The organism is Saccharothrix syringae, assembly GCF_009498035.1.
Classification (GTDB): domain Bacteria; phylum Actinomycetota; class Actinomycetes; order Mycobacteriales; family Pseudonocardiaceae; genus Actinosynnema; species Actinosynnema syringae.
In genome coordinates, this window is record NZ_CP034550.1 from 1,762,981 (window position 1) to 1,988,454 (window position 225,474).

216 protein-coding genes, 3 rRNA genes and 2 pseudogenes (2 of these 221 cut by a window edge) are annotated in these 225,474 nt (G+C 73.2%); 110 read left to right on the forward strand and 111 right to left on the reverse strand.

What is annotated here, in order from left to right; all coding sequences use genetic code 11:
• The 3 genes from EKG83_RS08355 to EKG83_RS48930 form a co-directional block, all read right to left on the reverse strand.
• A protein-coding gene (locus EKG83_RS08355) for a vitamin B12-dependent ribonucleotide reductase (protein ID WP_033427402.1) crosses the window boundary here: on the reverse strand, nt 1–2,648 show its 5' portion. The gene continues 205 nt to the left of window position 1, outside the view; the window shows 2,648 of its 2,853 coding nt (coding positions 1–2,648); it begins with the start codon at nt 2,646–2,648; its stop codon lies off the left edge, out of view.
• 98 nt (nt 2,649–2,746) lie between these two features.
• Nucleotides 2,747–3,199 (reverse strand): transcriptional regulator NrdR, encoded by a 453-nt coding sequence (nrdR, locus tag EKG83_RS08360; RefSeq protein ID WP_033427401.1) that lies wholly within the window; start codon nt 3,197–3,199, stop codon nt 2,747–2,749.
• Nucleotides 3,200–3,595: 396 nt separating this feature from the next.
• On the reverse strand, nt 3,596–4,132 hold the full coding sequence (locus EKG83_RS48930; RefSeq protein WP_153277943.1) for a LysM peptidoglycan-binding domain-containing protein: 537 nt from the start codon (nt 4,130–4,132) through the stop codon (nt 3,596–3,598).
• A 220-nt stretch (nt 4,133–4,352) separates the two neighbouring features.
• On the opposite strand from EKG83_RS48930, the gene lexA reads away from it, so the two are divergent.
• Entirely contained in the window at nt 4,353–5,057 is a 705-nt protein-coding gene (lexA, locus tag EKG83_RS08370) for a transcriptional repressor LexA (protein WP_033431398.1), read from the forward strand.
• Between the two features lie 63 nt (nt 5,058–5,120).
• Here lexA and EKG83_RS08375 read toward each other — a convergent pair whose 3' ends face one another.
• From EKG83_RS08375 to EKG83_RS08385, 3 genes and pseudogenes are all read right to left on the reverse strand, one after another.
• Nucleotides 5,121–6,143 (reverse strand): esterase-like activity of phytase family protein, encoded by a 1,023-nt coding sequence (locus EKG83_RS08375; RefSeq protein WP_033431397.1) that lies wholly within the window; start codon nt 6,141–6,143, stop codon nt 5,121–5,123.
• A 4-nt stretch (nt 6,144–6,147) separates the two neighbouring features.
• A pseudogene (hflX, locus tag EKG83_RS08380) lies at nt 6,148–7,593 on the reverse strand (GTPase HflX).
• 43 nt (nt 7,594–7,636) lie between these two features.
• Nucleotides 7,637–8,125: an ArsR/SmtB family transcription factor gene (locus EKG83_RS08385; RefSeq protein WP_033431396.1), complete on the reverse strand. Its 489-nt coding sequence runs from the start codon at nt 8,123–8,125 to the stop codon at nt 7,637–7,639.
• Nucleotides 8,126–8,179: 54 nt separating this feature from the next.
• Here EKG83_RS08385 and EKG83_RS08390 point away from each other — a divergent pair, with 54 nt between their 5' ends.
• From EKG83_RS08390 to EKG83_RS08400, 3 genes are read left to right on the forward strand one after another with little or no spacing between them, the layout of a single operon-like run.
• On the forward strand, nt 8,180–9,415 hold the full coding sequence (locus EKG83_RS08390) for an MFS transporter (RefSeq protein WP_033431395.1): 1,236 nt from the start codon (nt 8,180–8,182) through the stop codon (nt 9,413–9,415).
• Nucleotides 9,399–10,628 (forward strand): MFS transporter, encoded by a 1,230-nt coding sequence (locus EKG83_RS08395; protein WP_033431394.1) that lies wholly within the window; start codon nt 9,399–9,401, stop codon nt 10,626–10,628. Before EKG83_RS08390 ends, EKG83_RS08395 begins: the two co-directional genes overlap by 17 nt.
• Nucleotides 10,621–11,478, forward strand: coding sequence for an SMP-30/gluconolactonase/LRE family protein (locus EKG83_RS08400; protein ID WP_033431393.1), 858 nt, complete (start codon nt 10,621–10,623; stop codon nt 11,476–11,478). The genes EKG83_RS08395 and EKG83_RS08400 overlap by 8 nt, the downstream gene beginning before the upstream one ends.
• Here the strand turns inward: EKG83_RS08400 and dapF are convergent.
• From dapF to EKG83_RS08415, 3 genes are read right to left on the reverse strand one after another with little or no spacing between them, the layout of a single operon-like run.
• Complete coding sequence (gene dapF / locus EKG83_RS08405; protein WP_084716457.1) at nt 11,475–12,275, reverse strand: diaminopimelate epimerase; 801 nt, start codon at nt 12,273–12,275, stop codon at nt 11,475–11,477. The two genes, EKG83_RS08400 and dapF, sit on opposite strands and share 4 nt — an antisense overlap.
• A gap of 9 nt (nt 12,276–12,284) precedes the next feature.
• The gene (gene miaA / locus EKG83_RS08410; protein WP_033431392.1) at nt 12,285–13,187 is read right to left on the reverse strand and encodes a tRNA (adenosine(37)-N6)-dimethylallyltransferase MiaA; all 903 of its coding nucleotides are present in this window, start codon (nt 13,185–13,187) and stop codon (nt 12,285–12,287) included.
• 18 nt (nt 13,188–13,205) lie between these two features.
• Nucleotides 13,206–13,889 carry a class III extradiol ring-cleavage dioxygenase family protein gene (locus EKG83_RS08415; protein ID WP_033431391.1) on the reverse strand — a complete coding sequence of 228 codons (684 nt, stop codon included), beginning with the start codon at nt 13,887–13,889 and terminating at the stop codon, nt 13,206–13,208.
• A 187-nt stretch (nt 13,890–14,076) separates the two neighbouring features.
• On the opposite strand from EKG83_RS08415, the gene EKG83_RS08420 reads away from it, so the two are divergent.
• Nucleotides 14,077–15,411, forward strand: a complete 1,335-nt coding sequence (locus EKG83_RS08420; RefSeq protein ID WP_033431390.1) for a DUF349 domain-containing protein — start codon at nt 14,077–14,079, stop codon at nt 15,409–15,411.
• A 154-nt stretch (nt 15,412–15,565) separates the two neighbouring features.
• A complete protein-coding gene (locus EKG83_RS08425; protein ID WP_051765915.1) occupies nt 15,566–16,111 on the forward strand; it encodes a hypothetical protein in 546 nt (181 codons plus the stop codon).
• 211 nt (nt 16,112–16,322) lie between these two features.
• Here the strand turns inward: EKG83_RS08425 and EKG83_RS08430 are convergent, their stop codons facing one another.
• Nucleotides 16,323–16,796: an Rv2732c family membrane protein gene (locus tag EKG83_RS08430; protein ID WP_033431421.1), complete on the reverse strand. Its 474-nt coding sequence runs from the start codon at nt 16,794–16,796 to the stop codon at nt 16,323–16,325.
• Nucleotides 16,793–18,277, reverse strand: a complete 1,485-nt coding sequence (gene miaB, locus EKG83_RS08435; RefSeq protein WP_033431389.1) for a tRNA (N6-isopentenyl adenosine(37)-C2)-methylthiotransferase MiaB — start codon at nt 18,275–18,277, stop codon at nt 16,793–16,795. Before miaB ends, EKG83_RS08430 begins: the two co-directional genes overlap by 4 nt.
• Nucleotides 18,278–18,414: 137 nt before the next feature.
• Here miaB and EKG83_RS08440 point away from each other — a divergent pair, with 137 nt between their 5' ends.
• On the forward strand, nt 18,415–19,377 hold the full coding sequence (locus tag EKG83_RS08440) for a TAXI family TRAP transporter solute-binding subunit (protein WP_033431388.1): 963 nt from the start codon (nt 18,415–18,417) through the stop codon (nt 19,375–19,377).
• A gap of 30 nt (nt 19,378–19,407) precedes the next feature.
• Here EKG83_RS08440 and EKG83_RS08445 read toward each other — a convergent pair whose 3' ends face one another.
• Nucleotides 19,408–20,787, reverse strand: a complete 1,380-nt coding sequence (locus EKG83_RS08445; RefSeq protein ID WP_033431387.1) for a sensor histidine kinase — start codon at nt 20,785–20,787, stop codon at nt 19,408–19,410.
• A complete protein-coding gene (locus EKG83_RS08450) occupies nt 20,788–21,459 on the reverse strand; it encodes a response regulator transcription factor (RefSeq protein WP_033431420.1) in 672 nt (223 codons plus the stop codon).
• A gap of 161 nt (nt 21,460–21,620) precedes the next feature.
• Here EKG83_RS08450 and EKG83_RS08455 point away from each other — a divergent pair, with 161 nt between their 5' ends.
• The 4 genes from EKG83_RS08455 (at nt 21,621) to EKG83_RS08470 (ending at nt 24,898) form a co-directional block, all read left to right on the forward strand.
• On the forward strand, nt 21,621–22,349 hold the full coding sequence (locus EKG83_RS08455; RefSeq protein WP_194283059.1) for an amino acid ABC transporter ATP-binding protein: 729 nt from the start codon (nt 21,621–21,623) through the stop codon (nt 22,347–22,349).
• A gap of 63 nt (nt 22,350–22,412) precedes the next feature.
• On the forward strand, nt 22,413–23,300 hold the full coding sequence (locus EKG83_RS08460; protein WP_033431385.1) for a glutamate ABC transporter substrate-binding protein: 888 nt from the start codon (nt 22,413–22,415) through the stop codon (nt 23,298–23,300).
• Between the two features lie 78 nt (nt 23,301–23,378).
• Nucleotides 23,379–24,053 (forward strand): amino acid ABC transporter permease, encoded by a 675-nt coding sequence (locus EKG83_RS08465; RefSeq protein ID WP_033431384.1) that lies wholly within the window; start codon nt 23,379–23,381, stop codon nt 24,051–24,053.
• Complete coding sequence (locus tag EKG83_RS08470; RefSeq protein WP_033431383.1) at nt 24,050–24,898, forward strand: amino acid ABC transporter permease; 849 nt, start codon at nt 24,050–24,052, stop codon at nt 24,896–24,898. Before EKG83_RS08465 ends, EKG83_RS08470 begins: the two co-directional genes overlap by 4 nt.
• Before the next feature lie 64 nt (nt 24,899–24,962).
• Here the strand turns inward: EKG83_RS08470 and EKG83_RS08475 are convergent, their stop codons facing one another.
• Nucleotides 24,963–26,060 carry an Rv2629 family ribosome hibernation factor gene (locus EKG83_RS08475; RefSeq protein WP_153277945.1) on the reverse strand — a complete coding sequence of 366 codons (1,098 nt, stop codon included), beginning with the start codon at nt 26,058–26,060 and terminating at the stop codon, nt 24,963–24,965.
• A gap of 78 nt (nt 26,061–26,138) precedes the next feature.
• On the opposite strand from EKG83_RS08475, the gene EKG83_RS08480 reads away from it, so the two are divergent.
• From EKG83_RS08480 to EKG83_RS08495, 4 genes are all read left to right on the forward strand, one after another.
• Nucleotides 26,139–26,807, forward strand: a complete 669-nt coding sequence (locus EKG83_RS08480) for an EcsC family protein (RefSeq protein ID WP_228122541.1) — start codon at nt 26,139–26,141, stop codon at nt 26,805–26,807.
• Nucleotides 26,808–27,052: 245 nt separating this feature from the next.
• Nucleotides 27,053–27,205, forward strand: a complete 153-nt coding sequence (locus EKG83_RS08485) for a hypothetical protein (RefSeq protein ID WP_153277946.1) — start codon at nt 27,053–27,055, stop codon at nt 27,203–27,205.
• A 33-nt stretch (nt 27,206–27,238) separates the two neighbouring features.
• Nucleotides 27,239–27,418, forward strand: a complete 180-nt coding sequence (locus EKG83_RS08490) for a hypothetical protein (RefSeq protein WP_033431380.1) — start codon at nt 27,239–27,241, stop codon at nt 27,416–27,418.
• A gap of 619 nt (nt 27,419–28,037) precedes the next feature.
• Nucleotides 28,038–28,466 carry a CBS domain-containing protein gene (locus EKG83_RS08495; RefSeq protein ID WP_033431379.1) on the forward strand — a complete coding sequence of 143 codons (429 nt, stop codon included), beginning with the start codon at nt 28,038–28,040 and terminating at the stop codon, nt 28,464–28,466.
• A 3-nt stretch (nt 28,467–28,469) separates the two neighbouring features.
• Here EKG83_RS08495 and EKG83_RS08500 read toward each other — a convergent pair whose 3' ends face one another.
• Nucleotides 28,470–28,997 carry a CGNR zinc finger domain-containing protein gene (locus tag EKG83_RS08500; RefSeq protein WP_033431378.1) on the reverse strand — a complete coding sequence of 176 codons (528 nt, stop codon included), beginning with the start codon at nt 28,995–28,997 and terminating at the stop codon, nt 28,470–28,472.
• Between the two features lie 63 nt (nt 28,998–29,060).
• Here EKG83_RS08500 and EKG83_RS08505 point away from each other — a divergent pair, with 63 nt between their 5' ends.
• The 3 genes from EKG83_RS08505 to EKG83_RS08515 are packed head-to-tail and all read left to right on the forward strand — an operon-like array spanning nt 29,061 to nt 31,317.
• On the forward strand, nt 29,061–29,732 hold the full coding sequence (locus tag EKG83_RS08505; RefSeq protein WP_051765913.1) for a maleylpyruvate isomerase family mycothiol-dependent enzyme: 672 nt from the start codon (nt 29,061–29,063) through the stop codon (nt 29,730–29,732).
• A gap of 17 nt (nt 29,733–29,749) precedes the next feature.
• Nucleotides 29,750–30,688, forward strand: coding sequence for a DUF3500 domain-containing protein (locus tag EKG83_RS08510; RefSeq protein WP_033431376.1), 939 nt, complete (start codon nt 29,750–29,752; stop codon nt 30,686–30,688).
• The gene (locus EKG83_RS08515) at nt 30,685–31,317 is read left to right on the forward strand and encodes an endonuclease V (protein ID WP_033431375.1); all 633 of its coding nucleotides are present in this window, start codon (nt 30,685–30,687) and stop codon (nt 31,315–31,317) included. Before EKG83_RS08510 ends, EKG83_RS08515 begins: the two co-directional genes overlap by 4 nt.
• Here the strand turns inward: EKG83_RS08515 and EKG83_RS08520 are convergent.
• A complete protein-coding gene (locus EKG83_RS08520; protein WP_033431374.1) occupies nt 31,305–32,531 on the reverse strand; it encodes a 6-phospho-beta-glucosidase in 1,227 nt (408 codons plus the stop codon). The genes EKG83_RS08515 and EKG83_RS08520 overlap by 13 nt on opposite strands.
• Before the next feature lie 313 nt (nt 32,532–32,844).
• On the opposite strand from EKG83_RS08520, the gene EKG83_RS08525 reads away from it, so the two are divergent.
• From EKG83_RS08525 to EKG83_RS08535, 3 genes are all read left to right on the forward strand, one after another.
• Nucleotides 32,845–34,692, forward strand: a complete 1,848-nt coding sequence (locus EKG83_RS08525; RefSeq protein WP_033431373.1) for a Xaa-Pro dipeptidyl-peptidase — start codon at nt 32,845–32,847, stop codon at nt 34,690–34,692.
• Between the two features lie 93 nt (nt 34,693–34,785).
• Complete coding sequence (locus EKG83_RS08530; RefSeq protein ID WP_051765912.1) at nt 34,786–35,550, forward strand: M23 family metallopeptidase; 765 nt, start codon at nt 34,786–34,788, stop codon at nt 35,548–35,550.
• 115 nt (nt 35,551–35,665) lie between these two features.
• Nucleotides 35,666–36,817 carry a DUF4192 domain-containing protein gene (locus EKG83_RS08535; RefSeq protein ID WP_051765911.1) on the forward strand — a complete coding sequence of 384 codons (1,152 nt, stop codon included), beginning with the start codon at nt 35,666–35,668 and terminating at the stop codon, nt 36,815–36,817.
• A 263-nt stretch (nt 36,818–37,080) separates the two neighbouring features.
• Here the strand turns inward: EKG83_RS08535 and EKG83_RS08540 are convergent, their stop codons facing one another.
• From EKG83_RS08540 to EKG83_RS08555, 4 genes are read right to left on the reverse strand one after another with little or no spacing between them, the layout of a single operon-like run.
• Nucleotides 37,081–39,129, reverse strand: a complete 2,049-nt coding sequence (locus tag EKG83_RS08540) for a S9 family peptidase (RefSeq protein WP_033431371.1) — start codon at nt 39,127–39,129, stop codon at nt 37,081–37,083.
• Complete coding sequence (galE, locus tag EKG83_RS08545) at nt 39,130–40,092, reverse strand: UDP-glucose 4-epimerase GalE (RefSeq protein WP_033431370.1); 963 nt, start codon at nt 40,090–40,092, stop codon at nt 39,130–39,132.
• A gap of 28 nt (nt 40,093–40,120) precedes the next feature.
• A complete protein-coding gene (galK, locus tag EKG83_RS08550; protein ID WP_033431369.1) occupies nt 40,121–41,281 on the reverse strand; it encodes a galactokinase in 1,161 nt (386 codons plus the stop codon).
• Nucleotides 41,278–41,970 carry a metal-dependent transcriptional regulator gene (locus EKG83_RS08555; RefSeq protein WP_033431368.1) on the reverse strand — a complete coding sequence of 231 codons (693 nt, stop codon included), beginning with the start codon at nt 41,968–41,970 and terminating at the stop codon, nt 41,278–41,280. Before EKG83_RS08555 ends, galK begins: the two co-directional genes overlap by 4 nt.
• A 62-nt stretch (nt 41,971–42,032) precedes the next feature.
• Here EKG83_RS08555 and EKG83_RS08560 point away from each other — a divergent pair, with 62 nt between their 5' ends.
• Nucleotides 42,033–42,878: a sulfurtransferase gene (locus tag EKG83_RS08560; protein ID WP_033431367.1), complete on the forward strand. Its 846-nt coding sequence runs from the start codon at nt 42,033–42,035 to the stop codon at nt 42,876–42,878.
• A gap of 413 nt (nt 42,879–43,291) precedes the next feature.
• On the opposite strand, the gene EKG83_RS08565 is transcribed toward EKG83_RS08560, so the two are convergent.
• Nucleotides 43,292–43,915: a DUF3558 domain-containing protein gene (locus EKG83_RS08565; protein WP_153277947.1), complete on the reverse strand. Its 624-nt coding sequence runs from the start codon at nt 43,913–43,915 to the stop codon at nt 43,292–43,294.
• Between the two features lie 289 nt (nt 43,916–44,204).
• Between EKG83_RS08565 and EKG83_RS08570 the strand changes: the two genes are divergently transcribed.
• From EKG83_RS08570 to EKG83_RS08590, 5 genes are all read left to right on the forward strand, one after another.
• A complete protein-coding gene (locus tag EKG83_RS08570) occupies nt 44,205–45,380 on the forward strand; it encodes an acetoin utilization protein AcuC (RefSeq protein ID WP_033431365.1) in 1,176 nt (391 codons plus the stop codon).
• A 6-nt stretch (nt 45,381–45,386) separates the two neighbouring features.
• The gene (locus EKG83_RS08575) at nt 45,387–48,056 is read left to right on the forward strand and encodes a bifunctional acetate--CoA ligase family protein/GNAT family N-acetyltransferase (protein WP_033431364.1); all 2,670 of its coding nucleotides are present in this window, start codon (nt 45,387–45,389) and stop codon (nt 48,054–48,056) included.
• Nucleotides 48,057–48,190: 134 nt separating this feature from the next.
• Nucleotides 48,191–49,024 (forward strand): glutamate ABC transporter substrate-binding protein, encoded by an 834-nt coding sequence (locus tag EKG83_RS08580; protein WP_033431363.1) that lies wholly within the window; start codon nt 48,191–48,193, stop codon nt 49,022–49,024.
• Nucleotides 49,025–49,100: 76 nt separating this feature from the next.
• Complete coding sequence (locus EKG83_RS08585) at nt 49,101–49,856, forward strand: GntR family transcriptional regulator (RefSeq protein WP_033431362.1); 756 nt, start codon at nt 49,101–49,103, stop codon at nt 49,854–49,856.
• 184 nt (nt 49,857–50,040) lie between these two features.
• Entirely contained in the window at nt 50,041–50,367 is a 327-nt protein-coding gene (locus EKG83_RS08590; RefSeq protein WP_033431361.1) for a hypothetical protein, read from the forward strand.
• Between the two features lie 143 nt (nt 50,368–50,510).
• Here the strand turns inward: EKG83_RS08590 and EKG83_RS08595 are convergent, their stop codons facing one another.
• From EKG83_RS08595 to EKG83_RS49530, 5 genes and pseudogenes are all read right to left on the reverse strand, one after another.
• Nucleotides 50,511–51,140 carry a hypothetical protein gene (locus EKG83_RS08595; protein ID WP_153277948.1) on the reverse strand — a complete coding sequence of 210 codons (630 nt, stop codon included), beginning with the start codon at nt 51,138–51,140 and terminating at the stop codon, nt 50,511–50,513.
• Nucleotides 51,140–51,727, reverse strand: coding sequence for a hypothetical protein (locus EKG83_RS08600; RefSeq protein ID WP_033431360.1), 588 nt, complete (start codon nt 51,725–51,727; stop codon nt 51,140–51,142). Before EKG83_RS08600 ends, EKG83_RS08595 begins: the two co-directional genes overlap by 1 nt.
• 93 nt (nt 51,728–51,820) lie before the next feature.
• Nucleotides 51,821–52,624, reverse strand: a complete 804-nt coding sequence (locus EKG83_RS08605; protein WP_033431359.1) for an ABC transporter permease — start codon at nt 52,622–52,624, stop codon at nt 51,821–51,823.
• On the reverse strand, nt 52,621–53,589 hold the full coding sequence (locus tag EKG83_RS08610; RefSeq protein WP_033431417.1) for a daunorubicin resistance protein DrrA family ABC transporter ATP-binding protein: 969 nt from the start codon (nt 53,587–53,589) through the stop codon (nt 52,621–52,623). Before EKG83_RS08610 ends, EKG83_RS08605 begins: the two co-directional genes overlap by 4 nt.
• A 189-nt stretch (nt 53,590–53,778) precedes the next feature.
• Nucleotides 53,779–54,354 (reverse strand): annotated as a pseudogene (locus EKG83_RS49530) (MerR family DNA-binding protein); the annotation flags it as partial.
• Here EKG83_RS49530 and EKG83_RS08615 point away from each other — a divergent pair.
• Nucleotides 54,353–55,207, forward strand: a complete 855-nt coding sequence (locus tag EKG83_RS08615; RefSeq protein WP_033431358.1) for a helix-turn-helix domain-containing protein — start codon at nt 54,353–54,355, stop codon at nt 55,205–55,207. The pseudogene EKG83_RS49530 and the gene EKG83_RS08615 overlap by 2 nt on opposite strands.
• Entirely contained in the window at nt 55,204–55,380 is a 177-nt protein-coding gene (locus tag EKG83_RS08620; protein WP_063741348.1) for a DUF397 domain-containing protein, read from the forward strand. The genes EKG83_RS08615 and EKG83_RS08620 overlap by 4 nt, the downstream gene beginning before the upstream one ends.
• A 528-nt stretch (nt 55,381–55,908) precedes the next feature.
• Here EKG83_RS08620 and EKG83_RS08625 read toward each other — a convergent pair.
• The 4 genes from EKG83_RS08625 to EKG83_RS08640 all read right to left on the reverse strand — a co-directional run bounded on the left by EKG83_RS08625 (nt 55,909) and on the right by EKG83_RS08640 (nt 59,436).
• Nucleotides 55,909–56,046 (reverse strand): hypothetical protein, encoded by a 138-nt coding sequence (locus EKG83_RS08625; protein ID WP_153277949.1) that lies wholly within the window; start codon nt 56,044–56,046, stop codon nt 55,909–55,911.
• A 235-nt stretch (nt 56,047–56,281) separates the two neighbouring features.
• Nucleotides 56,282–57,775: an aldehyde dehydrogenase (NADP(+)) gene (locus EKG83_RS08630; protein WP_033431357.1), complete on the reverse strand. Its 1,494-nt coding sequence runs from the start codon at nt 57,773–57,775 to the stop codon at nt 56,282–56,284.
• A complete protein-coding gene (locus EKG83_RS08635) occupies nt 57,772–58,596 on the reverse strand; it encodes an NAD-dependent epimerase/dehydratase family protein (RefSeq protein WP_033431356.1) in 825 nt (274 codons plus the stop codon). The genes EKG83_RS08630 and EKG83_RS08635 overlap by 4 nt, the downstream gene beginning before the upstream one ends.
• Before the next feature lie 21 nt (nt 58,597–58,617).
• Nucleotides 58,618–59,436 (reverse strand): IclR family transcriptional regulator, encoded by an 819-nt coding sequence (locus EKG83_RS08640; RefSeq protein WP_322746638.1) that lies wholly within the window; start codon nt 59,434–59,436, stop codon nt 58,618–58,620.
• An 866-nt stretch (nt 59,437–60,302) separates the two neighbouring features.
• Between EKG83_RS08640 and EKG83_RS08645 the strand changes: the two genes are divergently transcribed.
• The 5 genes from EKG83_RS08645 to EKG83_RS08665 all read left to right on the forward strand — a co-directional run bounded on the left by EKG83_RS08645 (nt 60,303) and on the right by EKG83_RS08665 (nt 64,835).
• Nucleotides 60,303–61,205, forward strand: coding sequence for a 5-dehydro-4-deoxyglucarate dehydratase (locus tag EKG83_RS08645; protein WP_033431355.1), 903 nt, complete (start codon nt 60,303–60,305; stop codon nt 61,203–61,205).
• Complete coding sequence (locus EKG83_RS08650) at nt 61,202–62,458, forward strand: glucarate dehydratase family protein (protein WP_033431354.1); 1,257 nt, start codon at nt 61,202–61,204, stop codon at nt 62,456–62,458. The genes EKG83_RS08645 and EKG83_RS08650 overlap by 4 nt, the downstream gene beginning before the upstream one ends.
• Entirely contained in the window at nt 62,455–63,603 is a 1,149-nt protein-coding gene (locus EKG83_RS08655; RefSeq protein ID WP_033431353.1) for a hypothetical protein, read from the forward strand. The genes EKG83_RS08650 and EKG83_RS08655 overlap by 4 nt, the downstream gene beginning before the upstream one ends.
• A 132-nt stretch (nt 63,604–63,735) precedes the next feature.
• Nucleotides 63,736–64,209 (forward strand): hypothetical protein, encoded by a 474-nt coding sequence (locus EKG83_RS08660; RefSeq protein WP_033431352.1) that lies wholly within the window; start codon nt 63,736–63,738, stop codon nt 64,207–64,209.
• Nucleotides 64,210–64,301: 92 nt separating this feature from the next.
• Nucleotides 64,302–64,835 (forward strand): hypothetical protein, encoded by a 534-nt coding sequence (locus EKG83_RS08665; protein ID WP_051765907.1) that lies wholly within the window; start codon nt 64,302–64,304, stop codon nt 64,833–64,835.
• 10 nt (nt 64,836–64,845) lie between these two features.
• Here the strand turns inward: EKG83_RS08665 and EKG83_RS08670 are convergent, their stop codons facing one another.
• The gene (locus tag EKG83_RS08670) at nt 64,846–66,501 is read right to left on the reverse strand and encodes a fumarate hydratase (RefSeq protein WP_051765905.1); all 1,656 of its coding nucleotides are present in this window, start codon (nt 66,499–66,501) and stop codon (nt 64,846–64,848) included.
• Nucleotides 66,502–66,599: 98 nt separating this feature from the next.
• Between EKG83_RS08670 and EKG83_RS08675 the strand changes: the two genes are divergently transcribed.
• Entirely contained in the window at nt 66,600–67,514 is a 915-nt protein-coding gene (locus EKG83_RS08675; protein WP_051765904.1) for an aminoglycoside phosphotransferase family protein, read from the forward strand.
• 556 nt (nt 67,515–68,070) lie between these two features.
• On the opposite strand, the gene EKG83_RS08680 is transcribed toward EKG83_RS08675, so the two are convergent.
• The 4 genes from EKG83_RS08680 to EKG83_RS08695 all read right to left on the reverse strand — a co-directional run bounded on the left by EKG83_RS08680 (nt 68,071) and on the right by EKG83_RS08695 (nt 72,935).
• On the reverse strand, nt 68,071–69,063 hold the full coding sequence (locus tag EKG83_RS08680; RefSeq protein WP_033431350.1) for a sigma-70 family RNA polymerase sigma factor: 993 nt from the start codon (nt 69,061–69,063) through the stop codon (nt 68,071–68,073).
• Nucleotides 69,064–69,263: 200 nt separating this feature from the next.
• Complete coding sequence (dtd, locus tag EKG83_RS08685; protein ID WP_033431349.1) at nt 69,264–69,689, reverse strand: D-aminoacyl-tRNA deacylase; 426 nt, start codon at nt 69,687–69,689, stop codon at nt 69,264–69,266.
• Nucleotides 69,686–71,173 carry a DUF7782 domain-containing protein gene (locus tag EKG83_RS08690; RefSeq protein WP_033431348.1) on the reverse strand — a complete coding sequence of 496 codons (1,488 nt, stop codon included), beginning with the start codon at nt 71,171–71,173 and terminating at the stop codon, nt 69,686–69,688. Before EKG83_RS08690 ends, dtd begins: the two co-directional genes overlap by 4 nt.
• 262 nt (nt 71,174–71,435) lie before the next feature.
• Nucleotides 71,436–72,935, reverse strand: coding sequence for a PucR family transcriptional regulator (locus EKG83_RS08695; RefSeq protein ID WP_033431413.1), 1,500 nt, complete (start codon nt 72,933–72,935; stop codon nt 71,436–71,438).
• Between the two features lie 108 nt (nt 72,936–73,043).
• Here EKG83_RS08695 and EKG83_RS08700 point away from each other — a divergent pair, with 108 nt between their 5' ends.
• On the forward strand, nt 73,044–73,358 hold the full coding sequence (locus tag EKG83_RS08700; protein ID WP_033431347.1) for a DUF3099 domain-containing protein: 315 nt from the start codon (nt 73,044–73,046) through the stop codon (nt 73,356–73,358).
• Here the strand turns inward: EKG83_RS08700 and EKG83_RS08705 are convergent.
• Complete coding sequence (locus tag EKG83_RS08705; protein WP_033431346.1) at nt 73,345–74,235, reverse strand: carbohydrate kinase family protein; 891 nt, start codon at nt 74,233–74,235, stop codon at nt 73,345–73,347. The genes EKG83_RS08700 and EKG83_RS08705 overlap by 14 nt on opposite strands.
• Complete coding sequence (locus tag EKG83_RS08710; RefSeq protein WP_033431345.1) at nt 74,232–75,155, reverse strand: pseudouridine-5'-phosphate glycosidase; 924 nt, start codon at nt 75,153–75,155, stop codon at nt 74,232–74,234. The genes EKG83_RS08705 and EKG83_RS08710 overlap by 4 nt, the downstream gene beginning before the upstream one ends.
• 31 nt (nt 75,156–75,186) lie before the next feature.
• On the opposite strand from EKG83_RS08710, the gene EKG83_RS08715 reads away from it, so the two are divergent.
• Nucleotides 75,187–75,432: a DUF3039 domain-containing protein gene (locus tag EKG83_RS08715; RefSeq protein WP_033431344.1), complete on the forward strand. Its 246-nt coding sequence runs from the start codon at nt 75,187–75,189 to the stop codon at nt 75,430–75,432.
• A 55-nt stretch (nt 75,433–75,487) separates the two neighbouring features.
• On the opposite strand, the gene EKG83_RS08720 is transcribed toward EKG83_RS08715, so the two are convergent.
• Nucleotides 75,488–76,684 carry a YihY/virulence factor BrkB family protein gene (locus EKG83_RS08720; RefSeq protein WP_153277950.1) on the reverse strand — a complete coding sequence of 399 codons (1,197 nt, stop codon included), beginning with the start codon at nt 76,682–76,684 and terminating at the stop codon, nt 75,488–75,490.
• A gap of 119 nt (nt 76,685–76,803) precedes the next feature.
• Here EKG83_RS08720 and EKG83_RS08725 point away from each other — a divergent pair, with 119 nt between their 5' ends.
• The 5 genes from EKG83_RS08725 (at nt 76,804) to EKG83_RS08745 (ending at nt 83,519) form a co-directional block, all read left to right on the forward strand.
• A complete protein-coding gene (locus EKG83_RS08725; RefSeq protein ID WP_033431343.1) occupies nt 76,804–78,573 on the forward strand; it encodes a DEAD/DEAH box helicase in 1,770 nt (589 codons plus the stop codon).
• A gap of 303 nt (nt 78,574–78,876) precedes the next feature.
• Nucleotides 78,877–80,016 (forward strand): sugar ABC transporter substrate-binding protein, encoded by a 1,140-nt coding sequence (locus tag EKG83_RS08730; RefSeq protein ID WP_033431342.1) that lies wholly within the window; start codon nt 78,877–78,879, stop codon nt 80,014–80,016.
• Nucleotides 80,017–80,099: 83 nt separating this feature from the next.
• Nucleotides 80,100–80,873 carry an ATP-binding cassette domain-containing protein gene (locus EKG83_RS08735; RefSeq protein WP_033431341.1) on the forward strand — a complete coding sequence of 258 codons (774 nt, stop codon included), beginning with the start codon at nt 80,100–80,102 and terminating at the stop codon, nt 80,871–80,873.
• Between the two features lie 44 nt (nt 80,874–80,917).
• Nucleotides 80,918–82,345: a sugar ABC transporter permease gene (locus tag EKG83_RS08740; protein WP_033431340.1), complete on the forward strand. Its 1,428-nt coding sequence runs from the start codon at nt 80,918–80,920 to the stop codon at nt 82,343–82,345.
• Between the two features lies 1 nt (nt 82,346).
• Nucleotides 82,347–83,519, forward strand: coding sequence for an ROK family transcriptional regulator (locus EKG83_RS08745; RefSeq protein WP_033431339.1), 1,173 nt, complete (start codon nt 82,347–82,349; stop codon nt 83,517–83,519).
• A 163-nt stretch (nt 83,520–83,682) separates the two neighbouring features.
• On the opposite strand, the gene EKG83_RS08750 is transcribed toward EKG83_RS08745, so the two are convergent.
• Nucleotides 83,683–83,862, reverse strand: a complete 180-nt coding sequence (locus tag EKG83_RS08750; protein WP_015800348.1) for a DUF7455 domain-containing protein — start codon at nt 83,860–83,862, stop codon at nt 83,683–83,685.
• Between the two features lie 835 nt (nt 83,863–84,697).
• Here EKG83_RS08750 and EKG83_RS08755 point away from each other — a divergent pair.
• From EKG83_RS08755 to EKG83_RS08830, 17 genes are all read left to right on the forward strand, one after another.
• Nucleotides 84,698–85,330 (forward strand): helix-turn-helix domain-containing protein, encoded by a 633-nt coding sequence (locus tag EKG83_RS08755; RefSeq protein WP_153277951.1) that lies wholly within the window; start codon nt 84,698–84,700, stop codon nt 85,328–85,330.
• A complete protein-coding gene (locus EKG83_RS08760) occupies nt 85,327–85,512 on the forward strand; it encodes a hypothetical protein (RefSeq protein WP_153277952.1) in 186 nt (61 codons plus the stop codon). The genes EKG83_RS08755 and EKG83_RS08760 overlap by 4 nt, the downstream gene beginning before the upstream one ends.
• Entirely contained in the window at nt 85,509–86,579 is a 1,071-nt protein-coding gene (locus tag EKG83_RS08765; RefSeq protein ID WP_051765900.1) for a DUF2637 domain-containing protein, read from the forward strand. Before EKG83_RS08760 ends, EKG83_RS08765 begins: the two co-directional genes overlap by 4 nt.
• A complete protein-coding gene (locus EKG83_RS08770; RefSeq protein WP_051765898.1) occupies nt 86,576–88,765 on the forward strand; it encodes a hypothetical protein in 2,190 nt (729 codons plus the stop codon). The genes EKG83_RS08765 and EKG83_RS08770 overlap by 4 nt, the downstream gene beginning before the upstream one ends.
• A 222-nt stretch (nt 88,766–88,987) precedes the next feature.
• A complete protein-coding gene (locus EKG83_RS08775) occupies nt 88,988–89,140 on the forward strand; it encodes a hypothetical protein (protein ID WP_153277953.1) in 153 nt (50 codons plus the stop codon).
• 385 nt (nt 89,141–89,525) lie between these two features.
• Nucleotides 89,526–89,654, forward strand: a complete 129-nt coding sequence (locus tag EKG83_RS48935) for a hypothetical protein (protein WP_265590322.1) — start codon at nt 89,526–89,528, stop codon at nt 89,652–89,654.
• 190 nt (nt 89,655–89,844) lie between these two features.
• The gene (locus tag EKG83_RS08780) at nt 89,845–90,210 is read left to right on the forward strand and encodes a hypothetical protein (RefSeq protein ID WP_033431335.1); all 366 of its coding nucleotides are present in this window, start codon (nt 89,845–89,847) and stop codon (nt 90,208–90,210) included.
• Entirely contained in the window at nt 90,207–93,290 is a 3,084-nt protein-coding gene (locus EKG83_RS08785; protein ID WP_033431334.1) for a hypothetical protein, read from the forward strand. The genes EKG83_RS08780 and EKG83_RS08785 overlap by 4 nt, the downstream gene beginning before the upstream one ends.
• Before the next feature lie 565 nt (nt 93,291–93,855).
• Nucleotides 93,856–94,176 (forward strand): hypothetical protein, encoded by a 321-nt coding sequence (locus EKG83_RS08790; protein WP_153277954.1) that lies wholly within the window; start codon nt 93,856–93,858, stop codon nt 94,174–94,176.
• A gap of 177 nt (nt 94,177–94,353) precedes the next feature.
• Nucleotides 94,354–94,863 (forward strand): hypothetical protein, encoded by a 510-nt coding sequence (locus EKG83_RS08795; protein ID WP_033431408.1) that lies wholly within the window; start codon nt 94,354–94,356, stop codon nt 94,861–94,863.
• Between the two features lie 129 nt (nt 94,864–94,992).
• Nucleotides 94,993–97,110 (forward strand): pentapeptide repeat-containing protein, encoded by a 2,118-nt coding sequence (locus tag EKG83_RS08800; protein WP_084716445.1) that lies wholly within the window; start codon nt 94,993–94,995, stop codon nt 97,108–97,110.
• Nucleotides 97,111–97,164: 54 nt separating this feature from the next.
• Nucleotides 97,165–97,410 (forward strand): hypothetical protein, encoded by a 246-nt coding sequence (locus tag EKG83_RS08805; protein ID WP_033431332.1) that lies wholly within the window; start codon nt 97,165–97,167, stop codon nt 97,408–97,410.
• Between the two features lie 110 nt (nt 97,411–97,520).
• Nucleotides 97,521–97,991 (forward strand): helix-turn-helix transcriptional regulator, encoded by a 471-nt coding sequence (locus tag EKG83_RS08810; protein WP_153277955.1) that lies wholly within the window; start codon nt 97,521–97,523, stop codon nt 97,989–97,991.
• Entirely contained in the window at nt 97,988–98,188 is a 201-nt protein-coding gene (locus EKG83_RS08815; protein WP_033431331.1) for a hypothetical protein, read from the forward strand. The genes EKG83_RS08810 and EKG83_RS08815 overlap by 4 nt, the downstream gene beginning before the upstream one ends.
• Nucleotides 98,185–98,706 (forward strand): hypothetical protein, encoded by a 522-nt coding sequence (locus EKG83_RS08820; protein ID WP_033431330.1) that lies wholly within the window; start codon nt 98,185–98,187, stop codon nt 98,704–98,706. Before EKG83_RS08815 ends, EKG83_RS08820 begins: the two co-directional genes overlap by 4 nt.
• Nucleotides 98,703–98,888, forward strand: a complete 186-nt coding sequence (locus EKG83_RS08825; protein WP_153277956.1) for a hypothetical protein — start codon at nt 98,703–98,705, stop codon at nt 98,886–98,888. Before EKG83_RS08820 ends, EKG83_RS08825 begins: the two co-directional genes overlap by 4 nt.
• Nucleotides 98,889–99,008: 120 nt before the next feature.
• Complete coding sequence (locus tag EKG83_RS08830) at nt 99,009–99,584, forward strand: recombinase family protein (RefSeq protein WP_033431328.1); 576 nt, start codon at nt 99,009–99,011, stop codon at nt 99,582–99,584.
• Nucleotides 99,585–99,972: 388 nt separating this feature from the next.
• Here the strand turns inward: EKG83_RS08830 and EKG83_RS08835 are convergent, their stop codons facing one another.
• Entirely contained in the window at nt 99,973–100,728 is a 756-nt protein-coding gene (locus EKG83_RS08835) for a hypothetical protein (RefSeq protein WP_157591522.1), read from the reverse strand.
• 79 nt (nt 100,729–100,807) lie between these two features.
• Here EKG83_RS08835 and EKG83_RS08840 point away from each other — a divergent pair, with 79 nt between their 5' ends.
• A complete protein-coding gene (locus EKG83_RS08840; RefSeq protein WP_033431405.1) occupies nt 100,808–102,022 on the forward strand; it encodes a helix-turn-helix domain-containing protein in 1,215 nt (404 codons plus the stop codon).
• A gap of 307 nt (nt 102,023–102,329) precedes the next feature.
• Nucleotides 102,330–102,683, forward strand: a complete 354-nt coding sequence (locus EKG83_RS08845) for a hypothetical protein (protein ID WP_051765888.1) — start codon at nt 102,330–102,332, stop codon at nt 102,681–102,683.
• A 487-nt stretch (nt 102,684–103,170) separates the two neighbouring features.
• Here the strand turns inward: EKG83_RS08845 and EKG83_RS08850 are convergent, their stop codons facing one another.
• From EKG83_RS08850 to ppgK, 6 genes are all read right to left on the reverse strand, one after another.
• On the reverse strand, nt 103,171–104,238 hold the full coding sequence (locus EKG83_RS08850; RefSeq protein ID WP_153277958.1) for a pentapeptide repeat-containing protein: 1,068 nt from the start codon (nt 104,236–104,238) through the stop codon (nt 103,171–103,173).
• 132 nt (nt 104,239–104,370) lie between these two features.
• Entirely contained in the window at nt 104,371–104,931 is a 561-nt protein-coding gene (locus EKG83_RS08855; RefSeq protein WP_033431325.1) for a hypothetical protein, read from the reverse strand.
• Nucleotides 104,928–105,242 (reverse strand): hypothetical protein, encoded by a 315-nt coding sequence (locus tag EKG83_RS08860; RefSeq protein ID WP_063741347.1) that lies wholly within the window; start codon nt 105,240–105,242, stop codon nt 104,928–104,930. Before EKG83_RS08860 ends, EKG83_RS08855 begins: the two co-directional genes overlap by 4 nt.
• 166 nt (nt 105,243–105,408) lie before the next feature.
• Nucleotides 105,409–106,302 carry a tyrosine-type recombinase/integrase gene (locus EKG83_RS08865; RefSeq protein ID WP_228122542.1) on the reverse strand — a complete coding sequence of 298 codons (894 nt, stop codon included), beginning with the start codon at nt 106,300–106,302 and terminating at the stop codon, nt 105,409–105,411.
• A 92-nt stretch (nt 106,303–106,394) separates the two neighbouring features.
• Nucleotides 106,395–107,699, reverse strand: a complete 1,305-nt coding sequence (locus tag EKG83_RS08870) for an RNA polymerase sigma factor (RefSeq protein ID WP_033431324.1) — start codon at nt 107,697–107,699, stop codon at nt 106,395–106,397.
• A gap of 231 nt (nt 107,700–107,930) precedes the next feature.
• Nucleotides 107,931–108,692 (reverse strand): polyphosphate--glucose phosphotransferase, encoded by a 762-nt coding sequence (ppgK, locus tag EKG83_RS08875; RefSeq protein ID WP_033431323.1) that lies wholly within the window; start codon nt 108,690–108,692, stop codon nt 107,931–107,933.
• A gap of 95 nt (nt 108,693–108,787) precedes the next feature.
• On the opposite strand from ppgK, the gene EKG83_RS08880 reads away from it, so the two are divergent.
• Nucleotides 108,788–109,588, forward strand: a complete 801-nt coding sequence (locus EKG83_RS08880; RefSeq protein WP_033431322.1) for an inositol monophosphatase family protein — start codon at nt 108,788–108,790, stop codon at nt 109,586–109,588.
• A 274-nt stretch (nt 109,589–109,862) separates the two neighbouring features.
• Here the strand turns inward: EKG83_RS08880 and cei are convergent, their stop codons facing one another.
• Nucleotides 109,863–110,582 (reverse strand): envelope integrity protein Cei, encoded by a 720-nt coding sequence (gene cei, locus EKG83_RS08885; RefSeq protein ID WP_051765884.1) that lies wholly within the window; start codon nt 110,580–110,582, stop codon nt 109,863–109,865.
• Between the two features lie 415 nt (nt 110,583–110,997).
• Here cei and EKG83_RS08890 point away from each other — a divergent pair, with 415 nt between their 5' ends.
• A complete protein-coding gene (locus EKG83_RS08890) occupies nt 110,998–111,297 on the forward strand; it encodes a DUF4193 domain-containing protein (RefSeq protein ID WP_033431320.1) in 300 nt (99 codons plus the stop codon).
• A 146-nt stretch (nt 111,298–111,443) separates the two neighbouring features.
• Here EKG83_RS08890 and EKG83_RS08895 read toward each other — a convergent pair whose 3' ends face one another.
• Nucleotides 111,444–111,908: a DUF3093 domain-containing protein gene (locus EKG83_RS08895; protein ID WP_033431319.1), complete on the reverse strand. Its 465-nt coding sequence runs from the start codon at nt 111,906–111,908 to the stop codon at nt 111,444–111,446.
• A gap of 24 nt (nt 111,909–111,932) precedes the next feature.
• On the opposite strand from EKG83_RS08895, the gene dut reads away from it, so the two are divergent.
• Both dut and EKG83_RS08905 read left to right on the forward strand, forming a co-directional pair.
• Nucleotides 111,933–112,400: a dUTP diphosphatase gene (gene dut / locus EKG83_RS08900; protein ID WP_033431318.1), complete on the forward strand. Its 468-nt coding sequence runs from the start codon at nt 111,933–111,935 to the stop codon at nt 112,398–112,400.
• 5 nt (nt 112,401–112,405) lie between these two features.
• Nucleotides 112,406–113,032, forward strand: coding sequence for a DUF3710 domain-containing protein (locus tag EKG83_RS08905; protein ID WP_033431400.1), 627 nt, complete (start codon nt 112,406–112,408; stop codon nt 113,030–113,032).
• Here the strand turns inward: EKG83_RS08905 and EKG83_RS08910 are convergent.
• Nucleotides 113,029–113,715 carry an alpha/beta fold hydrolase gene (locus tag EKG83_RS08910; protein ID WP_033431317.1) on the reverse strand — a complete coding sequence of 229 codons (687 nt, stop codon included), beginning with the start codon at nt 113,713–113,715 and terminating at the stop codon, nt 113,029–113,031. The genes EKG83_RS08905 and EKG83_RS08910 overlap by 4 nt on opposite strands.
• A 107-nt stretch (nt 113,716–113,822) precedes the next feature.
• Here EKG83_RS08910 and EKG83_RS08915 point away from each other — a divergent pair, with 107 nt between their 5' ends.
• Both EKG83_RS08915 and EKG83_RS08920 read left to right on the forward strand, forming a co-directional pair.
• Nucleotides 113,823–114,200 (forward strand): OB-fold nucleic acid binding domain-containing protein, encoded by a 378-nt coding sequence (locus EKG83_RS08915; protein WP_033431316.1) that lies wholly within the window; start codon nt 113,823–113,825, stop codon nt 114,198–114,200.
• Complete coding sequence (locus EKG83_RS08920) at nt 114,197–114,997, forward strand: DUF3159 domain-containing protein (RefSeq protein WP_084716437.1); 801 nt, start codon at nt 114,197–114,199, stop codon at nt 114,995–114,997. The genes EKG83_RS08915 and EKG83_RS08920 overlap by 4 nt, the downstream gene beginning before the upstream one ends.
• A 192-nt stretch (nt 114,998–115,189) precedes the next feature.
• Here EKG83_RS08920 and EKG83_RS08925 read toward each other — a convergent pair whose 3' ends face one another.
• On the reverse strand, nt 115,190–115,846 hold the full coding sequence (locus EKG83_RS08925; RefSeq protein WP_033431315.1) for a potassium channel family protein: 657 nt from the start codon (nt 115,844–115,846) through the stop codon (nt 115,190–115,192).
• Between the two features lies 1 nt (nt 115,847).
• On the reverse strand, nt 115,848–116,510 hold the full coding sequence (locus tag EKG83_RS08930) for a potassium channel family protein (RefSeq protein WP_033431314.1): 663 nt from the start codon (nt 116,508–116,510) through the stop codon (nt 115,848–115,850).
• Between the two features lie 82 nt (nt 116,511–116,592).
• Between EKG83_RS08930 and EKG83_RS08935 the strand changes: the two genes are divergently transcribed.
• The 9 genes from EKG83_RS08935 to rrf all read left to right on the forward strand — a co-directional run bounded on the left by EKG83_RS08935 (nt 116,593) and on the right by rrf (nt 129,564).
• Nucleotides 116,593–118,593 (forward strand): APC family permease, encoded by a 2,001-nt coding sequence (locus EKG83_RS08935; protein ID WP_033431313.1) that lies wholly within the window; start codon nt 116,593–116,595, stop codon nt 118,591–118,593.
• Nucleotides 118,590–119,834 carry a class I SAM-dependent RNA methyltransferase gene (locus EKG83_RS08940; protein WP_033431312.1) on the forward strand — a complete coding sequence of 415 codons (1,245 nt, stop codon included), beginning with the start codon at nt 118,590–118,592 and terminating at the stop codon, nt 119,832–119,834. The genes EKG83_RS08935 and EKG83_RS08940 overlap by 4 nt, the downstream gene beginning before the upstream one ends.
• 92 nt (nt 119,835–119,926) lie before the next feature.
• The gene (gene dxs, locus EKG83_RS08945; RefSeq protein ID WP_033431311.1) at nt 119,927–121,825 is read left to right on the forward strand and encodes a 1-deoxy-D-xylulose-5-phosphate synthase; all 1,899 of its coding nucleotides are present in this window, start codon (nt 119,927–119,929) and stop codon (nt 121,823–121,825) included.
• Nucleotides 121,826–121,896: 71 nt separating this feature from the next.
• Nucleotides 121,897–122,190 carry a hypothetical protein gene (locus EKG83_RS08950; protein WP_033431310.1) on the forward strand — a complete coding sequence of 98 codons (294 nt, stop codon included), beginning with the start codon at nt 121,897–121,899 and terminating at the stop codon, nt 122,188–122,190.
• A 34-nt stretch (nt 122,191–122,224) separates the two neighbouring features.
• Nucleotides 122,225–122,902: a response regulator transcription factor gene (locus EKG83_RS08955; protein WP_033431309.1), complete on the forward strand. Its 678-nt coding sequence runs from the start codon at nt 122,225–122,227 to the stop codon at nt 122,900–122,902.
• A complete protein-coding gene (locus EKG83_RS08960) occupies nt 122,892–124,046 on the forward strand; it encodes a sensor histidine kinase (protein WP_051765882.1) in 1,155 nt (384 codons plus the stop codon). The genes EKG83_RS08955 and EKG83_RS08960 overlap by 11 nt, the downstream gene beginning before the upstream one ends.
• A 347-nt stretch (nt 124,047–124,393) precedes the next feature.
• Nucleotides 124,394–125,909, forward strand: a 16S ribosomal RNA gene (locus tag EKG83_RS08965).
• Nucleotides 125,910–126,254: 345 nt separating this feature from the next.
• Nucleotides 126,255–129,333: ribosomal RNA gene (locus tag EKG83_RS08970) — 23S ribosomal RNA — on the forward strand.
• 114 nt (nt 129,334–129,447) lie between these two features.
• Nucleotides 129,448–129,564 (forward strand): 5S ribosomal RNA (gene rrf, locus EKG83_RS08975).
• Together the 16S, 23S and 5S rRNA genes form the textbook arrangement of a ribosomal RNA operon.
• Nucleotides 129,565–129,663: 99 nt before the next feature.
• Here rrf and EKG83_RS08980 read toward each other — a convergent pair.
• Nucleotides 129,664–130,632, reverse strand: a complete 969-nt coding sequence (locus tag EKG83_RS08980; RefSeq protein WP_228122543.1) for an NAD(P)/FAD-dependent oxidoreductase — start codon at nt 130,630–130,632, stop codon at nt 129,664–129,666.
• Nucleotides 130,633–130,753: 121 nt separating this feature from the next.
• On the opposite strand from EKG83_RS08980, the gene EKG83_RS08985 reads away from it, so the two are divergent.
• Nucleotides 130,754–130,891, forward strand: coding sequence for a hypothetical protein (locus EKG83_RS08985; RefSeq protein ID WP_153277959.1), 138 nt, complete (start codon nt 130,754–130,756; stop codon nt 130,889–130,891).
• A gap of 1 nt (nt 130,892) precedes the next feature.
• On the opposite strand, the gene EKG83_RS08990 is transcribed toward EKG83_RS08985, so the two are convergent.
• Nucleotides 130,893–131,228 (reverse strand): nucleotide pyrophosphohydrolase, encoded by a 336-nt coding sequence (locus EKG83_RS08990; protein WP_033432552.1) that lies wholly within the window; start codon nt 131,226–131,228, stop codon nt 130,893–130,895.
• A complete protein-coding gene (locus EKG83_RS08995; protein ID WP_033432553.1) occupies nt 131,225–132,136 on the reverse strand; it encodes an AraC family transcriptional regulator in 912 nt (303 codons plus the stop codon). The genes EKG83_RS08990 and EKG83_RS08995 overlap by 4 nt, the downstream gene beginning before the upstream one ends.
• A gap of 71 nt (nt 132,137–132,207) precedes the next feature.
• Between EKG83_RS08995 and EKG83_RS09000 the strand changes: the two genes are divergently transcribed.
• Nucleotides 132,208–133,008, forward strand: coding sequence for an NAD(P)H-binding protein (locus EKG83_RS09000; protein WP_033432554.1), 801 nt, complete (start codon nt 132,208–132,210; stop codon nt 133,006–133,008).
• On the opposite strand, the gene EKG83_RS09005 is transcribed toward EKG83_RS09000, so the two are convergent.
• From EKG83_RS09005 to EKG83_RS09015, 3 genes are all read right to left on the reverse strand, one after another.
• A complete protein-coding gene (locus EKG83_RS09005) occupies nt 132,975–133,619 on the reverse strand; it encodes a class I SAM-dependent methyltransferase (RefSeq protein ID WP_033432555.1) in 645 nt (214 codons plus the stop codon). The two genes, EKG83_RS09000 and EKG83_RS09005, sit on opposite strands and share 34 nt — an antisense overlap.
• Nucleotides 133,620–133,679: 60 nt before the next feature.
• Complete coding sequence (locus EKG83_RS09010) at nt 133,680–134,699, reverse strand: helix-turn-helix domain-containing protein (RefSeq protein WP_033432615.1); 1,020 nt, start codon at nt 134,697–134,699, stop codon at nt 133,680–133,682.
• 240 nt (nt 134,700–134,939) lie between these two features.
• Nucleotides 134,940–135,575, reverse strand: a complete 636-nt coding sequence (locus EKG83_RS09015; protein ID WP_153277960.1) for a hypothetical protein — start codon at nt 135,573–135,575, stop codon at nt 134,940–134,942.
• A 187-nt stretch (nt 135,576–135,762) separates the two neighbouring features.
• On the opposite strand from EKG83_RS09015, the gene EKG83_RS09020 reads away from it, so the two are divergent.
• The gene (locus tag EKG83_RS09020) at nt 135,763–136,971 is read left to right on the forward strand and encodes a PP2C family protein-serine/threonine phosphatase (protein WP_033432557.1); all 1,209 of its coding nucleotides are present in this window, start codon (nt 135,763–135,765) and stop codon (nt 136,969–136,971) included.
• A 2-nt stretch (nt 136,972–136,973) separates the two neighbouring features.
• On the opposite strand, the gene EKG83_RS09025 is transcribed toward EKG83_RS09020, so the two are convergent.
• The 8 genes from EKG83_RS09025 to EKG83_RS09060 all read right to left on the reverse strand — a co-directional run bounded on the left by EKG83_RS09025 (nt 136,974) and on the right by EKG83_RS09060 (nt 144,024).
• Nucleotides 136,974–138,860, reverse strand: coding sequence for a DUF2075 domain-containing protein (locus EKG83_RS09025; protein ID WP_033432558.1), 1,887 nt, complete (start codon nt 138,858–138,860; stop codon nt 136,974–136,976).
• A 265-nt stretch (nt 138,861–139,125) separates the two neighbouring features.
• A complete protein-coding gene (locus EKG83_RS09030; RefSeq protein WP_033432559.1) occupies nt 139,126–139,905 on the reverse strand; it encodes an ESX secretion-associated protein EspG in 780 nt (259 codons plus the stop codon).
• On the reverse strand, nt 139,902–141,173 hold the full coding sequence (locus EKG83_RS09035; protein ID WP_033432560.1) for a PPE domain-containing protein: 1,272 nt from the start codon (nt 141,171–141,173) through the stop codon (nt 139,902–139,904). Before EKG83_RS09035 ends, EKG83_RS09030 begins: the two co-directional genes overlap by 4 nt.
• Nucleotides 141,174–141,186: 13 nt before the next feature.
• Nucleotides 141,187–141,765 carry a DUF3558 domain-containing protein gene (locus EKG83_RS09040; RefSeq protein ID WP_084716698.1) on the reverse strand — a complete coding sequence of 193 codons (579 nt, stop codon included), beginning with the start codon at nt 141,763–141,765 and terminating at the stop codon, nt 141,187–141,189.
• Nucleotides 141,758–142,132 (reverse strand): PE family protein, encoded by a 375-nt coding sequence (locus EKG83_RS09045; RefSeq protein ID WP_084716700.1) that lies wholly within the window; start codon nt 142,130–142,132, stop codon nt 141,758–141,760. The genes EKG83_RS09040 and EKG83_RS09045 overlap by 8 nt, the downstream gene beginning before the upstream one ends.
• Before the next feature lie 287 nt (nt 142,133–142,419).
• A complete protein-coding gene (locus EKG83_RS09050) occupies nt 142,420–142,761 on the reverse strand; it encodes a peptidase inhibitor family I36 protein (RefSeq protein WP_033432562.1) in 342 nt (113 codons plus the stop codon).
• 68 nt (nt 142,762–142,829) lie between these two features.
• Entirely contained in the window at nt 142,830–143,210 is a 381-nt protein-coding gene (locus EKG83_RS09055; RefSeq protein WP_033432563.1) for an HNH endonuclease, read from the reverse strand.
• A complete protein-coding gene (locus EKG83_RS09060) occupies nt 143,203–144,024 on the reverse strand; it encodes a DUF72 domain-containing protein (RefSeq protein ID WP_033432564.1) in 822 nt (273 codons plus the stop codon). Before EKG83_RS09060 ends, EKG83_RS09055 begins: the two co-directional genes overlap by 8 nt.
• Nucleotides 144,025–144,106: 82 nt before the next feature.
• Here EKG83_RS09060 and EKG83_RS09065 point away from each other — a divergent pair, with 82 nt between their 5' ends.
• Nucleotides 144,107–144,844 (forward strand): arylamine N-acetyltransferase family protein, encoded by a 738-nt coding sequence (locus EKG83_RS09065; protein ID WP_033432565.1) that lies wholly within the window; start codon nt 144,107–144,109, stop codon nt 144,842–144,844.
• Nucleotides 144,845–144,920: 76 nt separating this feature from the next.
• A complete protein-coding gene (locus EKG83_RS09070) occupies nt 144,921–145,658 on the forward strand; it encodes an arylamine N-acetyltransferase family protein (RefSeq protein WP_033432566.1) in 738 nt (245 codons plus the stop codon).
• Here EKG83_RS09070 and EKG83_RS09075 read toward each other — a convergent pair.
• The 6 genes from EKG83_RS09075 to EKG83_RS09100 all read right to left on the reverse strand — a co-directional run bounded on the left by EKG83_RS09075 (nt 145,651) and on the right by EKG83_RS09100 (nt 151,750).
• Nucleotides 145,651–146,379, reverse strand: a complete 729-nt coding sequence (locus tag EKG83_RS09075; protein ID WP_033432567.1) for a DUF72 domain-containing protein — start codon at nt 146,377–146,379, stop codon at nt 145,651–145,653. The genes EKG83_RS09070 and EKG83_RS09075 overlap by 8 nt on opposite strands.
• Before the next feature lie 39 nt (nt 146,380–146,418).
• Entirely contained in the window at nt 146,419–146,892 is a 474-nt protein-coding gene (locus EKG83_RS09080; protein ID WP_084716703.1) for a hypothetical protein, read from the reverse strand.
• A gap of 133 nt (nt 146,893–147,025) precedes the next feature.
• Entirely contained in the window at nt 147,026–149,137 is a 2,112-nt protein-coding gene (locus EKG83_RS09085; protein ID WP_051766283.1) for a 3-hydroxyacyl-CoA dehydrogenase NAD-binding domain-containing protein, read from the reverse strand.
• Nucleotides 149,134–150,354: a thiolase family protein gene (locus tag EKG83_RS09090; protein ID WP_033432569.1), complete on the reverse strand. Its 1,221-nt coding sequence runs from the start codon at nt 150,352–150,354 to the stop codon at nt 149,134–149,136. The genes EKG83_RS09085 and EKG83_RS09090 overlap by 4 nt, the downstream gene beginning before the upstream one ends.
• A 44-nt stretch (nt 150,355–150,398) precedes the next feature.
• Nucleotides 150,399–150,848 (reverse strand): ABA4-like family protein, encoded by a 450-nt coding sequence (locus EKG83_RS09095; protein ID WP_033432570.1) that lies wholly within the window; start codon nt 150,846–150,848, stop codon nt 150,399–150,401.
• Nucleotides 150,845–151,750 (reverse strand): hypothetical protein, encoded by a 906-nt coding sequence (locus tag EKG83_RS09100; RefSeq protein WP_033432571.1) that lies wholly within the window; start codon nt 151,748–151,750, stop codon nt 150,845–150,847. Before EKG83_RS09100 ends, EKG83_RS09095 begins: the two co-directional genes overlap by 4 nt.
• Before the next feature lie 91 nt (nt 151,751–151,841).
• Between EKG83_RS09100 and EKG83_RS09105 the strand changes: the two genes are divergently transcribed.
• Entirely contained in the window at nt 151,842–152,489 is a 648-nt protein-coding gene (locus tag EKG83_RS09105) for a MerR family transcriptional regulator (RefSeq protein ID WP_033432572.1), read from the forward strand.
• Nucleotides 152,490–152,809: 320 nt separating this feature from the next.
• Here the strand turns inward: EKG83_RS09105 and EKG83_RS09110 are convergent, their stop codons facing one another.
• On the reverse strand, nt 152,810–154,054 hold the full coding sequence (locus tag EKG83_RS09110) for a ribonuclease D (protein WP_033432573.1): 1,245 nt from the start codon (nt 154,052–154,054) through the stop codon (nt 152,810–152,812).
• A 68-nt stretch (nt 154,055–154,122) separates the two neighbouring features.
• A complete protein-coding gene (locus tag EKG83_RS09115; RefSeq protein ID WP_015099292.1) occupies nt 154,123–154,839 on the reverse strand; it encodes a response regulator in 717 nt (238 codons plus the stop codon).
• A 257-nt stretch (nt 154,840–155,096) separates the two neighbouring features.
• Between EKG83_RS09115 and EKG83_RS09120 the strand changes: the two genes are divergently transcribed.
• Nucleotides 155,097–156,254 (forward strand): dipeptidase, encoded by a 1,158-nt coding sequence (locus EKG83_RS09120; RefSeq protein ID WP_033432618.1) that lies wholly within the window; start codon nt 155,097–155,099, stop codon nt 156,252–156,254.
• Nucleotides 156,255–156,387: 133 nt separating this feature from the next.
• Here EKG83_RS09120 and EKG83_RS09125 read toward each other — a convergent pair whose 3' ends face one another.
• Nucleotides 156,388–156,924, reverse strand: coding sequence for a DUF3000 domain-containing protein (locus EKG83_RS09125; protein WP_033432574.1), 537 nt, complete (start codon nt 156,922–156,924; stop codon nt 156,388–156,390).
• A 94-nt stretch (nt 156,925–157,018) separates the two neighbouring features.
• On the opposite strand from EKG83_RS09125, the gene hemE reads away from it, so the two are divergent.
• The 3 genes from hemE to hemQ are packed head-to-tail and all read left to right on the forward strand — an operon-like array spanning nt 157,019 to nt 160,205.
• Nucleotides 157,019–158,071, forward strand: coding sequence for a uroporphyrinogen decarboxylase (gene hemE, locus EKG83_RS09130; protein WP_033432575.1), 1,053 nt, complete (start codon nt 157,019–157,021; stop codon nt 158,069–158,071).
• Entirely contained in the window at nt 158,068–159,486 is a 1,419-nt protein-coding gene (hemG, locus tag EKG83_RS09135; RefSeq protein WP_153277962.1) for a protoporphyrinogen oxidase, read from the forward strand. Before hemE ends, hemG begins: the two co-directional genes overlap by 4 nt.
• A 26-nt stretch (nt 159,487–159,512) precedes the next feature.
• Nucleotides 159,513–160,205, forward strand: coding sequence for a hydrogen peroxide-dependent heme synthase (gene hemQ / locus EKG83_RS09140; protein ID WP_033432576.1), 693 nt, complete (start codon nt 159,513–159,515; stop codon nt 160,203–160,205).
• On the opposite strand, the gene EKG83_RS09145 is transcribed toward hemQ, so the two are convergent.
• The 3 genes from EKG83_RS09145 to EKG83_RS09155 are packed head-to-tail and all read right to left on the reverse strand — an operon-like array spanning nt 160,189 to nt 161,959.
• Complete coding sequence (locus EKG83_RS09145; RefSeq protein ID WP_033432577.1) at nt 160,189–160,788, reverse strand: hypothetical protein; 600 nt, start codon at nt 160,786–160,788, stop codon at nt 160,189–160,191. The two genes, hemQ and EKG83_RS09145, sit on opposite strands and share 17 nt — an antisense overlap.
• A complete protein-coding gene (locus EKG83_RS09150; protein ID WP_033432578.1) occupies nt 160,788–161,612 on the reverse strand; it encodes a WXG100 family type VII secretion target in 825 nt (274 codons plus the stop codon). The genes EKG83_RS09145 and EKG83_RS09150 overlap by 1 nt, the downstream gene beginning before the upstream one ends.
• A complete protein-coding gene (locus EKG83_RS09155) occupies nt 161,609–161,959 on the reverse strand; it encodes a hypothetical protein (RefSeq protein WP_033432579.1) in 351 nt (116 codons plus the stop codon). Before EKG83_RS09155 ends, EKG83_RS09150 begins: the two co-directional genes overlap by 4 nt.
• Before the next feature lie 132 nt (nt 161,960–162,091).
• Between EKG83_RS09155 and EKG83_RS47560 the strand changes: the two genes are divergently transcribed.
• Complete coding sequence (locus EKG83_RS47560; protein WP_033432580.1) at nt 162,092–162,661, forward strand: YbaB/EbfC family nucleoid-associated protein; 570 nt, start codon at nt 162,092–162,094, stop codon at nt 162,659–162,661.
• A gap of 36 nt (nt 162,662–162,697) precedes the next feature.
• Here the strand turns inward: EKG83_RS47560 and EKG83_RS09165 are convergent, their stop codons facing one another.
• The 12 genes from EKG83_RS09165 to EKG83_RS09220 all read right to left on the reverse strand — a co-directional run bounded on the left by EKG83_RS09165 (nt 162,698) and on the right by EKG83_RS09220 (nt 182,972).
• Nucleotides 162,698–165,910, reverse strand: a complete 3,213-nt coding sequence (locus EKG83_RS09165; RefSeq protein ID WP_051766284.1) for a S8 family serine peptidase — start codon at nt 165,908–165,910, stop codon at nt 162,698–162,700.
• Between the two features lie 240 nt (nt 165,911–166,150).
• Complete coding sequence (locus EKG83_RS09170) at nt 166,151–169,357, reverse strand: S8 family serine peptidase (RefSeq protein ID WP_051766285.1); 3,207 nt, start codon at nt 169,355–169,357, stop codon at nt 166,151–166,153.
• A 234-nt stretch (nt 169,358–169,591) separates the two neighbouring features.
• On the reverse strand, nt 169,592–172,816 hold the full coding sequence (locus tag EKG83_RS09175; protein WP_084716708.1) for a S8 family serine peptidase: 3,225 nt from the start codon (nt 172,814–172,816) through the stop codon (nt 169,592–169,594).
• A gap of 156 nt (nt 172,817–172,972) precedes the next feature.
• Nucleotides 172,973–176,203: a S8 family serine peptidase gene (locus EKG83_RS09180; RefSeq protein WP_063741381.1), complete on the reverse strand. Its 3,231-nt coding sequence runs from the start codon at nt 176,201–176,203 to the stop codon at nt 172,973–172,975.
• 189 nt (nt 176,204–176,392) lie between these two features.
• Complete coding sequence (locus EKG83_RS09185; protein ID WP_153277963.1) at nt 176,393–176,860, reverse strand: hypothetical protein; 468 nt, start codon at nt 176,858–176,860, stop codon at nt 176,393–176,395.
• 65 nt (nt 176,861–176,925) lie between these two features.
• Nucleotides 176,926–177,267 carry a hypothetical protein gene (locus EKG83_RS09190; protein WP_033432582.1) on the reverse strand — a complete coding sequence of 114 codons (342 nt, stop codon included), beginning with the start codon at nt 177,265–177,267 and terminating at the stop codon, nt 176,926–176,928.
• Nucleotides 177,264–178,061 carry a DUF692 domain-containing protein gene (locus tag EKG83_RS09195; RefSeq protein ID WP_033432583.1) on the reverse strand — a complete coding sequence of 266 codons (798 nt, stop codon included), beginning with the start codon at nt 178,059–178,061 and terminating at the stop codon, nt 177,264–177,266. The genes EKG83_RS09190 and EKG83_RS09195 overlap by 4 nt, the downstream gene beginning before the upstream one ends.
• 504 nt (nt 178,062–178,565) lie before the next feature.
• Nucleotides 178,566–179,678, reverse strand: a complete 1,113-nt coding sequence (locus EKG83_RS09200; RefSeq protein WP_084716710.1) for a TIGR04222 domain-containing membrane protein — start codon at nt 179,676–179,678, stop codon at nt 178,566–178,568.
• Nucleotides 179,679–179,998: 320 nt separating this feature from the next.
• A complete protein-coding gene (locus EKG83_RS09205) occupies nt 179,999–180,916 on the reverse strand; it encodes a TIGR04222 domain-containing membrane protein (protein ID WP_033432586.1) in 918 nt (305 codons plus the stop codon).
• Between the two features lie 299 nt (nt 180,917–181,215).
• Nucleotides 181,216–181,653 (reverse strand): peptide-methionine (R)-S-oxide reductase MsrB, encoded by a 438-nt coding sequence (msrB, locus tag EKG83_RS09210; RefSeq protein ID WP_033432587.1) that lies wholly within the window; start codon nt 181,651–181,653, stop codon nt 181,216–181,218.
• 35 nt (nt 181,654–181,688) lie between these two features.
• Complete coding sequence (locus EKG83_RS09215; protein WP_033432588.1) at nt 181,689–182,003, reverse strand: hypothetical protein; 315 nt, start codon at nt 182,001–182,003, stop codon at nt 181,689–181,691.
• Nucleotides 182,004–182,024: 21 nt separating this feature from the next.
• Nucleotides 182,025–182,972, reverse strand: coding sequence for an asparaginase (locus EKG83_RS09220; RefSeq protein WP_033432589.1), 948 nt, complete (start codon nt 182,970–182,972; stop codon nt 182,025–182,027).
• A 74-nt stretch (nt 182,973–183,046) separates the two neighbouring features.
• Between EKG83_RS09220 and EKG83_RS09225 the strand changes: the two genes are divergently transcribed.
• Nucleotides 183,047–183,691 carry a GntR family transcriptional regulator gene (locus tag EKG83_RS09225; protein WP_033432590.1) on the forward strand — a complete coding sequence of 215 codons (645 nt, stop codon included), beginning with the start codon at nt 183,047–183,049 and terminating at the stop codon, nt 183,689–183,691.
• A gap of 113 nt (nt 183,692–183,804) precedes the next feature.
• Nucleotides 183,805–184,212 carry a hypothetical protein gene (locus tag EKG83_RS09230; RefSeq protein ID WP_033432591.1) on the forward strand — a complete coding sequence of 136 codons (408 nt, stop codon included), beginning with the start codon at nt 183,805–183,807 and terminating at the stop codon, nt 184,210–184,212.
• Nucleotides 184,213–184,259: 47 nt separating this feature from the next.
• On the opposite strand, the gene EKG83_RS09235 is transcribed toward EKG83_RS09230, so the two are convergent.
• Nucleotides 184,260–185,429, reverse strand: a complete 1,170-nt coding sequence (locus tag EKG83_RS09235) for an acyl-CoA dehydrogenase family protein (protein WP_033432592.1) — start codon at nt 185,427–185,429, stop codon at nt 184,260–184,262.
• A gap of 9 nt (nt 185,430–185,438) precedes the next feature.
• Entirely contained in the window at nt 185,439–186,590 is a 1,152-nt protein-coding gene (locus EKG83_RS09240) for an acyl-CoA dehydrogenase family protein (protein WP_033432593.1), read from the reverse strand.
• A gap of 76 nt (nt 186,591–186,666) precedes the next feature.
• Here EKG83_RS09240 and EKG83_RS09245 point away from each other — a divergent pair, with 76 nt between their 5' ends.
• The gene (locus EKG83_RS09245) at nt 186,667–187,281 is read left to right on the forward strand and encodes a TetR family transcriptional regulator (RefSeq protein WP_033432594.1); all 615 of its coding nucleotides are present in this window, start codon (nt 186,667–186,669) and stop codon (nt 187,279–187,281) included.
• Here the strand turns inward: EKG83_RS09245 and EKG83_RS09250 are convergent.
• Genes EKG83_RS09250 through EKG83_RS09265 form a run of 4 tightly spaced genes read right to left on the reverse strand, consistent with a single transcriptional unit; the run spans nt 187,250 to nt 190,306 of the window.
• A complete protein-coding gene (locus EKG83_RS09250) occupies nt 187,250–187,936 on the reverse strand; it encodes an ESX secretion-associated protein EspG (protein ID WP_051766288.1) in 687 nt (228 codons plus the stop codon). The genes EKG83_RS09245 and EKG83_RS09250 overlap by 32 nt on opposite strands.
• Nucleotides 187,937–189,250, reverse strand: a complete 1,314-nt coding sequence (locus tag EKG83_RS48940; RefSeq protein WP_033432595.1) for a hypothetical protein — start codon at nt 189,248–189,250, stop codon at nt 187,937–187,939.
• A gap of 27 nt (nt 189,251–189,277) precedes the next feature.
• Nucleotides 189,278–189,832 carry a DUF3558 family protein gene (locus tag EKG83_RS09260; protein ID WP_051766289.1) on the reverse strand — a complete coding sequence of 185 codons (555 nt, stop codon included), beginning with the start codon at nt 189,830–189,832 and terminating at the stop codon, nt 189,278–189,280.
• A gap of 18 nt (nt 189,833–189,850) precedes the next feature.
• A complete protein-coding gene (locus EKG83_RS09265; RefSeq protein WP_033432596.1) occupies nt 189,851–190,306 on the reverse strand; it encodes a hypothetical protein in 456 nt (151 codons plus the stop codon).
• A 186-nt stretch (nt 190,307–190,492) separates the two neighbouring features.
• Between EKG83_RS09265 and ligD the strand changes: the two genes are divergently transcribed.
• From ligD to EKG83_RS09290, 5 genes are all read left to right on the forward strand, one after another.
• Nucleotides 190,493–191,488 carry a non-homologous end-joining DNA ligase gene (ligD, locus tag EKG83_RS09270; protein ID WP_033432597.1) on the forward strand — a complete coding sequence of 332 codons (996 nt, stop codon included), beginning with the start codon at nt 190,493–190,495 and terminating at the stop codon, nt 191,486–191,488.
• 282 nt (nt 191,489–191,770) lie between these two features.
• On the forward strand, nt 191,771–191,980 hold the full coding sequence (locus EKG83_RS09275) for a hypothetical protein (protein ID WP_033432598.1): 210 nt from the start codon (nt 191,771–191,773) through the stop codon (nt 191,978–191,980).
• Nucleotides 191,981–192,131: 151 nt separating this feature from the next.
• The gene (locus tag EKG83_RS09280) at nt 192,132–194,900 is read left to right on the forward strand and encodes a glycosyl hydrolase (protein WP_170191881.1); all 2,769 of its coding nucleotides are present in this window, start codon (nt 192,132–192,134) and stop codon (nt 194,898–194,900) included.
• Between the two features lie 82 nt (nt 194,901–194,982).
• Nucleotides 194,983–195,588: a DUF2238 domain-containing protein gene (locus tag EKG83_RS09285; RefSeq protein WP_033432627.1), complete on the forward strand. Its 606-nt coding sequence runs from the start codon at nt 194,983–194,985 to the stop codon at nt 195,586–195,588.
• 48 nt (nt 195,589–195,636) lie between these two features.
• Nucleotides 195,637–196,326, forward strand: a complete 690-nt coding sequence (locus EKG83_RS09290) for a DUF6319 family protein (RefSeq protein WP_033432628.1) — start codon at nt 195,637–195,639, stop codon at nt 196,324–196,326.
• Between the two features lie 734 nt (nt 196,327–197,060).
• Here EKG83_RS09290 and EKG83_RS09295 read toward each other — a convergent pair.
• On the reverse strand, nt 197,061–198,605 hold the full coding sequence (locus EKG83_RS09295) for an alpha/beta fold hydrolase (RefSeq protein WP_033432599.1): 1,545 nt from the start codon (nt 198,603–198,605) through the stop codon (nt 197,061–197,063).
• 80 nt (nt 198,606–198,685) lie between these two features.
• On the opposite strand from EKG83_RS09295, the gene EKG83_RS09300 reads away from it, so the two are divergent.
• Complete coding sequence (locus tag EKG83_RS09300) at nt 198,686–199,609, forward strand: EamA family transporter (protein WP_153277964.1); 924 nt, start codon at nt 198,686–198,688, stop codon at nt 199,607–199,609.
• A gap of 19 nt (nt 199,610–199,628) precedes the next feature.
• Here the strand turns inward: EKG83_RS09300 and EKG83_RS09305 are convergent, their stop codons facing one another.
• From EKG83_RS09305 to EKG83_RS09350, 10 genes are all read right to left on the reverse strand, one after another.
• The gene (locus tag EKG83_RS09305) at nt 199,629–200,276 is read right to left on the reverse strand and encodes a hypothetical protein (protein ID WP_153277965.1); all 648 of its coding nucleotides are present in this window, start codon (nt 200,274–200,276) and stop codon (nt 199,629–199,631) included.
• Between the two features lie 10 nt (nt 200,277–200,286).
• Complete coding sequence (locus tag EKG83_RS09310) at nt 200,287–201,369, reverse strand: ATP-dependent DNA ligase (RefSeq protein ID WP_033432601.1); 1,083 nt, start codon at nt 201,367–201,369, stop codon at nt 200,287–200,289.
• Nucleotides 201,370–201,387: 18 nt separating this feature from the next.
• A complete protein-coding gene (locus EKG83_RS09315) occupies nt 201,388–202,056 on the reverse strand; it encodes a hypothetical protein (protein WP_033432602.1) in 669 nt (222 codons plus the stop codon).
• Nucleotides 202,053–202,583, reverse strand: coding sequence for a DUF6286 domain-containing protein (locus EKG83_RS09320; RefSeq protein ID WP_033432603.1), 531 nt, complete (start codon nt 202,581–202,583; stop codon nt 202,053–202,055). The genes EKG83_RS09315 and EKG83_RS09320 overlap by 4 nt, the downstream gene beginning before the upstream one ends.
• A 3-nt stretch (nt 202,584–202,586) precedes the next feature.
• The gene (locus EKG83_RS48945) at nt 202,587–202,973 is read right to left on the reverse strand and encodes a hypothetical protein (RefSeq protein WP_153277967.1); all 387 of its coding nucleotides are present in this window, start codon (nt 202,971–202,973) and stop codon (nt 202,587–202,589) included.
• A 5-nt stretch (nt 202,974–202,978) separates the two neighbouring features.
• Entirely contained in the window at nt 202,979–203,155 is a 177-nt protein-coding gene (locus EKG83_RS09330) for a hypothetical protein (protein ID WP_033432604.1), read from the reverse strand.
• A complete protein-coding gene (locus tag EKG83_RS09335) occupies nt 203,152–203,313 on the reverse strand; it encodes a hypothetical protein (protein ID WP_153277968.1) in 162 nt (53 codons plus the stop codon). The genes EKG83_RS09330 and EKG83_RS09335 overlap by 4 nt, the downstream gene beginning before the upstream one ends.
• Nucleotides 203,310–203,564, reverse strand: a complete 255-nt coding sequence (locus EKG83_RS09340) for a hypothetical protein (RefSeq protein WP_033432631.1) — start codon at nt 203,562–203,564, stop codon at nt 203,310–203,312. Before EKG83_RS09340 ends, EKG83_RS09335 begins: the two co-directional genes overlap by 4 nt.
• Nucleotides 203,564–204,010 carry an Asp23/Gls24 family envelope stress response protein gene (locus EKG83_RS09345; protein WP_033432605.1) on the reverse strand — a complete coding sequence of 149 codons (447 nt, stop codon included), beginning with the start codon at nt 204,008–204,010 and terminating at the stop codon, nt 203,564–203,566. The genes EKG83_RS09340 and EKG83_RS09345 overlap by 1 nt, the downstream gene beginning before the upstream one ends.
• Nucleotides 204,011–204,163: 153 nt before the next feature.
• Nucleotides 204,164–204,916: a pyrimidine reductase family protein gene (locus tag EKG83_RS09350; protein WP_033432632.1), complete on the reverse strand. Its 753-nt coding sequence runs from the start codon at nt 204,914–204,916 to the stop codon at nt 204,164–204,166.
• Between the two features lie 39 nt (nt 204,917–204,955).
• On the opposite strand from EKG83_RS09350, the gene zapE reads away from it, so the two are divergent.
• From zapE to EKG83_RS09365, 3 genes are all read left to right on the forward strand, one after another.
• Nucleotides 204,956–205,963, forward strand: a complete 1,008-nt coding sequence (zapE, locus tag EKG83_RS09355; RefSeq protein WP_033432606.1) for a cell division protein ZapE — start codon at nt 204,956–204,958, stop codon at nt 205,961–205,963.
• A gap of 241 nt (nt 205,964–206,204) precedes the next feature.
• Nucleotides 206,205–206,447 (forward strand): DUF3040 domain-containing protein, encoded by a 243-nt coding sequence (locus tag EKG83_RS09360; RefSeq protein WP_084716714.1) that lies wholly within the window; start codon nt 206,205–206,207, stop codon nt 206,445–206,447.
• A gap of 205 nt (nt 206,448–206,652) precedes the next feature.
• Complete coding sequence (locus EKG83_RS09365; RefSeq protein WP_194283007.1) at nt 206,653–208,281, forward strand: ABC-F family ATP-binding cassette domain-containing protein; 1,629 nt, start codon at nt 206,653–206,655, stop codon at nt 208,279–208,281.
• 160 nt (nt 208,282–208,441) lie between these two features.
• Here the strand turns inward: EKG83_RS09365 and EKG83_RS09370 are convergent, their stop codons facing one another.
• The 4 genes from EKG83_RS09370 to rocD all read right to left on the reverse strand — a co-directional run bounded on the left by EKG83_RS09370 (nt 208,442) and on the right by rocD (nt 212,803).
• Complete coding sequence (locus tag EKG83_RS09370; RefSeq protein WP_033432608.1) at nt 208,442–209,296, reverse strand: NAD(P)H-hydrate dehydratase; 855 nt, start codon at nt 209,294–209,296, stop codon at nt 208,442–208,444.
• Nucleotides 209,274–209,978: a histidine phosphatase family protein gene (locus EKG83_RS09375; protein ID WP_033432609.1), complete on the reverse strand. Its 705-nt coding sequence runs from the start codon at nt 209,976–209,978 to the stop codon at nt 209,274–209,276. Before EKG83_RS09375 ends, EKG83_RS09370 begins: the two co-directional genes overlap by 23 nt.
• 132 nt (nt 209,979–210,110) lie before the next feature.
• Nucleotides 210,111–211,484 carry a DUF2252 domain-containing protein gene (locus EKG83_RS09380; RefSeq protein WP_051766292.1) on the reverse strand — a complete coding sequence of 458 codons (1,374 nt, stop codon included), beginning with the start codon at nt 211,482–211,484 and terminating at the stop codon, nt 210,111–210,113.
• Between the two features lie 95 nt (nt 211,485–211,579).
• Entirely contained in the window at nt 211,580–212,803 is a 1,224-nt protein-coding gene (gene rocD / locus EKG83_RS09385) for an ornithine--oxo-acid transaminase (protein WP_033432610.1), read from the reverse strand.
• A gap of 142 nt (nt 212,804–212,945) precedes the next feature.
• On the opposite strand from rocD, the gene EKG83_RS09390 reads away from it, so the two are divergent.
• The 6 genes from EKG83_RS09390 (at nt 212,946) to EKG83_RS09415 (ending at nt 218,363) form a co-directional block, all read left to right on the forward strand.
• Nucleotides 212,946–213,842, forward strand: coding sequence for a PPK2 family polyphosphate kinase (locus tag EKG83_RS09390; RefSeq protein ID WP_084716715.1), 897 nt, complete (start codon nt 212,946–212,948; stop codon nt 213,840–213,842).
• A 144-nt stretch (nt 213,843–213,986) separates the two neighbouring features.
• Complete coding sequence (locus EKG83_RS09395) at nt 213,987–215,054, forward strand: lactonase family protein (protein WP_170191882.1); 1,068 nt, start codon at nt 213,987–213,989, stop codon at nt 215,052–215,054.
• Nucleotides 215,055–215,109: 55 nt separating this feature from the next.
• Complete coding sequence (locus tag EKG83_RS09400; protein ID WP_063741382.1) at nt 215,110–215,943, forward strand: SGNH/GDSL hydrolase family protein; 834 nt, start codon at nt 215,110–215,112, stop codon at nt 215,941–215,943.
• 33 nt (nt 215,944–215,976) lie between these two features.
• Nucleotides 215,977–216,780 (forward strand): HipA family kinase, encoded by an 804-nt coding sequence (locus tag EKG83_RS09405; protein WP_033432638.1) that lies wholly within the window; start codon nt 215,977–215,979, stop codon nt 216,778–216,780.
• Nucleotides 216,764–217,153 carry a DUF3037 domain-containing protein gene (locus EKG83_RS09410; RefSeq protein WP_033432611.1) on the forward strand — a complete coding sequence of 130 codons (390 nt, stop codon included), beginning with the start codon at nt 216,764–216,766 and terminating at the stop codon, nt 217,151–217,153. The genes EKG83_RS09405 and EKG83_RS09410 overlap by 17 nt, the downstream gene beginning before the upstream one ends.
• A gap of 73 nt (nt 217,154–217,226) precedes the next feature.
• A complete protein-coding gene (locus EKG83_RS09415; RefSeq protein WP_084716716.1) occupies nt 217,227–218,363 on the forward strand; it encodes an LCP family protein in 1,137 nt (378 codons plus the stop codon).
• 61 nt (nt 218,364–218,424) lie between these two features.
• Here the strand turns inward: EKG83_RS09415 and EKG83_RS09420 are convergent, their stop codons facing one another.
• Nucleotides 218,425–219,615, reverse strand: a complete 1,191-nt coding sequence (locus tag EKG83_RS09420) for an MFS transporter (RefSeq protein ID WP_228122544.1) — start codon at nt 219,613–219,615, stop codon at nt 218,425–218,427.
• 61 nt (nt 219,616–219,676) lie between these two features.
• Between EKG83_RS09420 and EKG83_RS09425 the strand changes: the two genes are divergently transcribed.
• The 5 genes from EKG83_RS09425 to EKG83_RS09445 all read left to right on the forward strand — a co-directional run.
• The gene (locus tag EKG83_RS09425; RefSeq protein WP_033432613.1) at nt 219,677–220,402 is read left to right on the forward strand and encodes a TetR/AcrR family transcriptional regulator; all 726 of its coding nucleotides are present in this window, start codon (nt 219,677–219,679) and stop codon (nt 220,400–220,402) included.
• Nucleotides 220,403–220,540: 138 nt separating this feature from the next.
• On the forward strand, nt 220,541–221,350 hold the full coding sequence (locus tag EKG83_RS09430; RefSeq protein ID WP_084717238.1) for a transposase family protein: 810 nt from the start codon (nt 220,541–220,543) through the stop codon (nt 221,348–221,350).
• 562 nt (nt 221,351–221,912) lie between these two features.
• A complete protein-coding gene (locus EKG83_RS09435) occupies nt 221,913–222,689 on the forward strand; it encodes a 3-hydroxybutyrate dehydrogenase (protein ID WP_051766516.1) in 777 nt (258 codons plus the stop codon).
• A 33-nt stretch (nt 222,690–222,722) separates the two neighbouring features.
• Nucleotides 222,723–224,054, forward strand: a complete 1,332-nt coding sequence (locus EKG83_RS09440; RefSeq protein WP_033433675.1) for an MFS transporter — start codon at nt 222,723–222,725, stop codon at nt 224,052–224,054.
• Between the two features lie 18 nt (nt 224,055–224,072).
• A protein-coding gene (locus EKG83_RS09445) for a helix-turn-helix domain-containing protein (protein WP_033433612.1) crosses the window boundary here: on the forward strand, nt 224,073–225,474 show its 5' portion. The gene runs 452 nt beyond the window's last position; only the first 1,402 of its 1,854 coding nucleotides appear in the window; the start codon lies at nt 224,073–224,075; its stop codon lies off the right edge, out of view.

The window sequence follows — 225,474 nt, forward strand, 5'->3', positions numbered from 1 at the left end:
GCCGGCTCGACCGAGCCCACCGACGTGCGCAGGCCCTCCAGGTCCACGTCACCACCGCTGTAGTCGGCCGCCACCTGGGCGGTCCGCTCGTCGGCGGTGAAGATGCCCAGCTGCGCCCGCTTCTCGAACGGCAGGTAGTCCAGCGCCAGCCGGCGGAACAGGTAGTCCAGCACGCTGGTAGCGATCCGCACGTCCGGGTCGTCGGTCATGCCCGCCGGCTCGAAGCGCAGGTTCTGGAACTTCGAGACGTAGAACTCCAGCGGGATGCCGTACTGCAGGCCCACCGAGATGGACATGGAGAACGCGTCCATCACGCCCGCCAGCGTCGAGCCCTGCTTGCCGAGCTTGACGAAGATCTCGCCCAGGCCGTCGTCGGGGTACGAGCCCGCGTGCAGGTAGCCCTCGGCGCCGCCGACCGTGAACGACACCGTCTGCGACGGGCGCTTCTTCGGCAGCCGCTTGCGCACCGGCCGGTACTCCACCACCGGCTCGGCGGCCTTGGTCTCGGTCGCCTTGGCCGACTTGCCCGCCGACAGCGGCTGGCCGACCTTGCAGTTGTCGCGGTAGATGGCCAGCGCCTTCAGGCCCAGCTTCCAGCCCTGGTAGTAGATCTCCTCGACCTCCTCGACGGTCGCCGTCTCCGGCATGTTGACCGTCTTGGAGATGGCGCCCGAGAGGAACGGCTGCACCGCGGCCATCATCCGCACGTGGCCCATCGGCGCGATCGAGCGGTCGCCCATCGCGCAGTCGAACACCTCGTAGTGCTCGGGCTTGAGGCCCGGCGCGTCGACCACGTGCCCGTGCTCGCCGATGTACTCGACGATCGCCTCGACCTGCTCGTCCGGGTAGCCCAGCACGCTCAGCGCGCGCGGCACGGTCTGGTTGACGATCTGCATCGAGCCGCCGCCGACCAGCTTCTTGAACTTCACCAGCGCCAGGTCGGGCTCGATGCCGGTGGTGTCGCAGTCCATCATCAGGCCGATGGTGCCGGTGGGCGCGAGCACGCTGGCCTGCGCGTTGCGCCAGCCGTGGCGGGCGCCGACCTCCTGGCACCGCTGCCACTCGCGGGTCGCGGCCGACCGGACCGCCGCGTCGTTGGCGTGCAAGGTGCGGATCAGGTCGTTGGCCGCGGCGTGCTTGCGGATGACCCGCTGGTGCGACTCGGCGTTGCGGGCGTAACCCGCGTACGGGCCGACGACGCCCGCCAGCTCCGCGGACCGCCGGTAGGCCACGGCCTGCATCAGCGAGGTGATCGAGGCCGCCAGCGCGCGGCCGCCCTCCGAGTCGTACGCGTGGCCGGTCGCCATGAGCAGCGCGCCCAGGTTCGCGTAGCCGATGCCCAGCTGGCGGAAGTCCCGGGTGGTCTCGCCGATCGCGGGGGTCGGGAAGTCCGCGAAGCAGATCGAGATGTCCATCGCGGTGATGATCAGCTCGACCGACTTGGCGAACAGCTCCGCGTTGAACGAGCCGTCGTCCTTCAGGAACTTCATCAGGTTCAGCGAGGCCAGGTTGCAGCTGGAGTTGTCCAGGTGCATGTACTCCGAGCACGGGTTGGACGCGGTGATGCGGCCCGACTCCGGCGTGGTGTGCCAGTCGTTGATCGTGCCGTCGTACTGGATGCCCGGGTCGGCGCACTCCCACGCGGCCTGCGCCAGCTTGCGGAACAGGGACTTGGCGTCGACGTGCTCGATGACCTCGCCGGTCTGGCGGGCGCGCAGGCCGAACTGGCCGCCGCTCTCGTAGGCGTGCATGAACTCGTCGGACACGCGGACCGAGTTGTTCGCGTTCTGGTACTGCACGGACACGATGTCCCGGCCGCCCAGGTCCATGTCGAACCCGGCGTCGCGCAGCGCGCGGACCTTGTCCTCCTCGCGCGCCTTGGTCTCGATGAACTCCTCGACGTCCGGGTGGTCGACGTCCAGCACGACCATCTTCGCCGCGCGGCGGGTGGCGCCACCGGACTTGATGGTGCCCGCGGACGCGTCGGCGCCGCGCATGAACGACACCGGGCCGGACGCCGTGCCGCCGGAGGACAGCAGCTCCTTGGACGAGCGGATGCGCGAGAGGTTCAGGCCCGCGCCGGAGCCGCCCTTGAAGATCAGGCCCTCCTCGCGGTACCAGTTCAGGATCGACTCCATCGTGTCGTCGACCGACAGGATGAAGCAGGCGCTGACCTGCTGCGGGGACGCCGTGCCGACGTTGAACCACACCGGGGAGTTGAAGCTGAACACCTGGTGCAGCAGCATCCAGGTCAGCTCGTGCTCGAAGACCTCGGCGTCGGCGTCGGTGCCGAAGTAGCCGTGCTCGACGCCCGCCTTGACGTAGGTCAGCACCACGCGGTCGATGAGCTGGCGCAGGCTGTGCTCGCGCTGCGGCGTGCCCACCGCGCCGCGGAAGTACTTGCTGGTCACGATGTTGGTCGCGTTGACGGACCAGAAGTCGGGGAACTCCACGCCGCGCTGCTCGAAGTTCACCGAGCCGTCGCGCCAGTTCGTCATCACGACGTCCCGGTGCTCCCAGGTGACCTCGTCGTAGGGGTGCACACCTTCGGTGGTGTAGACGCGCTCCACCTTCAGCTTGGCGTTCTTGGCGCCCGCGCCGTTGCGGGTGGCTGTCTTCTTGGCTGAGCCACCGACGGTCTCGGTCATCCGGGTTCCCTCTCGAAATCGGTTAGGAGTGGCAGCGACCACGTCCGGGCTCCCCGTCCGAGGCGGTCGCTTGGTGTTCTGTGCCGCGGCGGCAGGCGCTAGTCGCGCTTGGCGTCGCGAAGATCGGCGATCTCCTTCTCGAAGTCCTCCACGGACGAGAAGGAGCGGTAGACGCTGGCGAAGCGCAGGTAGGCGACCTCGTCCAGCTCGCGCAGGGGGCCGAGGATGGCCAGGCCGACCTCGTGGCTCGGGATCTCGGCGACGCCGCCGGAGCGGATCGACTCCTCCACGCGGTGCGCGAGGTGCTGGAGGGCGTCCTCGTCGACGGGGCGGCCCTGGCAGGCGCGGCGCACGCCGTTGACGACCTTGTCACGGCTGAACGGCTCGGTGACGCCCGAGCGCTTGACCACGGCGAGCACGGCTTCCTCGACGGTGGTGAACCGGCGGCCGCAGTTGGCGCAGGACCGCCTGCGGCGGATCACCTGGCCCTCGTCGACCTCGCGGGAGTCGACCACGCGTGAGTCCGAGTTCCGGCAGAACGGGCATCGCACGGCTGGTCTCCCCTACTTGCGCGCAGCATCCATCGCGTTAGCCCTCGTGACGGGGAAAACCCCAACCTGTGGACTAACTACAACGGTGTAACCACTAGATGTAGGGGTCAACCTATGCCTTGGCCCTACCGTCCTGCAACTCGGACAGGCCCTTGGCGTGTCACCCGTACGGCTGATCCGCCACCCGTCCCGAACGACGCTGCACCCTACCCACCCACCCCGCGCGTGTCCTTCACCCCGACACCGCGAGTCGAACGTTCAGGACCGTCGTGTCGAACGCTCAGGACCCCCGAGTTCCACGTTCACGCGCCCTGGGTTGGGGCGCGAATGTGGAACTCGGGGGTCCTGGAGGTTCGACACGCGGGGGCTGGGGGTTCGACTCGCGCGGGGGAGGGGTCAGGGGGTGGGGTGGCCGTGGGGGACGGTGAGGGGTTGGCCGGGGACCACCTGGTCGTCGGGGAGGTGGTTGAGCTCGCGGATGCGCTCGGCGACGGCCTCCGGGTCGCTGGCGGGCGCGCTGCGCTCGGCCACGTCGAGCAGGGTCTCGCCCACCTGGACGTGCACCACGGCGGTGCGCTCGGGGACCGTCGTGGCGCCCGAGGTGTAGAGGTACAGGAGGGTCAGGGCGGCGGCCAGGACGGCGGCGGCCAGGGCGTAGAGGGTGAACTGGACGGCGGGGTGGCGGTGCGGTCGCGCCTGCCGGGTCGCCGTGGCCGAAGGGGCGTCGGGGGTCGCGGGCGGCTGGGGGCGCGGTGACGGGTGGGTGGCCGGGCGGGCGGAGGGGCGGGGGGAGGGGTGCTGGGGGCGGTCCGGTACGGCGAAGCGGCGCAGTACGCGTGGGCCTGGTCGCAGGCCGGTGCCCAGGGTGACGTCCTCGACCCCGGCCCCGTCCACGAGTTCGAAGCCGTTGCGGGTGCCAATGACCACCGCCATGATGCCCTCCAACGCAGGTCATCCGATCATGATCGAACTTGTGTTCGATCGAACGTCCGTGCGAATGTCTACCACTAAGTGCCGCATAATCTCCAGGACACGCCGGTACTTACTTCGAACAGGTGTTTGATCTGGGCGTGCAACACGACTACCGTCCACAACTGAAGATCGACGCAGAGCCGGCCTGGGCGAAACTGAGCCGGTGAGGAGGGAAAGCACCGTGGCACGCAAGACCAATGACGACCTCGGCATCGCCGCAGACGTGCCCTCCCTGCCCGAACCGGCGGACATCGCGGGCAACGCCGGGCTCACCCTGCGCCAGCGCAAGGTGCTCGACGTGATCCGCGACTGGCTGGACCGGTTCGGCTACCCGCCCAGCGTGCGCGAGATCGGCGAGGCGGTGGGCCTGACCAGCACGTCCTCCGTCGCCCACCAGCTGCGCGCGCTGGAGAAGAAGGGCTTCCTGCGGCGCGACCCGAACCGCCCGCGCGCGGTGGGCGTGCTGCCGACCGAGATCGTGACCGGCCTGGCCCCCGCGTCCAAGCCCACGCCCGCGTACGTGCCCATGCTGGGCCGCATCGCCGCGGGCGGGCCGATCCTGGCCGAGGAGGCCATCGAGGACGTGTTCCCGCTGCCCCGCGACCTGGTCGGCGAGGGCGAGGTCTTCCTGCTCAAGGTCGTGGGTGACTCGATGGTGGACGCCGCCATCACGGACGGCGACTGGGTCGTGGTCCGCCAGCAGCCCACCGCCGACAACGGCGACGTGGTGGCCGCGATGATCGACGGCGAGGCCACGGTGAAGACGTTCAAGCGCAAGGACGACGGGCACGTGTGGCTGCTGCCGCACAACACCGCCTACCAGCCGATCCTCGGTGACGAGGCGTCGATCCTGGGCAAGGTCGTCGCGGTCCTGCGCCGCCTCTGACCGCGAGGTGCGGAGCAACGGGGTCCGGGTGCGCCCGGGCCCCGTCGTGCGTGGAGGGGCCCCTCAGGCCCGGCGGCGGGAGCGGCGCACCAGCGCGGCCGTCAGCACCAGCACCACGGCGGCACCCCCGACCGCCGGCCACGGCGAGGAGGCCGGCTCGGCGGGCCCGGCGGCCTGCGGTTCCCCCGCCCGCGCGGGCGCGTCGGTCGAGGTCGGGGCCGGTGGGGGCGGTGCGGCCAGGGCCGCGGCACCCTCGACCCGCCGCACCACCGAGGACGTCGCGCCGCTGCCGAACTCCGAGGCCGACAGCAGCGCCCCGTCCGGGGTGAACGCGATGGCCTCGCCCTGCGGCTCGTCCGGCAGGGGCACCCGCACCGGGTCGCCCTCCAGCGCCTTGGCCAGGTCGCCGTCGGGCACCGGGAACAGGTAGGCGTCGGTGTAGGTGCGCAGCGCGACCACCCGGCCGTCCGGGCTCGTCGCACCGCCCGTGACCAGGCGCGACACCACGCGGTTCGCCAGCGGCCCGCCGGGCGTGTCGGTGCTGCCGATCCGCACCTGACCGACCTGTTCCAGCGGTGTCGGCGCGTTCTCGGCCAACCCGGAAACAGGCCGGTACACCAATGCCGAGCCGATCGTTTCCTTGGTGACGATGTGCGGAATTCCCGCGCCGTCCAACAACAACGCCTCGGCGTCGTGCTTTCCGTCAGGATACGTAAGGCGGTACAAACGCGTCGTGCCGTCCGGGGAAACCGCGTGCAATGCCACGGTTTCGCGCGTCTTGCCGTTGTCCCCGGTGTCCGCGACCCACAGGGTTCCGTCAGGAGCGAGGGCGAGGTCTTCGACGTCGAACGGGTTGACCGGGGTGGTGATGGTCCGGGTGACCGCGCACCCGCGGTCCATCACCTGGACCACCAGCCTGCCGTCGTCGCTGTCGTTGACCGCGAACAGCTCGTCCCCGCCCGCGGCGAGACCGGACAGCTCCGCCAGCCGCTCGTCGGTGACCGCGCACAGGTCGGCGGGGGCCGGCGCCGCCACCGCGGCACCGGCCCCCGCGAACAACCCGAGGACCACCAGGAGGGCGCGCACCGGGTCAGGCGCGGCTTCCGTCCACGGCGAACTGCCCCAGCACGCCCGCCAGGTCCGGCCGCACCCGGGCGGACAGCTCGGTGCCCTCCTCGGTGTGCCGCTCCTTGAGCACTTCACCCTCGCGGTGCACGCGCGCGACCAGCTCGCCCCGCGCGTAGGGCACCAGGGCGTCCACCACGACCTCCGGCCGCGGCGTCATGGCCGCGATGCGCTCGCGCAGCTCGGGGATGCCCTCGCCGCTGTGCGCGGAGACGAACACCGCGCCGGGGAACAGGTGCCGCAGCCGGGCCAGGCCCAGCTCGCCCACGGCGTCGATCTTGTTCACCACCAGCAGCTCGGGCGGCATCGGCTCGTCGCGCCGCTCGGTGATCTCGCCGATCACCTCGCGCACGGCCGCGACCTGCTTCTCCGGCATCCCGTCGGACCCGTCGACCACGTGGACCAGCAGGTCCGCGTCGGCGACCTCCTCCAGCGTCGACCGGAACGCCTCGACGAGCTGGTGCGGCAGGTGCCGCACGAAGCCGACGGTGTCGGTCAGCGTGTAGGGCAGGCCCTCGGGGGTCTCGGTGCGCCGGGTGGTCGGGTCCAGGGTCGCGAACAGGGCGTCCTGCACCAGCACGCCCGCGCCGGTCAGCGCGTTGAGCAGGCTGGACTTGCCCGCGTTCGTGTACCCCGCGATGGCCACGTTCGGCACCGCGTTGGCGACGCGGCGGTGCCGCTTGGTCTCCCGGATCACGCTCATCGCGGCGATCTCGCGGCGCAGCTTGGCGATGCGCGCGCGGATGCGCCTGCGGTCGGTCTCCAGCTTGGTCTCACCGGGACCGCGCAGACCCACACCGCCGTTGGCGCCGCCCGCGCGGCCACCCGCCTGCCGGGACAGCGACTCGCCCCAACCGCGCAGGCGCGGCAGCAGGTACTGGAGCTGGGCCATCTCCACCTGCGCCTTGCCCTCCTTGGTGGAGGCGTGCTGGGCGAAGATGTCGAGGATCAGCGCGGTGCGGTCGACGACCTTGACCTTCAGCTTCTCCTCCAGCTGCCGCAGCTAGCCGGGGGAGAGCTCGCCGTCGCAGATCACGGTGTCGGCGCCGGTCGAGATCACGACGTCGCGCAGCTCGGCCACCTTGCCCGCGCCGATGTAGGTCGCCGGGTCGGGCCGGTCGCGCCGCTGCACGAGCCCTTCGAGCACCTCGGAGCCCGCGGTCTCGGCGAGCAGCGCCAGCTCGGCCAGGGACGCCTCGGAGTCGGCCGCCGTGCCCTCGGTCCACACGCCGACCAGCACGACCCGCTCCAGCCGGAGCCTGCGGTACTCGACCTCGGTGACGTCCTGGAGTTCGGTGGACAGCCCGGCGACGCGGCGCAGTGCCGCGCGCTCCTCGAGAGCCAGGTCGCCGGTGGACAGCTCGTCGTCGCGGTCGAGCCAGTCGTTGGTTCGGTACGTGTTTTCCGTCATTTGCCCTTCATCGTCCCATGACGACCCCGCCGGGACCGAGTGGTTAATCCCCCGGGTACAGCGCCAGGTAGATCGCCACCCGCTCGTCGCCCGGGTCGGCCGGCTCCTCCGCCAGCTCATCGAACAACGTCCGGAGACGGCGTTTTAGTTCCTCGGGGTCGGCGCGCACCACCAGCCGGATCTGCCGCAACGCGTCCACGCCCACGTCCGCCACCTCGCCGAGGAACGCCTGCAACGCCGCCTCCTTGGCCTCCGGCGGCCGGTTCTCCCAGGTCAGCCGCCAGGACAGGCCCGTGGACAGGTACGGGATCTCGCGCGCGCCGCGCTTGCCGGCGCGGGCCGGCTGGGCCTCCAGGAAACCCGTGGCGACGAGTTTGCGCACGTGGTGGAGGGTGGTGGCCGGGTCCTTGCCCAGCCGCTCGGCGATCTCCTTGTTGGTCAGCGGCGTGTCGTAGGTCAGCCGGATGATGCGCAGCCGCACGTCCGAGGAGAGGACGGCGATCTCCGCGGCCGTGGCGAGGCGTCGGGACACCCGGACAGGATAAGTGATTGACAGTTTCCAATCACTCTCGGGAGACTCCCGGCCATGTCCCTGTGGTCTCACCGCGACTTCCGCCTGCTGTGGGTGGGCGACACCGTCAGCCAGTTCGGCGCGACGATCGGCCGCACCGTCCTGCCCCTGCTCGCGGCGGGCGCGCTGGCCGCGACCCCGTTCGAGATGGGCGTGCTGTCCGCGGCGGGCTCGGCCGCGTTCCTGCTGATCGGCCTGCCCGCGGGGGTGTGGGTGGACCGGCTGAGCAGGCGCCCGGTGATGCTGGTCGCCGACTTCACCCGCGCCGCGCTGCTGCTGTCCGTGCCGGTGGCCTGGTGGCTGGGCGCGCTCACGCTGGCCCAGCTGGTCGTGGTGGCGCTGCTGGTCGGCGCGGCCACGGTCATGTTCGACGTCGCCTACCAGTCGTACCTGCCGGCGCTGGTCGGGCGGGACCAGCTGGTCGAGGGCAACTCGAAGCTGGAGACCAGCCGGGCCGTGGCCGAGGTGTCCGGGCCCGCGGCGGCCGGCGGCGTGGCCCAGGCGCTCGGCGCGGCCAACGGCGTGCTGGCCACCGGCGTGGGCTACCTGGTGTCCGCGCTGTTCCTGCTGCGCATCCGCACCCCCGAGCCGCGCCCGGAGCCGCCCGCCAGGCCCGGCCTGGTGCACGAGATCGGCGAGGGCCTGCGGTTCGTGTTCGGCCACCCGTCGCTGCGCGCCATCGTCGGCTGCACCGGCACGGCCAACTTCTTCGGCGGCATCGGCGCGGCCGTGACCGTGCTGTTCCTGGTCCGCGAGCTCGGCCTGTCGGAGGGCGTGGTCGGCCTGCTGTTCAGCACCGCGGGCGTCGGCGGCGTGCTGGGCGCGCTGACCACCGGCTGGTGGAACCGGCGGTTCGGGCAGACCCGGACGATCTGGCTGTCGGCGCTGGTCACGTTCCCGTTCGGGCTGCTCGTGCCGTTCGGCGCGGCGGACTGGCGGCTGGTGCTCGTGGTGCTCGGCGAGATCGGCGTGGCCTACGGGGTGATCGTCTACAACGTCTCGCAGGTCAGCTACCGCCAGTCGATCTGCCCGGACCACCTGCTCGGCCGGATGAACGCGAGCATCCGGTTCGTGGTGTGGGGCGCGCTGCCGCTCGGCGGGCTGGTCGGCGGCGCCCTGGGGGAGGGCATCGGCATCAGGTCGACGCTCTGGGTGGCCATGGCGGGCCAGGCCGCGGCGCTGCTGTGGGTGGTGCTGTCACCGCTGCGCACGCGTGAGGGGGAGGAGCAGGAGGATGCCGTTATCGCGTGACTTCCGGCTGTTCTGGGGGAGCGACGCGGCCAACCAGTTCGGCACGGCCGTGTCGTCGTTCGTGCTGCCGGTGGTGGCGATCGAGGCGCTGGACGCCTCGGAGTTCCAGGTCGGGCTGCTCAACGCCGCCGGCATGGCCGCGTTCCTGCTCATCGGCCTGCCCGCGGGCGCGTACGTCGACCGCCTGCGCAAACGGCCGCTGATGGGGTGGAGCACGGCCGGGCGGGCGCTGCTGCTGCTCGGCGTGCCGGTCGCCGCGTGGCTGGGCGGGCTGACCTACGCCCACCTGCTGCTCACCGCGCTGCTGGTGGGCGTGCTGACGGTGTTCTTCGAGGTGGGCGCCCAGGCGTACCTGCCGGCGCTGGTCGACCGCGGCCTGCTGGTCGGGGCGAACAACCGGCTGGTGTCGGTGCAGCAGGTGGCGCGACTGACCGGGCGACCGGTGAGCGGGCCCCTGGTGCAGGTGCTCGGCGGCGCCAACGCCGTGCTCGCCATCAGCGCCTGCTACCTGGCCTCGGCGGTGCTGCTGCGCGGCGTGCGGGTGGTCGAGCGACCGGCCGGGCCGCGTCGCCGGGCGCTGGGGGCGGAGGTCGCCGAGGGGCTGCGGTTCGTCTTCGGGCACCCCCTGGTGCGCCCCACGGCGCTGTGCACCGCCTCGTTCAACCTGACCAACGCCGTCTGGGGCGCGGTGAACGTGCTGTTCCTGCTCCGCGACCTGGACCTGCCGCCGGCGGCGGCGAGCCTGCTGCTGGGCGTCGGCAGCGCGGGCGGGGCCCTGGCCGGCCTGTTCGTGGGCCGCCTGGTGCGGGTGGGGCAGGTGCGGCTGGTGTGGCTGTCCCTGGTCTGCACCCAGCCCGCGTGGGTGCTGATCCCGCTGACCCGGCCGGACTGGCGGATCGCGCTCTTCGCCGTCGGCACCGCGATCGCCTCGGCCGGGATCGTCGTCTACAACGTCGCCCAGGTCAGCCTGCGCCAGGCGCTGTGCCCGGACCACCTGCTCGGCCGGATGAACGCGAGCATCCGGTTCCTGGCCTGGGGGTCGATCCCGCTGGGCGCGCTGGCCGGGGGCGCGCTGGCCGGGTGGATCGGGGTGCGCGGCACGCTGTGGGTCGCCGCCGCGGGCATGGTCGCCTCGGTGCTGTGGCTGGTCCTGTCACCGCTGAGGGCGATGCGGGACGTGCCGGAGGTCACTACGGTCGAGGGGCGTGGCTGACACCGAGGTGCTGCGCGACGGCCTCCGGTTCGGCGAGGGACCTCGCCGCGGACCGGACGGCCGGCTGTTCTACTCCGACTTCTACGACCACGAGGTGCGCGCGCTCGACCCGGGCACCGGTGCCGAGGAGGTCGTCTGCGAGGTGCCCGGGCAGCCGTCCGGACTGGGGTGGCTGCCCGACGGCCGGCTGCTCGTGGTGTCCATGACCGACCGCCGGGTGCTGCGCCTGGAGGACGGCGGGCTGGTCGAGCACGCCGACCTGGGCGGCATCGCCACCTTCCACGCCAACGACATGCTGGTCGACGCGCACGGCCGCGCCTACGTGGGCAACTTCGGCTTCGACCTGCACGCCGCGATCGCCGCCGGGGGCGAGGCGGCGCTGCTGGACCCGGACTGGGTGGCGCCCGGCACCCCGCTGGCGCTGGTCCGGCCGGACGGGGCGGTGGAGCGGGCCGCCGACGACCTGAAGTTCCCCAACGGGGCGGTCCTGCTCCCGGACGGCCGGCTGGTCGTGGCCGAGACGCTGGCGTTCCGCCTGACCTGCTTCGACGTGGCCGACGACGGCTCGCTGTCCGGCCGGCGGGTGTGGGCCGGGCTGCGGGAGCGCCTGATCGCGCCGGACGGCGTCGCGCTCGACCCGGGCGGCGGGGTGTGGGTCGCGCCCGCGCTCCAGCCGGCCGCGTTCCTCGTCGAGGAGGGCGGGCGCATCACCCGGAAGGTGGAAACCGGCCAGGCGTGCTTCGCCGTGGCGGTGCTCGACGGCCGGCTGGTCTGCTGCACCGCGCCCACGTCGCAGCCCGAGGTGGTCGCCAAGGCGCGGCTGGGGCGGCTGGAGGTCGTCGACCTCTAGAGCGCGTCCCACCAGACCTGGTCCAGCTCGCCGCGCGCGAGCAGCACCGCCGGGCCGGTCAGCGTGGCCGTCTCCTCCTCGACCACCACGCTCACCCGCCCGCCCGGGACGTCCACGGTGGCCTTGCCGGTGCGCTGACCGGTGCCGTGCAGCCACGACGCCACCGCCGCCACCGTGCCCGTGCCGCACGACCGGGTCTCGCCGACCCCGCGCTCGTGCACGCGCATCCGCAGCGCGCCCTCCTCCAGCACGTTGACGAACTCCACGTTCACCCCGTGCGGGAACTGCGCCGGGTCGTGGCCGGGCGGCGCCTCCAGGTCCAGCTCGGCCACCGGCACCCCGGTCACGCACGCCAGGTGGGGGTTGCCGACGTCCACCGCGACCCCGTCGAACGCGCTGCCGCCCACCGTGGCCGTGCCCGTGCCGGTGACCAGGGCGCGGCCCATGTCCACGGTGACCGAGCCGTCGGGGTGGGTGACGACCTGGCGCTCGCCGGCCCGGGTGCCCACCGCGAACCCGCCCTCGGGCACCAGGCCCGCGTCGACCAGGTAGCGGGCGAACACGCGCACGCCGTTGCCGCACATCTCCGCGATCGAGCCGTCGGCGTTGCGGTAGTCCATGAACCACGGGCCGAAATCGGGGCGCACGACCCGCAGCACGCCGTCCGCGCCCAGGCCGCGCCGCCGGTCGCACAGCGCCCGCACGCGCGCCTCGGTCAGGTCCAGCACGCCGTCCGGGTCGGGCAGCAGCACGAAGTCGTTCTCGGTGCCGTGCCCCTTCAGGAACTCCACTGCCACGGCACCAGGCTACGGTGCGACCAGGGCCAGCACGTCCTCGGCCAGGGTGGGCGAGGACGCGTCGAACCAGGTGACCCGCCGGTCGCGCCGGAACCAGGACCGCTGCCTGCGCACGAACCGCCGGGTGCCCTGCGCGGTCAGCGCCGCCGCGTCCGCCACCGGGTACGCGCCGTCCAGGGCGGCCAGGACCTGCTGGTAGCCCAGGGCGCGCGACGCGGTGCGGCCCTCCCGCAGGCCCCGCGCCGCCAGCTCGCGGACCTCGTCGACCAGGCCCGCGGCGAACATCCGCGCCACCCGGGCGTCGACCCGCTCGTCCAGTTCGGACACGTCCCGGTCCAGGCCGACCAGCACGGTGCCGTAGCGGGCCGGACCGGGCTTGGGCAGGGTCGCCGAGAACGGCTCGCCGGTCAGCTCGATGACCTCCAGCGCCCGCACGACCCGCCGGCCGTTGCCGGGCAGGATCGCCAGGGCCGCGGCCGGGTCGAGCCGCGCCAACCGCTCGTGCAGAGCCGGCGCGCCCACCTCGGCCAGCTCCCGCTCCAGCCGGGCCCGGACGACGTCGTCGGTGCCGGGGAACCGCAGGTCGTTGAGCACGGCGTCGACGTACAGGCCGGAGCCGCCGACCAGGACCGGGGTGCGGCCGTCGGCCAGCAGCTTCTCCACGACCGCCCGCGCCTCGCGCTGGTAGGCGGCCACCGAGGCGGTCTCGGTGACGTCCAGCACGTCGAGCAGGTGGTGCGGCACGCCCCGCCGCTCCTCGACGGTCATCTTGGCGGTGCCGATGTCCATGCCCCGGTACAGCTGCATCGCGTCGGCGTTGACCACCTCGCCGCCCAGCTCCAGGGCGAGCCGCACGGCCAGGTCGGACTTGCCGGTCGCGGTCGGCCCCACGACGGCCACGGGGGTGTGCACGGGCCCAAGCCTCCCAGATCAGGCTTCCCAGACGGCCCAGTGGTAGCCGACGCCGAAGGGCGCCCGGAACGCCGACCGCGCGCACCGCCACGCGCCCGGCACGCCCGCGGCCACCTGCCAGGCGGCCCGGCCCTGCGCGCCCAGCTCCGCGGCCAGGCCGGGGTCCAGCGCGCGCAGCGCGTCCACGTCCGCGGCGGCCAGCGCCCGGTGCACGGCCTCGTCGAACGGGCCCGCGCGCTCGTCGGACCGGCCCACGGCCAGCTCGCCGTGCCGGGGCGAGCCGTCGCCGAGCACGAGCAGCGCCGGCGCGCCGGCCAGCCGCGCGCCCAGCGCGGCGCACTCGTCGGGCGGCAGGTCCGGCGGCACGAGGTGCACGCGCACGCTCCGCGCGCCCACCCGCCCTCGGAGCCAGCCCGCGACCAGGGCGGGCAGCGGCAGGTCGTCGTCCACGGCGGTCGCGCCCTCGGACAGCGCAACCGGGACGTCGACCCCGAAACCGGTGAAGCCGCCGGCCACGTCCGCGACCTCGCGGGGCCCGGACGGGTCGACGCCGACGGCCACCCAGTCGGCCGAGTGCGAGGCCAGCGCACGCGCGGCGGCCAGGGTCTCGGCGCGCACCGGCTCGGTCTCCGGGGCCGCCCCGGACACCAGCTCGGGCACCAGCAGCGGGGGGTGCGGCACGACCGCTAGACGCGAGAACATGGCAACCCACGCTACTCATCGGCCACCACCGGTACCGATGCGAGCCCTGACCTGTTTGAATGCGCGCGAGGTACTGGCGACCCTTGAGGTGGGTCGCGCGGCACCCGGGTGCTGGGCCCCGCCATCGGCGGGGCGCCCGTGGTCGGCACGGGCACCACGAAGTGGGCAGGCGAGGAGGAAGCCGGCGATGACGGAGCACGAGACGACACCGGGAACCACTGGGGACAGTGGCGCGGGGGTGGCGGTCGAGGAGACCCAGGTGGCATCGGCGCCGGTCACGGCACCACCGCCGGTCCCCGTGGCGTCGGACCACCCTGACCGCTGGGGGCGTGTGGACGAGGACGGCACCGTCTACGTCAAGACGGCCGACGGGGAGCGCGTCGTCGGGTCCTGGCAGGCGGGGGAGCCCACCGAGGGGCTGGCGCACTTCGCGCGCCGGTTCGACGACATCCGCACCGAGGTCGAGCTGCTGGTGACGCGGCTGTCCTCCGGTGCCGGGGACCCCAAGCACGCGATGACCAGCGCGAAGCACGTCCAGGAGAGCCTGGCCGACGCGGCCGTGGTCGGCGACCTCGCGGCGCTGTCCGCGCGCGTCGAGCACGTCCTGGCGCTGGCCGAGCAGGGCCTGGAGGCGGCGAAGGTCGCCAAGGACGAGGCCCGCGCCGCGGCCGCCGCGCGCAAGCAGGAGCTGGTGGAGGAGGCCGAGCAGCTGGCGGCCGAGTCGACCCAGTGGAAGGCGGCCGGTGACCGGCTGCGGTCGATCCTGGACGAGTGGAAGACCATCCGGGGCGTCGACCGCAAGACCGACGAGCAGCTGTGGCGCCGGTTCTCCAAGGCGCGGGACGCGTTCAACCGGCGGCGGGGCTCGCACTTCGCCGACCTGGACCGGCAGCGCAGCGTGGCCAAGGCGCGCAAGCAGGAGCTGGTCGAGGAGGCCGAGAAGCTCGTCGAGTCCGACGACTGGGGTCCCACGGCCGGTCGGTACAAGGAGCTGATGGTCGAGTGGAAGGCCGCCGGGCGTGCGCCCAAGGAGGCCGACGACGCGTTGTGGCAGCGGTTCCGGGCCGCGCAGGACGCGTTCTTCGCCAAGCGGTCGGAGGCGTTCAGCGAGCGTGACGCGGAGTTCGCGTCCAACGCGAAGCTGAAGGAGGAGCTGCTGGTCGAGGCCGAGCAGATCGACCCGTCGCACGACCTGGAGGCGGCGCGGCAGCACCTGTACCGCATCCAGGAGCGGTGGGACGCGATCGGCAAGGTGCCGCGCGAGCGGGTCCGCGAGCTGGAGGGCCGGCTGCGGTCGGTCGAGGAGCGGGTCCGCGGCGCGGTCGACGCCCAGTGGCGCCGGTCCGACCCGGAGGCCGAGGCGCGCGTGGCCCAGTTCCGCGAGCGGGTGGAGCAGTTCGAGGCGCAGGCCGCGAAGGCCCGTTCGGCGGGCGACAAGCGCCGGGCCGAGCAGGCCGAGGCCCAGGCCAAGCAGTGGCGCGAGTGGCTGGCCGCCGCCGAACAGGCCGTAGCCACCCGCTGACCCGGTCCGCCGGGGGCCCGTGCCGCCTGCGGCACGGGCCCCCGGCTTTCCTCTCCCTCGTTCGGGCGATCGAGAAGTCGCAAAAGGGCGGACGACGCCGGCGGGCCGGCCGATAACGTCCGCACATGATCCACCAGCGCATCGGGCGGGCCGCGTGACGGCGGCGACCACCGGTGAGGGGACATCGACCGCGCACAACGCGCTGACCGGCGAGTTCCACGGCACCACCGTCGCGGCTCACACGATCGGCGGCGTCACCATCGGGGCACCGCAACACCGACCGGTGGTGTTCGCGGCCGTGGCTTCAGGCGCGTTCCTGGCGGTCGTCGCACTGGCGGCCCTGACCCTGCTGGTGTGGCAGGGCCGCGTCGACCTCACCCCCCGACGGGACGCGGGCAACCAGGTCGCTCCCACCGCCGGCTCAACCGCCGCCACCCCGACGGGCTCCGCCGCGCCGACGACGACCCCGACGGCCACCACAGCGGTCACCACCACACCGGTCACCGCCACACCGATGACCACGACCGCACCGGGTACCGGGAACGCACCCGCCCCGGTGACGTCGCCCGCCGCCACGACGGACCATGCGCCCACGAGCACCCGCACGATCACCACGACCCCTGCCACGAGCACCACAGTCGTCAGCACGACCACCAGGGACACGAACCCGTGCAACGGCCCGTACTGGATCAACTGCTGACAAACCGGCAGCTCACCCGCGTGTCCCCGTTCAACCCGCGCGAGTCGAACCTCCAGCCCCCGCGTGTCGAACCTCCAGGACCCCCGAGTTCCACATTCACGTCCCAGGTCAGGGTGCGTGAACGTGGAACTCGGGGGTCTTGAGCGTTCGACACGACGGTCCTGAACGTTCGACTCGCGGTGTCCGAGTGGAGGACACGCGCGGGAGGGGGTTAGGTCAGGGGTGGGCGGGAGGCGGCTATGCGCAGCCACTTGACCAGCAGGACGACGATGGCGATCACGGCCAGGACCAGGCCGAAGCCCGGGCCGGGGCCCGGGTGGTGGCCGGTGGTGGTCTGGGTCGTCCAGATCGACAGGACGCCGGCCACGCTCGTGGCGAACGAGGCCAGCGCGGACACCCAGGCCAGGGCCCAGCGGCGGACCGCCAGCGTCGCGGCGGGCAGCAGCACGCCCGCCACCAGCACCGCGACCGAGAAGACCCGGGGGAGCGCCGGGGCCTCGCCGAGCAGGACGGACAGGCCCGTCCCGCCGTCCACCCACGGCAGCACCAGGGACACCAGGATCGCCAGCACGCCGATGGCGATGGTCAGCGCGCCGGCACCGGGGTCGAAGCGCTTGGCCGCCGTGCGGCCCACCCCGTTGATCTCCTCGCGCAGCCGGTCCAGGTCGTCGGGTTCGCGGCTCATCCGACCGAGCACCCGCCCACGGCCGCGGGCTGCGGCGCCGGCGCGCCGAACGACGGCAGGCCCAGCGCCACCCCCGGCGTCTTCGGCTTCACGCCCGCCTCGGACCGGTCACCCGCCTTCGTGCGCCGGTGCGCCAGCAGCGGGCCGTCCGCGATCAGGTTGTGCGGCGCGGCGTAGGTGACCACCGTCTCGACCACGTCACCGGGGCGCACCCGCGCGTCCCCGGGCGCGAAGTGCACCAGCCGACCGTCCCGCGCCCGGCCGGTCATCCGGTTGGTCTCGGTGTCCTTGCGGCCCTCGCCCGCGGACACCAGCAGCTCCACCCGCCTGCCGACCTGCTTCAGGTTCTCCTCGTGGGCGATCTCGTTGACCAGCGCCACCAGCCGGTCGTAGCGCTCCTGCACGACCTGCTTGGGCAGCTGGTCGGGCAGCTCGGCGGCCGGCGTGCCGGGGCGCTTGGAGTACTGGAAGGTGAACGCGGAGGAGAACCGGGCCTGCCGGACCACGTCCAAAGTGGCCTGGAAGTCCTCCTCGGTCTCACCGGGGAAGCCGACGATGATGTCGGTGGTGATGGCCGCGTCCGGCATGGCCGCGCGCACCTCGTCCAGGATGGACAGGTACTTGGCGGTCCGGTACGACCGGCGCATCTGCTTGAGCACCCGGTCCGAGCCCGACTGCAGCGGCATGTGCAGCTGGTGGCACACGGCGGGGGTCTCGGCCATCGCCGCGATCACGTCGGAGGTGAAGTCCTTCGGGTGCGGCGAGGTGAACCTGATCCGCTCCAGGCCCTCGATCCCGCCGGCGGCGCGCAGCAGCTTGCCGAACGCGTACCGGTCGCCGAACTCCACGCCGTAGGAGTTGACGTTCTGGCCGAGCAGGGTGACCTCCAGCACACCCTCGTCGACCAGCGCGCGGACCTCCGCCAGCACGTCGCCGGGCCGCCGGTCGCGCTCCTTGCCGCGCAGCGAGGGGACGATGCAGAAGGTGCACGTGTTGTTGCAGCCGACGGAGATCGACACCCACCCGGAGTGGGTCGAGTCGCGGCGCGCGGGCAGCGTCGAGGGGAACGTCTCCAGCGCGTCCAGGATCTCGACCTGCGCCTCGCGGTTGTGGCGGGCGCGCTCCAACAGGACCGGCAGCGAGCCGATGTTGTGCGTGCCGAACACCACGTCCACCCACGGCGCGCGCTTGACGATCTCGCCCTGGTCCTTCTGGGCCAGGCAGCCGCCGACCGCGATCTGCATGCCGGGGTTCGCGGACTTCGCCGGCGCGAGGTGGCCGAGCGTGCCGTAGAGCTTGTTGTCGGCGTTCTCCCGGACCGCGCAGGTGTTGAAGACCACCACGTCGGGGGTGGTGTCGCCCTCGGCGGGCGCGTAACCCGCGTCCTCCAGCAGCCCGGCCAGGCGCTCGGAGTCGTGCACGTTCATCTGGCAGCCGAACGTGCGGATCTGGAAGGTTCTAAAACCCTGCGACGCGCTCACCCACCCACCATATCCCCTGGTCAGTGGCTGCTCCGGGCCACGGGTGGCGGTGAGGTCATCGCTGCTGCTCACCGGCCGGGTCACCGGCACCCGTCCGCCGCTCCCGGGCTGCGGGTCCGCCGTGCGACGATGCGCGGGTGTCGCGAACGCCGCCGCGCCTGCGCGCGCTCTGGGCCGCCCTGGTCCTGACCGCCCTCGCCCTGACCGCGTGCGGCAACGACTTCGAGCGGGTGGAGCTGACCATCGCCGCGGGCAGCAAGGTCGGCGTCTACAACAAGCTGAGCACCGCGCTGGCCGAGGCGTGGACCCGCGACCCGGGCATCCGGCGCCCGGAGGTGCTGGAGACGTCCGGATCGGTGCAGAACCTCCACATGCTGCGCAACGGCGAGGCGCACATCGGCTTCTCCGCGGCCGACGCGGCGGAGCAGGCCGCGGACGAGGCCGAGCAGGCGCGGCAGACCGGCACCGGGCACCGGCTGTTCGCGCTGGCCCGGATGCACGACGACTACCTCCAGGTGCTGGTGCGCGCCGACCTGTCGGTGACCAGGCTCACCGACCTGGTGGGCATGCGGGTGAGCCTGGGCGCGCCCGACTCGGGCGTGAAGCTGATCGCCGACCGCCTGCTCGCGTCGGCGGAGATGGACGGCAAGCTGCGGGTCCGCTACCTCGACCTCCAGGCCAGCACGGACGCCATCGCCAACGGCGAGCTGGACGCGTTCTTCTGGTCCGGCGGCGTGCCCACCGACGCGGTGACCACCCTCGCCACCAAGGTCGACATGCGGATGCTCGACCTGAGCGACGTGCTGCCCAAGTTGCGGGCGGACTTCCCGGTGTACGGCTCGGCCACGCTGCCCGCGTCGGCCTACCGGCTCGACGGCGGCCCGGTGGTCACCCTGGTCGTGCGCAACTTCCTGATGGTCAACGACACGGTGACCGACGACGTGGCGGAGGCCCTGCTCAGGGGCTTGTTCCGGGCGCAGCCGACGCTGGTGTCGGCGAGCCCGGTGGCCAGGTCGATAGAGGTCCGCTCGGCCATCGAGACCACGCCCGTGCCGCTGCACCCCGGCGCGATGCGCTACTACCGCGACGCGAAGGTCTGAGGTCCGGAACGCCGCGGCCCGACGAGCAGGTCAGGCCGCCGGGAACTCCACCGTCACGGTCAGCCCGGCGCCCTCCGGCGACTCCAGCCGGATCGAGCCGTCCACCCGCTCCACGACCTGCCGCACCAGCGCCAGCCCCAGGCCGGAGCCCTGCACGTTCTGGTGCGCCGGGCTGCGCCAGAACCGGTCGGTGGCCCGCTCCAGCTCCTCGGGCCCGAGCCCCGGCCCCTCGTCCCGCACCGACAGCCGCACCACGCCGTCCCGGCGCCGCACGTCGACGTGCACCAGCGTGCCGTCGGAGGTGAACTTCAGCGCGTTGTCCAGCAGCGCGTCCAGCACCGTCTCCACGCCCCGCGGCGGCGCGAGCGCGGTGCCGCCCGGCTCGCCGTCGAGCACCAGGTGCACCTCGCGGGCCGCCGCCGCGGGCTGCCACGCGGTCAGCCGCCCCGCCACCACCCGGTCCACGTCCACCGGCACGGGGTCCACCGACGACGCGCCCGCCCGCGCCATGGACAGCAGCTCGTCCAGGATGCGGTTGAGCCGGTTGGCCTCGTCCAGCGCCGCCGCCTGGTGCGCCGCGCCCTCGCCGACCACGTGGTCTTCAAGGTTGGACAGCCGCAGCTTCAGCGCGGTCAGCGGGTTGCGCAGCTGGTGGGACGCGTCGGCCACGAACGCCCGCTGCGCCGCCAGCGCGTCGCTGACGTTGGCGGCCATCTGGTCGAACGAGCGCGAGAGCTGCCGCAGCTCCGGCGGCCCGGACGACGAGCCCACCGGCTCCACCGGCTCCCCGGACACCACCGCCGCCAGCAGCGCGCCGGTCGCGTCGTCGAGCCTGCGCACCGGCCGCAGCGTCCACCGGACCAGCGGCAGCGCCGCGAACACCGCCGCCACCAGCACCAGCAGGCTGGACACCAGCAGCACCGCCCACCACACCAGCACCTCGGAGCGGGTCTTCCAGGTCGGCGAGAACGTCACCACGGCCCCGCGCACCTCGCCCGCCTCCAGCACCGGCTCGGCCAGCACCAGCTCGGTCGAGTCCCACGGCATGATCAGCTCGGGCGCGACCGGCTGCCGCCCGGCCAGGGCGCCGTTGACCAGGTCGGACACCTCGGGGGAGGACAGGTCCACCGGGCCGCCGGACGAGGCCACCACCTCCTTGTCGCGGCTGAGCAGCGCCACCCGGATGCCGTACAGCTCCCGGTAGCGCTCCAGCTCCGGCTCCAGCACGCCCGGCTGGTCGTCGATGAACGGCCGCTGCGCCACCGACGCGAACCGCGTGGTGTCGGTGAGCCGGTCCAGGAACATCTCCTGCTGCTCGGCCTGCGCCACCCCGCGCCCCAGCGGCACCCCCATGCCGAGCAGCACCAGCACGACCAGCGCCAACACGATCCCCAGCAGCCGCGACCGCACTCAGCCCCCGCTCAACCGGTACCCGACGCCGCGCACCGTCTCCAGCAACGACGGCCGCCCCAGCTTGGTGCGCAGCGTCGCCACGTGCACGTCCAGCGTCCGGTTGGCGCCGGACCAGGTGCGGCCCCACACCTCGGCCAGGATGCGCTCCCGCGTGCACACCGCGCCACCGGCGGCCACGACCAGTGCCAGCACCTGGAACTCCTTGCGCGACAGGGTCACGGGTTCACCCGCCACGGTGACCTCGTGCCGCCCCAGGTCCACCCGGACGTCGGCCACCTCGACCACCTGGGTGCCGCCCCCGCCGACCCCGACCGGGTCGCCGCGCCGCCGCCGCACCGCGTGCACCCGCGCCACCAGCTCGCCCACGTCGTAGGGCTTGACCAGGTAGTCGTCCGCGCCGGCGTGCAGGCCCAGGATGCGGTCGTCGATCTCGCCACGGGCCGACACGACGATGATCGCCACGTCGCTGGCGGCCCGGATGTGGCGGCACAGGGTGACTCCGTCCACATCGGGCAGGCCCAGGTCCAGCAGCACGACGTCGACGCCGGCCAGCCGGTCGAGCGTCCCCCGACCGGTGGCCTGGCGGTCGACCGTGAAACCACGTCGCGTCAGCGCCGGTACCAGCGCTTCCGCCACCCGGTCGTCGTCCTCGACCAACAGCACGCGCACCGTGGTGCCTCCCGCCAAGTGTCGCCACCCTGTGACAGAGTTGAGACCCTAAGTCTTGCTCAACCGCCTGGACTGGTGTGGTGATTCACACCTAGGTTTCCGCCATCGCTGGCGAACCCCCTACTGGAGGACTGATGACCGCCGCCACTCCTGCTCCGCCCATGATCCGGATGGCGGGCGTGGACAAGTTCTTCGGCCCGCTGCACGTCCTCAAGGACGTCACGCTGGAGGTGCCGAAGGGCCAGGTGGTCGTCGTGCTCGGCCCCTCGGGGTCGGGCAAGTCGACGCTGTGCCGCACGATCAACCGGCTGGAGCCGATCAACTCCGGTGTCATCGAGGTGGACGGCCAGCCGCTGCCCGCCGAGGGCAAGGAGCTGGCCCGGCTGCGCGCCGACGTGGGCATGGTGTTCCAGTCGTTCAACCTGTTCGCCCACAAGAGCATCGTCGACAACGTGGTGCTGGCGCCGGTCAAGGTCCGCAAGGTCCCGGCCGCGCAGGCCCGCAAGGACGCCATGGAGCTCCTGGAGCGGGTCGGCATCGCGAACCAGGCGGAGAAGTACCCCGCTCAGCTGTCGGGAGGCCAGCAGCAGCGCGCGGCGATCGCCCGCGCGCTGGCGATGCGACCCAAGGTGATGCTGTTCGACGAGCCCACCTCCGCCCTGGACCCCGAGATGGTCCAGGAGGTGCTGGACGTGATGACCACGCTCGCCCGCGAGGGCATGACCATGCTCGTGGTGACCCACGAGATGGGCTTCGCCCGCAAGGCCGCGGACCGCGTGATCTTCATGGCCGACGGCGAGGTCGTCGAGGACTCGACGCCGGAGGACTTCTTCTCCGCGCCGAAGTCGAACCGCGCGAAGGACTTCCTTGGCAAGATCCTGACCCACTGAAGTCCCACGACCGCGGCGCTGAGCCTGGCGCCGCACGACCCGATGAAGAGCAGGAGAAAGACGATGAGGGTTCGCACCCTGGCGGTGGCGCTGCTGGCCGGCGGCCTCGCCCTGACCGCGTGCGGCAAGGAGGGCAGCCCCACCGACACGGGCTCGACCGTGTCCCAGGAGGTCGCGACGGACGTGAAGGTCGACGGCTCGCCCACCTTCCAGAAGATGCAGAGCCGGGGCAAGGTCGTCATCGGCGTCAAGGAGGACCAGCCCGGTCTGGGTTACAAGGACCCGACCAGCGGCAAGTTCACCGGCTTCGACATCGAGATCGCGAAGCTGATCGCGTCGAAGCTGGGCTTCGGCGACGACAAGATCGAGTTCAAGGCCATCGCCTCCGCCGGCCGCGAGCAGGCGATCATCAACGGTGACGTCGACTACTACGTCGGCACCTACACCATCAACGCCAAGCGCAAGGAGCAGGTCTCCTTCGCCGGCCCCTACTTCACCGCGGGCCAGGACCTGCTGGTGAAGAAGAGCGACAGCTCGATCACCGGCCCGGACGCGCTCAAGGGCAAGAAGGTCTGCTCGGTGACCGGCTCCACGCCGATCCAGAAGGTCAAGTCCGAGGGCCTGACCGAGCCGGAGAACATCGTCGAGCTGCAGAACTACTCGCAGTGCGTGCAGCAGCTGGAGCAGGGCGCCGTCGACGCCGTCACCACCGACGACGCGATCCTGAAGGGCTACGCCTCCCAGCAGCCCGACACGTTCCGGGTCGTGGGCAAGCCGTTCTCGAACGAGCCCTACGGCATCGGCCTGGCCAAGGACGACAAGCCGCTGCGCGACAAGATCAACGACGTGCTGGACGCGGCCATCAGCGGTGCCGAGTGGCAGGACATCTACGACGCGACGCTGGGCAAGTCCGGCGCGACCGCCGAGAAGCCGGTGCTGGACCGGTACTGATCGACCCCGGGGCGGTCGGTCGCGGACCGGCCGCCCCGCCACACCCCACGTTCGAGGACACCAGCCAAGAGGGAACCGATGGACGTCCTGCTCGACAACCTCGACCTGTACGGGCCCGGGTTCCTCAACACCGTTGAGCTGTTCCTGATCTCCGCGGTCGGATCGCTGGTGTTGGGAACGATCCTGGCCATGCTGCGGGTCTCGCCCGTCCCGGTGCTGCGCGCCGCGGGCGCCGCGTACGTCACGATCGTGCGCAACACGCCCCTGACCTTGGTTTTCTTCTTCTTCGCGTTCGCGTTCCCGCTGCTGGAGATCGTGAACGCCGCCACGTTCGGCGGTTCGGCCTCCGCCTACTACTTCAGCGCGGCGCTCGCGGCGCTGATCCTCTACACCGCGGCGTTCGTGTGCGAGGTCGTGCGCTCGGGCATCAACACCGTGCCGGTCGGCCAGGCGGAGGCGTCCCGGGCGCTGGGCCTGACCTTCGGCCAGATGCTCGGCTCGGTGGTGCTGCCCCAGGCCACCCGCGCGGTCGTGCCGCCGATGATGAGCACGATGATCGCGCTGCTGAAGAACACCACCATCGCGGCCGGCTTCTCGGTGTTCCAGGCGGGTTCGATCAGCCTCAACCTGTCCGAGCGCGGTGAGGACCAGCTGGTCGGCCTGCTCTGGGTCGCGCTGTTCTTCGTGGTGCTCGTGATCCCCATGACCCTGCTGCAGCGCAGCCTCGAGAAGCGGTGGAGCATCGCCCGATGACCTCGGTCCTGTTCGACGTCCCCGGGCCGCGGGCCCGGCTGCGCCACCGGCTCTACGCGGTCGTCGGCATCGCCGCGCTGCTCGCCCTGATCGGCTTCGTGGTCTACCGGTTCGCCGAGAGCGGCCAGTTCGACGGCGCGAAGTGGTCCTGGCTGGAGTACGAGTACGTGCAGCTGGAGCTGCTGGACGCGCTGGGCAACACGCTGCGGGCGTTCGCGGCGGGCGCGGTGCTCGCCCTGGTGTTCGGCGCGGTCTTCGCGGCGGGCCAGCTGTCCGACCACCGGTTCGTCCGGGTGCCGTCGATGGCGGTCGTCGAGCTGTTCCGGGCCGTGCCGCTGGTCGTGCTGATCTTCGTCTTCCACTACGGCATCGCGCTGGGCGCGCCGTTCTACTCCGTGGTGCTGGGCCTGACGCTGTACAACGGCTCGGTGCTGGCCGAGGTGTTCCGCGCCGGCGTGCTGTCGCTGCCGCGCGGCCAGCGCGAGGCCGCCTACGCCCTGGGCATGCGCAAGACCCAGGTGATGACGCTGGTGCTGCTGCCGCAGGCGGTCCGCGCCATGCTGCCCGCGATCATCAGCCAGCTGGTGGTGCTGCTCAAGGACTCGGCGCTGGGCTTCCTCATCACCTACGAGGAGCTGCTCTACCAGGCCCGCTTCCTCGGCGGCAGCTTCGAGTTCGGCCGGCCGCTGGTGCCCATCACGATCGTGGTGGCCGCGATCTACATCGCGATGTGCCTGCTGCTGACCTGGCTGGCGAACACGCTGGAGAAGCGGAACCGGCGCAACAAGAAGGTGATCGACACCCCGGCGAAGCCCGCCGAGGACGCGGTCATGGCGGCGGTCTGACCGACCCGGTTTCACCCGAAGGGGGCACGTCGGCCGACGTGCCCCCTTCGTCGTGCCCGAGGACCTACCGGTGGCGCAGCAGGGCGCCCACGCCCTCGAACAGGTCGGTGCCGTCGGCGATCAGCACCTCCGCGCCGGTGGCCGCGGCGGCGTTGGGCAGCACCTCGTCGGCCCGGTGCTCCTCCACGTGCTCGATGCCCAGGCCGCTCAGCTCGGACCGGCGCAGCGCCACCTGCGCGGGGTGGTCGCCCGACCACACCGTGCGGTCGCCCAGCGCGGGGTCGGCGACCAGCAGCGCGGCCACGTTGGCCTCGCGCAGCGCCTCCACCACGGGCTCCAGCCCTTGCACGGCCAGGCCGCCGTCGCGACCGGCCTCGGCGGAGAACCGCTCGACCACCTCGTGCGCCTGGTTGTACTGGTACTGGGCGACCAGCGACTGCACGGCGCTGTCGAACGCCTCGTCGTCCGACCCGTCGGCCAGGCTGGCGCCCTCGACCTCGACCAGCACGTCCCGGCACCGCTGGCCCAGCTCGTCGCGCACCGCGGCGCGCGCCTGCAGCTCGCCGCCCAGGATGACCAGCCTGGCGTTGAGCTTGTTGACCAGGCGGTCGACGGCCTCGGCGACCAGGGCCGCGTTGCGCTTGGAGTTCTCCTCGACCGAGTGCTGCATGCGCAGGTGCGACCAGCCGCCGCCGCGCACCTTGTGCACCGGGTGCTCCTCGCCCCGGACCTCCTCGGCCGCGACCTCGCCCTGGCCGCCCGCCTCGCCCGCGTACCCGTGCAGGTCGGCGCCCACCTTGTCGGCGAGCACCACCACGTGCGGCACGGTCGGGCCGAGCGAGTTCGCCAGCGGCAGCACGTGCGGCAGGTCGGACCAGCGGGCGGTGTCCGCGGCGGGCGGGCGCGGCAGCACCCGGTCCAGCAGCACCCTCCCGCGGGCCGCGATGAGCGCCCGGCCGGCCTTGCCGACGACCGGCGCCAGCGCGGGGCCCTCCAGCGCGGCCAGGGTCTCCTCGTCCGCGCCCTGTCGGGCCAGCTCCTCGCGCACACCGCGCCAGCGCAGCTCCATCGCCTTGGCCGCGTCCTCGGTGTCGTGCGAGGCGTCCAGGTAGACCGACGCGAACGGGCCGCGTTCCCTGACCAGCTCTCCCAGCGAAGACATGTCCATTGGCCGGGTTTACCCGCTGTCGCGCCGCGTAACCTCGGGGGCATGGCGGAGGAACCGGGTGCTATCAGCAGGGTGCAGCAGAACGCCGTCGACCACCTCCTCCGGGTGGGCATCAACGGCTTCGGACCGTTCAAGGGGGCCGAGCAGATGGCCCTCGAAGCCCTGGACAAGGGCCTGACCAGGCAGGAAGCCGTCAAGCACCTGATCAGGACGCACGTGGCCGCGGCGGGCGTGCAGGGGTTCGCCACGAACGTGGGCGGCCTGATCACGCTGCCCGTCGCGCTGCCGGCGAACCTGACCGCCGCGTACCTGGTCCAAACTCACCTGATCGCGTCAATCGCGGCCGTGCACGGGCACGACCTGGAGAGCGAGGACGTGCAGACCGCCATCCTGGTGTGCCTGCTCGGCAACGCGGGCACCGAGGTGCTGAAGAAGGCGGGCATCAAGGCCGGCGCCAAGCTCACCATGAACCTGATCAGGAAGATCCCCGAGCAGCTCATCCGGGAGATCAACAAGCGCATCGGGTTCACCCTGCTGGCCAAGTACGGCACGACCAAGGCCACGGTGACCCTGGCCAAGGGCGTGCCGCTGGTGGGCGGGGTCATCGGCGGCACGTTCGACGCGGTCACCACGCGCGCGGTGGGCGCCTTCGCCGCCCGCTTCTTCACCGAGCGCGAGGACGCGCCCGCCGTGGTGGACGGCGACGTGATCGACGGGGAGGTCGTCGAGATCGGCGACTGAGCGGCCGTCCGAAGTGGACCCCGGTGCCGGGCGGCAAATAAAACTGTTGGCACGGTCGTCGATCCGCGCTACGGTCATCACCATGTTCTTCCAGATCTACCTCTGAGGACTTCTTCCTCCAGCGCCGCACCGGCCTCGGGCCGTGCCGCGCTCTTCTCCTGGTGGCCCCAGCGGCTCTTCTTCGCGACCCCCTTTTTCGGGTCGCGGTACTTCTGCACGCCTCGACACGTTGAGGAGGCGCACGCATGCCCACCATGCGAAACGTTCCGCCGCACGACGACCCGCCCGCCAACCGCGCCGCCCGCCGCGGCAGGCGCCAGGCCGGCGCCGCCCAGCCGCGCTTCGGCGGTGGCCGGATCGTCGCGAACCCCCGCCAGTACGCCATGCGACGCCGCTGACCAGCGGTTCCGCTCACCTCAGGAGGTAGACCGATGATCAACGAAGACCTGCCGGCGGACGACGGCGACCGCGCCGAGCAGCCGACCGTCGTGCCGAACCGCCGGGAACGCCGCGGGCACGGCCAGAAGGGGGGCGCCGTGAACCAGGTGCCCGGCAAGGCGCACCAGAACACCTTCGCGGGACGCCGCGTCTTCCGCCGCAAGGCCGGGTGACGCACCCGCGCGGTCGGTCGAGCCGGGGCACCGTCGCGGGCGCGTTCACCAACGCGCCCGCGACGGTGCTTCCGCGCTGTTGGGAAGATCGCCGGCGCCTCGCCAGTCCGGTCCTCTGTGGACAGAGTGCCGGTGGTGGCCGGCGACGGCCGCGCGTCCCGGCACGCGTTGGTCCGCGGGGCGCTCCACCGGCACCTGCCGCGGGCTGCGCGTGTGGTGCGCCGCCGCGCTGCTCGGGGACGCCGCCGAGCCGGCCCGGCACGCTCGTGGTCCTGATCGGTACCGCGCTGCTGCTCCGGGCGGGTGACGACCAGTAGGCCCTGGCGTGCCGGTCGGCGTGGGCCACGGCCTGTTCGCCGGCCCGGACGCGGCGCCGGCGGAGTCCCCGCCGCGGCTGGTGGGCACGTCAGGCGGGGTGGCGGCGCTGCCGCGCACGGTCGGGCCGGCGCTGGACGGGCCCACCGCGACCGGTGGGGATCACGGCACTGGGCGTGGTGGCCGCTGTGGGCCAACCGCGTGGGCGGTCGTCCCATCGGGCGCGTGACCTGCCGATCACCGCGCCGGCCAACTAGCCTGAGGCCGGTAGCTGCCGGGTCTGGGCGGGATCGGGAGGCGCACCATGAGGATCGCGGACGTGTTGCGGAGCAAGGGGTCGGCCGTCGCGACGGTCGGCGCGGCGGACTCGGTGGCGGACCTCCTGGCCGCGCTGGCCGAGCACAACGTGGGCGCGCTGGTCGTGCTGGGCCCCGACGGCATGGCCGGGATCGCGTCGGAGCGCGACGTGGTGCGGCGGCTGCACGAGCGGGGCCGCGACCTGCTGGACGCGCCGGTGTCGGAGATCATGACCAGCGAGGTGTTCACCTGCACGCCGCGCGACTCGGTCGACAGCCTCACCGTGCTGATGACCGAGCGGCGGATCCGCCACGTGCCGGTGCTCGACGGGGACCGGCTGGTCGGCATCGTCAGCATCGGTGACGTGGTCAAGAGCCGGATCGACCAGTTGCAGACCGACCACGACCAGTTGGCCGCCTACATCGCGCAGGGGTGACGCCTAGTCCCGCGCCCGGTGGTAGTGCCTGCTCACCCTGGCCCGGTTCCCGCACGACGGCTTGCACCACTCCTGCCGCGGGTGGTCCTTGACGAAGTACCGGACGCACCGCGGCGCCGGGCACGCCCGCAGCCGCGCGCCCTCCGGGCCGCCCAGGAACTCGATCACCGCGGTCGCCAGCCCGGCCAGCAGCCGGTCGCCCGGGTCGGCGGTGTCGCGGTAGTCCACCCGGGGCGGGTCGCCCCACTCCAGCCGCGGCGCCCGGGGCACGCGCGCGGCGGTCTCGTTGACCAGCGCCAACGCGCGGTCGAACGCCATCAGGTAGGGCGTGTCCAGCCGTTCCCCGGTGCCCGTGGCGCGGGCGTAGAGCGTCCGGACCGCCCAGCGCAGCTCGACCGCGCGCCGCCACAGCCCCTCGTCCGGCTCGACCCCGGCCCACGCGGCGAAGCCCTCGGGGGTGAGCAGGTCGTCGACGAGCCCGCCGTGGCCGTCGTGCCGGACCGTGCCCGCGAACTCCAACGCCAGTGCCACCCGGGCGAGTCTAGTGATAGGTTCCCTAACGGCTTTCGGTGAACTAATCATTAGGGGGAAATCGTGACGACCCAGGCGACCGCGCTGGCGGGCTACACCCGGCTGACCGAGCTGATCGCGGACCTGACCGACGCGCAGGTGGCCGAGCCGTCGGCGCTGCCCGGCTGGACGCGCGGCCACGTGCTGGCGCACCTGACCAACCTCACCGCCGCCATGGCCCGGCAGGCCGAGCTGGAGGGCACCCCGACCGAGGTCTACGACGGCGGCCAGGCCGGTCGCGACGCCGCGATCGAGGCCGCCGCCGGGCGCTCGGCCGACGAGCACCGCGCCGCGCTCGCCGCGGCCGTCGAGCGCCTGACCGCCGCGTGGGCCGGCGTGCGCGACTGGGGCGCCCCCGTCGCCTACCGCAGCGGCACCCTGCTGACCACCGTGCACGCGGTGTGGCGCGAGGTCCAGATCCACGCCCTCGACCTGGACCTGGGCCCCGTGACGTGGTCGACCGAGTTCTGCGAGCACACCATCGACTTCCTGGCGCCGCGCGTGCCCGACGGCGTGCGGCTGGTGCTGGTGGCCGACGGCCGCCGGTGGGAGCTGGGCGAGGGCGAGGAGGTCGAGCTGCGCGGGTCGCTCCAGGACCTCACCGCGTGGCTGGCCGGTCGCGAGCCCGCGGGCGAGGTCGCCGGGCCGGAGGTCGCGCTCGCGCCGTGGCCCTCGGCCGCCGCTCCCGCCAGGTGACCGGATAGTTTCGGGGGATGCTGCCCGAGATCGCCGAGGCCACCCGCGGGTTCCTGGAGACGCTGGACGACGCGCAGCGCGCCGCGGCGGTGCGCGCCGTCTCCGACGACGACCTGCGCAGGCGGTGGGCGTACACGCCGGGTCCCCGACCGGGCCTGGTCTACGGCGACCTGACCCGCGGCCAGCGCAAGGCCGTGCACCGGCTGCTGGCGCGCGTGCTCAGCCCGCACGCCTACGCGCAGGTCACCGCGGTGATGGCGCTGGAGGACGTGCTCGACGACCGGGAGGGCGGCCACCGCGACCGCCACCAGGGCGACTACTGGACCGTGCTGTTCGGCGAGCCCGGCGGCGACGAGCCGTACGGGTGGCGGGTCGAGGGGCACCACCTCTCGCTGAGCGTGGTGGTGGCCGACGGGCGCGTGTCGGCCACCCCCTTCTTCCTGGGCGCCAACCCGGCCCGCACCACCTACCGCGGCCGGACCGTGGCCCAGCCGCTGCGGCTGGAGGAGGAGCTGGCCCGCGAGCTGCTGGACCGCATGGGCCCGACGGCGCGCGGCCTCGCCGTCGTCGCCGACACCCCGCCGCCCGACGTGCGGACCGGCAACGCGCCCCGCGTGGTCGGCGTGGAACCCGCCGGGGTCGCCTTCGGGCAGCTCGACCGGCCCTCCCGCGACCTGCTGGTCGGGCTCGCGCGCTGCTACCTCGACCGCCTGCACGGCGACCTCGCCGACGAGGAGTTCGACGCCCTGGACCCGGAGCGGCTGCACTTCGCCTGGGAGGGGTCGGCCAGGCGCGGCGAGGGCCACTACTACCGGCTCCAGGGGCCGGAGCTGCTGATCGAGTACGACAACACGGCCAACGGCGCCAACCACGCCCACTCCGTGTGGCGGCGCGGGTCGGGCGACTTCGGCGACGACCTGCTGGCCGCGCACCGGGCGGAGGTGGGGCACGGGTGACGCCGGAGGAGGCGGTCGCCGAGCAGGAGCGGCTGCGGTCCCTGGTGGTGCCGCGCACCGACCCCGGGCTGGTGGTGCGGCGCGTCGCGGGCCTGGACGTGTCCTACGCCGAGGACGACCGGCTCGCCGCGGCGGTCGTGGTGCTGGACGCGGGGTCGCTGGAGACGGTGGAGGAGGTCGTGGTGCCCGGCCGGGCCGACTTCCCGTACGTGCCGGGGCTGTTCGCGTTCCGCGAGCTGCCGTCGCTGATGACCGCGCTGGAGCGGCTGAGCGCGCCACCCGACCTGCTGGTGTGCGACGGGCAGGGCCTGGCGCACCCGCGGCGGTTCGGCCTGGCCTGCCACGTCGGGGTGCTCACCGGCCTGCCCAGCCTCGGCGTGGCCAAGACGCCCATGGGCCGGTTCACCCCGCCCGGCGAGCACCGCGGCGCGCACAGCGACCTGGTGGACGACGGCGAGGTGGTCGGGCGCGCGCTGCGGACCCGTGAGGGGGTCAAGCCGGTGTTCGTGTCGGTGGGGCACCTGATCGACCTCGACCGGGCGTGCGCCGAGGTGCTGCGGCTGTGCGTGACCCGGCTGCCGGAGACCACGCGGCGGGCGGACGCGCTGGGGCGGGCTCAGCTGAGGTAGGCCAGGCCCGGGTGCTGCCGCGCGTAGGCGTCGAGCAGGCTGCGGGCGGTGGCCACCGAGTCCACCAACGGGTGAAGCGCGAACGCCTTGAGCGCGGCCGCCCGGGTGCCCTCCAGCACCAGCCGGTCCACCGCCTTGACCGAGGTGACCAGGCCCGCCGCGTGGTCGGGCAGTTGGCTGACCGGCAGCGGCCGGGCGCCCGTCGCGTCGACCTCGCACGGCACCTCCACCACGGCGTCGTCGTCCAGTGTGGACAGCGTGCCGTTGTTGCGCACGTTGAGGATGAGCGTGGTCTTCTCGTCCGCGTGGATGGCGCGCATCAGCGCCATGGCCACGTGCTCGTAGCCGCCGCCCTCCAGGGAGTCGCGCTCGCCCTCGCGGTCGTGCGCCATGTAGGTGGCCTCGCGTTCCAGCCGGGTCGTCTCCCAGTCCACGGCGCCGTCGTAGAAGCGCTGCTGCTGGGCGAGCAGGAAGGCACCGCGGTCGGCGCCCATCGCCTCCCGCGTGGAGTAGTAGTAGTGCAGGTACTCGTTGGGCACGGCGCCGAGCGCGCGCAGCCACTCCCCGCCGAACAGCCGGCCCTCCTCGAAGCCGGCCAGCGCCGCGTCGTCGGCCAGCAGGCGGGGCAGCAGGTCCTCCCCGTTCGAGCGCACCGCCTGGAGCCAGCCCAGGTGGTTCAACCCGGCGTAGTCGAACACCGCGCCGGCCACGCCCAGCGCCCCGGCCACGCGGCGGCACAGGCCCACGGGCGAGTCGCAGATGCCGATCACCCGGTCGCCCAGGTGCCGGGCCATCGCCTCGGTGACCAGGCCGGCGGGGTTGGTGAAGTTGACGACCCACGCGCCGGGCGCGACCTCGGCGACGCGGCGCGCGATCCGCTCGGCCACGGGCGCGGTGCGCAGCCCGTACGCGACGCCGCCCGCGCCGACGGTCTCCTGGCCCAGCACGCCGTGCTCGTGGGCCACCCGCTCGTCGACGGCCCGCCCGGCCAGGCCGCCCACCCGGATCGCGGAGAACACGAAGTCCGCGCCGCGCAGGGCCAGGTCCAGGTCGGTCGTGGCGGTCACCGGCGGCCCGCCGCGCAGGACGGCCCGGATCGCCCCCAGCCGGTGCGCGTCCACGTCGTGCAGCACGAGTTCGGTGACGCTGTCGTCCAGCGCCCGGTGCACGAGGGGCACGCGGAACCCGCCGCCGCCCAGGATGACCAGCCTCATGCCGTCCATCCTGCCCGGCCGGCCGGGGTGCGGGCGCGTCGATCACGGGACCCGGTCGCCCGCCCGCGGGCAGGGGGGTGAACACCCAGGTCAGCCCGGCGCCGGGCCGTCCGCGCCCGGACGCCGCGACCGGTGCGCCGACGTCGTCCCCGTGGTCGCGGGGGAGTCTGCACAGGTCGACGCCGCTGGTCAAGGGGCCGATCGTCGGGAGTTGGCGTATCGTCCACAGTGGAGTCCGGGAACCCTTGACAGGGGTGTGCCGCACGGGGAGGGTCTGCCGGAAACCTGTCCTACACATGATGGGGGTTCGGTCGTGAAGGGTGCACGGAGAGCCGCGGTGCTCGCGGCTCTGGTCACGCTGCCGCTGGGGCTCGCGCCCGCGGTCGCCGGCGCGGCCGCTGAGGGCCCGGTGTTCAAGGACGGCGAGGCGCAACCCGTCTTCGACGCCAAGGACGTCGTGCGCGAGAGCGTGTGGGTGCGCGCGCCGGTCGACAGCGACCGGGACGGGCGCGACGACGAGGTCTACACCGAGGTGGTCCGCCAGTCGGCCACCGAGCGCGGGCTCAAGGTGCCCGTGGTGTTCATCAACAGCCCGTACTTCTCCGGTGGCAACGACGTGGCCAACCACGACGTCGACGTCGAGCTGTACGTGCCCGACCGGCGCGGCGGCTACGACCGGCGCGACGGGTCGGTGCTCAAGGCCGAGGCCGACGAGCGGATCGCGGCGGCCGTCGGGCCCAACGCCGGCCCCATCACCTCCGGCCGCTACGAGGCGTACTTCGTCTCCCGCGGCTTCGCCATGGTCTACGCGGAGTCGCTGGGCACCGGCAAGTCCACCGGCTGCCCCACCTCCGGCGGCCGCAACGAGACCATCGGCTCGAAGGCCGTGGTGGACTGGCTCAACGGCCGCGCCACCGCGCGCGACGCCGCGGGCACCCCGGTCGAGGCCGACTGGACCACCGGCAAGGTCGCCATGATGGGCGTGTCGTACAACGGCACCCTGCCCAACGCCGTGGCCTCCACCGGCGTGGAGGGGCTGGAGGCCATCGTGCCGATCGCGGCCATCTCCAGCTGGTACGACTACTACCGGGCGGACGGCGCGGTCGTGGCGCCGGGCACCTTCCAGGGCGAGGACCTGGACGTGCTCGCCGAGTACGTCTACACGCGGGCCGACCAGGAGATCTGCAAGCCGGTGATCGCCGAGCTGGCCGCCCGGCAGGACCGGGTGACCGGCGACTACAGCGAGTTCTGGGACGAGCGGAACTACGTCAAGGACGCGGACAAGGTGCGGGCCGCGGTGCTCGCCGTGCACGGCCTGAGCGACTGGAACGTCAAGCTCAAGAACGTCGCGCAGTGGTACGAGGCGCTCAAGCGCAACGGCGTGGAGCACAAGATCTGGCTGCACCAGTCCGGGCACACCGACCCCGACACGCTGCGGTCGGCCGAGTGGCGGCGCACGGTCAACCGGTGGTTCAGCCACTACCTGTACGGGGTGGACAACGGCGTCGAGGACGAGCCGAAGGCCACCATCCAGCGCGAGGACCGCACCACGTGGGTGGACGAGGCCGAGTGGCCCGCCCCGGGCACGGCCAAGGCGCGGGTGCACCCGTGGGCCGGCGGCTCGACCAAGGGCGCGCTGCGGACCTCGTCGGTGCCCGGCCGGTCGGTGGTGGAGTCGCTGCGCGACGACTCGTCCAAGCTCGCCGAGGACCTGGTGGACCTGCCCAGCTCGGGCAACCGGCTGTCCTACGCGACCCAACCCGCGTCGACCGACCTGCGGTTCTCCGGCACGGCGCGGGTGCGGCTGGAGATCTCGTTCGACCGGCCGGCGGCCAACGTGACGGCCCTGCTGGTCGACCGCGCGCCGGACGGCACGTCGCACGTCATCACGCGGGGGTGGACCGACCCGCAGAACCGCGTCTCGCCCGCGAAGACCAAGCCGGTCGAGCCCGGCCGGTGGTACCAGGTCGAGGTCGAGCTGGAGCCCAACGACTACGTGGTCAAGGCCGGGCACTCGGTGGAGTTCGTGCTGCTCTCCAGCGACTACGACTACACCCTGCGGCCGAAGCCGGGCGCCGGGCTGTCGATCGACCTGACCTCCACGGTGGTGGAACTGCCGGTGGTCGGCGGGACGCCGGCGTTGCGCCGTTCGGTTGGTTAGGAAGTAATTCACGAACTCAATACCTGGCAAGTCTTCCACTTAACCGGCCGGGCGTGGTCCGATGCCCGCACCCAGTCGTCAAGGAGGTGGCAGATGAGCCGAGCCAGGCGCGTGGTCGTCACGGCCCTGGTGGCACCGCTCGTCGGCCTCGCCCTCACGCAGGGCGAGGCCGCGGCGGCGCCGAACTTCCAACTACCGTTCCCGTGCAACCAGGTGTGGGAGGGACAGACCCGCACCAACCACAGCCCCGCGAACTCGGTCGACTTCAACCGCGCCAACGACGACGGCGACCCCGTCGTCACGTCGGCCGCGGGCACCGTGACCAGGGTCGCGAACGAGGGCAGCACCAGCTACGGGCGGTGGGTCGAGATCGACCACGGCGGTGGCTGGCGCACCCGGTACGCGCACCTGTCCGCGCAGGCGGTGTCGGTCGGGCAGGCCGTGCGCCTGGGCCAGCGCATCGGCAACGTGGGCACCACCGGCGGGTCGACCGGGCCCCACCTGCACTACGAGCAGCGGCTCAACGGGGTCGACCAGAAGGCCGTGTTCAACGGGACCCAGGCGTACTACTGGGGCACCCGCAGCTACACCAGCCGCAACTCCTGCGGCAGCGTGACCGGCACGGTCGGCACCGACAGCGGCGCGGCGGTGACCGTCCGCTCCGGGCCCGGCACCCAGTACGCGGCGGTCGGCTCGGTCGCCAGCGGCGCGACCGTGACCATCCGCTGCCAGGCGCGCGGCGAGACGATCACCGGCAGGTACGGCACCACCGCGCTGTGGGACCAGATCGGGTCCGGCTACATCTCCGACGCGTACGTGTACACAGGTTCGGACGGCCAGGTCGCCCCGAGCTGCTGAGTTTCCCCAGGTCGCCGGCCGCTCCCGCCTCGCGCGGGAGCGGCCGTTCCCGAGTTGTCCACAGATCGGCCCGCCCTTGAGCGGCCGGGCCCGGCGCTCGGGCAGGGTCGGAGCCATGACGAAGCTCCTCTCCACGCCCCGGCTCCACGACCCGGGCGACCTGATCGCCGCCGTACCCCACCTGCTGGGCTTCCACCCGGCCGACTCCCTGGTGCTGCTCGCCGTCGAGCGCGGCGAGGTGGCCCTGACCCTGCGCGTCGACCTGCCCGCGCCCGACCACCCCGACGGCCTGGCCGAGCGGCTGGTGCCGCCCCTGGCCCGCCACCCCGGCGCCGTCGCCGTGGCCGTGGTGGTCGGCGGCGGCTCGGGCGACCCGCCCGAGGACCTGCCGCACGACGCGCTGGTGGACGACCTGGAGGAGGCCCTGCGCGCGGTGGGCACCCCCCTGGTGCTGGCGGTGTGGACGCGGGCCACGGCCAGGGCCGAACCGTGGTTCGACTACCACGACGCGGGCACGCGGGGGGTGGTGCCCGACCCGACCAGCACACCCCTGGCCGCAGCCACGGCCGCCCGGGGGTACGTCACCCACCCCAGCCGTGAGGCGATGGCCGGGCTGCTGGCACCCGACCCGCCCGAGCTGCTGTCCCACCGGTCCGAGCTGCTCGACCGCCGGGCCATGGGCGCCGCGCGCCCCGACCCGGGCGTCCGGGCACGCCACCGCGACCTGGTCCGCGCCGAGGTGGTCCGCGCCGCAGGCCGCAAGCGCCCGCTGACCGACGAGGAGGTGGCCGACCTGGCGCACGCCCTGGGCGACCCGTGGGTGCGCGACGCGAGCCTGGCCCACTGCGTGGGGGAGCACGCCGGGAGTGCCGAGGTGCTGTGGACCGAGCTGACCAGGGCGTGCCCCGCCCCGGAACGAGCCGAACCCGCCACCCTGCTGGCCTTCTCGGCGTACTTGAGGGGGATGGGGAGCCTGGCGTCGATGGCGCTGGAGCGGGCCGAGGAGGCCCACCCGGGGCACCGGCTCAGCGAGTTGCTGAGGGAGGCGCTGGACACCGGCCTGCCACCGGACCGGCTCCGGCGGCTCGCGGAGCAGGCCGCCGAGAACGACTGCACGTCCCCGGAGTGGTCCTCGCCGGAGCGGTTGTCCTCGCGGTTCGCTTCGGAGCGGTCGTGTTCGGAGCGGTTCGCTTCGGAGCGGTCGTCTTCGGGCTGCTCATGCCCGGACCGGGCTTCGACGGACCGGACTTCCCGGGAGGTCGATTGACAGCTCCCCGACCGATTCCGCCTTTCGGGGCGTTCGCCACCTGCCTCACGGGCGCGCCCGAGGCAGCGGTGGGCTGCCGCGGGCACGCACGGCCGGTCCGATCCCGGCCGGTGCCGGTGCCGGTGCCGGTGCCGGCGCTGGCGCTGGTCTGGGCCAGGCCGGTCCGATCCCGGGCGCCCGGGATCGGACCGGCCCCACCTCGGCGCAGTTCGGGCCTGAGCGGTTCGAGCCTCAGCGGTTCGGGGCTCGGAGCGGTTCAAGCCTCAGAGCAGCTCCGGGCGGCGCCAGGGCTCGCCCAGCACGTGCTCGGCCAGGAACGCGAACACCGTCTCGTACCAGACCTTCGAGTTCCCCGGCGTCAGGATCCAGTGGTTCTCGCTCGGGAAGTACAGGAACTTCGCCGGCACGCCGTGGCGCAGGAGGTCGAAGTACAGGCGCTGCCCCTCGCCGATCGGGACCCGGTAGTCCTTGTCGCCGTGGATGACCAGCATGGGCGTCTTGATGTCCGCCACCCGCAGGTGGGGTGAGTTGGCCGCCAACCGCTCCTGCTGGCGCAGCGGGTCGCCCATCTCGCGGATCCAGTAGTACGAGTCGTCGGTGGTGCCGGTGAACGCGTCCAGGTGCCACAGCGACGCGTGCGTCACGATGGCCTTGAACCGGTCGGTCCGGGTGGCGATCCAGTTCGCCATGTACCCGCCGAACGACCCGCCCATGGCGGCCGTGCGCGAGTCGTCGACGTCCTCGCGCCGCACGGCCACGTCGGTGATGGCCATCAGGTCCGTGTACGGCTTGGCACCCCACGAGCCCCAGCCGGCGCGCACGAAGTCGTGCCCGTAGCCGGTGGACAGCGCCGGGTCCGGCAGCAGCACCGCGTACCCCCGCGCGGCCATGAGCCACGGGTTCCAGCGCCAGCTCCACCCGCTCCAGCTCATCACCGGGCCGCCGTGCACCCACAGCAGCAGCGGGGCGGGCTGGTCCGCCGACGCGCCGCGCGGCAGCACCAGCCACGCGCGCACGGTGCGGCCGTCCTCGACCACCGTGTCGATCTCGGTCAGCGTGCCCGGCAGCGACTCGACCGCGCCCGGCGCGGGCAGCGGCACCGCGTCCTGGTCGGCGCCCGCGGCGGACAGGCGCACCGGCTGCGGCGGGTGGTCCCACGCGCTGCGCAGCGCGTACACGGTCGAGCTGTCCGGGCTGACCCGCACGTCGGTGTACGCGCCGGTGGCGGTCAGCTTGACCACCTCGCCCGACGCCAGGTCGAGCCGCCAGACCGGCTGGTGCCCCCGGTGGCTGCTGGTGAAGTACACCGCCGCGCCGTCCGGGCTCACCACCGGGTGCTCGGGCTCCTCCGGGAACCCCGGCGCCAGCTCGGTCACCTCGCCGTCCACCGAGATCCGCACCAGGGTGTTGCGCCACGGGCTGTCCGGCGTGGAGTCGAGCGCCCGCACCGCCACCACGCCCGACGAGTCCGGCAGGAACACCGGCTGGAGGAAGGAGTGCCCTTCGAGGTCGGCCAGCACGCGGTCGGTCGACCCGTCCGCGGCGACGAGCCGCAGCCGCACCCGCGACCCGTACGACGCGCTCACCGCGACGCTCTCGGTGCGCACCACCCACCGCCCGTCCGGGCTGATCACGGGGGAGTCGTCCAGGCGCGCGGTGGCGTTGGGCGTCAGGTCGACCAGGTCAGCGGCCGCGTCCAGGCGCGGGGCGTCCACGTCGACCGGGCGGGTGGTGGCCAGCACGCGCGGGTAGCGCGGGCCGAGGTCGGCGTCCCAGTACCGGATCGGGTAGGACTCGTGCAGGATCGCGGTCACCCCGGCGTCCTCGCGGGCCTTGCGCAGCTCCTCGTCGGCCTCGCCGAACGCCGCCGTCGAGTGGGTGTGGGCCACGAGCAGCACCGTGCCCGCGTCCCGCGCCACCGCGAAGCCCGCCACCCCGCCCGAGGGGCGGAACAGCTCGCGCGCCTCGCCGGCGGGCGGCAGCAGCCACAGCGCGGCCCGGTCCTTCGGCTTGTCCTTGCCGGTCGCGGCCTCCGGGTCCGGCCGCGACGAGACGAACAGCAGCCCGCCGTCCGGGGTGAACGCGGGCGAGCCCTCGGCCTTCGCGCCGCGCGTCAGGCGCCGCGCCGGCCGCTCCCCGGCGGGGTCGACCTCCCACAGCGCGCCCTGCCAGGTCTTGCGGTCCGGCGACAGCGCCGCCACCACCGTGACCAGCCGCGTGCCGTCGGGCGAGAGCGCCAGCGACGTCAGCCGGGGCATCTCCGCGTACGAGGTCAGGTCCCCGAACCCGGCCTCGGTGATCTTGTCCGTCATTCACGCCCCCTGTCGTGACCGGGTGAACTCCCAGGCGTCGCGCACGATGCCGGTGAGGTCCACCCGCTCCGGCTTCCACCCCAACTCGGTGCGGGCCTTCTCGCTGGAGGCCACCAGCACCGCCGGGTCGCCCGCCCGCCGGGGCGCCACGGCCGCCGGGATCGGGTGGCCGGTCACCTCCCGGCACGCGTCGACGACCTGCTTGACGGAGAAGCCCAAGCCGTTGCCCAGGTTGTAGATCCGGTGCTCGCCGGCCGCCGCGTGCTCCAGGGCCAGCAGGTGCGCGTCGGCCAGGTCGGCCACGTGGATGTAGTCGCGCACGCAGGTGCCGTCCTCGGTCGGCCAGTCCTCGCCGTAGACCTGGATCCGCTCGCGCTGCCCGAGGGCGACCTGGAGCACCAGCGGGATCAGGTGGGTCTCGGTGCCGTGCCGCTCGCCGAACCGCCCGTAGGCGCCCGCGACGTTGAAGTAGCGCAACGACACCGCGGCCAGCCCGTGCGCGGCGGCGTAGGAGGTGATCGCGTGGTCGATCGCGAGCTTGGTCGCGCCGTAGGTGTTGGTCGGCCGCGTCGGCGCGGTCTCCGCGATCGGCACCCGCTCCGGCTCGCCGTAGGTGGCGGCCGTGGAGGAGAACACCAGCCGCGGCGTGCCGTGCCCGCGCATCGCGTCCAGCAGCCGCAGCGACGTGACCACGTTGCCGTGCCAGTACTTCGCCGGGTCCTGCATGGACTCGCCGACCAGCGACTTGGCCGCGAAGTGGAGCACGCCGTCGAAACCCTCGGCGAGCACCTCGCCGATCGCCTCGTCGATGCCCGCCTCGACCAGCCGGACGCCGTCGGGCACCGCGTCCGCGTGCCCGGTGGACAGGTCGTCGAGCACGACCACCTCGTGACCGGACTCGACCAGCCTGGCCGCGCAGACGCTGCCCACGTACCCGGCACCGCCCGTGACGAGCAGCTTCACCTCTGGATCCCCGCTTTCGTCGGTCGTTTCACTCGTCCCGGCCCGCGCCCGCGGAGGGCACGGCCGTGAACGTCCGCGGCGTGGTCCAGCCGCGTTCGGCGAACGCGGCGAGCACCCGCCGCACCACCCGGTCGTGCTCGGGCACCGGCACCAGCGCGATCGCCGACCCGCCGAAGCCGCCGCCGACCATCCGGGCGCCCAGCGCGCCCGCCTCGCGCGCGGCGTCCACCGCCACGTCCAGCTCCGGCGCGGACACCCGGTAGTCGTCGCGCAGCGACGCGTGCGAGGCGTCCAGCAGCGGACCCAGCTCGGCGAGCCGGTCGGCGCGCAGCAGCTCCACCGCCTCCAGCACCCGCCGGTTCTCCGTCACCACGTGCCGCACCAGCGGCCGCAGCCGCTCGGGCAGCCGGTCCAGCGCGCCGGCCAGCCCGTCGGGACCCACGTCGCGCAGCGCGGGCACGCCCAGCAGCCCCGCCGCCTCCTCGCACCCGGCCCGGCGCGTGCCGTAGCCGCCGTCGGTGTGCGAGTGGCTGGCCCGCGTGTCCACGACCAGCACCTCCAGGCCGTGCGCTGCCGCGTCGAAGGGCACCTGCTCCGACTCGAACGACCGCACGTCCAGGAACAGCACGTGCGCCTCGGTGCAGCACAGCGACGCCGTCTGGTCCAGCAGCCCCGTCGGCGCGCCCACGAAGTCGTTCTCCGCCCGCTGCACCCAGCGCGCCACGGTCGGCAGGTCGTCGACCCCGCGCTCCGCCAGGCCCAGCAGCGCCAGCGCCACCGCGCACTCCAGCGCGTGCGACGAGGACAGGCCCGCGCCCGCCGGCACGTCACCGGCGATCACCAGGTCGGCCCCGCCGGTCACGCCCTGCTCGCGCAGCACCCACGCCACGCCGGCCGGGTACGCGGCCCAGCCGTCCACCACACCGGGCGCCAGGTCGGCGACCGCCACCGGATCGGTGTGCTGCACACCACCGTCGTCACCGAGCGTGGCCACGTGCAGCACGCCGTCGTCGCGGGGGGAAGCGGCCACCGCGGTGCGGTGCGGCAGGGCGAAGGGCAGCACGAAACCGTCGTTGTAGTCCGTGTGCTCCCCGATCAGGTTCACCCGACCGGGCGCGGACCAGACGCCTCGCGGCGCGGCGCCGTGCAGCCGGGTGAACGCGGTGGCCGCGCGCCGCGCCGGCCTCACCGCGCCTGCACCAGGACGGCGTGCGCGACCGCGGGGTCCAGCTCGGCGGTGGTGCCGTTGCCGCGCACCTGCACGACCTTGGCGACCGTCATCGAGTCGACCTCCACCATGCCGCCCGGCACCACGCCGGCGGCCTTCAGCTCGGCCATCAGGTCCGGGTCGAGCTGCACGTGCTCGGCGATCCGCCGCACCTCGACGCGACCGCCGCCGCGGCGCGCGACCTCGTCCACGCGCAGCAGGTCGGCCTCGGCGGGCGGCGCGGGCTCGCCGTCGCCCAGCTTGTCCAGCCCGGGGATGGGGTTGCCGTAGGGCGAGGTGGTGGGGTTGCCCAGGAGCTTGACCAGCTTCCGCTCGACCGCCTCGCTCATCACGTGCTCCCAGCGGCATGCCTCGCTGTGCACGTGCTCCCACTCCAGGCCGATGACGTCGACCAGGAGGCGCTCGGCGAGCCGGTGCTTGCGCATGACCGCGATGGCCAGGTTGCGGCCCTGCTCGGTCAGCTCCAGGTGGCGGTCGTCGGCGACGACCACGAGGCCGTCGCGTTCCATGCGGCCGACCGTCTGGCTCACCGTCGGGCCGCTCTGGCCCAACCGCTCGGCGATTCGGGCGCGCAGAGGCACGACGCCCTCTTCTTCGAGCTCGTAAATCGTGCGGAGGTACATCTCCGTGGTGTCGATGAGGTCGTTCACACCCGCTCCCCTTACGTATGGCGTCAATGCTAGTCGGCCGGTCACGGGTGCAGGATGGTGCCGTGCATCCACTGATCAGCACCGACGCCCTGGCCTCCGCGCTGGACGGCGCGCACGCCCCGGTCGTGCTCGACGTCCGCTGGCGGTTGGGCGGACCCCCGGGACGTCAAGATTACGAGGTCGGGCACGTCCCCGGCGCCGTCTACGTCGACCTCGACACCGAACTGTCCTCCGCGCCGGGCGCCGGCGGCCGCCACCCCCTGCCCGACCCCGCCGCCCTGCAGACCGTCCTCCGCGCCGCCGGCGTCCGCGAAGGTCACCCGGTAGTGGCATACGACGCGGCCGACGGCTCCGTCGCGGCCCGCGCCTGGTGGCTCCTGCGCTGGGCGGGTCACCGGGAGGTGGCCGTGCTGGACGGCGGCTTCGCCGCCTGGACCGCCGAGGACCGCCCCGTCACCACCGAGGTGCCCACCCCGGCTCCCGGGGACATCACCGTCCGCCCCGGCTCCATGCCGACCCTGACCGCCGACGAGGCCGCCGCCTTCCCCGCCGCCGGCACCCTGCTCGACGCGCGCGCCCCCGAGCGCTACCGGGGCGAGACCGAACCGGTCGACCCGCGCGCCGGCCACATCCCGGGCGCCCTGAACGCCCCCACCGCCGGCCACACCGCCGACGGCCGCTGGCTGCCGCCCGCCGCCCTGGCCGAGCGCTTCACCGCGATCGGCGTCTCCCCGACCCGCCCGGTAGCCGCCTACTGCGGCTCCGGCGTCACCGCCAGCTCCGTGGTCCTGGCCCTGGAAGCCGCCGGCGTCACCACCCCCGACGCCCCCGCCCCCCTCTACCCGGGCTCCTGGTCGGAGTGGTCGAGCGACCCCACCCGCCCCGCCACCACCGGCCCAACCCCCTAACCCCCGCCCACTCCCGCGCGTGTCATGCGCCCAGCCCCGGCGTGTCATGCACCCAGCCCCGGCGTGTCATGCACCCAGCCCCCGCGTGTCCTCCGCTCGGACACCGCGTGTCGTGCACTCAGGCACCGCGAGTTGACCGGTCGGCACCGCGTGCCGACCGGTCAAGCCGGGGGAGTCGGACCTCGGAACCGGGGCCAGCCGAACGCTCAGACCGGGCGAGTCGAACGCTCAGACCGGGTGAGTCGAACCTTCAGACCGGGTGAGTCGAACCTTCGGGTCGGGTGAGTCGAACCTTCCGGACCCCTGAATTCGACATTCGGGCGAAATGAGCAGCCCCCGACATCAATCCAAGCACGCCTCACCGACGTTTTTCGGTGGGGCGTGTGGGCATTCCGGGCGTCACACTCCGGGTGTCACGCGTTCGGGATCTTCTCGAAACCCTTGGTGGCCAACTTCAGCGCCACCGGGCACGGGTCGATCTCGTCGATCGGCGTCACGCTGGCCATGAACGCGGGCGTGACCTCCGACGAGTCGTCGGTCAGCATGACGAGCACCGTGCAGTCGCCGCCGCTCTCCCGGATCTCGTACGCGGTGTTCCCGCCGACCTCGATGGTGCGCGGCTCGCCCTCGTACGAGAGCGGCGACAGCATGAACAACACCACCGTGTACGGCTCCTCGGTGCTCTGCACGCACCCCGGCTCGCCGCCCTTCGCCGCGCCCACGGCGGCGGTCACGTCCTCGGGCGTGAGGAGGGCGCAGTCGTCGTAGCCCTCGGTCTTCTTCTTGGTGGTGATCTTCACGTTGCCGGAGGGCTTCTTCGGGTCCGGGGCGCCCGAGTCCTCGTCCGTCGGCTCGGTGGTCTTGGGGGAGGACGTCTTCGTCGAGGACGCGGGCGGCTTGCTCGACGTCGTCTTCCCGGTCCCGCCGCCGGCGGCGGCGAGTGGCTTGCCCGTGACCGACGTGGCGCAGGCGGAGAGGCCGAACACGAGCGCCACGGCCAGCGCGGCGGTCAAGGCGGGGACTCGTCGCAGGTGCATGGCGCTTCGACCTCGTTCCGACGTGCGGGGTTCCATCTCGACACCCGCGATCCTGGCCCGCCCGGTACCGGCAGACGCGCAGACTCTAAGTCCCCCGGTCCGGCCTGGGCGCAAGTCCCCCGGTCCGGGGGTGGGCGTGAGGGCCGGGGCGGACGCGAGGCCCGCGGGTCCGGACCGGACACCGGGGGCCGCCGGCCGCAACTCCACGGGCCCGACCGCAGCTCCGCCGGCCATGCCCACCACGCCCCGCACCCCCACCAGCCCCCCGCCGGTGAGTTAGGTTGCCGACATGGGCAAGGCAGCCGCTGTCGTCTGGGACGAGTCCTTCCTCGGCTACGACCTGGGCGGGGACCACCCGCTCAACCCCGTCCGCCTGGACCTGACCATCCGCCTCGCCACCGGGCTGGGCGTGCTGGACGGCGTGGACCTCATCCGGCCCACCCCGGCCACCGAGACCGAGATCGAACGCGTCCACGAACCCTCCTACCTCAACGCCGTGCAGGCCGCGCCGATGGCGGGCTGGGACGTGGGCCACGGCCTGGGCACCCCGGACAACCCCGTCTTCACCCGCATGCACGAGGCGTCCGCGCTGGTCGTCGGCGGTTCGCTGGCCGCCGCGCGGCGGATCGCCGAGGGCACCGCCGACCGGGCGGTCAACATCGCCGGGGGCCTGCACCACGCCATGCCCGACCGCGCCGCCGGGTTCTGCGTCTACAACGACTGCGCCGTCGCCATCTCCTGGCTGCTCGACCACGGCTTCGACCGCATCGCCTACGTCGACACCGACGTCCACCACGGCGACGGCGTGCAGGTCGCCTTCTACGACGACCCGCGCGTGCTGACCGTCTCCCTCCACCAGAACCCGCTGACCCTGTGGCCCGGCACCGGCCGCCCGGCCGAGCTGGGCGGGCCCGGCGCGGAGGGCACCTCCGTCAACCTCGCCCTGCCCGCGGGCTCCAACGACCGCGCCTGGCTGCGCGCCTTCGACGCCACCGTGCCCGCCCTGCTGCGCGCCTTCCGCCCCCAGCTGCTGGTCACCCAGTGCGGCGTCGACACCCACCGCGAGGACCCGCTGGCCGACCTGGCGCTCACCGTCGACGGCCACCGCGCCATCTACCACCGCCTGCGCGAGCTGGCCGGCGAGGTCGCCGGCGGCAAGTGGCTCGCCCTCGGCGGCGGCGGGTACGAGCTGCTGCGCGTGGTGCCCCGCAGCTGGACCCACCTGCTGGCCGCGGTCCTGGACCACGACCTCGACCCCGACACCCCGCTGCCCGCCGACTGGGTCGCCCACGCCTCGGCCCTCGCACCGCACCGCCCGCTGCCGATCTCCCTGACCGACGGCGCCGACACCGGCTTCCGCCCCTGGGGCGGCGAGCTGGACACGCCCGTCGACCTGGCGATCCGCGACACCCGGCGCGCCCTGTTCCCGCTGCACGGCCTGGACCCCGACGACCCGAGGGACTGATCACCGGTGGACCCGTTCGACTACCCGCGGTCCTGGGAGGCCGACGTCGTGCTCAGCGACGGCGGCACGGTCCACCTGCGCCCGGTCACCCCCGACGACGCCGAGCGCCTGCTCGCCTTCCACGGCCGGCTCTCCGAGCGCACCCGCTACTTCCGCTACTTCGGCCCCTACCCGCGCATGCCCAAGCGCGACCTCGACCGCTTCAGCACCGTCGACCACGCCGACCGCGTCGCGCTCGCCGCGCTGCTGGGCGACGACATCGTCGCCGTCGGCCGCTACGACCGCCTCGGCCGGGGCGACTCCGCCGAGGTCGCCTTCGTCGTCGAGGACGCCCACCAGGGCCGCGGCCTCGGCTCCATCCTCCTGGAGCACCTGGCCGCCGCCGCCCGCGAGCGCGGCCTGAGCCGCTTCACCGCCGAGGTGCTGGCCGAGAACGGCCAGATGGTGCGCATCTTCCGCGACGCCGGCTACAGCGTCAGCCGCGCCTTCGACGAGGGCGTGCTGCACCTGGAGTTCGACATCGACCCCACCGACGAGTCGGTCGAGGTCGCCCGCGCCCGCGAGCAGGCCGCCGAGGCGCGCAGCGTGCACAACCTGCTGCACCCCCGCTCCGTCGCGGTCATCGGCGCCTCCACCGACCGCACCAAGATCGGCCACGCGGTGCTGACCAACCTGCTCACCGCCGACTTCGCCGGCCCCGTCTACCCGGTCAACGCCGAGCACCGCTCCGTGCGCGGCGTGCGCGCCTACCCCTCGGTCCTCGACATCCCCGACGACGTCGACCTGGCCGTGGTCGCCGTGCCCGCGCCGCGCGTGGACGAGGTCATGGACGCCTGCCTGGCCAAGGGGGTGAAAGCCCTGGTCGTCGTCACCTCCGGGTTCGGCGAGACCGGGCCCGGCGGCCGCAGCGCCGAGCGCAGGCTCGTCGCCGAGGCCCGCGCCCACGGCATGCGCGTGGTCGGCCCCAACGCCCTCGGCGTGGTCAACACCGACGCGGGCGTGCGCCTCAACGCCACCCTCGCGCCCAGCCTGCCCGCCCGCGGCCGCACCGGCTTCTTCTGCCAGTCCGGCGCCCTGGGCACCGCCATCCTCGCCGCCGCCGCCGAACGCGGCCTCGGCCTGTCCACGTTCGTCTCCGCCGGCAACCGCGCCGACGTCTCCGGCAACGACCTGCTCCAGTACTGGGAGACCGACCCCGCCACCGACGTGGTCCTGCTCTACCTGGAGTCCTTCGGCAACCCCCGCAAGTTCGCCCGGCTGGCCCGCAGGCTCGGCCGCACCAAGCCCATCGTCGCGGTCAAGTCCGGCCGCCACGCCGTCACCCCCGCCCTGGCCGCCACCTCCGTGCCGGTCGACGAGGCCAGCGTGCAGGCCCTGTTCGAGCAGGCGGGCGTCATCCGCGTCGAGTCCCTGGCCCAGCTGTTCGACACCGCCCTGCTGCTGGCCCACCAGCCCCTGCCCGCCGGGCCCCGGGTGGCCGTCGTCGGCAACTCCACCGCCATCGGGCTGCTCGCCGCCGACACCGCCCTCGCCGAGGGCCTGGAGCTGGCCGGCGACCCCGTCGACGTGGGCGCGCAGGCCGAACCCGCCGCGTTCGCCGCCGCCGTCGAACAGGCCCTGGCCAGGCCCGACACCGACGCGCTGGTGGTGGTGTTCGTGCCGCCGCTGGCCGTGCCCGGCGCCGCGTTCGCCCGCGCCCTGCGCGAGGTCGTCGAACGCGGCGGCCGCGACAAGCCCATCGCGTCCACCTTCCTCGCGGTCGAGGGCGTGCCCGACGAACTGGCCGTGCCCGGCCCCGGCGGCGCACCGGGCCGCGGCTCCGTGCCCTCCTACCCCAGCCCGGAACGCGCCGTGCTCGCCCTGGCCAGGGCCACCCGCTACGCGCGCTGGCGCTCCGCGCCCCAGGGCAACTTCACCAGGCCCGACGGCGTCGACGCCGAGGCCGCGCGGCACCTGGTCGCCTCCCTCGGGCTCGACGAGACCGGCGAGCGGCGCCTCGACGACGACACCGCCGTGCGGCTGCTGGCCTGCTACGGCGTCGAACTCGTGCCGTTCCGCGTGGTCTCCTCCGCCGACGACGCCGTGCGCGCCGCCGCCGAACTCGGCCACCCGGTGGCCCTCAAGTCCACCGACGACCGCCTCCGGCACCGCACCGACCTGGTCGGCGTGCGCCTCGACCTCACCTCCGACGAGGCCGTGCGCACCGCCTACGACATGCTCGCCGAGGTCTCCGACCGGCCCGACGTCTACGTGCAGCGCATGGCGCCCAAGGGCATCTCCTGCGTGCTGGGCCTGCAGGACGACCCGTCGTTCGGCAGCCTGGTCTCCTTCGGGCTGTCCGGCCTGGTCAGCGACCTGCTCGGCGACCGCGCCTACCGGGCCGTGCCGCTCACCGACGCCGACGCGGCCGCCCTGGTCCGCGCGCCCAAGGCCGCGCCGCTGCTGGCCGGCTACCGCGGCGACGAACCCGCCGACCTCACCGCGCTCCAGGACCTGGTGCTCCGGCTCGCCGCCCTCGCCGAGGACCTGCCCGAGGTGCGCGAGGTCGCCCTGGAACCGGTGCTGGCCAGCGCCGCCGGCGCGTACGTCAGCAGCGCCCGCGTCACCCTCGGCCCGCCGCCCTCCAAGCACGACACCGGCCCGCGCCGGCTCCGGTCGCCCGGCGCCGCGGGCTGAACCGGTCACCGCGTTGGTACACGAGCGTCACCCTTGACCGATCCGGACCGCCTAATCTTCACCGTTTCCCTGGACGGATTTCTTTCGCGCGCCTAAGTTCCGCACGTCCGGGGAACGACCCGAAGAGGGGAAGAATGGCTCTGGCAACACTGCGCGCCCTGGTGGTCGCGTGCACCGCCGCCCTCGTCCTCGCCTCGTGCTCCTCCGGCGACGAGTCGACCGTGGCGGGCAAGGCGGAGAGCACCGAGCGGCTCACCATCGCCGTCGCCTACGACCAGCCCGGCCTGGCCGTGCGCCGGCTCGACGGCACCCACAAGGGCTTCGACGTCGACGTGGCCCGCTACGTCGCCAAGGAGCTGGGCGTCCCGGAGACCGGCGTCAAGTTCGTCGAGGCGGTCCCGGCCGAGCGCGAGAACCTGCTCACCACCGGCGCCGTCGACCTCGTGGTCTCCAGCTACTCGATCACCGACAAGCGCAAGGAGGTCATCGACTTCGTCGGCCCCTACTTCGTCGCGGGCCAGGACCTCCTGGTCCGGCTGACCGACGAGCGCATCACCGGACCCGAATCGCTCAACGCGGGCAACCTCAAGCTGTGCTCGGTGACCAACACCACGTCGGCGCAGCACGTGAAGGACCGGTTCGCGCAATCCGTGCAGCTGGTGGAGTACCCCAACTTCAGTGATTGCGTCACCGCCCTGCTCGCCGAGCAGGTCGACGCGTTGACGACCGACGACGTGATCCTCGCCGGCTACGCCGCGCAGAACCCCGAGCTGCTGAGGGTGGTCGGGCAGCCCTTCAGCAAGGAGGAGTACGGCATCGGCATGCGCAAGGGCGACTCCGACAGCAAGGCGAAGATCACCGCCGCCGTCCGGAAGATGATCGACTCCGGCGAATGGCGCAAGTCCCTGGAGGCCAACGTGGGCGAATCGGGTTACGCCATCCCCGACCCGCCCCAGTTGACCTCGTGATCCGCACCCCACCCCGTTAGCGGTCCGACCGGCGGGGACGCGCCCGTAGGCTCGCTGGGTGCCCACTTCGCATTTCATGCCCCACTACCGCGCGGACGGCCCCGTCCGCGCGGGCGTCCCCGAACACGGCCGCGTGCCGCGCTACTACGCGGTCAAGACCGAACTCCTGTGGCTCATCGAAGCGCTGGGGGAGGGCACGGCGCTGCCGTCCGAGCGCGACCTGGCCGAGCGGTTCTCGGTGTCGCGGGTCACGCTGCGCCAGGCCGTCGGCGAGCTGGTCATGGAGGGCAAGCTCCAGCGGCGGCAGGGCAGCGGCACCTACGTCGCACCGCCCAAGCTGGTGCAGCCGCTGTCCCTGGTCAGCTACACCGAGGGGATGCGCCGCCAGGGCGTGACCCCCGCCCGCGGCGTGATCACCGTCGAGCACCTGCCCGCCGACGACGTGCTCGCCCGCGACCTGCGGGTGCCGCGCGGCGACGCGGTCATCCACCTGGAGCGCGTCCTGCTGGCCGACGACGAGCGGGTCGGCCTGGAGTCGACCTACCTGTCGGCGGCCCGCTTCCCGACCCTCCTCGACGTCTTCGACCCCACCACCTCGCTGTACGCGTGCCTGCGCGACCGGCTCGGGGTGGAGTTCACCGAGGCCGAGGAACGCGTGGAGACCGTGCTCGCCACCCCGCGCGAGGCGCTGCTGATCGGCACCAACCCCGCCCTGCCCATGCTCCTGCTCCACCGGGTGTCCTACGACCGCGACGGCGCGCCGGTCGAACGCGGCCGTTCGCTGTACCGGGGGGACCGGTTCAGCTTCATGGCGCGCCTCCGGTCGGAGTGACCGCTCGACCGTCCACAGTGGACGTGCCCCGACGGACGCGCCCTCTCGGGTGACGCCGGGGCGGTCGAGGCCCGGAAACGCCCATTGGCAGGAACTTCGGCGTGCCCTTGCCGGGGTACGGTTGGTGCACAGGGACGTGAGTCCTCCTCACCCGCAGTGCGGCGGGGGAAGCGGGGGTGGCGCCGTGACGTTCAAGGAAGAGTTCCTCGCGGAGCTCGAAGACTGCCTGCGCGGGTACGGCGCGGTACCGGTGCTCAACCCGAACGCGCTCGCCCGGCTCATCGACTTCGTGCGGCGGATGTCGGACGACGACCCGCGGCTGAGGTGCCTGGAGGGCGTGGACCAGGGGTCCGGGTCGTTCTGGAACAACCCGGCGGTGTGGTGGGAGCTGGTGCCCAGGTTCGGCGTGGCCTCCGGGGACTGCGCCGAGCTGCTGGACCGGATGCTGGACGAGGCGATCAGCGACGAGATCGACGTGCTGGAGATGGAGATCCGCGAGCTGCCCGGCTGACGGCCCGCCCGCCGTGCACCCGGTGAGTTCACCCGTTGTGCACCTGGGTCGCCAGATGCACAACGGGGAGCACCCTCACCTGCACTTGCACCTGCACGGTCGGACCGGACGCCGGTCACCCGGGGAACCGGTCACGCGGGACGTCACACGGACAGCAGGCGGTCGAAGAACGACCGGTAGCGCTTGAGCGCCTGGCGCAGCTCCTCGGTCTCGACCTGCTCGCCCTGCTGCCACTGGCCCTCCAGCGAGCGCTTGTGGTCGGCGAACGTGGTGGCCAGGTTCTGCATCACCTGCGCGACCAGCTCGTCGGCCCGCTGCACGGCCTGGCGCGGGTCGTCGACGAAGTCGGCCTGCAACGCGCGCCACTCGGACTGGTAGTCCGCCGCGTCCTCGGCGTTGAACAGCGAGGTGTCGCCCGCCGTCGGCGAGACCGCCGAGGGCTCGACCGGTTCGTCCCCGGCAGGGGGCCGCTCGTCGTCGGCACCGCGGTCGGCCTGCTCGTGGACCGCGTCCCGGTCGACCGGCTCCTGCTCGAAGGGTTCCTGCTCGACCGGCTCGTGCCCGACGCGCTCGTGGGCGAGCGGTTCGGCGTCGTGGTCGCGGTCGGTGTCGTAATCGGTGGGGTCGGTGTCGCGGCGGTCGTGCTCCTGGGGCACGACCACGCCCTGCTGCCCGACGGGGCCGCCCGGTTCGGCGTCGTGCGCCGGCGGCTCGTGCCCCAGCGGTCCGCGCTGCGCGGCCAGGTCCTCGGTGGTCAGTCGACGCTCGGTCATCACCGCGCCCCTTCCTGCCGCTCGTCCCGGCGCTCGTCGCGGGACCCGGCCTCGTGGCGGTCGCCCAGCAGGTCCTCGAACAGGGTCCGGTAGTGGACCATGGCGTTGCGGAGGTCTTCGGTGGACGCCTCGCCCCGCTCCTGGCGCTCGGAGATCGCGTGCGCCTCGCGGTAGTGCTCGATGGCGCGCGCGTGCTCGACGGACAGCAGCGACAGCCGCCGCTCGTACCCCTCGGTGGGGTAGCCCCGTTCCGCCATCAGGTCGGTCACCAGGCGGTCCGCCTGGCCCACCGCCGCGGCGGGCGAGTCGACGAACTGCTCCTGGACGCGGGTCCAGTTGCGCTCGTAGCTGTCGCGCGTCACCGGGGTGAGCGGGCGCAGCTCCAGCTTGGAGTGCTCGCGCGCGCGCTCGGCGAGCTCGCGCTCGGCGGCCATGCGGCTGTCGGTGCGCTGCATGACCCGGTCGTACTCGGGCCCGAACTTCTCGCGCAACCTCTTGCGCTGCACGGACTTCCGCACGAGCAGCGCCGCCGCGACCAGTACGACCAGCACGACCAGGATGATGCCGATGACGGTGCCGGTGGACATCTCTGCCTCCTCACGGCTTCGGATGCCACCGGGCTACCCGTCACGACTCGGACCCGAAACCTCCTCACAGCTTGACGCGGGCGGCCCGACCGCCTAGCGGGACACCGCCCTGCGGTACTGCCGCACCGCCAGCGGCACGAACACCACCAGGAACACCACGACCCAGATCAGCGTCATCAACACCGGGTGGCGCAACGACCACGCCTCCGCCACCGGCGCCATCGGGTTGGTGTTGCCGAACAGCTCGCGGGTCGCCGCGGTCACCGCCGACACCGGGTTCCACTCGGCGAACACCCGCAGCGGACCGGGCAGGTTGTTCTCCTGCACGAACGTGTTCGCGATGAACGTCAGCGGGAAGATCACGATGAAGGACGCGTTGTTGAACACCTCCGGGCTGCGCACCATCAGCCCGACGATCGCCATTCCCCACGACAGCGCATAGGCGAACAGCAGCAGCAGCGCGAACCCGGCCAGCGCTTCGAGGAACGAGGAGTGGACGCGCCAGCCGACCAGCAGGCCCGTCACCGACATCACCACCACGACGATCACGTTGTTGACCAGGTCGCTGGTGGTCCGCCCGATCAGCACCGCGGACCGCGCCATGGGCAGCGAGCGGAACCGGTCGACCACGCCCTTCTGGATGTCGTCGGCCAGGCCCGAGCCGGTGATCGTCGCGCCGAACACCACGGTCTGCGCGAAGATGCCCGCCATCAGGAACTCGCGGTAGTCCATGCCCGGGATCTCGATCGACCCCCCGAACACGTAGGCGAACAGCAGCACGAACATCACCGGGGCCAGCGTCGAGCCCACGATCAGGTCCGGTACCCGCTTGATCTTGATCAGGTTGCGCTTGGCGACGACCGCGCCGTCACCCAGAGCCTGCACGAACGCGGTCATGCCCCCTGCCCCTCCTGCTGCCCGTCCTCCGCCGCGTGCCCGGTCAGCGAGAGGAACACGTCGTCCAGCGTCGGCCTGCGCAGGCCGATGTCCAACACCTTGATCGCCTCCGCGTCGAGCCGCCGCACGCCGTCCACCAGCACCGCGGCCCCGCCCGACACCGGCACGGTCAGCCGGTGGCCGCGTGCGTCGGAGGTGATCTCGCCGATCGCCAGCGGCGCCAGCGCGGCCCGCGCGGTCGCGGCGTCCTGCGCGGAGGCCACGGTCAGCTCCAGCCGCTCGCCGCCGACCTGGTCCTTCAGCTCGTCGGCGGTGCCCAGCGCGATGACCCGGCCGTGGTCGATCACCGCGATCCGGTCCGCGAGCTGGTCCGCCTCCTCCAGGTACTGCGTGGTCAGCAGCAGCGTGGTGCCGCCCGCCACCAGCTCCGAGATCACGTCCCACAGCCCCAGCCGGCTGCGCGGGTCCAGCCCCGTGGTCGGCTCGTCCAGGAACAGCACCGCCGGTTCGGCCACCAGCGCGCCCGCCAGGTCGAGCCGGCGCCGCATGCCGCCCGAGTACCCCTTCACCGGCCGGTCCGCGGCGTCGGCGAGGTCGAACCGCTCCAGCAGCTCCCGCGCCCGCTCCCGGCTGCGCCGCCGGCCGAGGTGGTAGAGCCGGCCCACCATGTCCAGGTTCTCGAACCCGGTCAGGTTCTCGTCCACGGCCGCGTACTGCCCGGACAGGCCGATCCGGCCGCGCAGCTCGCGCGCGTCGGCGACGACGTCCAGCCCGGCCACCGTGGCCCGCCCCTCGTCGTGCTCCAGGAGGGTGGTGAGCACGCGCACGGTCGTCGTCTTGCCCGCGCCGTTCGGGCCCAGCAGTCCCATCACGGTGCCCTCGGGCACCACCAGGTCGAGCCCGTCGAGGGCCACCACCGACCTGTATCGCTTGACCAGGCCCTCGGCCACGATCGCATCCGCCATGTCGGCCATGATGGACCCGGGGACCGACAATTTCAGGCGATTATCCGCCAGACCGCCGCGGTGCGGTGAAAACTGACGTTGTTCGGTACGGCTTGCCGCGCAAGCGGGCCGGGTCGGTTCCGGCCACTGTGGACGGCACCGCCCGGTGGGCGGTTCGCGCACCGTCGCGGCCGGCTCGGCGCGCGGCGCGGACAGCCGGGCCGGTTCCGCGTCGAGCTCGGCGACGTGGCGGGCCGGCAGCTCCTCGGCAGGCTCGCACGGGCACGCGCCGGTGTCGCGGACGGTCGGCAGGTCGGCGATGTCGCGCAGCCGCAACCCCAGCCGCTGGCAGCCCCGGACGAAGCGGAGCCGCTCACCGGCCGCCTCGGCCACACGCATGGGGCGACGGCAAACCTTGGAGCGCGCTCCAAGGTCAAGGTGTGGGGCGGGAGACGGCTGGGAGCGGTGCCGGCCGCACGGGAGCGCACAGCCGCCCCGCCGATCGGAGAGGGCCGCGCGGGCTGTCGCACGAGGGCGTTGTCGGTGTGGCGCCGGGGAATCCGCGTGCCGTGGCGGGGACCGGTCCGGCTCCCGTTGGTGCGGGCCGGCGGGGCTGTGCGGCGTGGCATGCGTCGCGGGCGCCCACCCGCGACCGCGCAACCCCACCGGCGGGTTCATGTTATTGGGGGCTATATGCACCTCAGAAGCGATCGAACGAGTGAACTGGTCAGGAGCCGGAACGGCACTAGTGTGGTCCCAGTTCTTCCAGCGAGGAGAGATCCGCATGGCAGCCGTCCAAACCCGACGCAAGCGCAAGTTAGGCCAGTTCCTCAACGCGCTGCGCAAACGCGCGGGCAAGACCGAGGTCGACTACCACGCGCTGACGCGGAAGACGCAGTCGACCCTGTCGCGGATGGAGAACGGCTACATCAGTCCGAGTTGGACCGAACTGAGCGCGCTGCTCGGCCTGTACGGCGCCACGGAGGCCGAGCGGCGCGAGGCGGAAGCCCTGTGGGAGGACGCCAAGCAGGACGGCACCCGCCTGGTCTACGCCGCCGCCTACACGCCCGAGGCCCGCACCTACGCCCGCCAGGAGGCGGACGCCACCGAGGTGCGCACGATCGAGATGATCGTCATACCGGGCCTGCTGCAGACGCCGGCCTACGCGCAGGCGATCCGGCTCGCCGGGCAGCGGTTCATGGACTCGTCGGTGTCGGCGGAACAGGTCGCGGCGGCGCTGGCGAGCCGACAGCGCCGGCTGCCGGGGCTGCGCCTGCACGCGGTGATCGACGAGGCCGCCCTCCACCGGGTCGTGGGCGGGCAGGCGGTCATGCGCGAGCAGTTGTCGCATTTGCTCGACATGGGGAAGCAGGACAACATCACCATCCAGGTGGTCCCGTTCGGCGCGGGTGCCCACGGGACCATGTCCGGCGGCGGCGCGACCGCGCTGCGGTTCGAGGACAGTGAGCCTTCGGCCGTGTACCTGGAGTACGCGGGTGGTGGCAAGTGGGTGGACAATCGCGCCGACGTGCAAAAGTACCTTCTGCACTTCGAGGAAATGGTGAACGAGGTCGCCCTCTCGCCCAAGGAGTCGGCCGCGTTGATCAGAAAACTGGCAACGGCACTGAAGGACTCATGAACATCGACAAGACGTGGCGCAAGAGCTCCTACTCCGGCGCGGGCAACAACTGCGTCGAACTGGTCGTCGGCCGGGCCGCGACCTCGGTCCGCGACAGCAAGAAACCCGAGCTGAGACTGACCTTTGGGGACCGTCCATTCCGGGCGTTCCTCACATCCGTCCGGCATGCCTGATCCGTCCCCGACGGACCGCCGCCCGCGTCGCGCTCACCGCACCCCGCGGGCGGCGGAGAGCACACCGACGGTGGGTGCGCACCGGTTCCGCGCTGGTCCGCGCAGGTGATCACTGAGCCGGTCGGAGGAACAACCGGAACGCACCGTAGAATGGTGCGGACATAGCGTGAACGTTTCAGCTCATTGGCTCCGTCAATGACTCCCCTCGCATATTGGGAAATCCGTTCACCCACGCGGGTGATTTTTTTAACGGGGTTGGTGGGGTGGCCCCCCGCGCGGGTGGTCGGACCGGCGAACGTGAACGCCCCGGCGGCCCCGCCCCACCCGTCCTCGGTCCACGGTGGACCGGCCCCGCCACGTCCCCGCGGTCCGCACCGGGGGCCGGCGCCCCGGCGAGGTGGCCGCGTGGTGCCGCGGGCCCCGGAAGCGCTCGACGCGCGGCGGTGTCGGCCACGGCGGCGTCGTGCGGGCGGTACCGGAACCGCGGCGCGATCCGGTTGGCCGTCCGCACCACCGGCGGCGGGCCGCTCACCGGTCCACCGCCGCGCAGTCCGAGTCCTCCGTGGTCACCACGCCCGCCCCGGTCACCGGGTGGTGGAAGGTCGTGCGGACGACGCCCGGCGGCACCCGGGTCGGGTCGAAGTCCGGTTCCCCGAGGATCGTCACGGGACGGTCCTCCTCGGCGTGAAGTCGTCGGCGAGGCGCCGCAGCGCGCTGCGCACCGGGTCGGCCGTGAGACCGCCCATCGCGCCCGCCTCTACGGCAACTTCCCGTCCCGCTGCCCCCAACCGCGAGGTGACGGGCCACAACACCCGCGCACGGCCGCCGGCCACCCCGCACCGGCACCGGCCCGCCGCGGTGGCTGCCCGGCAACCGCCGGGCAGCCACCGGCAACCGCGGATCAGTGCACGCCCAGCACCCCGTCGACCCGTCGCGGGATGCCCAGCGGGTTGTCGGACCGCAGTTCGGGCGGCAGCAGGTCCTCGGGCCAGGACTGGTAGGTCACCGGCGCCAGCCAGCGCCGGATCGCGGTGGCGCCGACGGAGGTGTGCAGCGCGCTCGTGGTCGCCGGCCACGGCCCGCCGTGGTGCATGCCCCACGCCACCGCGACCCCGGTCGGCCACCCGTTGAAGATGAGCCGCCCCACCGCGGGCCGCAGGGCTTCGGCGACCCGGCCGGCCAGGGCGTGCTCGCCCTCGTCGGCGTGCACGGTGCCGGTGAGCGACCCGGGCAGCAGCGGGAGCACGTCGAGCAGTTCCTCGGGCGAGGAGTAGGTGACCACGACCGCCGCCGGGCCGAAGTGCTCCTCGGTGAGCTTGCCGAGGTTGTCCGCGAACGTGGCCAGCGGCACCGAGTACAGGCGCGGCGGGACGCTCCACCCCTCGTCGGGCGCGGTGCCCTCGGCGACCGGCGTCACCAGGCCCGACGAGCCCAGGCCGGCGGTGCCGGAGCGGTAGGCGTCGCACATGCGCTCGTTGAGCATCGGGCCGCCGGTCGCGGCCGACACGGCCCCGCCCAGCGCGGGGACCAGCGACTCCGGCGCGAACAGCAGGCCGGGGTTGGTGCAGAACTGGCCCACGCCCAGCGTCAGCGAGCCGACGAACTCGGCGGCGAACCCCTCGGGCCGCGCACCCGCCGCGCCCGGCAGGACGACGGTCGGGTTGACGCTGCCCAGCTCGCCGTAGAACGGGATCGGCTCCGGGCGCCCGGCGGCGAGGTCGAACAGGGCCCGGCCGCCGGCGGTGGAGCCGGTGAAGCCGACCGCCTTGATCGCGGGGTGCTCGACCAGCGCGACGCCGGCCTGCTGGCCGTGCACGATGCCGAACACGCCCCCCGGCAGCGCCGCGGCGACCACGCGCGCCGTCTCGTGCGAGGTGCCCGGGTGGGACGGGTGCGCCTTCACCACCACCGGGCAGCCGGCCGCGAGCGCGGACGCCGTGTCGCCGCCCGCCACCGAGAACGCGAACGGGAAGTTCGACGCGGCGAACACGCCGACCGTCCCGAGTGGACGGAGCAGGCGCCGCAGGTCGGGGCGGGGCGGGATGATGTCCGGGTTTGGCGAGTCCAGCGTCGCCTCCACCCAGCTGCCCTCGCGCAGCACGTCGCCGAACAGCCGCAGCTGGTTGGTGGTGCGCTTGAGCTCCGTGGTCAGGCGCGGGGCGCCGAGGGCGGTCTCCGCGTCGGCCAGGGCGACCAACCGCTCCGACGCGGCGTCCAGCGCGTCCGCCACCGCGTCCAGGTAGGTCGCTCGTTCGTGGGACGAAAGAGCCGCCCAGGACTCGAACGCGGCGGCGCCGGCCCTCGCCAGGGCGTCGACCTCGTGGACCGCGGTCGACGGGATCGGGTTCCCGTGAGGTTCACCGGTTCGTGGGTTGTACCCCTGGATGTCGCTCACCGGCCGTACTCCTTGACCGCCGTGTCGAACTCCGGCGTGCACCAGAGCCCGCCGAGGTGGGTGCGCGCGGGCGAATCCGCCGGGGGTTCGCCGCCGGCCGCGACGACCTCCTCGGCGTAGACCTCGGAGTCGTCCTCCGACTTGTAGCCCAGCGCCTCGGCCTCGGCCAGCGAGAACCACCTGCGCGTGTTGTCCGAGACGCCCCAGACGACCCGGAACCCGGGCGACGGCGCCGACAGGCACGCCTCGAACAGCCGCCCCGCGTCGTCGGGGGACAGCCACGTCGCCAGCATCCGGAAGTCGCGCGGCTTCTCGAAGCACGACCCGATCCGCACCGCGATCACGTCCAGCCCGTACCGCGACGCGTACAGGCTGCCCAGCGCCTCCAGCGCCACCTTGCTCACGCCGTAGTACGTGTCCGGCTGCGGGAACAGGTAGTCCGGCGCCTCGCCCCCCGAGGCCCGGTAGTACCCGACCGCGTGGTTGGAGCTGGCCAGCACGACCCGGCGCACCCCGGCCCGCCGCGCCGCCTCCAGCACCACGTGCGTCCCGTTGATGTTCACGTCCAGGATCTGCTCCCACGGGCGCTCCAGGCTGTGCCCGCCCAGGTGGATCACCGCGTCCACGCCCCGGCACGCCTCGTCCATCGCGGCCTGGTCGGTCACCGACGCCGTCACCAGCTCCACCCGCTCGCCGTCCGCCGCGGCGGGCAGGGGCGCGACGTCCAGCAGCCGCAGGGTGCGGTCGGGGGCGGCCAGGCGGGTGCGCATGAGCGTGCCGACCCCACCGGCGGCGCCGGTGATCAGGATTCGTGCGGTCACGTGTAGCCCTTTCCAGAGGTCTCAGCGGCCGAACTGGCGGAGCAGCTCGGTGATCGTGCGGGCGCCGTGCAGCAGTGCGTCGATGACCTGGCGCTCGTGCTCCGGGTCGAGCCGCCCCAGCGGCACGGAGCAGCTCATCGCGTCGAGCACGGGGTTCCGATAGGGCAGGGCCACGGCGAAGCAGCCCAGGCCGGGCGTGTTCTCCTCGCGCTCGTGCGCGTAGCCCGCGGACCGGAACCCGGCCAGCTGCGCGTGCAGCGCCGGGCGTTCCACGACCGTGTTGGGCGTCAGCGGCTCCAGCCGCGCCGGCAGGATCGCGTCCACCTCGGCGGGTGACCGCGCGGCCAGCAGCGCCTTGCCCAGCGACGTCGAGTGCGCGGGCAGCCGGCGGCCGACGCGGGAGACCACCCGGAGGTGGTGCTCCGACTCGCGGCTGGCCAGGTAGACCACGTCCGCGCCGTCGAGCCGCGCCAGGTGCACCGTCTCGTTGATCTCGCGGCGCACCTGCTCCATCACCCGGATGGCGACCTGCACCACCGGGTCGTGGTCGAGGTACGAGGTGCCGACCAGCAGGGCGCGCACGCCGATGCCGTACGTGCCGCGGGTCTGGTCCAGCTCCACCCACCCCCGGGCGACGAGCGTCTGCAGCAGCATGTACAGGCTCGACTTGGGGTAGCTGAGCTCGCGGTGCAGCTCGGTCAGCGTCAGCGGCCGGTCCGACGCCGACAGCACCTCCAGCAGTTCCACCGTCCGATCGGCCGACTTGACCGCGTTCGGCCGAGCGGGTGACGCGGGTGAAGTCACCTGATCCTCCAGGGGAAATGTTCCGGCAACACGCACTTGACACGTCGCTGCGCCGATTCTTACAGTCCGGCCAACACGTTCACAAGTACGACCCCGCTTCACATATATGAACACCGAGGGCGTGGAGAGGAGCCAGGGCACATGACCTCCCCAGCGGTCCGCCGACGAGGTCCACACCGCGATCCTGGCCGACCCCGGCGAACCGGGCCGGCGGCGCGCCGGGGCCGGGCACTCCCCGCCGGCCCGGGGGACGGCCCGGTGACGGCGACCCGCACCCCTCACGACGCGGTGGCGACGGCCGGCGGCGCCGTCGCCCACCCCGCGGGGCGTCTCACCGGCCCCGAGACACCCGGACCCGCCGCGTTCGGACCCGCCGCGCTCGAATCGGTTGCGCTCGGAGCCGCCGGGCCGGGACCGGCCGCGCTCGGGCCGGCCGCTCCTGGAGCCGCGCACGAGCACGCCGCCGACCGGCCAAGGCCCGCTCCGGCCACCTCGGGGTTCGTCGCACCGGGAGCCGTCGCGCCGGCGGTGACCGCGTCCCGGCTCCTCGCACCCGCGACCACCGCACCCGCGACCACCGCACCGGTGACCACCGCGCCCGCAGCTCTCTCTGCTGCCGCCCTCCCGCCCCACCTCGCCGTCAGCGTGTTCGCCGCCTGCGCGCTGGCTCGCGAGCGGACTCCCGACCGCCACCGCGCGGCCGGGGCCCGTCCGGCGGGAACCCCCGCCGGACAAGCCCGCGCCGGGTGTGGTCGCGGTCCTCGGTTCCACCGCGGTCGGGGAGCGGGGCCCGTCCCCGCCGGCCGGAGCGTTGCCGGCACCGGCGCTCGCGCACCGGTCGCCGCGGAAGTCCTTCCGGCGTGGGATCACCACCGGAGCGATCTAGGGATGAAGGTCAGGGTATGCAACTCGATGGGGTGCTGTTCTTCCCGGTGACGCCGTTCGGCGCGGACGGCGCGCTCGCGGAGGACGTGCTGGCCGAGCACGTCAAGCGCGGGGTGGCGGCGGGCGCGGGCGGCGTGTTCGTCGCCTGCGGCACGGGCGAGTTCCACGCGCTGGAGCTCGATGAGGTCGAACGGGCGGTCACCGTCGCGGTCGAGGCCACGGCGGGCCGGGTCCCGGTGTTCGCGGGCGCGGGCGGCCCGGTGCCGACGGCGCGCCGGTTCGCCGAGGCGGCGCGGCGGGCCGGCGCCGACGGCCTGCTCCTGCTGCCCCCGTACCTGGTGACCAACCCGCCCAGGGGCCTGGTCCGGTACGTCGCGGAGGTGGCGGGCGCGACCGACCTGCCGGTCATCGTCTACCAGCGCAACAACGCGGTGTTCACGCCGGAGACGGCGGTCGAGGTCGCCTGCCTGCCGACCGTGGTCGGCTTCAAGGACGGCCTGGGCGACATCGACCTGCTCCAGCGCATCGTGCTGTCGGTGCGCCGGCACGTCACCAAGCCGTTCCAGTTCTTCAACGGCCTGCCGACCGCGGAGCTGACCGTGCCCGCGTACCGGGGCATCGGCGTGGACCTGTACTCGTCGGCGGTGTTCTGCTTCGCGCCGGAGATCTCGCTGGGCTACTACAACGCCGTGCGCTCGGGCGACCGGGAGCTGGTCGACCGCTACCTCGACGAGTTCTACAAGCCGCTGGTGGAGCTGCGCGACCGGGTGCCCGGCTACGCGGTGTCGCTGGTCAAGGCCGCGGTGCGGGCCACGGGCCTGGACGTCGGAGGCGTCCGGCCGCCGCTGCTGGACCCGACGCCGGAGCACCTGGCCGAGCTGGAGGAGATCGTGGCGGCGGGCCGGGACCTCGCCTCATGAGGATCACCGGCGTCACCGTCACCCCGATCGCCTTCCGCGACCCGCCGCTGCTGAACTCGGTGGGTGTGCACGAGCCGTGGGCGCTGCGCACCATCGTCGAGGTTCACACCGACGAGGGAATCTCGGGCCTGGGCGAGACCTACGGCGACATCGGCCACCTCACCCGGGTGCGCAAGGCCGCGCCCGCGCTGGCCGGCGTGGACGTCCACGACCTCAACGGCCTGCGCGCCCGGGTCGAGGCCGCCCTGGGCGGCGAGGTCGGCTCGGACCGGCACGGCCTGACCGGCCAGCTCACCCTGGAGTCCACCGTGGACCGGGTGTTCTCCTCGTTCGAGGTGGCCACCTGGGACATCCGCGGCAAGGCGCTGGGCCGCCCGGTCGCCGACCTGCTCGGCGGGCGCGTCCGCGACGCCGTCCCCTACAGCGCCTACCTGTTCTACAAGTGGGCCGGGCACCCCGGCGTCGAGCACGACGGGTTCGGCGAGGCGCTGGACCCCGCGGGCGTGGTCACCCAGGCGCGGATGCTCGTCGCCGAGCACGGCTTCGGCTCCATCAAGCTCAAGGGCGGCGTCTACGCGCCGCACCTGGAGGTCGAGGCGGTCAAGGCCCTGCGCGAGGCGTTCCCGGACCACCCGCTGCGGCTGGACCCCAACGCGGCGTGGACGCCCGAGACCTCGCTGGAGGTCGCGGCAGAGCTCGACGGCGTGGTCGAGTACCTGGAGGACCCGGCACCGGAGATCGAGGGCATGGCGCGCGTGGCGGCGGGCGCGCCGATGCCGCTGGCGACGAACATGTGCGTGATCGCGTTCGAGCACATCGCCCCGGCGGTGGCGCAGGGGGCGGTGCAGGTGATCCTGTCCGACCACCACTACTGGGGCGGGCTGGCGCGGTCCAAGGAGCTGGCGGCGATCTGCCGCGCGTTCGGCATCGGCCTGTCCATGCACTCCAACTCGCACCTGGGCATCAGCCTGGCCGCCATGACGCACCTGGCCGCGGCCACGCCCAACCTGAACTACGCGTGCGACACGCACTACCCGTGGAACTCGGCCGACGACGTGATCACCGAGCCGTTCACCTTCGTGGACGGCGCGATCCCGGTGCCGACCGCGCCGGGCCTGGGTGTGGAGCTGGACCGCGACGCCCTGGCGCGGGCCGCCGAGGACTACGCCAGGTGCGGCATCGTGCAGCGCGACGACACCGGGTACATGCGGCAGCACGACCCGTCCTACGAGAGGAAGCGCCCGCGTTGGTGAGGACCGTCGCCCATCTGTACCCGTGGGACGTGGTCGGTGACCCGGCCGCGGTCGAGCGAGTGGCATCGCTCGGCGTGGACGCCGTGGCGCTGGCCGCGTCGTACCACACCGTGCGCGCCGCGACCCCGTTCCACCCCGAGCACCGCCTGGTCGACGCGCGGCACGCCGCGTTCTACCTCCCGGTGCGCGAGGAAGTCTGGCGGGGCAAGCGCCTGGTGCCCGCCGAACCGTCCTGGGTGGACGGTCCGGACACCTACGGCGCGGCCTCGGCCGCGCTGCGGGCCGCCGGCCTGCCGGTGTACGCGTGGACCGTGCTGACGCACAGCAGCCGGCTCGGCGAGGCGAACCCCGACCTGGTGGTGCGCAACGCCTTCGGCGACCGCTACCCGTACGCGCTGTGCCCGGCCAACGACGACGTCGTCGACTACGCCCGGACGCTGGTGTCCGAGGTGCTGGAGCTGGGCCGGCCGGACGGCGTGGTGCTGGAGGCGTGCGGCCCGCTCGGCTTCTTCCACGGCGGGCACCACGAGAAGACCGACGGCGCCGACTGGTCGCCGGTCCAGCAGAAGCTGCTGTCCCTGTGCTTCTGCGCGGCCTGCGCCGAACGCCACCCCGACCCGGACGGCCTGCGCGCGGCGGTCCGCGCGGGGGTCGACCGCGGCGCGGGCAGCGTGGAGGAGGCGCTGGGGGAGCGGGCGGGGCAGGTGCGCGACGTGCGCACCGGCATCTCCCGGGACCTGCGGCGCGAGCTGGTCGGGCTGGTCCGGGCCGCGGACCCGCGGGTGCGCGTCGCCGTGCACGCGACCGCGGACCCGTGGGGGACCGGGCCGTTCGCCACGGTCGCGGGGGGCGTCGACGCCGACGTCGACGTGCTGACGCTGACCTGCTGGCCGGGCGTCGACGCGTCGCTGCCCGCCATCCGCGCCCTGCGCGCGGAGGCCGGCGGCACCCGCACCGCCGCGTACGTGCTGGCCCTGCCGCCCAGGCCCGCCGACGGCGAGGAGCTGCTCGCGGAGTGGCTGGCCTGCGCCGAGGCGGGCGTGGAGGAGTTCCACCTCTACCACGCCGGCTTGGCGTCCGGGCCCCGCCTGGACGCGCTGCGCCACGCCGTGGCGGGGATCGGGAAGGCACTCGGCGACGGGTGACCCGGACCGGTGGTGGTGCGCGCCTGCTGCGGAGCGCGCACCACCACCTCCCGCTTCACCTGGACGTGTACTAACGGCAATTGTGAAGAAGGCTCGGGCAACCGGGCCCGCCGAGTGCTCCGTCCTTGGCACATGAGAAGCCTCGGAACCGCTGTTGGCGCCGGCGCGCTGCTGGTCGCGCTCGTCGGCTGCGCCTCGTCACCCGCGACCGCCCCGGTCGGCGCCCCCGGTCCCGGTCCGACGCTGACCACGTCAGCCGCCCCGGAGGAGCCGGAGTTCGACAGCCCCGTGCCGCCCGGCGCCCGGGAGGTGCCGAAGGAGCGGGTGGACGCGGGCGCCCTGGCCGAGGACGCGCCCAAGACCGTCTGGACCGAGGGCGACGGCAGCACCGTCGGCGTCATCGCCCAGGAGGCCGGCTGCGGCAAGGCCAGCGTCGAGGTCGCCGAGCAGGGCGCCGAGGTCGTGCACGTCGTCCTGGTCGAGACCACGCCCGCCGACCAGCAGGTCTGCACCATGGACATCCGCTTCCCGCCGATGACGGCCAAGCTCGACGCGCCGCTGGGCGACCGCCGCGTGGTGCTGACCAGCCGGCAGGACACCGAGTAGGACCCCTTTCCCGGTGCCCGGCCGACCGGCCCCCAGGTCGGCCGGGCGCCACCCCCTGCAACCCGGGCGGCCGCGAGTACCGTCCTCCAACCATGAGGAACGTCAAGGTCGCCGTCGCCCTCGCCGTGCTCGCGCTGGCCGGGTGCACCGCCGGCAACGAGTCGCCCGCGCCGGGCGGCACCACCTCGTCGAGCGCGTCGACAACGTTGTCACCCGGGTCGTCCACCGCCCCGACGAGCGGGTCGCGACCCGGCCCGACCACGCCGGCCCCCGTGCCGCCGCCGCAGAGCACCCCGCCCCCGCTGCCCGGCGGCGAGACCGAGGTGCCGGGCGCGCAGGTCGACGGCGGCACCCTGCCCGACACCTACGAGCGGCAGGCGTGGACCTCGGCCGACGGCCGGGTGCTGCGCGTGGTCGGCCTGGCCGGCGGCTGCAAGACCGCGAGCGCCGAGGTCACCGCACAGTCCGCCGACCAGGTCCGGATCACCCTGGTGACCACCTACTACCCGCCGGCCGAGGGCACCGCCTGCACCCAGGAGCTGCGGGACGTGCCGCTGGACGTCACCCTCGACGCGCCCCTGGGCGACCGGCTGGTCGTGCTGGAGACGCGCGAGCAGACCGCCTGACCCCGGGCGGCTACTTGCGGAAGCTGATCTGGAGGGTCGGGGCGGAGGTCTCGGCGAAGAAGTCGTTGCCCTTGTCGTCGACCACGACGAACGCCGGGAAGTCCTCCACCTCGATCCTCCAGACCGCCTCCATGCCCAGCTCGGGGTACTCCAGCACCTCGACCTTGCGGATGCAGTCCTGCGCCAGCCGCGCCGCCGGGCCGCCGATCGAACCCAGGTAGAACCCGCCGTGCGCCTGGCACGCCTGCGTGACCTGCCGGGACCGGTTGCCCTTGGCCAGCATCACCAGCGACCCGCCGGCCGCCTGGAACTGCTCCACGTAGGAGTCCATCCGGCCCGCGGTCGTGGGCCCGAACGAGCCGGACGCGTAGCCCTCGGGCGTCTTGGCCGGGCCCGCGTAGTACACCGGGTGGTCCTTCAGGTACTGCGGCACCGGCTCGCCCGCGTCCAGGCGCTCCTTGATCTTGGCGTGCGCGATGTCGCGGGCCACCACCAGCGGGCCGGTCAGCGACACGCGCGTCTTCACCGGCAGCTTCGACAGCGCCTCGCGGATCTCGGCCATCGGCCGGTTCAGGTCGATCCGCACGACCTCGTCGGACAGCTCCTCGCCCCGCACGTCCGGCAGGAAGTGGGCCGGGTCGCGCTCCAGCTGCTCCAGGAACAGGCCCTCGGGCGTGATCTTCGCCTTGGCCTGCCGGTCCGCCGAGCACGACACCGCGATGCCCACCGGGCACGACGCGCCGTGCCGGGGCAGCCGGATGACGCGCACGTCGTGGCAGAAGTACTTGCCGCCGAACTGGGCGCCGATGCCGAAGTCGCGGGTCAGCTCCAGCACCTGCTGCTCCAGGTCGACGTCCCGGAACGCGTGGCCCAGCGCGGAGCCCTCGGTCGGCAGGCCGTCGAGGTAGCGGGCCGACGCGAGCTTGGCCACCTTCAGGTTCTGCTCCGCCGACAGGCCGCCGACGACCACGGCCAGGTGGTACGGCGGGCACGCGGCCGTGCCGAGCGAGCGCAGCTTCTCGTCCAGGAACCGCGCCAGCCGCGACGGGTTCAGCAGCGCCTTGGTCTCCTGGTACAGGAACGTCTTGTTGGCCGACCCGCCGCCCTTGGCCATGAACAGGAACTCGTACTTCGGCTCCGTGCCGGGCGCGGTGAACAGGTCGATCTGCGCGGGCAGGTTGGTGCCGGTGTTGCGCTCGTCCCAGAACGTGACCGGCGCCATCTGCGAGTAGCGCAGGTTCAGCTCCTGGTAGGCATCGAAGATGCCCCGCGACAGGGCCTCCTCGTCGGTGCCGCCGGTCAGCACGGACTCGGTGCGCTTGCCCATCACGATCGCGGTGCCGGTGTCCTGGCACATCGGCAGCACGCCGCCCGCCGCGATGCAGGCGTTGCGCAGCAGGTCCATGGCGACGAACCGGTCGTTGCCGCTGGCCTCCGGGTCGTCGACGATCGCGCGCAGCTGCGCCAGGTGCGAGGGGCGCAGCAGGTGCTGGATGTCGCGGATGGCCTCCTTGGCCAGCAGCGTCAGCGCCGACGGCTCGACCTGGAGGAACGTCCGGCCGGCGGCCTCGACCACCGACACCCCGTCCGGCGAGACCAGCCGGTACTCGGTGTGGTTGTCCTTGGCCAGGGGCAGGACGTCGGTGTACTGGAACGTGGTGGGCACAGCGGGCACGTCGCGGGCTCCCTTGCGCGCGTTCGGGTTCCGCCGAACCTATACCGATCGCGCGCCCGAATCCGCCCGGCCGTGGTGTGATTCGCGTCGTGGTCTTCAGCCTCACCAAGCGCAGGCTCACCGCGGACCGGCTCGACGCGCTGGCCCGCCGGGCCCTCGGCGCGCCGCTGGCCGCGCACGTCGAGCTGACCGAGGGCATGTTCAACACCGCCTACCGGCTCACCGCCGCCGACGGCCGCGAGGCCGTGCTCAAGGTCGCGCCGCCGCCGGACGTGCCGCTGCTCACCTACGAGCGCGACCTGATGAGCACCGAGGCCCTGGCGTTCCGGCTGATGGCCGAGCGGGGGCTGCCCGTGCCGGAGGTGCTGCTGCACGAGGACGGGCTGCTGCTGATGACCGCGCTGCGGGGCGCGCCGTGGCACGCGGCCGGCCTGTCCGGGGTCGAGCGCGCGGCGCTGCGCCGGGAGCTGGGCGGGGTCGTGCGGCGCCTGCACGGGATCACCGGCGAGGTGTTCGGCTACGTCCAGGGGCCGAACGGGGCCACGTGGCGGGAGGCGTTCGGGAACATGGTCGCCGCGGTGCTCGCCGACGCCCGGCGGTTCGGGGTGGAGCTGCCGGACGTGCGACCCGCGTTCGACGGGTGCGCCGACCTGCTGGACGAGGTCACCACACCCGTTCTGGTGCACTTCGACCTGTGGGAAGCCAACATCTTCGTGGCTGACGGTCACATCGAGGGCATCATCGACCCGGAACGGGCGTTCTTCGGCGACCCGTTGGCGGAAATCCCGAGCGTGGCCCTGTTCAGCGAGCCGGACGAGGACTACCTGGCCGGGTACGGCGTGACCGGGTTCAGCGAGGCCGAGCGGACCAGGATCGCGCTCTACCGCGCCTACCTGTGCCTGGTGATGCTCGTCGAGGGGGTGCCGCGCGGGTACTCCGGGCCGGAGCGGGAGCAGCACGTGGCGTTCTTCCGGGCGAAGCTGGCCGAGTACCTGGACCTGTGAGGCGGGCCGGCCGGGGAGCCCGGGCACGGCAATGCGGAAGGCCGGGCCGGCCCCCGACCGCCCCGACCTTCCTCGGCGTGCGACGGCTCCACGTGATGGGGTGGAGGCGTCGCGCAGCTCGTTGTAACGCACGACCGTGCCGTGGCGGACGTCACAAGTCAACCCGGCTGAACGGGTGAACCGCGCTGGTCCGCCCGTCGGGATCGCCGAAGTCCCCCGTTCGGCGGCTTGGCCGGTGCGGCGCCCCGCCGCAGGCGGCTGCCCGCCCCGGCAGGCGCGGCGCCAGGCGTCCCGCCTCGGTCGGCTCCCGATTCCGGCCGGCACAGCACCGGGCGCCCCGCCTCAGCCGGCTCCCGGTCCCGGCAGGCGCGGAGCCAAGCGCCCCGCCTCCGTCGGCTCCCGGTCCCGGTCGGCACAGCACCAGGCGCCCCGCCTCGGCCGGGGTCCGGCCTCGGCGGCGCGCCCACCCCGGTCGGCGCCCCGTGCTCCCCGGCGTTGCCCAGCGCTCCCCGGTCTCCCCGATCTCCCCGTGCTCCCCGGCACTGCCCGCGTGAACTCAGCTGGCGTAGGCGCGCAGCCGGGCGGCCCGCTCACCCTGCCGCAGCTTCGCCATGACCTCCCGCTCGATCTGCCGCACCCGCTCCCTCGACAGCCCGAACTGCTTGCCGATCTGGTCCAGGGTGCGCGGCTGCCCGTCCTCCAGCCCGTAGCGCAGCCGGATCACCGCCTGCTCGCGCGGCTCCAGCGTGGCCAGCACCCGGCGCAGGTCGTCCTGCAGCAGGCCGGAGATGACCGCGCTCTCCGCGTCCGTGGCGTCGGAGTCCTCGATGAAGTCGCCCAGCGGGGCGTCCTCCTCGGTGCCGACCGGCATGTCCAGGCTCACCGGGTCGCGCGCGTGGTCGAGCAGGTCGGACACCTTGTCCGGCGACAGGCCCGACTCCTTGGCCAGCTCCTCGTTGGTCGCCTCGCGGCCGAGCTGCTGGTGCAGGTCGCGCTTGATCCGGGCCAGCTTGTTGACCTGCTCCACCAGGTGGACCGGGAGCCGGATGGTGCGGCCCTGGTCCGCCATTCCGCGGGTGATCGCCTGGCGGATCCACCACGTGGCGTAGGTGGAGAACTTGAAACCCTTGGTGTAGTCGAACTTCTCCACCGCGCGGATCAAACCCAGGTTCCCTTCCTGGATGAGGTCCAACAGCGGCATTCCGCGGCCGGTGTACCGCTTGGCGAGCGATACCACCAACCGCAGATTCGCTTCGAGCAGGTGGTTCTTCGCGACGTGGCCGTCGCGGATCAGCGCACGAAGTTCGCCGCGGCGCACATCGGTCAGACCGGACTTGGTCTCCAGCATGTGCTGCGCGAACACCCCCGCTTCGATGCGCTTGGCGAGTTCCACTTCCTCGGCCGCGGTCAGCAGCGCTGTCTTGCCGATGCCGTTCAGGTACACCCGAACGAGGTCGGCGGCCGGTCCCTGGGCGTCGAGGTCCATCTCGGCGCTGGTGCTGGTCTGCTCGTTCCCGACCTCTCGGTCGAGGACCTTCGGGACGGTCATGGAGCTCCCTCCCCCTTGTCGCGGGCTGGCAGTGCGGTCGTGTCGCGCACTCCGCGCTGCGCTGCGCGGTCACCTTTCGGTGTCTGACACTTGGGAGAACGCAAACCCGATCGAAATGGTTCCCGCATCCTCGACCTGGAAGACGTCACTGCCGTCACAGCGGTTGCGCCCGGAATCCTGAGGATTTCCTGAGAAGGATCTTAGAGTTCCACCAACACGGTGAACGGACCGTCGTTCGCACTGCGCACGGACATCATGGCGCCGAACCGTCCTGTTTGAACCCGAGCACCCCTCAGGCGCAGTTCGGACACCACGGCTTCGACCAAAGGCGCCGCGTGCCCGGGCCGGGCGGCGGCCGTCCACGACGGCCGCCGCCCCTTCCTCGTCTCGCCGTAGAGGGTGAACTGGCTCACCACGAGCAGCGGCGCGCCGGTGGTGGCGCACGACTCCTCGTCCCGCAGCACGCGCAGTTCGTGCAGCTTGCGCGCCATCAGCGGCGCCTTGTCGGGAGTGTCGTCGGCGTGCACCCCCAGCAGCACCAACAGCCCGGGCTCGTCGATGGTGCCGACGACCTCGCCCTCCACCGTCACGGACGCCTCTGTGACTCTCATCACAACAGCTCTCACGCGGGCACGACCATCCCGTGCCGGACCAGCTCGCGCACCACCGGCAGCGCCGCCGCGGCCAGCGCGTCCGCGTCCAGGTCCTCGGCGTAGGCCAGCAGGGTGATCAGGTCCTCCAGCGGCAGCACGCCGCGGAAACCGGCCAGCAGCCGCGCCGCGACCTCGTCCAGCTCGTGCTGCCACCCGGGCCCGTCGGTGCGGTGCAGGCGGCGCACGACCGCCTCCCAGCCCTCCTCCGACGGCGAGGACACCTCTTCGAGCAGCACGGAGGCGGGCACCGTGAACCGCGTCTTGAGCAGGTCGTCGTTGCCGCGCTCGCGCAGCCACGCGACGCGGTCGAGCCAGGCGGCGGACTCGGGGCCCAGCGGGTCGTCGTAGGCGTGGCGCAGGTCCTCGCAGACGACCTCGGCGTGCGCGGCGTCGGTGCGGCGCAGCGTGACGAAGCCGAAGCCGATGCCCTCGACGTCGTGCTCGGCGAACCAGTCCAGCCAGGCGCCCGCCTTGGCGCGGCCCTCGTCGCCGCGCGGGTCCACGCCCGCGTCGCGCAGCCAGGTGCCCACGTACAGCGTCGGGTCGGCGACGTCGCGCTGCACGAACCAGGCGTCCACGCCGCCGCGCGGCAGCCAGGAGGAGACCCGGTCGGCCCAGTCCTCGCCCCGGCGGTGCAGCCAGGACGCCAGTAGCTGCCCGACACCGCCCTCGTTGAGGAACGACGGCATCTGGCGCACCACGAGCGCGCTGGCGTCGTCGCCGCCCAGGCCGGAGTCGCGGTAGACGTAGTCGACGCGCGGGGGCCCCACCACGAACGGCGGGTTGCACACCACCTGGTCGAACCGCCGCCCGCGCAGGGGCCCGAACCACTCGCCCCGGCGCAGCTCGACCTCGACCTCGTTCAGCCGGAACGTGCCCGTCGCCAGGGCCAGCGCCCGCTCGGACAGGTCGGTGGCGGTGATCCGCCGGGCGTGGCGGCTCGCGTGCAGGGCCTGGACGCCGCACCCCGTGCCCAGGTCGAGCAGGGTGTCCACGGGCCGCCGCGACGTGGCGCGGGCCAGGCTGATCGAGGCGTGGCCGACGCCCAGCACGTGGTCGGCGGGCACGGGCCCGCCGCGCTGGTCGGAGTCCAGGTCGGCGACGACCCACCAGGACCCCTCGTCGTCGCCGTAGGGCCGGATGTCCAGCCCCGCGCGCAACCGGTCGCCCTCGCCGCGCAGCACCTCGTTGCGGACCGCGTCCTCCAGGTCCACCCCCGGCAGCGCCGACCGCACGTCCTTCTCCTCCTCGGCGTCACCGAGCAGGAACAGCCGCACCAGCGTGCCGAGCGCCCCGGCGTCGAGCGACGCGCGCCGGGCGGCCTCGGGCTCACCGCGCCCCAGCGCGGCGTGGGCCTGCGGCCCCAGGGCCTCGACCACCCCGTCCGCGTCGTACCCGGCGTCCCGGAACGCCTCGCGCAACCGAGCGGTCAGTTCAACAGAAAGATCAGGGAGCACCGCAGCATCGTCCCGCGCCCCCACCCCCCACGCCCGCCCACCCCACCTCCCCTCCGGCGTGTCATGCCCTCAACCCGCGCGTGTCATGCATTCAGTCCGCGCGTGTCATGCGTTCAAACCCCGCGTGTCATGCATTCAGCGCTCGTGTGCCGGCGAATGTCGAACTCGGTGGTTCTGAATGCATGACCCGCGGGTGTTGGAGGCATGACTCGCGGGAGCTGAGTGCATGACACGCCGGTTCTGGAGGCATGACTCGCCGGGATTAAGGGGGTGGGGTTATGGCCAGGGCGATGGCCATGGCCAGGCGTTGGTCTGGGTTGTCGAGGGGGAGGGGGGTTACTTCGGCCATGCGCTGCATGCGGTAGCGGAGGGTGTTCGGGTGCACGGCCAGGGCGCGGGCGGCCTCGCGGGCGTCGCCCTGGGCGGCCAGCCAGGCGCGGAGGGTCGAGGCGTACTGGGTGCCGTGCCGGGCGTCGTGGTCCAGGAGGTCGGCCACGGGGCCCCGGGTGGGCAAGCGGCCCGCCTCGGCCACGCCCGCCAGCCGCCGCAGCAGGACGTGCGACCACGAGTCGTCGTAGACGACCGGGTTGCCGGACGAGAGGGCCAGGCACTCGTCGGCCTCGGCGCGGGACGCGGGCAGCGACCCGGCGTCCGCCCGGCCGCCCACCCCGGCCTGCACCACGGCCTCCGCCGGCAGCTCGCGGACCAGGGCGCGGACCCACTCGACCGCCGCCGCCGGGTCGTCACCGCACGGCAGCACCGTGTAGAGCACGTTGCCGAACAGCGCCGACCGCCCGGGCCGCGACCAGCCGAACCCCGCCGTGGCCCGGGAGAACGCCAGCAGCGCCGCCCCGTGCTCGCCCTCGCCGGCGTGCGCCTGCACCGCGATCACCCGCAGGTCGGTCGACGGCAGCCCCAGCCGCGCCAGGCTGCCCGGCGCGCCCGCGTCCAGCGCCTCGATCACCAGGTCCGCCTCGGCCTGCCGCTCCAGGTCCGCCGACGCCCGCGCCCGCAGCAGGTGCAGCGCCGCCGTCCGCGCCCCGTCCACCAGGGCCGCGTGCCGGACCGCGTCCACCGCCGCGTCGACCTCCACCCACACCGACCCCAGCAGCTCCCGCCCCGCCCGCACGGCCGCCACCAGCCGCCCGCCGAGCTGGTCGGTGAGCTTCGGCACGAACATCGGCTCGTCGGACCGCGCCAGGTGCGCGAACACGCCGTAGGAGTCCAGCGCCCGCCGCGCCTCCTCCGGCACCCGCCGCCCCAGGATGGTCTGCACCCGCACCGGGTCCACGTCCTGCTGCCGGTACGAGTAGGCCAGCACCCGCGACTGCTGGTCCTCGATGGTCACCGGCCCGCCGACCACCGCCGCGATCGCGTCGGCCACCGCGAACAGGTCGCCCGCGCCCTGACCGCCCAGCACCAGCGTCTGCGCCACGTTCGCCAGCTGCCCCCACGGCACCGACGGGTCCACCAGCAGCACCGCCGCCCCGGACCGCCGCGCCGCCGCGGCGACCCGCTCGTCCAGCGGCGGCGCGCCGTGCAGCACGACGGCCGCCGCCGCGGTCCCGCCGACCAGCCGCGCCGCCGCGGCGGGCGTGGGCACGCCGAGGCCGAGCAGCACGTCGTCGGGCGCCGCCGCGGTGTGCTCGGCCGGGTCGTGCAGCGCCACGCCGCGCAGCTCGACGTCCCGGCCGCGCGGCGCGCAGCTCAGGTGCGTGCCCAGGCTCCCGAGCACGTCCACCAGCCGATCAAGGGCGACCACAGCCGGATCGTAGGGGCCGAACGGCCGCAACCGCGGCGCGAATCACCCCGCACCCGTTGTGTCCACCCCGGTGCGGGGTGGGACCATGGGTGCATTGGAGGTGATGTCGTGACCAACCCCGAGCGCGACAGCACACCGGTGCTCATCACCGAGGCGGCTCCCTCCTACGAGGAGCAGCACGCCGCCCGCAAGCGCAAGTACGCGATCATGATGAGCGCGCGCATCCCGTGCCTCATCCTCGCCATGGTCTTCCACCAGACCTGGTGGCTGGCGCTCGCCTTCCTCCTGCTGTCCGTGCCGCTGCCCTGGATGGCCGTGCTGATCGCGAACGACCGGCCGCCCCGCAAGGCGGAGAAGGCCAGCCGCTTCGTCCGCGAGCACCGCGCCGTCGAGGCCCGCCCGCACCAGGTCATCGAGGGCTGAGGGCACCGGGCACCGGGGGCTGGGCGCCGACCGACGACACGGCCCGCGCCGCCGCCCGCACACCGCCCAGCAGGGCGTCCCGCCGCGACGCCCCGGTCAGCCACGCCGCCAGCAGCCCGGCGTCGAACGCGTCGCCCGCCCCGGTCGAGTCCACGCAGTCCACGTCCTCGGCGGGCACCGACAGCACGCCGTCCGCGTCCACCCAGCTCGCGCCGCCCGCGCCGGACGTCAGCGCCACCGCGCCCGCCACGTCCAGCAGCGCCGAGGCCGACGCGGGCGAGGCCGACCCGGTCAGCGCCACCAGCTCCTCGGTGTTGGGCAGCAGCAGGTCCACGCCCCGCACGTCGTCGAGGAACCCGTCGTAGACCAGCGCCGCGGACTGCGGGTCGACCGACGTGGTCAGCCCGGCCTCCCGGGCCGCCCGCAGCGCCGCCACCCCGGCGGGCCGCGACGACGCGTCGAGCAGCACGTAGCCGGACAGGTGCAGGTGGGAGGCCCCGCGCAGCAGCGCGGGGTCCACGTCGCCGGGCGCGAAGCGGGCGTTGGCGCCCCGGTCGGGCAGCATGGACCGCTGCCCGGTGTCGTCCACCAGCACCACCACGCAGCAGGTGGCCGCCTCCGGGTCGACCGCGAACGCGCACCGCACCCCGGCCGAGGTCAGCTCCGCGTGCACCTGCCGCCCGGCCGGGTCCGCGCCGACCCGCGCGACCAGCACCGGCGACGCGCCGCACGCGGCCAGCCACACCGCCGTGTTCGCGCCCGCCCCGCCCGGCTCGATGGTCACCGAGGCCCGCGAGTCGCCGCCGTGCACGACGGGCCCGGAGTGCCGGGCCACCACGTCCAGCCCGGCGTCGCCGACGACCACGACGCGGGTCACCGACCACCCTCCAGCCGGGCCAGCTCGACGGCCACGCCGGCGGCCAGCGCCGCGTTGGACACCACCAGCTCCTCGTTCGAGTCCAGGCTCACCCCGCCGCTGGCGCCGTGGAAGTGCTCCAGCAGCACGGGCGTGACCTCCTTGCCGCGCACCCCGCGCGCCCGCAGCAGCTCCAGCCCGTCGGCGAGCAGGCGCTCGTGCAGGTCGGCGGGCATCTCGAAGGACTCGGGCACGGGGTTGGCCAGCAGCACGCCCGCCTCGCCCGGCACGCCCCGGTGCGCCGCCACCACGGCCGCGGCCTCGGCCGCCGACTCCACCCGCCACGGCACGCCGAACTCCGACTCCCGCCGGTAGAACGCGGGGAAGCGGTCGGTCCGGTACCCCAGCACGGGCACCGACCGGGTCTCCAGCAGCTCCAGGGTGGCCCCGATGTCCAGGATCGACTTGACCCCCGAGCACACCACCAGGACCGGTGTGGTCGCCAGCACGTCCAGGTCGGCGGACACGTCCCACGTCTCCCGCGCGCCCCGGTGCACGCCGCCCAGCCCGCCGGTCGCGAACACCCCGATGCCCGCGGCGTGCGCCAGCGCGGCCGTGCCCGCCACCGTGGTGGCGCCGTCGCGCCCGAGCGCGAACGCCGCGCCCAGGTCCCGCCGCGACAGCTTCACCAGCTCGTTCGCCGGGTCGCACACCCGGTCCAGCTCGGCGGCGGTCAGCCCCACCCGGGGCACCCCGCCCAGCACGGCGATCGTGGCGGGCACCGCGCCCGCGGCGCGCACCGCCCCCTCGATCCGGTCGGCGACCTCGCGGTTGCGCCCGGGCGGTAGCCCGTGCGACAGGATCGTGCTCTCCAACGCCACCACCGGCCGGTTCTCGGCCAGGGCGGATTCGACCTCTTCGGTGATGCTCGGCGTACTCACGAGGGGCCATCCTCCCAGGTAAGCTGGGTGGGTGAGCACGCAGACTCTGCCCGACGTGGAGACGCGGCCGGAAGGCACCGACCACACCGGGGACGACTCCCCGAAGATGTTCCACTACGTGCGCAAGAACAAGATCGCGGAGAGCGCGGTCATGGGCACGCACGTGGTGGCGCTGTGCGGGGAGGTCTTCCCGGTGACGAAGTCGCCCAAGCCCGGCTCTCCCGTCTGCCCGGAATGCAAGAAGATCTACGACGGCCTGCCCAAGGGCGGCGAGTAGGTCCCCACCCCGCGACGTCCCGGCGCACCCGCGCCGGGGCGCCGCCGTCCGGCGCTCACCCCGCCAGGCCCGGCCCGCGCCGCACGGACGGCGGGTCCTCCCGCGGCTGCTGCGCCGCCGCGCCCCCCTGCCGCTCCTGGGCCCCCGACGCCTGCGCCCCCGACGCCTGAGCCTCCGGCCCCACCGGCTCCCGACCCGAGGGCGCCTGCCCGGACGGCGGTTCCCCCGCCGCCGCGGTGCCGTGGCCGCCCGCGGCGTGCTCCCGGGCCCGCTTGTCCTCGTCGGAGCGGATGCGCTCGGCCGCCCGCTCGATCTCCAGCCGCTGCCACCGCCGCCGCTGCCGCCGGGTCATCCGCGCGGGCCACATCTCCTGCAACGCGCTGTTGAAGTACGCGCCGAGCGTGATCGCCAACCCGATGAAGAACGCGAACAGCAGGAACGCGATCGGCGTGGCCAGCGCGCCGTAGGTGTAGCCGGTGGTGGTGATCCACCGGATGTAGAGCCGCAGGCCGATCGACGACAGCAGGAACACCGCCATCGCCAGCACGGCGCCGGGCACGAGCCGGTGCCACGGCAGCTTGTTGGGCAGCGCCACCTTGTAGAGCGTGGCCAGCGCCAGCACCAGCAGCACCCCGATGGTCGGGTAGTAGAACGCGCTCAGCCAGCCCGCGACCGTCGGCTCCCACGCGTCGGGCAGCAGCCGCGCCAGCACCTCCGGGCCCAGCGCCAGCACCGGCAGGCCGATGATCAGCAGCACCAGGCTGGCCATGTAGAGCAGCAGCGCGAAGATCCGCTGCCACACCTCGTTGCGCACCCCGTACTGGTCGTGCGCGGCCGTGATGGCGTCCACGAACGACGACATGGCCGACGAGCCCGCCCACAGCGAGATCAGGAAGCCGACCGAGACGATCTCGCCCTTGCCGGTGGTCAGGATCTGGTCGACGGTGGGCGCGATCACCTCGTTGACCACGTCCGAGCTGAAGATCGTCCGGCAGGTGGAGATGATCCGGTCCTTGACCGCGGCCACCACCTCGGGCCCCAGCCAGTCGCCGACGTAGCCCATGCTGCCGAGCAGGCCCAGCAGCAGCGGCGGGAACGACAGCGTCTGCCAGAACGCCGCCTCGGCCGACTCGGAGAAGATGCTCCCGGCCCACGCCTTGGACCACGTGCGCGCCAACAGGCGCAGGGGTCCCTTCCGACCCGTGCGGCGCGCTCCGTCGACCCTGGGCGAAACCATCGCGAGGTCAAGCATGGTGCATCGCGGCCGATTCCGCGGCACCGGAGCGCGTGTCCCGGCGCGAAACCCCGCGCGCGCCGGCAGCGGGTAGGCTGTCCCTGCCCTCGACGGTCACCCGCACCGAGGGCATTCGCATGTCCACCGCGCCACCGCGGATCAGCCACGGGAGGGGTTCGAGGTTGTCGCAGCCGCAGGTCGTCGCGACCCGACCCCTCCGCGCCTGGCAGCGCCGCGCGCTGACCAAGTACCTGGCGGCCGGGCCCAAGGACTTCCTGGCCGTGGCGACGCCCGGCGCGGGCAAGACCACGTTCGGCCTGCGCGTGGCGGCCGAGCTGCTGGCCGACCGCACCGTCGAGGCGGTCACCATCGTCACGCCCACCGAGCACCTCAAGCACCAGTGGGCCAAGGCGGCGGCCGAGGCGGGCATCGCGATCGACTCGAACTTCCGCAACACCAACGCGGTCACCTCGCGTGACTTCCACGGCGTCGCGCTGACGTACGCGCAGGTCGCCGCGCACCCGACGTTGCACCGCGTGCGCACGGAGAACCGCAAGACCCTCGTGCTGCTCGACGAGATCCACCACGGCGGCGACGCCAAGTCGTGGGGCGACGCGATCCGCGAGGCGTTCACCCCGGCGGTGCGGCGGCTGTGCCTGACCGGTACGCCGTTCCGCTCGGACGACTCGCCGATCCCGTTCGTCACCTACGAGCCCGGCCCCGACGGCGCGATGCGCAGCAAGGCCGACCACTCCTACGGCTACTCCGACGCGCTGCGCGACGGCGTGGTCCGGCCGGTGATCTTCCTGGCCTACTCGGGCGAGGCGGCGTGGCGCACCAGCGCGGGGGAGGAGTTCTCCGCCCGCCTGGGCGAGCCGCTGACCCAGGAGCAGACCGCGCGGGCGTGGCGGGTGGCGCTCGACCCGACCGGCGAGTGGATGCCGTCGGTGCTCAAGGCCGCCGACGTGCGGCTGACGCAGCTGCGCAACGGCGGCATGCCCGACGCGGGCGGCCTGGTCATCGCGACCGACCAGACCGTGGCCAAGGCGTACGCCGAGGTGCTCAAGCGCGTCACCGGCCACGACGCCACGCTGGTGCTGTCGGACGACCCGAAGGCGTCGGGCCGCATCGCCGAGTTCTCCGCCTCGCAGGAGCGCTGGCTGATCGCGGTGCGCATGGTGTCCGAGGGCGTCGACGTGCCGCGGCTGGCCGTCGGCGTGTACGCCACCAGCGCGTCCACCCCGCTGTTCTTCGCCCAGGCCATCGGCCGGTTCGTGCGGGCGCGGGCCAAGGGCGAGACGGCCAGCGTGTTCCTGCCCAGCGTCCCGGTGCTGCTCGGCCTGGCCAGCGAGCTGGAGGCGCAGCGCGACCACGTGCTGGGCAAGCCGCACCGGGAGAAGGACGGCTGGGACGACGAGCTGCTGTCCCAGGCCAACAGGGTCGAGGACGAACCGGGCGAGGAGGAGCGGTCGTTCACCTCGCTGGGCGCGTCGGCCGAGCTGGACCAGGTGATCTACGACGGTTCGTCGTTCGGCACGGCGGCGTTCGCGGGCAGCGACGAGGAGCAGGAGTACCTGGGCCTGCCCGGCCTGCTGGAGCCCGACCAGGTGCGCGCGCTGCTGCGGCAGCGGCAGGAGAAGCAGCTGGTGGAGGCGAGCAGGCGCAACGCCGCCGCGGCCACCGCGCCCGCGCCGCCCGCGCCGGCGCCGAGGTCGGCGAGCGTGCAGGAGCGGCTGGCGCAGCTGCGCAAGGAGCTGAACACGCTGGTGGCCATGCACCACCACCGCACCAAGAAGCCGCACGGCAAGATCCACAACCAGCTGCGCGAGTACTGCGGCGGCCCGCCCACCGCGATGGCCACCATCGAGCAGCTGGAAGAGCGGATCGCCACGCTGCGCTCGTGGTGACCCCGCCGGTGCCGCCCGGTCGGTGACCCGCGTCACCCCTTTCGCCTGCGTGGAACGCCGTTCCGCGGTGTCGGGGCGATCTTCGAGCCGATCATCGTGGTCGGTCGCAACAAACCCTGCGTTGGTCTCTTTGTGACCGGGCGTGGTCAAGTGGTCCGTTCGGCGTATTCAGATGACCGTTCGGTTACCTGGCCGTTAGCGCATCGTGTCTCCTTTATCGGTCAAGTGTGCTTCCGGTCACCGTGGGTGTGGGCATACGTTGTGCGCCACAACATTTACGCTCCTGCGTGAAAGGGATGGCGGATGCGTAGCAAGAGCCTCGCTCTCATCGCCGCAAGCACGGGCCTTGCGTTGGCCATGACGGCATGTGGCGCGAACTCGTCCTCGGGTGGCAGCTCCCCCTCGGACACCAACACCAACAGCGCCTCGGGCGGTGGCGAGAAGGTCGGCGTCATCCTCCCGGAGACCAAGTCCTCCGCCCGCTGGGAGGGCTTCGACAAGCCGCTGCTGGAGAAGGCCCTGAAGGCCGAGGGCCTGGAGCCCGACATCCAGAACGCCCAGGGCGACGTCCAGAAGTTCTCCACCCTGGCGGACGGCATGATCAACGCCGGCGTCAAGGTCCTGATCATCGCCACGCCCAACAGCGAGGTCGGCGCCGCGGTCGCCAAGAAGGCGCAGGCGCAGGGCATCGCGGTCATCGACTACGACCGCCTCAACCTGGGCGGCTCCTCCGACTACTACGTCTCGTTCGACAACGAGAAGGTCGGCGAGCTGCAGGGCCAGGGCCTGGTCCAGGGCCTGGAGGCGCTGGCCGCGGGCAAGAAGCCGGCCGAGGTCATCGAGATCGAGGGCGCCCCGACCGACAACAACGCCACCCTGTTCTACAACGGCCAGCAGAAGGTGCTGAAGCCGAAGTACGAGGCCGGCGACTACAAGCTGGTCCAGTCGCAGCCGATCCCGGACTGGGACAACCAGCAGGGCGGCGTGACCTTCGAGCAGATCCTGACCGGCAACGGCCAGAAGGTCGACGGCGTCGTGGCCGCCAACGACGGCCTCGCGGGCGCGGTCATCACCGTGCTCAAGAAGTACGGCCTGAACGGCAAGGTCCCGGTGACCGGCCAGGACGCCACCCCGGAGGGCCTGCAGGCCGTCCTGCGCGGCGACCAGTTCATGACCGTGTTCAAGCCGATCGACGCCGAGGCCAACGCCGCCGCGAAGCTGGCCGCCGCCCTGGCCAAGGGTGACACCGCCGCCGCCGACGCCCTGGCCAAGGGCTCGGTCCAGGACACCAAGGGCAACCGCGCGGTCAAGTCGGTGCTGCTGGAGGCCCAGCTGATCACCAAGGACAAGGTCAAGACCGTGGTGGACGCGGGCTTCGTCAAGGCGAGCGAGATCTGCGTCGCGGACCTCACCGCCGCCTGCACCGAGCTCGGCATCAAGTAGTCAAGGCTCGCGCCGGGGCGGGGTGCGGGAGGCGCACCCCGTTCCGGCGCACCCACGCGTGTGGGCCCAAACGGAGGAAACCAGTGAGCGAGCCGATCCTCGAACTGCGCGGCGTCAACAAGAGCTTCGGTCCCGTGCACGTCCTGCACGACATCGACTTCGCCGTGCACCCCGGCCAGGTCACCGCGCTCGTCGGTGACAACGGCGCCGGCAAGTCGACGTTGGTCAAGTCCATCGCGGGCATCCACCCGATCGACTCGGGCCAGGTGCTCTTCGACGGCAGGGAAGTGCACATCCACGGTCCGCGCGAGGCCGCGGACCTGGGCATCGAGGTCGTCTACCAGGACCTCGCGCTGTGCGACAACCTCGACATCGTCCAGAACATGTTCCTCGGCCGCGAGCGCGGCAAGGCGGGGCTGCTCGACGAGGCCGACATGGAGCAGGCCGCCCGCAAGACGCTGACCTCGCTGTCGGTGCGCACCGTCAAGTCGGTCCGCACCCAGGTGTCGTCGCTGTCCGGCGGCCAGCGGCAGACCGTGGCCATCGCCAAGGCCGTGCTGTGGAACAGCAAGGTCGTGCTGCTCGACGAGCCCACCGCCGCCCTCGGCGTGGCGCAGACGCGGCAGGTCCTCGACCTGGTGCGCCGCCTGGCCGAGCAGGGCCTGGGCGTGGTGCTGATCAGCCACAACATGAACGACGTCTTCGAGGTCGCGGACCGCATCGCGTGCCTCTACCTGGGTCGGATGGCTGCCGAGGTCAACACCAAGGACGTCACGCACGGCCAGGTGGTCGAGCTGATCACCGCCGGCCGCTCCGGGGAGCTGGGCATCGCCCGGCCCGAATCCGCCACCATCTGATGCCGGCGACCCCAGGCTCACCAGCCGCAGAACGAGGAACGAGCATGACCAACACCACGAGCGAGACGTCGCCCAAGGACGCCCAGGGCGCGATCTCCGACTTCGGCATCGACACCACCTCCCAGTCGACCGGCGAGGCGGTGCGCGACTACGTCGCCCGCGTCCGCGGCGGCGAGCTGGGCTCCCTGCCCGCGCTGCTGGGCCTGGTCGTCCTGCTGATCGCGTTCAGCTCGCTGGCCGACACCTTCCTGACGCTGGGCAACATCGCGAACCTCCTCGCGCAGGGCGCGAGCATCGTCATCATCGCCATGGGCCTGGTCTTCGTGCTGCTGCTGGGCGAGATCGACCTGTCCGCGGGCACCGCGTCCGGCGTGTGCGCCTCGGTCATGGCGCTGCACCTGGTCAAGGGCGGCAACCTGCTCGGCGGCATGGGCAGCACGGTGTTCTACGTGTTCTGCGCCATGCTCGCGCTGGCCATCGTGCTGGCCTCGCTGATGAAGGTCTGGCCCGGCGCCGCGCTGGCCGCCGTCGCGCTCGTCATCTCCCTCGTCGGCGTCCCGGCCAACCCGTGGGTCGAGATGCTGCTCGCCGTCTGCGTCGGCGCGGCCATCGGCTCCATCACCGGCTTCCTCGTCGCCAAGGTCGGCATCCCGTCGTTCGTGGTGACCCTGGCGCTGTTCCTCGCCTGGGGCGGCGTGGTGCTCCAGTTCATCGGCCAGGGCGGCACGCTCGGCCTGAACAACGAGGTCCTGTTCAACGTCGCCAACGGCAACCTCGACACCGCGGGCTCGTGGATCCTGTTCGTCCTGGCCGCCGGTGGCTACGCCGCCGTCGTGCTCGGCCGCCACTTCAGCCGGCTGCGCAAGGGCCTGGTCGCCCAGCCCACCCCGATGGTGCTGACCAAGGTCGGCGTGGTCGTCGTCCTCGCCGCCGCCGCCACCTACGCGCTCACCCTCAACCGGTCGGTCAGCCCCCGCGTGGTCATCGCCGGCGTCCCGTACGTGGTGCCGCTGGTGCTGGTCCTGCTGGTCATCGGCACGTTCGCGCTGGAGCGCACCCGCTACGGCCGGCACGTCTACGCCGTCGGCGGCAACAAGGAAGCCGCCCGCCGCGCGGGCATCAACGTCGCCCAGATCCGGATGAGCGTCTTCGTCATCGCCTCCTCGCTGGCGGCCATCGGCGCGATCGTCTACTCCTCGAAGGTCGGCTCGGTCGACCCGAACGCCGGTGGCGGCAACACGCTGCTCCTGGCGGTCGGCGCGGCCGTGATCGGCGGCACGTCGCTGTTCGGCGGCAAGGGCCGGCTGCGCGACGCGGTCATCGGCGGCGCGGTGCTGGCGATCATCCAGAACGGCATGGGCCTGCTCAAGCAGCCCGCCGCGGTCGTGTTCATCGTGACCGGCCTGGTGCTGCTGCTCGCCGCGAGCGTCGACGCCCTGTCCCGGCGCCGGGCGGCCAACGCCGCCCGCTGACGTGAGCACACCGACCGCGGGAGCCCGACCGGACGAGGTCCGCAGGCACAACCGCACGGCACTGCTGCGCCGGCTGCACGTGGACGGGCCCTCCACCAGGGCGTCGCTGGCGGCTGAGCTGGGGCTCAACCGCAGCACGATCAAGGCCCTGGTGGACGGCCTGGCCGAGTCGGGCGTGGTGGCCGAGCGGGTGCCCGCCCAGCGCTCCGGCGCGGGCCGCCCGTCCCTGCTGGTGCTGCCCCAGCCGCACGCCGCCGTGGTGATGGCCATCGACATCCGCGTCGAGCAGGTGGCGATGGCCATGGTGGGCCTGGGCGGCGACATCCTCGGCCGGGACTCGTGGAACCTGCACCACCGGTCCCGCGAGCCCGGCGAGGTGATCACGCACATCGCCGACTCGGCCAAGCTGCTGGCCGACGAGCTGGGCGTGTCGGCGGTCGGGGTCGGCGTGTCGGTGCCCGGCGTGGTCCGCAGGTCCGACGGGCTGGTGCACGAGGCGCCCAACCTGCACTGGACCGACGTCGCCCTGGGCCGTCGGCTGTCCGCGGTGCTCAAGCTGCCCGTCCAGGTCGGCAACGACGCCGAGCTGGGCGCGCTGGCCGAGCACACCCGCGGCGCCGCCCGCGGCTCCTCCGACGTGGTCTACATCTCCGCCGACGTGGGCATCGGCGGCGGCGTCATCTCCAGCGGCCGACCGCTGCGCGGCACCGGCGGCTACGTGGGCGAGCTGGGGCACATGGTGGTCCGGCCCGGCGGCCGGCGCTGCTACTGCGGCTGCCACGGCTGCTGGGAGACCGAGGTGGGCGAGGCGGCGCTGTGCCGGGCCCTCGCGCTGCCCGAGGACGCGCCGCGCGGCGCGGTGGTGGCCGAACTGCGGTCGCTGGCCGGTTCACCGGACTCGGTGGCCCACCGGCTGGGCGAGTTCACCGAGTGGCTGGCCATGGGCCTGGTGACCGCGGTCAACATGCTGGGCCCCGAGCTGGTGGTGCTCGGCGACCTGTTCACGGCCCTGCCGGAGTCGCTGGTGGAGCAGCTGCGGCGGACCGTGCAGCAGCGGTCCCTGGTGTCGCGGGCCGTCGGCGGCACCCGCATCGAGACCTCGCCGCTGGGGCGGGACGCGAAGCTCGTCGGTGCCGCGGAGCTGGCCTTCGAGCCGGTGCTCGACGAGGTCTGAGGACCGGGCCCGGCTGTCCGCCGAGCCCGGTGGTCCCGGGCGGTCCGGCCCCGTCCTGGCCGGGAACCCCGTGGGAGCCCGGGAAAATGCAGGGGGCGGGAACCTCGGTGAGGTCCCCGCCCCGGACGGCTAGGGTGCCACGAGCCCCGGGGGCTCGCGGTGTTCAGCCCTGCTGCAGTTCAGCAGCGAGCTCGCGCAGCTTCGTGCTGTGCTCGCGGGCGTGGTGCCCGCAGAACAGCAGCTCGCCCCCGGAGGGGAGCACGGCGCGAACCTGGGCAGCGGCCCCGCAGCGGTCGCAGCGGTCGGCAGCGGTCAACGCGGGGCGGGTGAGCGTGGTAGTCATGGAAATCTCCCTCCGTCCCGGCACCGGGGATCGGTGCCCTCACACCTAGCTGCGACCACTTCGCATCTGGCGGGTGCGCCGTGTTCGCTGCTTCCACTCTTGCAGACGCACGGGCGTAAGTCAGTGTTCCCTGGGCCGTGGCGACCCGCGTCACTGTTCGTCTTACCCGGCGCGCGAGTGGTTCGAACCTGGCCCCTCCACCGGTTCGATCACCGGCCGCTCACTTTCCGCTGTCGCCTCAAGGGTTTCCCGACCTGCGAATACGACGTCAGGATCACCGCCGCTGCTCCGAAAGGTGGTTCCCGCGGGCCCCGCGAGGTGACCGGGAGGACTTCTGTCCGCCCAAAGCGAACAGGGCCTTGCGTTCCACCATTTGGACGTACGTCTCGCGCCGGGCGTGCCGTCGGACGGGGTAGTGGCGCACCGCCGGCCCGGCGCGCGACCCGGGTGGCCGCACCCGACGGCGGTGGGCGTCGGGGAGCCGCGACCGGCCGTCGTCGGGCGAGGTGGGCCGAGCGGACTCCCGGGGCCACACGTTCGAGTGAAAAACGCCGTGGGGCCCCCGACCGACCGGCCGGGGGCCCCACGGGAAGCGCGTCGAACTAGTCGAGGTAGTCGCGCAGTAGGTTCGCCTGAAACGCAGTGCGGACCTGCGGAAACCGCTGGTCGCAGCGGACCGTAGCCACTGCACTATCTTCGACTGACTCTTCTGGGCGGGAACGCCAGGACGGCCCCGCAGGGTGCGGACACACCCTCACGGGGCCTCGACCTGGACACCGGAGGTCCCGGCCGTGACCCGATCTTGTCATATCCCCAGTTCAGCGGCGGTGGCCGCATGAGTATCGAAGCCGTCTCGTGGGTGCTCAACAGCGCCCCCATCCCCCGCGACCGCCGCGACGCCTCGTCGTTGACCGTGGTCCTGCTGGGCCTGGCCAACCACGCCGACCCCGCCGGGCGCAACGCGTTCCCCGCCGTCTCCACGCTCACTCGCTACACGAGGCTGTCGGAGCGCTCGGTCCAGTACGCCCTGCGCGCGCTGGAGGAGCTGGACCTGATCCGCCCCTCGGACCCGACGATCGTCGCCGCGTACGTGAAGCGGTCCGACCGCCGTCCGCGCGGCTGGGACCTCGCGGTGCACCGCTGCGAGGGGGCTGTGGACAACCCGGCGGACGGGGTGCAGAGTCTGCGCCCCGTCGACCTGCACGGGGTGCAAAACCAGCGCCACGGGGTGCAAACAGCGACGTCACGGGGTGCAGAGCTTGCACCCGAAACGTCCTTGAACCGTCCCAAGAACCGTCCTTCGCGCGAGCGCGCGCCCGAGGCGCGCTCGCTGCCGGCGGAGTGCGGCGAGTGCGACGCCCGGCCCGGCGACCCGATCAGCGCCCGGCTCATCTGGACCGACGAGGACCGCACGCAGTCCGTGCCGTGCCCGCGCTGCGCGCCGGCCCGGAGCGGGGGTGCCCGGTGACGCGCGCCCACCTGACCTACCGCGAGCCGCACGGCTGGACCTCCCCCGTCGAGTGCCTGCCCTCCCGCGAGGCCGCCGAATTCCTGCGCGATGCCACGAACGCGCTGACCCCGGCCGCCGCTGAGCGCCGGACCTGGTCCATCACCACCTGCGACGACGAGAACTGTGGGGCACGCCGATGAGCTGGGCAGAGGAGCGTCGGGCGGACCGCGTCACGGCGGCCGAGCAGCGCCGGGCGGACGAGGTGCTGCGGTTCGAGCAGCGTCGCGCCGACCGGGCCGCCGCCGTCGAGCAGCGCCGCGCGGAGAAGGACGCCGCGCGTGCCCGCCGTGCCGCGCTGGTCGCGGCGGTGGCCGGGTGGCTGCGCGGCCACACCCTGGACCTGCTGTTCGTGCCGGTCATCGTGGTCCCGGCGGTGCTGGCCTGGACTGCGATGGCCGCCTACGGCCGCGAGGTGTTCGGGCCGGTCGGGGTGCTGCTACCGCTGTTCAGCGAGGGCGCGATGTGGTGCTTCGCGTTCGCGGTGCCGATGGCGCAGCGCGCGGGCCGACCCACCGGGTGGCTGCACTGCGGTACGTGGGTGTTCGCGGCGGTCGCGGGCGGCCTGAACTACGTCCACGGCGCGACCGTCGCCCACGGCGTGGTGATGGCGCTGGTGTCGGTCGGCGGCGTCGTGGTGCACCAGCTCGTCACCGCCGCCCCGGCCCGCCGCCGCAGCCGCGCCGAGCGCGACGCCGCCCGGCTGGAGCGGCAGGCCGCTCGTCGGGTGCTGGCGGTGCGCCGCGCCGCCCTGCGCCAGGCGGTGGCGGAGCTGGCCGCCGACGGCACCGCCACGCTGGTGCACCGGCCCGGCACGGTCGCGCTGCGCCGCCGCGCGGGCCGCACCCGGCTGGTTCCCGCCACCGTTCCCGGGCTTCCCGTCGCCCCGGTCGCCGACGGGCTCGGCGACGAGTTGGCGGCGGAGGTGGCGGCGTTCCTGGCCGCCGTTCCCGCCGACGCGGGAAACGCCGGGAACCGGCCGGGAAAAGCGGAAACGTCCCCGGAGGGCGTCCCGGCGGAGGCGGCGGGAAAGGTCGCCGAGCACCTTTCCCGGGTCCGTGCCGCCATCGCGGACGGACGCCTGCCGGCCGCCCCCAGCCAGGCGGCCGTGCGCCGGTTCCTGCGGTGCCGCGCCGAGCACGCCGCGCTGGTGCACCGCGCCCTGACCGGTCGCGGTGACGACGACTCCCACCCGGCGGTGACGGCATGACCCGGGCGGCACGGAAGGACGACGACATGGCCGGCGAGCTGATCCCGTTTCCCGGCGCGGCCACTCCCGCGACCGCCGACGAGCCGGGGCCGGTCGCGCCGGTCCCGGCCGCCGGGCCGGTGCAGCCCGCCGAGCCCGTGCTGGACGGCGAGTTGATCAGCGAAGCCGAGTACCGGCGCAGCAAGGCACGGCGGCTCGCCGAGTCCGCCATGTCCAAGCTGCCCGCGAAGTGGCAGAGCCCGGAGACCGCGAAGCAGGCCGGGGCCGCGCTGGCGGGCCGCGCCGCCCTCGCCCCGGTCCGCTACCCGGCGGCCGTCGGCCGGGGCCTGGTCGTGTCCGCCCGCGCCTGGTGGGCGTGGGTCCGGGTGGCCGACTTCTACGACGCCGCCCGCAGCAGCGACAGTCTCGCCAGCCGCTGGCAGGAGATCGCGGTGGTGCGCCGCCGCCGGGGCGTGATCACGCTGGTGGCGACCTGTGCGACCGGGCTGGGCGGCCTGGTGGTCGACTTGACCGCCGGGTCTGTGCCGCTGGCCGTGGCCGGTGGCGCGGTGTCCGTGGCGCTGGCCGTCGCCGGACGCCGCAAGGACGGCTCGCCGGGCCGTCAGGCCGTGCTCGGCGGCGCGCGGTCGCTGGCGATGCTGCTCGACGGCGACAACCTCGTCCAGGCGTTCCGCGACGCCGGGGTGATCGGCAAGGCGGACCGGCTGTACCTGGTGGAGCGACTGCGCCGCGACGACACCGGGTTCTCGCTGGTCGTGGACCTGCCCGCAGGCCGCCGTGCCTCCGACGTGATCGCGAAGCGGGAGACCCTGGCCTCCGCGCTGGCGGTGGACGAGGTCAGGTTGATCTTGGAGCGCGTCCGGGGCGACAAGGGGCACGCGGGCAGGCTCGCGGTGTGGATCGGCCACGCCGACCCGTACGCGGCCGACCCGGTGCCCAGCCCGCTGGCCACGGCCGCGAGCTGGGACCTGTGGAAGCCGGTGCCGTTCGGCACCACCGCCCGGGGCGCGGCCGTGAACCTGCCGGTGGTGTGGACGTCGCTGCTGATCGGCGCGATTCCCCGGCAGGGCAAGACGTTCGTGATGCGCCTGCCGATCACTGCCGCCGCGCTGGACCCGCACGTGCGGCTGATCATCGCCGACGGCAAGGGTGGCAAGGACTTCCGCCCGTTCGAGCAGGTCGCCCACCGGTTCATCCGGGGCTCCCGGGAATCCGAAGCCCGCCGCCTGATCGCCGTGCTGGAGGAGTGCGCGGCGGACGTCGCCGACCGGTTCGACCGGCTCTCGGAGATGGACGACACCCTGTGCCCGGAGTCCAAGGTCACCCCGGAGATCACCCGCGACCCGGCCCACCGGATGCCGCTGACCGTGATCGGCATCGACGAGATCCAGAACTACCTGGGGCTCGACATGCCGTTGAACGAGGATGAGCCCAAGGGCAAGCGGGTCGGGCAGCGGATCTACGAGCTGCTGACGTTCATCGCGAAGACCGGCCCGGCCGCCGGGTATTCGCTGGTCCTGGCGACGCAGCGGCCGGACGCGAAGGTGATCCCCGACGGCTTGCGCGGCCAGCTCGGGACGCGGTTCGCGTTGCGGGTGATGAACTGGCAGGCGTCCGAGACGATCATGGGTGCGGGCACCTACAAGGCCGGTGTCGACGCCTCCAAGCTGCTCAGCAGCCACAAGGGGGTGGGCTTGCTGCTGGGCGCGGACGGCGAGACGGAGCTGTCCGCCGGGGACGCAGTGGTCGTGCGGACCCACCTGCTGCACATCGCCGCGATCCGGGCCGCGTGTGAGCGCGGCCGGGCGCTGCGCGAGCAGGCCGGGACGCTCACCGGGGACGCGGCCGGCCAGAACGACCTGGCCGCCCTGGACCCCACGGTGGCCGCGCGCCTGGCCGACGAGGTGACCGCCACGGCCGGGCCGGAGCCGGTGGACGCGGAGTTGGTCGAGCTGCCCGCCGCCCTGGCGGCGCTGGCCGACGTGCTCGTCGACGACGAGCACGGCGTGGTCGCCGTCGCCGAGCTGGCGTCCCGCGTCGGCTGGTCCGCGAAGGCGCTGGGCGAGGCGCTGACCCGCGCCGGAGTGCCGTCGCCGACGCCGGCACGGCAGCGCGTCAACGGCTCCAAGAACGCCGTGAGCGTCGCCGATTTGGACGCGATCAGGGTCGCGATCGACGGCCGCTGAGGTCCGCACAGGGGTCGGCACACGTGTGCCGACCCCTGCCGCCGCTGTGCCGACCTCCCGAAGGGGTCGACACAGGCCCTGAGCTGCACGGACAGGCCGTGTGCCGACCTTGGAGGGTCAGCCCGCGGCCTCCCCCGAAACGCCCCGCACAGGCCCGCTGAGCGGCCTGTGCCGACCGGTCGGCACACCGACCGGGGTCCGCACACCAACCAGGAGGACACCGTGCCCACGATCAACACCTCGCGCGAGTTCAGGCCCGGCCGCTGGCTGGCCCTGGCCGCCGCCGCGTGCGTCGCCGCGTACGTGTTCGGCTTGATCAGCGCCACGCCCGACGGCACCACGACCGCCCCGCCGTCGGCGGTCTGCGCGCCCTGACGACGACTCCGAGGTCTTGAGGAGTGGCCCCGGTCACATGGCCGGGGCCACTTCTCGCGCCCTTTGTCGCGCCGAGTTAATTCGACTTGTCTCCCCTTTTCGGAGTTTGCGCAGGATATGGCGTCGGCCGTACCGAGTTAACTCGGCTAGTCTCTCCTCCGGCATTTGACGCGCCGAGTTAACTCGGGAAGGAAACCCCTGGTCAGACGGGGTGCTGCGGTTGCATAGTGCACCCGCATAGCGCTACCGTCGGCGGCGTAAAACGACCGGCCACCTGGGAGGAAAAATGGCTGATCGGAAGCCCTCCGAAAGGCACCGTGCGGCAGCGCTCGCGCGGTGGAGCCGTCGCACGCCGGAACAGCGGCGCGCCGAGAGCGCCAACGCCGTGAACGCGATGCGGGCCGCGTTGCGGGCACGGCTGGACCCGGACGGCCGACTGACGGCCGAGCAGTACCGGCAGGCAGTCAGCCGACACATGGCCGACCTGGCGCGTGCCCGGCACGCGGCGGCCTGACCAAGGGGTCAACCTCACCCCGAGAAGCAAGAGGCCCCGCTTCGAGGTTCCGCGTGTTGGTAGCACGCGGCGAAGCGGGGCCAGAGATCGGAACCCCTTCACAGGAACCGACTCGTCCCGAGTCTAGCCGGCCAAAGCTGGCTCGTGAACCGGGACGGGGACGTTCCGCACGTCCCAAAGGACTCCCACAATGGTGTCACACCCGGTCGACCTGCGCGAACCCCGCCGCTGCGTGGACTGCAACGCCGACCTCGTGCCCACCGGGCACGGCCCGTTCTCCCTCGTGCACGAGGCGAGCTGCCCCGTCGCAATGGACGACCGCGCGCAGCGCGCCGCCGACTTCGCGTGGCTGACGGCCCACCCCGGCGAGGTCCGCGACCGCGAGCCCAGCGCCGGCGAGCGCGAGATGATCCGCATGCTGGGCGCACCCCGCAAGGTCGTCCGCTCCGTCCGCGTGCAGGTCAGCGCGCACCACGGCGGGCGGCTGATCATCTTCCACCAGCGCGGCAGGGCGCTCGTCGCCACCGCCGACGTGCCCCGTGGCGGTGCGGCATGAGCACCCCGACCGCCGACACGGCGCTGATCGCCGAGTACGCCAAGCACCGCTTCGGGATTCACGAGCTGGGCGGCTACCACCTGGGCATCACCGCCATTCGCCACGGTGGCCGGGTGGAGAACGTCAGCGTCCCCGCCGACGACCTCGACGCCATCACCGCGACCGTGGCCCGCTACGCCGACGACCCCGGCGTGATGGGCGTGTTCGACTCGCAGACGTTGAGCCGCAAGCCGATCAGGGCGGGCCACCGCTACACCAGCGCCGACGCCGACGCGCTCCTGAGCTGCTGGGCGGAGGTCGACTTCGGCAAGCCCGACGCGCCGCCCACCCTGCACGACGCGCTGCGAGTGGTCGACGCGGTCGGCCTGCCGCCCACGACGATCAAGCACAGCGGTAACGGCATCCACGTCTCGTGGGCGCTGCCCGAGCCGTGGGAGCTGAACACCGACGCCGACCGGCGCGAGGCCGCCGAGCTGGAGCGCAACCTGGTCCGCAGCGTCGCTTTCCGCGCGCACGAGCTGGGCCTGTGGAAGGTCGACCGCATCCACGACCTGGCCCGCGTGCTGCGCACCCCCGGCAGCGTGAACCGGAAGAACCTGGCCGACCCGAAGCCGGTCACGATCCTGTCCCACGAGCCCGGCCGCGTGTACGAGGCCGACGACGTGCGGGCCGTGCTGGTCGAGAAGCGCTACCTGGACTCGATGAACACCGCCGGTGGCGTCACCGACGCCGACCAGCGCGCCGTGCTCGCACGCGTCAGCCTGGGCAGGGCGTGGGCCGAGGCGCGGCGCGGTGCCGCGCAGGAGCTGGTGGACATGATCGAGGACAGCGGCCTGGACGTCCGACTCCCGGAACTGTGGCGCGAAGCCGCAAAGCCGACCGTGGACGACAGCAGCGCGGATCTCGGGCTGGCTAACAGCACCTTCGCGCTGTTCCGCTCCATGGGCGAGGACCAGGCGCTGCACAAGGCCGCCGTGGTGATCATGGGCAGCCGTCTGCGCACCGGCCGCCGCGTGGAGAAGCTCGACCCCGGCCGGCGCATCGACTACGTGACGCGCACGCTCGCGTTGGTCGTCAAGCCGCGCGAGGACCGCACGCCCACCGTCGTCACCGAGGAGGGCATCGCCCCTGTGACCGCCGCCGTCGAGCCGACCACCGACACCCCGGCCGTGACGGACGAGGCCCTGGAGTCGCTGCTGGCCTCCGAGCCGTCCGCCGAGAACGCCCCGACCACGTCGACCAAGGGCGAGGGCACCAAGAGCAAGAAGCCGAAGCGCCGCCGCGAGGCGGACGAGGCCCACGAGGCGGGCAACGGGTTGCCCGACGTGATCGTGACCGGCCGACCGCTGCGCGACACCGAGGCCGACGCCCGCAAGTTCCTCGCCCTCGCCCAGATCGAGAAGCCGATGATCTTCCACTACGCGGACGCCGGGCTGGTCGAGATCGACCCGAGGACCGGCGAGATGAAGACCATCGCCCCCGCACGCCTGGCCCTGCTGCTCAACACCGTCATGAACTTCCGCGAGAGGCACACCGAGGAGGCCGACGACGGCACCAAGACCGTCAAGCTGACCCACACGCCGAAGGTGCCGTTCGACATCGTGGCCGCCCTGCACTCCGCGCCCGGCCTGATCGGCGTCCCGGAGCTGAAGAGGATCGCCAAGCTGCCGTACTTCGCCGAGGACGGCACGCTGGTCACCTCGCCGGGCTACAACCGCAAGACTGGCATCTACCTGCACCGTGGGCCGGACAGCCCGCTGATCCCCGAGGTCTCCGCCAAGCCCTCCCCGGAGGAGCTGCGCGTGGCCCTGGAGCTGTTCACCCAGGATTTGTTGATCGATTTCCCGTTCGAGACCGACGCCGACCGCACCGCCGCCATGACCATGCCGATCACCCTGCTGGCCCGCGAGATGATCCGGGGCGCGTGCCCCCTGTTCATGATCGACACTCCCCGCCCCGGCACCGGCAAGGGCAAGCTCGTCAGCGGCCTGGTCAAGCCGTTCGACCCCGAATTCGCGTTCAGCATCGCGCCCACGGGCTCGGACGAGTGGCCCAAGAGCCTGGTCGCGGCCATGCGCAAGGGGCGGCCCACGGTCGCGTTCGACAACATCAACGCCGCCCTGGACTCCGGGGCGCTGGCCGCCGCCGTCACCGAATGGCCGTTCGTCCGCAACCGCCTGATGGGCACCCACGAGGAGATCGTGCTGCCCACCCCCGCCCTGTGGGTCGGCACCGGCAACTCCGTCACCGCCTCCAGCGAGCTGGCGCGCAGGATCGTCCGCGTGCGGCTCGACGCCAAGACCGCCAAGCCCGAGGAGCGCACCGGGTTCAAGCACCCGGAGATCCTGGACTGGATCGAGGAGCACACGCCGCAGCTCATCTGGGCCGCGTTGACCATGATCCAGTCGTGGATCGCGGCCGGGCGGCCCATCGCGGCCGACCTGCCGAAGTTCGGCAGCTTCGAGAGGTGGACCCGGATCGTCGGCTCCATCGCCGCCCACGTGGGGATGCCCGACTTCCTGAAGAACCGCAGCGCCGCCAGCGCGGACATCGACACCGAGACCGAGCTGATCATGGCCTTCTGCACCACGTGGGCGCACGACCCCGGCCGCGACCCGATCAAGGACGAGACGGGCGAAATCCGCGACCCCGGCCGCCCGTCCTGCGCCAACCGCGCGGTCCGCGTGGACGAGCTGCTGGAGCTGGTGGACGAGTACAAGCTGGAGCTGCCCGCGCAGATCGGCCCTCAGGGCACCGACCGGCGCTCGAAGTTCGGGACCTGGCTCCGCAAGGTCATCGCCGCCCCCGTTGGCCCGTACAGCTTCGTCAAGACCCGGCCGCGCAACGTCGCGCACTACCGCCTGGTGGACGACGGCACCGGGGAGTTCGACGAAGGCGGCATCACCATCGACCCCGAGCCGACCAGCAAGCACACGCCCCGCGCGAACCCCCCGACCAAGCCCAAGGCCCAGCCCGCCCCGGAACCGGAGACCGCCCCGGAGCCCACGGTGGGCGGGTACGCCAGCGACGAGGACGAGGCGCGCTGGGAAGCCCTCATGAACGAGGAGCCCGCCGCCTGATCCACGGCACCACCCACACGGCCCCCCGATCCACACGGACGGGGGGCCGTTCCGCGTCCGGCGGCAGGGCCTGGGTTAGGGCCTGGGTTAGGTGCGAGCAGGGTCCGGGTTAGGGGGTGGGTTAGGTGCCCACAACGTTCTGACCAGGCAAGGTTAGGTGGGTTAGGTGCTCCCTTGACCTCTACGCGGGTAGCGAGGTTGTGGTCGTCGTGGTTATCCCGTGCGCCGTGTGGGCGTGTACGCGCTCGTGTGGGCCTCCGGTGGACCCCGCTGCACCTAACCCACCTAACCTCCCCAGGTCAGAGCGTTGGGCGCACCTAACCTCCCCCCTAACCCAGCGGGGTGGAGCACCTAACCTTGCACCTAACCCAGCGCATCGCCGCCCGCCGTGGTCTCACCCCGGAGCCCACCCACTGGCCCGCCGACGGGGAGCCCGCGGTGCCCCCCTCCACGTCCCTGCGGTCCGCCCGACGCCCCGTGGTGCGCGTGCCCGCGCGCTGCGGCGCAAGCAGGCGCATCGTGAGAAGCGCGTGTACAACGCGGCGACACGGAAGGAGTGGCGGCCATGACGCATACCGACGCGCTCGTGCGCTGGTTCCGGGAGCAGGTCGATGCCGATCTCGCCAACCTGGCAGAGGACGCCAAGCGGTGCAACGCGGCCCGCGAGCGAGGCGAGCAGGGCGTCGAAATGCTCCCAAAACCAGATCTGGAGGCGCTGGACCGCTATTGGGCCTACCGCAAGTTCATCGACCAGTACGAGCACTTCCACCGCGAGTGGAGCAAGCACGGCCGCGAGGACTTCGAGGTCGCCGACGCCCTACTCCGGGCGCTCGCGAGTGCCTATCAGTGCCGCGAGGGCTACGACGAGGACGAGTGGGCACCGTGACCTCGTATCGGCAGCGGACCCGAACCCAGGGCCAATGGGTAACTGATCAGCCTGGGCATCAGTCGGATTCGATGCCGATCGGCTCGTCCGGGCAGCCCGCGGCCAGCACTGCTGATCCATGTGGGCGGAAATGGCGGCGAGACGTACGTGCGCCGCGTCCGCACGCACTTCCTGTGCATGTCGACGAACGCTGTGCTGCCCGCCTTCATCGCCGCGACCGCCGCCCTCGGCGGCGTGACCCTCGGTGCCCTCGTCGAGCCGCTGCGGCTGGGTGCCGCGCGGCGTGCCCGTGTCCGCGACGACCGGGCCGCGCGGTGCGCGAAGTTGATCGAGGCGGCGATGACGTGCCGCGCCCGCCTGCTGGCGCTGAATTTGGCGCACCGCCGCGCCGCGTCCGGCGTCGAGGTCGACGCGGCGCGCGAGGAGGAGTTGGTGGAGGCGTACCGGCTGGCGCGCAACGAGCTGCGGCAGACTGTGGCGCTGCTGCGGTTGAGCGGCCCGGACGAGCTGGTGGAGGCCGCGATGGCGGTGCGACAGGCCGAACGTGCGCTCCGCGGTGTCCGGTTCGTCGGTGACGACGGCGCGTTCGACAGGGACAAGCCCCCGCAAGGTGTGCTCGACGTGGCCCGCGCGCTGGAGGACGTCGTGCACGAGTTCGCCGCGACTGCCCGGAAGCTCGCGGCGTAGCGGTCTCACCGTGCTGGCGGATCGCCCGTCCACGAGCCGGCAGCGACGCTACGAGGATGCTGGTCCGGTCGATCACCGTGGCTTGTCCCACCCGCCGTGGTGCGGAGTCGGGTAGGTGACGCCGCTGGGATGAACCTGCCGGAATCGCACCCGGATGATCGGCAGATCGCCTACAACGGTCCGGTGCCCGATGACACCACCGCCGACGCCCGCTCCCGCGTCAAGCCCGACTGGCCGACCTGCTCGCACGACGAGGGGCGGTGTATCGGTCGTCGGGTCGCTGAGTACGAGTACTGCTTGGCGCACCTGCCGCCGGACGAACTCGACGGCTTGCTCCAGTCCGTTGAACCGGGGGCCGACCTAGACCTGCGCGGCACCGACCTCACCGGTGCCGTGTTCGACCGACTGCTCGTCCGCATGATCGAGGAGCCCGATAGTCCCGATCCTTCAACTCTTATTGGCATAGCCGACCTGCGCTACTGTGATATCCCTGCCGTTAAACGATTTCGTCGCGCACAGTTCGCCGATGATGCCCGGTTTGATGGTGCGACGTTTACCGGTGAAGCTCGGTTTGATGGTGCGACGTTTACCGGTGAAGCTCGGTTTGATGGTGCGACGTTTACCGGTGAAGCCGTGTTCGTCAATGTGACGTTCACTGGAGACGCTGTATTTGACGGAGTAAAATTCGCCAACGAAGCCATATTTGAGCAGGTGGAGTTCGTTGGTAGGGGCATATTTGCCGATGCGCACTTTGTCGATGTCGCCGCATTCATCGGTGTGGCGTTTACTGGCAACCCCTGGTTCGAGAGTGCGAGGTTCGACGGTGACGCTTTTTTCGATTCTGCACATTTCGCCGATGGTGCCTCGTTCGACAATGCAACGTTCGCCGGTGACACTGAGTTCGGCGGTGCAGAATTCGAAGGAAATGTCCATTTTGACAAGGTGGCTTTTACTGGCAGTATCCAGTTCGCCGGGACGACATTCGCGCATGTCGTGACTTTTGTTGGAGCGACGTTTGCTTTAGTCGACGTGTTCGGCCCGGTGGTGGCGGAGGTTATCAGCTTGAACCGGGCGTCGTTCGCCAAGCGGGTGGCCGTGAAGGTGGAGGCCAGTCTGCTGTCGGCGGAGGATGTCCGTTTCGACGACGGAGTGGAGTTGAGAATACGTCACGCGCGTGTGTGGCTCCGACGGGCATTCTTCGGCGCGGCATCATCGGTGAGCGGGATCGCCGTCCCATTCGCCGTTACATTCGGCCAGCAGACTCAGGAGGTCGGGGCCGAACCGGAGCGGATAGAAGCGTGGACGATTGCGGCGAGGCAGGAGTCCGTTCCCAAAAAGCAGCATGATCAGAATAGAGATGAGGCGTGGGTGCCACAGGTGCTCTCATTGCAGGAGGCCGACGTGTCGCAGGTGACGCTGACCGACGTGGACCTGCGGTGGTGCCGCTTCGCTGGGGCGCACCAATTGGACAAGCTGCGCTTGGAAGGCCGCAGCCCGTTCCACCGGCCTCCGGGCAGGTGGTTGACGGGATGGGCTTGGCCGCCGGTATGGCGTTGGTCGGGGCGGCGTGTGCTGGCTGAGGAACACCCCTGGAGGGCGAGCCGCCGCAAATCTGCTGGCTGGAGCCCTACCGTGCCTCTTCCGAACTACCTAGCCGAGCAGATACCGGATGGCGGACAAGTGCCAGCGGTGGGGCCGGAGCGGCTGGCCGTACTGTATCGGAGCCTGCGTAAAGCTCTGGAGGATGCAAAGAACGAGCCCGGAGCGGGCGATTTCTACTACGGCGAGATGGACGCCCGCCGCCACGCCTCCTCAACCGGAACCGGTGAACGCCTCGTGTTGGTCGTCTATTGGCTGCTGTCGGGCTACGGCCAGCGTGCCGGTCGCGCTTTCGCCGCGCTGGCGTTGCTGGTCGGAGTGCTGTTCACCGGCTTGACCTACTACGGCCTGCCCGACACTTCCACTCCGGCGGCCCCGCTGACCGGCACCGTCCGCACGCCCACCGGCCAGCCGCAGCAGGTCACCATCGAGACCACCGCGCCGGCCAAGCTGCCCCCGCCGGACCGGCGCTGGACCGCGGAGCGCATGGACAAGGCCGCGCGCATCGCCTTGGGCTCGGTGGTCTTCCGCGACACCGACCAGAAGCTCACCACCGCCGGGTCCTGGATCTTGATGGCCGGGCGTGCGTTCGGGCCGCTGCTGCTCGCGCTCGCGGCGTTGGCGATCCGTGCCCGCGTCAAGCGGTGAGGGGCGCGATGAACTCTCGGCGGGTTGGTGACACGGTCACGAGACGATGACCGGATGAACGACGAGAACACCGACGCGGACATGTACGCCCAGGCGTTGTCCAAGGCAGCGGACTTCCGTGACGACCGGCTGAACAGCCAGTTCCAGCGCGTGCACTGGTCGACGGTGCACCGCATGTTGACTGCGCACGCCCCCGTCGAAGGGAATCCAGGCGTGTGCGTCGACTGCGGGCAACCGTGGCCGTGCGAGGTGGTCACCGGGGCAGTGAAGGATCTCGGGTTCGGCCCGGCGGGAGGTTGATCGGGCTGTGCCCCCGGGAGAGCCGGCGCTTGAACCAGGAGCCTGAAAATCCGGTCGCCGGTCGGCGCGTGCTTGACGCGCCGACCATCCCTGCGGCGCACCCTGTGTCCATGAGGACAGGAGAACCACCGCGCGCACGCGGTAGGTCTGCGGACGAGCTGTCGAAGTCTCGGCACCGGGGCCGCGCCCACGGCGTCGAGCGCGCCGAGCTGGCGGCCCGCTTCGGGGCCGTGCTGCGCACGGAGCGGGCCGCCCGGGGCTGGTCGCAGGCCCGGCTGGCTGAGGCTGCGGGCATCACCCGGGAGTCGGTCTACCGACTGGAGGGCGGGCGCCAGCGCCCGTCCACGTCAATGACGTACCGCCTGGCCCAGGCGTTGAGGCCGGGCGCTGACCTGCGCACGGTGGTCGAGCTGGAGGCACGGCTACGCATCGCCGCGGGGAACTCGCTGCGCGAGTTCAGCACACGGACCCGACGGCGGCGTGAGCGGCTGCTGGCGGAGGCGCTGGCGGGCGACGAGGTGCCGGTTAACGCGGCGGACCCATTCGCCGGCCTGCTGATGTCGTACTTGGCGGCGTCGTGACCGGGCGCCAGGGTCGGGACCGCGTCGCCGAGCTGGCGGCTCGCGCGTCCACGGACGCCGAGCTGGCGGAGTTGGCCGCCGAGGGCCTGGACCGTGTCGCGCGCCGCGAGGTGCGGCGGCGGCGCGGGGTGGACGCGCTGCTGCGGGACGCGGCGCGGGCGTTGCTGGACGAGAGCGGAAGCGGTGGTGCGGCGTGAGGATCGAGACGATGGACGCGCTGTTGCCGACGACGCACGTCGAGGACGAGGACATCGACCGCGAGACGCTGGCGACCCGGTTGGGGGACCGGCGTTGGCGCTCGTGGACGTGTCCGGGGTGCGGCTGCACGCAGGCCGGCTACCACCTGCCCCACGACCTGGCGCTGTGCGCGGGCTGCGTGCAGCGCCGCCGCGAGGGCAAGGCGCTGCTGTCGGCGCGCGAAATCTGGCAGGAGGTGTTGGTCTTCCCGGAGGTGAAGGCCGCCGGGCCGTCGTCGCGGCCGGGCCGTGCCCGCCTCACGCGGGACGAGCTGGCGGCGGTGCGGGACCTGCGGCAGGACGTGGGGAAGCTGTACGAGGCGGCGCTGGACGCGGACGCCGTGCACGTGATGACCCCGGACGGCGACGTAGTCCCGGCGGCGTGCGCGGTGTGCCAGGGGCCGGTGCTGGCGCGCGACGGCGGCCGGGCCGGGAACGCGTTCTACTGCGGCGCGCACGCGTGGGGAAGGACGGCGTGAGCGGGGACGTGCGGGAGTTGGCGGCCGGGACGGCGGAGCGGTTGCGGGCGGTGTTGGAGTCGGTGGACGAGGGCGCGTTGACGGCGGAGACGGACCAGGCGGCGTTCCTGCGCGGGGCGGTGGCGGCGCTGGAGCTGGTGGCGGACGGCCTGCGCGGGGGTGTCTCAGATCCTTCGCTTTGAGACACCCGCTCGGGTGACGGGTGTCGGTCGGGTTGCCCCTGGTCGCGGTGTCTCAGAAGTACGTATCAAAAGTAGTGTCCCGATATTGTGTCGTGCGCCGACTTTTGAGACACTTGGGGCATGGCAGTTCTCGGATACGCGCGAGTCAGCACCACCAGCCAGGTCCTCGACCGGCAGATCGACGCCCTCGTGGCGGCGGGCGTGCCGGAGGACCGCATCTACACCGACAAGATCAGCGGGGCCAAGGACGACCGGCCCGGCCTGGCCGCGCTGCTCGACTACGTGCGCGAGGGGGACACGGTCGTGGTCCACTCCCTGGACCGGTTGGGCCGCTCCCTGTCCGGCCTGCTGCGCACGGTCGAGACGTTCAAGGAGCGCGGGGTGGTACTGCGCTCGCTCAAGGAGTCGATCGACACCAGCACCGACGTGGGCGTGATGCTGCTCGGCATCTTCGGCACCCTCGCGCAGTACGAGCGCGCCTTGATCAACGAGCGGGCCGCCGACGCCCGCGCCGCCGCGAAGGCGCGCGGCAAGCAGACCGGGCGGCCTCGCGCGCTCGCCCCGGACCAGGTGGCGCTCGCCCGCCGGATGCGCGCGGCCGGGGAGTCCGTCGCGACGATCTGCGGCACGCTCAAGGTCAGCCGCGCGACGCTGTACCGGGTGCTCGGCGAAGACCAGGCACCCGCTCCCGCATAGCCAGCGCGGCGTGGTCCTGTCCGATGCGGCGCGACAGCCTTGGGGAAGAGGTAGAGGGACCGAACCGCGGCCCCGGTCCTCGGAAAGAGGTCGTGATGTCACGACGCACCACCAACGCCGCCGCCCTGCCCCGCACATGGCCTGTGGGCCACGAGGTGGCAGTCAACCGTTCGGCCGGATCGTCGACTACGTTGTCGGCCCTGATGGGCGGCCGGTGCACCCGCTGCTGCCCGGCCGCCGTTCCTGCCGCAGGCAGGCTACCGATCGCGTGGCCCGGCGTTCCGGGCCTGCCAGGTCTGTGGCCTACTGACTTCGCGCGGCTGACAAACGTCGCCGGCCCGCCGCTTCACGTCGCGGGCGGGCTGGCGACCCGGTGCGAGCGGGCGCGTTATCGAGATCTGGCGCTGACCAGTTTCGTGATCACCACCAGGACCGCCGCAACGGAAATCAGGACGACTTGCAGGTTGAACCGGCCTTGGTCCGGTGGTGTCCCCGTCGCGATGTCCACGACCCCCACGGCCGACAAGACGACCGCCGGGGCCAACAGGGCGCTGGTGACGAGCCTCAGCGCCAACGGTGTCCGGGCCGGTACCGGCCCTACGTGAACGGCCACGTCCACTAGGTCACCGACCGGCCGGAAGTCGGGCTTGCCGTCGACCAAGACGCTGTAGCGCAGCCGGTGGCGGCGGGTCAGCAGCGCGGGAGAGACGTGTAGCGCCGTGCTGGCCACCTCGACCTTCGGTTCACGGACGGCAGGGCGTCCGGCGTCCGACTCCTGGTCCAGCAGTGCCAGGACGGGCACGCCGAACTCCAGCTCCAGCGGCGAGCCGCCGAATGCGGACGGCGCGATGTCCAGCGCGCTGTTGCTGACCACGTCCACCGTGACGACGTAGGGGCGGGTCAACTCGCGGCCGTGCAGGCTCACCGCGACGCCGCTGCCGTCCAGGCCCGGTGCGGCGCGCAGCAGCGACACCGCCTGGTCCACCGTGATGTACAGCGCCCGGCGCGGTCGGGCGCTGCGGAACGCCGCCCACGCTCCCACCACGATCGCGATCACCGCGACCACCACTGCGGCGATCGTCCAGAACGTGCCGGAGGCGTACCAGGGCTCTCCCGCCGCCCACACCTGCTGACCTAACGCCATCCGGCGATTGAAGCAGGCCGTCACGCGAATGATGCGCCGACCTGCCCCGGCTACCCTTGGGGTGACCGGGGAGGTGCGCGTGGACGTCACGGACAACCACATCGGCCGCCGTCTGCGGGAGGTCCGCTCGTGGCGTCGGCTGTCGTTGACCGCCGTCGCGGGGCTCGCCGGGATCACCCCCGCGTACCTGAGCATGATCGAGCGCGGCTTGCGCCCGGTGACCAAGCGGGCCGTGCTGGAAGCGCTCGCGAGCGCCCTCCAGGTCGCCCCGACCGAGTTGACCGGCTCGCCGTTCGCCCCGACCGACGCCCACGGGTCGGAGGCGCATGCCGCGATCCGCGAGGTCGAGACGGTGTTGTCCGCCGTCGACCTCGGCGTGGACCCCGGCGTGACGCCCGCGCCGTGGCCGGAGCTGCGTGACCGGGTCATCCACTTGAACACCGTGCTGCGGCCGGAGGCCGACTACGCCGCCCAGGGCCGCGTGGTGCCCGGCCTGCTGCTCCAACTCCACGCCGCCTACGTGCACCACCCCGCGCACCGCCGTGACGTGTTGGTGGGCCTGCTGCACACCTACCACGCCGCCGCCGTGCTCACGAAGAACCTTGGGGTGCGCGGGCTGCCCGTGGTCGCCGCGCGCTTGGCGCAGCAGTGCGCGGAGGAGCTGGGCGAACCGGAATGGCTGGCGTTCGCGGTGTGGCTGCGCGGGCACGCCGCCGGGTCTCAGGGCCGCGCCCACCAGCTCGCCGCGTCCGTGCGCGGCATCGACCGCCTGACCGGGGCCGACGGGCCGAATGTGCTCCAGGCGCGGGGGATGTTGCACTTGAACGCCGCCTTGGCCGCCGCCTCGCTGCGCGACGGCGACACCGCCCGCGTGCACCTGGACGAGGCCGCCGCGCTGGCGCAGCGCCTGCCGGACGAGCGCGAGAACTTCGCGTTTCTGCACTTCGGCGTGCCCAACGTGGGCGTGTGGCGGGTGTCGCTGGCGACCGAGCTGGAGGAGGGCGGCAAGGTCGCCGAGCTGGCCCGCCGGGTGAACCCCGACGAGCTGCCCGCCAAGGCCCGCCGCGCGATGTACTGGGTCGACCTGGGGCGCTCGCTGCTCACCGAGCGCGCCACCGTGGAGCAGGGCATCCAGGCACTGGTCACCGCGGAATCCATCGCGCCGCAGCGCGTGCGCAACAACGTGTTCGTGCGCGAAGCCGTCGCCGACCTGCTGCGCCGTGCGCAGCGCGACTCGTCCGGCCGGGAGCTGCGCGGTCTCGCGTGGCGCATGGGAGTCGCGCCGACCGGGTGAACCCGCCGGGGCCTTAACCGCTTGTTAATTCTCGCCGACCTGGCGTTCCTACCGTCTGCGGCATGGCCGTCGTCCTCGCCCTCATTGGTGCTGTGGCCGTGCTCGCCGTCTGCTGGTGCGTCGTGCACGCGCGCCGTGAGCTGCGCCGCCCGGCCGCCCGGGTATCCGCCCCGACTGCGGCGGGTACGGCCGACGCCGTCTCTCCCACGGCCGCGCCCGCCGTTCCGGATCCGTCTCCGACCGGGGCGGCCGGTGTCCGCGCCCCGTCCGCCCCGGTCGGCCCCACCCCACACGGGGCGGTGGCGTGATGGGGCGGTTGATCGTGCCCGGCCAGGGCCAGGCGGAGATCGTGAAGGCGTACCCGGTGCTGCGCGGCCTGCTGGACCTGCGCGCCGGCGGGTGGAAGTTCTTGCCGGTCGAGCCCGGCCGCGAGGAGATCGACGGCTACAGGCAGTGGCCCGGCCCGTGGCGCGACGCGATCCGCTTCCGCGACGAGGACGACGCGTTGGGGCTGCGGCTGCGCCTGGACGACGGCGTGCACCTCGTCTGGGAGCGCACGGGCGGCCTCGCCGAGATCGTGAACGAGCTGCTGTTGCTGCCCGCCCCCGGTCACCGCCTGGCGCCCCGCCTGGCCAGGGGGCACGGCCCGGACCTGCGGTGACGGCCCCGGTGCAGGGGCCGCCCGCCCGCGCGGTCGGGGTGTTCCGCCGCCTGGTGCACCTGGTCGACCCCGACGCCCGCACGCTGGACTTCCGGGGGCTACGGCTGCACGCGGCACGCTGCGGCGCGATGTGCGCGGTGGTCCGCGCCCCGGTCCCGGCGCGACCGGTTCGCCCGACCGGGTGGTGTTCGGCGTGCACGGCTGTCCCGAGTCCCGCGTGACCGAATGGCCGTTGGGATTGTCGCCGTTCGGCGGGCACTCGCGCGGTCGCCGGTCCACGGGGCACGCTGTGCGGCGTGCCCGCTCGACGCTTGGAGATCCTGCTCCCCGCCGACGTGTCCGCCCGCGAGTACGCCGCTGTGGCCGGACAGCGGGATCACGGACGAGGAGTTGAACGCGGCGTTCGACGCGGACGTGGAGGGCTACCCGCGGGGACCACGCTGACAGCAAGAGCCAGCTCGATCGCATTGCGCTGCTGGCGACTCGACTAATCGCCAGCAGGGCGCGACAGACCTTCCGGCAGGGCCGTGTGCTCGTCAACCACAGCCGAGTCGAGTTGGGCTTGAGTGAGCACCGAATCTTTTAGGTGGAAGTAATGCAAGGAGATTTTCGTCAGGTGCGCGCGTCGGAGGTCAGCGCTCCACAGCTGCGCGTGTTGGAGGTTGGCACCCGCTAGATCCGCGTGTTGGAGGTCGGCACCCACCAGGTTCGCGTATTGAAGGTGGGTGCCCTTCAGATTCGCGTGTTGGATGTCGGTTCCCGCCAGGTCCGCGTGTCGGAGGTCGGCACCCCATAGGTGCGCATGTCGAAGGTGGGTGCCTCTCAAGTTCGCATATCGAAGTCGGGCACCTGCCAAGTTAGCTTGTTGGAGATGCAGCCCGCTGAGGTCAATTTTACCTCGTTCATGATCGGGCCGATCCGGGCGATGGCCGAGCGCAGTCAATGCCGCCTGCACGTCCGCTGTGGGCTCGGTCGGCAGTTCGCACGACTCGGTGCTGATCGGTGGGTGTATCCACCGATCGTCCGTCGGCTTCTCGTCCGCTCGATGGGGAGCCCGATCGCGGACGAAGGCCACTAAGACCTCGACCACGCCTCCATGGTGCCCAGGGGAGTCGCGCATGACACGCTCCAGCGCGTGCACGCCGCCGATGCGTACATACATCTCATCGGAGCCCAGCCGCTCCAGCGCCTTCGTGAACCGGTCGGTGACCTGCCCCCGGTGTGCCAGCCGATAGTTGCGCGCGGTGTAAACGAGACCGGCGAGCACGACCAGCGCGCCGCCGATGGACACCACGATCAGTCGCGCGTTGTGCTCGGCGGGCAGCCGGTGCTCCGGGTTCGCCTGCTTCAGTACGTCCTGGTTGACCAAGAACTCGGGCGCGCGCCAGATCGCCACCCCATACAGCGCAAGTAGGACCAGGCCACTCATGACCAACGCGGCTACCCGCGTAGTCGAGCCGATGAGGGGGCGGGGAGGATTTGCCCATTCGGCAAGCCCCTGTTGGGCATACCGCCAGCGGGCATACAGCTTCAGGACACGTTCGGTGAAAGTCACGTCGACAGTGTCGGACTGTGCTCCGAGGGTCGTTACAACTGTGAACCGCCCTGCATGCACTGAAGCCGCCCCGGCGACGTGCCCGGGGCGGCCTCGTGGTCGTGCCCCCGGCCACGGCCAGGGGCACGACCGTCACCCGCGCCGCAACAGTCGGGACCACCCCGCCGACGGCGTCGCCGGGGCCTGCTGCGGCCGGTCGTCCAGCTCGCTCAGCTCGCGCAGCAGCTCGGCGCGGCGCTCGGCGCGCTCGACGTCCTCTGCCAGCTCGACGCGCTGTCGGTCGGCCCGGTGTTGCTCGGCGACCACCCGCCGCTCGTGCTCGACGCGGGCGCGGTCGGCCGCCAGGCGCAGCGCCTCGTCCAGGTCCGCCGCCGACGGCTCGACACCGAGCTGCCCGCCCAGGTCGGAGCGGCGCAGCAGGTCCCGGACCGCCCGCGCGTCCACGCGCACGGCCTGGCCGTGCTCCTCGCCCAGCAGCGCGCCGTCGTCGGCGAACGTGAGCGGCCCGAACCAGCCGCTGATCAGCCGCCCCAGCGTGCGCGCCAGGGGGACGGACGACGCGGGGCCTGCCATGGCTTCCACGTGCCGACGGAACCGCTCGTCGGCCTCCGGGCCGGCCGGGGTCGGGCGCGGGATGTTGCCGTGCGCCGGGGCACCGGACGGGGCGACGTGGGTGGACGTGAAGGCGCTCACGCAGCACCGCCAGTCCGGCGGGCGGCCTGGAGTGCGACGGCGGCGCGGGCCTCTGCCTCGCGCGCCTCGCGGGTCTTGCGCCGGGCCACGACGCTGCGGTGCGCGAGCTTGGCGTAGTGCGCCCGGCGCGCGGCTTCGGCCCGGCGGGCGCGCTCCTGCACGGGGAGAACTCCGTCGGGGTCCACCGCGGCTTCGAAGGAGTCGGCGAACGCTCGCCGGGCGGCTTCGGTGCCGGTCACGCCGTCCTGGCGGGACCAGCGGGTGTTGGCGGCGATCTGGGCGGCCAGTCGCCGTTCGGTCGGGTTGGTCACTGTGGTGCTCCGCTCCTCGGGGGTGATCCGAGCGCACGGACGGAACCGGAACGTCGTGACCATACGTGACCACAGTGCGGACGCCAAACCGCACCGCGTACGCGGAACAGCCGCACAGGAAGACGCTCCGACGCAGGTCGGAGCGTCAATCCCAGGGGAGTGGGGGTTACAGGTCACCCAGGTTCAGGGAGCGCGCTTCCTCGGCCGCGCGGTCACTTGCCGTAGCGCGTGTGTACCTGTCGATCATGTCGCGCCGCGACCATCCCGCGACCGCCATCAAGCCGCCCTCGGACCCACCCGCCGCGAGCCACCGCGACGCTGCGGTGTGCCGAAGCCGATGCGGATGAAACCCGCTGATGCCGGCGAGCCCGGCGCGGTACTGCAAGGCCCGGTACAACCCCTGGTACGTGAAGCCCTTGCCGCGCTCGCCGAGCCACAGGGTGTCGGTCCCGGCCAGCCTGTGGGACCGCCGCAGCCGCACGTAGCGGTCCAGCGCCCGGCCGGCCTGCGCGGAGAACGGCACGCGGCGCCCCTTGCCACCTTTGCCGCGCGTGATCAGCGCGGACCCGGCGCGCAGATCGACGCCCGACAGCGTCATCTCGACCACCTCGCTGGCCCGTGCGCCGGATTCGAGCATGAGCCGGATGATCGCCTCGTCGCGCCGCTCGCGGAACTCCTTGCCGGTGCACGCGGCGAGCAGGGCCTGGAGCTGGTCTGTGGTCAACGGGTCGACCACCTTGGCGTCGAGCCTCGGCGGTTTCAGCGCCACCAGCTCGTCGCCCGGGATCTCGCCTTCCTCCGCGAGCCACGCGGACAGCCGCCGCAGGGAGAGCTGACGCGCACGGGCGGTGGCGGCTTCGGCCCCGGACTCCAGCAGGTCCGCGACGAACGCGTTCACGGTGGGCCGGTCGAGCACCGGGGGAGTGTCGTTCTGCTCACACCAGGCGAGAAACCGGCGGACGCCGTCGCCGTAGGACTTGAGGGTCTGCGGGCTCTTGCGCTCGGCGCGGAGGTGGAGCAACCAGGACTCCAGCAGCACGCGAAGATCGTCGGGGGTCACCACGATATCTTGACTGACAACTTTGTGCCCGTCTACGATAAACGCCGGTGACCCGCAAACTCGCAGGTCACCGGCGTTTATCGCTCAGAACGTCAGTCGAGGTAGTCGCGCAGCACCTGCGAACGGGACGGGTGGCGCAGCTTCGACATGGTCTTCGACTCGATCTGCCGGATGCGCTCGCGCGTCACGCCGTAGACCTGGCCGATCTCGTCCAGCGTCCGCGGCTGGCCGTCGGTGAGGCCGAACCGCAGCCGCACCACGCCCGCCTCGCGCTCGGACAGCGTCGCCAGCACCGACTGGAGCTGGTCCTGCAGCAGCGTGAACGACACCGCGTCCACGGCCACCACGGCCTCGGAGTCCTCGATGAAGTCGCCGAGCTGGCTGTCGCCCTCGTCGCCGATCGTCTGGTCCAGCGAGATGGGCTCCCGGGCGTACTGCTGGATCTCCAGCACCTTCTCCGGGGTGATGTCCATCTCCTTGGCCAGCTCCTCCGGGGTGGGCTCGCGGCCCAGGTCCTGGAGCAGCTCGCGCTGGATGCGGCCGAGCTTGTTGATGACCTCGACCATGTGCACCGGGATGCGGATGGTGCGGGCCTGGTCGGCCATCGCGCGGGTGATCGCCTGGCGGATCCACCACGTGGCGTACGTGGAGAACTTGTAGCCCTTGGTGTAGTCGAACTTCTCCACCGCGCGGATCAGGCCGAGGTTGCCCTCCTGGATCAGGTCCAGGAACGCCATGCCGCGACCGGTGTAGCGCTTGGCCAGCGACACCACCAGGCGGAGGTTGGCCTCCAGCAGGTGGTTCTTGGCCCGCTCGCCGTCCCGCACGATCCACCGCAGGTCGCGGCGGAGCTGCGGGGTCAGCTTCTCGTTCTCGTCCTCGGCGCGGCGCACCCGCTCGGCGGCGTAGAGGCCGGCCTCGATGCGCTTGGCGAGCTCGACCTCCTCCTCCGCGTTGAGCAGGGCGACCTTGCCGATCTGCTTGAGGTAGGCGCGGACCGAGTCGGCCGAGGCGGTCAGCTCGGCGTCCTTGCGGGCCTGCCGCAGGGCCTCCGACTCCTCCTCGTCCCAGACGAAGTCGCCTTCGCCGGGCTTGGCCTCCTCCTCGGCCGGCTCGTCCTCGACCGGCTCGTCGATCAGCTCGACGTCGTCGACCAGGTCCTCGCCGTCCGGGCCCTCGAAACCGTCCGGCTCGTCGCCCTCCGTCGCCTTCTTCGCCTTGGCCGGTGCGGCGGGCGCGCCCTTGGCGCCCGCCTTGCGCGGCGCCCTCGCGGCCGTCTTGCCCGCCGCGGCGGTCTTCGCCGCCGGCTTCTTGGCCGGGGCCTTCCTCGCCGAGGTGGCCTTGGGCGTCTCCTCGGCGTCAGCCTTAGCTGCCTGGGTCGTCTTCGCGGCTGCCACGTACGCCCTTTCGCGACTGTCGATCAAGGCAAACCGAAGGGCGCGAACCTCGGTCGCCGGAGTACGGGGGATCCCCCGCCGGATCGTTCGTCAGCGGGGCACCGTTCCATTGTAACGACGAGAATCGCGTGCCGTTGCGCCCCGGCGGGCCACGAACTGGTCCGGCACGCGTTCTCGCAGCTCAGAGCTGTCGGTATTGGTGCACCCGGGGTACCCCGGACCGCTGGGCCGTCAGGGTGCCAGGCCCCGCGCCGCGGCCACCGCCGCGCCGACGATGCCCGCGTCGTTCTTCAGCGCCGCGGCCACGACCTCGGTGCGGACCTCCAGCAGGGGGAGCCACTTCTCGGCCTTCTTGCTCACCCCGCCGCCCGCGATGACGAGGTCCGGCCAGATCAGGTTCTCCAGCACGGAGATGTACCGCGACACCCGCGGCGTCCACTCCGCCCAGGTCAGGCCCTTGTCCTCCTTGACCGAGGCGGCCGCGCGCTTCTCCGCGTCGTGGCCGTCGACCTCCAGGTGGCCGAACTCGGTGTTGGGCACCAGCCGGCCGTCGAGGAACAGGGCGCTGCCGATGCCGGTGCCGAAGGTCAGCAGCACCACCAGGCCGTCCCGGTCCCGCCCGGAACCGAACCGCATCTCGGCGATGCCCGCGGCGTCGGCGTCGTTCAGGACGACGACCTGCTCCTTCGGGCGGCCGAGGCGGTTGGCGAACAGCTCGGCCGCGTCCGTGCCGATCCACTTCTTGTCGACGTTGGCGGCCGTGTGCGCGACACCGTGCTTGACCACGCAGGGCAGCGTGACGCCGACCGGACCGTCCCAAGCGCACTTCTCGACGATCTCGGCGACGACGTCGGCGACCGCGTCCGGCGTCGACGGCTGCGGCGTGTTGATGCGCAGGCGCTCGCTCTCCAGTGCACCTGCCTGCAGGTCCACGAGACCGCCCTTGATGCCGGAGCCGCCGATGTCCACGCCGAACCCGCGGGTCATGCCCATCCCCGTGGCCCTTCCTACTCGATTCAGTGACCGTGGCCGCAGACATTAGCCTGCAGTTCTCCGATAGTCCCGTGAGAGTGACGCAGGAGGAACAGTTGCGTTTCGATCCGCGCTCGTTGGCCGAGGTCGCCGCCGTTGTCGCGCGCGAGGCCGGTGACCTGGCCAGGGACATGCGCGAGGCCGCCGTGGCCGACGTCGACACCAAGAGCACCCAGACCGACGTCGTCACGGCCGGTGACCGGGCGTCCGAGCAGTTGGTCCGCCGCCGGCTCGCCGAGCTGCGGCCCGGCGAGCCCGTCCTCGGCGAGGAGGAGGGCGGTGAGGCGGCCGTCGAGGGGCTGACCTGGGTCGTCGACCCGATCGACGGCACGGTGAACTACCTCTACGGCATCCCGCACTACGCCGTGTCGATCGCGGCGCAGGTGGACGGCGAGTCCGTCGCGGGCGCCGTCTACGAACCGGCCGCGGGGCACCTGTGGACGGCGTGGTCGGGCGGCGGCTCCTACCTGGACGACCGGCGCCTGGCGGTGTCCAAGGCCACCCGGTTGGACGTCTCCCTGTTGGGTTACGGGTTCGCCTACCGGGCCGACCGCCGCCAACGCCAGGCCGAGGCGTGGGCCGCCCTGGCACCCCGGCTCCGCGACCTGCGCCGCGCCGGCGCGGCCTCGCTGGACCTGTGCGCCGTGGCCGCCGGCCGCCTGGACGCCTACGCCGAGCACGGCCTGGGCCGCTGGGACTGGGCCGCCGGCGCGCTGATCGCCCGCGAGGCGGGCGCGGTGGTCCACCTCCCGGGCGGCCCCCACGCCCTGGGCCCCGACGCCACCTTCGCCGCCGCCCCGGGCATAGCCGACGCCCTCTACGAGGCCCTCCTGGAAGCCGACTTCCCCAAGGTCTAACCCCCGCGAGTCCTCCACCCAGACACCGCGAGTCCTCCACTCCGACACCGCGAGTCGAACCTCCAGACCCGTCGTGTCGAACCTTCAGACCCCCCGAGTTCCACGTTCGCGCACCCCAGCCACCCGGCCCGAGGCGCGCGAACGTGGAACTCGGGGGTCCTGAGCGTTCGACACGACGGGTCTGAGCGTTCGACTCGCGGTGTCCCAGTGGAGGACACGCGGTGTCGGAGTGGAGGACACGCGCGGGATTGGGCGACACGCCGGGGGAGGCGGGTCAGCACTGGACGTCGCGGGCGCCTTCCAGGTTGGCGGCGTTGAGGGACGGCGGGGTGGAGCCCTCGGCGGCCTGGCCGCCCTGGCGGTCCGGCTGCTGCTCCGCCCACGCGGCGAGCTGGTCGATCACCTTGCGGGCGTCGCTGTTCGGCTTCACCTCGCTGAACTTCTGGCCGACCGCCACGTCCACGGTCGCGTCCTGCCGCTCGTCGCGCACCAGCTCCAGGCACGGCTCGACCAGGCTCAACGTCCGCGCGGCCCCGGCGCCGGGCGCGCCGAACCGGATCTGCCCGCGGCACGACATGTCCTGCGCCGGGTACACCGGGTCGTTGCCCGGGTCCGCCGCCTGCTTCATGCCCATCTCGGCCAGCGTGGTGGCCACGAACCGGGCCTGGTTGCGCTGCGTGCTCGCGTTGAACACGCGGAACTGCACCTCGGTCACCGGCACCGGGTCGGTGCGGTCGAGCGCGTCGTGCGCCAGCACCGTCCCCAGCGCCGGGGCGGCCGACGACGGCGCCCCCGACGCGGGCGCGCCGCCGGGCGGGTTGCACCGGATCGCCGCGTCCACGTCCCCGGCCTCGGAGAGCACCCGGTTCCACACCACCACCGCGGTCAGGGCCAGGACCAGGAACAGGACCAACGCCGGCAACGGTCGCCGCTTCCGGTACCGCGACGACCCGCTTCCTCCCGTACCGGGTCCCACGTCCGCCGACCTCCCCATGGCCCACTGGTGATGGTGATCAGGCTATGCCCCGCCGCGCCGCCCCGCGCCTCGGGCGTGGGGTGGCGGGCCGTTATCACCCGGTCGCGGAGCGTCCGCGACGGCGGGAGGGTCACGGCACGGGTGCCGGCGGGTGTGCGATGCCTGCCCAGAGCCTATCGGTCCAGCGTGTGAAGGGCCTGTCACCCGTCTGCTCAATTAGGGGGAACCCGCTGCACGGCGCCCCGAACGATGAGCTACCCTCTCGGCGCTCCGCGCAGGGCCGGACACCGGGAAGCGTCGACGTACAGGGGGTTGGCGCCCGGCCGCGGAGAGCGAGACCTCCGTCACTCGGACGGAGGGCACAAACAGGGGCGCTGGGACGTTAACCAGCGACACGAACCAGTCTCCGTTGACCGCAGGGGTGTGAAAGAAGATGGCGACCGACTACGACGCGCCGCGTCGCAGCGAGGCGGACGAACTCGCTGAGGACTCCCTTGAGGAGCTGAAGGCGCGGCGCAACGAAACGCAGTCCGGGGTCGTCGACATCGACGAGGACGCGACCGCCGAGAACTTCGAGCTGCCCGGTGCGGACCTGTCCGGTGAGGAACTCACGTTCAAGGTCCTGCCCAAGCAGGCCGACGAGTTCACGTGCTCCAAGTGCTTCCTGGTGCACCACCGCAGCCGACTGGCCGAGGAGGTCAACGGCCAGTACGTCTGCCGTGACTGCGCCTGAGCCGATCGAGCACCAGCCGACCAGCACCAGCAGCACCGCGCAACAACAACCAGGTCTGGGCGCTCACCCCTCCGCCGGGGTGGCGCCCAGTCGCCGTTGGGCGACCGCCCGCCGGACCCCGGCACCGAACCCGCGCGCCGAAGTCCTCACCGGCCGCGCAGCACCGCCGCCAGCTCGTCGGCCGAACGCACGCTGAACAGCCAGTACGGCGTCGGGTCGGCCGGGTCCTCCAGCTTCACCCTGACCATCGGCCCCACCCACCCGCGGTGCGCGACGAACGCCGCCGGGTCCAGGTTCGGCCCCATCGCCCGGCGCTTGGACCTCGCGTCGAACACCTCGACCTCGCCCAGCAGCTCCAGCGGCACGTGGGCCTCGCCGACGCGCAGCTCGCCGCCGGACACCTCGACCTTCACCGCGCCCATCCGCACGATCAGCAGCACCACCAGCGGCACGAGGACCGCGTAGGGCAGCCACGACCGCACGCCGGGGAACCCCATGTGGATCTCGGCGGCCAGCAGCACCGCCGCCCCCAGCGGCAGCGGCCAACCCCACCAGGGGACGTACAACCGCTCGCGGAAGGCGATCGGGGCGGTCACAGCACTCTCGCTCACGTCCCCAGGGTAATCTCGCGCGCCGTGCCCAGCGTCGAGGTCCTGCTGTCCCGGCTCGATCCGTCAGTGCCACTTCCGGCCTACGCCCGACCGGGTGATGCCGGTGCGGACCTGGTGACCACCACCGACGTGGTGATCGAACCGGGTGAGCGCGCCGTGGTCGGCACCGGCGTCGCGATCGCGCTGCCCGAGGGTTACGCCGGGTTCGTGCACCCCCGATCGGGTCTCGCCGCGCGCGTCGGGCTGAGCGTGGTCAACACCCCCGGCACGATCGACGCGGGCTACCGGGGCGAGATCAAGGTGTGCCTGGTCAACCACGACCTGCGCGAACCCATCGTGCTCACGCGCGGTGACCGGATCGCCCAGCTGGTGGTGCAGAAGGTGGAGCACGCCGTGTTCCGCGAGGTCGACGAGCTGCCCGGGTCCGCGCGGGGCGCGGGCGGCTACGGCTCTACTGGCGGGCACGACGTGCTCGCCCGGACGGAGGGGTGAAGGCGATGTTCGGAAAGCGCCGCAAGCGCGGTAGGCACTCCGCGAACCGGGGGACGGCGCAACCCGAGGTCGAGTTCGACGGCGCCGACGGTCCCGAGGAGGGCCCGTTCGACGTGGCGCAGGCCCCCGACGACGGCCTGAACCGGCTCGACCTGGGCTCGATCCGGCTGCCCGTGCCCGACGGCGCCCAGCTCCAGGTGGAGATGGACCCGACCGGCGCGGTGCGGGCCGTGCACCTGCTCACCGCGGTCGGCCAGCTCACCGTCAGCGCGTTCGCCGCGCCGCGGACCGACCGGCTGTGGCCCGAGGTCAGCGGCGAGATGATCGCCCAGTTCAAGAACGACGGCTTCCGCATCCTGCGGGAGAACGGCGAGTGGGGCGAGGAGGTCGCGGCGCGCAACAACGAGGTGCACCTGCGCGTGGTCGGCGTGGACGGCCCCCGGTGGATGCTGCGCGGCATCGCGGCGGCGCCCAACGAGGAGTTGGCCGCCCAGGCGGCGCAGGCCCTGTACGCGTTGATGCGCGACACGGTCGTGGTGCGCGGCGAGCAGCCGATGCCGGTGCGCACGCCGCTGCCGATCGAGCTGCCCGAGGCCATCGCCCGGCACATCCAGGCCCAGCAGCAGGGCTAAGCCCGGCGGGTGCGACTCAGCGCCTCGGCGTACGCGGCGAGCGCGGCGCGGCCCAGGGACTCCCGGTCCGCGCCGAGCGCCGCCAGCGTCGTCGTGCGCAGGGCGCCACGGGGCAGGGCGCCGACCCACGTCCGGGCGATCTCCACCGGGTGAATTGGGTCGTCGGTGCACGCGGCGACCCCGACCGGCACGGCCAACCCGCCCAGCTCGGCCCGCGTGGGCGCGCGCGACCCGGCCGCCTCCCGCAGCGCGGCCGCCAGCCGCGTCCCGTACCGGGGCCAGGCGCGGCGCAGCTCGTCCCCGAGCCACCCGTCCACCCCGGCCAGCGCCGCCTCCACCCCGGCCGACTCCACGGCGTCCGCGCTGGCCAGCGCCGTGAGCGCGGCCGGCGCGCCGTCCGCCTCGCCGTGCCACGCGGGCAGCGCCGCCAGCACGCCCGCGCACCGCGCCGGGTGCCGCACCGCCCACAGCGCGGCCACGTGCGCGCCCATCGACACGCCCCCGACCAGCAGCGGGGTGCCCGCCCAGGCCGCGTCCAGCGCCGCGAAGTGCTCCCGCACGCCCCGGGACGCGGGGGCGGCCAGCGAGTAGCCCGCCTCGGCCAGCGGGCGGGCGAACACCCGCGCGACGAACACCTCGTCGGACGCGGTGCCGGGCAGCAGGACGGCGGGCGGCGGGCTCATGGCCGCAGATCCTCCCCCAGTCGGATACCCGGTTGGGTGTACGTGGTTACCCTGGCCTTCAGACGGGCTTCGATGTCGAGGCCCCGCGCACTCTCCTGGAGTCGGGGATGACTGGTACCGGGGGCGGCTACTGGCGCCGCCTCGTGCGTCGGCTCAGCGCTGACGTGAGCGAGTTGGACGCCGATGACCTGTCTCGGAAAGTCGAGGCCGTCGGTGCCGTACGCGCGTGCGACTGCAAATCCGGGCAGGAGGTGACCGTGCTCGGGCGGCTGCGCAGCGTGGAGCTGTGCCCGCGGGACGCGGTCGCCACGCTGGAGGCCGAGTTGTTCGACGGCACCGAGGGCGTCACGCTGGTGTGGCTGGGCCGCCGCAGGATCGCGGGCATCGAGCCGGGCCGCACCATCAAGGCCAGGGGGAGGATCGCGGTGCGCGACGGCCGCAAGGTGCTCTACAACCCCTACTACGAACTGCAGAACGCTTCATGACGCAGGTGGACGAGACGGAGAGGCAGCCGACGCTGCTGGAGCAGATGGGCGGCGTCAGCGGCCTGGTGTTCTCCTCGCTGCCGGTGGTCGTGTTCGTGCTGGTGAACGCCTTCGCCGGGCTCATGCCCGCGATCTGGGCCGCGCTCGGCTCGGCGGTGGTCATCGGCGTGGTGCTGGCCATGCGCAAGGGGTCGGTGCAGCCCGCCGTCTCGGCGGTGTTCGGCGTCGGCATCGCGGCGTTCATCGCCTACCGGACCGGCGACGCCAAGGGCTTCTTCCTGTTCGGCATCTGGCAGAGCCTGGTCTACGGCGGCGTGTTCGTGGTGTCGATCCTGGTGCGGTGGCCGCTGGCCGGCGCCATCTGGTCGATGCTCAACGGCCAGGGCAGCGCGTGGCGCAAGGACCGGGCGAGCATCCGGGACTACGACATCGCCACGCTGGTGTGGGCGCTGGTGTTCTTCGCGCGGTTCGTGGTCCAGCGGTGGCTGTACGACGAGGCGTCGGTGGGCTGGCTGGCCGCGGCGCGCCTGGCCATGGGCTACCCGCTGATGGCGGTGGCCCTGGTGGTGACCGTGTGGGCGGTGCGGCGGTCCGACAAGCGCCTCAAGGAGGCGCAGGAGCGCGAGGAGCGGGAGAACCGGGAGGCCGAACAACGGCTCCGGGCGGAGGCCGAGCAGGCGGTGGGCGAGGGCCTGCCCAGCCTCTACGACCAGCTGACCAACCCGCCCCAGCCACCCCAGCCGACGGCCCAGCAGCGGCCCCAGGCGCCGCACCCCGCCCCGGCCGACGAGCGCTGACCTGGCGGAACACCTCGCAGGACGTGAGGACTCAGGCCCCCCGAGCGCACGACTCGGGGGGCCTGAGCGCATGACACGCGGGTGCTGAGTGCATGACACGCCGGGGTTGAGCGTCCGGGTTCCGGGCGTGTCATGCGTTCGGGTCGGGCGTGTCATGCGTTCGGCACGCCCGAGGTCGACGTTCGGGGCGGGTCAGTAGCCGAGGGAGGAGCGGATCTCGCGTTCCACGTCCGCGGCCGCCACGAACAGCAGTTCGTCGCCGCCTTCGAGGGTGTCGTCGGGGGTGGGCACGATGACCCGGCCCCCGCGCAGGATGGTGACCAGGGCGGCGTCGCGGGGCAGCGCCAGGGCGTTCACCGGGGAGCCGGCCAGCGGGGTGTCCTCCGGGAGGGTGATCTCGACCAGGTTGGCCTGGCCCTGGCGCAGGGTCATCAGGCGGACCACGTCACCGACCGTCACGGCCTCCTCGACCAGCGCGGACAGGATGCGCGGCGTCGACACGGCCACGTCCACGCCCCACGACTCGGTGAACAGCCACTCGTTGGCCGGGTCGTTGACCCGCGCCACCACGCGCCGCACCGCGAACTCGGTCTTCGCCAGCAGCGACACGACCAGGTTGACCTTGTCGTCACCGGTGGCGGCGATCACCACGTCGCACAGCTGCATCCCCGCGTCCTCCAGGGACGACAGCTCGCAGGCGTCGGCCTGCACCCACTCGGCCTGCTCCACGGTGTGCGGCTCGAAGTGGTTGCGGTCCCGCTCGATCAGCATGACCTGGTGACCGTCGGCCACCAGCTCCGCCGCGATCGACCGGCCGACCGCCCCGGCACCGGCAATGGCGATACGCACGTCAGCCCTCCTCGGGCGCGTGGGCCGCGGCGGCGGCCACGTCGGTCACGGTGCCGGACAGCGCCGCCACGTACACCTGGTCGTCGGCTTGCAGCACGGTCTTGGACTCGGGCAGCACGCCCGTGCCGAACCGCATGATGAACGCCACCCGGCACCCGGTGGCCTCCTGGAGGTCGCGCACCGTGCGCCCCACCCAGTCCTCGTGCAGCGACAGCGGCAGCACCGCCACCGAGCCCGACGGGTCGCGCCACGCCGTGGCCGAGCCCTCGGGGATCAGCATCCGCAGGAACCGGTCGGTCGACCACGGCACGGTCGCCACGGTCGGGATGCCCAGCCGCTCGTAGACCGCGGCGCGCTTCTCGTCGTAGATGCGGGCGACCACGGCCTCCACGCCGAACGTCTCCCGCGCCACCCGCGCCGAGATGATGTTGGAGTTGTCGCCGCTGGACACGGCGGCGAACGCGCCCGCCCGCTCGATGCCCGCCTCGATGAGGACGCGCTGGTCGAAGCCGTTGCCGACGACCTGCTGCCCGTGGAAGTCGGGACCGAGCCGCCGGAAGGACTGGGCGTCCTTGTCGATCACCGCGACCTGGTGGTCAAGGCGTTCCAGGGCCCTGGCCAGGGAGGAACCCACCCGGCCGCACCCCATGATCACCACGTGCACGTAACCCTCCCGAACGACTATTACGCAACCCTAACCACGACTACTCCGACCAGGGGACGCGGACCCCTTACGCTTTCCACCCGTGTCCAAGCTCGCAACCGCGGCCAAGCGCCTCCTGGTCGGCAGGCCGTTCCGAAGCGACCGGCTGGCCCACACGCTGCTGCCCAAGCGCATCGCCCTGCCGGTCTTCGCCTCGGACGCGATGTCGAGCGTGGCCTACGCGCCGGAGGAGATCTTCCTCGTCCTCTCGGTGGCGGGGCTGTCGGCCTACGCGATGGCCCCCTGGGTGGGCGTGGTCGTCGTCGTCGTGATGCTCACCGTCGTGGCGAGCTACCGGCAGAACGTGCACGCCTACCCCTCCGGTGGCGGTGACTACGAGGTCACCACGGTCAACCTGGGGCGCAGGGCCGGGCTGACGGTGGCGAGCGCGTTGCTGGTCGATTACATCCTCACCGTCGCCGTCTCCATCTCCTCGGCCGCCGCGAACATCGGTTCGGCGATCCCGTTCGTGGCCACCCACAAGGTCCAGTTCGCGGTCGTGGCCATCGTCCTGCTCACCGCCGTCAACCTCCGGGGTATCCGGGAATCGGGCAGCGCATTCGCCGTCCCGACCTACGCCTTCATGGCCGGTGTCCTGGTCATGATCGGCTACGGCCTGTTCCGGGGCTTCGCCCTCGGTGACGAGCTGCGCGCCGAGAGCGCCGGCTTCGAGCTGCGCGCCGAGGACGACCACCTGCTGGGCCTGGCGTTCGTGTTCCTGGTGCTGCGCGCGTTCTCCTCCGGCTGCGCGGCGCTGACCGGCGTGGAGGCGATCAGCAACGGCGTGCCCGCGTTCCGCAAGCCGAAGTCGCGCAACGCGGCGACCACGCTGCTGATGATGGGCCTGATCGCGGTCACCATGCTCATGGGCCTGATCGTGCTCGCCCAGCTCACCGGTGTGAAGATGGCCGAGGACCCGGCGCACCAGCTCGTCGGCGCGCCCGAGGGCTACGAGCAGAAGACGATGGTCGCCCAGATCGCGGGCGCGGTGTTCGAGGGCTTCCCGGTCGGCTTCTTCTTCATCACGACGGTCACCGCGCTGATCCTGGTGCTCGCGGCCAACACCGCGTTCAACGGCTTCCCGGTGCTGGGCTCGATCCTGGCCCAGGACCGCTACCTGCCCCGCCAGCTGCACACCCGCGGCGACCGGCTGGCGTTCAGCAACGGCATCCTGTTCCTGGCGGGCGCGGCGATCATCCTGGTGGTGGCGTTCGAGGCCGAGGTCACCAGGCTCATCCAGCTCTACATCGTGGGCGTGTTCGTGTCGTTCACGATGAGCCAGGCGGGCATGATCCGGCACTGGAACCGGCTGCTGGCCGGCGAGACCGACGAGGCCGTGCGCAACCGGATGCGCCGCGCGCAGGCGATCAACGCCTTCGGCCTGGTGATGACCGGCTCGGTGCTCGTGGTGGTGCTGATCACCAAGTTCCTCCTCGGCGCGTGGATCGCGATCGCCGCGATGGCGGCCATCTACGCCCTGATGACCGCCATCCGCAAGCACTACGACCGGGTCGCCGAGGAGCTGCGCCAGCAGGAGCGGCAGAAGTTGCTGCCCGCCCGCAACCACGCGATGGTGCTGGTCTCGAAGCTGCACATGCCCACCCTGCGCGCCCTGGCCTACGCCAAGGCGACCCGACCCGACATGCTGGAGGCGGTGACGGTGAACGTGGACGACGCCGACACCCGCCGGCTGGTGCGGGAGTGGGAGAAGGAGAACTTCAAGGTGCCCCTGAAGGTGATCGAGTCGCCCTACCGCGAGATCACCAAGCCGGTCCTGGACTACGTCAAGCGCGTCCGCACGGACAACCCGCGCGACGTGGTGACCGTGTTCATCCCGGAGTACGTGGTCGGCCACTGGTGGGAGCAGTTCCTGCACAACCAGAGCGCGCTGCGGCTCAAGGGCAGGCTGCTGTTCCAGCCCGGCGTCATGGTGACCAGCGTGCCGTGGCAGCTGGCCTCGTCGAAGAAGGTCACGCACAAGGACGACGAGGTGGTGGCGCCCGGCGCCATCCGCCGCGGCCTGGACAACAGGGACGGCAAGTGACCGGGCACGAGACCCCGACCTGGCGGGACCGGCTCGTCGAGGTCGAGGTGGGCGCGGTCGCCCACGGCGGGCACTGCGTGGCCCGGTACGAGGGCCGCGTGATCTTCGTCCGGCACGCGCTGCCCGGCGAGCTGGTCGTGGTCCGGGTGACCGAGGACACCGGCGGCTCGTTCTGCCGCGGCGACGCGGTGGAGGTGCTGCGGGCCTCCCCGGACCGGGTGACGCCGCCGTGCCCGTTCGCCGGGCCCGGCCGCTGCGGCGGGTGCGACTGGCAGCACGCCTCCTGGCCCGCCCAGCGCGAGCTGAAGGCCGCCGTGGTGGCCGAGCAGCTGCACCGCCTGGCCGGCCTGGACCGCGAGGTCGTGGTCGAGGCCCTGCCCGGCGGGCCCGCGGACTGGCGCACCCGGATGCGCATGGCGGTCGACCCCGACGGCCGGCCCGGGTTCCGCGCCCACCGCAGCCACGAGGTCGTCCCGGTCGACCACTGCGTGATCGCCGTGCCCGGCGCCCTGGACGGCGTGGTCGACCGCACGTGGCCGCCGAAGGCCGAACTGGTCGTCGCGCGTGACGCCGACCACCAGACCCACCTGATCGAGGTCGGCCCGCCGGTGGTGCGCCGCGGCCGCCGCCCCGTGCCCGGCCCGTCGCGGCGCCGCCGGGGCAGCGGCACCGCCGCCGAGCACGCGGCGGGCCGCGACTGGCGGCTGCGCGCCGACGGGTTCTGGCAGGTCCACCCGGCCGCCGCGGACACCTTCGCGCGCGTGGTCGGCGAGTGGGCGGCCTGCCGGCCCGGCGACCGCGCCTGGGACCTCTACGGCGGGGTCGGCCTGTTCGCCTCGGTGCTGGCCGGACAGGTCGGCCCGACCGGGTCGGTGGCCGTGGTGGAGTCGTCGACCGGCGCCGTCGAGGACGGCCGGGCCAACCTGGCCGACCTGCCGCAGGTCTCCTGGCACGCCGGGCGCACCGAGGCGGTGCTGGCGACGCCGGAGTTCGCCGGGCGGCCCCCGGACGTGGTCGTGCTCGACCCGCCGCGCAAGGGCGCGGGCAAGGACGTGGTGGCCGCGGTCGCCGCCGGGCGGCCCGCCCGTGTGGTCTACGTCGCGTGCGACCCGGCCGCCCTGGCCAGGGACATCGCCGCGTTCGCCGGCCACGGCTACGAGTTGGCCCAGCTCAGGGCGTTCGACGCGTTCCCGATGACCCACCACGTCGAGTGCGTGGCCCTGCTGGCGCCGGTTCGCTGATCGGGCGTCTCAGCAAGTGGTCCGTAGACTGACCCGACGAACCGGGAGTCGAAAAAACCACTAGGTAGAGCCACTTAGGTGAGGTGGAGCGAGTGACGCTGCTGGAATCCGTCCACGGCCCGGCGGACCTGAAACGGTTGGGCACCGACGAACTGGTCCGGCTCGCCGAGGAGATCCGGCGCTTCCTGGTCGAGAAGGTCTCCCGGACCGGCGGCCACCTGGGGCCCAACCTCGGCGTCGTCGAGCTCACCATGGCGGTGCACCGGGTCTTCGACTCCCCGCGCGACTCGGTCGTGTTCGACACCGGCCACCAGAGCTACGTGCACAAGATCCTCACCGGCCGCCGCGACGGGTTCGACACGCTGCGCCAGAAGGGCGGCCTGTCCGGCTACCCGTCCCGCGCGGAGAGCGAGCACGACGTCGAGGAGAACAGCCACGCCTCGACCGCCCTGTCCTACGCAGACGGCCTGGCCAAGGCGTACCAGCTCACCGGCCAGCGCAGGCACGTCGTCGCGGTCGTCGGCGACGGCGCGCTGACCGGCGGCATGTGCTGGGAGGCGCTGAACAACATCGCCTCCGGCGCCGACCGGCCCGTGGTGATCGTGGTCAACGACAACGGCCGCTCCTACTCGCCGACCATCGGCGGCCTGGCCGACCACCTGTCGTCCCTGCGCCTGCAGCCCGGCTACGAGCGCGCCCTGGAACGCGGCAAGAACGCCCTCCAGTCCGCCCCGATCGTCGGCAAGCCCCTCTACGCGGCCCTGCACGCGACCAAGCGCGGCATCAAGGACGCGATCAGCCCGCAGGCCATGTTCGAGGACCTGGGCCTGAAGTACATCGGCCCGGTCGACGGCCACGACACCCCGGCCCTGGAGTCGGCGCTGCGCCGCGCCAAGTCCTTCGGCGGGCCGGTCATCGTGCACACCGTTACCCGGAAGGGCAACGGCTTCGCGCCCGCCGAGAACCACGAGGCCGACCAGATGCACGCCACCGGCGTCATCGACCCCATCACCGGCGAGAACATCGGCCCGGCCAAGCGCACCTGGACCCACGTGTTCGCCGACGAGCTGGCCGTGCTCGGCGGCGAGCGCCCCGACCTGGTCGCCATCACCGCGGCCATGCGCGGCCCGACGGGCCTGGACAAGTTCGCGGGCCTCTACCCCGACCGGTGCTTCGACGTCGGCATCGCCGAGCAGCACGCCATGACCTCGGCCGCGGGCCTGGCCATGGGGGGCATGCACCCGGTGGTGGCGATCTACGCGACGTTCCTCAACCGGGCGTTCGACCAGCTCCTGATGGACGTGGCCATGCACCGGCAGGGCGTCACCGTGGTGCTCGACCGCGCCGGCGTCACCGGCCCCGACGGCGCCTCCCACCACGGCATGTGGGACCTGTCGATCTGCGGCCTGGTCCCCGGCATCCACGTGGCCGCGCCGCGCGACGCGGCGTCGCTGCGCGAGCAGCTTCGGGAGGCCGTGGCGATCCCCGACGCGCCGTCGGTGGTGCGCTACCCCAAGGCGTCGGTCGGCGCCGACCTGCCCGCGCTGGAGCGCGTCGGCGGCGTCGACGTGCTGCGCCGCGACGGCGACGACGTGCTGCTGGTCACCGTGGGCGCCTTCGGCGAGCTGGGCGTGGCCGCCGCGCAGCGCCTCGCCGACCAGGGCATCGGCGTGACCGTCGTCGACCCGCGCTGGGTGTTCCCGGTGCCCGACGAGCTGGTCCGGATGGCCGCCCGCCACCGCCTCGTGGTCACCGTCGAGGACGGCGGCAGGCACGGCGGCTTCGGCTGGGCCCTGGCCGCGGCCCTGCGCGACGCCTCGGTCGACGTCCCGCTGCGGGACCTCGGCATCCCGCAGGAGTTCCACCAGCACGGCGAGCGCGGCGAGGTCCTGGCCGACCTGGGCCTGACCGCCCAGGACGTGGCCCGGCGCATCACCGAGTGGGTGGCCGCCGCCCAGCCCGCGGAGATGAGCGCGACGGTCGAGAAGTAGGCCGGGTACCCCCGGTGCCCGCTGAGCGGCCCGGTCGAGCACTGCTCGGCCGGGTCCCGCGAGCGCGGCGCGTGCCGGGACCCGGCCGCCACCGCCTGTGGGGCCGGCACGTGCTGCACCTGCTCGTCCTGCGCACCCGCGCCCACGACCGGGGCGACCCCGGGCGGGACGGGATCGCCGCGGAGGTGCCGGCCGCGGTCCGGTCCCGGGCCGCCGAGCCGGGCCCGGGGCCGCGCGACGTCGTCATGCCCGCCGAGGACCACCCGGCACTGCTCCGGCCGCGGGCGTTGTGGCAGGCCGGGACGGTCGTGGGCGAGCACGCGGGTCCCCGGCGGCACGACGGCCCACCGGCGCGTTCGCGCTAAGCAGCCTCTCAGGTACTTGTGGCACCTTTGTGAGGTGCGGATCCTGGTAGTCGAGGACGAGGTGCCGCTGGCCGACGCGATCGCGCGCGGCCTGCGGCGCGAGGGCATGGCCGTCGACGTCGCCTACGACGGCGAGACCGGCCACGAGAAGTCGACCGTGACCCGGTACGACGTGGTCGTGCTCGACCGCGATCTGCCCGGCATGTCCGGCGACGAGCTGTGCAAGGAGATCCTCAGCTCCGGCGCCCTCACCCGCGTCATGATGCTCACCGCCAGCGCCGGCGTGGACGACCGGGTCGCCGGCCTCTCCCTGGGCGCCGACGACTACCTGGCCAAGCCCTTCGCCTTCCCGGAGCTCGTCGCCCGCGTCCGCGCGCTCGCCCGCCGCGCCACCCCCGCCACCCCGCCGCTGCTCACCGCCCGCGACGTCGAGCTGGACCCCGCCCGCCGCACCGTGCGCCGCGCCGGCCGACCGGTCGAGCTGACCCGCAAGGAGTTCGGCGTGCTGGAGGTGCTGCTGGCCGCCAAGGGCTCCGTGGTCTCCAGCGAGGAACTGCTCGAACGCGTCTGGGACGAGAACGCCGACCCGTTCACCACCACCGTCCGGGTCACCGTCATGACGCTGCGCAAGAAGCTCGGCGAACCCGGCATCATCGACACGGTGGTCGGCTCCGGCTACCGGGTGCCCACGGCAGGTTCCACTGAGGTCTGAGCTCGCCCGCAGGCGCGGACCCGGGCTGCGCACGCGCCTGTCCCTCCTCGCGACCGGCCTGGTCGCGTTCGTCAGCGGCCTGCTGCTCCTGCTCGGCTGGCTCCTCGTCGGCCGGGTGGTCGCCTCCTCGCCCCGCTTCGCCGACGGCAGCACCGTCTTCGTCGACGGCCGCGAGGTCGACGCCGCCACGCTCATGGAGGTCCTGGGCGAACAGGCCCGCGAGGACGTGCTGCGGTCCGGCTCCATCGCGTTCCTCTGCGTGGTCGCCGCCGCCGCGCTGCTCGCCTGGACCATCACCGGCCGCGTCCTGCAACCCGTGCACGACGTGACCGACGCGGCCCGCAGGCTCTCCGCCGAGTCGCTGGGGGAGCGCCTGCGCCTGCCCGGCCCCCGCGACGAGGTCGCCGAGCTGGCCGACACCTTCGACGAGATGCTCGACCGGCTCCAGGCCGCGTTCGAGTCCCAGCGGCGGTTCGTCGCCAACGCCTCCCACGAGCTGCGCACCCCGCTGGCCGTGGTGCGCACCGAACTGGACGTCACCCTCGCCGACCCGGACGCCGACGCCGCCGAGCTGCGCCGCATGGCCGCCGTGGTGCGCGAGGCGACCCAGCGGGCCGAGCAGCTGGTCAGCGCGCTGCTGCTGCTCGCGCGCACCGACGGGGTGGGCCTGGCCGTGCGCGAACCCGTCGACCTCAACGCCGTGGTCGGCTCCGCCTGGCGGGCCGTGCGGGCGGAGGCCGACGAGCGGCAGGTGCGCGCCACGTTCCGCACCGGCCCGGCGCCCGCCGTCGGCGACCCGGCCCTGCTGGAGCGCATCGCGGGCAACCTGCTGGAGAACGCCGTCCGCCACAACCTGCCCGGCGGCTGGATCGAGGTGCACACCGAGGGCGGACCCGAGTGGACCCTCCTGCGGGTCTCCTCGTCCGGCCCCGTCATCGCGCCCGACCGGGTCGACGAGCTGTTCGAGCCGTTCCGCCGGGGCGGCACCGACCGGACCGCGCGCACCGGCACCGGCCTCGGGCTGTCCATCGTGCGGGCCGCCGTCGCAGCTCATGACGGTCAGGTGCACGCATCGGCGGTGCCCGGCGGCGGCCTGTCGGTGGTGGTGCGGCTGCCCTCCGGACCCCATCCGAAACTCGTGTGAGTGTCCCCGGTCACACGGAAACCGGTTTGAGGGCCGTCGCACGTGGTACTACCTGCGGAAACATGCCCCTGGGACCCGGATTTGTCTCCGCGTTGGGCGGCGTGTAACTTTCTCTCTGCCAGCGCGGAACGGGCCGGGACAGACCGGAACGGAGCGCGGGACACAAGCCCCGGATCGAAGCCACTGGGAACAGTGCGCCAGTGACGGTGAGCGCGTGTTCTTTGAGAACTCAACAGCGTGCCGAATAGCCAGTAAATTTATGATCCTCGTCAAGAGGATTCCTTTGAGATTGTTACTGGACAGCTGACGTAATTGTCAGTGTTGTTCGGAGCGATCGAACTCATTCCTTATTGGAGAGTTTGATCCTGGCTCAGGACGAACGCTGGCGGCGTGCTTAACACATGCAAGTCGAGCGGTAAGGCCCTTCGGGGTACACGAGCGGCGAACGGGTGAGTAACACGTGGGCAACCTGCCCCGTACTCTGGGATAAGCCTGGGAAACTAGGTCTAATACCGGATATGACCTCCTTCCGCATGGTGGGGGGTGGAAAGTTCCGGCGGTACGGGATGGGCCCGCGGCCTATCAGCTTGTTGGTGGGGTGATGGCCTACCAAGGCGACGACGGGTAGCCGGCCTGAGAGGGTGACCGGCCACACTGGGACTGAGACACGGCCCAGACTCCTACGGGAGGCAGCAGTGGGGAATATTGCACAATGGGCGCAAGCCTGATGCAGCGACGCCGCGTGAGGGATGACGGCCTTCGGGTTGTAAACCTCTTTCAGCAGGGACGAAGGGCAACTGACGGTACCTGCAGAAGAAGCACCGGCTAACTACGTGCCAGCAGCCGCGGTAATACGTAGGGTGCGAGCGTTGTCCGGAATTATTGGGCGTAAAGAGCTCGTAGGCGGTTTGTTGCGTCGGCCGTGAAAACTTCACGCTTAACGTGGAGCCTGCGGTCGATACGGGCAGACTTGAGTTCGGCAGGGGAGACTGGAATTCCTGGTGTAGCGGTGAAATGCGCAGATATCAGGAGGAACACCGGTGGCGAAGGCGGGTCTCTGGGCCGATACTGACGCTGAGGAGCGAAAGCGTGGGGAGCGAACAGGATTAGATACCCTGGTAGTCCACGCCGTAAACGGTGGGTGCTAGGTGTGGGGGGCTTCCACGTCCTCCGTGCCGCAGCTAACGCATTAAGCACCCCGCCTGGGGAGTACGGCCGCAAGGCTAAAACTCAAAGGAATTGACGGGGGCCCGCACAAGCGGCGGAGCATGTGGATTAATTCGATGCAACGCGAAGAACCTTACCTGGGCTTGACATGCACCGGAAACCTGCAGAGATGTGGGCCTCTTCGGACTGGTGTACAGGTGGTGCATGGCTGTCGTCAGCTCGTGTCGTGAGATGTTGGGTTAAGTCCCGCAACGAGCGCAACCCTCGTTCCATGTTGCCAGCGCGTTATGGCGGGGACTCATGGGAGACTGCCGGGGTCAACTCGGAGGAAGGTGGGGATGACGTCAAGTCATCATGCCCCTTATGTCCAGGGCTTCACACATGCTACAATGGCCGGTACAGAGGGCTGCTAAGCCGTGAGGTGGAGCGAATCCCAAAAAGCCGGTCTCAGTTCGGATCGGGGTCTGCAACTCGACCCCGTGAAGTCGGAGTCGCTAGTAATCGCAGATCAGCAACGCTGCGGTGAATACGTTCCCGGGCCTTGTACACACCGCCCGTCACGTCACGAAAGTCGGTAACACCCGAAGCCCGTGGCCCAACCCGTAAGGGGGGGAGCGGTCGAAGGTGGGACTGGCGATTGGGACGAAGTCGTAACAAGGTAGCCGTACCGGAAGGTGCGGCTGGATCACCTCCTTTCTAAGGAGCATCTGCGAACTGCTTCGGTGGTTCGGAGGCCACGCCGGCGGCGAACGATCGTCGGGTGGAGCTCATATTAGTGGATGCTGGCTAATGCAGAACCTCGGGTTGTTGACGGAGTTAGTACTGCTCGCTTGCGAGCGTGGAAGGGTCCGTCGAGGGTTCAAGGCTTCTGTTCGGTACGCTGTTGGGTCCTGAGGGAACACGCTTTGTGTTTCTTTCAGCGAGTAACGACAGGGCGATCCCCGCCCTCGAACCGCCGGGTGTGGCTCGGTAGGCGTCGGCAGTAGCGGGGTTGTGTCTGGTTGTTCTTTGAGAACTGCACAGTGGATGCGAGCATCTTTGTGGCAAGTTATTAAGGGCATACGGTGGATGCCTTGGCACCAGGAGCCGATGAAGGACGTAGGAGACTGCGATAAGTCTTGGGGAGCTGTCAACCGAGCTGAGATCCAAGAATTTCCGAATGGGGAAACCCGGCCTCAGTCATGTGGGGTCACCCGTACCTGAACACATAGGGTGCGTGGAGGGAACGCGGGGAAGTGAAACATCTCAGTACCCGCAGGAAGAGAAAACAACCGTGATTCCGTGAGTAGTGGCGAGCGAAAGCGGAAGAGGCTAAACCGCGTCTGTGTGATACCCGGCAGGGGTTGCATTCGCGGGGTCGTGGGACCTGTCTGATCGTTCTGCCGGACGGTCGAGGAGTTATAAAACACTGTGGTTAGCGGAATGCGTCTGGAAAGCGTGACCGTAGAGGGTGAGAGTCCCGTACGTGAAAACCCGGTGTCTCCTGACGGTGTTCCCAAGTAGCAGCGAGCTCGTGGAATTTGCTGTGAATCTGGCGGGACCACCCGCTAAGCCTGAATACTCCCTGGTGACCGATAGCGGACTAGTACCGTGAGGGAAAGGTGAAAAGTACCCCGGGAGGGGAGTGAAATAGTACCTGAAACCGTGTGCCTACAATCCGTCGGAGCCTTTAGGGGTGACGGCGTGCCTTTTGAAGAATGAGCCTGCGAGTTAGTGCTGCGTGGCGAGGTTAACCCGTGTGGGGTAGCCGTAGCGAAAGCGAGTCCGAATAGGGCGGTTGAGTCGCGTGGTCTAGACCCGAAGCGGGGTGATCTAGCCATGGCCAGGGTGAAGCGTGGGTAAGACCGCGTGGAGGCCCGAACCCACCAGGGTTGAAAACCTGGGGGATGAGCTGTGGTTAGGGGTGAAAGGCCAATCAAACTCCGTGATAGCTGGTTCTCCCCGAAATGCATTTAGGTGCAGCGTCGTGTGTTTCGTGCCGGAGGTAGAGCACTGGATGGTCTAGGGGGCCCACAAGCTTACCGAAATCAACCAAACTCCGAATGCCGGTACGTGAGAGCGCGGCAGTGAGACTGCGGGGGATAAGCTTCGTAGTCGAGAGGGAAACAGCCCAGAACGCCGGCTAAGGCCCCTAAGTGTGTGCTAAGTGGGAAAGGATGTGGGGTCGCCCAGACAACCAGGAGGTTGGCTTAGAAGCAGCCACCCTTTAAAGAGTGCGTAATAGCTCACTGGTCAAGTGGTCCTGCGCCGACAATGTAGCGGGGCTTAAGCACACCGCCGAAGCCGTGTCATTCCAGTTTTGCTGGGATGGGTAGGGGAGCGTCGTTCAGCCGCTGAAGCTGCAGGGGAACCTAGTGGTGGAGGCTGGACGAGTGAGAATGCAGGCATGAGTAGCGAAAGCAGAGTGAGAAACTCTGCCGCCGGATGACCAAGGGTTCCTGGGCCAGGCTAATCCGCCCAGGGTAAGTCGGGACCTAAGGCGAGGCCGACAGGCGTAGTCGATGGACAACGGGTTGATATTCCCGTACCCGTGTGAACGCGCCCATGGCGAGGCTTGCGATGCTAACCGCCCAAAGCTTGGGGGCCGACCTTCGGGTCTTCTCCAAGTGGAGCGCGGGACCCGAGCTTGTAGTAGTCAAACGATGGGGTGACGCAGGAGGGTAGCTCCGCCAGTGAGTGGTAGTACTGGTGTAAGCGTGTAGGGAGAGCTGTAGGCAAATCCGCAGCTCACACATCCTGAGACGTGATGCATAGCCGATTGAGGCGAAGTAGGGTGATCCCATGCTGCCGAGAAAAGCCTCTAGTGAGTGTTCATGCGGCCCGTACCCCAAACCGACACAGGTGGTCAGGTAGAGAATACCGAGGCGATCGGGCGAACTGTGGTTAAGGAACTCGGCAAAATGCCCCCGTAACTTCGGGAGAAGGGGGGCCAAAGGGTTTGAAGCCCCTTGCGGGCTAGGACCAGTTGGCCGCAGAGACCAGCGAGAAGCGACTGTTTACTAAAAACACAGGTCCGTGCGAAGTCGCAAGACGATGTATACGGACTGACGCCTGCCCGGTGCTGGAACGTTAAGGGGACCGGTTAGCTCTTCGGGGCGAAGCTGAGAACTTAAGCGCCAGTAAACGGCGGTGGTAACTATAACCATCCTAAGGTAGCGAAATTCCTTGTCGGGTAAGTTCCGACCTGCACGAATGGCGTAACGACTTCTCGACTGTCTCAACCACAGGCCCGGCGAAATTGCACTACGAGTAAAGATGCTCGTTACGCGCGGCAGGACGGAAAGACCCCGGGACCTTTACTATAGCTTGGTATTGGTGTTCGGTTCGGCTTGTGTAGGATAGGTGGGAGACTGTGAAGCGGCCACGCCAGTGGTTGTGGAGTCGTCGTTGAAATACCACTCTGGTCGTACTGGATGTCTAACCTCGGTCCGTGATCCGGATCAGGGACAGTGCCTGGTGGGTAGTTTAACTGGGGCGGTTGCCTCCCAAAGGGTAACGGAGGCGCTCAAAGGTTCCCTCAGCCTGGTTGGCAATCAGGTGTCGAGTGCAAGTGCACAAGGGGGCTTGACTGTGAGACCGACGGGTCGAGCAGGGACGAAAGTCGGAACTAGTGATCCGGCCATGGCTTGTGGAAGCGTGGTCGCTCAACGGATAAAAGGTACCCCGGGGATAACAGGCTGATCTTGCCCAAGAGTCCATATCGACGGCATGGTTTGGCACCTCGATGTCGGCTCGTCGCATCCTGGGGCTGGAGTAGGTCCCAAGGGTTGGGCTGTTCGCCCATTAAAGCGGTACGCGAGCTGGGTTTAGAACGTCGTGAGACAGTTCGGTCCCTATCCGCCGCGCGCGTAGGATACTTGCGGAAGGCTGTCCCTAGTACGAGAGGACCGGGACGGACGGACCTCTGGTGTGCCAGTTGTCCTGCCAAGGGCATTGCTGGTTGGCTACGTTCGGAAGGGATAACCGCTGAAAGCATCTAAGCGGGAAGCTCGTTCCTAGATGAGGTATCCCACCCTTTGTGGGTTAAGGCCCCCAAGAGACCATTGGGTTGATAGGCCGGAGATGGAAGGTCGGTAACGGCTGGAGTTGACCGGTACTAATAGGCCGAGGACTTGTCATGAAGACGCTACGCATCCACTGTGCGGTTCTGAAAGAACCGAACCGGACCACCGGGTCCACTCGACTGAATGGTTGGGTGTGGCCGGGTGCCTACGGGTTGGTAATTTCATAGTGTTTCGGTGGTCATTGCGGTTGGGGAACACCCGGTCCCATTCCGAACCCGGTAGTTAAGCCTTCCAGCGCCGATGGTACTGCACTCGTGAGGGTGTGGGAGAGTAGGACGCCGCCGAACATTCTTTCCCTCAGGGGCACCCGGTTCGCCGGGTGCCCCTGAGGGCTTTGTGCGTTCTGGACCGCCCGGTGGCGAGTGCCCTGGGAGGTTTTCCGCCGTTCAGGACAGCTTGGCGGCGATGGCCTGGCCGAGCGCGGTGCCCGACAGCCACGCCGTTTCGACCTTCGGGCTGCCCCACGCGTCACCGGCGATGCCGACCGCCTCCGCACCGAGGTGGAACGGCGCCTCCCCGGGCTTTGCGGGTCGGGCGAACGACCACCGGTGCACGTGGACCCGGGACGCGGGCTCGGGCAGCCCGAGCAGGTCGCGTACCGCGGTCCGGATCTCGTCTCCGGCGGCGGAGGCGTCGGCCACGTACTGCTCGGCGAACGCGTCCCCGGTGTGCGCGACCAGCACCGGCGCGCCGTCGCCCCGGCGGCTGCCGTCGTCGAACAGCGCGCTCAGGACGGGGTGGTCGTTGACGAACGCGCCGCGGAAGTCGGGCCAGGTCCGCCTCTCGTGGACCAGCGTCGCCACCAGCGACGGCAGCCACTGCTGCTCGGCGACGACCGCGCGGACCGCGCGCAGGCCGGGGTCGAGCACGCGGAGCGCCTGCGGTCCGGGCATGGCCAGGGCGACGGCGTCGACGGCCCGGCCGTCCACGCGCGGCCCGGGTTCGACCCACTCGACCGCGTGGGACGTGACCACGTCCAGGCCGGTCGCCAGGTCCTCGACCAGCGAGCGCAGCCCGCCGGCCGCGGCCCAGCGCACGGGGCCCGTGGTGGAGGACGTGCCCTCGCGGGAGTGGACGGCGAGCGTGTCGGTCCACTCGCGGGCCAGCCCGGCCCGTCGCCACCGCTGGGCGACGGCGGCGAACCGGGGGTCCGAGGTGGTGAAGTAGCCGGCACCGATGTCCGCCCGCCGACCGTCGTAGCGCTTGGTCGCCATCCGGCCGCCGCAGGTGTGCGCCCGCTCCAGGACGGTGACGTCGGCACCCGCGTCGACCAGCGCCCGCGCGCACGCGACGCCGGCGATCCCCGCGCCCACCACCACGACCCGCACCGCCACGTCCTCCCGGTGGACCGTCACGTTCCGGTTGGCCGCGCCGCTGTCCGGGCGACGCGCCTCCGGCGAGCGGGTGACGGAGCACGTCCGCCCGGTGTCCCTCCTTACCGTAACCGCACTGGCGCCGGTCCGTGGGAGGTCTCCAGTGCCGTGGCGGTGGCGCAGAAGGCGGGGCAGGCACTCCCGCGGCCGGTCGCGGCCGGGGACGCCGGTGTGGGCGCCGGTGGTGCTGGCCGTGGTGCTGCTGGTGGCGCTGGTGCTGCTCCTGCTGACCTACGTGTAGGTCACTCGACGGGCTTGAGCGAGCCGGTGGGGAAGCGGTGCTCGTTGCGCTCGATCTTGGCGAAGGCGGCCTCGACCAGGTCGACGTCGAGCTTGTCCGCCAGCCGCACCAGGTAGTGCACGACGTCGGCCAGCTCGTCGCGCACGTTCCAGGCCAGCTCGGGGTCCTCCATGGCGCGGGCGGCCTCCTCGGGGGTGAGCCACTGGAACAGGTCGGTCAGCTCGCCGACCTCGCCGGACAGGGCCATCACGAGGTTCTTCGGGGTGTGGTACCGGTCCCAGTCGCGGGCGGCGGCGAACCGGCGCAGGGCGTCCCGCAGGTCTTCCAGGTTGTTCATGCCCGCAGGGCTACCACACGGTGGTCGCTGGGCCGCACGCCGCGCACCCGCTTGAACGCGGTGCTGAACGCGAACCCGTCCGCGTAGCCGACGGCGCGGGCCACCGAGGCGACCGTGGTGCCCGGTTCGGCCAGCAGGCCCGCGGCCACGTCCATGCGCCACTCGGTCAGGTAGGTCAGCGGCGGCACGCCGACCAGCGCGGTGAACCGCCGGGCCAGCGCGGCCCGGGACACCCCGGCGCGGGTGGCCAGCTCGGCGACCGTCCAGGCGTGGCCGGGCGCGTCGTGCATCGCCCGCAGGGCTGGGCCGACGACGTCGTCGCCCAGTGCCCGGTACCAGGCGGGCGCGTCGGCGTCGGGGCGGTCGAACCAGTCGCGCAGCGCGAACACCAGCAGCAGGTCGAGCACCCGGTCGAGCACGATGTCCTGGCCGGGCCGGTCCTTGGCGGCTTCGGCGGACAGCAGTCCCAGGGCGGGGCACGGGCCGTCCGGGCAGGGCACCGCGAACGCGGCGGGCAGGGCGTTGAGCAGGCGGTCGGAGATGCTGCCCTCGACCTCGTAGCTGCCCATGACCACGACGGTCTCGCCGTCGGCGTCGAGCCCGTAGGTGCGGGTGCCCAGCCGCCAGCGCTCGCAGCCGGGTTCGCCGACGCGGACCTGCGGCGGGGTGGCCGGGTCGTCGGCCAGCACGAACCGCGAGGGGCCGCGGACCAGGCCGACGTCGCCGGTGCGCAGGAAGGCGCGGGTGCCGTCGTCGGCGAGCAGCCACGCGTCGCCGCGCACGGGGGTGGCGAGCGTGAGCGGCGCGGTGGCCGAGATCGCCAGGGACCACGGTGGCGAGGCCAGCGAGCGGCACACCTGGGCGCCGTGCGCGTGCACGCCGCGCAGCAGGTCGGTGAGAGCGTCCACGTGGACGATTGAACATGCGCCGGCGACGCTGGGCCATGTCCGGCGCGGGCCGTCGTTGGTTGGCTCGTGGCATGACGATCCTGGTTGTTGGAGCCACCGGCAAGACCGGCCGCCGCGTCGCCGCGGCCCTCGGCGCGCGCGGCGTCGACCACCGCCCCGTGTCGCGCAAGTCGCCGATCGCGTTCGACTGGTTCGACCGCGCCACGTGGGGGCCCGCCCTGGAGGGCGCCACCGCCGCGTACCTGGTGCCGCCGACGTTCACGCTGGACGACGCCGAGGTGGCCGCGTTCGTGCCGCGGGCGGTCGAGGCGGGGGTGCGGCGGCTCGTGCTGCTGTCGGCGCGGGGCATCCCGGACGGTGACGGGCGCGAGCGGGCGGTGCGGGAGTCCGGTGTGGACTGGGCGGTGCTGCGGCCGACGTGGTTCTCGCACAACTTCAGCGAGGACTTCTTCCTGCCGCAGGTGCGCGCGGGGCAGGTGGTGCTGCCCGCGGGCGGCGACGGGGCGCACCCGTTCATCGACGCGCGGGACATCGCGGACGTGGCGGTGGCGCTGCTGACGGGGGAGGGGCCCGTGGGGGCGGTCCACGAGCTGTCCGGTCCGCGGGCGCTGTCGTTCCCGTCGGTGCTGGAGCGGATCGGCGCGGTGTCGGGGCGGACGCCGGAGCTGGTGGACGTGGCGCCGGCGGCGTTCACCGCGATGCTCGTGGACGGCGGGATGGCCCCCGACTACGCCGAGGTGCTGACGGGGTCGCTGGTCGCCATCCGCGGCGGGCACGACGCGCACGTGTCCGACGGCGTGCCGGCGGTGCTGGGGCGGGACGCGCGGCCGTTCGAGGACTACCTGGCGGAGGCGTCCGGGGCCTGGGCCTGAGCGAGCACCAGCAGGTGCTCCTCGACGGGCTGGCCCTCGCGGTCGGGGTGGAACAGGGCGGAGCGGTTCTCCAGCACCACCAGGCCGGCCCGCTCGACGAGGCGGAGCAGGTCGGGGGTGGCGAAGCTGGTCAGCCGCACGGTGTGGCCGAGGAACGGCACCTCCAGGTCCTCCACGTCCATCGGGACGGTGACCAGCGCCAGCAGCCCGCCCGGCACCAGCCAGCCGGCGATGCGGCCCAGCACGGCCGCCACCTCGTCCCGGGTCATCTGCAGGAACGGGAAGAACGCGCACACCGCGTCCCACCGCCGCGGTGACTCCCAGTCGCGCACGTCGGCGTGGACGAACTCGGCGCCGGGCACCTGCTCGGTGGCGATCTCGACCATGGCGCGCGACACGTCCAGGCCCAGCACCCGGTGCCCGGCGGCGGTCAGCTCCTCGGCCGCGGGCCGCCCCGTGCCGCTGCCGACGTCGAGGACGTGGGCGTGCTCGGGGAGGCGGTCGAGCAGCAGGCGCACGGCCTCGCCCACGACGGGCGGGCGGCCGAACGCCTCCTCGTAGCCGCGGCCGACGGCGTCGAACAGCTCGGCGGCGGTGAGCGGTCGGTCCACGGTGTGCCTTTCGGGCCGGGTGCGGGTCGTCCGGGTGCGGGTCTTTCAGGTGCGGGTCTTTCAGGTGCGGACGAGGGTGAGGTGCGGTCTGGGGTGGTCGGCGCGCTCGCCCCGGCCGGGCAGGGCCGTCAGGACGAGGCCGAACACCAGGCCGTTCAGCTCCTCCACATCGAGCAGCAGGTCGTGCGCCACGCGGTGCGGGGTGGTGCCGCGCTCGCGCAGCGCGCGGAAGACCTTGGCCAGCAGCTGGGAGGTCTCGCGCCGGGCCTCGGGGGCGGGGCGGCGGGCCAGGTGCCGGCACACGGTCGCGTGCCGGGGCGGGGTGAGCAGGTCGAGGTCGCGCAGCCGGTGGGCGAGGGTGAGCGGGTCGACGTGCCAGGTGCCGGCGTGGGCGGCGACCTGCTCGGTCACGGCGTTGCCCGGCACGCCGGCCAGGATGTCGGCGCGGGGCAGCAGGAAGGCGGTGGCAAACGCTTGCGGGTCGGTGGTGCCGACGAGCCTGCCCAGTTCGCGGGCCGCGTCGAGGCGGGCCTGCGCGGGGGAGGCGGTGGGGTCGAGGAAGACGTACGGGGTGCCGGCGTGGCGGCAGGAGAAGGCGCCCGCGGCGGCGCAGTCGGGGGGCAGCGAGAACACCCGCACGCCGTGCGCCTCCAGCAGGTGGACCATGTTGGGCGCCGGGCGGCGGGGCATGCCCCAGCGGGCGCGCACCATGCCGGCGGCGGTCTCCGGGTCGGCGTGGTGCCAGGTCGGCACGTCCGGGTCGGGGAGGGTGAACGCGCGGGTCAGCCAGTCGGCGAAACCGATGGCCAGGCGGGCGGCGGCGGTGGCGGCGTCCCTGCGGCGGCGGGGGGCGGGGGTGGTGAAGGTGGCCTCGACCTCGGGCACGTCGCCGGCCGCGAGGAAGCCGGGTGGGAAGCCGAGGGCCGCGGCGAGCCTGGCCGCCGTCTCCGGCCGGGGACGGCGGCGGCCGCGCTCGTAGTCGCCGATGCTCGCCGGGCTGGTGCCGGCCTTGTGCGCCAGCTCCGCCGCGGTGAGACCGCGCCGGGTGCGGGCCAGGGCCAGTCGCGACGGCGTGAGCATGATCGCGCCATTCTGCACTACCGCCGGGGTGTGGCGGACACCTCGCTGTCGGGGAGGGGTGGCGGGGAGCGCTGTGGGGAGCGCCGGCCGGGAGTGTTGTCGAGGGCCGGTGTTGTCGAGGGCCGGTGTTGTCGAGGGCCGGTGCTGTCCAGGGCCGGTGCTGTCGGAGGCGGGTGTTGTCGGAGGCCGGTGCCGTCTGGGCCGGGGACGACCGCGGGTCCCGGGGTGCCTCCAGGGCCGCTACCGCCTCAGCGTCACCGGCACCTCGACGTCGTCGGGCCCGTCCACGTCCCGCTGGACCGGCAGGGGCCCGAACACCAGCGGCGGCAGCGTGATCCGGCGGGCCCAGCGGTCCACCACCTGGCCCTGCGGGGTGGGCTCGGGCTGCGCGACCTCGCGCAGCACCACCAGCCGGTCGTCCTCCTGGTGCGGGTAGGTGACCAGGAACCACAGCTTCCACTCGTGCGCGTGCAGCGAGTCGAACAGGGTGAACTGGTCGCTGTCGTTGCCGCGCATCATCGCCGCGATCGCCGGGCCCTTGGCGTAGTCGCTGCGCAGCGGCGCGCCGGGCGTGCCGGTGTGGCGGTTGCCCTGGAGGGTGCCCAGCACGACCGGCTTGGTGGGGTGCTGGACCAGGCCCGCGTTCCACTTGTCGACCCGGGTCCAGCCCTCGGCGACCAGGACCTCCCGCAGCTTGCCGACGCGGTGGATCCAGTCCAGCAGCCCGGCGCCGTTGGTCGGGCCGAGCGGCGGCGCGGAGGCCCGCGCGTCCACGCCCGCCCAGATCGCCTCGTCCAGGTGGTCCACGCGCAGGCCGAGTTCGGCGAGCGCCGCGTGGTGGTCCGCGGTCAGCTCGGTGGCGTTCGACATCCGCATGACCCGCACGGTAGCCGCGGGCACCGACAATTCCGGGTTGGATCGGTTTTCGCGCCGCCGTCCCGGGCGGTCGGTGACAGGATGGGCCGGTGGACGTGCGCAGCGGGGACGACGTCGTGGCCGCCGGTCCGGGTGGGTGGCCGTCCGGCGCGGTGGCGGTCGTCTCGGGGTCCGTGTCAGGCTTGGGGTGAGGTGCGGCACCGGGAGCGGCCCGGACCACGACCAGGTCGAGTTCTCGGCCATGTTGGAGGACAGCGCGGACGACCTCTACGACAACGCGCCGTGCGGCTACCTGTCCACCATGCTGGACGGGCGCATCGCGAAGGTGAACACGACCCTGCTGCGGTGGCTGGGCTACGAGCGCGACGAGCTGGTCGGCCGGCGCACGTTCGCCGACCTGCTCAACGTCGGCGGCAAGCTCTACCACGAGACGCACCTGGCGCCGCTGCTGCGCATGCACGGCGAGGTCCGCGAGGTGGCGCTGGAGATGGTCGCCGCCGACGGGCGGCGGTTGCCGGTGCTGGTCAACTGCGCGCTCAGGACCGGTGAGGGCGGTCGGCCGACGCTGATCCGGACCACGGTCTTCGACGCCCGCGACCGCCGCGCGTACGAGCAGGAGCTGCTGCGGGCCCGCAGGCAGGCCGAGCGGGAGCGCGACGAGATCCGGGAGCTGGCCACCACGCTGCAGCGGACCCTGCTGCCGCCGGCGCTGCCCGAGGTGCCCGGGATCGAGCTGGCAAGCCACTACCACCACGCCTCGCTGTACCAGGTGGGCGGCGACTTCTACGACGTGTTCCCCCTGGCCGACGGCAGGTGGGGCCTGTTCCTGGGCGACGTGTGCGGCAAGGGCGCGGAGGCGGCGACGGTGACGTCGCTGACCAGGTACACGCTGCGCTCGGCCGCCGTGTTCGACCCGGACCCGGTGGCCGTGCTGACCAACCTGAACACGGTGCTCGGGCAGGTGCAGGAGGCGCTGCCCAGGTTCTGCACGGTGACCTTCGGCGTGCTCGCGGTCGACGCGGGCGGCTGCACCCTCACCCTGGCGTCCGGAGGTCACCCGCCCGGCCTGCTGCTGGGGGCGGACGGGAGCGCGGAGTACGTGGACACGCCGGGCGGGCAGCTGATCGGCGTGCTGCCCGACGCGGTGATCGCGGAGGCCGCGGTCCGACTGGGCCCGGGTGACGTGTTCGTCCTCTACTCCGACGGCATCACCGAGGCCAGGACCGGGCCGGGCACGAGGTACGAGGAGGAGGCGCTGCTGGAGTTCGCCGAAGCCACCGCCCCCACCTCGGCGGCGGGGGCGGTGAGGGCCCTCGAAGGACTGCTGGACCGGCTCGGCGAGGGCGTGGAGGACGACACGGCCGTGCTGGCGATCGGCGTGCCGCGCCGGGGGTGACGTCAGCGTGCCAGTTTCTCCAGGTACTCCTGCGTCTCGGCGTCGGTGGAGTGCACGCACACCCCGCGCATGCCGCGGGTGAGCAGCACCTTGTAGGTGTTGCGGACCAGGTCGCGGAAGTGCGCGTCGTCGGCCTTCTTCACCGCGGGGTCGTGGGAGAACTGCCGCTGGGCGACCCACCGGCCGTCCCGGCGGACGAAGTCGGGGCCGAAGACGACGCCCGCCCAGTCGTACTCGAAGCCCTGGGCGGTGTAGACGCAGCCGACCTGGCCGAACCCGCGCTCGTCGCTGGCCCAGTAGTGCGACTCGGGTGCGTCGGGGACGCGCTTGTCCGGCTTGGCGTTCCACGGCCGCTGCCAGTCCCCGATCCGCACGTCCGGCACCAGCACCTTCGTGCCGTCCACGACGACCGGGTCGCTCCAGCGCCAGCAGTAGCCCGCGGCCAGCCGGGCGGTGCCGCCGGACTCCGCCCGCCGCGCCAGCAGCCACTCCTCCAGCTCGGCGGGGGAGCCGGCGGTGCGCACGACGAAGTCCTCGTCCTCGCGCGTGACGAGGTCGGACCAGGCGCGCGCCCGGCCGCGACCGATCTCCAGCAGCCCGGCGACCCAGGCGTCGAAGAACTCGGACCCGCCGCAGCGGTACTGGCCGGCCAGGTGCACGACCTCCACCCGGCAGCCGAGCGCTTCGGCCGCGGCGGTGACCTCCCGCAGCGAGCCCATCTCGCCGGGGCGCACCACCTGGTGCTCGTCGAGCAGGAACACCGGCACCCACGCCGCGTCGATCAGCTCGGTCACCTGGCGGCGGGCGCGCTGCCTGGCCTCGGCGCGGGTGTACCGGTTGACGCTGGTCTCCCGGATGCGGTGGGCCTCGTCGCAGATCAGCACGTCCAGCCCGCGCGGCTCGGCGTCCATGAAGTTGTTGAAGTACTTGAACATGCTCTTCACCCGCGGCGCGCGCTTGGCGGCCACCTTGCGCAGCGTGTTGGTGAACGCGCTGGACCCCGTGGCGTGGTAGGCGCGGCGGCCCAGGCGGGCCAGCTCGCCGAGCAGGCTCAGCGCGATGACGCTCTTGCCGGAGCCGGGACCGCCGAGCACGACCACCACGGTCTGCGTCCGGCTCGTCCGCGCCCGCTCGACGGCCTGCAGGACCGTGCTGTAGGCGACCTGCTGCTCGTCGAGCAGGACGAACTGCTCCCGGTCCTGGATCTCCCGCGCGGCGAGGTCCAGCAGCGGCTTCGACGGGGCGTGCCGGGCGTTGAGCAGGTCCTCGGCCGCCCGGCTCGCGGCCTCCCGGGTGGCCGGGTCGGTGTCGAGCAGCGCCCGCAGGCGGTCGACCAGTTGGGCACGGGTGTCCATGGTGTAGAGCCGGCCGTACTCGTCCATCCCGTATTGGGACAGGCGCCAGACGCCGGACTCCAGCGCGTTGTGCAGGTACGCGAGCCCGTGCACCGCGTCGGGCCGCTCGGCCAGGGCCGGCGTCGAGTCGACCAGGTACTCGCAGTACCGGCGCACCTGCTCGACCGGGTGCAGCACGGGCTCCGGGTACCGCGGCACCCGCACCAGGTCGCCGCCCGCCGGTTCGGCGCTCGACCACTGCTTGAGCTCCACCAGCACGTAGGACGGCGTGCCGCGGCGCGGGTGGGTGCCGCACAGGACCACGTCGACCCGCTTCGGGTTGTGCGGCAGCTTGTGCTCCAGCAGCACCTCGACGTGGCCGAGTCCGGCCTCCACCACGTCGGTCAGGAAGGCCGGCAGGCTGTTCTGCCACGACCGCACCTCGGCCGCCCCCACCCCCGACTCGAACTGGATGCGGGCCTGCTCCCGGAGCACCGTGTGCAGCCGGTCGGACATGTCGAGCAACTGCTGGGCGCTGCGGCGCACGAGAGCCACCGGTTGATCCCCCACCTGGGCACGCGAAATACACGTGCGGGTGGGGGCAGCGACGGGGGAACCCGGTGCCCGGCGGGCCGCGGGGGGAGACTAGCGCCTCGCGCCCGCGCGGTGGCTGCGCGGTGGTCGACGCGGCTCGGCCGGGTGCCGTCGGGCTGCCGACGAGGTGGCCTGGCGTCCTTCCCCTCGAACCTGGACTCGCGGCCCGCGTTCCCCCTGGTCATCGGTGGGAGGAGCGCCTCGCGGCAGCCCCGGCGGACCGGGCTCAGCCGGTGCCGGCCAGCAGTTCCGACACCGCGCGGACGAGGCGCGGCTGGTCGGCGGGGCTCAGCGTGGACCACTCGCGGCCGTCGCCGGAGGGGCGGCGGGTGAACTGCCAGCGGCCCTCCGGGGTGTCGTAGAACGACACCGCGTAGGGGCCGCGCCGGCGTGGTCCCGGTCGACCCCGCGCGGTCGGCCGGACCGCCGCGCCGAACTGGCCCATCCGCACCACGTTGCCCAGCACCGAGCCGACCTTCCGCGCGTCCGGGCGCGGCAGGCCGCCGTCGCACAACGCCCTCTCCAGCCGGGTGGCCGACTCGCCCGCCACCGCGGCGGCGTGGTCGAGGACCGCGGCGGGCAGGCTGATCGACCGCGAGCGGGGCGTGGTGTGCGGCGGCAGCAGCGACACCACCGACGCGGCGAGCGAACCCTCGTCGACCCGGGTCAGCCGCAGCCCGTCGGCCGTCAGGACGGCCAGCACGGCGTGCCGGCGCCGGGCCGCGGCGACCGCGCGCACCCGCGGGCCGGCGTCCAGCCGCAGGCGGGCGTCCACCTCGCGCTCCGGCCGCGCCAGCAGGTCCAGCCACCCGGCCAGGCCGGCGTCCACCGCGCCCCGCTCGACCAGGCCCCGCGCCCGGAGCCCGTCCCACGCGCCGTGGAACAGGGCCCGCCGCTCGTCCAGCGTCGCGCCGTGGGACGGGATCGCCAGGATCGTCGGCTGCTCGCCCAGGCCGAGGTGGTCCCAGCACAGCTCGAACTCCAACCGGGACAGGGTGACCGTCACCGGTGGTCGTCCCCGATCACCGGCGGCGCGACCGCCGGGACGTCGTCCTGGCCCCACACGTCCTCCAGCTCCTCCAGGTACGGGGCGGTCCTGTGCTCCAGGTCGTCCTCGTCCCGGCCGCGCTGCGGCGCGCCCGCGGGGCCGCCCGCCACCGGGCCGCCGGTCCCGCCCCTCGCGGCGGGCGTGCCCGCGCCGGGGCGGTCGGTGGGCTGCCGTGCCCCGCCGATGCCGGAGGACGTGCCGGGGCCGAGCGGCCGGTCGGCGCCGTGACCCGGCTGCCCCGGCGTGCCACCCGCCCAGCGCGGCCCGCCTCCCGGGCCACCGCTTCCCCGGCCGCCGGGCGCGCCACCGCCGGGCGTGCCGCCGAAGCCCCTCGTGCCCCGGGCGCCTGCGGGCGGGTTCCGGGTGCCGAGGGGTGACGGCCCCATCGGGCCGGGGGCGAACGGCGCGGCGGCAGGCGGTGGGGGCGGCGCGTGCTGCGGTGGCGGCACCGGGACGGGCGCGGGTCGGGCAGCGGCGTCCGACGGCGTGGTGACGCCCGAGGTGCCGGTGTCGCCGCCGATCGGCGCGACCGCCGGTGGCACCGGCTGCCCGTCCGGAACGGGCGTGCCCCGGTCGGTCGGGGGGTTCGTCGTGCCCCACCGGTGTTCCGCGACGTGCGGCGAGTGCTGCTGGTGCCGCTGCGCCTCGGGTTGCCCGGCCGTCGCCGGTTCGACGACCCGCGCGGTGACCGCCGGCGGCGGGGTGAAGGCCCCCAGGGAGTCCACCGCGGCGGAGGCGCCGTCCCGGTAGTCGTTCATCACCCGGACCGCCTCGCGCTTGGCCTCCTGCGCCCGCTGCTCCTGGACGTCCTGGTCGGTCTGCCCGCCGACGAGGTGGGTGAAGCCCGCCGGTACGCCCCAGTAGTCGTCGTTGGCGGTCGAGGTGACCTCAACGGGCTCCGGCATCCCCGTCACCGCGCCGCTGTAGTGCGAGGTCTGGGCCAGGAAGGAGTTGTGCGTCTCCACCCCCGCGGCGCGGGCGTCCTCGGCCCACTGCACCAGCGGCGCGTTGCCGGCGGTGAACCGCTCGCCCGCCGCGCCGATCCATGAGGCCCCCGCCTCGGCACCGGCCGACGTCAGCTCCGCCTTGGCGTTGCCCATCACCGCGCGGAAGTCGTTCCAGGCATCGTCGACGGCCTGCGCCGCCGCGTGGCCGGGGCCGCCGTGGATCTTGTCGTAGAGCTGCCGGTGCGATTGGGCGTCGAAGTTGTGGTTGCCGATCCCCACCGCCGTTCCCCCCTCACCTCAACAGGTTCTGCATGGCCGCCTCCGCCAACCGCCGCGCCCCGTCGCACGGCTGGGGGAAGCGGTCCCGGAAGCTCGGGCTGACCGAGAACGCGGACGACAGGTACTGCCCCTCCGCGGTGTCCACGAGCAGGTCGCACCGGTCCGGGTCGTCCGGCAGGGTGACCGTGATCGCCGGGAACTCCGCGACCGGCTCGACCTCGGTGGGCCTGCCCTTCCGCCCGCCGCCGCTCCACGCCTCGATCCCCTCGGTGGTGACCGGGATGAGCTGGACGGACTGACCCGTGACCGTCCAGGAGCAGTACGGCGACTTGAACGTCGGGTCCGTCCCGCCGCGCCCCGGCCGGTCGAACCGCATCTGCTGCAACTGGGCCTCGGACACCAGGCCGCAGGGGTCCCTGCCGTCGAGCCTGACCTCCCGGGGACGCGTCGCGCCCTGGTCGGCCGAGGCGGCGCCGGTGCTCGTGCCGGTGGTTCCCGGGCCGGTGCTCTCCGGGGTCGGGGTGCCCGGCTTGGCCGCGCAGCCGGCGAGCAGGAGGGCCAGCACGGCGGCGGTCGACGCGTTCCTAGGCATCGCCGGTGCTTTTCCCGATCTGCCGGATGGCGGTTTCACCGCCGTCCTCGACCAGGCGGTACCCCACGGCCGCCTGGTGCAGTTGTTCGATGTTCAGGTTCAACTCGTCGACGAACCGCCTGCTGACCTCGATGGCGGTGGTCGCGTTGTCGGAGAACACCTCCGCCGCGTCGCCGGACACCTCGTCCGCCGCCAGCGGAACGGCGCGCAAGGCCGATCCCCGCGCGTCGAGGAAGTCCTGGACCGAGTCCCGCACGGCTTCGTACCGCGCCTTGAGCGCCAGGACCCTGTCCGGCTCCACCTGCATCGTCACCGCCGCGGGTGGAGCCGGAACCCCCTGGCCACCGCCACTCGCCATGAACGGCATGAGTCTCCCCTCTCGTGCCTGACGACCGAAAGTACCCGGGTCATCGCTCTGGGTATCCGCAATAAGGTGTCGTTCCCCGGGCCTGTTCGAGTGAATTCAGCGCGCGTGCGCAACGAGTGTGCCGGAACGCCCGTGCCGGCACGGGCGGGTTGTTCGCTATTCGCCCGGATGAAGCAGTGGCGTGTGCAGGAATTCGAGCCAAAGTAGAATCGGGAATGAATTCGCTTGGAATGGGCGAGGTCACCGGTGGTGGGCGGGCGGACCCCACCCACCACCGCCGGGCGCCACTACTCCCACACCTGGATCGCCCTCACCGCGAACGGCGCGTCCGGCACGTAGGTCCCCCCGCCGGGGTAGGTGGTGAACTCCGCCTCCGTCGAGCACGTCGCCCCCTGGTAGACCGACGCGTCCCGGGTCAGGTGGTTGACGAACGACCGGGCTACGAAGCCGCCCGGCAGGGGTATGCACTCGCCCGGGTTGGCCGTCTCCAGGTCGAGCCGGTGGGACTGGCCCGCGTAGTCCGCGCCCGACCACGCGCAGAACTCGCCCCGGTCGCACTCGGGGGCGGCCGCGTGGGCGGTGCCGGTGGTCAGCAGGGTGGTGGCGACGAGGGTTGTGATCATCTTCATGCCACCAGGTTCCACACCCGGGACCGGGTTGTCGCGGTTCCGGCCGGGCGTTCACCGGTTCGTGTGGTTTACGCCGCGCGGCGCCTCAACCTGCGCAGTTGTCCCTCCAGGTACGGCCGGGCGCGGCGTTGGCCGCCCCTGGTCGCGATGGCCGCGGACAGCGCGGTCAGCACCCGGGCGACCCGGTCGGCGTCCGGGTGCCACCCCCGCCGCTCGCACTCGGCCAGCCAGTCGGACGGGGACAGGTGGCCGCGCTCGCGGTTGCAGCGCCGGCAGGCCGCCACCTCGTTCTCCAGCCACGACGGGCCGCCCTTGACCCTCGGCACCAGGTGGTCGGTGGTGGGGGTGACCCGGTCGGTGAACGGGCGCCGGCACCAGGTGCAGTCCGGGCCGTCGCGGGCGACCGCCAGGATCAGCCTGGCGGCGCGGTCGAGCAGCTGGTCAGCCATCGGCCAGGCGGGCGGCCAGCCGGATCGCGTCGTGCGGCGCGGCGGCGTCCGTGTCGTTGTCGAAGTACACGTACACATCGTGGGCCGCCGACCAGTCGCGCACCTTCCGGGCCCACCCGTCCAGCTCGGCGTCGGTGTAGCTGCCCGCGTACAGGGCCTGGTTGCCGTGCAGGCGCACGTAGGCGAAGTCGGCCGTCACGTCCTCCAGGTACGGGTACACGCCCGCCGAGTGGGAGACGACCAGGCCGATGCCGTGGGCGCGCAGCAGGTCGTGGAACTCCGGCCGCAGGAACGTGGGGTGGCGGACCTCCAGGGCGTGGCGCAGCGGGCGGTCGGCCTCGGTGGTGACCCACGCCCGTTCCTCCGGCAGGCGCTCGTCGTGGCCCTCGGCCAGCTTGGCGGCCTCCCGGGTGCTGCGGGGGAGCAGGTCGAAGAACGTGGTCAGGCGGTCCGGGTCGTAGGCGGTCCGGGGCGGCAGCTGCCACAGGAAGGGGCCCAGCTTCCCCTCCAGCGCCAGGATGCCCGACGCGAAGAAGTTGGCCAGCGGCACCTCCACGTCGCGCAGCTGCTTGAGGTGCGTGATGAACCGGCCGCCCTTGACCGCGAACACGAAGTCGTCCGGGGTCTGCGCCGCCCACGCCAGGTAGCTGGTCGGCCGCTGCAGCGAGTAGAACGAGCCGTTCAGCTCGACCGAGCTCATCAGGCCCGAGAGGTGTTCCAGCTCGCGGCGCTGGACCAGCCCCTCCGGGTAGAACGCGCCGCGCCGCCAGTACGGGTACACCCACCCCGACGTCCCGATCCGCACCTCGCCCACGGTCCGCGGGGTACCCGCTGACCGGCCGGTGTACCGGCACCCCGCTTGACCTCCACCGCACTCGATGTTGGAGGTTGGTGGCATGGACGACCGCACGCTCGACGCCTACCTGGCCCTGCTCGGGGCCACCCGCGCCGCCACCGTCGCGGAACTGCACGAGCGGCACGTGCGCACGGTGCCGTTCGAGAACCTGAGCATCCACCTCGGCGAGGAGATCGGCCTGGACGAGGACCGGCTGGTCGACAAGATCGCCCACCGGCGTCGGGGCGGGTTCTGCTACGAGCTCAACGGCGCGTTCGCCGCCCTCCTCGAAGCCCTGGGCCACGACGTGCAAAAACTCTCGGCCAAGGTCTTCCACGACGGCACCTACGGCCCGCCGTTCGACCACCTGGCGCTGCGGGTGGGCGACCTGCTCGCCGACGTGGGCTCCGGCCGGTTCAGCCTGCGGCCGCTGGACCTGACCAGCCGGGAGGACCAGCACGACGAGGCGGGCGTGTTCCGGCTCGTCGACACGCCCGAGGGCGACGTGGACGTGCTGCTCGACGGCGAACCCCAGTACCGGCTCGAACTCCGCCCGCGCGAGCTGGGCGAGTTCCGGGCCATGTGCTGGTACCAGCAGCACCACCCGGCCTCGCCGTTCCGGCGCGCCCCGATGTGCACGCTGCCCACGCCCACCGGCCGCGTGACCATCTCGGGCAGCAGGCTGATCACCACCGACGGGGACGGCAAGCGCGAGGAGGAGCTGGACGACGACGCCCTGCTCGCCGCCTACGCCAAGCACTTCGGCATCGAGCTGGACCGGGTGCCCGGACGTACCTGACCGCGTTCGCCTTCCCGAACGCGCCGGCCCGGGGGCGCTTGATCACCACCGCGGTCGGTGCCGGAACTTGGCGGTCATGGATCAACGCACGCTCGACGCCTACCTGGCCCTGCTCGGGGCCACCCGCGCCGACACCGTGGCCGACCTGCACGAGCGGCACGTGCGCACGGTGCCGTTCGAGAACCTGAGCATCCACCTCGGCGAGGAGATCGGCCTGGACGAGGACCGGCTGGTCGACAAGGTCGTCAACCGGCGTCGGGGCGGGTTCTGCTACGAGCTCAACGGCGCGTTCGCCGCCCTGCTCAGGGCGCTGGGCCACGACGTCGTGCTGCTGGCCGCCAGGGTGTTCAACAACGGCTCCTACGGCCCGCCGCTGGCCCACGTGGCGCTGCGGGTGGGCGACCTGCTGGTCGACGTGGGCTTCGGCCGCTCCGGCCTGCGGCCGCTGGACCTGACCGACCGGGGCGACCAGCACGACGAGGCGGGCGTGTTCCGGCTCGCGGACACGCCCGAGGGCGACGTGGAGGTGCTGCTCGACGGCGAGCGGCAGTACCGGCTGGAACTGCGCCCGCGCGAGCTGGAGGAGTTCCGGGCCATGTGCTGGTACCAGCAGCACTACCCCGCCTCGCCGTTCCGGCGCGCCCCGATGTGCACGCTGCCCACGCCCACCGGCCGCATCACCATCGCCGGTACCAAGCTGATCACCACCGACGGGGACGGCAAGCGCGAGGAGGAGCTGGACGACGACGCCCTGCTCGCCGCCTACGCCAAGCACTTCGGCATCGAACTGGACCGGGTACCGGGGCTCACCTGAGCCGCTCGATCAGCGCCAGGGCGTTGTGGGGCGCGGCACCGCGCATGGTGTTGTCGAAGTAGACGTACACGTCGCGCGTCCGCGCCCACTCCCGCACCCGCTCCGCCCACCGGTCCAGCGCGGCGTCGGAGTAGGCGCTGGCGTACAGCTCCTGGTCGCCGTGCAGCCGCGCGTACACGAAGTCGGCCGTCACCTCCCGGGGTTCCGGGAACCGGCCCGCCGACTCGGCCGCGCACAGCGCCACGCCGCGCTCGGTCAGCATCTCGACCAGCTCCGGGTTGTCCCAGGTGGGGTGACGGATCTCCAGCACGTGCCGCACCGGCGGGCCGGGCAGCAGGTCCAGGAACGCGGCCAGCCGCCCGGGCCGCCACGGCAGGCCCGGCGGCAGCTGCCACAGCACCGGGCCGAGCTTGTGCCCCAGCTCCAGCACGCCGGAGTCGTAGAACCTGGCCAGGTCCTCGCCGACGTCCGCCAGCCGCTTCGCGTGGGTGACCTCGCGGTGCCCCTTGACCGACAGCACGAAGTCGTCCGGCGTGCGCTCGAACCACGACTTGTAGTCGGTGGGCCTGCGCAGCCCGTAGAACGAGCCGTTGACCTCGACGGTGTCCAGGCGCTCGGCGAGGAAACCCAGCTCCAGGCGCTGCTGGAGGCCGCGCGGGTAGAAGTCGCCGCGCCACTCCGGGAAGTGCCAGCCCGACGTGCCCACTCGGATCTCGCCCACGTGGTCCAGTTGCCCGCCACCGCCACGGGCGAAACCCGCCTAGAACCCCGCCCCGTCCAACGCGCCGGTGACCACCCGGTCCACCCGCGCCTGCTGCGGGTCGCGGGCCAGCGCCTCGGTGCACGGGCAGCGCGCCAGGTCGCTGCCGCACAGGTACACGCCCAGCACGCGCAGGCTGCGCGCGGTCTGCCGCAGCCGGGCGGCACCGCGCAGCCGCACCTGCCCGTACACGGCCTTCGCCAGCTGGTAGGGCGCACCGGGCCCCAGGTCGACGCACGCCTGGCTGTCCAGCTCCTCGGCGACGTGCGCGAGGGGCCGGCAGCCGCCGGCCCGCGCCGACCGCACCAGCCGCTGGTCGAGCCGGGCCACCAGCCGCCGACCCACCTCCTCCCGCCAGCCGCGGTCGGAGCTGAGGAAGGCGACCAGCTCCTCCACCCGCACGGGGTCGGGGCTCGGGCGGCGGGCGCGGGACCTCCGGCGGTGGGGCGCGGCGGCACGGCGGTGGGGCGTCATGACACCCAAACATCGTGGTGGGGCGACCTCCGCGAGGGGCACTCACCCGGCTGCCGCCGCACAAGCACCCGCTCGCACTACGACACCGCGCCCGGTCGCCACGAAGGGCGACCGGGCGCGGCGCGGGGGATCGCTAGGCCGGGACGGAGGCGACGCCGGCGGGCAGGAAGCGCCTGCCCGTCACCTTCTCCGAGATGCCCGCGCGGTCCAGGTACGGCGTGACGCCGCCCAGCCAGAACGGCCAGCCCGCGCCGAGGATCATGCACAGGTCGATGTCCTGCGCCTCGGCCACCACGCCCTCGTCGAGCATGATGCGGATCTCCTCGGCCAGGGCCTCCAGGGCCCGGTTGAAGACCTCGTCACCGGTCAGCGGCCGGTCGCCGAACCGCCACAGCGCCTGGACCTCGGGGTCCACGGTCTGGTTGCCGGAGGCGTCCCACTGCCACACGGCGGTCTTGCCCGCCTCGACGAAGCGCTTCATGTTCTCCGACACGCCGAAGCGGTCGGGGAACGCGCCGTGCATCGTGCCGGCCACGTGCAGCGCCACGGCGGGGCCGACGAGCTGGAGCAGCACCAGCGGGGACATCGGCAGGCCCAGCGGCTCGGTGGCCTTGTCGGCGACCTCGAACGGCGTGCCCTCGTCGATGGACTTGACGACCTCGCCCATGAACCGGGTCAGCAGCCGGTTGACCACGAACGCCGGGGCGTCCTTGACCAGCACCGAGGACTTCTTGAGCTGCTTGCCCACGGCGAACGCGGTGGCCAGCGTGGCGTCGTCGGTGCGGTCGGCCCGCACGATCTCCAGCAGCGGCATGACCGCGACCGGGTTGAAGAAGTGGAACCCGACGACCCGCTCGGGGTGCTTGAGGCCGGACGCCATCTCGGTGATCGACAGCGACGAGGTGTTGGTGGCCAGCACCGCCTCGGCCGAGACGTGCTCCTCGACCTCGGCGAACACCTTCTGCTTGACGCCCAGGTCCTCGAACACGGCCTCGATCACGAAGTCCGCGTCGGCGAACGCCGCCTTGTCCAGCGACCCGGTCACCAGCGCCTTGAGGCGGTTGGCCTTGTCCGGCGACACCCGCTTCTTGGCCAGCAGCTTGTCGACCTCGCCGTGCACGTAGCCGACGCCCTTGTCCACGCGGGCCTGGTCGATGTCCGTCAGCACGACGGGCACCTCCAGCCGCCGGGCGAACAGCAGCGCCATCTGCGAGGCCATCAGGCCCGCGCCGACGATGCCGACCTTGGTGACCTTGCGCGCCAGCGACCTGTCCGGCGCGCCGGCGGGCCGCTTGGCCCGCTTCTGCACCAGGTTGAACGAGTACAGCCCGGCCCGCAGCTCGTCGCTCATCACGACGTCGGCCAGCGCCTCGGTCTCGGCCGCGTAACCGCGGTCGAGGTCGTTCTCCCTGGCCAGCTCCAGCAGCTCCAGGGCCTTGAGCGCACCCGGCGCCGCGCCCTTGGTCCGGCCGTGGACGATGGCGCGGGCCCGCGCGACGGCCGCGTCCCAGCCGGCGCCGCGGTCGATCTCCCTGCGGGCGGGCGTGACCTCGCCGCGCACCACGGAGGCCAGCCACAGCAGCGACTGCTCCAGGTAGTCCGCCGACTCGAACAGCGCGTCCGCGATGCCCAGGTCCAGGGCCTGCCTGGGGTTGAGCATCTTGTTCTGGTTGAGCGCGTTCTCGAAGATCACGGTGACCGCGCCGTCCGGGCCGATCAGGTTCGGCAGCAGCTGCGTGCCGCCCCAGCCGGGGAACAGGCCCAGGAACACCTCGGGCAGCGCGATGGCCGCCACGTTGGACGCCACGGTCCGGTAGTGGCACGACAGCGCCAGCTCCAGGCCGCCGCCCATGGCCGCGCCGTTGACGAAGGCGAAGGTGGGCACGGCGGAGTCGGTGAACTTGCGGAACACGTCGTGGCCGAGCGCGCCGGTGGCCAGGGCCTGCTCGCGGGAGGTCGCGCCCTCCACGGCGGTCAGGTCCGCGCCCACGGCGAAGATGAACGGCTTGCCGGTGACCGCGATGGCCACCGGGGACGCCGCGGCGGCCTCGTCGAACGCCTGGCCCAGGCTCACCAGCGACTGCGGGCCGAAGGTGTTGGGCCGGGTGTGGTCGTGGCCGTTGTCCAGGGTGATGAGGGCGACCGGGCCGGTCAGGCCGGGCACGGTGACCAGGCGGGTCCTCGCGACCGTCACGACCTCGTCGGGGAACAGGGCCTTGGCCTCGTCGGCGGTCAACGCGGTCACTTGGCTTCTCCGTTCCAGTGCGGGTTCTCCCAGATCACGGTCCCGCCCATGCCGATGCCGATGCACATGGTGGTGATGCCGTAGCGCACGTCCGGGCGCTCGGCGAACTGCCGCGACAGCTGCGTCATCAGGCGCACGCCCGAGGAGGCCAGCGGGTGGCCGGTGGCGATCGCGCCGCCCCACTGGTTGACCCGCGGGTCGTCGTCGGCGATGCCGAAGTGGTCGAGGAAGGCGAGCACCTGCACGGCGAACGCCTCGTTGATCTCGAACAGGCCGATGTCGTCGATGGTCAGGCCGGCGCGCTTGAGGGCCTTCTCCGTGGCCGGCACCGGGCCGACGCCCATGACCTCGGGCTCGACGCCCAGGAACGAGTAGCCGACCAGGCGCATGCCGACGGGCAGGCCCAGCTCCCGGGCGGTCTCCTCCTCGGCCAGGATGCAGCCGGTGGCGCCGTCGTTGAGGCCCGCCGCGTTGCCCGCGGTGACCCGGCCGTGCGGGCGGAACGGGGTCTTGAGCCTGGCCAGGTCCTCGACCGTGGTGCCGGGGCGCGGCGGCTCGTCGGCGGTGGCCAGGCCCCAGCCGTGCTCGGCGGAGCGGGTGGCGACCGGGACCAGCTCGGGCCCGATCTTGCCGTTCTTCACCGCGTCGGCGTACTTGGCCTGCGAGGCGGCCGCGTAGGCGTCGGCGCGCTCCTTGGTGATGTGCGGGAACCGGTCGTGCAGGTTCTCCGCGGTGGAGCCCATCACCAGGGCGGACGGGTCGACGATCTTGTCGGACAGGAACCGCGGGTTGGGGTCGACGCCCTCGCCCATCGGGTGGCGGCCCATGTGCTCCACGCCGCCCGCGATCACCACGTCGTACGCGCCGAACGCGATGCCGCTGGCCGAGGTCGTCACGGCGGTCATCGCGCCCGCGCACATGCGGTCGATGGCGTAGCCGGGCACCGACTTCGGCAGGCCCGCCAGCAGCGCGGCGGTGCGGCCGATGGTCAGGCCCTGGTCGCCGGTCTGCGTGGTGGCGGCGATGGCCACCTCGTCGACCCGCTCCGGGGGCAGCTCGGGGTGGCGGCGCAGCAGCTCGCGGATCACCTTGACGACCAGGTCGTCGGCACGGGTCTCCGCGAAGATTCCCTTGGGGCCGGCCTTGCCGAACGGCGTGCGCACACCGTCCACGAAGACCACGTTGCGAACGCGTGCCGGCGCTACTGGTGCGGCCACGGCGTCTCCTCTCCTACCGATCGGTAACACAACTCTAGCCCCTGTTACTGGCCGGTAACCACGGTGGTGCCCCTGTTCCGTCGGTCACAGGCGTACCGGATGGCCAGGAACAGGGCGAAGCCGAACGGGGAGAGGACGATCGTGAGGACGAGCAGGGGACCCATGAGCAGCGGGTGCAGGCGCAACCGACGTCCCTCCCGGTACATCCAGGCCCCGATCAGCAGGTCCCACGCGATCACCTGCGCCCACACCGCCGAGGCGCCCCACGCCGAGCCCGCGAACGCGCGCAGCTCCGCGAGGTCCGGCGTGCTCATGGTGGCCCAGAGCTGCGGCAGGTGCCCGGCGACCAGGACCGAGTACACGACCAGGGGTGGCACCGCGATCAGCGGCGAGGCGGCGATCCTGGCCGTCAGGGGGGAGCCGGGGGCGAAGATCATGAGCCCCCAGAACGGGACGGTGAGCCAGAAGGTGATCTCGAACAGGGCGCCGGTCACACCGCCACCGCCTGACGGGGGCTCGGTCGGTCGCCCACGTCGCGCAGCGCCCACGCCGCGGAGCCCGCGGTCCAGGCCGCCACGGCCAGGGCGCCCAGCGCGGTGATCAGGTCCGGTCGCAGCAGCGGCTGGCCGCGCAGCGCCTGCCAGGTCAGCAGCGCCATCAGGCCCGCGTAGCCGATCGCCGCGCCCCAGACCAGCCGGGTGTTCGCGCGGCCGCGCAGCAGCAGCACGACCAGCGGCAGGACCTGGAGGGCGTGGATGCCGACGAAGTGGGGGACGCGCAGGTCCCCGCCGGTGGTGCTCCACCCGGTCAGCGCGAGCTGCGGGCCGCCGTCGGGCACGCCGACGCTGTGGGCGCCCGCGATGCCCGCCGCGACGTCCTGGCCCGCGACGGGCAGGGCCATCAGCAGGCCCAGCCCCAGGCCGACCAGCCCCAGCAGCAGGCCGAGCCGGACCGCCAGGCCGGTCGCCCGGTCGCGGAACCCGCTCAGCAGCAGCGCCACCGCGATCACGGCGTGCATGACCCAGAGGGTCGAGATGGTGACGCCCATGACGCGCCACATGAGCGCGTCGAACGGCGTGGCCACGTTGAAGTGGCTCTGCCTGCCCCGGACCACCTGCATGACGATGATCGCCATCTCCAGGACGCCGGCCGCCGCGACGGCCGTGCCGGCCCACCGGGCGGTGCGGCGCAGCCGCGTGGTGAGGCTGAGCATCCAGGCCAGCGTGACGGAGTACAGGACGAGGGACACGCTGAACTTGAACGGTTTGAACCAGATCGGTGAGCCGACCAGAATCCGGTCGTCCACCACCAGCCCGACCGTCGACACGACGACCAGGGCTGCCATGAGCAGGGAGAACACCATCAGGGGCGGGTGCCACCGCAGGAAGCGGGCCATGCTGGACTCCTAGGAACGGATAGTGACACTTTCTACTATCGGATAGCTACAGTATCCATACTGAGGGTCCTCTCAGGAAGGGGTTCGTGCGATGCGCATCGCGGAGCTGGGCCGGCGCAGCGGTGTGCCCGTGCCGACGATCAAGTACTACCTGCGGGAAGGTCTGCTGCCCGCCGGTGAGCTGACCAGCCCCAACCAGGCGCGGTACACCGAGGACCACCTGCGCCGGCTGCGGCTCGTGCGGGCGATGGTCGAGCTGGGCGGCCTGTCGATCGCGGCGGTCCGCGACGTGCTGGGCGCGCTGGACGACCCGGAGAAGTCCCTGCACAAGGCCATGGGCACGATCTCGGCCGCGATGGCGCCGCCGGACCTCGACGCGTCCGACGAGGCGGCGCGCGAGGTGGCGCGGGCGTTCGTGGAGCGGCAGGGCTGGACGCCCCGCCCGGACTCCTACGCGTTCAAGGCCCTGGTCGCCGTGCTGACCACGGCGCGGGACGTGGGGCACGAGCGGTTCACCGGCGTGCTGGACGCCTACGCGCGCGCCTGCGTCCCCCTGGCCGAGGCCGACCTGGACTACGCCCTGGGCGCCGACTCCGAGGACGAGGCCCTGGAGAACGTCGTGGTCGGCACCGTCCTGGGCGACGCCGCCATGGCCGCCATCCGCGCCATCGCCCGTCGCGAGACCTCCGAACGCCGCAAGGACACCGGCTCGCCCCCGAACCCGGAACCCGACTGCTGAACTCGGGGGCCTTGACCGCATGACACGCCGACCCTCAACGCATGACACGCGGGTGCTGGAGGCATGACACGCCGGCCTTGAACGCACGACACGCGGTGCCCGAACGGAGGACACGCGGTGCCTGAGCGGAGGACACGCGCGGGTTCAAGTGCTTGAGACCGGCGTGTCCTCCACTCGGACACCGCGTGTCGTCCACTCCGACACCGCGTGTCGTGCGTTCAGGACCGGTGTGTCGTGCGCTCAGGTCGGGCGTGTCATGCGTTCGAGGCCGGTGTGTTGGGCGTTCCGGGGCCGCGTGTCATGCGGGCGGGACGGGTGGGTCAGGCCGGGGCGGTGTTCAGGGCCTCGGCCAGGGCCGTGGCGGTCAGGGTGACCTGCCAGGGGCGGGCGCCGGCCTCGCGGAGGGCGGTGGCCACGCCGGTGGGTGAGGTGTCCGCCGGGGGCTGCCAGCACGTGCGGCGCACCAGGTCGGGGAGGAGCAGGTTCTCCACCGGCAGGGTGTTGGCCTCGGCGATGGCGGTCAGCGCCGTTCGGGCGGCGGCCAGGCGGGCCGCGGCGGCCGGGTCCTTGTCCGCCCAGCGGTTGGGCGGTGGCGGGCCGTCGTGCTGCTGGGCCGCTTCCGGCAGTTCGGACTTCGGCAGGGCGGCGGCGCGTTGGAGCGCGCCCAGCCACACGCCGACCAGCCGTCGCTGCGCCCGGCCGCGGAAGACGGGCAGGGCGAGCAGGGCCGGTTCGTCCGCGGGGTTGCGGACGGCGGCCTCGACCAGGGCCGAGTCCGGCAGGACGCGGCCCGGTGCGATGTCGCGCTCGCGCGCCAGGGCGTCGCGGGCCTCCCAGAGGGAGCGCACCGCGGCCAGTTGCCGCGGGCTGCGCACGCGGTGGATGCCCGACGTGCGGCGCCACGGCTCCGCGCGCGGGCGCGGCAGGGGAGCCGTGCGGGCGGCCTCGAACTCCTCGAGCGCCCACTCCAGCTTCCCCTGCCGCTTGAGCTCCTGTTCGAGCACGTCGCGCAGCTCGATCAGCAGTTCGACGTCGAGCGCGGCGTAGTTCAGCCACTCGGCCGGCAGGGGCCGACGCGACCAGTCGGCCGCGCCGTGCCCCTTCTCCAACCTGTAGCCGAGCAACCGCTCGACGAGCGTGCCCAGCGCCACCCGCTCGAAACCGGCCAGCCTGCCCGCCAGCTCGGTGTCGAACAACGTGCTCGGGCGCAGGCCGAGTTCGGCGAGGCACGGCAGGTCTTGCGACGCTGCGTGCAGCACCCACTCGGCCCCGTCCAGCGCCTCGACCAGCGGGTCGAGCCGACCGCCGAGGGCGATCGGGTCGACCAGCACGGTCCCGGCGCCCGCCCGGCGCAGTTGCACCAGGTAGGCCCGTTGCGAGTAGCGGTAGCCCGAGGCTCGCTCGGTGTCCACCGCGACCGGACCCGTCGCTCCGGCGAGCGCGTCAGCGGCACGCCGGAGCGACGGGGCGTCGGCGACGACCGGTGGCACCCCGTCAGCGGGTTCCACCAGCGGCACCGGATCAGCTCCGGTTGGTTCGGTTGGCTCGTCGGAGGGTACGTCCACGGCGGAAGACCCTACGACGAACGCACCACTCGCGGGTGTGTTCGGCCGGTTCAGTGCGGTAACCCGCCTCAGCGGATCACGCCGGCACGCATGGCCAGCGCGACCATCTGAGCCCGATCCCCGGTGCCCAGCTTGCGCCCGATCCGCGACAGGTGGCTCTTCACCGTCAGCGCGGAAAGGCTGAGCGCTTCGCCGATCTCCTTGTTGCTCTGGCCATCGGCGACCAGCTGGAGGACCTCGACCTCACGCGCGGACAGCTCCCGCGGCGTGTTGTCGGTGCCCGGCACCCTCGTGCCCGCTGCGAGCACGGGCGCGACGCTCGGGTCCGCGTAGACGCCGCCGTCGAGGACCCTGCGCACCCCGTCGGTGACCACCATCGGCGAGGCGGACTTCAGCAGGTACGCCTGGGCGCCCGCCTGGAAGGCCGACCTGACCGCGTAGGGGTCGTCGGAGGACGCGAGGACCACGATGCGGGGCCAGCCCTGGGCACGGAGTTCCGTGACCAGGTCGATGCCGGTTCCGTCCGGCAGACCCAGATCGAGGATCGCGAGATCACACGGTCCGGTTGCGAGTGCCCGCGCCCGAGCCTCCGCGACCGAAGCCGCCTCATGCACCGTCCCGGCTCCCATCTGGGTGAGCCGAGCGCTTATCGCCTCCCTCAGCAGCGGGTGGTCGTCGACCACCAACACCGAAAAAAGCTCCTCCCGCGGGTGCGGGACCATGTTCGCCGGCAACGAGCCGGCTGGCGTGGTACGAACGGCCTGACCTAAGCCGACGGCAGCCACGTCACTACCTCCCTGGAGTCGGTCGTGCCCCCCGACCGGCACCGGGACTTTCGTCCAATCAGCCGCGCCACTGATCGACCGAAAGTGGTGTCGTCTGGGGCAGCGTAGCCGCCCAAGCGGGTCTACGGGACGATCAATCGGGTATCTATCCCGAATGAGTTGTCACTGATGGCCCCCGCTGTCACACGATCGGTGGACAACTGGATAGGTCGCGTAACGCGAAGCCTTCTCATGACGACATCCAGGAGTTGCCCGTGGTGAGCACCACACGTCGGGACGAGGCCGAGGAACTGCTGGCACGCACCCCCCTCGTGGACGGTCACAACGACCTGCCGTGGGCGCTGCGGGACCTGGCGCTGTCCGGGCAAATCAGTGAAAAGTCAACGCCCGGTGACCCCGTGGTGACAGCTTCGGTCGTCGACCTGACGACGCGGCAGCCCGCCCTGCAGACCGACCTGGTGCGCGCCCGCGAGGGCCGGTTGGGGATGCAGTTCTGGTCCGTCTGGGTCCCGTGCCGACTGGCGGGCGACGCAGCCGTCACCGCCGTGCTGGAGCAAGTGGAGTTGGTCCACCACCTCGCCGCCCGCTACCCCGACCACCTCCGCCTGGCCACGACGGCGGACGAGGCCGAACGGGCGTTCGCGGACGGGCGGATAGCCTCGCTGATCGGCGCGGAGGGCGGACACTCCATCAACGGCTCGCTGGGCGTGTTGCGCGCCCTGCGCCGGCTGGGCGTGCGCTACATGACCCTCACGCACAACGAGAACACCCCGTGGGCCGACTCGGCCACCGACGAGCCCGTCCACGGCGGCCTGACCGACTTCGGGCGCGAGGTCGTGCGGGAGATGAACCGGATCGGCATGCTGGTCGACCTGTCGCACGTGGCACCGTCCACCATGCGCGACGCCCTGGACACCACCTCCCGGCCGGTCGTGTTCAGCCACTCCTCCTGCCGGGCCGTCGCCGACCACCCCCGCAACGCGCCCGACGACGTCCTGGAGCGCCTGGCGGGCAACGGCGGGGTCCTGATGGTCACCTTCGTGCCCCAGTTCGTCTCCGCGGCCCACGCGGCCTGGGACGCCCGCCTCAAGGAGGCCATGCACGAGGCCGGGGAGAGCCACAACGACCTGGAGGCGCGCCACCGGTTCCAGGCCGGCTGGCCCGAGCCCGCGCCGCGGGTGACCCTCGACGACGTGGTCGCGCACGTGGAGCACGCCCGCGAGGTGGCCGGGGTCGACCACATCGGGCTGGGCGGCGACTACGACGGCGTGACCGCCCTGCCGGAGGGCATGGGCGACGTCTCCTGCTACCCGGACCTGTTCGCCGCGCTGCTCGACCGCGGGTGGAGCGAGGACGACTGCGCCAAGCTCGCCGGCCGCAACGCCCTGCGGGTCCTGCGCGACAACGACGACTGACGGCCCTGAACGTGGAACTCACCGGCCCCGAAGGTTCGACACGAGGGCCCTGAACGTTCGACTCGCGCGTGTCGAACGTTCGGGACCGGCGTGTCGAACGTTCGGGAACGGTGAGTTCTGCGTTCGGGGGCGGCTAGCGCAGGGTGGTGACGCCGATGGGGGGCAGGCCCACGGCGGTGGCCATCAGGTCGTAGAACGCGGTGCCGTGGGCGGCCAGGTCGGCGGTGCGGGCGGTCCAGGAGGCGCGCAGCTCCAGGTCGTCGGTGCGGGCCGGGCCCGCGATGTCGCCGAACCGGGCCGAGGAGGTCTGGGTCACCGTGCCGCCCAGGGCCAGGAACTCCGCGCCCGCCACCTCCAGCGCCTCGGCCAGCCACGACCAGCCGACCTCGGGCAGCAGCGGGTCGGCGGCCAGCTCGGCGTCCAGCTCCACCCGCACGTAGGCCACCAGCCGGAACACGCCGGCCCACGCCTCGACGCCCTCCGGGTCGTGCAGCAGCACCAGCCGCCCGGTGGACAGCTCGTCGCCGGGCCCGGTCACCTCCGCGGTCAGCGCGAAGGCCCACGGCGCCAGCCGCTGCGGCGGGCGCACCTCGGTCAGCTCCAGCTCCGGTCGGGTCCGCACCGACCTGAGCGTCGCGACCGCACGCCGGAACAGTTCGGGCTCCGTCACACCTACGGACTGTAGGCCCCGGGACCGCGCATCGTGAGCGCGGCACGCCGGACCCCGGGGACCTCGGGGCGCCCGCCGACCGCCCCGTGGGACGATGGCGGACGAGATGAACGACATCACCGAAGCCCCGTTGCTCGTGGCCGCGCGCGGCGGCCGGCCGTCCCGGACCCCGGTCTGGTTCATGCGCCAGGCGGGCCGCTCGCTGCCGGAGTACCGCAAGGTCCGCGCGGGCACCGCGATGCTGGACGCCTGCATGGACCCGGAGCTGGTCTGCGAGATCACCCTCCAGCCGGTGCGCAGGCACGGCGTGGACGGCGCGATCCTGTTCTCCGACATCGTCGTGCCGCTCAAGGCCGCGGGCGTCGACCTGGACATCGTGGCCGGCACCGGCCCGGTGGTGGCCCGGCCGGTGACCACGCGCGCCGACGTCGACGCGCTGCCCGAGCTGCACGAGGAGCAGGTCGCGCCGGTGGCCGAGGCCGTGGGGCTGCTCAACCGCGAGCTGGGCGACGTGCCGCTGATCGGGTTCGCGGGCGCCCCGTTCACCCTCGCCTCCTACCTGGTCGAGGGCGGCCCCAGCAAGCACCACGAGCGCACCAAGGCGCTCATGCACGGCGACCCCGACCTGTGGCACGCCCTGCTGGACAAGCTCGCCGGCATCACCGCCGAGTTCCTGCGCGTGCAGGTCGCGGCGGGCGTCAAGGCGGTCCAGCTGTTCGACTCGTGGGCGGGCGCGCTGTCCGAGCGCGACTACCGCGAGTTCGTCCTGCCGCACTCGGCGAGGGTGCTCGGCAGCGTCACCACCGTGCCGCGCATCCACTTCGGCGTCGGCACCTCCGAGCTGCTGCCCGCGATGCGCGAGGCGGGCGCGGACGTGGTCGGGGTCGACTGGCGCACCCCGCTGGACGTGGCGGTCCGGCGGCTGGAGGCGGCCGCCCCGCACCTGCCCAAGCCGGTGGTCCAGGGCAACCTCGACCCGGCGCTGCTGTTCGCCGGGCTGCCCGCGCTGGAGCGGGAGGTCGACCGCATCAAGCGCGAGGGCGAGGCCGCCGCGGGCCACATCTTCAACCTCGGCCACGGCGTGCTGCCCGACACCGACCCGGACGTGATCACCCGGGCCGTCGAGCTGGTGCACCGGGCGGGGTGAGCGCGGTGCGGGTCGCGGTGGTCGGCGGCGGGATCTCGGGCCTGGCCGCCGCGCACCGGCTGCGGCACCTGCTCGGCCCGGACGCGGAGCTGACCGTGGTCGAGCAGGCCGACCGGCCGGGCGGCAAGCTGCGCACGGTCGAGGTCGGCGGGCGGCCCTACGACGTGGGCGCGGAGGCGTTCCTGCGCCGCCGCCCCGAGGCCGCCGACCTGGTCGCCGAGCTGGGGCTGGCCGACCAGCTCGTGCACCCGACCGGCGCGCCGTCGGGCATCCAGGCGGGCGGCGCCCTGCGCGCCATCCCCGGGCGCACCCTGATGGGTGTCCCCGCTTCGGTGGAGGCCGTGCGCGACGTGCTGTCGCCGGAGGGCCTGCGCCGGGTCGCGGGCGAACCGTCGCTGCCCCCGATCCGGCTGGACGGCGCGGACGTGGCCGTGGGCGCGCTGCTGACCGAGCGCTTCGGCCCCGAGGTGGACGCCCGCCTGGTCGGGCCGCTGCTGGGCGGTGTGTACGCGGGCCGCACCGGGCACCTGGGCCTGCGCGCCACCATGCCGCAACTGGCCGAGGCGCTGGACTCGGGCGTCGGCTCGCTGCTGGCCGCCGCCGCGACGAGCATGCCCGCGCCCCCCCGGCCGGGGGTCACCCGACCGCCGGTCTTCGGCACGCTGCGCGACGGCCTGTCGACCCTGGTGACGCGGCTGGCCGAGGTCTCCGGCGCGCGGGTGCGGCTGGGCCTGCCGGTGCGCCGCCTGCTCCGCCGGGGGCGCGGCTGGCGCCTGGAGATCGGTTCGGCCGCCGCGCCGGCGCACCTGGACGTCGACGGCGTGGTGCTGGCCGTGCCCGCGCCCGCCGCGCGCAAGCTGCTCGCCGACGTCGCGCCCGCCGCGTCCCGCCGCCTCGGCGAGGTCGAGCTGGCGTCCATGGCGGTGGTGGCGCTGGCCCTGCCGCCCGGCACCGCGCTGCCCGACCGCTCCGGCGTGCTGCTGGCCGAGGGCGAACGCGCGCCCGACGGCACCCCGTTCACCGCCAAGGCGTTCACCTTCTCCAGCCGCAAGTGGGCCCACCTGGGCGGCGACCCGGTGCTGGTGCGCGGCAGCGTCGGCAGGCACGGCGAGGCCCACCTGCTCCGGCGCGACGACGACGAGCTGGTCGCGGCCGTCCGCGCCGACCTGGCCCGGCTGACCGGCGTGACCGCGGCGCCGGTCGACGCGGTGGTCACCCGCTGGGGCGGCGGCCTGCCGCAGTACGGGGTGGGCCACGTGGACCTGGTGCGGGAGGTCGAGGACGAGGTCGCGCGGGTGCCCGGGCTGGCCGTGGCGGGCGCCGCGCTGCACGGCGTCGGCATCCCGGCGTGCATCGCCACGGCGGGCGCGGCGGCCGCACGTGTCGCCGCACACGTGCTCGGCGGGGTGCGCTGAACAGCGCGGATGAGAGGATGGGGCCCATGTCCCGCTTGAACTACACCGAGCTCAACGACACCATCCGCTACACCGCCTGGTCGGTCTTCCGGGTCGAACCGGGGCGCCTGCCCGACGACCGGGGCCCGGCCGCCGCGGAGGCCCAGGAGTACCTGGACGGCCTGGAGGCCAAGGGCGTCGTGGTGCGCGGCGTGTACGACCTGGCGGGCCTGCGCGCGGACGCCGACTTCATGGTCTGGTGGCACGCCGAGGAGGTCGAGCAGGTCCAGCAGGCGTACACCGGGTTCCGCCGCACCGCGCTGGGCCGCGCGAGCACGCCGGTGTGGAGCCAGTTCGCGCTGCACCGGCCCGCGGAGTTCAACCGCAGCCACATCCCGGCGTTCCTGGCGGGCGAGGAGCCGCGCAAGTACGTCTGCGTGTACCCGTTCGTGCGGTCCTACGAGTGGTACCTGCTGCCGGACGAGGAGCGCCGCAGGATGCTCGCCGAGCACGGCAAGGAGGCCCGGGACTACCCGGACGTGCGGGCCAACACGGTCGCGTCGTTCGCGCTCGGCGACTACGAGTGGATCCTCGCCTTCGAGGCCGACGAGCTGCACCGCATCGTCGACCTGATGCGGCACCTGCGCGCCACCGACGCGCGCCGCCACGTGCGCGAGGAGGTCCCGTTCTACACGGGCACCCGGGTGCCGGCCGCCGAGCTGGTCACGAACCTGCCGTAGCCAGGGCCGCGACGACCCGCTTGGCGTGGGCGCTGCCGACGTGCGCGCCGAACGTGCCGAGCACGATCCACGAGCCGTCCCGGAAGACCAGGCCGAACCGCCCCCGCGCGAGCAGGCGGGGGCGGCGCCGGGCGGCCACCACGGCCTCGCGCGGCGCCGCCCACGCCCGCTCCAGCCGCTCGCCCCGCTTGTGCAGCACCACCAGGCGCCGCGCGGTCACGGCCAGGAAGCTGTGCCCGGTGGCGGCGGCCTCGACCTGCCTGGCCAGGGACCCGGCGGGCCCGAGGCAGGTGCGGCCGCCGATCCAGCGCTCCGGGAAGTCCGCGGGCAGGTCGAGCGACGGCGCGGCGAACGCGACGCCGCCGATCCCGGCCACGGCCCGGCCGACCCAGCCCTCGGTGGGCACGGCGCGGGCCAGCCGGTCGGTCGCCCGGCCCACCGGGGTGGTCCAGAAGTCCGGTCCGGCCCCGCCGCGCGCGCCGTAGGCCACGCCGACCGAGGCGAGGGCGAGCAGGGCCTCGTCGGGCGGCAGCGCCGCCCGGGCCTCGTCGCCCCACACCCGCAGGTCGTCGACCAACGGCATCAGTCGTCGTCCGTGGCGTAGTTGTAGACGTCCTTGCCCATGTTGAACACGCCGCCCGCCGGCCCGCCCGGCACCGACTCGCCCAGCACCTTGCCGAGCGGGATGCGCACCGGCGCGGTGTAGACCGACTTCATCACGCCCAGCGCGATGCCCTCCTTGCTGAAGGTGCCCGCGGCCTTCTTCAGGGCCTTGATCGCCTTCAGGCCCTCCTTGTACGCCTTCGCGGCCTCGGCGAGCTTGCGCAGCATGTTCGACAGCTTCATCAGCAGGTCGGCCAGCTTCTGCACGATCCTCATGACCTTGCCCAGCGTGGCGGCGGCCTTCGCGGCGGCCGCGGCGGCGCCCGCGGCCAGCGAGGCGCCGAAGCTGATCACCGACAGCGAGAGGCTGACCAGCAGGTCGGTCACCAGCATCATGATCAGGTCGATGATGAGGTCGATGATCAGGTTGGCCGAGTCGACGCAGCCCTTGGCGGCCTCCACCAGCATGCCCGAGGTGTCCTGCACGTTCTGGGCGAGCTGGTTGACCTGCTCCTCGATCTCGGTGAGCTTGGCGTTGAACTTGTCCGCCGCGGGCCCCTGCCACACGCCGGTGACGCTCTGCCGGGCACTCGCCTCGTCGGACACGATCGCGCGGATGTCGGTGGCGGCCTTCTCCCACGCGTCCGCGGCCCGGATCAGGTCGTCGGGGTCGCCCGCGACCCAGTCGATGGCCTCCAGCAGCGGGTTGAGCAGCGGCCGGATGATGCCCTGGACCGGGCCGGGGCACCCGTTGAGGAAGGTCTCGATCTTGTTGTTGACCTCGACGGTCGTGCTGGGGCTCATCCGCCCACCTTCGGTGCCTGGATACCGGACATGGCCTGGGAGATCCTGTCCATGACCTCGCCGAGCCCGGTGTCGAGGTTCCGGTACTCCTGCGAGGTGTCGCGCACCGACTCGGCGATGTCGCGCATCGCCTCGGCGCACTCCTTGAGGTCGGCCAACGTCGAGTTGACCCGCTCCTCGTAGGTCGAGTAGATCTCACCGCTGGACGGCATCTTGCCGAACGACTCGCGGCCGACCCGGGCGGCCTCCAGCGCGGCCACGACCTCGTCGAACCGCTCCCCCCGCCGCTCCGAGGTGCCGGCGAACTCCAGGATGCCGTCGAGCCTGACGTCGAACTTGGCGGTCATCGCGCCCCCTTTCCCTGGCGGTTGCTCCGACGGCGGGCGGCCCGCCTCGGTTCCACCGGATCCGCGGATGCTCCTCCGTTCGGTGCACTAGCCTGCCACCCGGACACCTACACGGGATCGGGGGTGTGTGCGATGCGGGAAGACCTGGAGCAGAAGCTGGAACGGCTCACCCGGCTCGCCGCGCAGAAGCAGCAGCAGGCCGACGAGCTGCAGGGGCAGCTGGCGAACCTGCGCGTGACCAGGCAGTCGCCGGACGGGGCGCTGACCGCGACCGTGACCGCCAACGGCCAGCTGGTGGACCTCAGGATCGACGACCGCGCGCTGCGCGGCGGCGGCCGGCAGCTCGCGTCGAGCCTGCTGCAGGTGGTCTTCCAGGCATCGTCGGCGGCGGCCCAGCAGGTGCAGGGCCTGGCCGCGCCGCTGCTGGAGGACAGCTCGATCGACCCGGCGCAGCTCGGTGTCTCCGCCACGCCACCGGTGCAGGCGCCGCCGCCCGGCTTCCCGCCGCCGCAGCAGCAGCCGCAGGGCGGGTTCCTCCAGTCGGCACCGCGGCAGCCCCCGCCGCCGCCCGCCCAGCAGCCGCCCGCCCAGCAGCCGCCGTTCCAGCAGCAGCCGCCGCAGGCGCGGCCCGCGCGCCGGCCCCCGGTGGACGAGGACCCGGACGAGGGCACCGGCTCGATCTTCCGCAAGGACACGTGGTGACGTGCCGGGAGGGGCGACCCTCCCGGCACGCGCACCTCACTTCGTGATCTCGTAGGCGCGGATCAGGGTCTGCTCGAAGGTGTTGCCCTTGCTGTCGGTGCCGCTCGCGCGCAGCGAGGCGTAGCCGGCCGCGTTCGGGCTGCGGACGAGCGCGGCGCCGCCCGCGACGGGCACGGCCGCCCAGCTCTTGCCGTCGTCGAACGACACCTCGACCCGGATGCGGCCCACCTCGCCGTTGTCCGCCCCCTGCTGCTGCTCCACGGTCAGCGGCACGCGCAGCAGGCGCCCGGCGGGCGTGCCGCCCGAGGCGTCGAGCTCGGGGGTGAACCGCACCACCGACAGCGGCAGCCGCTTGCCCTGCCCGGCGGGCAGGACGTCCGTGCGGAACGTCCACGCCCCGCTCGCCCGGGTGCCCAGCTCGAACCCGGTCGGGTCGCGGGCGATGTCCTGCTCGACCCGGTAGCGGGCCTCGCCGGGCTCCACGGTGAACTGGCCGACCTGGTCGTGGGCCAGGCCGACCAGCCTGCCGTCGCGGTAGAGCGCGGTGCGGGCGGACTCGGCGCTGCCGCGGCCCAGGTTGCCGTCGCGGTCGTTGAACAGCGGCACCTGCGCGGTCACCCGGTCCCGGTCCAGGCCGAGGTAGGTGGCGGGCAGGGCGGACAGGCCGGGGCCCATGACCGGGAACAGGAACCGCTCCGCGTACCGGCCGTCCCGCTGGTAGGTGCGGTCGTAGGAGGAGTAGTCGGCCTCGGACCGGTACTGGGGCGACAGCCGCAGGTAGGACCAGCCCCAGGTCAGCTCGTCGGTGGTGATGTGGTCGACCACGGCGCCGCCGCCGGGCACGGTCAGCAGCGCCGACCAGCCGCCCGAGCCGTCCGGCGGGCTGGCGTTGCCGCTGTGCAGGTGCTGGCGGTCGGCCGGGGCGGGCGCGAAGGTGGTGCGCACCTCGGCCAGCTCGTCCTCGGTGGGCGCGCGGGTGAACCCGGTGGGCACCTCGCCCCGCTCGACCCAGCGGAACCGGTAGTTCACCGCGGTGCCGTCGACCGGCGGCGCCTGGTACTGCGCGCCGACCGAGACGGTCAGCTCGTCGTCGGTGAGGACCGGGCCGACGTGGCCGATGGACATGTCCACGAAACCGGACAGGAAGGCCGTGTTGAGCACCACGCGCCTGCCGTTGAGCAGGCGTGAGACGTTGATGTCGCCGATCGCCGGCGTCGCGCCCGCCGCGGGCGGGGTGATGTCGATCGGCGCGGCCGTCCGGGCGTCGAAGGTGAACAGGGTGTGGTCGGCGTCGACGGTCATGCTCGGCCGGGCGAGCACCGCGGTGCGGTTGCCGGTGCGCACGACCGTGCGCGCCATGTACTCGCCCTTGGGCACGCGCGCGGTGGCGGTGCCGTCGAAGTCGTACAGCGAGGTGTAGACGTCGTTGTCCATGCCCACCAGCGCGGTGGTGTGGTCCGGGGCGGGGTTGCCCTCCGCGTCCAGGTGCGCGACCGACACGTCGTAGCTCTCGACCTCGCGGGCCAGGCTCAGCGGGGTGCGGGTGGGCCCGCCGACCACGGCACCGGCGAACAGGCCGTCGGTGGTGCCGACCCTGGTGTCCGCGGTGACCGCCACGGCGGCCTCGCCGCCGGCCGGGACGGTGACCGTCGCCGGGGTGACGGTGACCAAGCCCGCGGGCGCGGGCCTGCCGTCGGGGCCGCGCAGGTCGACCGCGAGGTCGAAGGTGACGGGCTGCGGGCCGCTGTTGCGGTAGGTGACGGTCTTGGTGACCGGGGCGTCGTCCTGGTGCGGCCACTGCTGCTCGCCGAAGGCGAGGCTCACCGGCCGGGCGCCGACGGTGGCGGTGATCGCGCGGGTCAGGTCCACCCGGCCCGTGCCCTGCTCGAACACGGTCAGCGCCGGGTTCGGCCTGGCCGAGGCCATCAGCACCGACTTGATCCGGGCGCCGGTCCAGTCGGGGTGCTGCTGGGCGAGCAGGGCGGCGGCGCCGGCGACGTGCGGGGTGGCCATCGAGGTGCCGGACAGGGACACGTGCCGGCGGCCGACCGGGGTGCCGATGGTGCCCTGGGACGCCTTGGCCGCGACGATGTTCACGCCGGGCGCGGTGATGTCGGGCTTGACCGCGCCGTCGCCGGTGCGGGGGCCGCGGCTGGAGAAGTACGCGAGGTCGTCGTCGCGGCGCACCGCGCCGACGGTGAGCGCCGCGTCCGCGCTGCCCGGCGAGTCGACGGTCTTGGCCCGACCGGAGTTGCCCGCGGCGACGACGAACAGCGTGCCGGTCTCGTCGGACAGGCGGTTGACCGCCTCCTCCATCGGGTCCACGCCCGGCGAGTCGTAGCCGCCGAGGCTGAGGTTGACGATGTCGGCGCCCTGGTCGACGGCCCACTGCATGCCCGCGAGCACCGAGGACTCCTGGCAGCCGCCGTCCCGGCAGACCTTGCCGTCGAGGATGGCCGCGCCGGGCGCGACGCCCCGGTACTTCGCGTCGTTGCTCGCGATGGTGGCGGCGACGTGGGTGCCGTGGCCGTCGTGGTCGACGTTGTCGGGCGCGTCGGTGAAGTTCCGCTCGGCGATCTCGCGGCCCTTGAGGTCGGGGTGGTCGCCGTCGACGCCGCCGTCGAGCACGGCGACCTTGACGCCCTTGCCGGTCAGGCCCGACCGCCACGCGGTGGGCGCGCCGATCTGGGCGGTGGAGCGGTCCAGGGTGGGGCGCAGCACGCCGTCGAGCCAGACCTTGGTCACGCCCGGGTCGGCGAGCAGGTCCCGGAACGCGGCGCCGGCCTCGGCCTTGGCGGGCTCGGCGGCCACCGCGCCGGCGGCGGGCAGCGCCGTCGTCGCGCCGAGGCCGGCGGTGGGCGTGCCGGTGACGATGAGCGGCACGGTGTCGCGGTGGGCGTCGTCGTAGCCGGCCTCGATCAGGCCGGTGACGTCGAACAGCCGCGGGTCCAGCCGCCCGGCCGCGATGCCCTTGAGCGCGTCCTCGGGCACGACCTGCAGCCGGCCGTCGCGCAGGGTGGAGTGGACGACGACGCCCTCGCGGCCGGGGCCGGGCTGGAACGCGCCGACCGCGGCGCCGGTCACCACGACCCGGTCGCCGGTGATCAGGGTGACCGTCCGCGGCGCTTCGGCGGGCGCCCCGGACGTCGCGGGTGGTGCTGCGGGTGCGGCCGGTGCGGCCGGGGTGGTGAGCCCCGCCGCCAGGACTGCGGCCACCAGGGCCGCGCCGCGCTTCCGTGGTCTGAACACAGGTACCTCCGATGGGTGGCGCGTGGGTGTCGCGCGGTCGGAAGGCACCGCAGACCCGCGGTGGCGGTGAACCGGAAGTGACGAAGCCCCCCAACGGCCCTCGACGCTAGCCACCCGTTCGGGGTGGGGGCAGCGTCCCTTCGAGGGGAGTTGCGCCACCCGAACGCACCACCGCGGTCGCTGTCCGCTTCGCCGGTTGAGACGGGGGCGTCCACTCCGGGGAGCGGACGCCCCCGCCCGTCACCTGATCTTGTAGGCGCGGATCACGGTGTGCCGGAAGGTGTTGCCCCTGCTGTCGGCGCCGCTCGCGCGCAGCGAGGCGTACCCGGCCGCGTTCGGGTTGCGGATCAGCGCGGCGCCGCCCGCGACGGGCACGGCCGCCCAGCTCCTGCCGTCGTCGAACGACACCTCGACCCGGAGCCGCCGGACCCGGCCGTTGTCGGCGCCCCCCTGCTGCCGCACGGTCAGCGGCACGCGGAGCAGGCGCCCGGCGGGCGTGCCGCCCGAGGCGTCGAGCGCGGGGGTGAACCGCACCACCGACAGCGGCAGCCGGCGCACCTGATCGCCGGGGACGGTGCCGGAGCGGAACGTCCAGGCCCCGTCGACCCGGGTGGCGAACTCGAACAGCGCCGGGTCCCGGACCACCTCCTGCTCCAGCCGGTAGTCGGCCGCGCCGGGCGGCACGGTGAACTCGCCGTACGGGTGGGCGGTCTCGCCGACCGGCTCGCCGTCGCGGTGCAGCGCGGTGCGGCCGGACCGGTAGACCGACGAGCCGAGGTTGTCGGCGGCGTCGTCGACCAGCGGCACCTGCGCCACCAGCCGGTCGCCCGCCCGGCCCAGGTAGACGTACGGCGAGTCGGGCAGGCCCGGGCCGAACACCGGGAAGCCGAACCGCTCGCGGTAGGTGCGCCCCGCGCGGTAGGTGCGCTCCGCCGACTGGTAGTCGACGACGGGACCGCTGGCGCCCCACTCCGTCTTCGTCCAGCGCCACGTGGTCCCGTCCACGTTGACGTGGTCGACCGCCCCGCCGCCCGGGGTGACCGGGAACAGCGCCGCCCAGCCGCCGGTGCCGCCCGCGACGAAGCCCACGCCGCCGTGCAGGTGCTCGGCGGCGGGGTCGCCCGGCCCGAACGACGTGCGCACCTCGGCCAGCTCGCGCTCGGCGGGCGCGCGGGTGAAGCCCGTGGGCGCCGCGCCGCGCTCGGCCCACCGGAACCGGTAGTTCTCCGGCGTCCCGCCGGCGGGTTCGGCGCGGAACTGGGCGCCGATCGCCGAGGTCAGCTCGTCGTCGGGCAGGCGCGGGCCGAGGTGGCCCACGGTCAGGTCGTCGGGGATGCCGCCCAGGTAGGCGTAGCCCATGGTCGTGGGCCGGCCGCCGAAGACGCGGATGACGTCCACGTCGGCGAGGACCCCGACGGCGCCCGGGTTCGGCGGGGTGACCCGGAAGGGCTTCGCGGCGCGGGCGTCGAAGGTGAACCTGGTGTGGTCGCGGTCGACGGTGAGGGCGGGCTGGAACAGCACCGAGGTCTGCTCGCCGTTGGCGATCACCGAGCGGGCGGTGTACTCGCCCCTGGGCAGGCGGACCGTGACGCTGCCGTCGGGGTCGCCCAGGAGCTCGTACGCGGGGTTGTCCAGGCCGAGCACCGTGCCGAAGTAGTCGGCGGCGGGCCTGCCCGCGGTGTCGACGTGCTCGAACACCACGTCGTAGCTCTCGGCCTCGCGGGTGACGGCCAGGGGCGTGCGCACCGGTCCGCCGACCACGGCGCCGGAGTACGCGCCGTCGAGGGTGCCGACCCTGGTGTCGGCGGTGACGGTCACCGCGGCCTCGCCGCCCGCCTGCACGGTGACTTGCGCCGGGGTGACGGTGAACAGGCCCGCGGGCGCGGGTTCGCCGTCCGGGCCCGCGGCCTCGACGGAGAGGTCGAGGGTGACCGGCTCGGTGCCGAGGTTGCGGTAGGTGACGCCCTTGGTGAGGGGGGTGTCGTCGTCGTGCGGCCACTGCTGCACGCCCAGGCCGGCGCTGGCCGGCTCGGAGACGACGGTGGCGGTGACGGCGCGGGCCAGGTCGACGCGCCCGGCGCCCTGGTCGAACGCGGTCAGCGCCGGGTTCGGTGCGGCCGAGGCCATCAGGGCGGCCTTGAGCTGCGCGCCGGTCCAGTCGGGGTGCTGCTGGGCGAGCAGGGCGGCGGCGCCGGCGACGTGTGGGGTGGCCATCGAGGTGCCGGACAGGGCCACGTGCCGGTCGTCGACCGGGGTGCCGAGGTTGCCCTGGGACGCCTTGGCCGCGGCGATGCCCACGCCGGGTGCGGTGATGTCGGGCTTGATGGCGCCGTCGCCGGTGCGGGGCCCGCGGCTGGAGAACGGGGCGATGCCGTCCTGCCGGTCGACCGCGCCCACGGTCAGGGCGGCGTCGGCGCTGCCCGGCGAGCCGATGGTGCCGGGGGAGCCGGAGTTGCCCGCGGCGATGACGAACAGCGCGCCGGTCTTGGCCGACAGGTCGTTGACGGCCTGCTCCAGCGGGTCGACCTGCGGCGTGTCGCGGCCGCCGAGGCTGAGGTTGACGACGTCGGCGCCCTGGTCGACGGCCCACTGGAGGCCGGCGAGGATCCAGGACTCCTGGCAGCCGCCGTCCCGGCAGACCTTGCCGTCGAGGATGGCCGCGCCCGGGGCGACGCCCCGGTACTTCGCGTCGTTGCTCGCGATCGTGGCGGCGACGTGCGTGCCGTGGCCGTCGTGGTCGACGTTGTCGGGCGCGTCGGTGAAGTTCTGCTCGGCGACCTCCCGGCCCTTGAGGTCGGGGTGCTCTCCGTCCACGCCGCCGTCGAGCACGGCGACCTTGACGCCCTCGCCGGTGTAGCCGGCTTCCCAGGCGGCGGGTGCGCCGATCTGGGCGGTGGAGCGGTCCAGGGTCGGGCGGCGGACGCCGTCGAGCCAGATCCTGGTCACGCCGGGGTCGGCGAGCAGGGCCCGGAACGCGGTGTTGGCCTCGGCCTTGGTCACCTGCGCGGCCGTCGCGCCCACGGCGGGCAGCGCCGTCGCCGCGCCGAGACCGGTGGCGGGCGTGCCGGTGACGATGAGCGGCACGGTGTCGCGGTGGGCGTCGTCGTAGCCCGCGTCGACCAGGCCGGTGACGTCGAACAGCCGCGGGTCCAGCCGGCCCTCGGCGACGGCGCGGGCCGCGTCCTGCGGCACGACGTGCAGCCCGCCGTCCCGGCGGAACGTCTGGAAGCCGATCCCCTCGCGGCCGGGGGCGGCGCGCAGCGCGTCGACCCCCGTACCGCCCAGCACGACCTGGTCACCCGTGATCAGGGTGACGGTGCGCTGCCCTGCGTCCGCCCGCGGCGGTGCCCCCGGTGCCGCGGTGGCCACCCCCGTGGCCGCGGTGGCGACGAGCCCGAGCGCCAGGGCGGCTCCCAGGGGCGCGCCACGCGTGCGTAATCCCAGCACAGATACCTCCCGAATCCGGTGGTGCGCGGTGAAGCGCGCGGTCGGAAGGCGCCGACCACTCGCGATGGCGGCGTGAACCGAAAGTGACGAAGCCCCCCTGCGCTTTCGACGCTATCCACCTGTCGGTGTCACGTCAGCGTCTCTTCGTGGGGTCTGACCACCCGATCGGCCCTGCGGTCGGTCACCGCGCGTTGAAGTGGGGCGTCCACTCCGGAGTGGACGCCCCACGACCGGTCAGCCGATCTTGTAGGCGTGGACCAGGGTCTGCTCGAAGGTGTTGCCCCCGCGGTCGGAGCCGCTGACCCGGAGCGAGGCGTACCCGGCGCCGGCGGGGTTGCGGACGAGCGCGGTGCGCCCGGCGACCGGCACCGCCGACCACGTCCTGCCGTCGTCGAACGACGCCTCCACGCGCAGCCGGTCGACCCGGCCGTTGGCCGCGCCCTCCTGCTGCTCGACCACCAGCGGCACCCGCAGCACCCGGCCCGCCGGCGCGGTGCCGGACGCGTCGAGCGCGGGGGCGAACCGGACGACGGTCAGCGGCAGCGGCGCGTAGCGGTCGCCCGGCGCGGTGTCCGAGCGGAACGTCCACGCGCCCCGGACCTGCGAGGTGAACTCCGAGACGCCCGGTGCGCGCACGGCCTCGGTCTCCACCCGGTACGTCGCTGCGCCCGGCGGCACGGTGGTCCGGACGCGACCCGGGTAGTCGGTCCGGCCGACCTCGACGCCGTCGCGCAGCAGCCGGGTGCGGGCGGAGGACACCAGCGACTGGCCGCCGTTGCCGCGGCCGTCGCCGAACAGCGGCAGCGAGAAGTCGACGGTGTCGCCGATCCGGGCCAGGTAGGGGAAGGGGGTGGCGGGCAGCGAGGGCCCGAACACCGGGTCGTTGAACCGCTCCCGGTAGGTCCTGCCCGGGCGCGGGGTCCGCACCGGCGAGTCGAGCACCGCCTGCGGCGCGTCACCGAGGACCTGGAGCGCCGACCACGCCCACCGCACGTCCGGGCCCGGGGTCGCGTAGTCGATCGCGCGGTCCTTCGCGTCGACCTCCCAGCCCAGGCCGCTGATGCCGCCGGCCAGCACCGGGAAGCCGGCGTGGCGGAAGGCGGTGCCCGCCGGGCCGGGCGCGAGCTCCGAGCGCACCTCGGCCAGCTCACGCCTGGCGGGCGCCCTGGTCAGGCCGGTGGGCACGCGGCCCCGGAACAGCCACGAGAACCGGTAGGTCACCGGGGTGGTGCCGACCGGGGTGCCGGTGGCCTGCTCGCCGAGCAGCGCCCCGAACCGGTCGGCGGGCAGCTCGGGGCCGAGGTGCCCGATCGACAGGCCGCCGATCCCGCCGGCGTAGCCGCTGCCGATGCCGAAGCTGGGCTGCCCGCCCTCGTAGCGGGTGAACAGCACGTCGCCCACCTGCGGCCGCGCCGCGGCGTCGGGGTAGGTGATCCGGACCGGCTCGGCGGTGCGGGCGTCCGCGGTGACGGTGGTCGGGCCGGTGACGCGCAGGCCCGGCTGGGCCAGCAGGGCCCACCGCCCGTCCGTGGGGATCTCGGTGACCAGGAAGTACTCGCCCACGGGCAGCCGGACCGCGGCGCGGCCCGCCTCGGGCTCCAGGAACGCGATCGTGCCGTTGTCCAGGCCCAGCAGCAGCCCGAACGGTTCGACCGCCGGGCGGCCCGCCGCGTCGACGAACTCGAAGGTCGCGTCGTAGCTCTCGACCTCGCGGTCGACGCCCAGCGGCACGCGCAGCCGGGTGCCGCCGCCGGAGGCGACGACCGCGCCGGAGTACGGGCCGTCGACCGCGCCGACCCTGGTGTCGGCGGTGACGGTCACCGCGGCCTCGCCGCCGGCGGGCACGGTGACCCGCGCCGGGCTGACGGTGAACAGGTCCGCGGGCGCGCCGCCGGGGCCCTCGGCGTCGACGGTCAGGTCGAGCGCCACCGGCGCGGTGCCGGGGTTGCGCAGGGTGAAGGTCTTGCTGACCGGGGTGTCGTCGTCGTGCGGCCACGGGTGCAGGCCCAGCGCCAGGCTCGGCGGGTCCGCGGTGACCGAGGCGGTCAGCGCCCGGCCCGAGTCGACCCGGCCCGCGCCCTGGTCGAACGCGGTCAGGGCGGGGTTGTGCGCGGCGGAGGCCATGAGCGCGGCCTTGAGCCGCGCGCCGGTCCAGTCGGGGTGCTGCTGGGCGAGCAGGGCGGCGGCGCCCGCCACGTGCGGGGTGGCCATGGACGTGCCGGACATGGCCACGTGGCCGTCGTCGACCGGGTCGCCCAGCACCCCCTCGGCGGCCTTGGCGGCGACGATGTCCACGCCGGGCGCGGTGATGTCCGGCTTCGGGCCGCCGTCGCCGAGGCGCGGGCCGCGGCTGGAGAAGGGCGCGATGCCGTCCTGCCGGTCCACCGCGCCGACGGTGAGCGCGGCGTCGGCGCTGCCCGGTGAGCCGATGGTGCCGGGGGAGCCGGAGTTGCCCGCGGCGACGACGAACAGCGCCCCGGTCTGCCGCGACAGCGTCTCCACGGCCTGCTCCAGCGGGTCGAGCCCCGGCGTGTCGGTGCCGCCCAGGCTCATGTTGACCACGTCGGCGCCCTGCTCGACCGCCCACTGCATGGCGGCGAGGATCCAGGAGTCCTGGCACATCCCGCTGCTCGCGCACACCTTGCCGTCCAGCAGCGCCGCGCCCGGGGCCACGCCCCGGTACTTCGCGTCGTTGCTCGCGATCGTGGCGGCGACGTGCGTACCGTGGCCGATCCGGTCGACGGCGTCGGGGTCGTCGGTGAAGTTGCGCTCGGCGGCCTCCCGGCCCCTGAGGTCGGGGTGGTCGGCGTCGACCCCCGTGTCGAGCACGGCGACCTTGACGCCCTCGCCGGTGTAGCCGGCCTGCCAGGCGGCGGGTGCGCCGATCTGGGCGGTGGAGCGGTCCAGGGCGGGGCGGCGGACGCCGTCGAGCCAGACCTTGGTGACGCCGGGGTCGGCGAGCAGGGCCTGGAACGTCGCGGCGGCCTCGGCCTTGGCCACCTGGGCGGCCGTGGCGCCCACGGCGGGCAGCGCCGTCGCCGCGCCGAGACCGGTGGCGGGCGTGCCGGTGACGATCAGCGGCACGGTGTCGCGGCGGGTGTCGTCGTAGCCCGCGTCGACCAGGCCGGTGACGTCGAACAGGCGCAGGTCCAGCCGGCCCGCCGCGAGCGGTCCGGCGACGTCGCGCGGGACGACGTGCAGCCGCCCGTCGCGCACGAACCGGTGGAACGCGAGCCGTTCGCGGCCGGGTCCGGGGACCACGGACCGCAGCGAGGTCCCGGCGACCACGACCCGGTCGCCGGTGATCAGGGTGACCTGGTGCGGTTGGGCTCCCGGGGTGGCGGGGACCGGTGGTGCGGGTTGTGGTGCGGCGCCCGCCCGCGGGGTGTTCACGAGGCTCGCGGCGAGCCCCAACACCAGCAGCGCGGCCCCCGTGGCACGCCTTCGTGATGCCGGCACAGATACCTCCCGAATCTGGTTGCGGCCGTCGGGAGGCGTGGTGCGGAAGGCGCCGACGCGCCCCCGACCACCTCGACGCTATCGACGCGCGGTGGTCGGGGGTGCGTCTTTCCGGTGCGCGGGCCCGCTGCCGGACGGAGCAGGGCCGTTGCGCGGTCAGGAGACCTTGTAGGCCCGGATCACGGTGTGCTCCAGGGTGTTGCCCGCGCTGTCGGTGGCCTTGACCCGCACCGAGCCGAACCCGGCCGCGTTCGGGTTGGCCACCTGCGCGGCGCCGCCCGACACCGGTGCCGCGGCCCACGTGGCGCCGTCGTCGAACGACACCTCCACGTCGATCCGCTCCACCCGGCCGCTGCTCGCGCCCTCCTGCTGCTGCACGGTCAGCGGCACCCGCAGCACCCCGCCGCGCGGCGCCGCGCCGGACGCGTCGAGCGCGGGCGTGAAGCGGACCACCGACAGCGGCAGCGGCACGGCCCGGTCACCGGCCGCCGTGCCCGAGCGGAACGTCCACGCCGCGCCGACCCGGGTGGCGAACTCCGACACGCCCGCCGCGCGCACCGCCTCGGTCTCCAGCCGGTACCCCGCCTCGCCCGCGGGCACCCGGAACAGCCCGTTGGCCGCGTACGGCGTGGCACCGACCTCGACGCCGTCGCGCAGCAGCCTCGTGCGGGCGGAGGCCACCGCCGAGTTGCCGCCGTTGCCCGACGCGTCGGCGAACAGCGGCACGTTGACGCTGATCTCGTCGCCCAGCCGCCACAGGTACGGCGACCGCGACTCGGGCAGCGCGGGCGAGAACACCGGGTCGTTGGCCCGTTCCGAGGCCCGCCCGCCGCGCGCGTAGGCGCGTTCCGGCGAGGCCAGCGTGGCCTCCACCGCGCCGTCCGGGCCGAACTGCAGGAAGCCCCACGACCAGCCCACGTCGGTGTTGACGCGGTTGACCGCCCGACCCGGCGCGGTCACGCCCGTGGTCCACGCCCAGCCGCCCACCCCGTTCGCGGTCGTGGGGTTGCCGCCGTAGCCGAACTCCCGGCCGGCCGGGCCGGGGCCGAACTCCGCGCGCACCTCGGCCAGGTCGGCCGCCGCGGGCGCGCGTTCGAACCCGGTGGGCAGCCGGCCCCGCTGGGCCCAGGCCAGCCGGTAGGACACCGGGGTGGTGCCGTCCGGCGTGCCGCGCAGCTGCGCGCCCAGCAGGGCGGTCAGCTCGTCGTCGGGCAGCGCCGGGCCGGAGTGCGCGATCGACACGTCCGGGCCGAAACCGCCGAGGAACGCGGTGCTCACGCCGGCCTGCCGGCCGCCGTGCCCGCGCACCAGCGTGACGTCGCCCAGCGCCTCCTCCGCGCCCTCGTCCGGGGCGGTGATCCGCAGCGGCCGGGCCGCGCGGGCGTCGAGCGTGACGGTGGTGTCGGCGGTGACGGCCAGCGAGGGGTGGGGCAGCAGCGCCAGCGCCGCGTCGCCGGTGACCACGTCGGAGTTGGTGAAGTACTCGCCCCTGGGCAGGCGCAGGGTGAACGAGCCGTCCGCGTCGAACGGGAAGGCGAACGTGTCGTTGTCCATGCCGATGATCGACGAGTAGTAGTCGTCGGCGGGCGCGCCGGTCGCGTCGACGTAGTCGAAGGTCACGTCGTAGCTCTCCACCTCGCGGTCCACGCTCAGCGCGGTCCGCAGCGGCGCCGGCCCGCCGGTGGCCACCACCGCCCCCGCGTACAGGCCGTCCGCCGCGGCGACGCGCGTGTCCGCGGTGACCGAGGCGGTGGCCTCGCCGCCCGCGGGCACGGTGAGCTTCGCCGGGGAGACGCCGAGCAGCCCGGCGGGCGGCGTGCCGCCGTCCGGCCCCTCGACCTCGGTGGTCAGGGCGAGCGTGACCGGCGTGGAGCCGCCGTTGCGGTAGGCGACGGTCCTGGTGACCGGGGTATCGTCGTCGTGCGGCCACCGCTGCAGGCCCAGGACCAGGCTCGCCGGTTCGGCGGTGACCGTGGTGGTGATGGCCGCGGCCACGTCCAGCCGGCCCGCGCCCTGGTCGAACGCGGTCAGCGCCGGGTTGTCGCGCGCCGACGCGATCAGCGCGGCCTTGAGCCGCGCGCCGGTCCAGTCCGGGTGCTGCTGGGCCAGCAGGGCGGCGGCGCCCGCCACGTGCGGGGTCGCCATCGACGTGCCGGACAGGGCCACGTGCCCCTCGTCGACGGGCGTGCCGACGGTGCCGCTGCCCGACCTGGCCGCGACGATGTCCACGCCCGGCGCGGTGAGGTCCGGCTTGACCGCGCCGTCGCCCACCCGAGGGCCGCGGCTGGAGAACGGGGCGATGCCGTCCTGCCGGTCCACCGCGCCCACGGTCAGCGCGGCGTCGGCGCTGCCCGGCGAGCTGATCGTCCCCGGCCGGGAGTTGTTGCCCGCCGCGATCACGAACAGCGTGCCGGTCCGCGCCGACAGCGTGTCGACCGCCTCCTCCAGCGGGTCCAGCTCGGGCGTGTCACCACCGCCCAGGCTCAGGTTCACCACGTCGGCGCCCTGGTCGGCCGCCCACTGCATGCCGGCCAGGATCGCCGACTCCTGGCAGCCCGCCGCCACGCACACCTTGCCGTCGAGCAGGTCCGCGTCCGGCGCCACACCCCGGTACCTCGGGCCGCTGCTGGCGATCGCGGCGGCGACGTGCGTGCCGTGGCCGACGCCGTCGGTGTTGTCCGGCTCGTCGGTGAAGTTCGCCGCGCCCACCACGTGACCGGCCAGGTCCGGGTGGTCGGCGTCCACGCCCGTGTCCAGCACGGCCACCTTCACGCCCTTGCCGGTCAGCCCGACCGCCCACGCGGTCGGCGCGCCCACCTGCGCGGTGGAGCGGTCCAGGGTCGGCCGGCGCACACCGTCCAGCCACACCCGGCGCACGCTCGCCCCCGACGCGAGCGTGCGCCAGGCGTCCGCCGCCTGGTCCTTGACCACCCGCGCGGCGAACGCGCCGACCGCGGGCAGGTCCCGACCGGCGCGCCACCCCGCCGCGGCGGGCGGGCGCTCCCCGACCAGGAGCAGCGGCACGTCGTCCCGGCGCGCGTCGTCGTAGCCGGCCTCGACCAGGCCGGTGACGTCGAACAACCGCGGGTCCAGCCGGCCCTCCGCGACCAGCCTGGCCGCGTCGCGCGGCACCACGTGCAGGTGACCGTCGCGCTCGTAGGAGTGGAACACCGCGTGCTCGCGGCCGGGGGCGGCGACCAGCGACCTCACCCGGTCGCCGGCCAGCACGACCCGGTCACCGGTGACGAGGGTGACGGCGTGGTACCCGGCTTGGTATCCGGTTTGGTGCGCGGTGGTGTTCCCGAGGGCGTGCGGTGCGGGTCCTGCCGCGGTGGCCGCGACCAGCGCGACCACCGGCGCGGCGCGGCGCCAACGTTTGCTCTTCAACTCGACCTCCCGTGGGATGCCGCGCGCGACGGTGAGCGCGGCCGGAAGGGCGTTGCTACCCGCGGAAGCGGCAGTAGTACCGGGAGTGACGTCGCCCTTGACGTCTCGACGGTAAGGCGGGGCCGGGGGTGCGGGCAGCCGCTGATTGGTCGGTTTCTTCTTGGCCGGTTCAGCCGAGTAAGCGGTTACCTAAGGGGCGGTCACTGATCCGTCGGGGCCAACTGAGATGCGTGCCTGCGGACCACCGGGTGGGCAGTTCGGACCGTTCGGGTAGGCCATTTCGGGTGTCAGCGCGATCTCGCGGTTCACCAGCACGGATCCGGATTGGTCTGCCAACGTCAGGCGTGCCGTCACCGGTCCGGCGGGCAGCCCCGGCACGGCCGCGAACCCGTTGCGGGCCCCGGTCGGCTCCGACCGCGCGCCGCACGAGTCGTCCGGACCCGTGCCGGTGCACGTGGTCTCGACGACCCGGCTCGACGGGTGCAGCGTCAGGGCCGGGGTTGCACAGGAACCGGCCCAGCAAACCTCGATCGCCGCACTCGTCGCCTCCCGGAGTTGGACGTCGACGGCGACACCGACCGGCGTGCCGATCGCGGTGCACTCGTGCTGGGAGCCGGCGCTCTGCGCACCGCACGCGGTGACCAGCAACAAAACCAAGGCCGCAGTGGGTCTGAGCATGTGTGGGAGACGGAGCGCGAGGGCCGTCGGGTTGCCCCGGGCCGTCAGGTTGCCCTGCGCCACCAACGCCGCTTCGGGGCCGCCAGCTCCCCGCGAGCTGTGGCCCACTCGGCGAACGCGGCCGCGTCCTCCCGGAACCGCGTGCCCACCCGCCGCGGCCGGGACGACGCGTACTCGTCGAACAGCGGCCGGAACCGCTCACCCAGCTCCGCGGCCACCTCCGGCCGCAACGAAGCCACGATGGCGCGGCGCTTGTTGAGCAATGCCCGCCGCTCCACCCGCACCCGCTCCGGGTCGAACCCGTCGGGCACCGGCCCGTCCGCGAGCAGGGCGTTGAGCAGATCCTCCTGAGCGGCGGCCAACCTCTCCCGCTGCGGCCGCGTCACCCCACCACCGCCCGGATCGCGGCCAACTCGGCGGCGAACTCCGCGTCGGCCGGGTAGTCGTCGTCCCGCTCCAGCAGCACACCCGGCGGGTCGACCCGCTCGCACAGCGCGGCGAGCACGTCGAGGACCGCCCGGGGGACCGCGTGGGCGTGCGTGTCGTGGTAGATCCCGTGGTGCTCGGCGCCACCCGCGACGTGCACGTAGGCCAGGTGCTCCAAGGGGATCTCGTCGAGGAAGCGGTCGACGTCGGTGCCGAGGTTGCGGGCGTTGGCGTAGAGGTTGGCGACGTCGACGAGGAGGCGGCACCCGGTCCGCTCCACCAGCTCGGCGAGGAACCGGCCCTCGGTCAGCTCCCCGCCGGGCCAGTCCAGCAGGGCGGCCACGTTCTCCAGGGCGAGCGGGACGGGGAGGTCCTGCTGGACGGCCTTGACGTTGGCGACCAGGACGTCGAGGGCGTCGCGGGTGCGGGGGAGGGGCATGAGGTGGCCCGAGTCCAGGCCGCCCGCGCGGACGAAGCAGACGTGGTCGCTGACCAGCGGGGCGTCCAGGGCCTCGGCCAGTTCGGCCAGGTGGGTGACGCGGTGGGCGTCCACGGGGTCCGCGCCGCCGAGGGAGAGGGAGACGGCGTGCGGGAGGACGGGCAGGCCGCGGTCGCGCAGGAGGAGGACGGATTCCGGGAGGTGGGCGGGGTGCAGGTTCTCGGCGACCACTTCGACGAAGTCGAGGTCGGGGAGGCGTTCGACGGTGAGGTCGATCTCGGGGCGCCAGCCGATGCCCACACCGAGCTTGTGCATGATTGGCCTCCTGAGCTGCGGGTTTGTAATTCGTCAAACACGATCGGGTGATGGATGTACGGAAACGGGGGGCAAATCACTCGGTTAGATCATGAAGGAACCCGCGCCGACCACCACACCACTCCCACCACCCCCACTGCGACCGCTGCACCACCCCGACCCCCACGACCACCCCACCCCTCACACCGCCACCGGCCCCACTCACCACGCCGCCCGCCACGCTCGCCCCGCTTGCCCCTGCGCCGCCCGCCCCCGCGCTGCCCGCCGCACCTGCCACGCCGGCCCTTGCGCCGCCCGCCACACCTGCGCCACCGGCCAGCCCTGCCCTGCCCGCCGCACCAGCCGTGCCCACGACGTCAGCCCTGCCCGCAACACCGGACCCGCCCGCCACGCCGGCCCTGCCCGCACCACTTGCCACGGCACCCCTGCCCACCGCGCCGGCCATGCCCACACCCGGCCGCCGCACCAGCCCCGGCCGCCGCCCCACCTCGCCCCGTGACGTGATCAGTCACCCCCACCGCCGCCACAACCCCCACCGCCGCAAGACGACCCACCGCCACACGACGACCCGCCGCTGTCCGACCCGCCACTCCCGCAACTGCTGCTCGAACAACTCCCGCACCCGCCACCGCAAGACGACCCCCCGCCGTCCCCACCGCGCCCACGCACCCGCCGCCGCAAAGTCCCGGCCGCGGCCTGCGTGATGCCCAGCACCTCCCACACCGCCCGCCGCCCGACGCGGCCCAGCAACCCGTGGCACGCCACCAGCGCCACCCGGTCCGCCGCCGCCAGCCCGCCGGCTGTCGCGTCCGAGCCACCCGAGCCACCCGCGATCCCGCCGGCCCGAGCCGACGACGCTTTCCGGCCCGCCGAACCCGAACCCGGCAGACCGCTCGCCCGGCGCTCGGCCTCCGCCGCCGCCAACCGCAGTCGCCGGGCCGCGGCCAGGCCGGCGCCGGTCAGCGGCCGCGCGGCGCGGCCGGTCACGACCCAGAAGACCAGCGCGACCGACAAACCCGCCCAGAACACCGCGAACGGCACGTCCAGCGCGATGTTGAGCACCAGCAGCACACCCACCGCCACCAGCAGGAACCGTCGCAGCAGGCGGATCGCCGCGCGTCGTCCCGGCGGGGTGAGGTAGCCGCGGGCGATCAGGTCCTGGCGCAGCGCCTGGGCTTCCGCGCTTCCCGCGACCGAGGTGATCACGTCGCCGAGGGACTGCGGCACCACGCGCAGCGCGCGCGTCTGCAACGGGCTCCACGTCCGGCCGGGCAGGTGCACGGCGCTGACCGCCCCGCCGCGCGAGATGCGCAGCGCCCCGGCCTCGACCAGCGACACCACGGCGACCTCCGCCGCGCGTCCCGGACCGGCCATCAGGAACGCCTGCTCCTCCGGTCGGGGCTCGGGTGCCGAAGCCCCGGGTCCCGTCGAACCCGCCGGAGCCGGGGTCCACGAAGTCGCCACCGCCATCGCCCTCCAACCCGCTGTCGCCGTCCAGGTACTGGCCGGTGAGCCGTCTGCTCGCGAACCACCCGCCGGTTGACGGTCACCCGTTGCTGTGACGCCAACACGAAAGGGCGACAACCCCGAAGCGGCCGCACCGGGGGAGCGGTGCATGAGACGGGTCCGGATGGGTGATCGGTTCCACCCGTTCGTCGTCGAACACCGCCGGCCGCGAGTGGTCGGGCGACGCCGGTCCCAACCGTGCCGACCCCTTGTGCGGCACGGGTGGGACCGGCGGTGCGCGCCAGGCCCCGGCGCGCGGTCAACCCGGCCGGGTCGACCTGGGGGCAGCTCCCGTGACCTGGGCGAACACCCGCACCGAACCACCCCCGGAGGAAAGCCCCCGCGCGGCCCCGGTCACCCGCTCGAGCCGCGGCACCACCGGCACCGCGACCACCGGCGCCACGCCGCACCACCACGGGAAGCCGGCCACCTCAACCGCCGCCACCGCCGCCGCAGCCGCCACCACCGCCGCCGCAGGACGACCCGCCGCCGCAAGACGAGCCACCACCACAAGACGAACCGCCGCTGCAAGACGAGCCGCCACCGCAGGACGACCCCACCGCCACAGGCCCCGACCTGACCCGAACGGGCCGGGGCGGGCGGGCCGCCGCGCGCAGCACGACGTCCGGGTGGGCGTCGAACCCCTTGAGGGCGACCGGCTCGGCCGCGCGGGCCGAGCCGGTCACCCCCCACCCCCTGGTGACCTCGCCTGCGCGAGCCAGTGACACCGCGGCGTCCCCGCGCGCGGTGAGCATCGGCGAAGGGACCTTCGCCGCGAAGAAGACCAGCACCCCGGTCGCGACCAGCGACAGCGTCAGCCACCCGACGGACGAGCCCACGCCCAGCTCGACCACCCAGCGCACCAGCCCCACCGCGAGCACCAGCACCGACGGCGCCACGCCGCGGCGGGCCGACGACCGCACCCGGTCGGGCTCCACCAGCAACCCGCGCTCGACGAGCCGGCGCCCGACCGCGCGCGGCGCCTCGGCACCCGCCACCTGCTCGAACAGCAGGTGCAGCGTCCGGTACCGGTAGCGCGTCACGTCCGCCAGCACGGCCTGGTCGACCGGGTGGTCGACGACGGGCCTGCCCGCGACCCGCACGGCCCCGTTGCGGGCGGGCACCAGCGCGCCGGTCTCCACCAGGCGCGCCACGGACGCCTCGACCACCCGTCGCGGTCCGCCGGTCAGGTAGGCGACGTCCAGCAGGTCGGGCACCTCGTCGGGGGCGCCTCCCCGCGTCCCCCGCAGGCGCGCCCGCACCACCGCCGCGAACACCAGCGCCAGGACCGCCGCGATCCAGTAAAGCTCCAGGAATCCGGGGCTCGACAGCCCCCACGGTTGCTCCACGGTCCACCCCCTGTGGGCCTCGGTGGAACCGGGTCCACCAGCCAGGAGGCAATCGTGTGCCCGGGAACACACACCATCAAGGGGGCTTTAGCAAGCCTTAGGGTTGACAATCTGCGCTTCCGCAATAGTACGGCCCCGCGGGTTCCGAACCCCTCGGCGGTCCGGAGCCCACGGGGCCGTCGTGGCGGATCAGGAGGACGAGGCGCCGTCCACGCCGCCGGAGCCCTCGCCGTCCGTGCCCTTGAACATGCGCATGATTCCTCCCAGTGCGGTTCTCTCCACCGTGCCGAGCTGGCCCCTCAGTCTGCTCGACCGCCGGGGTCCTCGACCAGACGCAAACTCACCGAGTTGATGCAGTAGCGCTGATCGGTGGGCGTGTTGTAGCCCTCACCCTCGAAAACGTGCCCCAGGTGGCTGTGGCACGTGGCGCACAACACCTCGGTGCGGACCATCCCGTAGGAGCGGTCCTCGCGGAGGATCACCGCGTCACCGGCACGGGGCGCGTAGAACGACGGCCAGCCGCAGTGCGAGTCGAACTTGGTGTCGCTGCGGAACAGCTCGGCCCCGCACGCGCGGCAGGAGTAGACGCCCTCGGTCTTGGTGTCGGTGTACTCGCCCGTCCACGCGGGTTCGGTGCCCGCCTCGCGCAGCACCGCGTACTCCTTGGGCGTCAGCACCTCGCGCCACTCGAGTTCGGAGCGAACCACCTTCGGGGTGGCGCCGACGACAGGTTCCATGTCCCCAAAACTAGTCGATGCCCGGCCGGAGGTGCTCAGCCGAACAGGACGGCGAGCAGGTCGCCGAGGTAGTACCAGACGCTGACGGCCACGCCCAGCAGGATCAGGCCCACCACGACCACCGCGGTGAGCCGGCGCAGCCCGCCCGCGCGGTTGGCGGAGTCGGCGAACTCGGCGACGCCCTCCAGCGAGCCCTCGACGGTGTAGTTGGACCGCTGCCGCTGCATGCGGTCCAGGTGCGCGGCGAACGCCCTGGTCTCGGGGTCCTCCGGGTCGAGGCCGATCAGCTCGTCCTCCAGCCAGTCCTCGGGCCGGTCGTCGGGGTGGTCGGCGGCTCGGGCACTGGCCATGCCGCCAGGGTAGTCGGTGGTTCAACCCGCGAGGGCCCGCGCGGGCCGAACCGCCCCGACCGGGCGACCGTGGCCCAGCACCGGGAACGTGGCCAGCTCGTCGGGCGCGTCGACGGCCAGCCTGCGCAGCGCGGCCACCACGACCACGGCCCGCGCGCGGCTGGAGCCGTCGGCGATCTTGCAGGCCACGGCCTCGCCGGTGGGCAGGCCGACGGCGTAGACGCCCTCGGCGCCGTCCTTGGCCACCGCGCCCGGCATGGCGCGCATGAGCTTGGTGACGTCGCGGTCGGTGCCGCCGACCCACTCCGGGTGGCGGGTCATCGCCCGGGCGACGCGGTGCTCGTGGGTGCCCTCGCCCGCGGTGGCGAGCGTGCTGAACGCCCTGGCCAGGCCCTTGAGGCTGATGCCGAACAGCGGCGCGCCGCAGCCGTCGACGCCCTCGGCGCCGATGGGTTCGCCCGCCAGCTCCTCCAGGGTGGCGCGGATGGCGGCCTGGAGCGGGTGGGCGGGGTCGAGGTAGTCGTGGGTGGACCAGCCGTTGACCGCGCAGGTGGCGAGCATGGCGGCGTGCTTGCCCGAGCAGTTCATGTAGAGCGGGGCGGCGCCGCGGCCGGCGGCGAAGTGGTCCCTGAGGGCCTGCTCGCCGATGGGCAGGCCGGGGGTGCACTGGAGGGCGGTCTCGTCGAGGCCGTGCGCGCGCAGGACGCGGCGCACGCCCTCGACGTGGAAGTCCTCGCCGGAGTGGCTGGCGCAGGCCAGGGCGAGCAGTTCGCCGTCGAGGTCGAGGCCGTGCCGGAGCATGGCCAGCGCCTGCACGGGCTTGTTGGACGAGCGCGGGTAGGTCGTGTCGTGGGGGCGGCCCACGGTCAGCGCCTCGCGGCCGTCGCGGTCCAGGGCGATGACCGAGCCGTGGTGCACGGATTCCAGGAACCCGCCCCGCCAGACCTCGGCGACCAGCTCGTGCGCCATGCGTCCCTCCCGGATCTCGCTGCCAACTGTCGACAGTTAACATGGCGTCGGGCGACCTGCGCTAGGAGACGTTGATGACACCTCCCCTGCACCTCAGCCTGGCCGGTCAGGCCGTGGAGGTGCTCCGCGAGCTGGTGCTGACCGGCGAGATCCCGCCCGGCACGCGGCTCAACGAGGTCGAGCTGGCCCAGCGCCTGGGCATCTCGCGCGGGCCGCTGCGCGAGGCGATCCGGCACCTGGCGTCCGAGGGGCTGCTGGTGCTGGTGCCGCACCGGGGCGCGTCCGTGCCCACCGCCGACGCGGCCGAGGTGCAGGCCCTGTTCGAGCTGCGCACGGCGCTGGAGTGCGCGGCGGCGCAGCTCGCGGCGTCGCGCCGGACCGAGGCCGACGTGGTGCGGCTGCGGGCGGTGTGCGAGGAGTCGCGCCGGGCCAACGCGCTCGGGCAGCGCTTCCCCTACCGGCTGGACCTGGCGTTCCACCAGGCGCTGCTGGACGCGGCCCGCAGCCCGCGCATCGCCGAGCAGGTGCGGTTGGTGCAGCAGCGGGTGGTGCTGCTGCGCAGCGCGCTGCGCGACGACCCGCCGCACCAGCACGCCTCGCTGGACGACCACGACGCGCTGGTCGCGGCCGTGGCGGCGGGGGAGCCGGAGCGGGCGTCGGAGGTGATGCGCAAGCACCTCGCGCGGGTGTGCGCGCAGATGCTGACCGGCCTGGGCTGAGGGGCGCGCACCCCGCACAGGGGGCGCACAGGCGGCTCATCCCCGGCGCACAGGCCGGGTGGCGACGCTGGCCGGTGTTCGCGGACCGGCCGCGGACCAGTCGAGGAGTCGCCATGAACACCGATCACCCGCCGCAGCAGGCCGTCTGGGGCGCACCCGGGCCGGCCGACGGGACCGCGGCACCGGGGAAGCCTTGGCCGCGCGGCCGGAACGCGCTGGTGGCGGGGGCGCTGGGGATCGCGGTCGCGAGCGGCCTGGCCGGGTTCGGGGTGGGGATCGCCACCGGGAGCGGGGGCACGGCCGTGGAGGACGGGACGGGTTCCGGCGGGCCGCCCGGGGGTGGGTACGGCCGGTTCGGCACACCGCCCGATGGCCGGTTCGGCACGCCGCCCGACTTCGGGGACGGCACCCAACCGGACGCCGGCACCGGGTCCGACGACGGCACAGGCACAGGCACGGGCACGGGCACCGAGTCCGACACCGGCACCGACACCGGCACCGGCGAGGCGTCGTCGACCTGACCCGCCCGTGCCCGCGGCGATCCCCGCCGCGGGCACGGGGGCGGGGGTCAGCCCAGGCTGCCGGTCACCTTCGCGTGCCCCTTGAGCAGGTTGCGCGCGATCGTGCGGCGCTGGATCTCGTCCGTGCCCTCGTAGATGCGCAGCAGCCGCAGCTCGCGGTACCAGCGCTCGACCGGCAGCTCCCGCGTGTACCCCATGCCGCCGTGGATCTGGAGCACCCGGTCGACGATCTCGTTGGCCTTGATGCCGCCGTACAGCTTGGCCATGCTCTGCGCGTGCCGGGAGTCCACGCCCTGGTCCACCAGCCACGCCGCGTGCAGCACGAGCCACCGCAGCGCCTCGATCTCCACGGCCGAGTCGGCGATCATCCACTGGATCGCCTGGTAGGACGCGATGGGCTGGCCGAACGTCACCCGGTTGTTCGCCTGCTCCAGCGCCATCTCCACCAGCCGCTCGCAGGAGCCGATGGCCCGCGCGGGCAGCAGGTAGCGGCCCTGGCCGATCCACTGCATGGCCAGGTGGAAGCCCTTGCCGACCTCGCCGAGGACGTTCTCCTCGGGCACGCGCACGTTGTCGAACACCAGCGCTGCCGGGCCCCACTGGCCCATGGTCTGGATGGGCTCGGACTTCCAGCCCATGTCCCGGTCGACCAGGAAGCACGTGACGCCGCCGTCCGCGCCCTTCTCCCGGTCGGTCACCGCGAACACCATCACGAAGTCGGCCTCGTTGCCCTGCGTGATGAACGTCTTCTCGCCGTTGATCACCCAGTCGCCGCCTTCCTTGCGGGCGGAGGTGCGGATGGCCTTGGCGTCGGAGCCCGCGCCCGGTTCGGTGATCGCGAAGCACGAGATCCGCTCGCCGGAGATGGTGGGCAGCAGGTAGCGCTGCTTCTGCTCCTCGTTGCCGTGGAACAGGATGTTGTCCGCGTAGCCGCCGAACCGGAACGGCACGAAGCTGCGGCCCAGCTCGGCCTCCACCAGCGCGGCCATCACCGCGCTCAGGCCCATGCCGCCGTACTCCTGCGGCGTCAGGGTGCCGAAGAAGCCCGCGGCCTTGGCCTTGTCCTGGAGCTCCTTGAGCTCGTCCCGGGTCAGGCCCGGCTGCCCGAGGCGTTCCCGGCGCAGCACCTCCTGCTCCAGGGGCGCCACCTCCCGGCGGACGAACGTCCGCACCCAGTCGCGGATCTCCCGCTGCTCCCCGTCGAGCCCGAAATCCATGCCGTCCTCCTACGCGAACGCGTTGATGCCGGTCAGCGCCCGGCCGATGAGCAGTTTCTGGATCTGGCTGGTGCCCTCGTAGAGGGTCGTGACCCGGGTGTCGCGCAAGTACTTGCCCACCGGGTACTCGTCGACGTAGCCGTAGCCGCCGAAGACCTGGATGGCGTTGTTGGCCACCCGGACGGCCGCCTCGCTGGCGTAGAGCTTGGCCATGGACGCCTCCGTGCCGAACGGCTCGCCGCGGTCGGCCAGGTCGGCGCACCGCCAGGTGAGCAGGCGGGCGGCGTCGGTCTCCACGGCCATGTCCGCCAGCAGCTCCTGCACGAGCTGGAAGCCCGCGATGGGCTTGCCGAACTGCTCGCGCTGCTTGGCGTAGCCCAGGGCGGCCTCCAGCGCGCCGCGCGCGGCGCCCACGCACCCCGCGGCCACGGACATGCGGCCGCGGTCCAGGGCCGCCATGGCGATCCGGAAGCCGGTGCCCTCCTCGCCGAGCCGGTGCCCGTCGGGGACGCGGACGCCGTCGAGGCCCAGCTCGGCGGTGGCCTGACCGCGCATGCCCAGCTTGCCGCGGATCTCGGTGGCGGTGAAGCCGGGCGAGTCGGTCGGCACGAGGAACGCGGTGATGCCCCTCGGGCCGGGACCGCCCGTCCGGGCGAAGACCAGGGCGACGTCGGCCCACGTGCCGTTGGTGATGAACACCTTGCGGCCGGTGATCACCCAGTCGTCGCCGTCCCGGACCGCCCTGGTGGCCAGCGAGGCCGCGTCCGAGCCCGTGCCGGGTTCGGTGAGGCCGAAGCAGCCCAGCAGGCGGCCCGCGCACAGGCCGGGCAGCCAGCGCTCCCGCTGGGCGTCGGTGCCGTGCCCGGCGATGGTCTTGGCGACCAGGCCGAGGGAGACCGAGATGATCCCGCGCACGGCCGAGTCGCCGCGCGCGACCTCCTCCAGGACCAGGCAGTACGCCAGGTTGTCGCCGCCCGAGCCGCCGTGCTCCTCGGCGACGCCCAGGCCCAGGAAACCCACCTCGCCGAGCGCGGGCACGAGGTCGCGGTCGATCGCCTCGTCGCGGTCCCAGCGCGCCGCGTGCGGGACGATCCGCTCCTCGGTGAACCGGTGGGCCAGCTCCCTCAGCTGCCGGTGCTCGTCGGAGATGCGCAGATCCACCCCGGTGTCCTCCTAACCGAACGCTGTTAGGTTATCTAACCTAGGCGCGGACCAGACCCGCGGGCAAGGGAGCGACATGCCGAGGAACCCGATCCTGAGCGCCTCGCGCATCCGGGCCGCCGCCCTCCACATCATCGACCGGGACGGGCTGGACGGCCTCTCGATGCGCAAACTGGCCTCCGAGCTGGGCGTGCAGGCGGCCTCGCTGTACGGGCACGTGAGCACCAAGGACGACCTGCTGCACGAGGTCGCGGCCGAGATCCTGGAGAAGGTCGACGTGTCCGGCTTCGAGGGCGGCGACTGGTGCAGCGGCCTGCGCAGCGCGGCGCGGTCCTACCGGGCGGCGCTGGCCCAGCACCCCAACATCGTGCCGTTCCTGGCCTACGGGCCCGCGCACCGCGAGGCGTCCCTGCGCAGGCTGGACGTCGTGCACGGCGGCCTGGTGGCCGGCGGCTGGTCGCGGCGCGAGGCCACCATGATCGCGGCGGGCCTGATGTACCTGGTGTTCGGCGCGGCCCTGTCGTCGTTCTCCAGCGGCTTCTCCGAGGACCAGGCCCTCTACCGGGACCGGTACCCGAACCTGGACAAGGCCCACCTGCTGCCCGGCGTGGCGCAGGAGCTGGACCACGACAGCTTCGAGCTGACCCTGGACGCGTTCGTCACCGGGCTGGTGGCGCGAGCGCCCGGCTGAGCCGGCGCACCAGCGCGGCGGGGTCGGCGGGCGCGACGGTGAGCCAGTCGGTGCCGACGCTCGCGTACCGGCCGCGCGGGGTGTCGATCCAGGTCACCGCCTGCCCGGACGGCCGGGCGGTGAGGTGGCCGGTGCCCGTGACCGGGCCGGCGAGCATCCGCTGGAGCGCCCGCACGTCGTCGTGCGCGCTGGTCCGATGCTGCTCCTGGAGGGCGGACGCCGGCACGGTGACCGCCCGACCCGGCCCCGGCGGCCGCGGCGGCAGCACGCCCACCGCGGCCTGCGCCGGGCTCACCTCGCGCAGCAGGTCGAGCCGCACGCCGTCGTCCTGCTGGACGGCCACCACCACCCGCCTGCCGCGGGCGGCGACCAGGGCGCGCAGCAGCCCGCCCCGGTCCGGCAGGCCCAGGACGGTGATGGACGTACCGGGGTTGGCCAGCAGGCGCAGGGCGTCTTCCAGCTCCGGTTCGGGGCGTTGGCGGTGGGCCAGGCCGCGGCGTTCGAGGTCGGCGTGGACGTCGGCCTTGAGGCGGGCGCGTTCGGGCAGGGTGGCGCCGTGGGTGGGGATGTCGAACGGGTAGGGGATCGGGCCGGTGCGCAGGTCCTCCCAGAGGACTTCGAACTCGGGCAGGGACAGGGTCGCGGAGGTGTTCATCTACTCGCCGATGGTGGGTGGTGCGACGAGGCGGTTGTCGTCGAAGTAGTCGTCGGTCGGGATCAGGTACTTGGCCTTGTGCTCCTGGTCCTCGGCGCCCTGACCGGCTCCCGCGCCCGTCGCGGCGGGGGTGCCGGGGGTGTTCGTCGGGCCGCGTCCGCCCTGACCTGCCGGTCCGCCCTGGCGGGGGGTGCCCGCGGGGCCGTTGGGGCCGTTCGGGCCTTGAGGGCTGTTGGGGTTGTTGGGGCTGTTGGGACCGAAGCCGGACTGGCCACCGCCGCCGAGGGGCCCGAACCCGCCCGGCGCACCGCCGCGCCCGCCCGTGCCCGGCATCGTGGGCACGCCGGGACGCCCGCCGCCTCCCGGACCGCCTCCTGCACGCGGCCCTCCACCGGGACCACGCCCGGGCGGGTTGTTCCCACCGCCGGGAGGCCGGAGCCCCGGGGGCGGCGGCACGGGCCTGCGCGGCGGCGCGGTCGGTCCGCTGCCGGGCGGCCTGGTGCCGGGTGGCGCGAGCCACGGGGGTTGCGTCGGGGGTGCGGACGGGGGTGGTTGCGGCAGGGTGACCGGGGGCGTGGCGGACGGCGGGGGAAGGGTCGGCGGCGCGGTCCACGAGGGTGTGGTCGTGCCGCTGGGGTCGGTCCGCCCCGTGTTCGGCGTCTCCGTCGAGCCGGACCGCGTGCCCGGGTCGACGGTGTGCGTGGAGGTCGAGGAGGTCTGGCTGGTGCTGGTGGCCGTGCCCTGGTCCCGGGTGACGGTCGGGGTCTCGGCGAACGCGGGCATCGACGAGGTCGCCGAGCGCATCGCGTCGTCCCGGGCCTGCATCACCCGCACGGCCTCGGCCTTGGCCTCCTCGGACTCGGCCTTCCGCAGGGGCATCGTCACCGGCAGCGCGGCCAGCTCGACCAGGCTGCCGCTGGAGATCGCGTCGGTGAACATCTTCTTCGGGTCGTAGTCGACCGGGTCGGGCATCCGGCTCTTCGCCTCGGCCGCGGCGGTCGTCTGGTCGTGCAGGGCGGTGCCGGTGGCGGTGAAGTGGTCGCCGGTCAGGTCGCTGAAGTCGCCGACCTTGGCCAGCGCGGTGCGGACGCCCTCCCCGGCGCTGCCCGTCCAGCCCGACTCCGAGCCGCTGACGATGACCCGGAAGTCGACGGCGAGCTGGGTGAAGGTCTCGCCGATGGACTTCCACTCCTCGGCGATCTCCCCCGCGGCGCCGGGGTTGAAGTTCTCCTCGACCTGCCGCTTCATGTCCGCGTGCTGGTACGCGGGGTAGTTCGCGGTCGGCTCGGGCACCGGTGGCTTCTCGTGGGTCACGTCATCCCCCGTCGGGACGTGGGCGGGTCAGGGCAGCTTGGGCGCGATCAACTCGGCGGCGTCGGTCGCCCGCTTGCACGCCGCTGCGGTGTCGGTGGAGCTGGCGGTGAGGTTGGCGATCACCTGCACGCTGGACGAGTCGGAGACCTCGATCACCACGTGGCAGATGTTCTGGGCGCCGGCGTGCGCTTCGACCAGGATCGCGTCGCGATCGCCCGCCTTGGTGGGGGAGGTCTTCTCGCCTTCGTAGTTGAGGTCCGCGAAGCCCTGCGTCGGGTTGACCGCGGCGAGCAGGCCGCCGTTCCCGCTGACGTTCCAGCGGCACGCCTCGGCGCCGCCGACCCGGTCCGCCTCGCCGGGGTTCGACAGTCCCAGCCGGGTCACTTCACCGCTGGTCAGCAGGTCGCAGGGCTTGAGGTCGGCGAGGGCGTCGCCACCGCCGACCGTGCTGCCCGTGGTCGAGGTGGTCGTGCCACCGCTGTTCGGCGCGGGCGTCGGCGTGCCGGAAGCCCCGTTGCCCGAGCACGCCGCGGCGGCCAGCAGGGCGAGGGCGATCGGGAGACGGGTGAGTGCGCGGTTCATCGGGGGTGCGTCGTCCTGTCAGAGGTTGTTGAGCGTCTGCGACTTGGCTTCGTCGGTGTTCTGGTAGGAGTTCCGGCTCTTCTCGATCTGGTCCTTCAGGTCCGTGATCGCCTTGACCATCTCCGGGATGATGTCGCCGACGACCTGCCGACCGAGTTGCGCGTTCACGTCACCGACTTCCTCCGCGTACCCGAGACCGATGGGGGTCCGGGTGACCAGGAAGTCCGCGCGTTGCTGGACCGCGTCCAGCGCGTCCTGCATCTCGGTGAGCTTGCGCAGCATCGAGTCGACCGCGTGGGGGTCCACCGACAGCGCCTGCGCCTCGCTCGCGGCCACCACCGCCCTGGTCGCGGCGACGATGTTGCCCAACCCCGTGGCGAACAGCCCGGCCAGGCCGCCACCGCCCTGCTGCTGGTACTGCTCCACGGCGTACTGGCCCACGTCCCCCGTCGGCCCCTTGTCCGCACCGGTCACAGCACAAACCTCCCCGATTGCGCTATGTAGTCGGCTCAGGACTGTAGCGAAGCGCGGGCCAGTAGGGCGCAGGTCCGACCACTTGCATACGAAAGGGTTAAATCCCCAAACCACATCGCCAAAACACGCTCACGTTGTGCCTGTCCGAACCGGAAACCGCGCCGATCGGGGACTAGGCTCACCCGGGTGGCCCAAGCGGTGGAACTGGCGGTAGGCGAGCGCGTGGTCCGGGTGTCCAACCCGGGCAAGGTGTACTTCCCCGAGCGGGGCATCACGAAGCTCCAGGTGGTCGAGTACTACCTGGCCGTTGCCGAACCGCTGCTGCGCGTGCTGCGCGACCGGCCCACCACGCTGAAGCGCTACGTCGACGGCGTGACCGGCGAGGCGTTCTACCAGAAGCGCTTGCCCAAGGGCGCGCCCGAGTGGGTCGGCACGGCGCGCGTCAAGTTCCCCTCGGGGCGCCCGGCCGACGAGGTGTGCCCGACCGAGCCGGCCGTGCTGGCGTGGGCGGCGAACCTCGGCACCTTCGACTTCCACCCCTGGCCCGTGCGGCGCGCGGACACCGACCGGCCCGACGAGCTGCGCGTCGACCTCGACCCGCAGCCGGGCACGGGGTTCCGGGACGCGGTGGAGGTCGCGTCGGTCCTGAAGGAGGTGCTGGACGAGCTCGGGCTCGTCGGCTACCCCAAGACCTCCGGTGGGCGGGGCGTCCACGTGGCCGTGCGCATCCGGCCCGAGTGGGACTTCGTGGACGTGCGGCACGCCGTCATCGCGTTGGCGCGCGAAGTGGAGCGCCGGGCACCGGACCGGGCGACCACGTCGTGGTGGAAGGAGGAGCGCGGCGAGCGCGTCTTCCTGGACTACAACCAGGCCGCGCGGGACCGCACCATCGCGTCCGCCTGGTCGGTGCGCGGGACGCCCCGGGCCACCGTGTCGACGCCGGTGACGTGGGACCAGCTGTCCACTGTGGACCCCGACGACTTCGACGTGCTCACCGTGCCGGGGTACCTGGCGGAGCACGGGGACCCGCACGCCGGCCTGGACGACGAGGCGTTCGGCATCGAGACCCTGCTGGACTGGTACGCCGCCGACGAGCGCGGCGAGATGCCGTACCCGCCCGACTACCCCAAGATGCCCGGCGAGCCGCCGCGCGTGCAGCCTTCGCGGAAGAGGGCCGACTGACGCGTCCGAACGGGTGATGATCGACTCCGGGGAAGCCTCGGGGGGTCGCCCGGCCGCACCGGGGACGTGGGCCTGCGGAGCCCGGCCGGTCGACGAGCCGGCGGACTGGACGGCGTTCGTGCGCGCCCGGCGGCCCGGCTGCGTCGAGCGGCAGCGGCGCGGTCTCGACGGGCACCGGTCCGGCGATTGGGTCATCCGGCTGTTCCCGACGCCACAGCGGTCCTGTTCACGCTGGTCCGCCCGTACCATGGAGCCGAACGCCGAACAGGGGGAGGACACCGGATGACGCAGGCGTACGTGGTGCGGTTCGTCGGCGGCCCCCTCGACGGCCGGGTCGACTCGCACGCCAAGGCGCCGGACGAGCCGAAGCCCACCGTCACCCACGTGCACCTCCACGGTGGCCCCAAGATCGTCCACCACTACGACCTCCGGTACGCCGTCGAGTACGGCTGCGAGTACCACCTGAGGACCGAGGGCGACGACGCCCCGTGATCCCGCGTCCGTCCCGCTGAGACGGCTCTGAACAGGGCAAGAAGCGGCGGACCGTAGACAAGCAACAGCAGGGCGTTTACCGTTTGGACCTGTGAGAGCGCTCTCATGCGTTCCCGCTCACAGAGCTGTGAGTCCCTGCTGGAGGTACCCCGTGCGTTCGATCCGCCCCCACGTGGCGGCCCTGGCGGTCGCCGTGCTCGCGGCCGCCGCCGTCCCGCTCGCCACGACCGGCACGGCCGGTGCCGTCACGGTCGGCGCGGGCGGCTATGCCACCACCCGCCCCGCGGGCACGACCGGCCCGACCAACTCCGACGGCGCCGCGGTGACGCCCAAGGTCACCTCGCGGCTGGCCGGCCGCCCCGTCCCGACCAACGACTGGTGGTCGTCGCTGGCCTTCCAGCGCTACGCCGGCAACCCGTACTCCGAGAACATGTACGCCCACCCGCTGACCTTCCACGCGGCGGCGCAGGGCCTGGGCGTCGGCTACCCGACCAGCCCGACCATCACCTCCGACGGCCGCGGCTACGAGTTCATGCACCGGGACGAGCTGTTCGTCGGCGTCAGCGGCCTCAACGCGCCGCGCACGCAGGTCGACGGCTGGTCCGACTGGACCGTCAGTCCTCTGTGGACCGACGGCACCCGCACCCTGCGCACCACCATCGGCCACGGCTCGCCGTACGTCTACGCCGAGGCCACCGGCGGCAACGCCCGGGTCGCCTTCAACGCGCCCACCACGGTCTGGAGCAACACCGGCACCACGCTCGGCGTCACCGTCAACGGCCACGACTACGCCCTGTTCTCCCCGGCGAACTGGTCCCTGGTCGGCACCGCCGAGGCCACCTCGCCCGCGGCGTTCTTCTCCGTCGCCGCGCTGCCCAGTCGCGACGCGCTGAGCCTGTTCCAGCGCTACGCGTTCTCCTTCGTCACCGACACCAAGGTCAGCTGGTCCTACAACTCCGCCAACGCCCAGCTCACCGCCACCTACACGGCCACCACCACCGCCCGCCAGGGCACCCAGACGGGCACCCTGCAGGCCCTCTACCGGCACCAGTGGCTCAACTCCGGCGACACCACCACCGCCTACCGCTACACCTCGCCGCGCGGTGAGATGCGGCTGCGCGAGGGCGCCTCGTTCACCACGCGCAGCGCGTTCAACGGCGTCCTGCCCGCCCTCCCGCTGTCGCCGTCGGCCGACCGCAACCGCCTGCGCGCCGAGATCGACCAGGAGCTCAACGCCGCCGACCCGTGGAAGGGCGCCTCCGACACCTACTGGACCGGCAAGGCGCTGTGGCGGCTGGCCGCGCTGGCCCGGGTGGCCAACCAGATCGGCTACACCGCGGGCCGCGACCGGCTGCTGACCCTGGTCCGCGACCGGCTCACCGACTGGCTCACCGCGAGCTCCGGCGAGACCGGCAGGCTCTTCGCCTACGACGCCACGTGGGGCACGCTGATCGGCTACCCGGCCGGCTACGGCACCGACTCCGAGCTGAACGACCACCACTTCCACTACGGCTACTACGCGCTGGCGGCCGCGATCCTCGCGCAGCACGACGCGACGTGGGCGAGCGACGCCCGCTACGGCGGCATGGTCAAGCTGCTGCTCAAGGACGCCAACAACTACGACCGCGGCGAGACGCGCTTCCCGTTCCTGCGGAACTTCGACGCCTACGCGGGCCACGGCTGGGCGTCCGGCCACGCCGGTTTCGCGCACGGCAACAACGAGGAGTCCTCGTCCGAGGCGATGATGTTCGCCACCGCGGCCGTGCTGTTCGGGCAGGCCACCGGTGACACCGCGCTGCGCGACGCGGGCATCTACCTGCACACCACGCAGGAGACCGCGATCGGCCAGTACTGGTTCGACAAGGACAACGCGACGTTCCCGGCGGGCTACGGCCACGACACCCTCGGCATCGTCTGGGGCGCGGGCGGCAGCTACAGCACGTGGTGGACGGCCAACCCCGAGGAGATCCACGGCATCAACATGCTGCCGATCACCGGCGGTTCGCTCTACCACGCGGACTACAAGGCCGACATCCTCCAGAACATCAACGAGCTGCGCGCCAACAACGGCGGCACCGAGGTGGAGTGGAAGGACGTCATCACCCAGTTCCTCGCCCTGGCCGACCCCGCGCAGGCGCTGGCCCAGTACGGCTCCGGGCTGGAGCCGGAGAGCGGCGACTCGCGCGCCCACGCCTACCACTGGCTGACCTCGCTGGACACCTTCGGCACGCCGGACACCTCGGTCACCGCGAACGTGCCCACGCACGCGGTGCTGAGCAAGAACGGCGCCCGCACCTACGTCGCCTACAACCCCGGCGCGTCGGCGACCACGGTGACCTTCTCCGACGGGCAGTCGCTGAGCGTGCCGGCCTCGTCCACCGCCTGGCGCGGTCCGGCGGGCAGCGGCACGGACTCCGGTTCGGGCGGCACCACCACCACGTCGACGACGACGACCACCACCACCACGACCACTTCGACCACCACGACGACGACCACCCCGCCGACGTCCCGTGACGCGTTCGGCACCATCCAGGCCGAGTCCTACGACCAGCAGAACGGCCTGATCCGCGAGACGACCACCGACACCGGCGGCGGCCAGAACATCGCCGCCATCGCCAACGGCGACTGGGCGCTGTTCCGGGGCGTCGACTTCGGCACCCGCACCGGCAGGCAGTTCGTCGCCCGGGTCGCCAGCGGCGCGGCGGGCGGCGTGAGCGGCCTGGTCGAGGTGCGCCTGGGCAGCCCGACCGCCACCCCGGTCGGCAGCTTCGCCATCGCCAACACCGGCGGCTGGCAGAGCTGGCGCACGGTCCCGGCGAACACGTCGGACCTGACCGGCCGCCACGACGTCTACCTCACGTTCACCAGCGGCCAGCCGGCGGACTTCGTCAACGTCAACTGGATCAGCTTCGGCGCCTGAACGGGCTGACCGCGGACCCGGGGGGTCCCGTGTGGACGACGAGGTCCGCGCGGGGCCCCTCGGCCGTGGCAGGATCGACCGGATGAGACCTGGGGACCGCCTGCCGGTCGCGCTCGGGGTGCTGGTCCTGGTGGCGGTCGGGGTGTCGGCCGTGCACCCGAGGAGCTGGGGCACCTGGCTGCTGGAGGTCGCGCCGATCCTGCTGGCCCTGCCGCTGCTGGTGTGGACCCGCCGCCGGTTCCCGCTCACCCCGCTGGCCTACTGGCTGGTCTTCGGGCACGCCCTGGTGCTCGCGCTCGGCGCCCACTACACCTACGCCGAGGTGCCGCTGGGCGAGCTGCCGTGGTCCGAGCGCAACAACTACGACCGGTTCGCGCACTTCGTGCAGGGCTTCGCGCCCGCCGTGCTGGTGCGGGAGGTCCTGCTGCGCCGCACGCCGCTGCGGCCGGGCGGCTGGCTGTTCGCGCTCGTGTCGGCCACGTGCCTGGCGGTCAGCGCGTGCTACGAGTTCGTGGAGTGGGCGGGCGCGCTGATCGGCGGCGAGGCCGCGGCGGACTTCCTCGGCACGCAGGGCGACGTCTGGGACACCCAGTGGGACATGCTGCTCGCGCTGGTGGGTTCGGTGGTCTCGCAGGGGGTGCTCTCGCGGGTGCACGACCGGCAGTTGGCGCCGTTGTCGGTGGCATAGGGCAAACTGCACGACCGAACACTTGTGCGAGTTGTGGAGGTGGCCGGGATGGCCAGGGCGAAGCCGACCGGGTTGTCGGCCGAGGACGTCGAGCGCCTGCGCGCGGAGCTGGCCACGGGCACGCCGCCCGCGGTCTGGTTCACCTCCGCCGCGGTCGGGGTGGAGGCGGGGCGGTCGGGCAAGGTGGTGGCGTTCACCGAGCCCGCCGAGGGTGACTTCATCCAGGTGCGGCCGACGGGGGACAAGGACGACCTGTCGTTCTCGCCCGCCGAGCTGACCCTGGAGAAGCCCGCGCCGCGCAAGCGGGCGCCCGCACCGCCGAAGGAGGCCGAACCCGCGGCCGCGCCCGCGCCGGTCGAGCACATCTACACGCCCGCGCCGCCGCCGCCCAAGCCGAAGCCCGCCGCGCCGCCCGCGCCCAAGCCGGCCGCCGCCGCGACCGCCGCGAAGCCGGGCGGGGCGCGCAAGAACAAGCCCGCCGAGGTGACGGTCACGCTGGCGTCCACGGCCGAGGGCGAGTGGACGGTCGACGTGCAGTGGGGGTCGAAGCGGACGTTGAAGGCCGCGCCGGTGGCCGCCTCGGCGGTGGCGCAGGCGGCGAAGCTGCTGCCGGCCGAGGTGGACGAGGCGGTGGAGAGCGTGCTCACGGCGGCCCGGGAACGGCACCTCGCGCGGGTGGAGCAGTTGCGCGCGGAGCTGGAGGCGGCCCAGCGGGCGCTGGACGAGCTGAACGGGTGACGGGCCGGGGTGACCCGGGTGGCCCGGGTGGCTGACGGGGCGGGTGGTCGACCGGGTGAACACGCACCGCTACGTGCCGCCGGTCGGCGTTCCGCTATCGAGTGAGGGGCCTTCCCCTGCGCAGCGGTAGGGCGGACCGTGGGGGCGAAATACCTTCGGGTCGCAGGAAGTCCGCTCGATCGCGGGAGGCCAGGATGGTGGTAGAGATCACGACCGCGGAACAGGCCCAACTCGACGGCTGCGGCTGTTGCAACGGCTGCACGGGCCCGGGTTGCGGGTGTTGTTCGAGCTGTTAGCCGGCGCGCAGTCAGTCGGCGCGCGGGTCGACCGCCGGCCCCGGCCGCCCAGGCGAGCCGGGGCCGAGGTGTGAGAAGACCGGGTTGTTTCACTCGAACCGGTGACGTTGGCCCGCGCAGCCCGAGCCCACCCGAGCCCACCCGAGCCAGGGCGGTCAGCCCCGGGCGGCCCGAGTCGGCTTCCGGCCGGCCAAGCCAGTCCCGCTCAACCCCGCCCAGTCCGAGCCACTCTCGCCCAGCCTGAGCTGGCTTCCGCCCAGCCGAGCTAACCCCGCCTAACCCGAGCCACCCTCGCCCAGTCCGAGCCGGCTTCCGCCCAGCCCGAGCCACCCTCGCCCAGCCCGAGCCGGCTTCCGCCCAGCCCGAGCCGGCTTCCGCCCAGCCGAGCCACCCTCGCCCAGCCCGAGCCGGCTCCCGCCCAGCCGAACCACCCCCCACTCAGGGCGGGCAGACCGTGCCCGAAACAGGCACCTTGGCGTTGACCAGGAACTCCTGGGCCGCCGTGGTCGCGCAGACCGACTGGCCCAGCGCACCGTGCCCGCTGCCCTGCCAGGCGACCACCACCCCGGCCGGGAGGGCCTGGGCCGCGCGCTCGCCACCCGCGGCCGGCGTCACCGGGTCCGCGGCCGAGGTCAGCACCAGCACCGGCGGCGCGCCGACCAGCTTCGGCACCTGCACCGCCTGCGGCACCGGGAAGGGACCGCAGGTCAGCAGCTTGCGCGCGAAGTACGCCCCGAACAGCGGGTGCTTCTCCCGCCAGTCCGCGGTCAGGCTGTTCACCCGTTCCGGTGGGATGCGGGTCGTGGTGTCGTTGCAGGTGGTGACGATCCCGGCGTCCAGCCACGGCGGGCTGTCGTCCTGGTCGACCAGCAGCGGTGCGACGAAGGCGGTCAGCTTGCTCCCGTCCCCGCCCTCGGCCGCCACCAGCGCGTCCGCCAGCTGCGGCCACCGCGACCGGTCCGCCAGCCCCACCAGCACCGCCACCGTCGCCGTGCCCGGCGTCAGGTCGACGTCCTCACCGCGCAGCGGCGCGTCCCGCAACGCCTCCAGCAGCGCCGTGAACCGGCTCGTCGCGGTGGCGCCCAGCGGGCACCCGCGCAGCACGCAGTCCTTCTCGAACGCGGCGAACGCCTCACCGGCCGCCACCGCGCGCGCCTCGGCCACGCCCTGCGCGTCCAGCGTCGGGTCGGGCGCGCCGTCGAGCACCAGCCGGCCGATGCGGTCCGGGTACCGGCTCGCGTACGTGGTGAGCACCCGCGAACCCTCGCCGACGCCGATCCCGTTGAGGTGCGGCACGCCCAGCGCCTCGCGCAGCTGCTCCAGGTCGGCCGCGGTGCGCCAGGAGTCGACCGCGGTCAGCCGGTTCTCCAGGTCGATCACGCACTCCTGGCTCGCCTTGGTGAACGCCTCCTGCAGGTCCTCGGAGGTCGGGTCGGCCGGGTCGGCCTCCACGATGGCCGTGCGCGCCGAGTTCGGCACGCACTGCACGCCGTCCGACTGGCCGGTGCCCCGCCGGTCCACGCCGATCAGGGTGAACGTGCTCAGCACCTCCGCGGGCAGCACCGCCGCCAGCCGCGCGGCCTTCAGCGTGCCGGGCTCGCCCTCCGCGTCGCCGACGACCACCAGCGGGGTGCCGCCGGTGCCCACGCGCAGCAGCGCCACGCCCAGGCTGCCGCGACCGGGCCGGTTCGACGCGTCCAGCCGCACGGTCAGCCGGGCGCACTCGTACTCGTGGTCGCCCGCGGGCGCGGTGCCGGCCATCCGGGACTCGGTCTCCTCCGTGCACGACGACCACGTCAGGCCGCCCTGCTCGAAGTCCTCCAGCGGCGGCACCTCTCGGGGACCGGAGGGCACCGCGGCCTGCGCGCTCTCGGCGCCGTCGCCGCGCACGGCGATCACCGGCCGGGTCGAGGGACCCGCGCTGCACGCGGCGAGCGCGCTCAGGGCCACCAGGATCAGGGCGGCGTGACGCCGACGCGGCACAGCAGGTCCTCGCTCTCTCCCAACAGAGTGGGGGAAGCCTCACACAATCCAGGTGAGAACCCGGTGAGCGGGGTGTCAGGATGGTCGCCGTGGTCATGGTGCACGTCGAAGGGCTCCCCGAACGCAGGTACCACCGCGCGGGGCCGCTCGCGCTCGCCGCCAGGGCGTTCGGCGCGATACCGCCACCCGCCCTGGTGCTGCTGGGCGTGGTCAGCGTCCAGGTGGGCGCGGCGGTGGCCAAGCAGCTGTTCACCGTGGCCGGTGCGACCGGCACGGTCATGCTGCGGCTGGTGCTGGCCGCGGTGGTGCTGCTGGTGGTGTGGCGGCCGTCGCTGCGGCTGGACCGGCGCACCTGGCTCGTCGTGGCCTCCTACGGCCTGGTGCTGGGCGCCATGAACCTGAGCTTCTACCAGGCGATCAAGCACATCCCGCTGGGCGCGGCGGTCACCATCGAGTTCCTGGGCCCGCTGGCGGTGGCCGTGCTGGGCTCGCGGCGCTGGCTGGACGGGCTGTGGGCGCTGCTCGCGGCGTCCGGCGTGCTGCTGCTGACCAGGGTGGACGGTGGCCTGGAGCTGACCGGCGTGCTGTTCGCGCTGGGCGCGGGCGCCTGCTGGGCCGGGTACATCCTGCTGGCCGCCGCGCTGGGCAACCGCACCTCCGACGGCGGCGGCCTGGCGCTGGCGATGGTGTTCGGCTCGGTGCTGGTGCTGCCGTTCGGCATCGCCGAGGCCGGTACCGCGCTGCTCGACCCCGTCGTGCTGGTCGCGGGCGCGGCGGTGGCGCTGCTGTCGTCGGTGGTCCCGTACTCGCTGGAGCTGGAGGCGCTGCGCACCATCCCGCCGCGCGTGTTCGGCATCCTGATGAGCCTGGAGCCCGCGGTCGCCGCGCTGGCCGGGCTGCTCGTGCTGCACGAGGGGCTGCACGCGGCGCAGTGGGTCGCGGTGTTCTGCGTCGTGCTGGCGTCGATCGGGGCCACGCGCACGGCCAGGCCGCCGGAGGTGTAGCGGCGGCGCGCGGCGGGTGTCAGGGCTGCTGCCCCGGCTCCGGTCCGCGGTCGGGGGCGGTGCCCGGGGTGCTGCCGGCCCCCGGGGTGCTGTTGGCCCCGACGTCCGGAGCGTTGTCGGCCCCGGTCTTCGGGGTGCTGTTCGTCCCGGCGTCCGGAGCGTTGTCGGTCCCGGTCTTCGAGGCGCCGTCCGACCCGGTGTCCGGCGTGTCCCCGGTCCCGGAGTCCGGCTCGGCATCGGTGCCCGGCTCCGCGCTCAGCCTGCCGTCCAGCAGTTCCCCGCCGCGCTGCTCGAACTCGGCCGCGTAGGCCGCCGAGTACTTCCGGTAGACCGCGAGCCGGTCGCCGCCCGCCGCCACCTCCGCCCGGAACTCGTCCCGCAGCAGGCGCATGGTGTTGACGTCCGAGCGGCGCTTGTTGCTGTGCAGGTACGGCTTGAACGTCACGTTCAGCCCGCCCACCACGGCCGCCGCCAGCAGCAGCACCTTGCCCAGCGGCGTCTCCGACGAGGTGAACCCCACCGCCAGCACGGCGGGCACCAGGATCATCACCACCGTGTAGGACATGCCGGTCGTCCGGTGCACGTTGCGCCACAGCGACAGCCGGCGGCAGTCCTGCCGCATGCGGTCGTCCAGTTCGCCGATGAGCGCGTCCACGTCCCCCACCACGACCTGCAGGCTACGCCGGTCGCACCTCACCGCGAAGGACCGACTCCACGTCGTAACGAGCCGGTTGTTCGAGCTGGTCGTAGCGGCACGACCCGGCGTCCCGGTCGGGCCGCCACCGGCGGAACTGGCCGTTGTGGCGCAGCCGGGCGGGCGCGGCGCCCTCGGTCTGCGTGTAGGAGATCTCCAGCACCCGCTCGGGCCGCAGCGGCACCCACTCCGCCTGCTTGCCCCGCCACCGGTTGATCTCACCGGGCAGCCGGCGGCCGTCCGGCTCGACCAGCCACGGGTGGTCGCCGTCGGTGATCAGGTCGGCCAGCTCGGACGCCAGCGCGCGCCGCTCGGCGGCCTTGAACGACCCGACCACGCCCACGTGGTGCAGCACGCCTTGGTCGTCGTGCAGGCCGAGCAGCAGCGAGCCGACCGCCGTGCCCGGCTCGGTGTCCTTGTGCCAGCGCAGGCCCGCGACCACGCACTCCGCGGTGCGCGCGTGCTTGACCTTGACCATGGTGCGCTTGCCGGGCGTGTAACCGCCGGTCGCGGGCTTGCCGATGACGCCGTCCAGGCCCGCGCCCTCGAACAGCTCGAACCACTGCGCCGCCACCGCCGCGTCCGCGGTCGAGGGCGTCAGGTAGAGGGAGTCGCCGGGGGTGATCAGGCCCTCCAGCACCTCCCGCCGCCGCGCGCACGCCTCGTCCAGCAGCACCCGGTCGCCCAGGGCGAGCAGGTCGAACGCCACGAACCCGGCGGGCTGCTGCTCGGCCAGCAGCGCGATGCGGCTCGCCGCCGGGTGGATGCGCTCGGTCAGCGCGTCGAAGTCCAGCTTGCCGCCCTTGGCCACGACCAGCTCCCCGTCCACCACGACCCGCGGCGGCAGGGTGCGCCGCAGCGCGGCCTCCGCTTCGGGGAAGTAGCGGTTGAGCGGCTTGCCGCTGCGCGACTGGAGGACCACCTCGTCGCCGTCGCGGAACACCAGGCACCGGTAGCCGTCCCACTTCGGCTCGAACAGCAGGTCCGAACCGGTCGGGATGGCGTCCACCGCGGTGGCCAGCATGGGCTGGACGGGTGGCTTCAGCGGGAGCGGCACGCCGGCCATCCTGCCCGGTGAACAGCGCTAATGCACGCGTTTGCGCTCTTTCGCGCCCAGCTCCAGCACCACGGCCGCGGGCACCGTCGCCTCCAGGGCGGTGCGCGCCCCGGCCAGCACCCGGGCGTCCAGGGCCTGCCACACCGCGCGCACGTCCGCGCCGGGCCGCAACACCAACCGCACCCGCAGCGCGGGCGAGCCCACCGCCGACACCCGCTTCCCGGCGTCTGCCCGTGCCGCCGCGTCCGGCGCTTTCGGTGCGCCTGTCGCCGACACCCGCTTCCCGGCGCCCGTTCGCACCGCCGCGTCCGGCGCTTTCGGTGCGCCCGATGCGCCCACCACCGACACCCGCGCCGCGGCCACCCCGTCGACCCGCTCGGCGTCCGCCCGCACCGCCGCGGCCAGCGCGTCCGGCGTGACCACCAGCCCGTCGTCGAGCACCAGGTCCGGGTGGGCCTCCGACCGCACCGCCCGCCACGCCCACAGCAGCCCGGACAACACCGCCAGCAACCCCGCCACGACCAGCCCGGCCCGCACCCACGGCAGGTGCCCGCGCGCCCAGTCCAGCGCGACCGGGTCCAGCACCGGCCGGTCCACCCGCCAGTAGTGCAGGGCCAGGGCAGCGAACCCCAGCAGCAGCGCGACGAGCCCGACCAGCACCGCCATGGTCCGCTCGGTGCGGCAGGAACGGATCACCGGCCCTCCCGGTCCTTCGGCGAGAGGACGACGACGGACACGGCGGGCCTGTCGGCCAGCGGCAACTCCTCGACCACCGCCCGCGCCACCTCCAGCAGCCGGGGGCGCAGCGCGGCCTCGTCGTGGGTGCGGCTCACCGCGCGCACCCGGACCCGGCGCCGCGAGGCCGTCACCGACGCCTCCACCACCCCCTGCTCGACCCGCACGCGGCGGCCGACCACCCGGGCCAGCGAGGCGGGCGTGATCGCCACCCGCACCCGGTCCGCCGGGGCGTCCAGCGGCACCAGCGGGGCACGCGCGGCGAGCGCCACGACCAGCAGCACCAGGCCGCCTGCCGCCATGCACGCGCCGACCAGGGGGACCGGGCGGTCGGTCCAGGTCCAGGCGGTCGGGGAGAGGCCGGTCAGCGGGCCGACCAGCGAGCCCTGACCGACCCACCGCCACCCCACCTCGACCACGACGAGCAGCCCGGCGGCGGCCAGCGCCAGCCCGAGCAGCGGGGACAGCACCCGCAGCACCACCCGCACCGCTCACCCCACCCCGGGCCCGCCGCGCAGCGCCGTCACCGTCACCAGCACCGACCGGACCCGGTACCCGGTGATCCGCTCGACCTCCCCGGCGACGCACCGCCGCACCTCGGCCGCCGCCGCCCGGAGCGGCGCCGGGTAGGCCAGCGCCACCCGGACCGCCACGGCCACATCCGGCCCACCGGGAACGGCGGCGCCCGACTCGGCACCACCCGGCCCGTCGGCCGGCCCGTCGTCCAACCCGCGGTCCGGCCGCCCGTCGTCCAGTCGGATCGCGCCACCCACCCCCGCACCGTCCACCCGCGCCACCCCGTCGGGCACCGCGCCCGGCACCAGGCGCACCGCGTGCGCGGCCACCTTCCGCACCACGGACGAGTGAATCTCCAGCACCCCGGTCACCGGTCGCGCCCGCGGCCGAGCAGGTCGCCCAGGTCCAGCCGCCCGTCGAGCACCCGGCCCACCACCACGCCGATCACGCCCACCGCGAGCGTCACCACGAAGGCACCGAACCCGTTCGTCGCCGCCAGGCCCAGCACCAGGCCCGCGACCAACCCGGTCTGCGTCGCGCTCATCGCCCCTCCCCGCCACCCGGCCGCAGCAGGCGGCGCCACCACGGCCTGCGCTCCGCCGACGGCTCCCGGTGCGCGGCCAACTCCTCGCGCAGCGCCGCCAACCCCAGCGCGAACGCCTCCGGGTCACCGCCGTCCGCGCGGGACCGCCCGCGGCTCACGCGTCCACCAGGTCGGCCACCACGACGTCCACGGGCACCGGCCCGGCCACCGCGCCGACCCGCTCGCGCAGCTCGGCGACCACCTCGGGGATCGGGTGCCCGAGCCGCAGCACCACGGCGACCTCCACGCGCTCCTCCACCCGCACCCCGACCACGCGCCGCCCGGGCAGGCAGGAGCTGAATACCCCGTCGAGCCGCGCGACCGCGGGGTGGGCCAGCAGCGCGGCCTCGACGTCCTCGGACACGTGCATCACTCGACCCTCGACTGCCCGGCGGGCTGCTCGTCGTCCTCGGGCAGGTGGATGTCGTTGACCGCGATGTTGACCTCGATGACCTCCAGGCCGGTGATCCGCTCCACCGAGGTGATCACGTTGCGCCGCACGGCGCGGGCCAGGTCGACGATGCCCGCCCCGTACTCGACCACCAGGTCCAGGTCGATCGCGGCCTGCTTCTCGCCGACCTCCACGGCAACGCCCGCCGTGTTCGCGGTGCCCGCGCCGGGGATGCGCTCGCGCAGCGCGCCGAACGCGCGGGACACGCCGCCGCCGAGCGCGTGCACGCCGGAGATCTCCCGGGCCGCGATGCCCGCGACCTTCTGCACCACCGACGAGGCGATGGTGGTCCTGCCCTGCGAGGTGTCCTCGGCGAGCCGGGCGGGTGGGCCGCCCTCCGCTGCGGCGGCGCTGCTCTCGGCCATGGCGGTCCTTTCGACTCCGACTCCCACACCGACCCCGGTGCCGGCACCGGACTCCGGTGCCGACGACGTCGTGCACCCGTTCGGATGCGGACTGTGCCCAGATCGCGCCGCCACCGCGACCCGAGTCACCCGTCAGTGTCAGTTCAGGTCACTTCACCCCGCTCGCCCCGCGCCCGCCCACCGGTACCGCAACAGCAGCGTGCTGTCGTCGTGGAGCACCGACTCCAGCTCCAGCGCCCGCCGCGCCTCCGGCAGCCCCGCCGTGATGCGCCCCGCGTCACCGCCGACCAGCAGCGGGGACAGGGTCAGGCACAGCACGTCCACCAGCTCCTCGGCGACCATCGCCCCGAACAGCGCCGGCCCGCCCTCGCAGGAGATCCGCCGCAGCCCCCGCTCGTCCAGCGCCGCCAGCGCCGCGCGCAGGTCCACCGAGGTGTCGCCGACCACCACGACGTCCGCCCCGGCCTCGGCCAGGGCCCGCCGCCGCGCCTCGGGCGCCGCCGCGGTGGTGAGCACGATCGGCGGGACCAGCGTGCTGGTCACCAGCGGCGAGGTCGGCTCGACCGAGCACCGCGCGGTGACCACCGCGATCGGCGGCACGGGCGCCAGCCCCAGCCGGGCCCGCCGCTCGGCGCGCACCTCGCGCACCTTGATCCCCTCGTAGCCCTCGGCCGCCGCGGTCCCGTGCCCGACGAGCACCGCGTCGCACAGGTCGCGGGTCAGCGCGAGGACCCTCCGGTCGGCCGCGTTGCCCAGCCCGCGCGAGCGGCCCGCGAAGGTGACCGCCCCGTCCACGCCGGACACGAAGTTCGCCTGCACCCAGGGCCGGGTGAGCGCGTCGGGGTAGTCGTAGAGCCCTTCCAGCTGCTCGTCGGGAAGCTCGCCGTCACGTGGTGGCCACAACATCCGCACGACCACATCCCAGCACGCCGTTAGGCTTCGGGCATGTCCGCCACGCGCCTCGCCGACCGAACCCCGCACGTCGAGGCGGACGAGCTGGTGGCGGCGATGGTCCCGCCGCCGAGGTTCGACCGGGTGCGCTTCGACACCTACCTGCCCAACCCCGACGAGCCGAGCCAGGCCGCGGCCGTGCGGGCGTGCCGGGAGTTCGCCGAGCGGGTGTCCGCCGGCGGCGACCGGGGCTGGCTGGGGTCGCTGTTCAAGCGCTCCGCGCGGCCCGACGACAAGCCCGGCCTCTACCTCGACGGCGGCTTCGGCGTCGGCAAGACCCACCTGCTGGCCTCCACCTGGCACGCCGTGCCGGGCCCGAAGGCGTACGGCACGTTCGTCGAGCTGACCAACCTGGTCGGCGCGCTGGGCTTCGCCGAGACCGTGCGGCGGCTGTCCGGGCACCGCCTGCTGGCCATCGACGAGTTCGAGCTGGACGACCCGGGCGACACCATGCTGGTCACCCGCCTGATCAAGGAGCTGACCGCGGCGGGCGTGTCCGTCGCCGCGACGTCCAACACGCTGCCGGACAAGCTGGGCGAGGGCCGCTTCGCCGCCGCCGACTTCCTGCGCGAGATCCAGTCGATGGCGGCGCGGTTCACCGTGGTCCGGGTCGACGGCCCCGACTACCGCCACCGCGGCCTGCCCGACGCACCGCCGCCCCTGGCCGACGACGACCTGCGCGCCCGGCACGCCGGCACCCCGGGCAGCACCCTCGACGACTTCGCCGAGCTGTGCCGGGCCCTGGCCCGCATCCACCCCTCCGGCTACGGCCGCCTGGTCGACGGCGTCACCGCCGTGCACCTGAGCGGCGTCCGCCCCGCGCCCGACCAGGCCGTGGCCCTGCGCCTGGTGGCCCTGGGCGACCGCCTCTACGACCGCGACATCCCGGTGGCCGTCTCCGGCGAACCCCTCTCCGAGCTGTTCACCGACGAGATGCTCCGCGGCGGCTACCGCAAGAAGTACCTCCGCGCCATCTCCCGCCTGGTGGCCCTCTCCCGCTGACCCCCGCGGGTCGAACCCCCAGCCCCCTCGTGTCGAACCCCCGGTACCCCCGAGTTCGACGTTCAGCTCCCGCGAGTCCTCCGGTCCGGCACCGCGTGTCCTCCGTTCCGGCACCGCGAGTCCCTCACCCGGGCACCGCGCGTCCTCCGGCCCGGCACCGCGAGTCGTCCGTTCGGACACCGCGAAACCCACCGTTCGGGGTCGGTTTTGCCAGGTGGGGCCCGGGTATCCCTCGCCCGTGATGAGCGAAGCGGAACGCCGCACCCTCAGCGAGATCGAGATGAGACTCATGGACGAGGAGCCGGCCCTGGCGTCGGCGCTCGTCGCCGGGAAGCCCGACAACCCGGTCCTCAGCTACGCCCTGGTCGCCGTGTTCGCCGGTCTGGGCGCGCTGCTGCTGGTACTCGGTTCCTTCGGCCCGGCGCTGGGCTCCATCGGGTTCGCCGCCGTGCTGGTCCTGATGCGCGGGTACACCTGGCGCTAGGCGACGGGCGGGTGCCGCCGGTCGGCCGCGGCATGCTCATCCACGCGCCGCCGGCGACCCACCGCCCTCGCCCGAAGCCCCAGCCCGATGCCCCAAGCCGAAAGCCCCAAGCCCGTCCCTCGGTGCCCGACGCCCGGCGCCCGGACCCGGGGTCCGAAAACCGGAACCCAAAACCGCTCGCCACGACCACCCCTCGTGGCCGACCATGCCCGACGTGGGATTCCTCGACGCCAACGGCCTCGCCTTCCGCCTGCCCGACGGCCGTGAACTGTTCCGCGACGTCTCCTTCAAGGTCGACGCGGGCAGCGTGGTCGCCCTGGTCGGGGCCAACGGCGTCGGCAAGACCACCCTGCTGCGCATCCTGTCCGGCGAGCTGGCACCGGGCGCGGGCAGCGTCCGCGTGCAGGGCGGCCTGGGCGTGATGCCGCAGTTCGTGGGCTCGGTCCGTGACGAGAGCACCGTGCGCGACCTGCTGCTGGCCGCTTCGCCACCACCCCTGCGCGCCGCCGCCGCGGCCCTCGACGCGGTCGAGCTCCAGCTCATGGAGACCGACGACGAACCGACCCAGCTCCGCTACGCCGACGCGCTGACCGCGTGGGGCGAGGTGGGCGGGTACGACGCCGAGGTCCTGTGGGACACCGTGACCGTGGCCGCGCTGGGCGTGCCGTTCGACCGGGCGCGGTTCCGCGAGGTCCGCACCCTCTCCGGCGGCGAGCAGAAGCGCCTGGTGCTGGAGGCCCTGCTGCGCGGCCCCGAGCAGGTCCTGCTGCTCGACGAGCCGGACAACTACCTGGACGTGCCGGGCAAGCGCTGGCTGGAGGCCCGCCTCACCGACACCGGCAAGGCCGTGCTGCTGGTCAGCCACGACCGCGAACTGCTCAACGTCGCCGCCACCCGCGTGGTCACCGTCGAGGCGCACTCCGCGTGGACGCACGCCGGCTCCTTCGGCACCTGGCACGACGCCCGCCGCACCCGCATCGAGCGCCTGGCCGAGCTGCACCGCCGCTGGGACGAGGAGCACGAACGGCTGAAGGAGCTGGTCCGCACCCTCCAGGTGCAGGCGCGGATCAGCGAGGTCATGGCGGCCAAGTACCGCGTGCAGCGGGCCAAGCTGGAGCGGTTCGAGGAGGCCGGCCCGCCGCCGGAGCTGCCGACCGACGAGAAGGTGGCACCGCGCCTGCGCGGCGGCCGCACCGCCGTCCGCGCCGTCACCTGCGCCGACCTGGAGCTGACCGGCCTGATGAAGCCGTTCGACCTGGAGGTCTTCTTCGGCGACCGGGTCGCGGTGCTCGGTTCCAACGGCTCGGGCAAGAGCCACTTCCTGCGGCTGCTGGGTGGCGACGACGTCGCGCACACCGGCTCCGCGCGGCTGGGCGCCCGGGTGGTGCCCGGCCTGTTCGCGCAGACCCACCAGCACCCGGAGTGGATCGGCCGCACCCTCGTCGACATCCTCTGGCACGGCGAGGACGGCCGCGCGGGGCGCGACCGGGGCGCCGCGATGGCCGTGCTCAGCCGCTACGGCCTGGGCAGGCAGGGCGACCAGCGGTTCGAGACGATGTCCGGCGGCCAGCAGGCGCGGTTCCAGGTGCTGCTGCTCGAACTGTCCGGCGCCACGATGCTGCTGCTCGACGAGCCGACCGACAACCTGGACCTGAACTCGGCCGAGGCGTTGCAGCGGGCGCTGGAGGAGTTCACCGGCACGGTCGTCGCGGTCACCCACGACCGCTGGTTCGCCCGCTCCTTCGACCGCTTCCTGCTGTTCCGCTCCGACGGGCGGGTGGTCGAGGTGCCCGAGCCGGTGTGGGACGAGGCGCGGGTCGAGCGGGTGAGGTGAGCGCCCGGGGTGACCGCGTCGCCCCTGCCCGCCGGTCGCCGACGTGCTCACCGGCGCCCGCCGCGCGGCGCCCTGCCCCGGCGGTCGCCGCGCGGGCGTGCGGGGCCCCGCGCCCGGGGTCGTCGCCGCGCACTCCCCGGCCGGCCCCGGTCACCCGCGCCTAGCGCGACCGCAGCTCCACCAGCACCTGCGGCACCTCGGCCAGCAGCTCGCGGGCCAGCATGCCGGTCAACCCGGTGCGCGGCACGAGCCGCTGCCCGGCCATCGCGTGCACGTGCCCGGCCCAGCAGGTGGCGCGCGCCAGGTCCGGGTCGCGGGCCAGCAACCCGCCGACCAGCCCGGCCAGCACGTCACCGCTGCCCGAAGTGGACAGTCCCACGTGGCCGGTGCTGTCCCGCCACACCCGCCCGTCCGGCGCGGCCACCACGCCCATCAGGTTGACCACCGCGTCGTGCTTCCCGGCGATCGCGGCGGCGGCCTCCACGTGGTCGTCGACCTCCTCGCCCAGCAGGTAGCCCGCCTCGACGGTGTTCGGGGTGAGCACCATCCGCCCGCGCACCGGGTCGCCCAGCGCCGGGTGCGTGCCCAGGGCGCCGAGCGCGAACGCGTCCAGCACCACGGGGCCGCGCACCAGCGGCAGCAGGCCCTCCAGCAGGGCCGTCGTCTCGTCCGGGTCGGTCAGCCCCGGCCCGACGACCACCGACGCGGCCTCGCCGACCAGCTCGCCCAGCACGTCCACCGCCGCGCGCGAGATCGCGCCGGAGCCCGTCTCGGGCAGCCCGACCACCAGCGCCTCGGGCACGGCCAGGCCCAGCCCGGACGCGTGCCGCTCGGCGATGGCGAGCTGCAGCGTCTCGGCCCCGGTGCGCAGCGCCGCGATCCCGGCCAGCAGCACCGCGCCCGGCGTGCGCCGCGCACCGCCGACCACCAGCACCGTGCCGCGCTCCTCGTGCTCGGGCAGCCACTCGCGCAGCAGCGCGGAGGTGACCGGTTCAGGCGGACCTGGTCGTGGCATCCTCGGTCTCCGTCGGTTCGGCTCCGTGGGCGCGGAGGTGGTCGGACTTGAACTCCTCCTCCAGTACCCAGCGACCGCCCTCCCGACGCCACGAGCTCAGCGCCCCGTTGGGCACCACCGAGTTGTGCGCGTAGGCCAGCAGGTCCCGCTCGGGCAGGTGCTCCAGCAGGTAGCGCAGCAGGAAGTGGGTGATCTCGTGCCCGAACAGCAGCACCCGCCGCCCGTCGAGGTCGCGCAGCAGCGACCGCAGCCGCAGGGCCACGTCCGCCCACGACTCGCCGCCCGGCGGCCGGTAGTAGAACTTGCCCAGCCGCCGCTTGCGCACCAGCTCCTCCGGGTACCGGGCGGCCACGCCGTGCGTGGTCAGCAGGTCCAGCACGCCCAGCTCGCGGTCCCGCAGCCGCTCGTCGACCAGCATCCGGGGGTGGCCGCGCAGCGCCAGCCCGGCGGTGTCCAGGGCCCGCAGGTAGGGCGAGGACACCACCAGGTCCGGCCACTGCTCGCGCGGCATCCCGGCGAACCACCGGCCCAGCGCGCGCCCCTGGGCCACGCCCCCGTCGGACAGCGGCACGTCCGCGTCCCGCTGCCGGATGTCGATCACCTCGTGGCCACCGGACTCCGCGACCTCGCGGGCCACGTTGCCGGTGCTCTCCCCGTGCCTGACCACTCCGATCCAGTCCACACCGCGAACTTAGCCGGGACACCCCCGGAGTTCACCTCGGCGCGGTGGAACTCCTCCCGGTGGAGCACGCGGACGCCTGCCGCGGCCGGCCGGCCGCGCCCGCGGGCCCGCTCAACGCGGTGGTGCCCCCGGTCACCCGGTCGCCGCGGGCAGCCGCCCGGCCCCGACCGCCCGGACCAGCTCCTCGTGGTCGGCGCAGGTCTGGTCGGCGTAGTCCAGCGCGTACCGGCCGATCGCCCGGTCCAGCTCCTCGCCGCCCGCGCAGTACCCGGCGAGCAGCCGCGGGTCGAGCGACCGGCTGTGCGCGCGGGCCAGCAGCGCGCCCGCCAGCCTGCCGTAGTCGTCCAGGTCGTCGCGCTTGAGCGCGGTCGCGTCGATCTCGCCCTTGCGGTTGCGGAACTGCCGGACGATGAACGGCCTGCCGTCGATGGTGGTCCAGCCGAGCAGGATGTCGGTCTCGGCCTGCACGAGCCGGGCGCCGTGCACGACGCGCTTGCCCTCGTGCTTGACCGGCGCGGCGGGCAGGAACGGCGCCAGCGCCGACGGCCGGGCCTCCTTGGCCTGGAGCACCAGCGCCTCGTCGCCGTTGCCGCGCAGCAGCACCAGGTAGTTGCGCAGGCCCACGCTGCCCGTGCCGACCACGCGGAACGCCACGTCGGACACGCCGTAGCGCATGATCAGGTTGTAGCGGGACTCGCGCAGCGTGTCCACGTAGGACGGCAGCGCGTCCACCACGTCCCGCGCCACGCCGGGGGAGACGGCGGTCAGCACCGGCGGGTCGGGGACGAACCGCCAGTGCTCGCCCTCGCGCCGGGTCCACTTCGCCGCGACCCGGGCGCTGGTGTTCTTGCGCGCCTTGGACGCGGCCTTGGCGAAGTGGTCGACCAGGTCGTCGGCCTTGCTCTTGGACAGCGCCGACTCGTCGCCCAGCGCGCTCCACGACTCCAGGAACGGCAGCTCGGCCAGGTGCCGGGCCGCGCCCCGGTAGGCGCGCACCGCGTCCTCGGCGGCGTCGCGGCAGCCCTTCTCCGACACCCCGCCCTCGCGGCCGGCCAGCACCAGCGAGGTGGCCAGGCGCTTGAGGTCCCACTCCCACGGGCCGGGCAGGGTCTCGTCGAAGTCGTTGATGTCCATGACGATGTTGCCCTCGGGCGTGCCGTAGAGCCCGAAGTTGGCCGCGTGCGCGTCACCGCACAGCTGGGCGTCCAGCCCGGTGCGCGCGCCCACCGCCAGGTCGCCCGCCATGAGGCCGGCGCTGCCCCGGAAGAACGCGAACGGCGAGGCGAGCATCCGGCCCACGCGCAGCGGCACCAGCTCGGGCAGCCGGCCCTCGTTGGACGCCTCGACGTACTCCACGACCGTCGGCCGGTCCGGGGCGAGCGGCGCCTTGCGGTGGGCCTCGTGGCTCACCGCCGCGCGCAGCTCGCGTCCGCGCGCCAGCACCTCCTCCGGTTCCACCCACCGGCCCAGCGCCCTGGCCGCCTCGGCCCGCTTGCGTTCACCCATGTGGTCAATGATGGGCGTGGAGGCCGGTGGATACACCGGCCTCCACGCGTCTGTGACCTGGGGAATCACGCTTAAAGCGCAATTCGGGCGGGGAATCACCGCCGAGTGGTCAACACCTCACCGACCGCGTCCACACCGCGGTCCAGCTCCTCGCGCGTGATCACCAGCGGGGGCGCCACGCGCAGGGTCGTCTCCTGGGTCTCCTTGCACAGCACGCCCAGCCGCGCCAGCGCCTCGGACGCCTCCCGGCCGCGCGGGCCGCCGGGCGCGATCTCCACGCCGGCCCACAGGCCGCGCCCGCGCACCTCGGCCACGCCGTGCCCGACCAGCTCGCCCAGCCGCGCGTGCAGGTGGGCGCCCAGCTCGCGGGAGCGCCGCTGGAACTCCCCGGTCGACAGCAGCCGCACCACGGCCCGGCCGACCGCGCAGGCCAGCGGGTTGCCGCCGAAGGTCGACCCGTGCTCGCCGGGCCGCAGCACGCCCAGCACCGCCCGGCTGCCGACCACGGCGGACACCGGCACGATGCCGCCGCCGAGCGCCTTGCCCAGGGTGTAGAGGTCGGCGCGCACGCCCTCGTGGTCCAGGGCCAGCAGGTCGCCGGTGCGGCCGAGGCCGGACTGGATCTCGTCGGCGATCATCAGCGCGCCGCGCTCGTCGCACAGCGCCCGCACGCCGGCCAGGTAGCCCGCCGGGGGCACGACCACGCCCGCCTCGCCCTGGACCGGCTCGACCAGCACGGCCGCGGTGCGGTCGGTGACCGCCGCCCGCAGCGCGTCCAGCGAGCCGTAGGGCACCACCCGGAAGCCCGGCGTGAACGGCCCGAAGTCGGCGCGGGCGGTCTCGTCGGTGGAGAACGACACGATCGTGGTGGTGCGGCCGTGGAAGTTGGCCCCGGCCACCACGATCTCGGCGGTGTTCTCCGGCACGCCCTTGACCCGGTAGGCCCACTTGCGGGCGACCTTGATCGCGGACTCCACGGCCTCCGCGCCGGAGTTCATCGCCAGCACCATCTCGGTGCCGGTCAGCTCCGCCAGCTCGCGGCAGAACGGGCCGAACTGGTCGTGGTGGAACGCGCGGCTGGTCAGCGTGACCCGGCCCAGCTGCCCGACCGCGGCCGCCACCAGCTCCGGGTGGCGGTGGCCGAAGTTCAGCGACGAGTAGCCGGACAGGAAGTCCAGGTAGCGGCGCCCCTCGACGTCGGTCACCCACGCGCCCTCGCCGTGGGAGAGCACGACCGGCAGGGGGTGGTAGTTGTGGGTGCTCCACTCGTCGTCGAGCGCGATGAACTGCTCGGTGGTGGGAGCGGCGATGGCGGTCATGTCACCAGGCTAAGGGGCCCGTGCCAGCGATTTCAGCCGCCAGGCGTTGCGCATCCGGTGTATTCGTTGCGCAATCTGCCGTTAACGTGGCGATGCATTGCGTGCGAGCCGTCGCGCCCGCGGCCCGACTACCTTGACGGGGATGGCGAAGAAATCCTCGAAGGTGGGGGCGGGTCCCGTCGAGCCGGTTCCGGCCGAGTCGGTTTCGGCGGCCTTCCGGGTCGGCCCGGACCTCGACCTGGCCGCGCTCGACCCGGCGGCAACGCCCGTCGGGCCGTCGTCCAAGGCCGAGGCGGCGGCGGACCTGGCCAGGGTCGGCGAGGAGCTGGACGGGCTCCAGGAAGCCCTCTACGCCGAGGGCACCGGCGGCGGTCGCCGCAGGCTGCTGCTGGTGCTCCAGGGCATGGACACCTCCGGCAAGGGAGGCACCATCCGGCACGTCGCGGGCCTGGTCAACCCCCAGGGCCTGCACATCGCCTCGTTCAAGAAGCCCACCCCCGCCGAGCTGCGCCACGACTTCCTGTGGCGGGTCCGCCGCCAGGTGCCCGCGCCCGGTTACATCGGGGTGTTCGACCGCTCGCACTACGAGGACGTGCTGATCGCGCGGGTGGACGAGCTGGTGCCCGCCGCCGAGTGGCGGCGCCGGTACGCGCTGATCAACGACTTCGAGCGCGAGCTGGTCGACCAGGGCGTCACGATCGTCAAGTGCTTCCTGCACATCTCGCCCGAGCGGCAGAAGGAGCGGTTGATCGCCCGGCTGGAGGACCCGGTCAAGCGGTGGAAGTACAACCCGGCCGACCTGGCCGTGCGCGCCAAGTTCTCCCTCTACCGGCAGGCGTACCAGGACGCCCTGGTCGAGTGCTCGTCGCCGACCGCGCCGTGGTTCGCCGTGCCGTCCGACCGCAAGTGGTACCGCAACTGGGTGGTCGCCCGGCTGCTGCTGGAGGCGTTGCGGGACCTGGCGCCGGCCTACCCGCAACCCTCGTACGATCCCAGCGTCGAGTTGGCACGCCTCCGGGACGCCGATCCGTTGCGCTAGACGCAATCTTCGTTGCGCCTCTTGTCGCCCGTCAGTGGTCCAGGCCACTGTGGGACTGCCGCGGGCAGTTCGAGCGGAGGTGTCGGCGTGGTCGTGGGCAGGCGGCGGTTCCTGGGGGCCGTTGGCGTGGGAGCGGGGTTGTTGATGACCGAGGGTGTCGCATCGGCGGACGGGGGCGGTGCGGTGGTCCGCGCGTACCTGGGGACCTACACCAGTTGGCCGGGCGGCGGCGAGGGCATCGGCGTGGGGGAGTACGACCCGGCCACCGGCGCCCTGCGGGTGACCGGCGTGGTGGCCGGCGTGCCGAACCCGTCGTTCGTGATCGCCGAGGGCAGGCGGCTGTACGCGGTGAACGAGGAGGCCGACGGCGGCGTGACCGCGCTGACCACGGGCCGCGACGGCGTGCCGGAGGTGGTCAACCGGGAGTCCACCGGCGGCGCCGACCCGTGCCACCTGGCGCTGCACCGCGGGTACCTGCTGTCGGCCAACTACAGCTCCGGCAGCGTCGCCGTGCACCCGGTCCGGCCCGACGGCGGGCTGGGCGGGCGCACCGACCTGGTCGAGCTCACCGGCTCCGGCCCGGACCCCGAGCGGCAGGAGGGCCCGCACGCCCACCAGGTGCTGCCCGACCCGAGCGGCCGGTTCGTGCTCGTGGTCGACCTGGGCACCGACTCGGTCCACACCTACGAGCTGGACGACCGGGGCAGGCTCACCCGGACCGCCACCGCGCGCCTGCACCCCGGCGCCGGGCCCCGGCACCTGGCGTTCCACCCGTCCGGGCGGTTCGCCTACATCGCGAACGAGCTGGACTCCACGGTCGTGGTGGCGAGCTACGAGCGCGGCGTGCTCAAGCCGGGGCCGAAGCTGAGCACCCTGCCCGAGGGCGCGCCCACCACGCCCCGCAACTACCCGGCCGAGGTGGTCGTGTCGGCGGACGGGCGGTTCGCCTACCTGTCCAACCGCGGGCACGACAGCGTGGCGGTGTTCGCGGTCGAGCGGCAGGGTGCGGCGCTGCGGCTGGTCGAGGCCGTGCCGGTGGGCGGCGCGTTCCCGCGGCACATCACCCTCGACCGGGCCGGGCGGTTCCTGCTCGCGGCCAACCAGAACTCCGGCAACGTCACCACCTTCGCCGTCGACCGGGCCACCGGCAGGCTGCGGCAGGTCGGTTCGGCGGAGGCGCCGATCCCGGTCTGCGTCGCCCTGAAGGGGTAAGCCCTGACGGGTTAACTTCCCGGCCCCCGACTGTCCACAGTGGTAGGACGACCGCATGAACATGATCGCGGTCGCGCTGCTGCTGTCCCTGGTACCCGCCCCGGCCCCCGTCGCACCGGAGTACGTCGCGCTCGGCGACTCCTACGCGTCGGGGCTCGGCGCGGGCAACGAGTCGTCCGCGCTGTCCGACTCCTGCCGGCGCAGCCCCCACGGCTACCCGGAGCTGTGGGCCGAGCGGAGCGGTGCGTCGCTGGTGTTCGCCGCCTGCGCGGGCGCCACCACGGCGGACGTGATCGCGCAGGCGGCCCGGATCACCCCGGAGACGGGGCTGGTGACCATCACCGCCGGCGGCAACGACGCCGGGTTCACCGACGTGATGACCACGTGCACGATCAGCCAGGACGACGCGTGCGCGCGGCGGGTCGACGAGGCCGAGGCGTTCGTCCGCGACGAGCTGCCCGGCCGGCTGGACGCCCTGTACCGCGCGGTGCGCGAGCGGACCTCGGCGGAGGTCGTCGTGCTGGGGTACCCGCGCCTGTTCAGCGACAGCGCGCTGTGCGTGATGGGCAAGCCGAAGCGCGACGCGCTGAACCGGGCGGTCGACCTGGTCGCCGAGGTGACCGCGGCGCGGGCGGAGGCGGCCGGGTTCACGTTCGCCGACGTGCGCGACGGGTTCGACGGGCACGGCGCGTGCGCCGCCGCCCCGTGGGTGAACGGCGTGGTGCTGGTCCCGATGGACCGGTCCTTCCACCCCAACCGCGACGGCCACCGGTACGGCTACCTGCCCGCGCTGGCCGAGGCGGTGGGCGGCGACGAGGTCGCTGACGACGAGGTCGTCGACGGTGAGCCGGTCGGTCCGGGCGCGGTCGCTCCGGGCGTGGTCGGTTAACCGGTTGGCGGTGGCCGCGGCCGACCGGCGATGATGCCCGGCGTGGAACCCACGAACGGGCTGCGCCGGGTCGCGGCCACGCGTTACGTCACGCCCTTCCGGGAGGGCGGCTCCCTGCCGGGGCTGGTGGAGGCCGACGACCTCGGCATGTACGTGCTGAAGTTCCGGGGCGCCGGCCAGGGCGTCAAGGCGCTGGTCGCGGAGGTCGTCGTCGGCGAGCTGGCCCGCCGCCTCGGCTTCCGCGTGCCGGAGCTCGTCCTGGTCGACCTGGACCCCGAGCTGGGCCGGTCCGAGCCCGACCAGGAGGTGCAGGAGCTGCTGAAGGCCAGCGGCGGGTGGAACCTGGGCCTGGACTACCTGCCGGGCTCGTTCGACTACAACCCGGTGGTGCGCGAGCCGTCCGCCGACCTGGCCGCCCGGCTGCTGTGGCTCGACGCGCTGACGCTCAACGTGGACCGGAGCTGGCGCAACCCCAACACCCTGCTGTGGCACCGGGAGCTGTGGCTGATCGACCACGGCGCCTCGCTGTACTTCCACCACTCGTGGCGGCCGGAGCGCTTCCCGGCGGCGGGCTACCGGTTCGACGCGGCCGACCACCTGATGATGCCGTTCGCGGGCCCGCTGGCCGAGGTCGACGCCGAGCTGGCCGCCCGCGTCACCCCGGAGCTGGTGCGCGAGGTGCTGGCGCTGGTGCCGGACGCGTGGCTGGCCGCGGACGAGGCGTTCGGCACGCCCGAGGCCGTGCGCGACGCGTACGAGCGGTTCTTCGCCGCCCGCCTGGCCGGGCCGCGGACGTGGGTCGACGAGCTGGAGGCCGCGCGTGCCGCACGTGTTTGAGTACGCCGTGCTGCGGGCGGTGCCGCGGCAGGAGCGGGGCGAGTTCGTCAACGTCGGGGTGCTGGTCTACTGCCGTGACCTGGACTTCCTGGGTGCCCGCGTGCACGTGGACGAGGCGCGGGTGCGGGCGCTGGACCCGTTCCTGGACGTGGAGGTGCTGCGGGAGAACCTGGCGCACCTGGGGCTGTCGTGCGACGGCTCGCCGCACGCCGGCCCGGTGTCGCGCACCTCGCCCGGCCAGCGCTTCCGCTGGCTGACCGCGCCCCGGTCGACGATCATCCAGACCTCGCCCGCGCACACCGGCCTGACCGAGGACCCGGGTGCCGAGCTGGACCGCCTGCTCACCGCGTTGGTGCTGCCGCCCGCGCACTAGGCTTGGCAACCTCTTGGCCCGCACCGCGTCCCTAGGTGCGAGCAGTGGCCGACACACGGAGCGGGGTCCCTTGATGAACGCCGGGTATCAGCAGGGCGGGTACCAACGGGGTGGGCGCCCGCCGCAGCGCCCCCACCAGCCGACGCGGGCCTACCCGGTCGGCGGCAGGCAGCCGCGGGACACCCACCGGCCGCCCGCCCACCAGCCGGTCGGGCAGCAGCGGGCGGCCGCGGGCGGGTACCGGCAGGCGCCGCCGCGCCGCAAGCGGCGGGTCGGCCGGATCATCGCCGTGGTGCTGGTGGCGCTGCTGGTGGTCGCCGTGGGCATGTGGTTCTACGTCGACTCGTCGCTGCGCCGCATCGAGGCGCTGCCCGACTACGAGGGCAGGCCCGCCGACACGCCCGGCACCAACTGGCTGCTGGTCGGCTCGGACGCGCGCGACGACCTGACCGAGGAGCAGAAGGCCGAGCTGGCCACCGGTGACGCGGGCGGGCGGCGCACGGACACCATCATGCTGCTGCACATCCCGGAGGGCTCCGGGAACGCGACGCTGGTGAGCATCCCGCGCGACTCCTACCTGCCCATCCCGGGCAACGACCGGAACAAGGTCAACGCGGCGTTCGCGTTCGGCGGCGCGCCGCTGCTGGCGCAGACCGTCGAGGGCGCCACGGGCATCCACATCGACCACTACATGGAGATCGGCTTCGGCGGGTTCGCCGGGATCGTGGACGCGGTCGGCGGCGTGGACATGTGCATCGAGGAGCCGATGCAGGACCCGTTGGCGGGCCTGGACCTCCAGCCCGGGTGCCAGGAGCTCGACGGCGCGCAGGCGCTGGGCTTCGTGCGGACCCGCGCGTTCGCCACGGCCGACCTCCAGCGGGTGGAGAACCAGCGCAAGTTCCTGGCCGCGCTGACCGACAAGGCGACGAGCCCGGGCGTGCTGCTCAACCCGTTCCGCGCGTTCCCGCTGCTGTTCGCGGGCACGGACTCGATCTCGGTGAACGAGGACGACAACCTGCACCACCTGGCGGGCATGGCGTTCGCCATGGGCGGTGGCGTGGACACGGTCACCGTGCCGGTGGGCGGCACGCCGACCGTGCCGGGCGCGGGTTCGGTCGTGGAGTGGGACCGGGAGAACGCGCTGCGCCTGTTCGGCGCGCTGGAGAAGGACGAGCCGGTGCCCGCCGACCTGCTGCCGCAGCCGAAGTAGGGCTCTGCCGGGGAGAGAGGTCGGGCCGCCGGGCGCTGAGGTCCCGGCGGCCCGACCGTCCTCAGACCTCCTCCACCGGCACGTCCGGCACGCCGAGCGCGCGCACCGCCCGCGGCACGACCACCGCGCCCGCCAGGATCACCCCGGCGGCCGCCAGGCAGGCGACCCGCCAGTGCGCCCCGTCGTACAGGGCACCCGCCACCACGCTGCCGACGAGCGCGCCGACCAGGCACGCCGCCTCGTAGACGCCCATGCCGCGGCCGACCTGCCCGCCGGACGCCTCGGCGACGACGGCCTGCTGGACCGGCACCACCGCCGCCCACGCGAGCCCGCTCAACACCCACAGCGCGGCGATCGCGCACGGGTTCGGCGCCCACGCCAGGCCCACCGCGAACGCGCAACCGGCCAGCGATGCCGCGACCAGCACCCGGCGCCGCCCGAACCGCAGCACGTACCGGTGCAGGTGCTCCGCCCCCACGCTCATCGCGACGGCGCCCGGCAGGAACACCCACGCCGTCTCCACGACCCCCAGGCCGAACCCGCGCTGGAGGTGCAGGAGCAGCAGCAGTCCGACGGCCGACTCCGCGGCCGTGGTCATCACCACCGCGAACAGCACGGGCCGCAACCGCCTGCCCACCACGCGCAGGCCGAGCCCGGTCGCGCGCTCGCCCGTCGCGTGCCTCCGGGGAGCGGTCCCCAGCAGCACCGCCGCCACCGCGCACGCCGCCGCGCAGGCCCAGAACACCCCGGCGAACCCGATCCGGCCGATCAGCGACAGGCCCACCACGAAGGCCACCCAGGCCCCTGTCTCCCGCGCGGAGAACAGGCGCGGGAACACCGCCGAGTCCTCGGCCAGCCGTTCGCCGACGATCGCCCGCACGGCCACCCACAGCAACGCGCCACCGGCGCCGCCGACCGCCGCCGCGACGTACGCGGTGACCGCCCCCTGCGCGACGGCGTACCCGGCGCACGACAACGCGTACAGCAGGGCGCCCAGCGCGGCCGTGCGGCGGCGGTCCCACCGATCGGCCAACACCCCCGCGGCCGGCCGCACCACTACCGACAACGCCATCTCCGCGGCGAGCAGGACACCGACCTCGGTGGCGCTCAACCCGATGGCGGCACCGGCCCACAGCGGCAGCACGAAGTCGATCAGCTCGTTGGGCCCGTTGGCGAACGCGGCCGCCCACAACGCGCTCTTCTCCCTCTCGTCCCCCCTCGTCCCCCTGCTCCGCCGGTCCCCTTCCACCACCGTCAGCCCCCAAACTCCGAACACCGTTCGAACAACTCCGAACGGTATACTGAGTTTCACCATGGCCGCAAAGGACGACGTGCAGCGACGGACGTTGGAGCTGCTCTGGAAGGGCGCACGCCGCCCCGCCCGCGGCCCGCAGCAGGGCCTGACCGTCGAGCGCATCGTGGCGGCGGCGATCGACCTGGTCGAGGCGGAGGGCCTGACCGCGCTGTCGATGCGCCGGGTGGCCCAGGAGCTGGGCGTGGGCCCCGCGTCGCTCTACACCTACCTGCCGGGCAAGGCGGAGCTGGAAGCCCTGATGCTCGACGCCGTCCAACTGGGCGAAACGCTGCCCCACGAGTGGCCGGGCGACTGGCGCGCCAAGACCGAGGCGTGGGCCAGGTCGGACTGGGAGGGCTTCCGCCGACACCCGTGGCTGCTGCGCCTGGTGGCCACCACGCCGTTCCCGGGCCCGAACACCCTCCGCTGGCTGGACTCGGCCCTCCGGGTGCTGGAGGACACCGGCCTGACCGAGCCCGAGAAGATGGCCGTGGTCGAGTCGGTCGACTCCTACGTGCGCGGCCAGGCCCGCCTCAGCCTGGAAGAACACGCCCCCAGCCCCACCGAGGCGTCGGAACGCGACGCCCTGCTGGCCGAACTGGTCGACTTCACCGCCTACCCGGCCCTGACCCGCACCATCCAGGCCGGCGTGGCCCCCTACGCCGCCGACCGCTTCGAGTTCGGCCTACAACGCCTCCTGGACGGCGTAGCCACCCTGATCACCACCCGCACCCCACCCCCCTAACCCCGCGCGTGTCCTCGAGCGTTATTCAGAACTGCTGGCTGGGGTGGCCGGTGGTGATGCCTGGGCTGACAGCGCAACAGCCCTGCCCGGATAGGGTCGGTTTCCTCTCACAGAAGCACGACCACCAGGACAGGGCTGTTGCGCTACCACTCTACGACCGGGCTGTCCCCTGCCCAGCTGCGGGAGCTGACCACCCGGATCCGCCAGGTCGTCCCCGATCCCGACCTGCGACGGGGACGACCGCCCGCGCTCAGCCTGCACCGTTGTGTGCTGCTCACGCTGGTGCTGCTGCGCCACAACCTGTCCCAGACCCTCGCGGCCGACCTGTTCGGCGTCTCCCAACCCACCGTCTCCCGGATCTTCCGTCGCTTCACGCCCCTGATCGGCCAGGTCCTCTGTCTGCACACCCCGCGCCTGCCCGACCTGCCGGCCCGCCTGACCACGGTGCTGGTCGACGGCACCCTGATCCCCACCGGCACACGCGCCCACCCCGACCCGCACCCCACCGACGCGCCACGGCGCGGCCCGCACCCCAACCACAACGGCAAACACCGCAAACAAGGACTCTCGATCCAGGTCCTGACCGACCGGCGAGGCCGACTGCTCGCCGTCCTCCCACCCCTGCCCGGCCGCACCCACGACAGCCGCGCCTACCGCCTCTCCGGCCTGGCCGACCTGCTGGCCACCACCGTCGTGATCGGCGATCTGGGCTACCAGGGCACCGGCGTGACCACCCCACGCCGCAAACGCCCCGGCCACACCCGCCACACCCCCACAGACCAGGCATGGAACACCCTGCTCGCCCGGCACCGGTGGCCCGTCGAACGCGCCATCGCCCACCTGAAGAACTGGAAAATCCTCGCCACCGGCTACCGCGCCCGCCTGGCCGAACTCCCCACCATCATCCGCATCGTCACCAACCTCGAGCACTACCGCCTGAGCCGATGACTTCTGAATAACGCTCCTCCACTCCGACACCGCGTGTCATGCCTTCAGGCCCGGTGTGTCATGCGTTCAGACCCCTTGAGTTCAACACTCGCGCGACCAGCTTCCCTTGGCCGGATGTCGAACTCGGGGGTCCCTAGCGCATGACACGCGGGTGCTGAGCGCATGACACGCCGGTGCTGGAGGCATGACTCGCGCGGGGTTAGGGGGTGGGGGGTGTGGCGGGGTCCTGGGGCGCAGGTGGGGTGGGAGCAAGAGGGGGAGGCGGGGTTGGGGTGGGGGAGTCTGGGGTGGGTGGGGCGGACTGGCTGGCGAGGATGATGCCCTCGAACTCGCGCAGCAGGTCGTCGTAGATCGGCGTGAGTGACACTTGGTAACCCCCATGGCCTGGTTCGTCCCCCGATCGGGCCAAGGCAGCCTACTTGGGTGGGTGGGGTTGCTTCATGCCGTATTCACGAAGTCGATGTGGAGTGCACTAACTGTTGGCTAAACACATCGGGTGCCGGTGGGTTGTGTTGGCTGCTCACATGGGCCCTGAACCGCAGGTCACCTAGCGTTTCGGGCCATGACGAGTGTCCCCGGTCACAGCGACGACCTGTTCGGCCTGTCAGGGCGCACGGCCCTGGTCACGGGCGCCGGCAGCGGGATCGGGCGGGCGTGCGCGGTGGCGCTGGCCCGTGCCGGGGCGAAGGTGCACCTGGTCGACCGCGACCGCGACTCGGTGACCGGGGTGGCCCGCGAGACCGGCGGCACGGAGCACGTGGTCGACCTCGCCGGCCCCGACCCGGCCGCCGACCTGCCCGCCGAGGTCGACGTCCTGGTCAACAACGCCGGCCTGCAGCACGTCGCCCCGGTCCACGAGTTCCCGCCGGACCGGTTCGAGCTGCTGCAGAAGGTCATGGTCACCGCGCCGTTCCTGCTCGCCCGGCACGTCCTGCCGCACATGTACCAGCGCGGCTGGGGCCGGGTGGTCAACCTCTCCAGCGTGCACGGCGTCCGCGCCAGCGCCTTCAAGTCGGCCTACGTCGCCGCCAAGCACGGCCTGGAGGGCCTGAGCAAGGTCATCGCCCTCGAAGGCGCGCCGCACGGCGTCACCAGCAACTGCGTCAGCCCCGGCTACGTGCGCACCCCGCTGGTGGAGAACCAGGTCGCCGACCAGGCCCGCGCCCACGGCATCGAGCCCGACCGCGTGCTGTCCGAGGTGCTGCTCACCCGGCACGCCATCAAGCAGCTGGTGGAACCGGACGAGGTGGCCGCCGTGGTGCTGTGGCTGTGCGGCCCGCACTCCGGCCACGTCACCGGCTCCTCCTTCACGATCGACGGCGGCTGGACCGCCCAGTAGCCCCCCGTTCCCCCCAACGAAGTGGTGACCGACATGACCAACGCCGCCCGCCCGAAACCCGGATTCCTCAAGGTCGTCATAGCCAGCCTCATCGGCACCACCGTGGAGTGGTACGACTTCTTCCTCTACGGCTCGGCCGCCGCCCTGGTGTTCAACAAGCTGTTCTTCCCCACGGCGGACCCGCTCACCGGCACGCTGCTCGCGTTCACCACCTACGCGATCGGCTTCCTGGCCCGCCCGCTCGGCGGCCTGGTGTTCGGCCACTTCGGCGACCGGCTCGGCCGCAAGAAGCTGCTCGTGCTGAGCCTGCTGCTGATGGGCGGCGCGACGTTCCTGATGGGCGTGCTGCCCACCTACGCCGCGATCGGCGTCGGCGCGCCGCTGCTGCTGACGTTCCTGCGCCTGGTGCAGGGCTTCGCGCTCGGCGGCGAGTGGGGCGGCGCGGTGCTGATCGTGTCCGAGCACGGCAGCGCCGAGCGGCGCGGCTTCTGGGCGTCCTGGCCGCAGGCGGGCGCGCCGGCGGGCAACCTGCTGGCCACCGCGGTGCTCGCGGTGCTGTCCGCGGTGCAGAGCGACGAGGCGTTCCTGTCGTGGGGCTGGCGGGTGCCGTTCCTGCTGTCCGGCGTGCTCGTGCTGATCGGCCTGTGGATCCGGCTCAGCGTGTCGGAGTCCCCGGTGTTCCTGGAGGCGCAGCGCAAGTCCGCCAAGCAGCCGAAGGAGGAGAAGCCCCCGATCGTGGCCGTGCTGCGGGACCACTGGCGCGAGGTGCTGGTCGCGATGGGCGCGCGCATGGCCGAGAACGTGTCCTACTACGTGATCACCGCGTTCATCCTCGTCTACATCACCACCGAACTGGGGCTGGCCCGGTCGGTGGGCCTCAACGCGGTGCTCATCGCCTCCGCCGTGCACCTGGTGACGATCCCGTTGTGGGGCGCGCTGTCCGACCGCATCGGCCGCCGCACCACCTACCTGCTGGGCACGGTCGGCATGGCCCTGTGGATGTTCGCGTTCTTCGCCCTGCTGGACACCAAGTCGTTCCTGCCGATCACGCTGGCCGCCACCGTCGGCCTGGTGCTGCACGGCGCGATGTACGGCCCGCAGGCGGCGTTCTTCTCCGAGCTGTTCGGCACGAAGGTGCGCTACTCGGGCGCGTCCATCGGCTACCAGCTCGCGTCGATCGCGGCGGGCGCCCTGGCACCGCTCATCGCCACCGCGCTGCTGAAGGCGTACGGCACCTCGTTCCCGATCGTGCTGTACGTGCTGGCGATGTGCGTGCTGACGGTCATCGCCGTGGTGGCGGCCAAGGAGACCCGCGGCACCTCGCTGAGCCGGACGGTCACCGAGCGCACCCCGGTCGACGCGTGACAGTGGAAGCATGACGGCATGACCGACGGGCCGGACGCGGTGGAGCACCTGCTGGAGCTGCTGGACCTGCTGGCGGGCGACGCCGACAGCGAGCGGCTGGCGGCGGTGCTCCCCGCGGCCCGCGCGGCCGGGCTGCCGGACCGCGAGCTCGACCGCGTCGCCCGCGCCGCGGAGTGGGCGCTGCGCATCCGCCGCACGCTCACCGCGCACCGCCGCCGCGAGGCCGAGCTGGAGGCCCTGTTCGACACGGCCAACGACCTGGCCGGCGCCCGCGACCCGGACGCCGCGCTGCGGTCGATCGTGCGCCGCGCCCGGCTGCTGCTGGGCGCGGACATCACCTACCTGAGCATGAACGACCCCGGCGAGCGCGGCACCTACATGCGCGTCACCGACGGGTCGATCTCCCCGCTGTTCCAACAGCTCCGGCTCGGCATGGGCGAGGGGCTGGGCGGCCTGGTCGCGCAGACCGCCCAGCCCTACGTCACCGCCGACTACGCCGCCGACGACCGCTTCAACCACACCGGCCCGATCGACGCGGCGGTCCGGGACGAGGGGCTGGTCGCCATCCTGGGCGTGCCGCTCAAGCTGGACCGCCGGGTCATCGGCGTGCTCTACGCCGCCAACCGCACGCCCCGCCAGTTCCCGCCCGACGAGGTGGCGCTGCTGTCCTCGCTGGCCGACCACGCGGCCATCGCCCTGGACACCGCCAACCTGCTGGAGGAGACCCGCGCCGCGGGCGAGGTGATCCGCGCCCACAACGAGGCCATGCGCCGCGCCGAGGAGGCCCACGACCGGCTCACCGACCTCGTGCTGCGCGGCGCGGACGTGCCCGAGGTCGCCGCCGCGGTGGCCAAGGTGCTCGACGGCGGCATCGCCGTGCACGACAGCGACGGCGCCGAGCTGGCCCGCATCGGGACCGCGCCCGCCGCCGCGCCGCGCGCCGCCGTGAACGCCTCCCGCGCCAGCGGCCGGGCCGTGCCGCAGGACGGCGCGTGGGTGTGCGCGGTGCTGGCGGGCCGCGAGCTGCTGGGCAGCATCACCCTGGCCGATCGGCCGGACCTCGGCGACGCCGACCGCCGCCTGTTCGAGCGCGCGGGCGTGGTGACCGCCCTGCTGCTGCTCCTGCGCCGCACCGTCGCCGAGGCCGAGAACAAGGTGCGCGGCGAGCTGATCCACGACCTGCTGACCAGCGCCGACCTGGACCCGGTCGCGCTGCGCGCGCGGGCCCGCCGGGTGGGGGTGGAGCTGGCCGCGCCGCACGTGGTGCTGGTCGCCGACGGCCCGCGCGACCGGCTGCTCGCCGCCGCCGCGCACCACGCCTCCGGCTGCCGCGGCCTGGCGGGCGTGCACGGCGAGCACGTGGTGCTGGTGCTGCCCGGCACGGACCTGGTGGGCGCGGCGGGCACGGCGGCGCGCGTGC

What these genes read in the sequence shown, in the direction of transcription:
- EKG83_RS08395 (WP_033431394.1), top strand. Translation starts at nt 9,399, where the DNA reads ATGCCGTTATCGCGTGACTTCCGGCTGTTCTGGGGGAGCGACGCGGCC.
- EKG83_RS08805 (WP_033431332.1), top strand. Translation starts at nt 97,165, where the DNA reads ATGAACGACGAGAACACCGACGCGGACATGTACGCCCAGGCGTTGTCC.
- EKG83_RS09215 (WP_033432588.1), bottom strand. Translation starts at nt 182,003, where the DNA reads ATGGCCAGTGCCCGAGCCGCCGACCACCCCGACGACCGGCCCGAGGAC.
- EKG83_RS08905 (WP_033431400.1), top strand. Translation starts at nt 112,406, where the DNA reads ATGTTCGGAAAGCGCCGCAAGCGCGGTAGGCACTCCGCGAACCGGGGG.
- EKG83_RS08795 (WP_033431408.1), top strand. Translation starts at nt 94,354, where the DNA reads ATGTCGACGAACGCTGTGCTGCCCGCCTTCATCGCCGCGACCGCCGCC.
- EKG83_RS09200 (WP_084716710.1), bottom strand. Translation starts at nt 179,678, where the DNA reads ATGCACCGCTCCCCCGGTGCGGCCGCTTCGGGGTTGTCGCCCTTTCGT.
- EKG83_RS08810 (WP_153277955.1), top strand. Translation starts at nt 97,521, where the DNA reads ATGAGGACAGGAGAACCACCGCGCGCACGCGGTAGGTCTGCGGACGAG.
- EKG83_RS08660 (WP_033431352.1), top strand. Translation starts at nt 63,736, where the DNA reads ATGAGAAGCCTCGGAACCGCTGTTGGCGCCGGCGCGCTGCTGGTCGCG.
- EKG83_RS09330 (WP_033432604.1), bottom strand. Translation starts at nt 203,155, where the DNA reads ATGAGCGCGACGCAGACCGGGTTGGTCGCGGGCCTGGTGCTGGGCCTG.
- EKG83_RS09015 (WP_153277960.1), bottom strand. Translation starts at nt 135,575, where the DNA reads ATGCGGATGTCGAACGCCACCGAGCTGACCGCGGACCACCACGCGGCG.
- EKG83_RS08770 (WP_051765898.1), top strand. Translation starts at nt 86,576, where the DNA reads ATGACCCGGGCGGCACGGAAGGACGACGACATGGCCGGCGAGCTGATC.
- EKG83_RS08475 (WP_153277945.1), bottom strand. Translation starts at nt 26,060, where the DNA reads ATGTCTTCGCTGGGAGAGCTGGTCAGGGAACGCGGCCCGTTCGCGTCG.
- EKG83_RS09225 (WP_033432590.1), top strand. Translation starts at nt 183,047, where the DNA reads ATGACACCTCCCCTGCACCTCAGCCTGGCCGGTCAGGCCGTGGAGGTG.
- EKG83_RS09040 (WP_084716698.1), bottom strand. Translation starts at nt 141,765, where the DNA reads ATGCCTAGGAACGCGTCGACCGCCGCCGTGCTGGCCCTCCTGCTCGCC.
- EKG83_RS08430 (WP_033431421.1), bottom strand. Translation starts at nt 16,796, where the DNA reads ATGAGCCGCGAACCCGACGACCTGGACCGGCTGCGCGAGGAGATCAAC.
- EKG83_RS08520 (WP_033431374.1), bottom strand. Translation starts at nt 32,531, where the DNA reads ATGAGGCTGGTCATCCTGGGCGGCGGCGGGTTCCGCGTGCCCCTCGTG.
- EKG83_RS09285 (WP_033432627.1), top strand. Translation starts at nt 194,983, where the DNA reads ATGAGACCTGGGGACCGCCTGCCGGTCGCGCTCGGGGTGCTGGTCCTG.
- EKG83_RS09365 (WP_194283007.1), top strand. Translation starts at nt 206,653, where the DNA reads ATGCCCGACGTGGGATTCCTCGACGCCAACGGCCTCGCCTTCCGCCTG.
- EKG83_RS08785 (WP_033431334.1), top strand. Translation starts at nt 90,207, where the DNA reads ATGAGCACCCCGACCGCCGACACGGCGCTGATCGCCGAGTACGCCAAG.
- EKG83_RS08665 (WP_051765907.1), top strand. Translation starts at nt 64,302, where the DNA reads ATGAGGAACGTCAAGGTCGCCGTCGCCCTCGCCGTGCTCGCGCTGGCC.
- EKG83_RS08455 (WP_194283059.1), top strand. Translation starts at nt 21,621, where the DNA reads ATGATCCGGATGGCGGGCGTGGACAAGTTCTTCGGCCCGCTGCACGTC.
- EKG83_RS09010 (WP_033432615.1), bottom strand. Translation starts at nt 134,699, where the DNA reads ATGCTCACGCCGTCGCGACTGGCCCTGGCCCGCACCCGGCGCGGTCTC.
- EKG83_RS08565 (WP_153277947.1), bottom strand. Translation starts at nt 43,915, where the DNA reads ATGCACCTGCGACGAGTCCCCGCCTTGACCGCCGCGCTGGCCGTGGCG.
- EKG83_RS08755 (WP_153277951.1), top strand. Translation starts at nt 84,698, where the DNA reads ATGAGTATCGAAGCCGTCTCGTGGGTGCTCAACAGCGCCCCCATCCCC.
- EKG83_RS09050 (WP_033432562.1), bottom strand. Translation starts at nt 142,761, where the DNA reads ATGAAGATGATCACAACCCTCGTCGCCACCACCCTGCTGACCACCGGC.
- EKG83_RS09310 (WP_033432601.1), bottom strand. Translation starts at nt 201,369, where the DNA reads ATGGCCGGCGTGCCGCTCCCGCTGAAGCCACCCGTCCAGCCCATGCTG.
- EKG83_RS08750 (WP_015800348.1), bottom strand. Translation starts at nt 83,862, where the DNA reads ATGACTACCACGCTCACCCGCCCCGCGTTGACCGCTGCCGACCGCTGC.
- EKG83_RS09340 (WP_033432631.1), bottom strand. Translation starts at nt 203,564, where the DNA reads ATGCACGTGTCCGAGGACGTCGAGGCCGCGCTGCTGGCCCACCCCGCG.
- EKG83_RS09250 (WP_051766288.1), bottom strand. Translation starts at nt 187,936, where the DNA reads ATGAACACCTCCGCGACCCTGTCCCTGCCCGAGTTCGAAGTCCTCTGG.
- EKG83_RS08990 (WP_033432552.1), bottom strand. Translation starts at nt 131,228, where the DNA reads ATGAACAACCTGGAAGACCTGCGGGACGCCCTGCGCCGGTTCGCCGCC.
- EKG83_RS08800 (WP_084716445.1), top strand. Translation starts at nt 94,993, where the DNA reads ATGAACCTGCCGGAATCGCACCCGGATGATCGGCAGATCGCCTACAAC.
- EKG83_RS08780 (WP_033431335.1), top strand. Translation starts at nt 89,845, where the DNA reads ATGGTGTCACACCCGGTCGACCTGCGCGAACCCCGCCGCTGCGTGGAC.
- EKG83_RS09070 (WP_033432566.1), top strand. Translation starts at nt 144,921, where the DNA reads ATGGATCAACGCACGCTCGACGCCTACCTGGCCCTGCTCGGGGCCACC.
- EKG83_RS09000 (WP_033432554.1), top strand. Translation starts at nt 132,208, where the DNA reads ATGACGATCCTGGTTGTTGGAGCCACCGGCAAGACCGGCCGCCGCGTC.
- EKG83_RS08650 (WP_033431354.1), top strand. Translation starts at nt 61,202, where the DNA reads ATGAGGATCACCGGCGTCACCGTCACCCCGATCGCCTTCCGCGACCCG.
- EKG83_RS09345 (WP_033432605.1), bottom strand. Translation starts at nt 204,010, where the DNA reads ATGGCCGAGAGCAGCGCCGCCGCAGCGGAGGGCGGCCCACCCGCCCGG.
- EKG83_RS08765 (WP_051765900.1), top strand. Translation starts at nt 85,509, where the DNA reads ATGAGCTGGGCAGAGGAGCGTCGGGCGGACCGCGTCACGGCGGCCGAG.
- EKG83_RS09260 (WP_051766289.1), bottom strand. Translation starts at nt 189,832, where the DNA reads ATGAACCGCGCACTCACCCGTCTCCCGATCGCCCTCGCCCTGCTGGCC.
- EKG83_RS08680 (WP_033431350.1), bottom strand. Translation starts at nt 69,063, where the DNA reads ATGACCGTCCCGAAGGTCCTCGACCGAGAGGTCGGGAACGAGCAGACC.
- EKG83_RS08920 (WP_084716437.1), top strand. Translation starts at nt 114,197, where the DNA reads ATGACGCAGGTGGACGAGACGGAGAGGCAGCCGACGCTGCTGGAGCAG.
- EKG83_RS09350 (WP_033432632.1), bottom strand. Translation starts at nt 204,916, where the DNA reads ATGTTGTGGCCACCACGTGACGGCGAGCTTCCCGACGAGCAGCTGGAA.
- EKG83_RS09405 (WP_033432638.1), top strand. Translation starts at nt 215,977, where the DNA reads ATGCCCGGCGTGGAACCCACGAACGGGCTGCGCCGGGTCGCGGCCACG.
- EKG83_RS08620 (WP_063741348.1), top strand. Translation starts at nt 55,204, where the DNA reads ATGAACATCGACAAGACGTGGCGCAAGAGCTCCTACTCCGGCGCGGGC.
- EKG83_RS09230 (WP_033432591.1), top strand. Translation starts at nt 183,805, where the DNA reads ATGAACACCGATCACCCGCCGCAGCAGGCCGTCTGGGGCGCACCCGGG.
- EKG83_RS08830 (WP_033431328.1), top strand. Translation starts at nt 99,009, where the DNA reads ATGGCAGTTCTCGGATACGCGCGAGTCAGCACCACCAGCCAGGTCCTC.
- EKG83_RS08915 (WP_033431316.1), top strand. Translation starts at nt 113,823, where the DNA reads ATGACTGGTACCGGGGGCGGCTACTGGCGCCGCCTCGTGCGTCGGCTC.
- EKG83_RS08570 (WP_033431365.1), top strand. Translation starts at nt 44,205, where the DNA reads ATGGGCAAGGCAGCCGCTGTCGTCTGGGACGAGTCCTTCCTCGGCTAC.
- EKG83_RS08485 (WP_153277946.1), top strand. Translation starts at nt 27,053, where the DNA reads ATGCCCACCATGCGAAACGTTCCGCCGCACGACGACCCGCCCGCCAAC.
- EKG83_RS08465 (WP_033431384.1), top strand. Translation starts at nt 23,379, where the DNA reads ATGGACGTCCTGCTCGACAACCTCGACCTGTACGGGCCCGGGTTCCTC.
- EKG83_RS08460 (WP_033431385.1), top strand. Translation starts at nt 22,413, where the DNA reads ATGAGGGTTCGCACCCTGGCGGTGGCGCTGCTGGCCGGCGGCCTCGCC.
- EKG83_RS08580 (WP_033431363.1), top strand. Translation starts at nt 48,191, where the DNA reads ATGGCTCTGGCAACACTGCGCGCCCTGGTGGTCGCGTGCACCGCCGCC.
- EKG83_RS08790 (WP_153277954.1), top strand. Translation starts at nt 93,856, where the DNA reads ATGACGCATACCGACGCGCTCGTGCGCTGGTTCCGGGAGCAGGTCGAT.
- EKG83_RS08420 (WP_033431390.1), top strand. Translation starts at nt 14,077, where the DNA reads ATGACGGAGCACGAGACGACACCGGGAACCACTGGGGACAGTGGCGCG.
- EKG83_RS09435 (WP_051766516.1), top strand. Translation starts at nt 221,913, where the DNA reads ATGACGAGTGTCCCCGGTCACAGCGACGACCTGTTCGGCCTGTCAGGG.
- EKG83_RS09300 (WP_153277964.1), top strand. Translation starts at nt 198,686, where the DNA reads ATGGTCGCCGTGGTCATGGTGCACGTCGAAGGGCTCCCCGAACGCAGG.
- EKG83_RS08645 (WP_033431355.1), top strand. Translation starts at nt 60,303, where the DNA reads ATGCAACTCGATGGGGTGCTGTTCTTCCCGGTGACGCCGTTCGGCGCG.
- EKG83_RS09245 (WP_033432594.1), top strand. Translation starts at nt 186,667, where the DNA reads ATGCCGAGGAACCCGATCCTGAGCGCCTCGCGCATCCGGGCCGCCGCC.
- EKG83_RS09100 (WP_033432571.1), bottom strand. Translation starts at nt 151,750, where the DNA reads ATGGCCCGCTTCCTGCGGTGGCACCCGCCCCTGATGGTGTTCTCCCTG.
- EKG83_RS08530 (WP_051765912.1), top strand. Translation starts at nt 34,786, where the DNA reads ATGAGCCGAGCCAGGCGCGTGGTCGTCACGGCCCTGGTGGCACCGCTC.
- EKG83_RS09045 (WP_084716700.1), bottom strand. Translation starts at nt 142,132, where the DNA reads ATGCCGTTCATGGCGAGTGGCGGTGGCCAGGGGGTTCCGGCTCCACCC.
- EKG83_RS47560 (WP_033432580.1), top strand. Translation starts at nt 162,092, where the DNA reads ATGCGGGAAGACCTGGAGCAGAAGCTGGAACGGCTCACCCGGCTCGCC.
- EKG83_RS09150 (WP_033432578.1), bottom strand. Translation starts at nt 161,612, where the DNA reads ATGAGCCCCAGCACGACCGTCGAGGTCAACAACAAGATCGAGACCTTC.
- ppgK (WP_033431323.1), bottom strand. Translation starts at nt 108,692, where the DNA reads ATGGGCATGACCCGCGGGTTCGGCGTGGACATCGGCGGCTCCGGCATC.
- hemQ (WP_033432576.1), top strand. Translation starts at nt 159,513, where the DNA reads ATGTCCCGCTTGAACTACACCGAGCTCAACGACACCATCCGCTACACC.
- cei (WP_051765884.1), bottom strand. Translation starts at nt 110,582, where the DNA reads ATGGGGAGGTCGGCGGACGTGGGACCCGGTACGGGAGGAAGCGGGTCG.
- EKG83_RS09395 (WP_170191882.1), top strand. Translation starts at nt 213,987, where the DNA reads ATGACCGAGGGTGTCGCATCGGCGGACGGGGGCGGTGCGGTGGTCCGC.
- EKG83_RS08910 (WP_033431317.1), bottom strand. Translation starts at nt 113,715, where the DNA reads ATGAGCCCGCCGCCCGCCGTCCTGCTGCCCGGCACCGCGTCCGACGAG.
- EKG83_RS09055 (WP_033432563.1), bottom strand. Translation starts at nt 143,210, where the DNA reads ATGGCTGACCAGCTGCTCGACCGCGCCGCCAGGCTGATCCTGGCGGTC.
- EKG83_RS09360 (WP_084716714.1), top strand. Translation starts at nt 206,205, where the DNA reads ATGAGCGAAGCGGAACGCCGCACCCTCAGCGAGATCGAGATGAGACTC.
- hemE (WP_033432575.1), top strand. Translation starts at nt 157,019, where the DNA reads ATGGCGGACGAGATGAACGACATCACCGAAGCCCCGTTGCTCGTGGCC.
- EKG83_RS09440 (WP_033433675.1), top strand. Translation starts at nt 222,723, where the DNA reads ATGACCAACGCCGCCCGCCCGAAACCCGGATTCCTCAAGGTCGTCATA.
- EKG83_RS08600 (WP_033431360.1), bottom strand. Translation starts at nt 51,727, where the DNA reads ATGTCCACCGGCACCGTCATCGGCATCATCCTGGTCGTGCTGGTCGTA.
- EKG83_RS09065 (WP_033432565.1), top strand. Translation starts at nt 144,107, where the DNA reads ATGGACGACCGCACGCTCGACGCCTACCTGGCCCTGCTCGGGGCCACC.
- EKG83_RS08605 (WP_033431359.1), bottom strand. Translation starts at nt 52,624, where the DNA reads ATGACCGCGTTCGTGCAGGCTCTGGGTGACGGCGCGGTCGTCGCCAAG.
- EKG83_RS09290 (WP_033432628.1), top strand. Translation starts at nt 195,637, where the DNA reads ATGGCCAGGGCGAAGCCGACCGGGTTGTCGGCCGAGGACGTCGAGCGC.
- EKG83_RS08540 (WP_033431371.1), bottom strand. Translation starts at nt 39,129, where the DNA reads ATGACGGACAAGATCACCGAGGCCGGGTTCGGGGACCTGACCTCGTAC.
- EKG83_RS09380 (WP_051766292.1), bottom strand. Translation starts at nt 211,484, where the DNA reads ATGGGTGAACGCAAGCGGGCCGAGGCGGCCAGGGCGCTGGGCCGGTGG.
- EKG83_RS09155 (WP_033432579.1), bottom strand. Translation starts at nt 161,959, where the DNA reads ATGACCGCCAAGTTCGACGTCAGGCTCGACGGCATCCTGGAGTTCGCC.
- EKG83_RS08390 (WP_033431395.1), top strand. Translation starts at nt 8,180, where the DNA reads ATGTCCCTGTGGTCTCACCGCGACTTCCGCCTGCTGTGGGTGGGCGAC.
- EKG83_RS09400 (WP_063741382.1), top strand. Translation starts at nt 215,110, where the DNA reads ATGAACATGATCGCGGTCGCGCTGCTGCTGTCCCTGGTACCCGCCCCG.
- EKG83_RS09390 (WP_084716715.1), top strand. Translation starts at nt 212,946, where the DNA reads ATGGCGAAGAAATCCTCGAAGGTGGGGGCGGGTCCCGTCGAGCCGGTT.
- EKG83_RS08845 (WP_051765888.1), top strand. Translation starts at nt 102,330, where the DNA reads ATGGGGCGGTTGATCGTGCCCGGCCAGGGCCAGGCGGAGATCGTGAAG.
- EKG83_RS09235 (WP_033432592.1), bottom strand. Translation starts at nt 185,429, where the DNA reads ATGGATTTCGGGCTCGACGGGGAGCAGCGGGAGATCCGCGACTGGGTG.
- EKG83_RS08720 (WP_153277950.1), bottom strand. Translation starts at nt 76,684, where the DNA reads ATGCTTGACCTCGCGATGGTTTCGCCCAGGGTCGACGGAGCGCGCCGC.
- EKG83_RS08470 (WP_033431383.1), top strand. Translation starts at nt 24,050, where the DNA reads ATGACCTCGGTCCTGTTCGACGTCCCCGGGCCGCGGGCCCGGCTGCGC.
- EKG83_RS08415 (WP_033431391.1), bottom strand. Translation starts at nt 13,889, where the DNA reads ATGTTCTCGCGTCTAGCGGTCGTGCCGCACCCCCCGCTGCTGGTGCCC.
- EKG83_RS08490 (WP_033431380.1), top strand. Translation starts at nt 27,239, where the DNA reads ATGATCAACGAAGACCTGCCGGCGGACGACGGCGACCGCGCCGAGCAG.
- EKG83_RS09425 (WP_033432613.1), top strand. Translation starts at nt 219,677, where the DNA reads ATGGCCGCAAAGGACGACGTGCAGCGACGGACGTTGGAGCTGCTCTGG.
- zapE (WP_033432606.1), top strand. Translation starts at nt 204,956, where the DNA reads ATGTCCGCCACGCGCCTCGCCGACCGAACCCCGCACGTCGAGGCGGAC.
- EKG83_RS08835 (WP_157591522.1), bottom strand. Translation starts at nt 100,728, where the DNA reads ATGGCGTTAGGTCAGCAGGTGTGGGCGGCGGGAGAGCCCTGGTACGCC.
- msrB (WP_033432587.1), bottom strand. Translation starts at nt 181,653, where the DNA reads ATGGAACCTGTCGTCGGCGCCACCCCGAAGGTGGTTCGCTCCGAACTC.
- EKG83_RS09370 (WP_033432608.1), bottom strand. Translation starts at nt 209,296, where the DNA reads ATGCCACGACCAGGTCCGCCTGAACCGGTCACCTCCGCGCTGCTGCGC.
- EKG83_RS08890 (WP_033431320.1), top strand. Translation starts at nt 110,998, where the DNA reads ATGGCGACCGACTACGACGCGCCGCGTCGCAGCGAGGCGGACGAACTC.
- EKG83_RS08495 (WP_033431379.1), top strand. Translation starts at nt 28,038, where the DNA reads ATGAGGATCGCGGACGTGTTGCGGAGCAAGGGGTCGGCCGTCGCGACG.
- EKG83_RS08510 (WP_033431376.1), top strand. Translation starts at nt 29,750, where the DNA reads ATGCTGCCCGAGATCGCCGAGGCCACCCGCGGGTTCCTGGAGACGCTG.
- EKG83_RS08615 (WP_033431358.1), top strand. Translation starts at nt 54,353, where the DNA reads ATGGCAGCCGTCCAAACCCGACGCAAGCGCAAGTTAGGCCAGTTCCTC.
- EKG83_RS09415 (WP_084716716.1), top strand. Translation starts at nt 217,227, where the DNA reads ATGAACGCCGGGTATCAGCAGGGCGGGTACCAACGGGGTGGGCGCCCG.
- rocD (WP_033432610.1), bottom strand. Translation starts at nt 212,803, where the DNA reads ATGACCGCCATCGCCGCTCCCACCACCGAGCAGTTCATCGCGCTCGAC.
- EKG83_RS08725 (WP_033431343.1), top strand. Translation starts at nt 76,804, where the DNA reads ATGTCCACCGCGCCACCGCGGATCAGCCACGGGAGGGGTTCGAGGTTG.
- EKG83_RS08595 (WP_153277948.1), bottom strand. Translation starts at nt 51,140, where the DNA reads ATGACCGAGCGTCGACTGACCACCGAGGACCTGGCCGCGCAGCGCGGA.
- EKG83_RS09105 (WP_033432572.1), top strand. Translation starts at nt 151,842, where the DNA reads ATGCGCATCGCGGAGCTGGGCCGGCGCAGCGGTGTGCCCGTGCCGACG.
- EKG83_RS08535 (WP_051765911.1), top strand. Translation starts at nt 35,666, where the DNA reads ATGACGAAGCTCCTCTCCACGCCCCGGCTCCACGACCCGGGCGACCTG.
- EKG83_RS08585 (WP_033431362.1), top strand. Translation starts at nt 49,101, where the DNA reads ATGCCCCACTACCGCGCGGACGGCCCCGTCCGCGCGGGCGTCCCCGAA.
- EKG83_RS09220 (WP_033432589.1), bottom strand. Translation starts at nt 182,972, where the DNA reads ATGGCGCACGAGCTGGTCGCCGAGGTCTGGCGGGGCGGGTTCCTGGAA.
- EKG83_RS08740 (WP_033431340.1), top strand. Translation starts at nt 80,918, where the DNA reads ATGACCAACACCACGAGCGAGACGTCGCCCAAGGACGCCCAGGGCGCG.
- EKG83_RS48930 (WP_153277943.1), bottom strand. Translation starts at nt 4,132, where the DNA reads ATGGCGGTGGTCATTGGCACCCGCAACGGCTTCGAACTCGTGGACGGG.
- EKG83_RS08730 (WP_033431342.1), top strand. Translation starts at nt 78,877, where the DNA reads ATGCGTAGCAAGAGCCTCGCTCTCATCGCCGCAAGCACGGGCCTTGCG.
- EKG83_RS09195 (WP_033432583.1), bottom strand. Translation starts at nt 178,061, where the DNA reads ATGCACAAGCTCGGTGTGGGCATCGGCTGGCGCCCCGAGATCGACCTC.
- EKG83_RS09145 (WP_033432577.1), bottom strand. Translation starts at nt 160,788, where the DNA reads ATGCCGTTGGTCGACGACCTGCGGGTGTGGGGCGACGAGGCCCGGGCG.
- EKG83_RS09080 (WP_084716703.1), bottom strand. Translation starts at nt 146,892, where the DNA reads ATGACGCCCCACCGCCGTGCCGCCGCGCCCCACCGCCGGAGGTCCCGC.
- EKG83_RS09275 (WP_033432598.1), top strand. Translation starts at nt 191,771, where the DNA reads ATGACGCAGGCGTACGTGGTGCGGTTCGTCGGCGGCCCCCTCGACGGC.
- EKG83_RS08610 (WP_033431417.1), bottom strand. Translation starts at nt 53,589, where the DNA reads ATGGCGGATGCGATCGTGGCCGAGGGCCTGGTCAAGCGATACAGGTCG.